Source organism: Bradyrhizobium sp. 930_D9_N1_4 (assembly GCF_052076015.1).
Lineage (GTDB): Bacteria > Pseudomonadota > Alphaproteobacteria > Rhizobiales > Xanthobacteraceae > Bradyrhizobium.
Window position 1 is genome coordinate 1,954,688 of record NZ_CP197236.1, and the last position, 228,517, is coordinate 2,183,204.

Consider the following 228,517-nt stretch of genomic DNA (forward strand, 5'->3'; position numbering starts at 1 on the left):
CGCAGATGTCGCCGGCATCGGGCGGACGCCCCGTTGGCACCGCCACGCCGGCCCATTCCCGCAAGACGTTGCTTGCCAACGCCGCGTTCTGGACCATGGTGCTGCCGATCGCGATCGCGCTCCTGGCGCAGATGGGATTCATCATCCACCAGGTGACGTTTCTCGAGCCGCTGGTCGGGCGTTACACCGCGGGGCTCGCGGTCACGATCATGGCGGCGATGGCGGTGGTCGGCCGCCTGTCGCTCGGCCTGTTCGTCGACCGGCTCGATCCCAGGCTCGCCTGCGCGGTGTCGATGACGAGCCAGGCGGCGGCGCTGTTCGTGCTGGTGCAGAGCGAGAGCCCGACGGTGCTGCTGATGTGCTGCGCCGTCTACGGCTTCTCGATCGGCAACATGATCACGTTCCCGCCCCTGATCATCCAGCGCGAGATCGGCAGCGCCGCCTTTGCCGCGGCGATGGGATTGGGCACCTCGATCAGCGGCATCGTCAGCGCCTTCGGCCCCGGCATCGTCGGCCTGGTGCGGAGTTTGACCGGCAATTACACGGCGGCGTTCGCGCTATGCGTGGCGCTGGATCTCGTGGCGGCCGGCGTCGTGCTGTGGCGGCCGGGGCCGCGCGTGAAGATCGTAGCTTCGTAGCTCGTCCCACATACTCGGTGTCATCGCCCGACTTGATCGGGCGATCCAGTACGCCAAGACGTCTGTGGTTGATCGACGGGCCGCGGCGTACTGGATTCCCCGCTTTCGCGGGGAATGACAGCGGAGGGGAGGAAATGCCTCGGCTCACATCGTGGTGGGCGTCCGGATTACAGCAACACCGCATCCGCCGCCGCAACCGACTCCGCACTGTCAGTCACGGTGCGCTCGAGCGCGCCGGCTTGCACCGCGATGTTCTCGGCGAAGAAGCGCGCCAGCGAGACGTAGCGCGATGCGTCCGCGTTGCCGTCGGCCTTCGCGGCCAGCGCCTCGGAGGCCAGCATGCAGCCGCCGAGCGTCGAACCGAATTGCTGGAGATACGGCGTTGCGCCGGCGAGCGCCTCGTTCGGTGCGGAGGCAACGCGCTCCAGCAGCCATTTGCTGCTGCGCGTCAGCGCCTCCAGCGCCTCGCGCAATTTCACGCCCGTGGTGCCGAAGGCGGGATCGTTGGAGGCCTCGACCTGCTTCACAATTGCCGAGAGCTCGTCGAGCAGCGCCCATACCGAGGCGCCGCCATTAGCGGCCAGCTTTCGCGTCACGAGATCGATCGCCTGGATGCCGTTGGTGCCCTCGTAGATCGCAGTGATGCGCGCATCGCGATAGTGCTGCGCGGCACCGGTCTCCTCGATGAAGCCCATGCCGCCATGCACCTGCACGCCGAGATAGGCGACCTCGTTGCCGATATCGGTCGAATATCCCTTGGCCATCGGCGTCAGCAGCGCCGCGCGCGCGGCCGCATCGGCACGCACCTTCGGATCCTTGGCGCGCGTGGAGACGTCGAGCGCGACGGCGGTGGCGTAGCAGATGGTGCGTGCGGCCGCGGTCTGCGCGCGCATCCGCATCAGCATGCGCTTGACGTCGGGATGCACGAAGATTGCATCCGAGCCGTCGCCCTTCTTGCCGATCGCGCGGCCCTGCTTGCGCTCCTGCGCATAGGACAATGCCTGCTGATAGGCGCGATCGGCGACGCCGACGCCTTCAAGGCCGACGCCGAGGCGGGCCTGGTTCATCATCGTGAACATGCAGCGCATGCCCTGGTTCTCTTCGCCGACAAGGAAGCCGATGGCGCCGCCCTGATCGCCCATGGTCATGGTGCAGGTCGGCGAGGCATGCATGCCAAGCTTGTGCTCGACGCCAGATGCAAAGATGTCATTGCGTGCGCCGAGCGAGCCGTCTTCGTTGACCATGAATTTCGGCACCAGGAACAGCGAAATCCCCTTGGTGCCGGCAGGCGCGTCCGGAAGGCGCGCCAGCACGAAATGCACGATGTTGTCGGTCATGTCGTGCTCGCCATAGGTGATGAAGATCTTCGTCCCCTTGATGCGATAGGTGCCGTCGGCCTGCTTCTCGGCGCGGGTGCGCAGCGCGCCGACGTCGGAGCCGGCTTGCGGCTCGGTCAGCTGCATCGTGCCTGTCCATTCGCCGGAGACGAGCTTTTCGAGATAGATCTTTTTCAGCTCGTCACTGCCATGCGCATCCAGCGCCTCCATCGCCGAGGCCGTCAGCAGCGGGCAGAGGCCGAAGGCGACGTTGGACGCGCTCCAGATCTCGGTGCAGGCGGCGTTGATCGCAATCGGCAGGCCCTGGCCGCCAAAACCTTCCGGCCCGGACACCGCGTTCCAGCCGCCTTCGGTCCAGCGCTTGTAGGCATCCGGCCAGCCCGGTGCGGTCGTGACCTTGCCGTCGTCGAGCTTGATGCCGTGCTCGTCGCCGATCTTGTTGAGCGGCGCCAGCACGTCGGTTGCGAACTTGCCGGCTTCCTCCAGCACGGCGGCAACGATGTCGCCGTCGAAATCGCCGTAATGGCCGGCGTCCACAGCGGCCTTCAGGCCGGCGCCGTGGTTGAGCGACAGCAGCATGTCAGAGATCGGCGCGCGGTAGGTCATGGCTCACTCCCGGAGGACAGGTCTTGCAGACAAATATTGGCGCCGTATTCCCATGAAACGAGGGAGGTCTCAATGGCCGCGATACGGGACCGCACCGGGCCGGAACGGTCCCGTTGTCCGCCTATAATAGAGTGTGGCGGGGCCCCGGGCGGCGGCTGTGGTATTTTGACCCTCCAGGCGGTTGAAATGCCGCGCCGCTCCCTATAGACCGGCAGCATTCGAGGGAATCCGCGGCCGTTCGTCCGCCGTTCCCTCGCTGATGGGGCGTAGCCAAGCGGTAAGGCAGCGGATTTTGATTCCGCCATTCGGAGGTTCGATCCCTCCCGCCCCAGCCAAAAAAGATTCCGATGAATCAAACGAGTAGGTCGTGAATTGCGAGGGATTCTCACGGATTCCATGTCGCGTCTTGTCGCAAAAATTTCCGTTTGTTTTCAAGGCTTCCCAAAGATCGCCGAAGGCTCCACGCAACATGGACGCAACATGGAGCGACAATGCTAAGCGCTTGCGAACGAGCAATCGGATGTGCGAGCGCGCTGCTCTACAGATTGCCCGGCAAACCCTTTCTGACAGTCAGGGAATCTCGACAACCGAGCTCCGCGTTTCACCTCAGTGGGGACTGCCCAGTACCGCTAGGGCTTACGCCAGCGGTCGGGTTGACCGGCACTCGTATGTCGCACCCGCTCGACCAGCGGCTCACGACCAGGCTCGAGCTCGCGGGCGCGGTCAATGGCTTCACGTTGCGTCTCCAGCACATCGCTGGCGCGCTCCGACCCTCCGCACCGTACGGCGTAGTCGCCTTGCGGACGCCGCTCCACAAACAACTGCTTCTTGTTCATGACCCTTCCCAATCCCTAGCCCCCTTAAAGGGGGCACTGATCCATCGCCAGCAGGTTGTCGTTCCAAACGCCATCGGCGTAGGTGCGCACATAGGCGGGCCGCCCTTGGGGCCGTACAACGCCAATATCCGCGCGTTTGCCGGTGCGCGGATCGCGCGTGTAGAAGGTGTTGGTCTTCGCCTCGATGCTCGCGATGACCCGCTCCCGCGACCACTTCCAGTTTTCCCTGGGATTTCCGAGCTCTGTGATGTGCTCATGGGGGCTGCTCGGATGCGGTTTCGTGATACAAGTAACAAGAACGTCGGCCATTTAATTTCCCTTTTGGGTTGCGGCACATAATCGTGCTCTAATGACCTATGCTGGGCGGATAGGGCTCCGCCGACATTTGACGAAAGATAATTTTTGGGCGTGTCCGCGACTGCGGACAGACGCCGCATAAGGGTTTAAGGGGGCGAACGCTTGCCTACTGAGACCGAGAAGACATTTCGACCGCGCGCCGAGATTGAGGCCACCATCAAGGGCTTCTCCACGGCCGACTGGGCACGTCTTCACAAGGTCGGCAGGATCTTTGCCTCGGGGACCGATTGGGACTTTGAGGACTTAATCCAGGAGGCACAGATGCGGACCCTTCGGGGAACGCGTAATTGCCCGGTAGACGTGGACGTCATGAAGCATTTAATCGACACGATGAGTAGCGTCGCCGACAGCGAGCGAAAGAAGGCTCGCAATCAGATGCCGCACGTGGCGATCCTGCAAGGCGCCGTCGAAGATGGCGCCGAGGACCCCGCATCCCCCGATTGGTCGGCCGAGGACAATGCGGTATTCGAGAGTGAGTATAAGGAGCTGCTCTCCCTCTTCGACGACGATGAAAAGGGCCGCGAGTTGGTGGAGGGTATTGTGGCCGGCTTTGGCACCGACGACCTCAAAGACCTGACGGGTCTGCAGGGTACGGCCTACGACAGCAAACGCACGCTGATCCGGCGCCGCTTCCTCAAATTTGCTGCGGGACGGAGGGAAAATGTCCGATCCTGATGACACCAAGGCTGGTCTTCGCCGGTTGAAGCTGGCCATGGTCGACGACCTGCTGAAGGCGTCCGACCAGGAAGTTCTGGCTCAGTTCGTGGAAGATTTTGGGTCAGCCGAAGCGAATGCGAAGCATATGCGCGAAGCGTTCGAGAAAACTATTCTGCTTACCAATAAGGATCGTCTTCGTGCCGCACGCGCCGGTGTTACGGCGAGTAAAATTTCGAGCCCGGCTCCTACCATACCCATCGCCGAAGCCCGCGCACGTTTGCGACAAGTCATGGCGGCTCATGCCGGTGACAAGACTTTTACCCTGGCGGCGCGGAAAGAAAGCGAGCTCACGGACGCTGACGTGCTCGACATGCTTGAAGCCATGCGCGACCTCGGCCTGATTGAATGAGGACTGCACCGTGACGCCAGCGGAAATGCTTCTCCAGGAGCTTGGCGTCACCGACCCGGGCGAAATTGATCTCGAAGCCATTGCCCATCACGTGGGAGCCCGGGTTCGCTATCGCGCGCTGTGCGGCTGTGAAGCCCATATTCTCGGATGCAATAGCGCCGCCGTTATCACGGTCAAGAACGATAGCTCCCCGCGTCGCAAGCGATTCTCCATCGCGCATGAGCTAGGGCATTGGCGCTTTCATCGCGGCAAGACGCTTGTCTGTCGCGTTGATGACTACAAGCCGCGTGACGCACTATCGCCTGAGAAGGTGGCGGATAGCTACGCGGCGGACCTTTTGATGCCCCGATACCTCTTTCAGCCTCAGGCGCGCGGCCTGGGCAAACTGACCTTTGATATGGTCGAAAAATTAGGCGGAATTTTCAAGACAAGCCTGACCGCAACATCCATTCGTCTCATCGACCTGGATCATGTACCGGCCTTCGCCATCTGCCACGGCCCTCGCGGCCGGAAGTGGTTCGCAAGGGCTCCGAGCGTGCCGCGTCGCTGGTTTCCTCGCGAAGATCTCGATCCGGATAGCTTTGCCTTCGGCGTCCAGTTCGGCCGCCGCCCCGACGACACGGCGCTCCGCAAGATTGACGCTGACGCCTGGTTTGACCGCTCCGATGCTTCCCAGTTTGTGGTGCGGGAGCAAACGGTGCGTATCGGTGAGGATGAAACACTAAGTCTGGTCATTATCGAGGACGAACGCATGCTCGAAGATTAGGCCTCTACACTTTAAGGCACAAAACATATCGTCAATCGTCCGCCGAGTTGTCATGCGCTTTACGAAATTGGAGGTTCTCGACGAGCTTGCGCGGCAAGACCGATCCTATCGGCTGGCCGTTATCTCTAGCCATTGGCTCCAAGGCGCTGCGAACGGCGCGCTCGGTGCTCGGGGAATCTGCCAGCCAAGGTTATAATCCGAGTTTTGAAAAGTATTGAGCACGATGCTGCGTGCGCTACCAACGGCTCATTTTCGACCTTTGCCGAAACGCCATGCATCCACGAGATTTGAACTCTCAATGTCTTCGAAGGTCACCGGCTTACCCGCTTCAAATAGGGCTTTCGCTCTCTGCAACGCCTCTTCAGAGGGCGGCCAGTAGCCGAGGTCGGTAACCAGGCGCGGGACGCGAATCCGCGTTACCAGCGACATCGGCTCTTTGTGAACGATGGCCGACAAGGCTTCCTCAGAAGTAACCGTCTCCAAGGTCAGCGGACCTTTGATCTCTTCAAACTTTGCTGAGATGTGCAGACGCTCGACCTGTCGCGCCTCGGCATTTTTCAGGATGACCTGGCTGAACGTACCCGGCACGGACGCGATCAATCCGGTAACAGTCGCAGTAGCTATGACGTGCCACGTCGCTTCCTCACGCTCTGGCTTCAGATTGATGATGTGCACGCCGATCGCCGGGGGGATCGCGCCGTTCATCCAAAGCCATGCCATGCACGAAAGCAATTGAGTTGCCGATGGCTCATCCATTAGGTCTAAGGCTGCATTGATAAACTGCGGATTGTCATCAAAGCGTTCCTCGACGTAGGGCAGCACGCTGAACGCAGTTTGCGTGATCAGCAAGAAGACCATGGACTGGATTGCTGCGCTGATCTCTTGCCTTAGACGGTCTACGCTGAGACCTTCAAAGACAAGCGTCTTGATGCCGCGCGACTTCGCTGCATCCTGTGCATCGCTCGTATACCCCTTGGCGCTGACAAGTATGCCTTGCTGCACAGGGATGCCGACCTCCTCTAGGATACGAATGAAGCTATCCACAGCCATAGTATTGAGAGGTTTAGCCTCGTTCTTACACGAAATAGCAAGGCGCACTGGGTAGCCCGCCACCCTGGATGTAATCAGAACGTCGATTTCGCGGCGGCGTCCTGTCTTGCTGCGCAAGACGGGCAACTTCTTCCGCTTCTCGACAACGACTCCAGGTACCTCGTGCATCATCGCAACAAGGTCTTCCAAAATGTCTCCCTTGCGCTTCGCGGTCATGTCTTTCAGACGCTTTGTATTGAGTGCGCGATTCTCGCCCCTACCCACAACGTCTCACAGCATGTTGTTGCGGGCAAGAGGACGGAGAACCGCGATGCCCTCCCGCGCCAACCAAGATCACGGCTAGGGGAGCGAGACCCTAGCTCCATCCGATCTAATTTGGTTCAGTGCATAACCGTTGAATTTGACCATGAGCCGAACGAGCTTTCTCGATCCGCGGCTTACACGGCCACTGCTCAATGCATCTTCAAGCACATACTTTCTATATTCAAAGAACCTAATGCAATACTGATCCAGGTCTTTGATCTGCCCCTTGGCAAGCTTCGAGTGCGGAACCGTTTGGTCAGTACCAAGAAAGGCGAGCTTGCCGTGGTTAACGATGGCCAATTTTGCTTTCGCTGAACCAGCCGTCCAAAGATTCGATCTTACGAAATCGTTTGCTGCCAAGGCGCCAAAGGTCTCATCGTCAAGAAAGTCCTTCATCAAGATTGTCTGATAGACGGCGATCATCGGAGCGTAAAACGAAAATCTGATGAAGGGGATTTTAGGCCTGAACGTCGCGGTAAGATCGCCAGCCTTCGTTCGATCTTCAGCGTTCTCAAATATTCGTGGAAAGGGAAACCCCATGCGCGGCGCAAGCAAAAAATCGGACGATATGTTTAGAAAAAGCAAGTTCTTGGCGAGCAACATAAACGAAGTGGGCAGATGAAAAAATACGGCGTCGCCGGCGCCGAACACGCGCAGTCCGTCATGATCCGGGATTGGATAAACCATGACGCAGCGGTCCTTGGTCCCGACCCTTTGATCTATGAAAAATTTCGGATTTGGAATCGGCAGGTCTTTGTTTAGAATCATGTTTCCGATGAAGAGCCCGATTCTCACCTTGTCGAACCAATCGAGCAGGTCATCCCATTCCGCCGCTGTTAGGTTCTGATTGTCCCAGAGCTTCAAAAAGTAGCCTTTCGTACGCCCCTCGAGTGCGGAATAGCGCGAGTTGCAAGCTTCACAGGAGGGAAAATGGAATTGATTAGCTGAAAATGTTCGAGGTGGTTTGCCAGGTTCGGTAAATTTCAAACCCAAGTACCATTCGCGTTTGGGATCCCCGGTGAGATCGATAAGCCACTGCGGAATGATGTGCTCTTTGTTCTTGTCTGACGGCGGGTTACCGCAGAAAATGCACCGCTTCTCAAGCTGCAATACTGATGTTATGAAATCAGCCACGATTGTAGGCCCCACGAGCGATCGGTCAGGGAAAGACTCTCTGTTGTTGCTGCCGAGTTTCGCAGGATGAATGGCACGCCGGCAAGAGCCGATCGTCACCTATGATGGCTCATGTGGTTCGTCATAGCCACATCGAAAACTACCCTCCGTCAGCTCGAGACGGATGAGCTGCGGGTCAGGGATGACGAAGATAGATATCGAACAACTAACCTCTATTCCGTTCCTCGATCACGGTGAGCTATCCGGGCGGTTTCTCTGTTCAACAATGTTCTACGACGGAGAATGGCATGCTTGGATCGACGCTGGTGGACGGCTCTTCAAAACTCAGATGTGGCCCGCGGAGACCGTATACTTCGGCACACGCGCCGAGAAGCCGACCGACGTTTGCCTGCACTTTCTCAACCTCATGGCCCAAAGGCTGAACTGCTATCCGATCAGCAGACAGCTCTTCGCTCTGCAGGACGACGTCTACAACGTGGCTGCATCGCTCGCAAAAATTCAACATCTTCATCGTTCGCGGAAGGAGTTTGAGAACGGCGTAACGCGCTTAGTGGCGACCGAATTGGAATATGTTCATAGCGTTTGCCGGAGCGTGTTCGACCTTTGGCAAGAGGTTCTTGTTGCCATCTGGTCCAACATCAGGCTGCTTGATCCCGCTGTCAAAAAGAGGCAGCTCAAGAAATCATACGCCGACATGCTCTTCTCGGCGAACAAGCCTCGGACCGCCCAGGAGCTAACGGACAGGTTCGGAATTCCAGGGCCACTCGCTGAGTGCTACACGCGCAGCACGGATTTCTTCGCGGACTTGCGGCAGTTCCGGGATCGAGTGGTCCATCATGGCGGTGGCCCGCAGACAATTTTTGACAGCGACGACGGATTTCTTATGGTCGCCAGTCGCATGCCGTTCAGGGGGCCGACTCTCTGGCGGCCCGACGAATTTCGTCCCAACGACCTCGTCCCGCTATTGCCGGTCGTGAATTTCGCCATTTATCGAACGATCGCGATCTGTGGCGAATTCAGTGAGACGCTGGAGCAGATTTTTCAGCTACAGCCACCAACTGTGCCGAAGTTCCATTTGTATCTGCGGGGGTACTTCGATGCTGCTTTGATGAGAGCGTTTGAGGATGTGGAAGCGCGCCTTTAGAGCTTCAGTTCAGGATGATTGAAGTGATCGAATTCTCGCTCGTAGATCTTGATGATCTCACCGATGCGTTTGTCTCGTTTAAGGTCCTTGCCTTCGCCATCTTGAAGGAGTCTTCGCCAACTCGCCAGGCTGCCTTCAAGTCTCTTTCTGATGCGCTCAGGATAGTTGCGCGTCTCCACCCTTAAGCGCTGGGTGTATACGCCAGCGACCACGTAGGGGCGGCGTTGGGCCGATCCATACACATCGCGTTGGGCAGCCCAAAGTGCGGCAGCCAGAGGTTTTTCCCAATGAGCGTCCAAGACCTTCGTTATAACCTCGGATGCTTCGAATGGGGTGACTGGAAAGAGCGTTCCAACGTAAGCGCGCGCACCGGCAAACGTCATGTCACCGGCAAGCCGATGCCACGAAACACAAGCGTTGTTAATGACGATGGGCGTGCCAACGTCGGCAATCGTATGATGGGCAAATATAAAATTACTGTCACTCATCATCATGGCCGAGGAGCCAATCACCCGAGCTACGGTCTCTTTCTTCGTCAACGGGAGTTTGTTTGGGCCCGCATCCATTAGCCGATTAAAGTCGTGAATAGCATTACCTACGTACATTCGCGATTTCGCCTCGCGGTCGCTCCAGTCGACGCCATCCAGTTCCACGAAGCGAAAGAAATGACCGACGTTTAATATCTGGGGATCGTCGGTGCGAGCAAATCCTACTGCAACATCCACTACAATGGTCCGTGCGAGCCCTTCGGAATCCGTGAACTCACAAGTCCATCTATAGCCCGAGCTATCACCGCAATGCGTCGCGAAAATGAGAAGATCGTACGGGAAATGCTCAACCATCTCCGAGACGTTCCGCACATCCGCGTTTCGATCTTGATAAACTCGGATAAATGCTCGCCGCGGCTCGAGTAAATCGACGGCAGCCTTGATCTCAGGCGCTAGCGTTGTGCCAGGGTCAACGAGCACGACAACGCCTGTTCCAGACCGCCCAACCTGCTCCGCTGCGAAACCGTTCACGACGGCACACCCGAGATCGGGATATTTAAACAAATGGGTCACCGGATACTCGGGATATGCGAAACCGAAAGGCAATTTTCCAATGAAGGTGACCGACCCATTTTCGGGCACCGGAATTGATCCGCAGAGATTGAGCAACTCCTGTGTCAGTCGGCTCTGCGCATCCGCCGGATTGTGTCCGCGATCTCGATCATAGAGCCCGTAAAAAGATTCCATAAGGTCATCGACTTGGTCTGCACTGACCTTAGGTATCAAGAAAAGGCCGGCGTCTAGCGCATGGGCGTAATTGGCAGCAATGACCTCCGAAATATCTTCGCCTTCTTCGCAGACAACAAGGTGGCCACTCTTCGATACCACCCAATCATAGGGTGAGGGGTGGTCTTCAAACTGAATGTCCTGGCCAGCACGTAAAGCCTTCAGAAGTCCGATGCCAATCCGATCGCGACCCCATAGTAAAGATCCTCGCAATTTCTCATTTCGCGCGAAGGGGGCGATGTCGGCGGCCGACGAAATTCGATGACACGGCATGTTTTGCCGGGCGGCCAGCGACTGGCTAAGGGCCGTGAATGCTTCGTTCGATAAGCCCGCCAAGAAGGTGGCACTCGCGCGGGCGCGGCCAGCCGCGTTGTGCCGTCGCATGACTTCGTATCGATTGTCGGGACGCTGCATGCGGGGCCCATCGCAAACAGGCAAGTAGCTCCCTGGTTGCGCGAGAGCACACGAGAGGCGCGCGGCAAGTTTTGCATCATCGGCGAAGATGAATTGATCTGAGATCAGCGGACATTTCATGAGCAGTAGACTCGATGGTCGGCTTCAACGATTGCACACTGTTGATCGGGATTCATGCCAGGGCGATTTCAAAGCTTCTCAAACGTTGTGCCGCCTCGAAGGCTCTCCCTCGGCGGGTCAAGAAGTTGCGGGAATGGGTTGTCCGATTAAGTGCCATCGTAAGGGCACTCCGAAACACCGAATTCGTTGCTGATGAATCGGCGTGCCAGAGCGCGGAGAATATGTGCCGCAACGTGCAGCCGTCTCAGTTCAGGTAGCTCGTCGGGGTCGGACGGGTTGTTGACGCTGGAATGCGCGACGGCCACCCGACAAGCCTTGTTCAGATACGTCTGGGGCTCCTCGTTGCCGCGCTCCTTGTCAAAATTGGCAATTTGGGTGTCGAGGATTTTATCCGCCTTCAGCGCGGTATAGTTTATCGCGATCCAGTCTCTTACCTTCGCTCCCTCGAAGTCGCCAAATTTCAGCTCGATGATTTTATAGTAGGACAGAATGGCGTAGCTGATGAAGTAATTCTGCTCAGCATTACGTCCTTCCCTGTAGAGGGCCAATGCTTTGCGCGCTTCCCGCGCTGCAGGAAGTTTTCTGTCAAAGATCCAGCTATAGGCGGTGGCAAAACCGAGGTTCTGCTTCGGTACTGGTACCGGCACCGGGTTTCCGGACCATCCCTCCTGTAGGATTGCAAAGTTGTCGTCGCACCACGCCATCAAACTTAGAAAGCGATTGATGAGCGACACAGCGCTTTCCGACGTGATTTTCTGATCGGCCAAATCGATATGGATAGAAGTTGTGTGCTCACGGGTTGGAGGTATCAGGATCAAGCGGTAACCCTCGAAATGAACCAGCGTTTCAACCGGCGGCCACGTTACCTGCGTCTCTACCGCCAGATTAAGGAATATTGAGTTTTGCTGAATCTCCAGCCGCTTGATCCGATCCTCCTTCCTGGCTTCCTCGTCGTCATCCTCCGGGTCAATGGTAGGCGAAAATAACGGTGCGGCAGCTTCACGCGCGAGTTCATTGACGATCCTGCGAAAGAATGGTGCATAAAACACCATCTCCGTTATGGATGACGAAATGAGAGCTCGAGGATCGAAAGCCTTATCGGCACCGGCTTGAAAAAGCGAAATCGCATTCTGATGCACGTAATGGGCGGTCAGGATGCGATCATCAGAACGATAGACGATGGTGCCGCGGCCATGAGCGTTGGTGTAGATCTCACTTTCAGAGACCCGCAATTCGAGTAGCGCGTCAAGTGCTGCGGATGTTTGAAGGAGCATCTCTACGGCCTGTCCCAACGTGGCGCATTGTTGAAACGCCGCGTCGATGCCGCCAACGGGACGAAGGCCGCCTAAGGTTTTTCCGGCAAGTCCCGCATAGCCAGGTTTAACGGCGACCACCGCTAGGATCGTTGCGGCAATTTGTGAAAGAGAAAGAGGCGTTACGTTCTTCGTGCGACCCGCCGGCAGCAAGCCAAAGCCGCGCAAGCTCTCGAAGCGCTGCGCCATATCGTCCGGCGCTCGTTGCGAAAGACTGGTCTTACCGACCTCTTCAATCAATAAGGATGCGAATCGTTTAGCGTACATAACTCATTATAGGCCAACCGCCGACACGACGGCACGACCCACGAATAGGGTTTCCAGGCGCGGGTCTCCACTTGTCTCGCCCTTCCAGTACGCGCGCGCCTTATCTCTGGTAACGGACAGCGGCTCACTTATTTTCACCATCAGCCTTGAGTCCGCCCGATGTACGATACCGGAGCAGACCAATTCGCAGACTGCGCCTTGGCTACCTAGCAATGGAATCCAGCTTTTGGCTTCTTCAATCGTCTCGCAGAGGAAGAGGCAGGTTTGTCGCGAGGGGGGCTTACCGTCGAATTCCTCGATTCGAATTTGCTCCATAATGAGTTCGCGCGAGAGCATCATATAGTGCTGACTGACCTCAAAAGCCTTTTCGGCCAGCATGTCATAAGAAGTAAGTATCGTTTTCGCTCTCACGCGATGCAGCCATTCGACGGCATTTATATTGATCGATGCACCCGTTTGGCCGTCGGTGACCGGATATTCCAACGCTGTTTCGAAGAACTTGAAGAACGGATTGTGTTGTTCGCCAATGCCGATCTCCTGATGCGCAACAAAAGCCTGTTTGTAATGGTTCGTTGAAGTCGCCTGATAGAATTTTCGATCGTTGACCTTTTCGACCATGGTGTCTCCCGAAAAGATGCGCCGATCTCTCACGATATATTGTCACTGAGAGCGGCTTCACTGCTAGAGTGTAGTTTCCCACTTCCCGATCTCGGCAAGTATCTGCTCAAAGCTCGGCTTGTTCGAATAATAGAGCGCGCTACTGCGATCATAAGCGTCCGCATACAAGGTCCTTGTCTCGGCGTCGCTTAGCAGGAAAGCTTCGTTTTCAGTGATGTTCTGGTTGTCGCCCTGGCGAAAGCGGGCCTTCTTGTGTTCCTTGTAGGCGTCCGTGCCGATGAAGCTCTGAACCTTGGGCTGTTTGAGCAGCTCATGGATGTCGTAGTAGTGGCGCATGAACTCGACGGGATCGCTGCCACTCTCTTGCTGCTTGCGGAATTTCGTTGAAACGGTCTGTAGCTTTTCAACAAAGGTGTATCCGGGGTCGTAGCAAGGAACGGCCTTCGCGCGATTGTCGATAATCTCGACCTTGCCGGCGGCGTAATCGTAAAGCCAGGAGCTAATGTCTTTTGGTGCGTTGGGAGCGACCATGTCGAAGCCGACTTCAAGAAGCACGCCCTCCCGGAGGCCATCCATCGCTCCCGTCAGGCTCTCGTAGTTCAACCGGATGCCAGCGCTTCGGTAGTTGGGTACATCATCAAAGGCCGTATCGCGCTCAACTTCTGTGATGCCGTCGATCTCGATGGTTTGCGCCAGCCAGTCGTAGAAGTCCTTGCGCGTCTTGATCTGCGCCGCACTGTTCTGGTTCTTGCCGGTCTTCACGTCGTGGCCGGCCGGCGGCTCAATGAGGATGTCTATGTCTTCCGAAAACCGATTGATGATTTGATGTCCCTTCGAGAGGGACGTTCCGCCTTTTAGCTGGAAGGTGAAGCCGAGTTGCTGAAGCCCGTGGAGGCAATGCATGATCCAGTAGTCTTTTTCGACCAGAGCCGGATCAATGCCCTTTTCCTCCGCCACAATCCGGATCAGGTCCGCGAATTGCGGGTGATTGTGGAGGAAGTCATGCGGCATGCAGTTCGCTCGCTCTTAGCGCACGCTCAAAGAACTTCTTCGTTCGTTCGTTGCCATACTCACGGACCGCGCGGTCCAACCGCCGCCGGTCAGACGAGGCCGCACGCTGCGCTACCCGCTTGAGAACCTCGTCCTTGGCTTCCGCAAGCTGATCAACGTTGTTGACGAGATCGACAAGCAGAAATTCCTGCGTCAGCGACCTCGGAAAGCGCGGCTTCATGCGAAACGCAAACTTGCGGCTGCCTAGCTGAAACTCTCCGTGGCGCTTATGATTGTAGACCACGGTCTTGTCGTAAAGCTGCGTCGTTCCAACCCCGAGGCTGTTGTAGGCATTCGGCGAAGCCAGCAGGAACGTATCGTCCTTCAGAAAAGCACCAACAACTTCTTTGTCGGAAGCGGGCGCTGGACCAAACACCGTTTCCTTCGGATAGACATAGAGCCCGCCCGAGAGCTTCTTGAGCGTGCCGTCCTCGACCAACTGCTTGAGGTGTCGATCGACAGAGGCCGACCAACGCGCCAACTCCGCGCGCCGATAGGCGTTGCCCGGCTTCAGGTGTTTCTTGAGGGTATCGAGCTTCGTCATGGCCTGGAATATAAGTCAAAACTGACTCTTTTGCAAGTAATTTCATTGAACAATCATGCAAATAGGCTGATTAAGCTACTGTAATGCAATAATCTTTTAAGAAATCAACGACCAGCAAAAGTGCATGCTCAATATGATAGAGTACGCCATGACTGAGTCTCAGCAGCCCGAACCCGGCAGTCTTCCGAAGCCCGGTCTCCTCGTCGGAAACATAGCCGAACCAATCAAGCTGTCGGACCTGCAGTTAAACGGCGTCTCCGCGGGAGCCGCGCGCGGCGGCGACACGATCCAGGTTTGGACGCGGCTTTACGTGACGTCGGACGATCGCTTCTTTCATCTGGCGGTAGAAAGTCTCAACGCTCATATTGAATACGTGGCGCGAAAATCCGGGCGAAGCGTCAACCTGAAGCGTGCAGACACCGTCCTGCTGGTCGTGCATCCGGACAACACGGGCGATCTGTGGGTGGATGCGGCGGCCATGGCATTACAGATCATGGTGAAACGAAACATGGCCGCTGGGACTGTGGTGTTCGAGAATGACATTGCTGATGTCAACGGAATGTCCTTTCCCCTCGTTCAGATCGGCAAGGAAGATCGGGTCGTCTGCCTCTTTCGCGAAGGCTGGCGCTTTGCCCTGTTTTTCGACTTCAACCCGGACGGCGAGTTTTCTGTTCCTGACATGCAGCGTGATCTCGGCACGCTATATCGCAGACTGAAGTACCGCGATCTCTACGATGCGATCGCCGATGAAGCCATTTTCACTCGGCTCGTCGCGGCTGGCTGGTTTCCGTTCGTCGAAATCATCGGATCCGAATTCCGAAGTCTCGCGAATACCTGCGAAGCGGGATTTGAACTTGACGACGAGGAAGCAAAAATCCTTGCAAGGTTTGACGCCGAGCGCATCGAGCGAATGTTCAGCCGATGGATGGCAAAGCCGCACTTTGCGGGCAAGGAACGATTTCTGCGCTCGGCGTTGAAATCCTTTGCTGACGGGGATGCGATCCCTGTGCTCAAAATCGCCTTGACCGAGATCGAAGGGATTCTGGGCGATGCCTATCACAAGATTCACGGCACAAGGGTGAAGATCAATAAGCTCCTGGACTTTGCGATTGCTTCCGCCGAAGCCAAGACAGGGCAGTCCGATACGCTGTTGTTCCCAGCGGCCTTTGCCCACTATCTGAAATCCCACACGTTTGCCAATTTCGATCCCACAACGCGCACGGGCAATGTCAGCTCGCGCCACGCAGTGGGCCACGGTGCGGCCGCGGCCGAGACCTACACAATGGTGCGCGCCCTTCAGGCCCTGCTCACGCTGGACCAATTGGCCTTCTACACCTGACGTGCTGCCTGGAAAGAGGTGCGGAAGCTATTTCGTAAGTCCGGTATGTTTTCTGACCATCGGTTTCCGAGTTCTTTGACGCTACCTAAAATAGTATGTCGAGAGGTGCCGGAATGGCCCGTAATAGTTCCCCAGCCTCCGCGAAGTCGCGGCATTTTCAATGGGAACGCACCAACATCAGTCTCCTGCTGAGCAAGTTCGCGGAAGCCAGAAACGTGGACGGTCAGAAGTGCTCGTTTGATGCACGTGCGTATCATTTTTGGTTTCCGGTGCTTGGCACTGCCGTGCGGGCCATGACGCCAGAAGCCGCGCGATTGAAAGAGCGTTGTATCAGCGCCTCCCTGTCCGACTCTTTCGTCACTCTTCGAGACGCAGAAGCGTTTTTGCTCCGGTGTGATCAGCAATTTGAAGTGCTTTCAAAGCGCACCAAAACGCAATTTGTCCTGTATACCACCATTACCTATTCTGGCCCGCGGCTAGTCGACTGGATATCGGAGGGTCGCAATCGGATCTACTGGGGGCCGAGCGCTGATGGAAATCTGCTGCGCAAGATCAGGACGTCCCAGGCGGCGATCGAGAGTAAGAGGGCGTCATTGAAGTTGCCGACAGACGACGATCTTACCCCAGTGCTCGTCCATCTATCGGCCTACGATGCCGCAGACGCCTTCGAGACCGCCAATGACTGTATCGATCGCTTTCGCGGGCTCGTAAATCTTCTGATCAACTCTTCGAAGTCCATCAATATCTTTGCGCAATTGTCCCAACCACACGCGATGAATCGCATTCGGCGTGGGCCGTTGCATACGATTCACCGCAAGGACGGTTCGCTTGCGACGGAAACGTTCTGGTATGAACATCGCTGGCTGCACCACGTTCCGTCGATAAAGTTCAGTAACTCCCAGGATTACCGCCGTTCCGTTCAACGCTGGTGGCGTATGCTCCAGCAGAACCCCATGCACGAGTTCATCGCCGACGCACTTCTTCGCTATTGTCGCGCACTCGATATGCACGATGCGGATGCGTCGTTTCTCGGGATGTGGCAAGTCCTCGAGAGGCTAACCGGGACCGATAGATACGATCAACTGATTGAGCGTATTGTACGCCTCTTCAAGGATCCAGATGACACGCGCGAGATCGCCAAGCACCTCCGGTTGCGGAGAAACCAGGCGGTCCATTCAACGAGCAGCATCAGTGAAGAGGCCGATGTCATCCTAATGCAAGCCGAAACCCTTGCCAGTCGGGCGATTTTCTTCCTGATTAAGCACGCAGCCAAATTCAAGACGATCGACGAATACTACAGCTTCCTCGATCTTCCTCTTGACGAGAGGCGGTTGAAGCGAGAGCGAGAGATTGCCGACTTCTTCTTGAAATACAAAAACAGACCATAGTCTTCATCCTGAGGGGTGAAGCGCCCATATCCAAACTGCGCGATGTGTTTTGCGTAGGACAGCAGCCAAGCAGCAGGTTAGATCGCCATGACAGAGAATCTCCGCCGCATCTACAGCGACTACCTTTCGTGCTTGAACGCGCAGGATTGGGGCCGGCTGGCGCTATTTGTCGATGACGACGTCACTCACAACGAGCGTTTGCTTGGCTTATCGGGTTATAGAGAGATGCTGATTGAAGACTATAAATCGATTCCCGATCTGCAGTTTAACGCTGTCTTCGTCCTCACCGATCCGCCAGCGCTCGGCGCCCGTCTGAAGTTTGATTGCCATCCGGCAGGGGAATTCTTGGGGCTGGCCGTCAACGGCAAACACGTCGTATTCCACGAGAATGTTTTCTACGAATTCCGCGGTGACAAGATCATTCGCGTGCGCTCCGTAATCGACAAAATTGCGATCGAGCAGCAGATCTAAGTACTCACGGTCAGCAATAAAACGGTCGCGCCGCCCTTCCCATCTGACTCAAGCAAGGAGAGCTGCGTCATGCAGACGCGGCGTTCATTTCAAAAAGTGTCGAACATAGAATCCAATAAATGGGAAAGTTCGGCTGCCTTGCAGCCTCCGAAGTAGCGCGCCCCGATGCATGGCCCGCTATCGTTTCGTCAGCCTATCAAGCGTGGTCGGGTTGAATTCCCAGTAGCTGGTCTCACGGCTTCTAAGCGCGAGGTGCGCGGCGTTGTGAACCTGTTCTTTCTGCGAAACGGCGTCTTGCTGCATTTGTCCTCCCTAGTGCTGTGGTGTGCCCGTGGGCACGAAGACCTTCGCGTCGCGGCAGTACCGTTGTGCATAACGGCATAGAGCCCGGTTCGGCATGGCCGAATACGTCAATTAATTCAGCAAGTTAAAAATGGTCACTCCATTTCCTTGACTCTTGCGCTCCGAAACGCCAGTTAATGACCCAAGGGTCATTAACTTCTGTTCGAACGGAGTGCGCAGTCATGAAGGATGTTCTCATTGTCGGAGCTGGCCCGACCGGGCTGGTACTGGCGCTTTGGCTGACCAAGCAGGGCGTGCCCGTTCGCATCATCGACAAGAGCGCCGGACCTGGCGAAACCTCCCGCGCCATGGCGGTGCAGGCCCGCACGCTCGAATTCTACCGCCAGCTCGATATGGCCGATGCCGTCGTGGCCGCCGGGTACAAGACTCCGGCCATGAACATGTGGGTCCGCGGCAAGCGTCGGGCGCAGGTCCAACTGGTGGATGCCGGTGCGGATATCTCCCCGTATCCCTTTGTCCTTGTCTTCCCCCAGGATCGCCACGAGCGGCTGCTGGTGGAGCGGCTGCGGGCGCTCGGGGTCGAGGTCGAACGCCAGACCGAATTGCTGTCCTTCGAGGACAAGGGCGATCATGTGGTCGCGCTCCTCAAGCATCAGGATGGGCGCGAGGAAATCTGCGAGGCCCTTTACCTCGCCGGCTGCGACGGCGCGCGCTCGCTTGCGCGCCATCAGATCGGCAGCGGCTTCGAGGGCGGCACCTACAAGCAGATATTCTACGTCGCGGACGTGGAGGCGAGCGGCGTTGACCCTGCCGGACAAGCTCATGTCGCCCTCGACACATCCGATTTCGCCCTGGTGATGTACTATGGTCAGGCCAACCAATACCGCCTGATCGGCACCATCCGGGACGAGCGAGCGGCGCACCCGGAGACCCTTACTTTCGAGGATGTCGGCCAGAAGGCGATCAACGGTCTTGGGATCAAGATCGACAAGGTGAACTGGTTCTCCCACTACCGGGTCCATCATCGCGTGACGGATCACTTCCGGCGGGGCCGCGTCTTCCTGCTCGGAGACGCCGCGCATGTTCACAGCCCGGCGGGCGGCCAGGGCATGAATACGGGCATTCTTGATGCGATCAACCTTGCCTGGAAACTCACGGCGGTCGTAAAGGGACAAGCGCCCGACAGTTTGCTCGACAGCTACGAGGTGGAGCGACAGGCATTCGCTCACAAGCTTGTGGAGACAACCGACCGCTTGTTTACCTTCGCGACCGCCGAGGGCAGCTTCGCAAACTTCGTGCGAACCCGCGTCGCGCCGATCTTCATGCGCGTTGCCTACGATATCGAGCGTGTGCGCGAGTACATGTTCCGGGTCGTCTCGCAAACCATGCTGGAGTATCACGACAGCCCGTTGAGCGAGGGCAAGGCCGGGACCGTGATCGGGGGCGACCGTCTACCGTTCGTGCGCTTCAACGGCCAGGATAACTATGCTTCCCTGTCCGCGATCACCTGGCAGGTCCACGTTTACGGCACCGCGACGCCCGAGCTGCAAACATGGTGTGACCGGCATGGTATCCCGCTGCATGCATTCGCGTGGCAACCCGAGCACGCGCAGAGGGGGCTGGCGCGTGACGCTTTGTATCTGCTACGTCCCGATACCTATATCGCGCTCGCGGACCCGCAGGGTTTGCCGGCGACGCTGGAGAGATATTTCAGCGTCCGCGGCATCACGCTGGCGGCCTGATACCCGGAAGGAACGAGGCGTGACCGATGCCAAGCGCAAATGGAACCGGCGCAAGGAGGCGCGCCCCGCCGAGATCCTCGAAGCCGCGCTCGCCCTCTTCATCGAAAACGGATTCGCCGCGACCAAGCTGACGGATGTCGCAAAAGAAGCGGGCGTCGCGAAGGGCACGCTCTATTTGTATTTCGATACCAAGGAGGCCCTGTTCCGGGCGGCCGTCCGGCACGCGCTGACGGATAATCTGGGCGCGGTCGAACAGGCGGCGGTGGTTGCCGAGGGTTCGCTGGCGGCGCTGGTGCCGAAACTGCTTCAGCAAGCCGCGACCCGCATCGCCGGCAGCCGCGTTCCGGCCATTCTCAGACTGGTGCTGGCCGATGGCCGCGCTTTTCCCGACCTGGCCGCGATCTGGCACGAGGAAGTTGTTTCCCGGATGCTCAATCTTCTCACGGGGCTCATCACTGCCGGGCAAGCGCGCGGCGAAATCCGCGCCGGCGATCCCAAGCTTCACGCCATGTCGATCGTCGGGCCGATGATAACCGGCGTCCTCTATCAGGAAATGTTCGGCGATCTCGAGAAGCCGGGGTTGAATCTGGAAACGCTGGCGAGCCAGCACGCCGACACGGTGTTGCGCGGGTTGCTCACACGTCCACGGGACGCATAATCTTTGCCGCAATTGGCGCCATTTTCCGGAAGAAACATTATCAGACGCCAGGAAGCAAGTGCTGAAGCGGACCGGTAAGCAACCCCACAGTAAATGTTGAGCGTGGCTGTTATTCACCGGGCGGTAGCACGCGGTTCTCTTGTGCCGCTATGAAATCCAGCAGCTTTGACTTGCGTGCGCAGAGCATTGAGCCGAGCCTGAAAACCGGCAGCCGCGAAGATTCCGCAAGATGATAGACCTTCCGACGATTACGGCCGCGCTGATGCTCGCTGCTACCGTGAAACAGGAACTCGGCAATGGCTTCCGCGCCCTTCAGTATGTCCTCGGCAAGTGGAACATCTTTTTTTTGTGGCGCGGCGTTTGACTGCATGTGTCCTCCAAGGTGCTGTGGGTTTCTCCCCCGCGAGTGCGAGGAATGCCGGATGGTTATGAGACGAGGGCGTTTACTTGAACGCCGCTGGCCGGGTGATCTTCTGACGCTGCCAAAAACAGGTAATCCCTCCATCTTTATGCTCTCCCGGCCCAATGAAAGCGCCAAGATGTGCAGACCCATTGTCTTTTTCTGGTAGGCCGAAATCAAATCCAAAATGCTGCGTCGCAAAAGCTTCTCAACGATTCCGCGTGCGAATACTTAGGTATGCAAAAGATGATCACTACGTTCCGCGTGCAAAACATTGCGCGATCGTCCCGGAGATTCCGGTTGAACTTTTTGATCAACAATCTTTCCGAACCGTTCCGTATCGATTCCCAATCCTTTCGCTCCGGTTGTCCGCGTCGCTTCGCTAGCTTGCGGTTCAATCAACCCAAGCGAAAGGAGACAGTCATGAAAGTCGTTACAGTCGGAAAGAGATTGGTATCGGTGGAGCAGATCGCATTTGTCGAACCCTTCGATCCCGCGGCCAATCCGGAGTTCAAGCCCGAGAAGGATTTCAAAGGACGCATCGTTCTGCTCGACCGCGAAATCGTTTTGACCGAGCAGACGCCGGAGGCGTTTGCAAGTGAGCACGAGCTGCACCTGTTCACCGAGGACGGTGTGGCGGTCAATCGCAGCATCGTGTTCCGGGTCGAGACCTTCGAGCCGACCGAGAGCTTCAAACCGGCAAAGCCCTACCAGACGCGCCTCAAATGGCGCGATCTCGCAGGTGAAGAACAGAGCAAGCTTCTTGTGACGCCGCCTGAAACCGTGATCGCCGAGATACTCAACGCCAAGGCGGAAATGGTGAGGACAGCCAAGCGTCCTTCAAAGCGGCCAGGAAGAGGTCGCAACGGATCGCGCCGGATGGAAGCCTTCCGCGGTTAGCTTTATTTGATGAATGCTGACCAAGAGCCCTTGTCGGAAATTCGGCAGGGGCTTTTGGCTATTGGAGTGCTTGCATGGTTTGGCGCGTCCGGCATGCCGGCCGGGCTCTATTCGCTTCGCTCACCGAGCCCCAACAGGGTCTCGGCCTTCGGTAACGATCCTTCGCGCAAGAGATATTGGGCTCCTCGCCGGGGGCACTCGCTGAAGGGGCCCGCCGGCAAGCCGGCGTCGTTATCACTGCCCCGTCAGACGGGTGCCCTTTTAACCGGTCTCGTTGCTGCACTCGTCCCGCGTGCCGGTGCGCCGTCGCTATGCTCACGCGTCCCGGGTGCCATTTGACGTCGGCGATGCGCTGCGCGCACGCCGATCTTTGCTTCTACCGCCGCTGCCGCGGCCAACCTTAGGGCGCTGCCCTCGGCGCGGCGCAAGGACAGGCCCTGCGGGTTTTGGCTCCCCCGCGCGCCATGGCGCGCGCGGTGCCTCCAAAAAAGTTGCTCCGCAACTTCCTTGAACCTTGCGCCTTGCACTCCCGCTGCTCGCCGCGAGGCAGGGGTGATGCCCGGCCTTCGGGCCGCGCCCAACCCCTGCCCGAATAATCAAGGATGCAAATCGCGCTGAATCAAGAGCCGCCGGATATTCTCAAGGCTGGCAAGTGCATGAGATCTCGCGATTGAGCCCAGCTCCAACTTCCATAGCTCCTCGCGAATCGTGCGCTCCAGGTCATAGAGCTCATGCGCCGTCAGCCGCGCCAGTTCACTGATCGTCCATAATATCATCTCCACCTCCGTCGCTTGGCCGCGCCATTCGCGGCCTCTGCGGCATTCGGGCGACGGCGGAGGCGGAGGCATCGCTTGCGACCGAAATGCAATGGAGGAGGGTGCAACCCTTGCGTCCATAGGCGACGACGGCGCGACAAGCCGCAGTGAGGCTGATGGCGCGCCAAGGATGGTGGAAAATGTGGTCGTGATCAGAGACCGCATCGCGCAGCCGAGCACCTCGTGCGCTACGTTGCGCGCACTGCAAGGAGGAATTAGCTCGGGTAAAGGCTATTAATCGAGAGGAAAGGGCGCCGTGCCGTTGAGGCGCTTCCAGTGCTTGCGCAGACGCTCGTCATGCCGGCGCTCGATTTCCTTCTGTGCCACCTTCGTCGATAGCGCATCGGTATCGGTATCCGCCTCAAGGAAACATCGGGCTTGCAACCCTTCCGGGATCGTGGCCTTGGCTGACTGCGTGCTTGGCGTACGGCGCTCTCGGGCCCGATCATCGTTCGGCTGACTTCTAATACCAGATCACAGCCTTTCCAAACTCGATCGGCATCCTGAGACCCTTGTCATGGAAGGAGACCGATCTCGTACATCGCCGCTTCAATTTCCGGAGAGTCCGTAAAGATGAAAATTTCCGTTTATGTTACCAGACGACATCAGAATCCTTACGGCATTAAAGGCGCCTGTGGCGCCATCATAGACGCCGGAGCCGATGATGTCTTCGAGCGCGCCGGGGCCATGGAACCAGTACATGATCTTCCAATCAAAAACCGGATATTGCGCGGACGCGCTCGGCATTGAGAATTTGATCGTTCCTTGTCCCACTTTATTGGACGTGCCGCCCACGCCTTGAGCGAGCAAGGCGAAGCTATTGCCGGTACCGCCGCTGCCAACCACCGAGCTGCCGCCATTCCAGTCGTGATTGTAGATGGCGTAATCATAGGACGATGAAATCCATGTCGAGCCATTGTCATTTGAAATCTGTAATTCAAAATTGACGTTGTCCGTCGACGGGTAGAAGCTATCAAACTCTATGACGTATTTGTTGTAGGTGCTCGTGAGATGAGTAGAGTTAAAGACAACACTGCTTGCCCCCGAAGCATTCACAGTTGCAAGTAACGTCATGCCCGAAGAACCGCCACCGCCTACCGCCCATTGCGGGTTTGCGCTCGCGCCTTGCGTTTGAAGCACTTGTCCTGAAGTGCCGGGCGGCAAGCACGTCCAGCTTGATCCGTTACGATAAAAAATGCTGCCTTGTGTGGAACAGGCGGCGTTATCGATAACCGCGGACAAAGATGTACCGACAGGAACAGCGCTGGAGCCGGTGGGGTTGGCGAGCAGTTGGACGGTACCGATCGGCGCGAGGCCGATGGTGCCGGAGCCAACGATCGTGCCGCCGGTGATGCCGTTGTTCGTTGCGATGCTGGTGATGCTGCCTGTACCTAAAGTGTTCCAGCTACCATTGTAATAGGTTTCCACGCCAGGTATCGCACTGTTATAGCGCATCATGCCAACGACGCCGGTGGGTCTTTGGCCGCTTGTGCCCGTTGGAAGCAGCATAGAATTCGAATTGTAGCTCAAATCAAGCGCAGCGCCGGCCGTCGGCGCATTGGTGCCGATGCCAACAGCCCCCTGAATGATCGCCCCGTTTGTAGGGGCCGCGGTAACACCAGCATAGGAGGCACCGACCGCAACACCACCAGACACATCCAGCTTGGATTGCGGTGTTGTGACCCCGATGCCGACGTTACCAGAAGACGAGATTAGCACTCGAGTGGACTGGTTCGTCACATCCGCAAACGCAAGATTTCCATTGCCTACGCCAGAGCCTCCGCCGCTCGAAAAAATATTGTATTTGTGACCACCCGTTGCGGCATTATTCAACAGGAGACCCGCTTCGAAGCTTGAGGAATATATTTCTTCTCCTGCCAGTCCGTAGCCGGTATCGACGCCGTGGTTGTATACATGCAAAGGAAAGACAGGCGCTGTTGTGCCAATACCAACGCCCGTTCCGTTCACCCGCATTTTTTCGGTGCCTGTGCTGGAGACTCCGACGGCGCCAGAGGCGGGACTAAACAATCCGGTCGTTGAACTGAAAGAACTTAACGGATCGGGTGATCCTGCTGAAGTGCCTAGCGTGGCTCCGTGACAAGGCGGAGCTACCATCACTATAAATCCAAAAAACAAAATGTAGTTGCGAACCGCACTGTTCATACGATGCAATTATAGTTTGGTTCGTATTTCGAATAAAGCGATTCGTTCGTTAGAGTGAGGACGCTCCCAGCGTCAGGGCTGCACATCGCTTTAAAGCAAGAGCAGTTCTCTGCTAAAACGGCCGCGTCAACGGCACACTCATCTTAAGTGCCTTCATTGTCGGCCGGGCTAGGTTCTTGAAGGTGATTGACCCAATCGAAGCGCGCGAACGCCTGATTTTATTGAGCGAGATGTGCCGCGATTGACTGCTCTTTCCCCTGTGGCATGCTGATTTTCATCTTAGCTGGAGACTCCTCATGACCGATAATACGAAGTGGGGTATTATGGACCCACTGCACCCCGAGGCTTTTGCTAGGGTTGCGCCGATTGAGTACGCGACGGACAAATCCCGCCTCTATAGCATCGCAGAGACTCTTGATGCTGGAGGGTTTCGCGCGAGCGCAAATGATGTGCGTACAGCCGCTGATTATATAGAGACCATGCGAGCGAAGCTCCCGCCAACATGACGATGCCTACGGCTCTGCTGTTCTTGTGACAGGAGAATCGTGGAAGCGATCCGAGTCGGCGCTGGCCACGAGCGCGGCGTCGGATTATGCGGCAGCAGGAATTCGGAGCCGTGTGAGAAGTCCGAGGCGCGTTGCGCGTGCGATGCAGCGGTGAAGATCGTGCGCTCGTCGTCTTTGTGGACCTTGATCCACGACGCAATGTATGAAGCGTGGTCCTAAGAAGCTCCGGCGTCAAATCGAGATCGGCGCAAAGAAACGCAGGTCCAAGCTCGGCGGCCAACTCTTCCATCACGTAAGTGTTGGCTCCCGTGCAAGAACAATCGCCTGTGGCCACGCAACCAGCCCCAAAAGAACAGGCAAGACGGAAGCAAAACCGAAGAGAAATTCATTCGGGCTGTTCAGCATCGAAGATCTCCGCAGCCCGTAATGCGATCCGGGTTTTAAATGGCATGGCCCTCTTTCGGCGGCGCCACGCCGCGGCGAGGCCGGCAGCGATCCAAGCCAAGACCATGACACAAGCCCTTGTATGAGGGGATCACGAAGCTGCGGCCGGAGGTCATTGGTCGAGGGGAAAGGGCGCTGTGCCGTTGAGGCGCTTCCAGTGCTTGCGCAGACACTCGTCATGCCGGCGTTCTATTTCTTTCTGCGGCACCTTTGCCTGTAACGCATCGGTATCCACCTCAAGAAAACATCGGGCTTGCAGTCCTCCCGGGATCGTGGCCTTGGCTTGCTGCGCGCCCCGCGTACGCACCTGGAGCGTCTTAATGCGTTCCTTGGCCCGATCATTACCGGCCTCGGCCGCCTTCTGATACCAGGTCACGGCCTTTCCAAAATCGATCGGCCCCCCAAGACCCTTCTCATAAAGGAGGCCGATCTCGTACATCGCCGCGTCGTTGTTATGCTTGGCCGCTTTCAGCAGCCAGGCCATGGCTTGCGCATAGTCGGGCGATACGCCTTGGCCGGCTTCGTACATGGCGCCAAGCATGGCGGCGCCCTTGCCCTCATCGTCGGGATCGTCCTGTTCGGCAGCCTTCCTGCACCAGTCGAAGGCCTTGGCAAGATCGCGTGGAAAATACCGCCCATCCTGGTAGTACCAGCCGATGAGCGTCTGTGCTGGGGCGTAACCTCGCTCGGCGGCTTTCATCAGCCATTCGGTGGCAACCTTATCGTCCTTGTCGACGCCAAAGCCGTCCTTGTACATGGTGCCGAGCCGGTACTGACAAGGAACGTTTCCCTGCCCGGCGGACTGGCGATACCAGCGCACCGCTTCGGCGTTGTCCTTCGCAACTCCGCGACCGAACTCGTAGGCGACACCGAGCCTACATTGTGCGTCGGCATTGCCATGGTCGGCTCCGCGCCGAAACCAGCGGACGGCTTCGCTGTAGTCGACAGCGACGCCGGCGCCCTGCTCGTATGATGATCCGACCATATATTCCGCCTTGGGCTCCGCCCGTTCGGCGAACTTGCGGTACCAACGCAAGGCTTCCCGATCGTCCGGCTCAACGCCCAAGCCGAGCGTGTAACTCAGGCCAAGCAGCAATCCGGCCGTTGCTTCGTTCTGCTCGGCCGCCTTGCGCAGCCATGCATTGGCCTGTCCATATTCTTTCTTGGATCGGTAGTACTGCCCAAGCCGGAGTTGGGCCGGCGGATAGCCGTGATTAGCTGCTTGCTGAAGCAATACCAGGGCGGAGCTTTCATCCTTCCGATCGAAAGCCTGAAGAGCCTTCTGGTAGTTGTCCTGGTCGGACGTTGCTGATTGCTGGGCTTTAGCACCTGGCGGCAACCAGAGGAGAGCAATAACCAATGTCGGGAAGAGGCGATTGAAACCGTATGGCCGATACCGTCTCAACCTATCGAAAAAGCCTTGAAATTGGCTATATCCCGCCGGTAGACTCTAAGACGAATTTTCTGCCGACTGCACGTCCTAGCGCTGAACCAATGGGGTTTTCCCGTGCTGCAAGACTATCGGCCATTTTGTTTCAGGCCTGATGATGGCGGCACGAGAGCATACGGATCTGACACTTTACGATCTGACAGGCAGCCGTAAGTATCTGAACGGTGCCGAGCGCGGCCGCTTTGTGCTGGCGGCGAACGAGCAATGTCCAGAAGTGCGGCTCTTCTGCCTTACCCTCTATTTGACGGGCGGACGTATCTCCGAGGTGCTCGCTCTCACCGCGGATGCGATCGACCTTGAAGCGGGAACAGCGAGCCTCGCGACGCTCAAGCGAAGAAAGCGCGGGATCGTTCGGCAAGTCCCGCTGCCAGCCTGGCTGCTCGCAGAGCTCGACCAAACCTTTGCGATCCGCGCCAGTCAGCGGTGCGGCTCTGAAGCCCGGCAGAGGATATGGCGGTGGAGCCGCACAACGGCTTGGCGCCGCGTGAAGGCCGTCATGACCCGGGCCGAAATTACCGGGCTACCGGCGATGCCGAAAGGTCTGCGGCACAGTTTTGGTGTGAATGCCTTCCAGTCGTTAGTCCCGCCGCATCTTATACAGCGATGGCTGGGGCATGCGTCCTTACGCACAACATCGATCTATGGCGACGTCATGGGCGCGGATGAACGTATGTTTGCGGAACGCATGTGGCAGATGCCCGATCGAGGGTGCATCGGAAGCTTCCGTCCGATCTCGATCTCGATTATTGTGATTGCTGCGGCCATCGTCATCTTGGCCGGTCGCTTTTGGAAGTGACAGCATAATTCTTCGTCTGCCTTCGTCAAAATACGGAATATACCATCAGTCATTTGATGGAATTTCGTTTCAACGTTGTTTTGCGTCAAAGCATAGTGTTTGCTTTCTATGTTGGGTGCGTTTCGGGTTGGCTCGTTCGCTACCTTTTCTGCTCTGCCCGCTTTTCGCGTCCTATTCCGTTTCATGACGCTTCAGGAAAATGGCGATGCTGAAAGATCAAGAAGATAGCGAGAATAGGTTCGAAGTCCTGATCCAGCTTGTTTGGGACTTGCATTCGCCGGACAAATTTAACGAAGTCTATGAAGAGCTTGGCCGCTTATTAGACACCAAGGGCCTACAGGAGCTTTTAGAGTTGCTGAGGGCGAATAATTTTAAACATCGTAGCGGCATAACGATGGATGACGTTCTCGACGCCATCAATGTTCGAACGGGTGTTGCGAAATGTCCAGGTAACTTGCGGGGTGAAATGCTTCTCATGGGGGCAAGCGCGTACGGGAAAATGGCCGAATATACGACAGCAGAGGAAAAACAAGATCGAGACGGTGCAATAGCTATCGGTAAAGCCCTACTGCTCGAAATTCGCCCCGAGCCAACGCCGAGATTGTGGGGCATGTTCAATGCGGGCGTCGGCACAAAGCTTCATACCCGTGCGGCTACAAGAAGCGCGCATCCAGCCGATGAAGCGGTTCCATTTCTTGAAACGGCTCTTAACAAGGGGACGATGGAGGACGCTGGCCAAGCCATTTGCCACATGCACCTCATGCAAATCTATTCGAAGCCGTCGTGGGACGATCCTGAAGGGCGTCAGCAAAAAGCGACCGAGCATGCGGCGCGAGCACTGGCACTCGCACGTAAGACAAAAAACTTTGAGATTATTTTTCACGCCCTCGTTTGTTTGATTGATGATGCTCGCGATAAAGGAAAGCGATTTGCGATAGAAGATAAGTTGGCCTTGGCCAGACAAGAAGCTGTGAAAGCGAGAGAGCTCTGTCGCATGCTCTTGGATTACGTGGCGCAGATCCGCCCAACAGTTGTCGAATTCGAAGAAGACTATGATGCCGCGCTCGCTACTCTTGATAGAGCAATAGAAAGTATCGATGAAAGGCTTGGACCCGCTTAGCTCACCGAAATAAAGATTGGATATGCATAAAGATCCCAACAGCGCAGTATCTTGCCACTAACTTGTACGTATTGATCATCGGAAATCGACCGGGGCTTGTACAAAGTTGTAATCTGGCGGGGCTGTTGCACAAGACCGCCGCATTCCTTAAGTGTCGCAAGTGGAAACGACATATTGTGCCGAGCGTCATAACTATCTGCCGCTGATGTCTGAATCGAGCCTTGTCGCGCGAGCTCTCGCAAGAGCATATCGAGCGCAGAGCGACCGGATACCATAGAGACATATCTGGCCTCCGTGTCAGCCTTTGCTTCAATGAGATATAAGAAAGTTCCTTTCGCAAAAAACTCGTTGTCTTTCGACGGCATGGGCGGCGGCTCAACGGGCGGAGCCACCCAAACTGCTATCTGCGGAAGGTCATTTTCTTTGGTGAGCTTCCGCGGGAAAATCACCTTTGTCGCTGTGACAGACTCAAGGACAAAAGCGTCCTCGGAAAAGCCGCTGGAGTCAGGACGTGCTTTGAGCAGCCTGCCTTTGTTGCTTAACACACCCAACACCGCTTCAATCATCTCATGTTGTGTAAGCGGCTGCTTCGGACGCGGGCGGATTTGGGAAACGTAGCTTTCAAGCCGAACACTATCGGCGTAAACATATTCAACAAGTGCTTCAGTGCGGGACGTTTCGGAACTCTCAAGAAAATGCTTTTGGCAAAAGTCGACGAGCAGCTCGTGCGCCGGGCCGCGTTTATTCTTCGGCTTTACGGTTGAGAAATGGTCGGTCTTGCGGAGAAGAGTAGGCGGCCCGAAGTAGCGGCCAGCCGACTCCTCCGTCACGACAACAAGCTTATTCGGTATCCACTTTCCATGGATAACGAAATGATTTTCGTAGGCTTCGATTCCGCATAGGCCCGGTATTCGCTTCTCTTCGCGTAATCGCTTGAAGGAAGCGTCGAGATCTCGAAGAGACCAGCTATCTTCCTCGAGTTGCTGGATGACCGAGTGGCCGTAACGCTCGGTCAAGATGCGAGCCCAGTTGGCCCAACTGGAGCCAAGCGATGGTGATGCGATTAGGACGAGCCCGATCTTTTTGTCACGAAACAAATCTGTATGATGAACCAGCAAATAGCGAACGACGATCCCGCCGGTGCTGTGGCATACGAAAACGATCTCGTCGTTCGAAATGACAGTATCGCCTCCCTCTTCAGGAATGCGTGTCATTGCCCCCAGCAGTTCATCAGATGAGTTGCGGATGTCGTATCGGATCGCATCGGTGGCGGTGTAGTAGCCTCCGAGGAAAATGCCAAATGAAGAAAAGCGGCGGTCGCTTTCAACAATCTTGGGCCAATAGGCTTTGGTCGACTCATCGTACCAGCACGTCCGGCTTTCGGAGAGAACGCCGTGCACAAATACGATAACTCGGCCCGACGATGCGGGGCGGTACCAGATGTTGTTCTCCCCTACGCCTGGACGATGATCGGTATCCTCTTCGTTCCCCATCTATCCTCACTCGTCTGGCAACTGAAAATAGCGAGAATACCGACTTTCGCTCTTAATGCTAGACACAGCCCCTCGGAGCTGTTGCCTAATCGATGCGCTATTGAAATGCCGCCAGCACATAGTGGCATCCCTCCTACGGAGGCGGCGAGAGCGCGCGGGATGCTCTCGTCCCCAGATCTGCGCCAGGGGCGCTCAAACGAAGGGCTTTCGAGGCGGCGGCTACAGCGTCAGCCATGACCACCGCATAACAGGCGATCTCATCGGGCGCGAGCTGTTCGACAGCCATCCCGCGCACAGCCAGTTGGCTGAGCAGTGATTCAGCTTTTCGCATGCTGAGATGCATCTGCGCCCAGGCGATGTCCTCTACATCCCACTTGGCCCGCTTGCTCGCTCTCGTAAAGCAATACGCTTCATAGAATGAGTGACGGAGGCATATCGTCGATCCTTCCATCTCGAACGGAATACCGGCGGTGTTCTGCTCATAGCGGAAGAAGACGTGCCTAGCCGTGCAGTCCATGATGCGCTCGCCAATCTTTGCGGCTGTGCGAACGAGGTTGGGGCGCATCAGGGGGAATTGATAGTGTAGTTCGGGCATTGTCGCGTTCCTGTTTGCAATCGTGTGATCAGACGGGTTTCGTATTCATCGCGGGTGGCGCGCTGTTGCCGAGAGCGTTGGCGGTCGTATCAAGGCCGTTGCGGCGCGGGCGGCCTCGGCCCCTGCGTGGCGGCATGGACGGCGGCTCGGGAGGAGGTGGCGGTGCTGGCTGTGCTTGCGACGGCGCGGCTGGCGGAGGCGGATCGTCGTTACGCGGTCCGTTGAAATCGCAAACCGACAACTTTGCTTCCGTGACTGCTTCGCGCAAAGCCTCTCGGGTGGTCGCTGCTGCATACTTTCGCGGCGACCACATCGCTGCCAGGCTCTGAATGGTCACGTCCCAAAGGATCAGCCCAGATGCCAGCAGAATTAGAGGGAGCAGAAGCCAAGGGTTCTCGCTCATCTCATCCCAATAGAGAGCCCGAAGCTGCCTAAGAAGTGACGAATCCTTAGGCACGCGATGTGGATCCTGCGCGCCGGCGGATTCCGTGCGAGCGACACTAATCTTGTCGAGGCGTGTCTTGATAGTTTCGAGCCTTGCAGTTTCCGTCGAGAGCCGTCGCTCATAGGCTCGCGATGCTTCTTGAACGGCGGTGTTTACGTCGAGGCGCGCTGCGCGCGCGGTTCTAGCTGCCGCTTGAAGGTCGCCCGCGCGTCCCTCCGTCAGGCGTCTTACGAGAGCTAGCTGGGTGTCGTAGGCGGTTTGATCGCGTTGTTTCCGATCGTCGCTTTCTTGAAGCGCACGTGTATCGATCGCCCTGTTGAGCGTCTGATCTTCGATGACAAGCCGCCGAGCGATAGTAGGCTGATTGAGATCGACGCCTGAGAGCATCGTGGTGTTCAGACAAAGAATAACGCCTAAGGCAAGCCTGGTACACTTGGCGATCTTCGCCCATCGTGGGATTGGTGCGAGAAAATGGAGTGCGGCGCCTCCGTCCGCTAAAGAACGAAGACCATCCTCGTACTGGCTAAAAATGTAGAAGGCCCAGTAGTCTACCAATCCCAGCAATACAGCCACGTACGTGCATGCTAGGAAATAACTGACTGCGAACTGGCCAGTCAGCATCATCACGATGTGGTTGAAGACCACGATGTTGAAGACGACGAAACCAAGAAGCAGGAAGCCGCGAACAACTGCAATTGTGCATTCGTGCGGACTGCATTGCGCGACGATTCGCTTGTCGACGTAGCCGCCAAGAATGAGGCCGAGGGTGTAGATGATGCCGCCCGCGGCGCGCAGGATACTCATGAACGTAACTCCGCGTTTATGAAAATGAGGACGAGCGAAGCCCTCGGCGCCGAAGGCGTCGATGACGAACAATCCAAAGCGCGAAGCGCTATTGTTCAGTTGCTATTCAATGTGGGGGAAAGCCGGCCGGTGGTCGTCCGGGCCAAGCCATTTCGGGCCGCAACGTAACGTGTCGTGAGCAAAAGTAGGCCATCGCGCAGCTCCATACGGTGCGCGTAGCAAACCACGATGGTCGGAAATGTCAACCTAAATAGGACGTCAAGAAACCTAAATAGGACGTCAAGCGGGTTTTAGATCCCGTTGTCTTGCTTTTCTGAATCGTGGGGACGCCGTATGGCCTCGGTTCTCTTCGAGGACAAATGTTATTCCGCTAGCGTCTCCTAGATCAGCATCACGACCAACGCGCTTGGAGATATAGGACTCGACACGTTTTAAAAGCGGTTCGTCATAGCGACGGATGCGCTGTTTGCTGATGGTCATCTTCCTGCCGAGAATGTCTCTCCACGCCAGCTTTAAGAATGCTGGGGCCGAGATACCGCGAAATTCCTTCGGCAGATCGTCGTCGTTCCAACGAGGACGCCCCTTGTCACTGATTTCTTCCCGAATGCGCTCCGTGGTCTCTGCAGAGACACCACGTACTTGTAGTTCAGTGATAATGATGTCGGTCGATACGGCGTCGATGCTGTTACGCAAAGGCTTACTTGGCGGTGTTTCTTGCGTTTCGCCGCCGGCTCTTAAACGAAATGGTTGCGATCTAATATATTCAGATACTACCTCTGTTGCCCACTCTAGGGTCAAGAACTCTTTTTCGTGGTCCTTCAAGGCTTTGAAGTCCTTGAAAGCATAAGACGGCGGCATCACCTCCAAAAGTCTCGAGATGAGCCTTGAGTACCACCTTGGAAACTTGACCACGTCTGCGTAAACGCGGGCGAAAATGCGTAGCTCCATCTGCCAAAGACGCAGCTTTTCGTCGCCTTTTGAGAGTATGACGCTGTCTCTCAGGTCCCTCAGCAAGTCGTCCGGTGTCAGCAAATGGAAAACGTAGTCTGACAACTGCCTAAGCGCTGCTTCCTCAAAGCCGGGCTCTGATGGTCTGAGCCGCCACCGCTGGGGAAACTGTGGTTCATCATCCATCTTGCGATTTCTCAATTACACAGTGTCGATAAAGTTCGTCACTAGTTCACTTGCCTCGCGCGCTCGTAGAGAGCGTCGCTCGCGGGCGTTCGGCTCGCCGTCTTCGATCTCGAATTGAGCGACCGCAACCGAGCCGTCCTTGCGATAGCCTTCCGTCTTGTCATCCGTCACAAAATGCTTGCGCAGGATGGCAAGAACTTCCTTCACCACCTCGGCATGTTTGCCTTCGAGGGCCTTTTTGAATTTCTCCGCCGCAGTCGCGATGCCGCCCTCCGCATGTTCGAGGCAATACAGGATGTCATGGGCATCCTTGCCCTCGTGCCGATCGGTCAAGGCGTAGGCTTTGAGGCAGGTGAAACTAACGATATCGGCATGCCGAACTTCTTCGGTCGCGACGCCTTTGTCGCCCAGCAGGTCGGCGGCAATCTCCTTGACCTCGAAATGATCGAAGACCAGCGACGCATGCGGGATATTGAGCGCCGAGATATTGCCCTCCGTCGGCAATGGCGCGACCTTGCCGCCGCCGCGTTTCGGATCATCGGCCAGAAACTCAAGAACGATGGAGCCGCCGGAATCGGTCTTGGCTTGCCAGCGCCATGACTGCGGCTGACCCTTGTCGTTCGTGGCGCGCGTGAAGCCCATCTTCTTCAGATTATCTTCGAGGGTGCGATAGGCGTCCGTGTCAGCCAGCACCTGCTGCTCGACGACGACATCCACGTCACCGGTGCCCGCATGCGGCTTGCCCTCGGGCGGGTTGGTCACGAGGTAGCGCGGGGTGAGGCCGCCCACGAGATAGATGGATTTCTTCCATGGCCCGAGATTGCGGATCAGCGTGACCAGCAAACGCTCGCAGTTCTCCGTGACCTTCTTCTCGTAACCGGCGGCGGTTTCTGGCTTGGCCATCAAAAACCTATCCTTTCTCTACGCAGATGATCGGCGGCTTCTGACGCCCGTCCGCCTACAATCAGCAAATCAAGGTACACCTGAATTGGGCTCGCGAGCCATGTTGAACCCCGACGTTCCTTGAAAAGGAAGGGACCGGCGTCCTCGGGGGTGTCGATGATCGTGAAGTTTACGCCCTCCGTGACTTCCTGCGCTCCAAGCTCGGACAGAGCCACGTCTATGCTACCCCCCATTGGAGCCCGGCATGCGACGCGGGATACGGAAGTAAGGAAGGGCGCATAATGTTGAGCAGCGGCTTCTCCGGTCTGCACATATGAGACGCCAGCCTTATGGAATGCCGCGTCCAATCGCCTCTCAAAAGCCTCGCTGTTGGTCGCGTTCGGTACGTAGTAGCGATGTGTCTTCGGCTTTGGGCCAGCCAAAATCTGCTTCTTCCATTCGTCCAGAAGCGGTCGTGGCGCCGTTAGGCGTCGCTCCTTGGAGGGACCCTGGCCGCGTGTCTCAACCCACTCGAAACGGTCGAGAACGGTAAGTGTCTCCGAGACCGTTGCCGACGAAGCGCGGGCGGCCTTGGCTAGGTCATTGACGCCAAACCATTGCATGTTGTGATGCAGAAGAACGAAAACCACCTGCGAACGTTTGCCCTTGAATACTCCGGTAACGGACCGCGCGAAGTTCTTGGGCGCCGGCTTATCAATATAGACATAGGCTCCGTCGGCTGGGAGGAAGAGGCTTCCGCCCATGTCGAAATAGCCCACATTCTCCTCTTTCAGGAGCTCTTTCGATCCGGGGGAAATCGACTCCGCCGCCAGAACGGGGATAAGCAGATCCCTGCTATTCAGCCCGCGCGCATACTCCCGCAGTTGCCAAAGAGTTTCGCGCGTGTCGCGTGGGAATACCGATCGTTTGGCCTCGACCACAAGAAGGACGGGACGACCCGATAATTTGAGGTCGATCGTCGCATCAATCCTGGCGCGCGCGCTCTGCGCATGATCGGCATGACGAAGCGATGCTTGAGCACCTGGCAGTTGCTGCAAGGTCTCAAGGAGCTTCGAAATGACAAGTGCCTCCGATGTTGATCGACCGTCGTCCACTTTTCCTCCCTTATTCGCTGCTCAGTAAATATAGCACATTCCTTGAATATTTGCTAATTTGGCAATATTTGCTGGCAGCCGAATATTGGAATGTGTCATATTTCCGATCCAGTTCAATGGCTTACCACCGTTTTGAGCTGCGCCTGTCACAAGCTCGCGATTCCGAGCTGAGCCTCCTCCGGCGCCCAGTTCAAAGCCAGTGCCGAGCCCGCCTTCATCAGACCGACCAAGCCGATCGCCAGGGCATCTCTTTTGCCCGGCGTCGGCTACCGCGTGGGGGTGCGCGATCGTCGTGACGATGTCCTTTCGGAACGAAGGCAATCTCCGGACAGCCACTCGTTATCGCCGTTCTACCGCGGTGGCGCGAGCCGTCAAAACCGAACGGCTTCCCCCCTACGGGCTGCCCCCCATTACGGCCAGGCGCTGCGCGCTTTTGACCTCTCGCTCGATCCACCGCGGTCGCGACCGGCAACGAGATGGCCATCCCGGCGATCTCAATGCCGAAAGGACCGAATATGAACGTCACCGAAAACAAACGCCCCACCCACCGCGTCTATGCCGTCCGCAAGACCGGACCAGACAAAAGCTTCTGGACAGAGATCGGCGCAGCATGGGCCAACCGTGATGGCAAAGGCTTCAGCCTCAAGCTCAACCTGATCCCGATCGGCGATGCCGACATTGTCGTCCGCGAAGTCGAAGCCGATCAGGACCTGCAAGGAGCTGCCCAATGAAGCTTCTCACGCAAGCGCAATGCACGCAACTTCTCGACAACGGCCGCCGTCAGGCGGCCGTTAAGGGAACGCCCGCCGAACTCGACTTCTGGCCCGTCGTCAAGCTGTTCAATCCCAGCGGGGCCGCTACGTGGCTCCTGACCGAGCTCGAACCTGAAGAGCCTTCCGTTGCTTGGGCTCTTTGCGATCTTGGAATGGGCTGCCCGGAATTTGGGACGGTGAGTCTTGATGAACTCGCCGGATTCCGTGGACGGTTTGGCCTCGGGATCGAGCGTGATCTGCATTTCTCAGCACGCGGTCCAATCTCGGCCTACATTGAGGCGGCGAACCGGGAAGGCCGCATCGTCGAGGACATCTCGACTTGAACAAGAAGGAGGCGCTCTGCGAGCGCCTCCTTCCATTAATCAGCTCATTGCTGGCCATATTCGCGCTCACGCTCGCGCTGCCGTCGGCGCTTGCGTGGATCGACCGGATTGCGCGGGTGATGCATCAACTGGCGCTCGAAATCACGCATGACTTCATCCGGTCGCCGTTCGGGTGTTGCTGCAAGGTAGGCTTGGCACGCCTCAAAAGCATAACCAACCGCAAACACTATCGAGGTGACGCCGCAGATGGAGATGGTCCAATTGCCCCAGCACATCAGCCAAATGGCAAACACCGTCCAGAAGCCGGCAAGGAAAACGACAACGCCGACGTTTGCCAAACGGACAAACCGCACGACGCGCTCGGCATGTTGACGCATTTCCTCGCTCATCACCTGCTCCCTGTTCTTGCATGTACACTAAGCAAGTAGCTTCGCGTGAACATGGGAATCTTTAGGAACGCGCCGTTCTGCCACTGGAGCCGAACGTCCCAGCACCTTACTATCGGATCGTAGCTTCATCGGGAGACGAGCATGTCCGAAGAAAATCAATGGGAGCCGTGGGACCCCTTTGCATCGGCGAATGAGACGGCGCCAAAGCAACGGCTCGAGCTTGAACGAGCAGCCGATTGGCAAGCCTATCTGGCTGCCGGCGTCGGAAGTCCGGAATATTTCGACAATCCGGCTTGGAAAAAGGGACGCGAGCGCCAGCACGAAGCCCGCGAAGACGCGGAGCGCGAAAGGTCACGCTAAGCAGTCAAGTAAGAGGAAGGCTTGATGAACCAGATTGCGCCGTCCCGCCTTCTCGCAAGATTCGACCCGCGTCTGGCCGACGAGCTGGAGCGTATCGAAGCTGCTGCTCGTCCTATTGAAGCTAAGGCGCGCCGATCGCCCGATGCCTTCAATTATTACGCGCGCTCGCTCACTCCCAACGGAGGCGTCAGGATCATCTACCGCGATCTGCTGCGCCATTGGTGTGTCACAACGCTGCGCTTTGCGACGTGGTGCTCCGCAATTGCAGCGGCATCGTTTCTTCTCTGGAAGGCAGGTGTTGGTGTCGTGCCGTGGTTGCTCGGCTCAGGTTTCGCGGGCGGCCTGGTCGGCGCTTTTGTCTTCCGGGAGATATTTCAGTTCCATAAGATCGAAATCCATCCCGACGGCATCATTGTCGATGGACGGTACTTTAGCGTCGATCTCATTGGTGAAAACTGGCCAACCTTGCAGTTCGTGGCCAACGGCGATCAAAGCCGGTACGTCCTGACAGGCATCTATGGTACGCGCCTTATCGAGTATGCCACATGCAATCGCGTCGACAGGCTGGACCGAACGCCGGAGCTCTTGGCTCAAGATCTCGACCTGGCGATGGAGCAATTGTGGGGGCGCCGCGAAGCGATCTTTGCGGCGTCATAACCGCGACCGATCCTTAGAATAACTGACGTTGCTCGATCCCGTCGCGACAGCATCAAGAAACTGCATTATGTCGAAGATGTCGATGAAGTAGATCGTCAATCCGCCATCGGCTCCAAGCCCGCCGCGCACCATCATCCCGCACAGCGCTCCGCTGTCAAAGTTATAGACCGGCGATCCACTCATGCCCGCGATGCTGTCGAAATCAGGGCTTGCGTAGCTTGCCAATCCCCGGCGCAGGGCAGGATCGAACGGCGCTACCCCGGCGTCGCGAAATTCAAGAAAACCCAGTCCCGCAAAAATGTTCGGCGGATTAATGCTGCTCTTTTGCTTCAAGTATCCTGTGGCCATGAGTTGATTGGCCGGCTCACTCGATGCGGATGGTTGGCGATCGAGGTCGTAAGCCCCATCAAAAAACTCACCCTCGAAATCGTTGAACGCGATGACGCAAATGTCGTCAAGGTCCGATCCCTCGCCCTCACCGCGAAGATTCGTTGGGTGGTACATCCCCCGAATGCCGGCCGCTTTCTGACCCATCGGAGCATCGGTTATCACAAGATCGTCGATGCTGAATCCACGCAGGACATGCCGGCAGGTGAGGCCAAATGGTGTCCCTTTTCGCCGTACAATGAAGGCGGTTCCTCCGTTTGTGGCATATCGGAAGTCTTCGAGACCCGTTTCAAAACAGACAAACCGCACCGAATCTGCGATCTCCCGCGGCACGGGCGGGGGTCCGAATTCCCGCCCGTGGCAGTGTTTGAATCGTTTCCCGCTGCCGCACGGACAGGGCTCATTGCGTCGCAGTGCCATTCCGCAATGCTACCAAATTCACAAAGAAAGCCCCATCCTTCTCGTTCGATGAGCCGGCATATCGGAGTTTAGTGCAAGGTCGGCTTGAGAAGCGCCGGTGCGACGTCTCGGCCACGAATACCCGCCACATCATCATGGGAGAGACGCATGGCGGGTGCTGGCGGCAACCCCTTCATCAACAGAAGTTGCCCCCTATGCTCGCGTGCGAACGCCATCTCAGCCTCGAACGACATGATGAGTTTGCCGAGGCGGCGCGAGGCCCAATCCACCGTCTCGCCGTCGCCATTGGCGAACATCTGCACCATCCCGCTGTTGCCGAGGAACGACTCCCAGGATTTGTAGTTGCGGCGCAATTGCGTGATGTCCTGAAGAATGAACCAGGGCTTTATGCCAAACCCTGGAAAATATGCCGACGCACGCTCCATGAAATCCATATGGCCGAGCGCCGCGAACTCTTCGAGCATGAAAAGGATCGGCGGGCGCTCCCGCGGATAGGTACCCATGGCTTCAAGCTTCGAGCATGCCAATTGCACGACGAGCCTCATCCAGCGAAAATGCTGCTCCATACGTCCTACTGGCAGACACATGAAGATCGTCGTCGGCCGGTCGCCGCGAAGGTCGGCCAGGCGAAAGTCGGAGTGTCGAAGCGTCCGTCGCAACAGAAGACTGTCCAGAAAGTCTGTGTGCACAGCGGCGGTGCTCAGGTGAGAGCTGCGCTCCGTCATAGACATCTGGAGAAATCGCTCTCCGATGGCTGCTGCAACTCCGCCATATCGGTTGCCTAACCCGACCATCCAGGCAAACAGTGTCCGCACAGCTACCGAGCTACGATCGAACTGGTCTTGCTTCTCGCCTTCTGTCGCAGCAGCCATGGCCTTGGCGGCGGCGCGGCGGCAAGCGTCCACTAGTGGTTTGTAGGTCAGGCAAAGCAACTCTCGCACCGTCACGAGATGGCGTTCCGACGGGGGCAATGTCAGCACAAGCAAGATAAGGCCACGAAGGATAGCTCTGGCGCCATTGTTAAAGTGCTTGCTGTTGCCCTCGTCGCCGTCGGGCACCAATGCGTTGGCCACCGCCATCACGTCATCGATGATCGCCGGCGACTCTGGGTCGAGTTCGGCTAGCGGATTGAAACAGGCAGACTTCTCTTGGGTCTGACCAAACGGATCTAGCACATAGACATTGTGACCCATACGGCGCCGGAAGGCGGCCGCGGCCGCAAGCTCGCCCTTCGGGTCCAAAACCAACATCGATCCCGAATAGAGATAGAGGTTCGGCATCAGGATCGTGGATGTCTTGCCCGCGCGCGTGCCCGCCAGCATGATCAACGGGCGATCATCAAGATGTCCCAGAAAGCTGCTCCCGAGCTTCCCGATCATCAGTTGGCCTGGCCGATAGCGATGCGTCAGCAACTGTCCAGGCGACATGAAATAGTTGACGCGCTCGCGATCGCGTTCCAGCCGGGCGGAGGTTACTCCGCGCGGCAGCAATGTCTCGAAGAGCGCGCGGCTTCCTTCGTCCATTTGGGGAAGGCCATAATAGTCGAGCAACTCCGCGCGCTCGACCGGTTTACCCCATCGGCTGAACTCGCTGCCGAACGGCCTCAAAATTCGCTTCATCGATATCTCCATGATGTTCGATCACGGGGATTGTCGCGCGTTTGTATCGCCTAGGCACTTGTAAGGTTTGGCAGAGGCTGCATCGAAGTCCGCTTGCACTGATCAGGTACTTCGTAGGGGCATTGTACGGCCGTTCACGGCCTTTGTGGCGTCAAGGCGCGCTTCCATCCAAAACGCAAGAAAATTTCCGCTGCGCGTCAATTTTCCCGCGTTTCGGATCCTTGCGAAGCGGCCTTTGACGCCGGCCGTTCACGTCCGCCCAAAGCCCCTACGATCAACCACTGCGTCAAGGGGAAACCATGCCGATACTCACCATAGAAATCCTTCTCGAAAATCCGTGGACTGTGCTCACGCACGATCTGCCGGAGCATCCATCAAAATTGCTTCTGCTGACCGGACAAATCGCCGCAACATGCTTGCGGGCGATCGCATATGAGAGAATTGATGACCTTGAAGAAGATGGTTTGCCTGAAATCATTTCCGAGGAACGTGGGATTGCGCTGGACGAAATTTTCCTCGCGAACGACAAGATCGGTGAGATCATCTATCGGCTCGAGGATTTGTACGGCGTCCCATGTCATGATTTTTGGCTCAGCAGAACGAAGCCGAAGAGAACATCAGTGTTTGGTAGTTGCAAAGCATTCCTATTGAGGCGGATTGGATGACGAAATAAGGCTAGCAGTAAATCGCGAACGAGGAGGCGGAGAGTAAACTTTGGGAATACCAAACCTTGCAGTGGAGGCGAGAGATAGGTGGGCTTAGGATGCGCGAAGAGGATAACGAGATGTCCATTGCCTAGGGCAATGGAATTTTTGGGGACCGGAAAATTTATGGTCCCCAAGCCCCAGGACGCATGCGCTCTGCCTAAGAACGAGATTACGAAATGGGAAAGCCGAAATCGAAAGAGCCGCGAAATCAGCAGTTTAATCTGAGTTTGACGTTGCGCGAATTGACCGAGATTAAACGGCGAGCTCACGCGCTTGGTCTGCGGCCCGTCCATTTCGGCCGCAATGCCCTGCTTGAGAAGCTTGGCCTTGCCGATACGCCCTCGCATGCTCATGTTCCGGATCCTACTGCACGATTGATACATCACCAGCTTTCGCGTCTCGGCAACAACCTGAACCAGTTGGTGCGGCATCTGCATCAAACGGGCGATCCCATGCCGCCTGATCTTGAACCGCTGTTACACGATATTCGCAACCTCATATCGCGAGTAGCGGAATGATTGTGAATATCGGCGAAGGCACATCGTTTGTCGGCATCTCGAAATATCTGATGCATGACAAAGAGGCGCAGACAAGCGAGCGCGTTGCCTGGACGCACACCCGCAATCTGGCGAACGACTTTGTGCCGTCGGCGGTCGACGAGATGATCTGGACTAGCCGGAACGCCGAGCTTCTAAAACAGGAGGCCGGCGTTCGGGGAGGTGGCCGTGCATCGGAATATTCGGTCAAGCATGTGAGCCTCAATTGGGCAGAATCCGACAATCCTTCGCAGCAGCACATGATTGCGACGGCCGAGCACTTCTTGCAATGGATGGGGTGGGATGAGCACCAAGTGATTATGGTGGCTCACAACGACAAGCAGTACAAGCACGTACACCTGATTATCAATCAGACGCACCCCGAAACCGGCCGACACCTCAATCACGGCTTCGACCAGCGGCGCGCGCAGAAATGGGCCGGAGCTTACGAAGTCGCGCAAGGCCAAATCCACTGCACGCAGCGCCAGCTCGACCCAGCACTGCGCGAGCAGAATATGCCCCGCAATATGTGGATGGCTTTCAAGCAAAATGAAGCGGACTTTCTCAAGTCCGAAGAGCAATTGCGCGAGAAAGATAAAATTCCCGAATATCGCCCCGAAATTCGCATTTCCGACGAATGGGAAATATTCAAGCAAATTCAGAAGGATCAGCGTCAGCAATTCTATGCCGACGGGAAAAAGCAATTCAAGGAATTGCGCTCGAATATTTATCGTGAAATTCGGCATGAATTTCGCGAGCGCTGGGCGGACTATTATAAAGCGGACAAGAAAACTGTCGGTGACGACCGGCGGCTGTTGAAGCCAGTTAAAGATCAGCTTCTAGCCGACCAGGCGAAACGCCTGAAAGATCGCGGCGATAAATTGTTTGCCGAGCTTAAGCAAAGCCGACAGGTCGAGCGCGATGCATTGAAGATACAGCAAGGGGTTGATCGTGCGGAATTTAGGACGCGCCTTGCGGCCGGCATTGATAATTCCGACTTTTTCGCAAGGCTTGTCAACCGCGATGCCATCACACCGAAACCGATCGTCAAGCAATTCCGCGACGCTGCTTTGCAAACGACCGCGCATCATGAGGCGCGCCCTGGTGTGGCGCGGGGACCGGCAGCCGACGACATGCGCCAGGAGCGAGAACCGCGCGAGGTCAACGCGCGCCAGCGGGATCTTGGCGATGGCGCTAGGCGGCAGCTTGCAAACGTTGCCGGCTCGTTTTTTGATGCATTGTTTGAAGTCGTAACGTTCAGCGCCGCAAATGAAACTCGTGGAGCGCCGCGGAATATTCGAGACGCGCTTGAAATCGCCGCCGAGGAAGCCACCAAGCGTGTTCAGGAGGAGCGCGCGCAGGAGGAGACGCAGACCATCAAGAGGTCTCGCACCATCTACGGAGAATGACCATGGGGCCGGGCCAGCCACGCCCGCGTCCCCAGCTCACTCGGCATCGAACGACCGACAGGAACCCTTTTCCAGCCCACAAAGCGAAGAGGAGCAGGACGAGACGGCAGCGGCCGCGTTCGAACTTCATAGCGAATATCTGCGGCGCGTGGCCGGCGCCCGGCAGTATCGCGGTCGCAGTCGCGCCGCCGCACGCAAGGCCGCGCGTGAATGGTATCTGTCGGCACTTGCGGCCCTGAAAGATCGGCGACGCATGGAGCGCGCCGGGAGGCGCGCGCGGGCTGCCCTGCGCCGGCAGGGGCTGCCTCATCCACGAGCCAGCCGGTAGGTGGAGAGAAGGTTCAAGCCTGAAGGCCATCATAGCCCTGTACGACGGCCACGCGGCGGCTATTTGCTGAATCGCATCCAACAGAAACACGACAGGGCGAGGGTAGCGGAAAATCTTCAAGAAGAGTCTGCCTGAAGAGTCACTGTCACCCATGGAAATGTTTTGTAGTGGCTTCTTTTCAGGATTCTCTTCTGCGTAATCGAATGTTAGCCTCGATAAGAGGTGTGTCTCATGTCGATCCGCAAGCGCAAATGGAAGAACGCTCAAGGCCATGAAAAGGAAGCCTGGGCGGTTGACTACGTCGATCAAAGCGGGAAGCGCCGCCTCAAGACTTTTGCCCGCAAGAAGAGCGCCGATAGTTTCGATACCAGCGTCAAGAACGAGATAAGGGCCGGCATTCACACCCCCGACAGCACGAGCATCACGGTTGGCGAGGCTGGCGAACGGTGGATTGCCAAGTGCATCAGCCTCGGACTTGAGAGGACGACGATCGATGCCTATCGGTCTCATCTTGATCTGCACATCAAACCCTTGCTCGGCTCAAGAAAGCTCTCGCAGCTCACCGTCCCCATGGTCAGTGAATTTGAGCAGACCATGCAGGAAGGTAACGAAAAAGAGCCGCCGCGATCGTCAGCAATGGTCAAGCGCGTCCGCGCTGACCTTGGCTCTATATTGGCTAATGCCCAGGAACAGGGGCTTGTGGCCCGCAACGTGGTCAGAGAAATACGCGCGGGCCGCCGGCGTGGAAAGGAACGCCAGGCGGAGAAGCGGGCCAAGCCCAAACTGCGTGTCGGCGTCGATATTCCGACACCGCAAGAGATCAGGTCGATCATCCGCGTCTTGGAAGGCCGGGCCCGCCCCATTTTGATCACGGATATCTTCACCGGCCTCCGTGCTTCGGAATTGCGCGGGCTGCGCTGGCCCAACCTTGATCTGGACAAGGGTGAACTGCACGTCAGGGAACGCGCCGATGAATACAAGCAGCTCGGCCGGCCGAAATCAGCCTCCGGCGAACGCACCATTCCGCTGCCGCCGATTGTCGTCAGCGAATTGCGGGAATGGAAACGTCAGTGTCCCGCGAGCAAGCTCGATCTTGTCTTTCCGAGCCCGCGCGGCGCGGGCATTGCCGGGCTTCAGTACCTCGTGCGAAGCTGCTTTGTCCCGGCGCAAATTGCTGCTGGCGTGACGGGCGAGATATCTGGAGCGCGTGGACATCCGGTAAAGCGTGCCAAGTATCCCGGCATTCACGCTCTCCGGCATTTCTTCGCGAGTTGGTGCATCAATCGCAAGGTCGATGGTGGCTTAGAACTGCCGCCAAAGCTCGTGCAGGAGCGTCTTGGTCACTCCACGATCGCTATGACGCTGGACATTTATGGACATCTGTTCCCACGCACCGACGACGGCGAAGAATTGGCTCTCGCCGAACGCGCGTTGCTTGGCGATCCACCCTCCCGGAGTCCTGGACGCAACATAAACGCAACATGGAGCCCGATCGCGGCACATTTGCAAGTCCGGCCGTCACCGGCTATACAGGTAAGTGCTGGATATAACAGTAGTTTTCCGAATGTTCGTGAAGCACTGGGGCGTAGCCAAGCGGTAAGGCAGTGGATTTTGATTCCGCCATTCGGAGGTTCGATCCCTCCCGCCCCAGCCAGGCCCAATGCGCTGATTTTGTTATGAAAACAGCATTGCTGAAGACGGAATTTTCGGCGCATTTGGAAATTCCGTTTGCCTCATATTCTGGAAAATCTGTGCTGGTTTCGTTTTTGATCGAAAGCAAATGAAAGCCGTCGCGCGAAGAACGCCGCTCAAATCATGACGTTGATCTCGCTTGCGGGACCCACAGTTACAGAGCCCGCTACCATTTGCAGCGCTCAACGAAACACGAAGTCTCTCCTTGAGATCGGAAGCTTCAGCCATTCAAAGCAGATCACCGCGACGGCTGCCGGTTCAGGCCGCTTATGATACGACGTCAGCTATCGAAGCTGACTGCACGCACTCTTATCGTCGAGCGTTTGAGAACGACTCGGTTGGAAGTTCAGGCCCAGCTCACGGACTCCCCGCACTCCAAATGAATCGTCCTTCCACGCGATCGGATCGCCTCGAAGTTCGACGCCCGCGAGGCGACGAACCAGGGTCGATAACCCTATCCTCGCTTGCAGCCTGGCCATTGGAGCTGCCAGACAGAAATGTGCGCCGTAGCCAAATGCAAGATGTGGGTTGTCTTGCCTTCCAAGGTCCAACTCGTTTGGTTTGGAGAACTGCTCAGCATCGCGGTTTGCGGAGCTCAGTGAGAAGGTAACTCGATCGCCGGCGTGAATTGTCCGACCGTGCAGCACAATCTCCTCAGTTGCGATTCTGCTGTCGATCGGCTGAGGCGGGTCATAGCGAAGCAGCTCTTCGACGGCTTGGTCAATGCTCCCAGGGTTGCCTCGTAGTCGATTGAACTCCTGTTCGTTGCTCAGGAGGGCCAGCATCCCATTTCCAAAGAAATGCGTCACCGTCTCGTTGCCTGCGACCAGTATGAGGATACTCGTAGCGACCAATTCATCCTCGCTAAGGACGCTCCCCCGGTCTTCGGCCGCGACCAGAGCTGTCAACAGATCATGCCGGGGATGGTGCCGCCGAAGTGAAAGTTGCCGTCGAAAGTATCGGTCCGCTTCTTCGATCGCTGCCGTCGCGATCTTTCGCTTATCGGAGGTACGGCGGTTGCTCAGGACGAAACCATTTATATGGTCAGTCCATTCTTTCAGCCGTGGAATGTCGCTGCGCGGAAGGCCGAGTTGTTCTGCTACAACAAGTCTCGGTAGCGGTTCGGCGAAGTCAGCCAGAAGATCCATCTGCCCAGCTTCTATTACGCGGTCAACCAGTTCATCGACAATGCTCGCGACCGCAGGTGTGAAACCTTCCAGGACGCGCGAAGTAAAGGCCTTGCTGACGAGCGCTCGTCTGCGAGTATGCTCTGGCGGATCGTTGAAGATGAACCACAGATCCTGAAATTTGTAGTACAAAGGCGAATCCTCAAGAGCTTCCTGGGTCGGGCGTGCTCGGTTGGCTGACAAGCGCGTATCGCGCAATCCCGCTTTGACATCAGCGTAGCGTGTAACGAGCCAACCCTGCCAGCCACTGCACCAATGAACGGGATCCTCGGATCGAAGATGTTCGAGGATAGGAAATGGGTCAGCGATGGTCGAGGGATCGCGAGGGTCGAATTCAATCGCCAAGGTCAACTCCATTGCGACTCAGAGTTCGGGGGTCATCCGTGCCCGTTCCTGCTGATGTGAAGCTTCAATCCGACCAGGTTAGGAGCTGCCGCGCAAAGCGGCAGGAGATGCATCGCGCGATTCAGCGGCAACCCGATCCAATGCCCTGAACAGCTCTCGCCCCATGCGTTCTGAGGCAGCAGCATCGATCGTGCCAGAGGAGAGCAACTGATCGAACAATCGCTTGTAGCCATCAAAATTGTCAGCGTCGATCAACCGGTCCAATTCTGAAAGTGCATCCGATAGCCCCGATCGAGCAGCCTTCGAGAAAGGATTATCCCTCTGAATCTCCCAGTACACGTGCGGCTCACCGCTCACGACCCTTCCCAGGAGAGCCGACATGCATCGGAATGGAGGAGGGAGTATCTCGGTCAGAGCGGCTAATTTGACGTTGCTACGGAGCAGCGTGGCACCAAAAGCCAGGACCAGTGTATGAACAAGCGTTTGCACCGCTGCCATTGTCTCGTCGTGCTCCAACGGCGACATCTGAACGAACTGAAGCCCCTGCTTTGCCAGGCGCGCCTCCAATTCAGCCAAATGGCTGCCTTCGTTGTAAGGCACCCAGGCAACGCCGCCGTGCACCTTGCTTGCGCTCGGCCGGAACAATGGATTGATTCCTACCGCAGGAGACGCCGGCAAGCTTTTTTGGAGTGCTTCGCAAAATCCTGCTTTGGTCGACAGGGTGTCGACCAACAAACAATCGGCTCTGAGGATGCCCGGCAAGACATCCAAAGCAGCCAATGCGACCTCTGCTGGAATGGCGAGCACGAGGATATCAATTTCCGCGAATAGGCGTCGCATACGCAAATCCGGCGCCGTGACGTCGCCGGTCATGAACTCGGCATCGAGCTGCGGCGAACACGAAATCCGATCTAAGAGTGAGACTTGGCTCCCCGCAGTCTGAAGTACGTTCGCCATCCAGCTTCCAACGGCGCCAGCCCCTCCAACCACTAGAGCTCGCTTCATGTTGGCTCTCCAACGGTCGCCAGAGGCACCTCCCTTCGAAGGACTTCCAGGACGTCGGTGGAAATGCCCAGGCCCGCCAGCGAAGAGCGTGCCTTAACCAGCGTCTCCTCAAACTCGTCGTCCTCATCGGACATGGTTATGATGGCGCCGCCAACGCCGAATGTCGCAATACCGTCCTGGATGACTATCGTGCGTATCACGATGTTCAGATCAGCCGCGCCATTGAGCGCGAGGAAGCCAATCGCGCCGGAGTAAACACCTCTCGGCCCTTCCTCCAACTCGTCAATGATCTCCATCGTTCGCACTTTTGGTGCGCCAGTCATGGAGCCTCCTGGGAACGAGGCCAAGATGCAGTCAACAGCAGTCTTTTTATCGTCAAGTTGCCCGCGAATGGTCGATACAAGCTGGTGGACGTGGGAGAAGGACTCGACGTCAAACAGCTTTGGTACGTGCACCGTGCCGACGCCGCATACACGGCTCAGATCATTTCGGACGAGATCAACGATCATGAGGTTTTCGGCGCGGTCCTTCTTGGACGACCGGAGATCGTCTATCGCCTGCGCATTTGTTGCGGGGTCAGAGTGAACGGGCCTTGTACCCTTGATCGGCTTGGATTCCGCAGTTCCACTGGCGGATACAGAAAGGAAGCGCTCCGGCGAGGAACAGAGCACAGCCATTTCTCCAAAAGTCAGAAATGATCCATATGGCGCGGGGCTGGTGGAGCGCAGGTTGGCATACACTGCCAGAGGATCTTCGGTGCAGTCAGCACGAAGCATGTTGGTCAAGCATATTTCATACGACTCACCGTCACGAATCTTGTCGAGACACGCCCTGATCTTCCGGAGATAACTCTCCCGGGAGTGTCTCATGGCAATACGATTGCGAGCTGATCGAGCGTTCGGCGACTCTCGGACGGGTAAGGTCGGGGGAGTGGTTGAAATAGCCTGGATCGCGCCCTCGGTTCTTGCCATCCATTCGGATGCGGCGTGGGCATCGTTGTCTTCCGTAAGGCAAAGCAGCCAGTATTCCGAGCGCTCGTGATCGTAGGCGATCAGGCGGTCCACAAATATGAGCTGAGCATCCGGGAACGGAGACTCGTGAGCAAGCGTACCCCCGGCAGCTGCCTTCATCTCGTATCCGATATACCCGGCGTATCCCAGATTGAATTCGAATGGCAGGTCAGGCGGGGACGCCGCTCGACGATCCCTAAGAACCGAGTTCAAGTAATCAAAAAAATCGACGTCCTCCAGAGTAGACGTGCCTGCCTTGGATCGAATGGTCAGACGTTTGTTCGGCATTGAATACGAAAGCTGCTCGGACAATGGACCGGAAGCATCCGCAAGGAACGAAAAGCGGTGGTCTTTTGAGGGGCGGCTGGTATCGAGCCAAATTGCTGAAGAGCTTGACCCGTAAAGGCATTCAAAGACCCTCAGCGGCTCAGCACGCGAGATGAAATGTCTGGTATGAATCTGATATCGCTCTTGTCGGAGCGTCACAGCCGAACGGCCAGGCGCGCTCGATGTCGAGCCTGCCACGAAATTCTGAATGAGCTGGAGCCCGAACTCGCTGCATATCGACTCAGGATGAAATTGCACACCCCAGTGCGGTCGATTGCGTGATCGAACGGCCATGACAAGGCCGTCGGCCGTCCTGGCAATGACTTCCAGGTCGTCAGGGACCTCCGACACGATCAGGGAATGATATCGGACTGCACTGAATGGAGATGGGATCCCGTCGAATAGTCCGGCTTCGTTGTGAAAGATCTCGTGCACCTCGCCGTGACAGGGGCGCGGCGCATGGGTCACGATTCCGCCGCGGACGTGGCACAATCCCTGGTGCCCGAGACAGACGCCAAGAACAGGAAGGGACGAGCTCTTCAGAACTGCGGCGCACACGCCAAAGTCGCGTGCATTCGCAGGGTGACCGGGCCCTGGAGAGATCACGATGTTGTCGAACTGGTCCAGATTGATCTTGCCAGTCATGTCGTTCCTGATCACCTCCGGCTCGCATCCGGTTGCGCGCCCGATCAGGTCAAACAAGTTCCAGGTAAACGAGTCATAGTTGTCAATCAGCAACGTACGCATCGCGGTCTCCACATTTCAGGCAAGCACACCGGTCAAGGCCGAGCCGTCACTCGCCTTTGACAATCGCCTCCTCGATGCGGCAAGCCTCTGCAATGATCAGGTCGTAGAGAGACCTCATGAATTGCTCCGATAAATCCTGCTCATCGGCGAATTTCGCGACCTTTGATCCTATCTCCGCAACACGCCTGGATTGCATGATCGGTATCGCGTTGTCGCGCTTCACCGTACCGACGCGGCGAATTATTTCGAACCGATCGCGCAGGCAGGCAAGAAGGCGGTCATCGCATTCATTGAGCGCCGCGCGGTACGGTTGGAGCAGCGCGTCGGGAAGCGGGTCACGAGCTGTCAAGGATCAATCCTCAGTTGGGTGACGTTTCGGGTGCGTTTGGTGTAACGAGGGTGTCTTCCCGCTCCGCGTGGTGAAGAATTGTTCGACCGCACAGGCCCTGACGTCGAAGGTCTCGCATCGGGCTGATGCAAAGACGTTGCGAAGATGGTGTCTGGCAAGTATCAGCGACCTCAGGTCGGAATCCGAGTGGCCGATAACGTGCTGCTGATCGACTTTGAGAAGAGCCGTGAACTGCAAGCCGGTCCAGGTAATCGACAACTGAAACTGCGCCGGCGACGAGATCCCTGCGGGCCGCAATACATCAAGTAGAATCTCTTCTGACATATTGAAGCTGTCGATCAGGATCGACCATGCAGTCCGACCTTCGAGGCGAATTCGCTGGGTATGACTCCCGCACGCGCATGGCTCTGTCAGCGCTGTGGCCCGATCACCAATTCTGCATCGCAGTACGGCCATGCCCGTATCGGAAAATGGAGTGATCAATAGTTCGCCGGATTGACCAGCTGCGACTGCATCCCAAGTTGGCGGTGAGACAATTTCGACATGATATGCATCTTGATTGATGTGATAAGTCGAGTGATCGCAGGATGCACACTGGTATCCGATGGGGCCCGTCTCGGTCGCGGTGTACGAGGTGGCCCGCACGAACAATCCTCTCTCTTCGAGAAAATCCGCGTCCAGCTCCTGAATGCCGCCGCTGTGGTAGAGGGCGTTTCGGAGGAAGCAGGACGTGTCGGCGGGAGCTTGCGCCACGATTGCTGTCAAGACTTTTGGGGTCGAAACAACGGTGTCAATCTGGTGGCGCCGGATCAGCTCCAGCACGCGCTCGATGGGGGCTCTGATTCCTATGGGAAACGTCAGTACCGGAATAAATTGCCCCAAATCGTGGACGAACATTCCGGAGCCCAGAAGGTCTCCGAAGCTGGCGCAGTTCGCCAGCTTCTTTGGCAAAGAGTTGGCCAGAGCTGCCTTGAGTCCTCGCGCACCAATGAACTTGACCTGGTCGTTGTAGTCCCATGAATGATACATGAATTTCTCGGCACCTGACGTGCCGCTCGAGCCTAGCGCGATGCCGGGATCGTCAGGATTGAAGAGATAGGAATCGGAAGCCGGTGCCCGACTGAGGTTTGCGGAAGAGAATGGCGTCAGATGTCGCAGGCCTTCAACCGTGTCGACGTCGCGCAGCGCGGGATACGTCTCCATCAGGCGATCAACGCAACGGATTGAAGCGATCAGGTTCTTGAAGTTGCGGTTTGCCAGGTTGTCGATTTCGTCCACTGACAAAGCGTCAAGGTTCTCCGCAAGGACCATTTTGCTTCTCGTCCGCGGAGCGATCATGGCTCTTGTCATCTGCATATCCTGGGTCTGCCTGGTGTTCGGTGAAGCTCACATTGCCGAGACTTGGCGGATGACGTCCGCAGCGTGCGACAGCTGATCGGGTGAGTGCGAGGCACTCACTGCAAAGCGCAGCAGGCCGGTACCTTGCGCCACGGTTGGATAGAACGCAGGCAGCAGCAATATCCCTTCTTGCCGGAGCTTCTTTGCTGCGGCAAATGCCAGCTTCTCATTTGGGATCCGCAGACCGCGGATCGGGGTCGGCAAACCAGCATTTTCGAGGTGAGACTGTGTCTCGCGATCAAACTGCTGCAGGTTCTTTCGCAAGATCTTTTGAAGCGCGAGTACCGTGCCATCGAGATGCAGTCGGATGCTTGCGACATTCGCCGCGAGCATCGGCAGCATGATCGAATGTCCGAAGACAAGAGGATTTGCACTCTTGCGAGCGCTTGCCACGTCGCTCTGTTCGGGGAGAGCAACATAGCCTCCAGCTCCGCCGAATGCCTTCGATAGCGAGCCGACCACGATTACGTTCCGGGGGATGGCCCGCCCAAATGCAGAAGCGGCATAACCTTGTCCAAAATCTCCGGCGATGGACGTGCCGTGCGCATCGTCGACGTAAAGGTACCCACCGAATTCGGCTGCAACCCTCTGCAAATGCACGACGTCGATCAAACCGCCCATTGAGCCGACGCCGTCGGTCAATATCACCGGCGTTCGACCGGCAACTGCCCCTGCTTTCAGTCCCTCTTCAAGACTGTCAGGTGCTGCGAGGTCAAAGCGCCGAACAGGCCCGATCTGTTCGAGAACGCCCCTTAGAATTTGCATGGAAGCGTGCGCGGTCCGCTCGATCAGGAAAAGTGGGCCGGCTTTTGCAATCGGAAAACTCGCTAGCCCGCCGGCGCCCAGCAACGGGAGGATACCGATGTGCACGTTGCTGACGGAACTAAAGCTCAAGCAATGCAGACCGCCATGAATTTGCCCAAGCCCTTCATCCAGCAACGGCAAGAACGGCGGCATCATCCGGTTTCTTGACGAGGAGAAATGAACGCCAAATTCGTCGATCGCTGCCCGGGCCGCTTCTGTCAGCATGGGATGGGATTCCAGACCCAGGTACGAGCAGGAAATGAACTCCGTCGCCCAATCTCCATTCCGCAATTGCACGGATTTGCCGTCCCGCCGCTCGAAGACGTGGCCCGTTACCCCTTCCTCGAAGCACCGGTCGATCATGCTGGACGTTCGGTTCAAGCGTTGTCGAAACCAGGAGTCTCCTGAATGTTTCCCGCTCTCGAGATGACTCTGCGGACGACGCGGCCCATTGCTCGCCGAGCGCGTCGTGTCGAGACGGATTGCCTTCGTCCAACGCGGTCTATTCTCCTGATCGCTTTGGGTCTCCATTCCAACGAAAGCACCGAGCGACTTGAGAATGCCGTGAATGGCTTGACCCTGCTCGTCTCCGTGCTCGACGATATACGCTCCGCCAGGTTTCAGGAGCCTGGCCGCCATCAAGGCTGTGCTCTTGAGAACCGCTAATCCGTTCTCATCACTGTAAAGGGCCATGCTGGGCTGATACTGGGCCCATTCGGGCGGAATCGTCTTTTCGGGAGGTACATAGGGCGGATTTGCCAAGACAAGATCGAACCGGGCGTCCATGTCCGATAGCAATCCCGGGTCGTTGACGTCTCCTTGTATCAGCTGAATGGGTTTGTCACCGGCGCTGAGTCGTTGCCTTCTGTTGTGGTGCGCGTAGACGAGTGCATCGTTGCTCAGCTCGATTCCGAAAACGCCTGCATCTGGTCGATGATGGGCAACGGCAAGCGCGAGTGCGCCAACCCCAGTGCACAGATCGAGCACAAGCGGATCTGTTTTACCCCCAAGAAAGTCCAGCGCTGCCTGGAGATATGTCTCCGACTGCCGCCGGGGAATGAAAGCGCCCGGGCCTACCCAGAATTCCAACCCTCCCAGGCTGGCGGTCTTCGTCAAATATTCAAGCGGGACGCGATGAGCGCGTTGCTCGACGAGGGTGTCAAGGATGTCGGCGAATGCGGCCTTGCTCAGCCCACCCGCTTCCGCGGCCGCGACAGCTATGAGAGCTAGAACGTCTCCTTGAGGATCGCGGACACCAGTGCCTTCGAGCGTCTGAACGGCGCGCTCGAAAAGCGATCCAAGAAGTTCGTCGTGAGGTGGTGCAACGGATATGTTGTTCATGGCTTGCGCGCACGCTAGTTGTACTGCTTGTAGTAGCCATCGAGTTTCGATCGTATTCCCTCGTGCATCATTGCGCAGACCAATATTTCGGCTGGGGGCGTGAAGGTGTCGTGAAGCTCCGCTGAAATCTCCACATATCGTCGCTCGAGATGCTTCGCGATACGCGGTGGCCAATCGACCGGGACGTTCCAATCGGCCTCGTACCCCGTTGCAAGCATGTGGGTCACGGCCTGTTGGACAATATCCTGACGGCTGCCCATGCAGAGCGGTCGCCGTACCGGCGAGAAGTCCGGCACAAACGGCAGGCTGTCCGGGGAGAGCATCCGATTTGCAAGCTTGGTCGCCAGTAGTGGCGATTGGTGCAGGCCATCCCGATATGTACCGGTCAGCATCCAAATGCCGGTGGATCCGATCTCGCCTATCAATGGAAAGCCATCGACGGGAACGGGTCGATTTCCAACTTGCAGAGCGATGACGCGCGCTGAGACCAGATCCGTGTGCAACTGCTTCAAGGCACAGCCGAGCAGGAAGTGAAGATCGCCGATAGCGGCGTGGGTTTGGGGCTCGTCGGATATGATGTTGGTGGCGCCGACATACAGGACTCCGGGCTCCCTCGGCACGGCATGGAGGCCGCATGCGAATGCGCGATTTGGCGTGCGGGTCACTGTCGATGGACAGCCGGCGTCGTCGACCTTGAGCACGGCCGATATGCCGTATCCGCTGACCATGGGGGGAACGTACCGCGCAACGTCTGGCAAAGCCTTGTTCAGAAGATCCAACGACTTGACCCCGGCTGCCAGGACGACCTGCTTGGCAGGTATCCAGGTTCCGTCGTCAAGGGTCACACCTTCGACACTTCCGCTTTTGGAGGGAATGTCTGATGCGTTCCCGTTGAGGAGCAAGCCGCCTGCCGAGACAAATGCCCGTTCGATCATAGGCAGGTAAACAGCCGCATTCACCGAGTGTTCGCCGGCGATGTGGAGCGCCTTGAGCGCCCGGGCTCCATCCTGCGGCGTCAGCCAATCGATCTCGGATTCGTCGAGAAGCTCATAGGGGGATTGATATTCATCCAGGGCAGACTGCATTGCGCTGAAGTTCGCGGAATCCACCGCTGATGTTCCAACCGTATTGAGAATGACTGTCGTCCCGGATTTGGAGCGCGCACTCGACGCTTTCGTCCCGGTCATCTCTGCGAGCGAGGCGATCCAATCGTCCCAGAGAGCGGTCGCATCAACGTCCATTTGAAGCTTCATTCGCCCAAAGCGGCTGGAAAGAAGCTCGCGAGTCACCTCGCCAAAGCAACCGTTCATCGCGCCCGCGGCGGGTGATGCGCCCCATTGCTTCGAGGAAGGGCCGATCACTGCAACGCGGCAGTTGCGCTTGACCAGTTCAACTCCCAGGGCCAGTCCCAAAGCCCCATTTCCGACAATCGCAACATCGACGCCTTTGATCCTGTTGGCGCCATTTGCTTCAGTCTTTGATGTGGTCATGTTGCTACTTCAGTCCTTTGCACCGTGTTGCATTTCTCAACGTTCAAACTTCATCACACCGTTCTTCGTTGGTGAGCAAAGGCGTTGCAGCTGGTCGTCGGCGTCGGCCTTGAAGACGTCGCTATTCAAAGATCAATTACAACGTGTGTCAAGGTAGTGCGACCTAAGGACGTGTAAAAAGATTTTCGCAATCAAAATATGCCGGAGATTGACCCGCATCTTTGATCGTGATTATGGTTTGAGAAAAGACAATCAGTTGTTGTGCTCTGATGGTTTGGAGTGAAATACACCCTGAAGATGCACTACTATTGGTCGGTCATGCTGAGCTACGTGGCGAGAACGCGAATCGCATCAATGAACGAACATTGATGGACCCGAATGGAGAAGTGCCCATGCCACGCGTTCGTGCCGACGTATCGCAAACTCAATTCATCAGCCGGGTTTTCACACCGCAACGTATTCTTTCACTTCCGGCAGGGGCGTCATCGACTGCCACAATGGCTCCCGCCTGGCTCATTCGCCCGGGAGCGCGTCACGGCACATCGCCAGCTCCGAGTGACATGCGAGGCGCGAGAGGATGATAAGGCATTCCCGCCCGCACCCGTACGGCGAGTTCCTCGCCAAAGGCGCGCACGGTGCTGCGCTTCATCTCCTGGATCGAGACGGCCGGCCATTGGGCGAGCGGAGTGCTCCAGCATTCGCGCTGGCTGGCGTGGAGATTGAAGAGCGAAGCTCGACTTTCCGTGGCCGGGAGGGAAAATCCATGAATGTTTCCGGCTACAGGCAGGTCATGAGCAATTGGAGTACGTCAATCTCTGCTCTGCGCTCGCTTCGGAGAGCCTATAGTGACTATTCAGGTGCAGAGCATTTCGCCGTCAATCATCTTTGGAGATTTGCCCGGATCGTAACAAGTGTACCAGCTTTCCTTGTCTTTCGACGGAACGCTGCAATGATCGATGGTGAAATTCCCACGTACATTGCCGGCTTGTACAAGATCGGCGGAGGGCCGTTCCTGACAAGCATCCGTTTGCTGATGGATGGCGATCCGGACGACGGGTTCTTCCGTGCGATGACGCCTGAGGCGTATCTCGCGTACACGGAAGACAACGGTGTTTTCAATATTCGCTCGACTGCGTGCGCGGCGCCACCGAAGTTGGTGCTCGAGTTCTTGCAAATGGTCATTTCCGGACGGGAAGATGCTCCCTCGGATCTTCGCGATGCTCTGCCAGACCTGGACAACGCAAATGGCTTCTTCGACTATGCAGTCGCCTGCTTGAAGCAAGACTATCTCAAGCTGGAGTATTCGCTGCATGTGGCGGAATTGTATCTGCGCCTCCGGCTGCAGTGCCTTGGTAGTTTACCTCATTCGCTGATCATGGACGACATAGCTTCCAGCATGCTGAACCAGTCGGGATGGCTCTTCGGGATAGGTAAGAAAGTATTCGACCCCGAACGACTTTGCAGCCCCGACGTCTTGTTGTTGCGAAGGCACGAGGCGCAAATCAAATCGGCAATCAGCGTCGTGCAAAGAGAATTGCGTGATTTGTCGTGGAATGTCGAATGGAGCAGCCTCGCGGTTGCCGGTCGAGGCGAACCTGGTGATGGCGTGATGAGTCAATGGTCGTGTCGATCGGTCGGCGGCTCCAGCGACATTCCAGTCGATATGGCTGTCGGTCGGGCGCTTTCGAGTTTCAGAGCCGATCTGCTGTCGCTCGAGAGTTATTTTCTGAGGGCATTCACAGACATTCAGGCCGAGATCAATGAATCATTGGGATGGGCGCCGCCGGAAAGTCTGTCGCGCGACATGTTGAGCAAAGGAACCGAAGGTCCTTCAATAGGGGATCTTGCGGCTTTCACGCAGTGATGGGGCGCGCGCTTCAAAGTCGAAGAGCGAGTCCTCGATGTTCATGATGCGGGAACTAAAGTCATAAGGAAAGAAACTGTGGCAGCAGGCATGCGCTTTAAGGAGCGAGTAAGAGCTGGGTCCAAGATGATTGGTGCTTGGTCGTTGACCGGTTCTGCCGACGTCGTTGAAATCATGGCGATGGCAGGATTTGATTTCATCGTCATCGATCATGAACATGGTCAAGGAAGCATCGAGAGTGCAGCCAGTCAGTTGAGAAGCTTGAAGGATACCGGCTGTGCCGGCATTGTTCGAGTACCCAGCAATGATCCTATTTACATCAAGCGTGTCCTGGACATTGGCGTTGATGGGCTAATGGTTCCCAATATCGGAGATAAAGCGGCCGCAGAGCGGGCGGTTGCGGCATGCAGGTATCCTCCAGCGGGTACGCGCGGCGCCTTTTCGGGCATGCGAGCTAACCGATATGGGCTGGATACGAGCTACCACCAGGGGGCGAATGATGCGATCACCGTTATTGTGCAAATCGAAAGCCGTGATGCTGTCGGAAACATCGCCGACATCGCGCGGGTCGATGGTATCGATGCCATGTTCATCGGCCCGCGAGATTTGTCTGCGTCGTTGGGAAAGCTAAACCGCTTTGACGATAGCGAAGTATCGGGCGTCATAACGCAGGCCGAAAGGGCTATTAAGCGTTCTGGAATGCGGATGGGGAGCATTGCGCTTGGTCCTGACCGTGCTCGCGCAATGCTGGCGAGCGACTACGATTTTGTCGTGTCCGGCAGTGACACATCGATCATTGCGCAATCGAGTGCGTCGATTGTTCGTACCGCGCTTGGTTCACATTGAATTGCGGTGACGGAGGTGTCGCACTGATAGCACGCCTTTTTGATCTCCAGCGTCAATCGGGGTCGTCAGGTATCGTTCTTCGACGTTTGTCATGATGGAGCGCCGAAATCTCCAGAAGGTAGGGCGCAGAAGAGCAATGTAGTGATAGGGGAGCGCACTGGCTGCGAGTGGGTTCATGGCTGACTCAAGCGATCACAGAGATCGATCTACGTTGTGCGGCGTCCCGAGCGGTGGCCGTTTAGATGGTGGCAATTGGGTTGGAGAAGAAGGTTCTCATAAAAGACACGATAACGACAATTCCAACTCTGCGCCGACCGTAGGCGACGAGAAATCGACAGGAGACCGCGGGCCTGGTGGGTCCGATAACGGCAATGGTAGCCACGGATACGGTCTTGAAGACCATTGCCATAGCATTGAAGACAGCGGTTACGGCGGCTATGAGATCACGCACGGCATTTTGCCGTTGGAGTGAAATACGTTGGACTGCCGTTAGCTTGATCGTCGATGTGTCGACTGCGACGTCCAGCTGGTTGCAGGGGTTAAGGAGGGGGACGCGTCGGAGGCGGGCCTCAAGCTCAGATGCCTTCTGCCACGCGCTCTTTCGTGCGCATCGTCCATATCTGCGAACGAGCCAACAAAAATAACACCAGCGACATCATCGCTAACGCCGGCAATAGCATTGCTAGTCTGAGGCCCCACACAGCGCAGACAGTGCCGGCAATGAGGGAGCCGATAGGGCCGCCGCCGCCCATGCCCAGCTGAAACAACGACATAAGGCGCGCTCGGTGACTGGGCGGTGCCATGATTTGCACAATGGTGCGCGCTTGCGTCAGGGTAACGCCAGCCCCGATTCCCCATAGGAAGTTCAGAGCGACGAAGACGGGAAACGGGGGAAGCGTCGATAATCCCGTCAACACCAGAGTGCCAGCTCCAACCGCGATCACAATCACTCTTCCGCGAAGGTCAAGACGCCGCGCTACGCTGGCCATACCCACGCTGGCAATGATCGTACCAGCCCAGAAGGCGAAGCTGGTATATGCCAGTTCCGCCGAGCTCCCCGCATAGGCGTCGCGCACAGCAAGAGGAATCACGGCCATGAATGGACCGACATAGAATACGCCGATACCAAAATTCAGCAGCAGAACCGGCCAGATTTGTTCTGATCGTGCAGCCTCCGATACGCCTTCGGTAACACCACGCCAGAAACTTCCTTTCCTTGCGTTTGAATCCCGTGGCTGGTCAGCTATCCAGAAAAGAGCGACGCAACCCAACAGCAGAACAATGCTATTCAGTAGCAAGAGCGGCGGTGCGCCGAAGCGATCAGCCTGGGCACCGCAAGCAATACCAAGTAGCTGGCCGACGAATTGCATAGCCGTGACGTATGCAACCGCGGACGGTAATTCAGCGCGCTGTACGATCGAAGGCAGGAGAGCGTCTCGGGTCGGAATGGCGAAGGCGCTAATTGCGCCCATCGTGACGCCGTACACAATGAGCAACGGATAGCTGAGCTCTGTCTGCCAAATCATCCAGGCAAGCGCGAGCGGCGGTATCGCATATAAGATGTGGTAGAGCGCCAGCAGGCGGCGTGGGTTTCCACGATCGGCGACCAAGCCGCCCAGCGGCAGGAACAGCAGGCCCGGTGCCATGAGCGCGGCCTGCGCAATTCCGACGGAAAAAGCGTCCATCCGCAGAACAACGGCGACCAGCCAGGGGAAAAGCACCATCTGTACGCCAAGCGGTGCAAACCAGCTCGCTAACCCCACAAGGTAGGCAGAAAAGGTGGACCGGCTTGAACTCACTCAGCAATCCCGTTCACGCCAGACCCATCACCATCAACCTTCGGAATGTCGCCCTCAAGCAAGTCGACGTTGATCAAAGGGATATGACGCATTTAGTGTCCCAAGGTGACAGTTCTCGGAACGATCAACCACAAATTGCCGGTTGTCAATTTCAAATCGGCCTGCGGTCGATGCGCCGGCCTGCTCGCTGGATGTCTCGGCTTGGATGATCCAGGACCTATCTGCTCGCCTTCGACGAGGAGCTTCCCAAGGCTGCGGATGCCGCCGCGCTGAAGGCCGCAATGGACGCGCGCTTCCCGAATCTCGGCATGGGCGTGGCGCTCGATATCGGCTCCAAGGTCGCCAAGGGCGAGATGAAGTGGGGCTGAGAGGCCCGCGGACGGTTTGCGGCGGTTCGCAGTGCGGCCGCCGCTACCCCTCGTACTGATCCGGCCCCATCGCCCAGAGCGACTGATCGTGGCCGGCCGCGTAATTGCGGTTGTTGATGGCAGGATTGCGATTGACCATCGGCCGCATGAACATTGGATGGGTGGCGCTGCGCACCTCGTGCTCGACGGTGAACAGATGCTTGCCGCTGTCGAGATCGACGATGTCGCAGAAGCGGTACTGGTATTGATTGTCCTCGCGGGAGATCAGGTCGCGCGCCAGCAGTTTACGGTACGGCCCTGAGAAATCGGTGATGTACATCTGCACATGGTGGCCATCGTAATCGCCCGGGGGCCGGTCGGTCTCGCGGAAGAGCAGATACTGGTCGCGGCCCGTCTGCACGGCGGCAACATGGCCATCGCCATTCCGCAAGGCTGCGGGCATGTTCATGATTTCAGGGTAGAACGCGCAAATCGCTTTGGCCGTCCCGACAGGCACGTCGAACTCGACATAGGGAATGCCGAGCGCGATGCGCCCGAAGCGCGCTGTGTCCGGTTCAAAGCAGCGAAAGCGGTTGCCCCACGGGCAGATCGCCTCGACGTGATCGTTGTGCTCGGTGAACGCGAACGCCGTGCCCTCGAGTTTCTTGGCGACTGACGCCAGCCGCGCCAGCAGCGCCTCGCGGCCCTCGATGATCAGCCCGGTATGGCCGCGCAGCACCTGCGGCTTGCCGCTCGGCAGGTGAAACTGGCTGCGTCCGGCGTTGATCCACATGTTGGTGTCGGACACCATCAGATAGGGATCGCGGGTGAGGCCCAGTCCGGTCACGTAGAACAGCGTGGCGAGGCGCTGGTCCGGGACCTGGATGTTGACGTGCTCGAAATGGATGGCATTGCCGAGATCTTCTGCGGATCGATCGAATTGTTGCGGCATGGATGAGCCCTGGGCTGGGATACTGAAAGCTCCATATTAGAGCACATTTTCCGCCAGCCGAAACGCTTCGCCGATCACATCTTCAGGGCAGGGCATGATGTCCGTTGCCGCCTTGCCGTGGCAGCCAGTCCCTGTAATCTGGCGAAAACGATGAGGGAAAGTTCGATGGGAGGAGTTCTGGAGGGCGTGCGCGTGCTCGATTTCGGGCGCTATATCGCAGGGCCCTATTGCGCGACCTTGCTGGCCGAATTCGGCGCCGAGGTGATCCGCGTGGAAAAGCGTGACGGCAGCGAGGATCGCTTCGTGGCGCCGGTCGGCGAGAACGGCGAAGGCGCGCTGTTTCTCCAGGTCAACCGCAACAAGAAGTGCATCACGCTCGATCCGATGAAGCCGGAGGGGCAGGAGGTGATGCGCCGCCTGATCGCCACCGCCGACGTCGTCGTCGCCAATCTGCCGCCGCAGACCCTGAGCGCGATGAAGCTCGATTATGAACAGCTGAAAGCGATCAAGCCGGACATCATCCTGACAACGGCGACCGCATTCGGCGGGCCGGGGCCATGGTCCGACCGCGTCGGCTTCGACGGCGTCGGCCAGGTCATGTCGGGCTCGGTCTACATGACCGGCGCCGGCGATCCGCCATACAGGGCTGCGGTGAACTGGGTCGATTTCGGCACGGCGCTGCATTGCGCATTCGGCACGCTCGCGGCCTTGATCGAGCGCAGCAAATCCGGACGCGGCCAGATCGTCGAAGGCGCGCTGCTCGCAACCGCCTTGTCCTTCACCAATGCCACGCTCATTGAGCAAGCGGTCATTAACGTCAACCGCGTGCCGACGGGCAATCTCGGCCAGACCGCGGCGCCCGCCGACATCTATCGCACCAAGGACGGCTGGGTGCTGTGCCAGGTCACGGGCCATCCGCTGTTCAAGCGCTGGGCGAGGCTGATGGGCGAGGAGGAGCAATGGCTGAACGACCCGCGCTTTGCCGACGACATCAGCCGCGGCAATAACGGCCCCGTCATCAGCGAGCGAATGGCGCGCTGGTGCGCCGAGCGCACCACGCAGGACGCCGTCGATACGCTGGGCAAGGCGATGATCCCGACCGGGCCGGTGCTGAGCCCGCAACAGGCGCTGGATCACCCGCACATCCGCGCTGCCGGTTTCCTGCAGGATGTCGACTATCCGGGCTTGCCGAAGCGCGCCCCGCTCGCGCGCGCCGCGGTGCGGCTGTCGGAAACGCCGGGCGAGATCGCAACGCGCCCGCCGACGCTCGGCGAGCACACCGATAGCGTGCTTGCCGAAATCGGCTACGACAAGGCTGCGATCGCTGCGCTTCGGCAGGGCGGCATTATCTAGCTGGACGGGCGGCCCCGCGACATCGCGGAGCCGCATTTGCATCAGGCGGTCTACGCTGCGGTGGAGGCCTTGGCGTTGACGCCCTTGCGCAAGGCTACCGTGTTCAGCTTGGTGTTGGCAGCCTTCTCTTCGTTCAGGTTCGTCGTCAGGAAACGCACGATCTCGTCGTGCCCGAGCTCCTCGGCCCAGGCAATCAGCGTGCCGTAGCGGCAGATTTCGTAATGCTCGACCGCCTGCGCATTGGCGACGATAGCAGCGTCCAGCACGGCCTTTTCCTCGATCTCGCCGGCGGTCTCGTCGGCTTCCTTGATGATTCCGTCGATAGCCGGGCATTGGGTCCCGCTCGGCTCCTTGCCGAGCTTGGCGAAGACTTTCTGGAGCCGTTCGACCTGATTGTTGGTTTCCTCGAGATGGTTCTTGAGGCCGGTGACGAGATCCCGATTGGTCGCCTTGTCGATCATCTTCGGCAGCGCTTTCAGGATCTGCTGCTCCGCATAATAGATGTCCTGAAGACCGTGCGTGAACAGGTCTTCCATCGATTTGATGTCCTTGGTGAACAGTCCCATCTGCAATCTCTCCCTTTCGCAATGGCTATTTTGGAACACGGGCAACCGTCCGTAGTTCCTATCTCTGGAACGGACAGGGAGCATCGACATGCCCGACGAACGCTTTGCCAATTTGCTGGGCCGAGCCGCCATGGACGTCTGGGGCGATATGCCACGTGACGTCCAGGAGGCGCTGTTCGAGACGGCGATGAAGGGCCATTCCGGAGACCGCGAAGCGCTTGCGCGACTGTTGCACGACCGCCATCCGCGAACCGCGCATCCCGCCAAACCCAACTGAGAAGATGACAGGAGAGCTTCAAATGGCGGAACCGATGGACGATCGCATCCGGACGCGCGCGCATCAGCTTTGGGAATTGGCGGGCAAGCCTGAAGGGCGGGACGACGAGTTCTGGCACGAGGCGCAGCGTGAATTGTCCGGCGATCCCGCCATCAACCCCGAAGAAGCCTCCGATACGTTCACGGAATAACTAACCGGTCGCCGCCGATGGCTTCGACCTGCGGAAATGCTCGCGAGATCACGGGATGGCGGAACCCGGCTCCGCCAAGCACTAGCCGGCATCTCAGGAAGGAAATTGTCATGCTCAGGAGATCAATGCTGGTCGGCGCCATGCTGGCCGTCAGCTCGACCATCGCTCTGGCAGGTCCGTGCAACACCGCCAACCGCGACGCAGGTTCAGGACCGGTGACGACCGGCAAGGCGGCCGAGACGACCGGCACCGCTTCACCAGCCGCCAAGGAGCACGCCGCGACGTCGGCCATGAACAAGGCGAGCGAGAGCACGGCGACCTCCTCGCAGGATGCCCAGCGTCAGATGCAGGGACAGCCGACGGCCGCCGAGCAGTCGAAGACCGCGACAAGCCGCAGCGACAAGGATTGCTAGGTCATCAGCATGTCCAGACGGCGGGCGAGAGCAGCCGACGTTCGCTGCTCGCTGGCCGTCTTAGGAACCACGCGCCGCACCTCAGGTTGGTCGATGCACCAAGCTGAGGAGCCAGCATGACGGACGTCGACGTTCGCAAGGGGATGCCGCCCGTCAAGCTGTCGCGCGAGGTATTCGAGCGGCGCTACAGGAGCCAGTTCGTCGATCCCGCCTTTGCGCCGCTCAAGCCGGAGCTCGACGCCATCGTCGGCGCCGCCTGGGATGCCTACAGTCATTCGCGCAAGGCGCCCGTCACGCGAAAAGCGGGTCCGGGGTTTGCCGATCCCGATTACGACCTTGCCGTCGACTGGCTTGCCGCGCGTGCGGCTATTCTGGAGGCGCAGCGGCAGCACGACGACGCGGACGCGATGCCGCGCATCCTCATCATCAACGGCTCGTCGCGCAGCGAGCACACCTGTCCCGGCGAGATGTCCAAGACCTGGCGGCTGGTCAAGCTGGCCGAGCCCGTCTTCGCGGAGATGGGCTACGGCGTCGACATCCTCGATCTCTCCCGCCTGACCTCGGAGTTCGGCAGGACCATCCATCCCTGCAAATCCTGCGTCTCCACCGCCATGCCGCTCTGCCATTGGCCGTGCAGCTGCTATCCGAATTATTCGCTGGGGCAGACGAGCGACTGGATGAACGAGATCTATCCGCTCTGGGTTGCGGCCCACGGCATCCTGATCGTGACGCCGGTGAACTGGTATCACGTGCCCGGCGGACTCAAGGCGATGATCGATCGCCTCGTCTGCGCCGACGGCGGCAATCCCGATCCGACATCGACGCACGGCACGAAGGCCGATGAGGCCAAGGCGATCGAGCTGAAGGGCTGGCCCTATCCGCGTCATCTCGCCGGCCGCCATTTCGGCCTCGTCGTTCACGGCGACAGTGTCGGTGCCGAGGGCGTGCGTCGCACCTTGTCCGACTGGCTGACCGACATGGATCTGATTTCGGCGGGCCGCTTCGGCGAACTGGACCGTTATGTCGGCTACATGGAGGAGTACGCCACGGCGCACCGTGCACTCGATGAAGACCGCGAGTTTCAGCAGGAGGTGCTGAACGTGGCGCGTGCGCTCGGCAACGCTGTCAGGCTGGCGCGGATCGGGCGGCTGGAGGAGCCCGGCAACGGTCTCGAAGATCCGAATCCCAAATAATGGACTGAAAGGAGGTCACATGCTGGAAGAGAAACTGACGGAATCCATTATTGGCGAACTCAAGCGTCAGGCTGCCAACAATCCGCAATCGCTGAAAGTGGGAGGCTCCTCCGAAGAACTCGTCGTCAACGGGAAGATCAATCTTGCCGAACTGGTCATGGTGATCGCGGGTTCGGTCGCCGGCGGACCGTAGCCCCACAGGCATTGAAAGCCCTGCTCGGAGATTTCCGTTGAGGACTCCGGCGGTCGTCAATACCATGGCGAGGCATTGATCAAACGAGCATTCGACCGAAGTGGCGGGGATGGTGGCAGGTTCAAAGAGGGCGCGCGGAGGCAGCGGCCGCGTCAAGCTTGAGGAGGTCGCCCGCAAGGCCAATGTCTCGACCGCGACCGTCTCGCGCGCCTTCAACGAGCCTGACAAGGTCTCCGAAGAGGTCAGGCAGCGGGTCAAGGACGCGGCCCGCGCGCTGAACTGGATTCCGAACGCCGCCGGACGGGCGCTGGCCTCGCGCAGGACGCATATCGCCGGCGCCATCATCCCGACCCTGGACGACGAGATCTTCGCCCACCAGATCGGCGGCATGCAGACCGTCTTCAGCGAACGCGGCTTCACGCTGTTCCTGGGCTGCTCGAACTATGATCCGGACGAGGGCTTGCGGCAGGCCGAAGCGATGCTTGCGCGCGGCGTGGAAGCACTCGCATTGGTCGGTGAAAACCATCCTGCCGAGCTGTTCGACGCGCTCAACTCGCGCGGCATTCCCTACGTCGTGACATACTCTTACAACAAGCTGTCGCCGCACCCGTGCATCGGCTTCGACAATCGTGCCGCCTTCAGCCGCATGACGGAGCATCTGCTGTCGCTGGGCCATCGCCGGTTCGCCGCTATCTTTCAGCCTGATACCAACAACGACCGCGTCAAGGAGAGGCTTCGCGGCATCAGCGAGACGCTCGCGGCCGCGGGTCTGAAAATCGCGGCGCAGGATCTGATGATGGGTCCCTCGACGCTGGAGTTCGGTGCGGCCAGTTTTGCGCGCTTGATGACGCAGGCGGTGGACGTTCGGCCGACCGCGATCGTCTGCGGCAATGACAATCTGGCGCTCGGTGCGTTGATGGCTGCGCGGGAAAACAGCCTGGACGCGCCTCGGGATTTCTCGATCACCGGCTTCGACGATCTTGCAATTTCGTCGCGCTTCTCTCCCAGGCTCACGACGATGAAGGTCGACAACCAGCAGATCGGCGTCCTGGCCGCCAACGAGCTCCTCGCGGTGATCGCAGGCCGGCAAGCTCAGGCGCAGTCGCGGGAAGTCATGCCTGTTCTCAGTATCCGCGAGAGCGCCGGCGAGGTCAGGGGTCGCTGATCCCTGAGATCGCGGTCGTCATGCCCGGGCTTGTCCCGGGCATCCACGTTCTTCGTGTTGGGGCAAAGGCGTGGATGGCCGGGACAAGCCCGGGCATGACGCTGCGGAAGCTTTAGCGCGCCAAATGCTCACTTCATCTGCGATTGCCCTACCCACACGAGGGCCGCTTGACTCCAATTATGTAAGCGCTTACATAGCCGCGTTTTAAATGCCATGAGAGCAACCGGCGGTCCCTCGCCGGGATGGGACGGAGAGGAAACAACAATGCGTCATAGCCTTTTGCGATGGGCCAGAAACTGTTCGATGGCGGCTTGCCTGCTGCTGCCGATGATGGGAGCAGCGAGCCCCGCAGCCGCCCAGGAGAAGCTCGTCGTCTGGTGGAACAAGGGCTACTACAAGGCCGAGGAAGACGCGCTGCTCGCCGTCATCAAGAAGTTCGAGGCCAAGACCGGCGTGAAGGTCGAGCTGTCGCAATATGCGACGCAGGACATGATGCCGAAGCTGGTGGCGGCGCTCGATGCCGGCGCTCCGCCCGACGTCACCTATGCGGACACCTATCATTTCCAGGGCGCCGGCAAATGGGCCTCCGAAGGCAAGCTGGTCGACCTGACTTCCGTCCTCGCGCCGATCAAGGGCGAGTTCTCTCCGCAGTCGCTCGAAACGGTCATGTTGTACAACGACAAGACCAAGGCGAAGGCCTATTACGCCTTCCCGCTAAAGCAGGCGACGCTGCATCTGCACTATTGGAAGGACATGATCGAGGAGGGCGGTCTCAAGGAGACCGACATCCCGAAGGACTGGAACGGCTTCTGGTCGTTCTGGTGCGACAAGGCGCAGCCGGCGGTGCGCAAGGCATCCGGCAAGCGCATCTACGGCATCGGCCATCCCATGGGCGTCGACGCCACCGACAGCTTCATCTCGTTCCTGGTGTTCATGGATGCCCACAACGTCGTGCTCGTCGACGACAACGGCAAGCTGCTGGTCGACGATCCCAAGGTGAAGGCGGGTCTTGTCGCCGCCATGAAGGATTATGTCGAGATCGCCGCGAAGGGCTGCACGCCGCAATCGGCGACAAGCTGGAAGGATCCCGACAACAACGTCGCCTTCCACAACAAGACGACCATCATGACGCATAACTCGACGGTTTCGCTTCCCGGCAAATGGCTGGACGATTCCGGCAACGAGACGCTGACCGCCGAGCAGCGCGACGAAGCCAGGAAGAACTATGACGAGCGCATCCGCACGATGGTCTGGCCCAACAAGCCGGACGGCACGCCGGTCCACACCCGCGCCTCCGTGGTGGTCGGCCTGATCTTCGAGCAGGCCAAGAACAAGGACCGTGCCAAGGAGTTCGTCTCGTTCCTGCTGCGCGATGAGAACCTCCAGCCCTATATCGAAGGCGCGCTCGGCCGCTGGTTCCCGGTCAAGACCGCGGCGCAGAAGTCCGCGTTCTGGGATGGCGACGTGCATCGCCGCGCCGTGCGCGACCAGTTCTTCGCCGGCGTCGGCGGTTACGAGATGAGCAAGAACTACAAGTTCACCACGCTCAACAACGAGAACGTCTGGATGAAAGCCGTCAACGCCATCGTCACCAACAAGGTGCCGGTCGAAAAGGCCGTCGACGACATGATCGCCCGCATCAAGGAAGTCGCCGGCAATTGATCGGCAGCCTGAACCCGTTACGCTCACGCGTTGCAAGACGCGTGAGCGGCAGGCTCCTGCCTGTCAAAGATCTCGAAATCCTGGGAGCCGATTTGTGACTGCAACCATCAAGGGCATCATTCCGGTGATGCTGACGCCGTTCACGGAAGCCGACGCGATCGATTACGCCGGCCTCGAAAAACTGATCGAATGGTACATTGCAAACGGCGCTGATGCGCTGTTCGCCGTGGCCCAGTCGAGCGAGATGCAGTTTCTCAGCCTCGATGAGCGCGTCGCGCTGGCGCGGTTCGTCGTGCGGCAGGCGGCGGGCCGGGTGCCTGTCATTGCGTCAGGCCACGTCAGCGAATCCCGCGACGATCAGGTGACCGAGCTGACCGCCATCGCTGCAACCGGCGTGGACGGATTGGTGCTGGTGACGAACCGGTTCGATCCGAAGGGACAGGGCGGCGCCGTCTTCATGGACAATCTGCGCGGCCTGCTCGCAGCCCTGCCTGCCGGTCTTCCGCTTGGCCTCTACGAATGTCCCGCGCCGTTCCGCCGGCTCATGTCCGACGACGAGCTGAAGTTCTGCGCCGAAAGAGGACGCTTTGCGATTCTCAAGGACGTGTCCTGCGACCTCGACACCGTGAAGCGCCGCGTGGCGCTCACGAAAGGCTCGTCGCTTGCCATCGTCAACGCCAATGCGGCGATCGCCTTCGACGCCATGAAGTCAGGATCTGCCGGTTTCACCGGCGTGTTCACCAACTTCCATCCCGACCTCTACAAATGGCTGCTCACCGAGAGTGCCAGGCATCCGGCGCTGGCGGACGAACTCTCCGTCTATCTCGCGCTCGCCGCGATGGCTGAGCCGATGGGATATCCCAAGCTGGCCAAGCTGTATCATCAGCGGCTCGGCACGTTCGCGGCCATCCGCAGCCGGGCCGTCGATTTCGACATAAGCGAGCGCTTCTGGGCGCTCGACGCGCTGCTGGACAAGATCATGCAGGGACAGGCGAGCTTCCGCGCCAGGATCGCGGCCGTGCGCTGACGGCGCGCCTCCGCTAGTTCGAAGCCAGCGCCGTCCTGGCGACTTCCGCCATCCAGCCGGAGCTGACGGGCAAAATCGCGTCGTTGAAATCGTAACGCGGGCCGTGCAGCTCGGCGCCGTCGCGCAATTCGCCGTTGCCGATCCAGGCGAAGGCGCCGGGGCGATGCTGGAGGTAGAAGGCGAAATCCTCACCGGCCATGCTGGGCGCGAGATCGCGCCTGACTGGGGTCTGCATCTTCTCGGCGGCGAGGCGCGCGAGACCGGCCTCAGCCGGGCTGTTGATCACGACGCCGACGCCCATGAAAATGTCGGGCGTGACCTTGACGCCGAAGCTCGTGGCGATGCCGGCGCAAATCTGTTCGATCCGCGCCACGACGATGTCCTTCACCGCATCGCGATGATACCGCAGCGTGCCGCCGATCTCGACGCGCCCCGCGATCTGGTTACGCGCCTTGCCGCCTTCGAGCGTGCACAGGGACAGCACGGCAGTGTCGAGCGGATCGACGCTACGCGAGACGATCGATTGCAGCGCCACGATCAAATGTCCCGCCGCCATCACCGGGTCGCGGGTCAGATGCGGCATGCCGGCGTGACCGGCATGGCCCTCGATGGTGATGATGACGCGTCCGCCGGAAGCCATGACGACGCCGTCATGGACCGCGATGGTGCCGGCCTGAAGCCCGGGCCAGTTGTGGAAGCCGAACACCCGATCCATCGGAAAGCGGTCGAACAGGCCCGCGCCGACCATCGCGCGCGCGCCGCCCAGTCCTTCCTCGGCCGGCTGGAAGATGAAGTCGACGGTGCCGCTCCAGCTGGTGTCGGCGACCAGCAGCGCGGCCGCGCCGAGCAGCGAGGCGGTGTGTCCGTCATGTCCGCAGGCATGCATCACGCCGGGATTGGTCGAGGCGTAGGCAAGCCCCGTATCCTCGGTGATCGGCAGCGCGTCCATGTCGGCACGCAGGCCGACGCGGCCTTGCGCGGACCCCCGCGTCAGCGTCGCAACCACGCCGTGGCCGCCGATGTTGGCTTCGAAAGGAATGCCGAACTCCGTGAGCCTCTCCTGCACGAAGGCGGCGGTGGCCTTCTCGTGGAGGCCCAGTTCCGGATGGGCATGCAGGTGCCGGCGCCACGCGGTGAGTTTCTGGTGCAGCTCAGGGGTCAAGGCGCGGCTCTTTCAATGGTGTCAGCTGCTGACACCATAACGGAATATCGGGCGACTGCATCCAGTGCCTCGGAATGCCTCGCGTGCAGCAACATCGTCATGGCCGGGCTTGACCCGGCCATCCACGTCTTGCTTGCTGCACCGAGAACGTGGATGCCCGGGACAAGCCCGGGCATGACGGCGCCCTACGGCGACAACTTCGCCAACCCCTTCCAGTCAAAACTGATGCCATGACCCGGGCGGTCCGGCGCCTGGGCCTTGCCGTCCTCCAGCACCAGCGGATGCTCGATATAGGTGTCGAGCCCGAAACCATGCGCCTCCAGATACGAGCGGTTCGGGCAGGCCGCGAGCAGGTGCACGGTGATGTCGTGCGCGCCGTGGCTGGTGACGGGCAGGTTGAACGCCTCCACCAGCCGCGCGATCTTCATGAACGCGCTCACCCCGCCGCAATTGGTGACGTCGGGCTCGGGATAGGACACCGCGCCGGCAGCGATGTAGTTCTTGAACTCCCACAGCGAGCGCAGATTCTCGCCCGCCGCGATCGGCACGCCGCCGGCCTGCATGATGCGCGCGTGGCCCGCGACGTCATCGGGGATGATTGGCTCCTCGAGCCAGGTCAGGTCGTAAGGCACGAAGGCGCGGGCCGCGCGGATCGCTTCCTCGACCGTCCATTTCATGTTGGCGTCGGCCATCAGCGGAAAGCCGTCGCCGAGATGCTTGCGCATCGCCGCGACGCGTGCGACGTCGGATTTGAGATCAGGACGGCCGACCTTCATCTTGATGGCGCGAAAGCCCTTGGCGAGATTGCCGTCGGTCTGCTTCAGCAGCGCCTCGACGGAGAGATCGAGGTCGATGCCGCCGGCGTAGCACGGCACGCGCGCATCGAAGCCGCCGAGCAGCCGATACAGCGGCAGCCTGGCGCGCCGCGCCTTCAAATCCCACAGCGCGATATCGAGTGCGGAGAGGGCCAGCACCGCCGGTCCGCCGCGGCCGCCATAGTGCAGGCCCCACCAGACGTGATGCCAGATCGCCTCGGTATCGTCGGCCTCGCGTCCTTCGACCAGCGGCGGGATCTCGCGCTTGAGGATATCGGCGGTCGCCCCGCCGTTGCGCCCGACCGTGTAGGTGTAGCCGACGCCCTCGGCGCCATCGGCATCGCGGATGCGGCAGGTGATCAGCTCGAACGCGGCGATCTCGCCATGCGTGGAGTCCGAGAGCGTGACGGGGAGGGGGATCCGATAGAGTGCGGATTCGATCGTCGCGATGCGTGCCATGCTGTTTCCACCTGCGCGTTTTGATCGCAAGTTAAGCTGGTCGCGTGGGATGAGCAATCGCCTGTGGTGCTGTCATCGGGATCGCAGTGCTGTGTCGCTGTCTGTGCATGTCATCTCGGAGATCCGCGCCTGACGGTGTCGCCGTGGCGGCCATCTCTGGCTGAAGCCGGAACCGCGAGCAGCATCTTTGATGCTGAACGTGAGAGAGATCACATCTTCAGTTTGGATATTGCCTTACAAATATGTGTTCGGGCGAGCAAACTGAAGTTTTTCCCGGCGGGAAAAGGCCGAGCCGCTCACGCCAATGTTTCAGGCCCTTCAACCGCTTTGCCGGTATCCTTTAGTATGGTAGCTTTTCGCGCGGCAGGTTCTGTTTTCGTCGGCGACAATTGTCCGCCGGCGCCGAGTTGAGTCATGGCCGAAATTCGCAACATCAAGTCCGGCAAGAGCGGCGGTGAGCCTCCGCGCGAGGCAATGCCGCGCCGTCTTGCCGCAATTGTCGCTGGCGATATCGTTGGCTACAGCCGACTCATGCAGATCGATGAAGAGGGAACGCACGTTCGCGTGAAGCGGCTCGAGCGCGAACTCATCGAGCCCAGCATCGTGGAGCACCACGGCAAGCTCGTCAAAACCACTGGTGACGGCTTTCTCGCAATCTTTGACAGTCCCGTCGAGGCGGTTCGATGCGGCATCGTCATCCAGCAAAGCATGGTAGGACGCAACGCATCACTGCCGAAGCATCATTGGATCGAATATCGAATTGGTGTGAATCTGGGCGACGTCATCATCGAGGCAGATGACGTTTACGGCGACGGCGTCAACATCGCTACGCGCATCGAGGGGATTGCCGATCCTGGCCAAGTCTACATTTCCGGCGGCATCTACGAGCAGATCAAGCATAAACTGGTTTGCGGATACGAGTCGCTTGGCGATCGAAAAGTCAAGAACATCACCGACCCCGTGAGAGTCTATCGCGTCCTTCCCGACGCGACCTCCTTCAACAGGATCCGTAAACGACGCGAGAGCGTCCTGTTGATCTTGTTGAGTCTGACCTTGCTCATCATTGCGGGCGGTGTGCTCTGGTATCTGCTCGTGGAGCCGCGCAGTCAGATGGCTCATCAGGCGGCAGCCCCGGCCTCGCCGCTGGCAGAATCACCGAGGCCGCCTTCGTCCGAATCATCCGCTGCAAGACAGGACGTGCCGCCGCCTCCGTCCGCGTCGTCCATCGCAAAACAGGACGTGCCGCTGCCTCCGTCCCCTGTGCCGCCGCTGGTGTCGTCGCCCGCTCCACCGCAAGCCGTGCCCGAAACCCAGCCCGCGCCGTCGATCGCGCCGCCGGCCGCGGCTGCGGTCCGCGAGCCTGAGATGGTTCCGGTGCGCGGCGGCATCTTCTCGATGGGCAGCAACGACGATCTTTCGGAAAAGCCGGTTCGTCGGGTCACAGTCAAGCCGTTCGTTATCGGCAAATATCCAGTCACGGTTCGCGAATGGAACGAATGCGCCGCGGCAAAGGCATGTGGGTTCGTGGCGGCAGGCAAAGATGATGCGCCGGTCACGAATGTGAGCTGGAGTGATGCAAAGACGTTTGTCACTTGGCTGGCAAATGCGACCGGCAAGCCCTATCGGCTTCCAAGCGAGGCTGAATGGGAATACGCGGCGCGGGGCGGTACCCAGAGTAAATATTGGTGGGGAGATCAGCCTCAGCCCGGCATGGCCAATTGCAAGAATTGCGCGGATGTTGCCGGCGTCGAGCAGCCGGTGAAGGTCGGAAGTTTCAAGCCGAATCCATTTGGGCTGTTCGACATGGGTGGCAGCGTCGATCAGTGGGTCGAGGATTGCTGGCACAGGAGCTATCAGGGTGCGCCTTCGGACGGATCGCCATGGCTCGGAGGGGAGTGTTCGTCACACGTGATCCGCTCCGGCTCATGGAAAAACGACGCAACTTATGTTCGCCCGGCGAGCCGCGACAGTTACGACACCAACGTTCGCTATCCGACCCATGGATTCCGTGTCGCCTTGTCCCCGTGACAACGTGGAGGAAGAAGACTCCCATGAAGATGATTCGGCTTGTGATGTTGTCCGCGGTCCTGACTCTGATGTCTTTCGCCGCCGCCCAGGCGCAGGGAAAGCCTGCAGGCAAGGATACGGTTCTCTATTTCGTCTGGCCGCAGAACGGTGCGGTCATCAAAGGCGGGTTCTGGTGCCGTTTCGGCTTGCGCGGCATGGGCGTGACCCATGCCGGCGACGACTTCAAGAACAGCGGGCACCATCATCTTCTCATTGACGTGACCGAGCCGCTCAATCCCAATGAACCGATTGCATCGGATAAGTCTCATCTCCATTTTGGAGCGGGGCAGACCGAGGCACGTATCGAGCTGCAGCCCGGTAAGCACACGCTCCAACTCGTCCTGGGGGACGCCAATCACTTTCCGTTCGATCCTCCGGTCGTGTCGGAAAAAATTACTGTCACGATAAAATAGACGGCCCAGGAAGATAGACGGCGCAATTTCGCGCCGGTCGGCAGTGGCAAGCCAAATCCATCGGCAGATTTTCAGCCTGGCAGCTTCCTGCCCTGGCAGCTCAACGCGTCGTCGCGATCTGCACGGCCAGCGCACAGGCGCGGTCGTATTCGTCGAGATTGATCCACTCGTCGATCGTGTGCGCCTCGTTCTGGCCGGCGCCGAACGTCACGGTCGGAACGCCGTGGCGGACCATCCAGTTGGCATCGAGGCCGCCATTGGCGGTGCGGACATTCGGCGTGCCGCCGACCGCGGACACCGCCTCGACCGCGCGCTTGATGACGGGCTGGCTGTCCTTCATGCGGAACGGGAAATAGTCGGTCTCGGCCTTGAACTTGACCTTGCCGGACTTGCCTTGTGCATTCGTCACCTTCTTGGCCGCCTTCTCGAACGCGGCCTTGTAGGCCTTGGTGATCTCCTTGAAGAATTTTCCGTCATGGCTGCGGCTTTCGCCGCGCACATGCACGTAGTCGGTGACGACGTTGGTGGCATCGCCCGCCGGGCGGCCCTCGCCGCCGGTAACGGGGCCGACATTGCTGGTGCCCAGCCGCGCGCTCGCGCCCTTGCCCTTCACCACCTTGCCGAACCAGCCGCCGGCCTGCACGTCGGCCAGCGCAAGCGCCATGATCATGGTCGAGGAGATGCCGCGCTCCGGTGCGACGCCGGCATGCGAGGCACGCCCCGTGATCTCGACGGTCCAGCGATCCGCACCGACCGCGCCGATGATGACGTTGGAGGCCGAGCCGCCGTCATAATTGAAGGCCATCACGGGCGAGCCGAGCTCGTCGAGCTTGACGTGACGCGCGCCATAGAGCCCGCTCTCCTCGCGCACGCAGAACAAGAGCGTGATCGGGGGATGATCGAGCTTCTGCTTCTCGAGCTCGGCGGCCAGCGTCACCAGCACGCCGCAGCCGCAGCGATTGTCGCCACCGAGCGCGGTTTTGGCCTCGTTGACGATCTTGCGGCCGGATTTCTTCGGCTTGGCGCCGGCGCACAGCGGCACGGTGTCCATGTGGGTCATGAACATGATGCGCGGCTGGTTGTGCAGCGCGCCGCGGCCGGGCAGGTCGACGATGAGGTTGCCGGTCTCGGTCGGCACGGGGATGCGCGTGTTGGCATCGTCGAGCCGGATCGCCTTGGCCGGCACGCCGCTCTCCTTCAACGCGGCGGTGAGCTCACGCCCGATCGCCGCCTCCTGTCCGGTCACGCCCTCGATGGCGAGGAAGCGCATGAGACGGTCGGTGGCGGCTTTGGTGTCGACAGGCATGATTCATTCCTTTGGCGAACGGTGCCTGTCATCTTACGAACGCTGTGCGGTGTAAGTCAAAAAGATCAGCGCGCCCAATGCCAGCATGGCAGCCATGAACAGCAGCACCGCCGGCAGCCCGGCAAACGCCGCGACCGCTCCGGTGATCGACTGCATCAGCGCCGCGCCGAGGAAGAAGGCGAGGTTGATTGCCGCGAGCGCCTTGCCGGCGGTTTGGGCGTCGACCAGTTGCCTGGACATGCCGAACAGCAGCGGCTGGGCGGAGGTGGCAAGGCCAATGAGCACAAGCAGCACGAGATCATAAACTGGCGGCATCACGGGCACGCCGAACAGCATCGAGACCGCGTAATGCGGCGCGCCCAGCGCCATCAGCGCCAGCAGCAGCGCGCCGACCATATGCGTGCTCGCCACCAGCGCACGGCGGCGGTTGAGCTTGCGGTCGATCATGCCGACGCAGAGGGGACCTGCGATCATCGCCAGCGTGAAAGCGCCGAGCTGGTTGCCGGCCTCGACCCGCGTCAGTCCCTTGATCTCCATCAGCCACGGCCCGCCCCACAGGCCGCGCAGCACCAGTGAGGTCGCGAGCGACACCAGCGCCAGCGCGATCAGGCCGCGGAGCGGCCGCGACAGGCCGAGCCTGAGCACGTCGATCATCTGCGACAGCGGCGAGGATTCGTCCTTGTGCTCGGCCGGCTGCTTCGGCACCAGCAGGAACACCGCGCATGCGACGGCGACGCCGCCGAGCGCGGAGATCCAGAATCCGGCGCGCCAGCCGTAATGATCGACCACGAAGGCGAGCGGGCTCGACGACAGCAGCATGCCGATATTGCCGATCGAGAGGATCGCGCCCGACCACAGGCCGAATCGCGCCGCCGACAATTGCTTGGCCGCCAGCGTCATCGGGCACATCAGCATGCCCGAGGTGGCGATACCCAGCATCACTTGCCCGACCGCGAAGCTCTCCGGCCCGGTCGCAAAGCCCGATGCGATGGCGCCGATCACGGTTCCCACCAGCAAACTCAGCGACACCGGCCGCACCCCGAAGCGGTCCATGGCGGCGCCGACCGGGATCTGCGCCGCGGCAAAGGCAAAGGGATAGACCGAGGTGAGGCTGGCCAGCGCCTGCGGCTCCATATGAAAATCCGCCGCCATCAGATCGAGGCTGACGGCGGGAATGGTGCGCAGCAAGGTCGAGAGCATGTGGCCGCAGGCCAGCGCCAACAGCGCAAGGATCAGCGCGCGGGTGCCATCGCCCGCTTCTTCCGTGGCAACCGCAGTCATCAGCGTCCCGTCCCGGCAAGGGTTTCGGCCGGGTTACACGATCGGAGCGAGGATGCCAATGGCGCCAGGGCAGAGCCGGTGTGCGTCTTCCGGCGCTCCGACGTCGCGCAAATGGCGCTTCGTGGCTATGTCGTCGTCAATTCCCGCAATCCGATTTTTCCAGGCACGCGTTCGATTGGGCGATCCTGGAGAAGTCCTCGGTCGCGATGAACACGAGCAGCCCGAGCAGAACCAGCGCTGCGATGTTCGAGCGCATGTTCGCGCCATGCCCGACATCACGGCGATCCTGTTCGAACTTCGCGAGGTCGAGCATGCGAAAGATGGTGTTGGACCGCACATTGTCGACCGGATCCCTGCCGGTGTCCGATCGCGTTCGAAACGGTACGACATTCCCCCGGGGGCTCGGTTGATCGGCCTTCATCTTGCGCCTCGTTCCCGTGAAGCAGCGCTTGCTGAATTTCGACGATAAGGCTGACTCAAGATGGGCGTTCCCAAAATTCCTGATCACCGGCGCAATTCAGCGTGATGCCGCAGCCATCCTGAACATCCGTCCATATCGTTTCCGTTTGTTTCCACTTTACGCTCGTCGAACGTTTTCGATTTGAGCGGCTGCGTTGTCGCAACGCGCGAACATGACGGTTTGTACAGATTGTCGCACGCAATCGTTATTTTGACGCCGCGATGTTGTCACCGATATTTCAGGCAAGCGTTTCACCTGCAAGCAGGCACAAGCAGTCACATGGCCATCAGATCGACAAGGCGGCCGAAGCTCGGCCTCACGCTGTTTGGAATTCTTGCGGTCGCCGCGCTGGCCTATGGCCTGTGGTACGCGTTCGTCGGAGGCGTCAGGCCGGTCGAAGCGACCGCCAACAGCGCGTCCAGTCAGGCCGCGGCGAAGATCCCCGTGACGTCGTTCGAGGTGAGGAAGGCCGACTTTCCCGTGCACACCTACGGTCTCGGAGTCGTCTCGCCGTTCAAGACGGTCACGGTCAAGAGCCGCGTCGACGGTCAGATCACGAAGGTGTTCTTCAAGCAGGGGCAGATGGTGAAGGAGGGCGATCCGCTTCTGGAGATCGATCAACGCCCCTTCACCGCGGCGCTGGAGCAGGCGGTGGCGAAGAAGGCCCAGGACGAGGCCAGCCTGAAGAACGATCAGTTGAACCTGGAGCGCTTTCAGAAACTCGCGAAGCAGCAGTTCGAGACCCAGCAGAATCTCGACACCCAGCAGGCGCTGGTCGATCAGCTGACCGCCCAGGTCAAGGGGGACCAGGCCGCCATCGACAATGCGCAGACCAATCTCGGCTACACCTCGATCAAGGCGCCGATCTCGGGGCGAACCGGTTTTCGTCTGGTCGACCCCGGCAACATCGTGCATGCTGCCGATACGACGGGGATCGTCACCATCGCCCAGCTGCAGCCGATCGCCGTGCAGTTCACGGAGCCGGAAGAGCAATTGCAGGCCGTCGCCAGGGCCTTTGATACCGGCGAGGTGCCCGTCGCGGCGCTGACATCGGATGGAACCAGAACGCTGTCGCAGGGCAGGCTTGCGATCATGGACAATTCGGTGAGCCAGGCCACCGGGACCATCAGCCTGAAAGCGCGCTTCGACAACAAGGACAACGCACTGTGGCCCGGCCTGTCAGTCACCACGCGGATGCTGATCGACACGCGCAAGGACGTCATCGTCGTGCCGCAGGATGGTGTGCAGCACGGGCCGTCCGGTCTGTTCGCCTATGTGATCGGCGACAACGGCAAGGTCAGTGCCAGGCCGATCAAGGTCGCTCAGAGCGGCGATGCAAATGCCGTGGTCTCCGAAGGCCTGAACGTCGGAGACCGGATCGTGGTGGCCGGGCAGTCGCGCCTGTTCGAGGGCGCGCTGGTCGACGACAAGCCGACGGTGGATGCCAGCGCCACCACCACTCAGGCCAAAACCGGATCGGTTGACTGACATGGCTGGCGGTATCTCGGCTCCCTTCATTCGCCTTCCCATCGCGACGTCGCTGCTGATGGTCGGCATTCTCTTCGTCGGGATCATCGCCTATCCACAATTGCCGGTGGCGCCGCTGCCGGAGGTCGATTTCCCCACCATCCAGGTCTCCGCCAGCCTTCCCGGCGCGGACCCTGACACGATGGCGTCCTCGGTGGCGCAGCCGCTGGAATCGCAATTCGCGCTGATCCCCGGCGTCTCCGAGATGACGTCGTCGAGCCAGACCAGCTCGACGCAGATCGTTCTGCAGTTCGATCTCTCGCGCAACATCGACGGTGCGGGATCCGACGTGCTCGCCGCCATTAATGCCGCCAGCGGGCAATTGCCCAAGAACATGCCGAGCACGCCGACCTACCGCAAGGTCAATCCGGCGGACTCGCCCATTCTCATGCTTGGCGCCACGTCGAAGACGCTGCCGATGACGCAGGTGTCGGACGAGGCCTACACCAAGCTCGCGCAGGCGATCAGCCATATCAGAGGCGTCGGCCAGGTCAGCGTCGGCGGACAACAGGCGCCGTCGATCCGCGTCCAGATCGATCCCGCCAAGCTGGTCGCCAAAGGCCTGTCGCTGGAGGACGTGCGGACCCCGCTCTCGGTGATATCGGTCAACAATCCCAAGGGCACCCTCAACGGCGACACCCGCACCTATACCGTCTATGCCAACGACCAGTTCACCAAGGCCGAGGCCTGGAACGACATCGTCATCGCCTATCGCAACGGCAGTCCCGTTCGTGTCGGCGACATCGGCCATGCCGTCAGCGCGCCGCTGGACAATACCCAGTACGGCTGGGCCGACGGCAAGCCCGGCGTCTTCCTGGTCATCTTCAAGCAACCCGGCGCCAACGTCATCGATACCGTCGACAGCGTGATGAAGCAGCTGCCGCACCTGAAGGCGGGCATTTCGCCCGCCATCGACATCAAGGTGCTGTCGGACCGCACGCAGACCATCCGCGCGGCCGTGAAGGACGTGCAGTTCACGCTGCTGCTCACGGTCGGCCTCGTCGTGATGGTGATCTTCGTCTTCCTGCGCAGCCTGTGGGCCACCATCATTCCGTCGATCACGGTGCCGCTCGCCCTGCTGGGCGCCTGCGCGCTGATGTGGATGGCCGGCTACAGCCTCGACAATCTGTCGCTGATGTCGCTGACCATCGCGGTCGGCTTCGTGGTCGACGACGCCATCGTGATGCTGGAGAACATCACCCGCTATATAGAGGAAGGCGAGACGCCGATGGCGGCGGCGGTCAAGGGCGCGGGCGAGATCGGGTTCACGATCATCTCGATCTCGGTTTCGCTGATCGCGGTGCTGATTCCGCTGCTGCTGATGAGCGGCATCATCGGTCGCCTGTTCCGCGAGTTCTCGGTGACGCTGGCGATGACGATCGCCGTGTCGGCCTTCGTGTCGCTGACGCTGACGCCAATGATGGCCTCGCGCTTTCTCAAATCGCACGACGAGGAGCATCACGGCAGGCTCTACATGCTCAGCGAGCGGATGTTCCAGGGGCTCGTCAACGGCTATGAGCGCGGCCTCGATCTCGTGCTGTGCTTCCGCTTCGTCACCCTGATGGTGTTCTTTGCGACGATGGCGCTGACGGTCTATCTGTTCGTGATCATCCCGAAGGGGTTCTTCCCGCAGCAGGACACCGGGCTGATCACCGGAATCGTCGAGGCGTCGCAGGACACCTCGATCGCTGACATGTCGAAGCACATGCAGGAGGTCGGCGCGATCGTGTTGAAGGACCCGGCGATCGATCACATGGCGATGCGGATGGGCGGCAGCGGCAATACGCTCAATGACGGCACCATGTACATCACGTTGAAGCCGCGCGACGAGCGCAGCGCTTCGGCCGACCAGGTCATCCGCCGCTTGCAGGCGCAGACGGCGAAGGTTCAGGGCGCGCGTCTCTATCTCCAGTCGGCGCAGGACGTTCGCGTCGGTGGCCGGCCCGCCCGGACGCAATATCAGTTCACCTTGCAGTCGACCGACATGGACCAGCTCAACACCTGGGCGCCCAGGCTGCTCGGCAAGATGAAGGAGATGCCCGAGCTGCGCGACGTCGCGTCCGATCAGCAGACGTCTGGCACCACGCTGACGTTGTCGATTGACCGCAATCAGGCGGCGCGTTTCGGGATCACCCCTGACGTCATCGACGCGACGCTGTATGACGCGTTCGGGCAGCGCGAAATCGCGACCTATTCGACGCAATTGTCCACCTATTATGTCGTCCTCGAGGTGCTGCCCTCGCTGCAGAAAAATCCCTCCACGCTGGAGCAGATCTACCTGCGTTCGCCGACGACGGGCGGCGAGGTGCCGCTGTCGGCGTTCACGAAGTGGACCACGGCGCCGGTGCGCCCGCTGGCCATCAACCATCAGGGCCAGTTTCCGGCGGTGACGATTTCCTTCAACCTCGCGCCCAATGTCGCGCTCGGCCAGGCGACGCAGGCGATCGACGCGATGGAACGGCAGATGAACGTGCCCGCTGCCATCACCTCGACGTTCCAGGGCACGGCGAAGGCGTTCCAGGACTCGCTCTCCTCGGTGCCCTTGCTGATCGTGGCGGCGCTGATCGTGGTCTATCTCATTCTCGGCGTGCTCTACGAGAGCTACATTCACCCTCTGACCATCCTGTCGACCCTGCCGTCGGCCGGTGTCGGCGCTCTGGCGACGCTCCTCATCTTCCACATCGAGTTCAGTCTGATCGGGCTGATCGGCCTCGTCCTGCTGATCGGCATCGTCAAGAAGAACGGCATCATGCTGGTCGACTTTGCGATCGTGGCGGAGCGGGATCACGGTCTGTCGCCGGTCGAGGCTATCAGGCGGGCGTGCCTGCTGCGTTTCCGCCCCATCCTGATGACCACGATGGCGGCCGTGCTGGGCGGGGTGCCGCTGATGCTGGGTCACGGCACCGGCTCGGAGCTGCGTCAGCCGCTCGGCTATGCCATGGTCGGCGGTCTCCTGGTCAGCCAGGTCCTGACGCTGTTCACCACGCCGGTGGTCTATCTCTATCTCGACCGTATCGCGCAATGGTTCAGCCCGAAGCGGCACGCGGGAGAAGATCGTCAGGACAAGGATGTTGCGGACGGCGACGATCTGGACATGGTCGAAAAAGTGGTTCCGAAAAAGTCCAGGGTGCTTGCAGCGCAGTGATCGCTTGGCGTCGGATCGGCCGCTCGCGACGCCGAAGGAGCGGAAGCTGTATTTCGAAAAAGCATGGAAATTATTCTTGGGCGGCGCCGCCGGCCCGCAGGGATAGCCGCGAACAACGCGGGCGTTCGCGTATTCCCTGATGTTTCCATTTGCATTTGCCTGCACAAATTCACACACTCCGACTCGGAAAGGCCGCGGACGCGCTCGCGTCTGAAGACGGCTTCCGCTTTGGGGAGATCGCCATGATGGGACTTACGTCTGCGTCGCGCAGCCTGTTGCTGGCCGGCGCTGTCTTCGGCGCGTTCACGCTGTCCGCCGCAGCGCAGCAGCCGGCAGCGCCACCCGCCGCGCCCGCAGCGCAACCGCTTCCTCCGGGGTCCCCACTGATCGGCCGTCCGGACGGCGAAGCGGCTTCCAAGCTTGCGCCCGTGGCGCCGCCGCCGATTCCGGCGCAGGCCGACAAGCTGCCGCTCGCCAAGCTCAAGGTGCCCACAGGCTTCAATATCGAGGTCTATGCTTCCGGCATGGCGAATGCGCGCTCGCTTGCGCAAAGCGACAAGGGCACCGTGTTCGTCGGCAGCCGTCTCGTCGACAAGGTCTATGCCATCACCAACAAGGACGGCAAGCGTGCGGTCAAGGTGATCGCCTCCGGCCTCTATCGCCCGAACGGCGTCGCCTTCAAGGACGGCACGCTCTACATCGCCGAGCTGTCGAAGGTCTCGAAGATCGACAAGATCGACGACGTCCTGGACAGCCCGCCGAAGCCGACCGTCATCTACGACAAGCTGCCGAAGGACGAGGCGCATGGCTGGAAGTTCATCGGCATCGGTCCCGACAACAAGCTCTATGTGCCGGTCGGCCAGCCCGGCAACAACGTGCTGCACGATGCCGATCACGGCCAGATCCGCCGCATCAATCTCGACGGCTCGGGTGCCGAAGTCTATGCGGTCGGCGTGCGCAACACGGTCGGCTTTGACTGGAATCCGGAAACGAAGCAGCTCTACTTCACCGACAACGCCCGCGACTGGCTGTCGGAGACGGTGCCGGAGGATGAGCTCAACCGCGTCACCAAGGCCGGCGAGGATTTCGGCGCACCGTTCTGCTACCAGGGCAATATCATCGACCAGGAGCTCGGCTGGGGCAAGGATTGCAAGAACTACACCGCGCCGGTCGGCCTGATGGGCCCGCACACCGCCGCACTCGGCATGCGCTTCTACACCGGCAGCATGTTCCCGAAGCCGTACAAGAACGCGATCTTCGTCGCGCGCCACGGTTCCTGGAACAAGTCGCAGAAGCAGGGCGGTGACGTCGTCCTCGTCAAGCTGAACAAGGACGGCAGCGTGAAGTCGATGGAGCCGTTCCTGACCGGTTTCCTCGAGGACAACAAATATGTCGGCCGCCCCGTCGACGTGATGCAGCTGAAGGACGGCTCGCTGCTGGTCTCCGACGACTGGAATGGCGCGGTCTACCGCATCACCTACGGCAAGCAGAAGGTTGCGGCGCAGTAAGTGGTCACCACACTCGTCATTGCGAGCGCAGCGAAGCAATCCAGCGTCTTTCCGGAGAGGCAGTGCTTCGTCGCTTCGCTCCTCGCAATGACGGTGCTTCCGGCAGCGGCCAATGCAAAAAGTCATAATCGTCGCCCTGGCGCTCGTCTCGCTGACAGTCTCCTCAAGTGCAGAGATTCAGGAGCGCGCAGCGCCATGCCTGGCCTGTCACGGCGAACGCGGTACCTCCGAGACCGGGAACACGCCTTCGCTCGGCGGCCAGCAGGCGCCTTACGCGCTGATCCAGCTGTTCATGTTCCGCGAGAAGCTGCGCGTGTTCGAGCCGATGAACGAGATGGCGAAGTCGCTGACCGACGACGATCTGCGCACGTTTTCGGATTTCATCGCCACGCTGCCGAAGCCCGTGCCGCCGGCTAAATCAGCCGACGCCGCGCGCATGGCGCGCGGAGAGGCGCTGGCGAAGCAGAACCGCTGCAACACCTGCCACAATACTGATTACTCCGGAAAGGAAAGCGTCCCGCGCATCGCCAACCAGCGCGAGGACTATCTCGCCAAGACGCTCGCCGAGTACAAGGACAACACGCGCCACGGCTATGACGCCACCATGGCCGACGTGATGCAGACGGTGGCCAAGGACCAGATCAGCGATCTCGCCCACTATCTCGCGAATTTTCGGTGAGATATCTCACTGCACAACCTGGCCTCGTCCCGAGGGCCCGCCGCAGGCTGGCGTCTCAAAGCATGGCCGTTAGGAAGCTGCCGGACAGCAACTTCCACTACTGCTGCGCTGCTTCCCTGAGAAGCACTGTCGGGTAAACCGGCTTGGTGAAGAACTTGGCCCCGGGCGGCAACGGCCGTGGCAGCGGATTGCCGGAGATCACGATGATCCGGGCATCGGAGCCGTGCTCCCGCGCGTAGTGCGCGAGATCCACGCCGTCCATCTTCCCGACCAGATTGACGTCGGTGACGACCAGCGACGGGTGCTTTGCCTTGAGCGCGAGCGCGGCGGTCTCCGCGTCCTCGCATTGCAGCACTTCGAAATTGTTGTCCTCGAGGAACAGCGCGAGCATCTCGCGCTGGATGTCATCGTCCTCGACGACGATCGCGGTCGGGCGATGCGGCTTCGACTGACCCATGGCTGTACCTCACTGAGCTATCAATTGTTAAGTGCGAGGGGCCGAATCCGTTCCCGGTTGGGGGCAGTGAGTTCCGCTCACGTGATTGTGCGGGGGCGCTGGCGAAGGTTGCTGTACCGCTAGAGCGGACTATCAGTTGCTGCCATGGCGTAAGCTAATGGCTAAGACCGAAACTCTCTGTACAACAGTGCTTCGATCCTTTGACGATACCACGACGCTTCGTCAAAAGACGCTGTTGGCATCAACTCTCCGCTCAGAATCGTAAAGCCCGGCGCGTATTTCGTGCGTGGCGTCCCTTTGTAGATGATTTCTTTCAAAGGCAAGGTTCCCGCAACCGGGTGCAACGTATGATGCTTGATATTCGCTACCTGTCGCCGCCTTTGTCCAAGCCAGCGCCAAATTCCTGCACGTTCATTGTTTACGACGGCCTTCTCCCTGGTCAAAATGTCGCAAAGCGTTGTGCCGACGTACCGCGGGTCAAACAAGATGTCGGGGCAATACTGCTTCAGCTTATCGATCATGATGAGGAGGCTTAACGTCGATAGGAAGGAGCGGTTGGAGCCGCCGCCAACATCGACGTGAACTCCGGGCATCCATATCTGTTCAAGGTTCTGGTGTTTCCGGCGTCCTTCGAAGAAAATGGGTTTGTATGCCCATCTGCTGTCATCTATCGAAATGACATGTACGACGGTGTTGACGATGTTCGCCGGTTTCAAGCTGTCGAAGCGGTATCGCTCAAGGTAGCTTTTTCGCCTGAATGAGCCGATGACTGTGTCCCAGAGTCCTAAAAACCGGATTCTTACATTTTGATGGGTGGCGCCATTTCGTTGCTCTGAGTAGTCTCTCTTGGCGTTGTTGCTGTCTGTGAAATAGATCCACGCGTCTTCGATAAGCGACAGCTGATTTGCTTTGAGGAGGCCGGCGTAAGAGATAAATCCTGTGAGAGCTCGCGCGGCGAATGCTCCACGCGAGAATCCAAAAATATAGATACTGTCTCCCGGCTCGTAGTTTGAGGCCAGATTGATGTAGGCTTCGAGGATAAGCGCGTTCATTCCCTCGCCCGTTGCTCCAGCATATATTCTTGAGCTCCTGTTGGCGGTGCCGACACCAGCGGAATAGATGAAGATTTGTGGGTTCTCCTGACGGGTGTCGTCGTGACAATCGAGGGCGACATTTAGTCTGTGGACGTTGCTTTTGAAGGCGTCCTTGAAGGCTGCCTGCCACGTGCCGTCTATTCCAATAAAGATATGTTTGCCCATGGACGTACGCGCTTCTGAAAAAGGACTGCCAAGAAGATAAATAAAGCCTGCCCTCGGAAATTGAGGTGCATTGGGTTCTTTCTGCAATTCTAGGGCGCGGCGACGGGGTTGACTAGAGAAATTACTGGCGACGGGTTGTATGGCTGGGGCCAATCTTGCGCTTCTGATTGGCCTGATGCCTTGGCTTTGATTGACCATTACAGTTCATTTGGCTGCGGTACCGTCAGATCTGCCGAGGCGGTCCAGGAGTATTCGAGCCTCACATATGACCGCTTGGACCTGCCGCCGCTCGAAGATGGCTTCTTGCGTGAACGCACCATGCTTTCGCGCATTCTGGTTTCCTCTTGGTGCGCCTGATCTCTCCGCGCCGCCATGCATGCGGCAGCGCACCTTCCCCCGCATCGCCGGCGCACGGCACGTGCCGCCGTCGCGGGTCTTTGCGCCGCAGCGCAGGCTCACCCGCATCGGACCGGTGTTGCGAACATGCCCGCTGCTCACAGGCTCGGCCCTTGCTTCGCATCAACCGGACCCGCTTCCGCAGCAAGCACGTTCGCATGCTGCGTGACGTTGCCCACGATCGCTCGCCCGCCCTCGTGTACCGATAGACTCCGCACCGTGATCGCGCGCTCGTCGCTGTTGCGGTGACGGCTCAGGGCTTCGACTTGCGCGGCGAAGGTGCGGGAGAGCCGGGTCAGTGCACGGGTGACGCTCTCATGCTGCGCGAGATCGTCGGTGCAGGCGAGGCGACAGGCGCAGCGCATCGTCGCCATGTGGACGGAGACCATCTGGGACACCAGCATGGCCTCGATCGAATCCTTCGGCGCGATGTTCCTGATCATCGAGACCATGAAGGCGAGGTTGGCTTCGTCGGGCTTGTGCCCGATCGCACTCGCCTTGACCAATTGCTTCAGGATGCCGTGCATCGCGTCGCGGTCGACGGCGCCGAGCGCCTCGGCCAGCAGCTGTTCGCCGGCTTGCGGGTCCGGATGTCGGATTGCGATCCGGCGCTTGTAGAGCTTGATCCGCGGGCTCGGGGCGGGGGCGCTGCGATCGTTTGCCGCAAGCGGCGCGGTGATGCGTAGTTCGGGAGTTGTCGTCATGGGATGTGTCCTTGGCAGGCGCAGGCGCGCGAACGACCGTTCGCTCGCTGCGCGCGGTTTCGATTTTCAGGATGTCGATGAAGGGTTTACGCGCAACGGCGTCGGCGTGGCCTTGGCCATCCGTTGGGAGTGCTGACGATTGTTGCGATGATGACAGTCTGCCAGTGTTTTGCCCGACGAGTCAAACGGCCTTGCCGTGCGCGCAAGTCCTTGTGCGCGCAAGAGGCGGCTACTGTGCATGGGGTCGTTTTCATATTTTTTGTTGGGAAGCGGCTCCCACCTGCCGCGCGGCGGAATGCCGGCGCGCAAACGCGATTGCGAAATCCGGCGCGCCCGCACATCATGATTTCCGAACGGGCCGCGCCGGCACATGCAAAAGCGGCACTGAGGATCTGGGAGAGAACGAATGCAACGAACGCTTCGCCTGCTGGCGATCGTCGCCGGATTATGCGTGACGACCGAGGCCTTCGCGCAGAAGTACCCGACGCGTCCGTCCAAGATCATGGTCGGCTTCAGCGCGGGCGGCCCGGTCGATGTCGTTGCACGCATCGTCGCCGACCGCCTGGGCAACAAGCTCGGGCAGCCCTTCGTGGTCGAGAACCGCGCCGGCGCCAACGGCATGATCGCTGCCGAAGGCGTCGCCCGCGCGGATGCGGACGGCTACACGATCCTTGCCTGCAACTCGTCCACCATCACGCTGAACAAGACGCTGTTCAAGGAGGCCCGCTACGATCCGCAAGGCGATTTCGCGCCGCTCACCACGGTGATTTCGGCGCCGCTCGTGCTCGTGGTCAATCCCGAGAATCCCAAGACGGCCGATATCAAAACCGTGGCCGATCTCGTCGCCGCCGCCAAGGCCAAGCCGGGCGAGCTTGCCTACGGCTCAGGCGGCAACGGCAACCTTGCCCATCTCGCCATGGAGCTGCTCAGCCAAAAGGCCGGCATCAAGCTGATCCACGTGCCCTATCGCGGTGGCGCGGCGTCCGAGGTGGGCATCCTCGCGCAGGAGGTGCTGGCGGTGTTCGATCCGCTCTCCGCCGTGCCGCTGGTGAAGGCCGGCAAGCTGCGCGCGCTCGCGGTGTCATCGGCCGAGCGGCTGTCGTCGCTGCCCGACGTGCCGACCGTCGCGGAAGCCGGCTATCCCGGCTTCGACATCTCGTTCTGGGTCGGCTTCTTCATGCCGAAGGCAACCCCGGCGCCGATCCTGGAGACGCTGCATCGTGAGATCGTCGCTGCCGCCAAGGACCCGGCCTTGCAGGAGCGGCTGGAGACGCAAGGCGTCGTGAGCGTGCTCAATCCCACCGACTATGCCGCCAAGATCGCGAAGGAGACCAGGGAACTCGCCGAGGTGGTGGTCGCTGCAAACATCAAGGCGGAGTAGGTTGCACTACAACCACAGGATCTGTTTGCGATAGCCGAGATCGTTCAGCAACGGCGCGGCCGGTCCCTGGTGGAACACCGCGCCGCGCTCGAGTGCGAAGACGCGGTCGGCGAGCGCAAGCACGAGGTCGAGATTGTGCTCGACGATCACGATCGACATATGCCGGCGGAGTGCATCGAACACTTTGAACAGCTCCAGCGTCACCGCGGGCGCGAGACCTTCGAACGGCTCGTCGAGCAGCAGCAGGCGGACATTGCCGGACATCGCACGGGCAACCGCGACCATCTGCTGCTCGCCGCCGGAGAGATAGTCGGCCGCGATGTTCATGCGTTCCTTCAGGCGCGGGAAGGTGTGCAGGATCTGCTCCTCGCTCCAGACCACACCGTCGCTGCCGTCGGTCTTGCGCGCGAGACGCCCGAGCGCGAGGTTCTCGCGCACGGTCATGCCGGCGAACAGCCCGCGGCCCTGCGGCACGTAGCCGACGCCGCGGCGGGCAATGTCGGGGGCGGGCAGGCGGGCGATATCGGTGCCGCGATAATCGATGCGGCCGGAGGCCGCCGGCACGAGCCCGGCGATGGACTTGAGCAGGGTCGACTTGCCGGCGCCGTTGCGGCCGAGCAGCGCGACGATCTCGCCTTCGCGGACGTCGAGCGCGGCGTCGTTGAGGATGTGGCTTTTGCCGTAGAAGGTGTTGACGCCGTCGAGCCGCAGCACTGTCTCGCGGTCGCGGACGTCTTCATGGCTGCGCCGGTGCTCGACCGCGGGAATGCCCTTGCCGGTGTAGATCTCCTGCACCCGCAGATCGGCCCGCACCGCCCCAGGGCAGTCCGACATCAGCACTTCGCCCTGGTTCATCACGGTCACGATTTGCGAGAAGCCGAGCACGCGATCGATGTCGTGCTCGACGATCAGCACGGGAATGTTGGCCGCGATGTTCTTGACGAGGTGCGACACGCGCTCGCGCTCGGCCGCGGCAAGGCCTGCGAGCGGTTCGTCGAGCAACAGCACCTGCGGCTTGGAGCCGAGCGCGATGCCGAGATCGACCAGCCGCTGACCGCCATAAGAGAGCTCGCCGCCCTCGATCTCCTCGATGCCCTCGAGGCCGAGGAATTTTGTCAGCGCGGCGGTCTCGGCGTGGATGTCCGGGTAGGCGTCGATGTCGTTCCAGATGTTGAAGCGCATCGGCCGCTGTGCCTGCAGCGACAGACGCAAATTCTCGTAGATCGTCAACCCGCGAAACAAATTGGTGATCTGGAACGAGCGCGCCAGCCCCTGATGGCAGATCAGGTTCGCGGGCACGCCGGCGATGTCGCGGCCCTGAAGGCGGATCGTGCCCTGGTCGGGCGCGTAGAGGCCGGAGACCAGGTTGAACAGCGTCGTCTTGCCGGCACCGTTGGGGCCGATCAGCGCGTGGATCTCACCGGCGGCGACCGTGATGCTCGCATTCTCGACCGCGCGAATGCCGCCGAACTTTCGCGACACGCCACTGACCTCGAGCACCGTGCCCTTCAGGGCCTCCGGCCGCAGGAAATTGGGTAGCGGCAGGCCGTCATAGATCTTGCGCCGGCTCATCGCAGCGGACTCTTCAGCGGGCGGACGGAGACGCCGCATGATCAGCGCGCCGATGCCGACGAGGCCGCCGGGCGAATACATCACGAAGGCCACGAAGGTGAGTCCGAACCAGAACAGCCAGTCCGACGTCCAGATCGAGAACAGCTCCCGGAACAGGATGAAGAACAGCGCGCCGAGTGCGGGGCCCAAGAGGCTGCGCATGCCGCCGATCACCACCATCGCCAGCAGCTCGCCCGCGAACGGTACAGAGACGGCTTCGGCCGAGACCAGATAGTTGAGGAACCCGATCAGCGCGCCGGCCAGGCCGGTGACGACGGCGGAGATCACGAATACCGCGAGCTTGTAGCGCTCGACGGGATAGCCCTGAAAGCTCGCGCGCAGCTGGTTCTCGCGGATCGCGACCAGCACATGCCCGAACGGCGAGCGGACCAGGCGCATCAGCACATAGAGCACGGCGAGCCCGATCAGCGCGACCACGACATAATAGTTCAGCGCGCTATCGAAGCTGATGGGTCCGATGCCGCCGCGCTTGAGCCCGCCGAGCCCATCCTCGCCGCCGGTGAGGCTCGTCCAGCGAAAGGCGGTGGTGTAGACGAGTGCTGCGAGTGCGAGCGTCAGCAGCGAGAAGTACACGCCGCGCCGGCGCAGGATCAGCATGCCGATCACCGCTGATGCGACGGCGACGACCACCATCGATCCCAGCAGCGGCAGCCAGATCTCGCCGGGGAAGTAGCGCAGCTGGATCAGTCCGGCGGCATAGGCGCCGATGCCGAACCAGGCGCTGTGGCCGAACGAGACCAGGCCGGTATAGCCGATGCAGAGGTTGAGCCCCATGGTCGCGATCGCCAGCCCGACGATCCAGGTGCCGGTGTTGAGCGACAGGCCGAATGCCCTGAGCAGGAAGGGCAGCGCGATGACCGCGACGATCGCGATCAACAGGGGCTTCAGCCGGTCGATGGCGGAGGCACTTTTCATTCGAACTTCTCGATGCGTTCGCCGAGCAGGCCGCGCGGCCGCACCAGCAGCACCAGGAACATCAGGATGTAGATCGAGGCCTCGCCGGCCGCAGGTTCAAAGTGGATGGCGACACCGCGCACCACGCCGACCAGCAGGGCCGCGATGACGACACCCCAGAAACTGCCGAGGCCGCCGATCACGACGACGACGAAAGCCACCGTCATGATGTCGGCCCCCATCGCCGGATGCACGGTGGTGATCGGCGCGAAGAAGGCGCCGCCGAGCGCGGCCATGCCGACGCCGAGCATCACGATTGCCGTCATATAGGGCTGCAGCCGGATGCCGAGCGCCGCGACCATGTCCGGCCGCTGGATGCCGGCGCGCACCACGCGCCCGAACGAGGTCTTTTGCAGCAGCAGCCAGATGGCCAGCAGGATCGCGGCGACCACCGCGAGGATCAGCAGGCGATAGCGCGAGAACAGGAAGTCGCCGACGATGACCGAGCCGCGAAAGTTTTGCGGGATCTCGGTCGAGACGGGCGCAGCGCCCCAGATCATGCGGATCGCCTGTTCTGCGACCATCGCAAGGCCGAAGGTGACGAGAAGACTGAGAATGGGATCGGCCGCGTAGAACCGGCGCAGGATGAAGCGTTCAAAGAGGATGCCAAGCAGCGCGACCGCGAAGGGGGACATGACCACGGAAGCGCCGAAGCCGAGGCGCTTCGTCAGCTCGACGCAGACATAGGCGCCGAGCGCGTAGAAGGCGCCATGCGCGAGGTTGACGATGCCGCCGACGGAAAAGATCAGCGACAGCCCGAGCGCGATGAGCAGGTAATAGCCTCCGAGCACGAGGCCATTCACCACCTGTTCCAGCAGGAACTCGAACTGCATGTTGCGTCCTTGCCGCGCGTGCGCGCGTCAGGCCTTCATCTCGCAGGGATTCTGGTCCCGGGTCGGATAGATCGTCTCCAGCGGATCGTTGGCCGCCGGCACGACGTCGCCAAGCACCAGCATGTCCCACTGGTCCTTCATCTGGTCCTTTGGTTTCACCGTGAACGGATAGGCCTCCTGCACCAGCTGGTGATCCCAGGAGCGGAAATAGGCCTTGCGCGCTTTGCCGATGTCGAACTGCGCCTGCTTCTCGAAGAAGGCGATCAGCTCGCCACTGTCGGTCGACTTCGTCGTGTTGATCGCCTCCGCCAGCAGCTTCAGCGTGATGTAGTCGATCCAGGCGTGGTTCTCCGGTGGCTTGCCGTATTTCTTGGTGAAGGCGGCGACGAAGGCCTGCGACGTCGGATTGTTCAGCGTGTGATACCAGACCGTAGGCCAGGTGCCGCTGAGATTGCCGGCGCCCGCGGCCCAGGCATCGCCGGTGTTGAGGTTGAATCCCACCAGCGGGTAGGGGAAGCCGAATTCGGCATATTGCTTGACGAGATTGGTGACCTGATTGCCGGCGAGGTTGCAGCAGACGACGTCGGGCTTGGCTTGCCGCACTTTCAGCAGATAAGGGCTGAAATCGGTGACATCGGTTGCGATCAGCTCGTCGCCGATCAAATTCGCCTCATGCGCGCCGAAGAAGCCCTTCGCGGCCTTCAGCAGGTCATGACCGAATATGTAGTCGGCTGTGAGCGTGAAGAACTTCTTGCCCTTCACCATGCCCTTCTGCGACAGCGCGGTGCCGACCGCGTTCACCATCACGGTGTTCGGGATGTCGCAGTGGAAGGAATATTTGTTGCAGTTCTTGCCGCGCAGCGCGTCCGAGCGCGCGCCGGTCGAGAAGAACACCTTCTTGTTGCGTTCGGCGACCTGCATGATGGTGAGCGAGGAGGCCGACGAGATTTCGCCAAGCAGCACCACCGCGCCGTCCTGCTCCAGCATGCGCTGCGCCTTGGTCGCCGCGGTCGCCGGATTGATCGAGTCTTCGGAGAGCAGATCGATCGGCTTGCCCATGATGCCGCCGGACGCGTTGATCTCCTCGGCCGCGAGCTTCACGCCGAGCTGGGCGTAGCTGCCGATCACGCCGAGAAAGCCGGTCAGCGGCGTCAGATGCCCGATCCGGATCTTCTCGGCCTGCGCCCTGACAATCGCGGGAAACCCAAATGCCGACGCGCCCGCGAAGGCTGCGCCGGTGCGTAACAACGTCCGTCGGCTGGTGCGGATCATGTCTGTCTCCTCCCCGGGGTGCATCGCGTGCCCCTCTTTCAAAACCGCGTATCCGGTATTGTGAGAGACGTTCTTTTAATGCTGGAGGATAATCCCGAACGCCAATGCCGGTGTCAACCGGCAAAATTGCCGCTTGGGTTGCGGCTCAGGCTTTTTGCGTGAACGCCTTGTGCGCCCGGTCCTTGGCGCCGAATTCGGCCGAGAGGCGGTCGGCGGCGGCCTGCACGACCTGTGCGCCGGCATGCAGCGCCTGGTTGGAGAGGCGCCAGATCGGCCCCGAAATGCCGAGCGCGCCGATCACCTGACCGGTGAAATCGGTCACCGGGACCGCTACGCACCGCACTTCCGGATTGAACTCGCCGTCATCGAAGGCGACGCCAGTGCGCTGTATCTCCGCGATTTCGCGCATCAGTACGCCGGCATCGGTGATGGACTTTGGCGTCGACGGTTTCAACTCGGCGCGGTCGATGAAGCGCTTGAGCTGCTCGGGGCGGAGCGAGGCCAGGATGATCTTGCCGAGCGCAGTGCAATGGGCCGGACGCACGACGCCGACGCGGTCGGTCAGCTGGAACGCGCCGGGGCCGCTGGTGCGGGCGATGACGATCACCGCATCGCCCATTCGCACGGCAAAATGGCTGCTTTCGCTGGTCTGGCGCGACAATTCCTCGAGCACGGGCGTCGCGACATTGACCATCTCGATCTCGTCGAGCGCGCTTGCTGCGAGCGCAAACAAGGGGCGCCCGATGCGGTAGCGCTTGCTATCCTTCTCCTGGCGGAGGTAGCCGAGCGAGACCAATGTCTTTGCGAGATGAAAGGTGGTCGAGTTGTGCAGGCCGACCAGCTTGCTCAGCTCTGCAAGCCCGATGCCCTCGCGATGGCGCGCGACCTGTTCGAGGATCGAGAAGGCGCGGCCGAGTGACTGAACGCCACCGCTGCGCTGCTTGTCGTCGGCCTCGTCGTCACCATCGACTTTGGGAGCGGGGACCAGCTTGGCGACCGCGGCCTTGCGCGGGCTTGCGGGCTTCTCGCCGGTCGTCGGCTTGGTACGCGATCTCAAGGACAAGGCCCCCTCCGGCAAATCCGTCATGACTCGATGCCGCGACAGTAGCACGCAACCCAGCGGCCGTCGGAATTCAGCCCGCGTTTCCTCAGGCTTGAAGCCTATCACAATATAAATTGACGTACAGCATTATGAGAAATAGGGTGCCCGCGGCCCGGCGACGACCGTCCTGTTCTCTGCATCGGTCCATAAGAAGTCGTGGGCCGGTAGGAGACGTGTTGATGTCGAAAAACATGCTCAATGGCGCCCAGGTCATTGTCGATTATCTGATCCAGGAGAAGGTGCCGCAGGTGTTCGGGCTCTGCGGCCACGGCAACATCCAGTTCATCGACGCGCTGTACGAGCGCTCCTCCGAGATCAAGACGATCTCCGTGCATCACGAGAGCGTCGCCGGATTCATGGCCGACGTCTATTACCGTGTCTCAGGCAGGCCGACGGCGACCTTTACGTCCTGCGGTCCGGGCTCGGCTAACCTGCCGATCTCGCTGGCCAATGCCTATCTCGACTCCGTGCCGTTCATGGCAATCACCGGCAACGTGCCGACCAGCCAGTTCAATCGCGGCGCTTTCCAGGAAATGTACCGGCACTACCAGGCCGACTTCCCCTCGACCGTGCGCACAATGTGCAAAAAGGTGTTTCAGCCGACGCGCGGCGAAATGGTGCCGCTGGCGGTGCGGCAAGCCTGGAAGACCATGGTCACGGGACGGCCAGGACCCGTCGTAATCGACGTGCCGTTCGACGTCTTCATGGAAGCCGCGGCCGAAGAGGCGCCGAAGGCGAGCGAGTGGAGCGCCAACATCTCCAGCCGCTGCGGTGCCGATCCTGATGGTGTCGAGAAGGCGGTCGATATGCTGCTCTCGGCCGAGCGGCCGGTGATGCTGGTCGGGCAGGGCGTGCGCTATGGCGGCGCGGCAGACGAATTGCGCGAGCTTGCAGAGCGGCTCCAGATTCCGGTGGCGGCGTCCGCGAGCGGGCTCGGTGCGCTCGACGTCAATCATCCGCTCGCGCTCGGCCTCGTCGCGCGTGCCGGCCATTACCAGGCCAATCACGCGACGCGTCAGGCCGACGTGCTGCTCGCGCTCGGGGTCCGTTTCGACGACCGCACCTCGAGCTCGTGGATATCAGGCTATTCCTTCACGATCCCGCCGACAAGGTTGATCCACGTCGACATCGACCCCGAAGAAATTGGCCGCAACTATCCCGTCGCGCTCGGTTTGATGGCCGATGTCCGCACCTTCCTGCGCCAGGTTCACGCCGAACTCGATCGCCGCGACAACCTCTTCAAGAAGTCCGATGCGCGCAAAAAGTGGCTGGCGCAGATCGACGGCTATCGCAAGGAGTGGGACAAGTTTGTCGCCCCCGGCTTCTCCGACGACACCACGCCGATCAATCCGCAACGCGCCGCCGTCGAGATCGACAAGGCATTGCCGGAGGACGCCATCCTCGTTTCCGACATCGGCGTGCACCACAATTGGCTGCTCGGCTTCTGCAAGCCGAAGCGGCCGGATTCGCTGATCGGCTCGATGGGGTTTGGTCCGATGGGCTTTGGCGTCGCCGGCGTGATGGGTGCGAAGTTTGCCGCTCCCGATCGTCCCTGCGTGTCCGTGTGCGGCGACGGGGCCTTCTTCATGCACGCCAACGTGCTGGGCACGGCGGTCGAGTACAATCTGCCCGTGGTCTGGGTGGTCTGGAATAACTACGCCTATGCCTCAATCCGCGGGCTTCAGCGCGGCTATCTCGGCGGGCGCGAGCTTGCGACTGATTTCAAGCATCCTGAAACAGGCGAGCGCTACAATCCGGATTTCGCGGCGATGGCGCGCTCCTGCGGCGTTGAGGGCGTACGGGTCGATCGTGCCGCCGACCTTGGCGAGGCGATCCGCAAGGGCATCGCCGCCAACAGGCCTTATCTTATCGACGTCGACATCGCGGCCGACGTCAATCCGTCCGGCGCCGGCGTCTGGGAGTTGCCTGGGCTCGGCCAGAGCAAGGCCGGCATCGGTACGCGCTTCCAGCCCGGCTGATCGCGCACCTTCACCAATCAACAAAAATACCGGGGAGATGGGAATGACGCTCGCAGGCAAGAAGGTCGTGGTGATCGGCGGCTCGTCAGGCATTGGCCTTGCCACGGCGGAGCTTGCCAAGAATGAGGGCGCTGATGTCATCATCGCCTCGCGCAGCGCTGCGAAGCTCGATCCCATTGCGGAACGGTTGAAAGTGACGGCAATCCCTGCCGACGTCACCAGTGACCAGAGCGTCGCCGAGCTGTTCCGCCGCACCGGCCCCGTCGATCACGTCGTGCTGACGGCCGCGCAGCTGCGCACCGGGCCGTTCAAGACGGTGCCGATGGAGGACGTGCGCGCCACCATGGAGGGCAAGTTCTGGGGCGCCTGGCGCGTCGCGCGCGAGGCCGAGATCAGGCCAGGTGGTTCGCTGACGCTCGTCACGGGCTTCCTCAGCGTGCGGCCGCGACCGAACTCGGCAATCATCAGCGCTGCCAATGGCGCGCTGGAATCGCTGGCCCGTGCATTGGCGCTCGAACTTGCGCCGGTGCGGGTGAATGCGGTGTCACCGGGCGTGATCGACACGCCGATCCGGGCTGCGATGCCGGAGGCCGCGCGCAAGGAGATGCTGGCGAAGACCGCCGCCGCGCTGCCGGTCGGCCGCGTCGGGGCGGCCGAGGATATCGCCTGGCAAATCCTGAGCTTCATGGCGAACGGCTTTGCCACGGGCTCGATCGTGTATGTCGACGGCGGCGCACTGGTGAACTAGGGAGCACGATCATGGCCGAGGACAGCAACGGCGCCTTCATCCGCAACATTGCCGAGGTGCCCTGGCGCGAATTCCCCAACCATTTCGGCGGCGCGCTGTCGAAGCCGCTGGTGATGCCGGAGACGGCGGGCTCGCGCCATATCGACTATCGCATCTCGATGTATCAGCCGATGGCCCATGTCGCACGGCATCATCATAAGGTGCAGGAGCAGGTCTATCACGTGCTCGAGGGCGAGGGGCTGATGGAGATATCAGGCAAGAACCATGTCGTGCGCAAGCACGATGTGATCTTCCTGCCGCCCGGCGTCGAACACGCGATCTCGAACTCCGGGCTGACCGATCTCGTCTTCCTGGTGGTGACGTCGCCGGTGACCGACGACGACAAGCCGGTGTGACCGGTCAGCGCTCGCTCGATGCGACGCGGATCGCGCGCGCCTTTGCGCTCTTTCCGGCCGCGCGCGCCACGATCATGCTGCGCGCCTTGCCGTGGGTGGTCTTTCGGATCACGGAGGCGAGCCGCTTCCGCGCACGGTTGGCCGTCAAGCGCGCCGCCAGTTGTTCTCCCTTGCGAATGAAGGTGGTGACCGAGGGCGTCAGGTTCACCGGAACCCATGCGACGTCCCTGGATTTGGAGAGGCTGCCGATGCCTTCGCAAGGCGCTTCGCGCGGCAGGTCGATCCGGATCGCGAGGGCTTCCGTGCGCTCGGTCCAGTCCTCGGCCTTGGTGCCGGTGATGATGCGGACATAGTTGCGCGTCTCACGTGGCAACTCGCTCTCCTTCGCCAGCCACCTCTGGATTCTTCCCGGGCCGGCATTGTAAGCGGCAGCAGCAAGTCCGAGATTGCCGAAATCATCGCGCAGCTTGCGCAGGAATTTGGCCGATGCCGGCAGCGCCTTCATCGGATCGAAGGGATCGTCCAGCCCGACCTCCGCGGCCGTCCCCGGCATGAACTGCGCAACGCCCTGCGCACCGGCCTGGCTGACTTCGTTCGACTTGAAGCGGCTCTCCTGCCAGATCAGGCGGGCGAAGAACGGCACCGGAATGCCGCTGGCCTCGGCGGCTTCGCGGAGCGCGTGACAGAACTGTTCGGTCGGCGATCGCTGCACCTGCACGATAGGCTCTGCCTCGGGTGGCGGTTCGACCACCGGCTCGAAGGCCGCGCGCGCGTTAGCGAGTTCGAGGGCCTGCACGCTCGCAAGGAAGAGCTCGACGACAGGAACAAGTGGCGAGGCTTGCGTGTTCTTGAGAACAGCGGTGTCGAAAGTTGATGTTTGCCGGGACGTCGAGGGATCGAGGTCGCACATCAGAATCATGAACGCGGCGCATGCCGCGACGACAAATCGCATTGCGTGGACAACCTCGAACTGTGGGATGCAAACTGTGGGATGAGCGGCCGGCGGTTATCGCCGGTGACAACGACTTCTTAACCGCAATTACGGCGAAGCTGCGATTCCAGCGGTTCCGTCGGTGTTACTACGGTGTTCCCGAAACGGAGTTCCTCCGCGGATTTGCGGATGATTTGCGAATTTGGATGCAGCAGATGATGCGATGGATGTTTAGCGCGGTGATTTCGCTGGGGCTGAGCGTTCCGGCACTCGCGGGCAATCTCGATGCAGCCGCAGTGAATGATTCTGCACGTCCCGCAAAGCAACCCGCCACCGACAAGGTCAGCGCACCGGTGGTGAAGCTTCAGATCCTGCTCGATCGCGCGCAGTTCTCGCCCGGCGAGATCGACGGCAAGCTTGGCGAGAATGCACAGAAGGCACTGAAGGCCTTTGCCGAACAGAATGGTATCGCATCCGACAAGGCAATCGCGCCGGAGCTCTGGGACAAATTGAGCGCGGCGAACGAAGGCCCCGTTATCGTCGACTACAAGATCACCGATTCCGATGTGAAGGGCCCGTTCCTGAAGGAGCTGCCGGGCAAGATCGAGGAAATGAAGTCGCTGAAGGCGCTGAGCTACACCAGCGCGCTCGAAGGCATCGCCGAGAAATTCCACATGAGCGAGGACCTGCTTCGGACGCTCAACCCCGGTAAATCGTTCGACAAGGCCGGCGAGACGATCATCGTCGCGAATATTTCTGCGCGAAAGGAGCCGCCCCGTATCACTCGGCTCGAGGTCGACAAGAAGAATGAGACGCTGAGGGCGTTCGACGCGACCGGCCGTCTGGTCGCTTTCTATCCCGCATCAATCGGCAGCCCCGATCGTCCGACGCCGAGCGGCACGCTCAAGGTGACCAGCACCAACGACAAGCCGACCTATCATTACAATCCCGACTACAAGTTTAGCAGCGTCAAATCGAAAGAGCCGTTCGATGTCAAGCCGGGGCCGAACAATCCGGTGGGCGCGTACTGGATCGGCCTGTCCGCGCAAGGATACGGCATTCACGGAACGGCGGAGCCCGACAAGGTCAGCAAGTCGGCGTCGCACGGCTGTGTCAGGCTGACCAATTGGGACGTGCGTACGCTCGGAGACAACGTCAAGCGCGGCACACCCGTTGTCTTCCTCGATGCGCCGACGGAATCGTCGTCGAAGCAGCAGGGCAAGCCGGCCGCAAAGCGCGCCTCGAACTAGGTTAGTCCTGGGGAAAATCCTTGCGCATCGCGATCTCGGCGGCGTCGCCGGGCGACAGCACGGTCTGGTCGAAGGCCGGTTGCGGCCTCGTCATGATGTCGTAGAGCGAGATGCCCTTGATCGGCTTGCCCATCAGCTCGCGGACGCAGTCGGCGAGCGTGCCGTTGTAGACCATATAGGGCGGACCCCGGTCCTTCTGTCTCTCGCCCTTCAGCGACGGCCACTTCTTCAGTTCGGCCGGCGCGTCATAGGCGATCGGCGATCCCTCTTTGAACATGCGCTTGGCTTTCGGGCAGTGGGAATTGCCCGAAAATCTTACGGCCTGCCGGGTAAACGCTTGCTGAAGAATTAGTTAAAATCAGCCGGCAACGAAGGCGAGCAGGGTGCCGTTGGCCTTGGCCGGCGGTACGCAGATCGCAGAGCCACTGCGGACCGCGGCCGAGCCCAGGGCCTTCTCGGTGGCCGCGAGATCGCCGCTGACGAGGACCAGCGCAGCACCGCCGCGCTCGGAGAGACCGGCAAGCGGCACGCCGGGATAGCGTTTGCCGAGTTGCTCCAGCGTCAGATAGACGAAGTCGGCGCGATCGCCGCCGGAGGGCACGCTGACCGCACCGTCAGCCTCCGCCTTCGGCTCGCGGTCGATCAACCGGCCGAGATGCGCCGCTTCCTTCGCCGGCTCCGTCGTTGCGATCAGTGCCTGCCCGATCCGCTTCGCGGCGTTGGCGTGCTTCATCAGTTCGGGGATCCACACGGTCTCGCGGGTCTTGTGCTGGCAGGCGAAGATGCGCACGCCGCCGGGGGCTTCGGCGGTCGGCCACATGAAGGTGCGGAATTTCGCGGCCGAGACCGTACCATCAGGCAGCGTCACCGGCCGTTCGAAATCGGTCGGGCCGATCGGCGTGAGGCCGCGTGCGCGAATCTCCTCCGCGCCTGCGGCGCTATCGATCGCGGTGAAGGCGATGCGCTCGATGCCTTCGCCGCGCTTGTCGAGGTAGGCGCGGGCCGGAGCATTGTGCTCGGTGGCCGCGAGCACGCCAAGCAGCTCCATGTAATCGGGGTCGAACATGATGGTGTAGTTGCCGGTGCCCATATGCGCGCTGTGGGTGCCGCGCGGCGATATCGTGAAGCCGAGCTGCCGATAGTTCTCGGCGGCCTTGTCGAGGTCCTGAACCATGACTACGGCGTGGTCGATGCCGATGACGTTCTTGAGGGCCATTGTTCTTATCCCGTATGCAAACTGGCTTGGTCCGCGACCTGCGGCCACTGATCCTGTCTACGCGGGACGGGCGGTCAAGTCATTTTCAAATCTGGGGGATATGCGGAATTTCATTCCGCGAAAGGCGGCCTCGACGCGCGACGGCGTCAGCGCGCCTGCTCGATATAGGCGGCGAGGATCGCACGCTCCTCGCTGGTCATCTCGGTGATGTTGCCCGGGGGCATCGCATTGGACCAGGCCGCGACGCGGCCGATCAGGCGGATGTTGCGATGGATGTGCTCGGGCGCGTCGAGCAGGATGCCTTTGGGGGCCGTGACGATGCCGGCCCAGACCGGCTCGGCCGCATGGCACATGCTGCAACGGGACATCACGATCTCCTCGACATTGGCGACCGTGACCGGCGCTGACAGCGCGCCAGTCTTCATCTCGCGCGGCCCGGCGGCAGAGAGGAAAAGGATCGCGACCACGCCAGCTGCTGCCACGCCCCACACCCACCATGGCGATTTGCGTCCAGCATGCCCTTCGTTGAAGAAGTGGCGGATCACCGGGCCGAGCGCCAGGATGATGGCGACGATGACCCAGTTGAAGCGGGTGGCGTAGAGCAGGGGATAGTGGTTGCTGATCATCAGCACGACCACGGGGAGCGTCAAATAGTTGTTGTGGACCGAGCGCTCCTTGCTGGTTTTGCCGAGCTTGGGATCAGGCGACTGGCCGGCGATGAGCGCGGCCACGATCTTCTTCTGGTTCGGGATGATCAGCGCGAAGACGTTCGCGACCATGATGGTGCCGATGATCGCGCCGATCTGGTTGAAGGCACCGCGGCCGCTCAGCACATGGGTGAAGGCATAGGTCAGCGCGACCAGGAACAGATAGCCGCCGATGGCGAAGGGCAGCTCGCGCTGCGCAAGCCCGGTCCGGCAGGCGGCCTCATAGAGCAGCCATGCGAGTGCGAGGCTGAAGAAGCTGAACAGGCCCGCCTGGAACGGCGTGAGATCGAGGATCGACTTGTCCACCAGAAACAGATCGGCCTCGAGATAGTACACCACCACCATCAGCGCGAAGCCCGACAGCCAGGTGGTGTAGGCCTCCCATTTGAACCAGGTCAGTTCGTCCGGCATCTGGCTGGGGGCCACCAGATATTTCATGATCCGATAGAAGCCGCCGCCGTGGACCTGCCAGGCCTCGCCCTGCACGCCGTCAGGCAGGTCGCCTCTCGGCTTGAGGCTGAGGTCGAGGGCGATGAAGTAGAAGGAGCTGCCGATCCAGGCGATCGCGGCGACCACGTGCAGCCAGCGGAGCAGCAGGCTTGCCCATTCCGATATGATGGATCCCCACATGATCACCCCATCAATGGCGACAGAAATGCCGCAGCTTTGATGACCGCAACGGGCGGTCCCACCCTTACAATGTGTCGCACCGATCGGCGTTATTTTCCAGTACGATGGATTGCGGCTGATGCACATCGTGCGGGCATGAGCTGACGTGGGATGCGGCAGATGTTTTGCCTGACGCAGAACGTTTGCGGGGCGATCAGCGTTGACGCCTGGGACGTGCAAGGCCGGGAGGAAGACGACGTGAAAAGCAGGATTTCGACGGTGGCAATGGCGACGGGATGGGTGGTCGCGGCTGCGACATTGGCGCAGGCCGAGCCCGTACTACGGGGCAAGGACGCCTACGGCGACTGGCAGGCTGACAAGCCCGGTACGGTCAGATCGATCCGGCCGGAGGATCTGGTCAGGCCCGGCGCCACGCGGTCGGTCGCGAGCTCGTCGCGCGTGGTGCCGCGTCCGCCCGAGGCTGCGCTTCAGGTGCCGGCAGGCTTCAAGATCGAGCTGTTCGCCGAAGGCCTGCGCGCGCCACGCATCATCAGGGTTGCGCCGAATGGGGATGTGTTCGTTGCGGAGACGCGGGCCAACACGATCCGCGTGTTGCGCGCCGGTGAGGGCGGCAAGGTTGCGACGAATGAGGTGTTCTCGAGCGGATTGAGGCAGCCATTCGGGATCGCCTTCTTCCCGAACGGCGACAATCCGCAATGGGTCTATGTCGCCAACACCGACAGCGTCGTCCGTTTTCCCTATCAGGCCGGCGATCTCAAGGCGCGCGCCAAGGCCGAGACGATCGTGGCAAGCCTGCCGCATGACGGCGGCCATTCCACGCGCGACATCGTCTTCTCGCCGGACGGCAAGCGCATGTTCGTGTCGGTCGGCTCGCTCAGCAATGTCGCCGAGGGTATGGGCACGCCGCCGGGCGGATTGGAGGCCTGGTCGAAAGCACAACCGCTCGGTGCGGCCTGGGCCAGCGAACTTGAACGCGCCACCGTGCTGGCCTTCACCCCTGACGGCAAGGAGCGGAAAATCTACGCCACCGGCATCCGCAATTGCGTAGGCCTTGCAATCCAGCCGCAGACAGGCCTGCCCTGGTGCTCGACCAACGAGCGCGATGGCCTCGGCGACGATTTGGTGCCAGATTACGTGACCAGCGTGAAGGAGGGCGCGTTCTACGGCTGGCCGTGGTTCTATATCGGCGGCAATGAAGACCCTCGCCATGCCGGCGCACGGCCTGATTTGAAGGAGAAGGTGACGGTGCCTGACGTGCTCATACAGCCGCACTCGGCGTCACTCGGCATGACCTTCTATCAGGGCTCGCAGTTTCCGGCGGAGTATCAGGGCGACGCCTTCGCGGCCGAGCACGGTTCCTGGAACCGCTCCAAGCGCACCGGCTACAAGGTGATCCGCATCCGGATGAAAGACGGCAAGCCAACCGGTGAGTACGAGGATTTCGTCACGGGGTTCGTGGTGAGCGACACCGAGGTGTGGGGAAGGCCGGTCGGCGTTGCTGTGGCAAAGAATGGATCGCTGCTGGTGTCGGAGGATGGCAACGGCACGATCTGGCGGGTGACAAGCGCGCCGCGGTGACGGATGTTGCCGCGAGCGAGCTGTCCTCGCCTCTCCCCGCGTGCGGGGAGAGGCCGGAATTTGCGAGAGCAAATTCCGGGTGAGGGGGACTCTCCGCGAGTCCAACTCTCACCGTGTTCGCGGAGGCGGCCCCTCACCCCGACCCTCTCCCCGTAAGAACGGGGAGAGGGAGAAGACCTATCCCCGCCGTACGCTCGCGCCGCCATCGACCGGCAGTGTCACGCCGGTGATGAAGTTCGCTTCATCCGATGCCAGGAACAGCGCGGCGTTTGCGACGTCCCAGCCGGTGCCCATCTTCCTGCGCAGCGGCACCTTGCTGTCGCGTTCGGCTTCGACTTCGGCGCGGGTCTTGGACCATTCGCGGGCGCGGGTGTCCACCGCCATCGGCGTGTTCATCAGGCCGGGCAGGATGACGTTGGCGCGGATGCCGTATTCGGCGTTTTGGTAGGCGAGCTGTTCGGTGAAGGCGATCATCGCCGATTTCGTTGCCTTGTAGGCGACGTAAGGGTAGGTCGTGATCGCCGCCATCGAGGAAATGTTAATAATCGCGCCACTTCTTTGCGCGCGCATGATCGGGATCACCTCTTTGGCGGCAAGAACGCAACTCTTCAGATTGATGGCGACGACGCGGTCGAACGCCTCCTCGGTGATTTGAAGCAGCTCGGCGTCGCCGCCGGACAGGCTGACTCCGACATTGTTGTGCAGAACGTCGATCCGGCCCCAGCGCGATGTCGCGTCCGCCACCATCGCCTTGATGTCGGTGGATTTGGTCACGTCGGCCTTGAAAGCCGCAGCGGTGCCGTGTGTCGCCGCGATCAGGTCGACGGTCTCCTGCGCCGATTCCAGATGGTGGTCCACGCACAGCACCTTTGCGCCTTCGCGCGCGAAGGTCAGCGCGGTGGCGCGGCCATTGCCCATGCCTTCGCCGGGGCTTTGCCCTGCGCCGACGACGATCGCAATCTTGTCCTTCAGGCGCATCTCAGTTCACTCCCGGGATCGGGTACTGCTGGAGTACCTCTTTGTAAGTGGGCTCATTGTCGATCTTCATGGTGGCGAGCACGCGCACCACGCCGCAATAGAAGGCGATGGTGAGGACGAGATCGACCATGTGCTCGTCGGAGAGGTCTTTCTTGATCTCGGCGAAGGTCGCATCCGACATCGCGAGCTCGCGTACCATCTCGCGGGCGCCTCTCAGGATGGCTTTCGCCGGCGGCTCCAGCTTCGATGGCTTGCCCTCGGTCTCCGCCATCAGGCCGGCGATGTCCTCGTCGGTGACGCCGAACTCCTTGCCGATCTTCACATGGTGGGTGAATTCGTATTCCGATTTCTCCATCCAGCCAACCTGAAGGATGGCAAGCTCGCGCAGGCGCGGGTCTAGCTTGCTCTTGAAGCGGATGTAGCCGCCGATGCCATTAAAGGCGCGCGCCATCTCCGGGGAGTTGACCAGCAATTTGTGCAGATTGGTGTTGCGCTTGAGCATGTCGCGATATTCGGGCGCGACCTCGTCGGCTTCGAGATAGGGCAGGCGGGCCATCGTATGAATCCTCAGTGTTCTTGTGACTCGCGTTCAGGCGCTTGCAACGTGACGCCGCCGTCGACCACCAGCACCTGGCCGGTGATGTAGCGGGCAAAATTGCTGAGCAGGAATTTGACGGCGTGGCCGATGTCCCAGCCGGTGCCTTCGGTTTTCAGCACCGAGGCCCTGGCACGCTGGGCGCGCGCCTGCTCGCTCATGCCGCGGGCATAGACCATCGGCGTGTACATCGGCCCCGGACAGATGCAGTTGACGCGGATATTGTCGCGGCCGTGATCGACTGCCATCGCGCGCGTCAGGCCGATGATCGCGGCTTTCGACGTCGTGTAGGTCGTCAACCCGCGCGGCCGCAGCGCCGAGATCGAGGAGATGTTGACGATCGCGCCGCCTTTGGCGGTCCTGATCATTGCGGGGATCGCGTGCTTCGACAGCAGGAACATGGTCTCGACATTGACCTGCATGACGCGGCGATATTGCTCGGGCGTCTCGTCGACCACGCTGCCGCGGCTGCCGATGCCGACATTGTTGTCGAGGAAGTCGAGCCGGCCCCAGCGGTCGAGCGCGGCTTCGACCAGCGTCTTGCAATCGCTCTCGCTGGTGACGTCGCTGCCATGGGCCGCGGCGTTGCCGCCTTCGGCTGCGATCATCTCGACGGTGCGCTCGGCAAGCTCGAGGTCGCGATCGGCCACCAGCACGTTTACGCCGGCGCGGGCCAGCAGAATTGCTGCAGCGCGGCCGTTGCCGATGCCGTCGCCTATAGCGCCGCCCCCGCTGATCAACGCCACCTTGCCGGCGAGGCCGGCATCGTCCTCAGGGCCCTGCATGTCGTTCCATCCCGAAATTTTCGTGCAAGTTAGCAACGGAGCGCTGAGGTGAGAAGGCCGGCGGTCCCGCGCGGATGTCATTGACATCGCTTGGAATTGCATGCCGCCGCGCGAGATGAGGCGTGATGGAGCGATTGTGGTCTGGAACCCTCTTCACGCAACTGCGTTTGCGGCGGGGGCGTTTTTGGCGTTACGCTTCCGTCGGGGTCTCCCAATCGCCAGTGGCTTGCCGATGAATCTGCTCGATCCACAAGGGCCGGTGGCTGCCGCCAACAGCACCATCCTGGTCGATTCCGTCTTCATCATGCTCGCGATCGTGGTCCCGACCATCATCGCGATTTTGGCGTTTGCGTTCTGGTTTCGCGCGTCCAATCCGAAGGCACGTTACCAACCCGATTTCGTCTATTCCGGGCGCGTCGAGATGGTGGTGTGGGCGATCCCTGCGCTCACCGTGATCCTGCTCGGCGGCGTCGCCTGGATCGGCTCGCATCAGCTCGATCCCGCCGCGCCCGTGCCCGGCACCGGCAGCCCGGTGCGCATCCAGGCCGTGTCGCTCGACTGGAAATGGCTCTTCATCTATCCGGACCAGCGCATCGCCACCGTCAACACGCTGACGGTACCGGCCGGCGCCGAGCTGAATTTCCAGCTGACCTCGTCGAGCGTGATGAACACGTTCTTCATCCCGCAGCTCGGCAGCATGATCTACACCATGAACGGCATGGTGACGCGGTTGAACCTGCGCGCCGACAACGAGGGCAAGCTGCAAGGCCTGTCCGCGCATTTCTCCGGCGACGGCTTTCCGCACATGATGTTCGACGTCAACGTGATCTCGCCACTGGCCTTTCCCGACTGGGTCGCGGCCACGGCGAAAAGCGACGCCGTACTGAACGAGGAGAGCTACAAGAAGTTGATGCAGCAGGGCATCGAGAAGAACAGGCTGACCTTTCGCCTGGACGATCCCCGGCTGTTCGACCTGATCGCGACCCAGCACATTCCGCCGGGACCGGGGCCGGAGCTGATCTCCGATGCCGGCCGTCCGCACAGTGGAGGCCACGATGCTCGGTAAGCTCGATTGGTCGGCCATCCCGTTCGATCAGCCCATTCCGCTGATCGCAGGCGCGATCGTGCTGGTCGCGATCCTGGCCGTGCTGGTCTGGGTCGTGGTGAAGGGGCATCTGCCCTACCTCTGGCACGAGTGGATCACCAGCGTCGATCACAAGCGGATCGGCGTCATGTACATCCTGCTGGCCTCGGTGATGCTGCTGCGCGGCGGCAGCGATGCCATCATGATGCGGATCCAGCAGGCGGTTGCCTTCCAGTCGCAGGGCTATCTGCCGCCGGAGCATTACAACCAGATCTTCTCGGCGCATGGCACCATCATGATCTTCTTCGTGGCGATGCCGTTCGTGATCGGATTGATGAACCTGATCGTGCCGCTCCAGCTCGGCGTGCGCGACGTCGCATTCCCGACACTCAATTCGGTTGGTTTCTGGCTGACGGCAACAGGCGCGCTGCTGGTCAATCTCTCGCTGGTGGTCGGCGAATTCGCGCGCACCGGCTGGCTCGCCTTTCCGCCGCTGTCGGAATTGTCCTATTCGCCCGGCGTCGGCGTCGACTATTATGCATGGTCGCTGCAAATCTCCGGCGTCGGCACGCTGGTCGCCGGGATCAACCTCGTCACCACCGTGCTGAAGCTGCGCACCAAGGGCATGAACTATCTGCGCATGCCGATGTTCTGCTGGACCACACTGGCCTCGAATCTCCTCATCGTCGCGGCATTCCCGATCCTCACCGCCACGCTCGCGATGCTGCTGCTCGACCGTTACCTCGGCTTCCACTTCTTCACCAACGAGGCCGGCGGCAACGTCATGATGTTCATGAATTTGATCTGGGCCTGGGGGCATCCGGAGGTCTACATCCTGGTGCTGCCGGCGTTCGGCATTTTCTCCGAAGTGGTCTCGACCTTCTCCGGCAAGGCGCTGTTCGGCTACCGCTCCATGGTGCTGGCGACCATGGCGATCTGCGTCATCTCCTTCATGGTTTGGCTGCATCACTTTTTCACGATGGGGGCGGGGCCCGACGTCAACGCCATCTTCGGCATCGCCAGCATGATCATCGCGGTGCCGACGGGTGTGAAGATCTACAACTGGCTGTTTACGATGTATGGCGGCCGCATCCGCTTCGCGACGCCGATGCTGTGGTCGGTCGGCTTCATGGTCACCTTCATCGTCGGCGGCTTGACCGGAGTTCTGCTCGCGGTGCCGCCGGCCGATTTCATGCTCCACAACAGCATGTTCCTGGTCGCGCACTTCCACAACGTGATCATCGGCGGCGTGTTGTTCGGTGCCTTCGCGGGCTTCGAATACTGGTTTCCGAAGGCGTTCGGCTTCCGGCTCGACGAACGCTGGGGCAAGGCTGCGTTCTGGTTCACCTTCCTCGGCTTCTTCGTCACGTTTGTCCCGCTTTATATCGCGGGCATGCTCGGCATGACACGGCGTTTGCAGCATTACGATGTTGCGGCGTGGCGGCCCTGGATGTTGGTGGCCGCCGCCGGCATGGCCGTGCTGACCATTGGTGTGATCTGCCAGATCGTCCAGATCGTCGTCAGCATCCGCAATCGCGAGGCCCTGCGCGACCGCACCGGCGATCCCTGGGATGGCCGTTCGCTGGAATGGGCGACCTCGTCGCCGCCGCCGGTGTTCAATTTCGCCTTCCATCCCGACGTGCGCGGTGAGGATGCCTATTGGGATATGAAGGCTGCTGCCCGGCAGCAGTCGCTCGCGCATGAAGCTCCCGAGTATCATGACATCGAGATGCCCAGGAACTCGCCGACCGGCTTCGTCTGCGCATTCTTCGCCACCATCATGGGTTTTGCGCTGATCTGGCACATCTGGTGGATGGTGATTTTGGGCGGCATCGGCGCATTCGCGACCTTCGTCGTGTTCGCCTGGCGCGACCACGATGAATACGTCATTCCAGCCGACGAGGTCGCAGCGATCGACCGCGTCAATATCGAGGAACGGCGCAGCCTCGTCAGCATGGCGGGGACGGTCTGATGGCGATGACCGCAACCGCTGGCCGCGCGCATGCCGATCCCCACCACATCGGCGTCGTCATCGAGCATCCCGGCCCGGCGCCGAAGCGAACCGTGACGGCCTACGGCTTCTGGGTGTTTCTGCTCTCCGACATCGTGATGTTCTCCTGCTTCTTTGCGGCCTATGCGGTGCTGGCCGACCAGACCGCCGGCGGCCCGAAGGGCTCGGAGATTTTCGAGCAGCGGAACGTGGCGATCGAGACGGTCTGCCTGCTGCTGTCGAGCTTCACCTGCGGCATGGCCAGCATCGCCGCCGACGTGCGCAACCGGTTCTGGTTCTATCTCGGCATGACCGTGACCTGTGTGCTCGGGCTGATCTTCCTCGTCATCGAGTTCCGCGAATTCGCGGACCTCGTCGCGCGCGGTTACGGCCCCTCGCGCAGCGCTTTCCTGACGTCGTTCTTCTCGCTGGTCGGATGCCACGGCCTGCACGTATCGGCCGGCATATTGTGGCTCCTGACCATGATGGCCCAGGTCTTTGCCAAGGGCTTTCGCGCCGACGTTCTGCGCCGGATGATGTGCTTTGCGCTGTTCTGGCATGCGCTCGATATCGTCTGGGTCGGGGTGTTTTCCGTCGTGTATTTGCTTGGGAGCGGCGTATGAGCGATCAGACCCACGCGCGGACCGAACACGACATCGCACCGGGCGATGAGGAACAACACAGCGTCGGCGAGCGCATCCTCGGCTACGTGGTCGGCCTTGTCCTTGCGCTGGTGCTCACGGCAACCTCGTTCTTCATCGCCGGCACCGATCTGGTCTGGCAGCCCTCGATCCCCGTTGCACTGATCGTGCTCGCGATCGCGCAGATGGGCGTGCACCTCGTGTTCTTCCTGCACATCACGACGGGGCCCGATAACACCAACAACGTGCTCGCGCTGGCGTTCGGCCTGCTCGTTGTTTTCCTGGTCGTGGGCGGGACCGTGTGGATCATGGGGCATCTCAACCAGAACATGCCGCCGATGGATCAGATCATGCCGATGCGGAAATAGGACGCACAAAAAAGAAGAGCCGCTTGTTTGTGACAAGCGGCCCAAGTCTAGGGAGGAAACGCCCGAGCAAAGACAATCCGATGAGGATCGTCTGCCAAGGATGCGCTCGCGCAAAGCGCGTGCGCACGTTCATAAGTGCAGCAACTCGCCCTGGAGTTCAATTCCGGATCAATACTGTCTCCGGCTACCACTCACGGCTGCGTGAACCATCTGTTCACTTTGGCCGGCGGCAATTATAGGCCTTGCGGAAGCCTGAGGCCTGGGCGTCGTCCTCCGAGCAGAACCAGCGGTCCGGCTTGGTGGTTGCGGGATAGCTCGGGCAGCCCCGCAGGTGGTAGATACCGATATTGCCGGTCACGCGGGCGCGTACCGCGAGCTTGCCCTTGATGGCGCAACTTGGCGGCATGGTCAGCTCGTCCGGAAACAGCACGGCGCGGATCTCTTTGTCGCGGTCGGGGCGGCAGGCGGCGCCAAGCAGTGCGCCGTCCTTCTTGCCGGTCCGGAATTCTTGCGGCGCAACAAAACAGCCCTTCCAGATCCCGACCGAGGCGGTCCTGGCCTCGGCCGCGCCCGGCTTGACGTTCGCCTTGATCGGCTCGCGCGCGATGGCAAAGCCGAGCTTGACCAACTGCTCGTTGAGGCTGGTCTTGTCGCCCTCGGCCGTGCAGATGGCGCGGTGCCGTTTGCCAAAACTCTTTTCCGGACCGACGTCGTCGCAGCGCACGGAGCGCTTGTTGATCAGCTTCGCCAGTTGGTCGCGGGCCTCGATGCCACAGGTCCAGGGATCGGCGTGATCGTCGATGCAGACCTGGTCGAGTTCGGGTGCGTCGACACCGTCGAGGCGGTAGACGACGTCGCCGAGCTGGATCGAATTGCCGTCCCGGACCGTCGCGGCCGCAGTCAGTGCGGAGGCGGGACTGGAGGCGCCCAGAAATCCGGACAGAGCGAGAAACAAAACAAGCGCGAAAGCGCGGGCGGCGGCAAATGAATTCCTGAAGGACATAATGTCTCGCTACGATTGCTCTGGCGCCTCGTTCCTAGCATCCGGATGGGACGATACCAATGGTCTGCGCCCTGCGAAGTGCGACATTCCGGCCTCGCGGCTTTACTCACGGGTCGCTCTGCCCCTATCGTTTGCGCAAGCCTTGCGAGCCGTGACGGCCGAATCGCCCGGGAAGCGGCGAGGGCGGAGGAAAAGGTTGCGATGAAAGACCCCGTGGACGTCCTGATCATCGGCGCCGGCGCTTCGGGCGCGGCGATGGCGTGGTCGCTGGCCGAAACCAAGATGCACATTCTCTGCCTGGAGCAGGGCGGCTGGATGAACCCGGCGGACTATCCGAGCACGGGGCGGGACTGGGAGGCCAAGTTCTACGGCGAGTGGTCGTCGAGCCCCAACATCCGCGGCCGGCCCGAGGACTATCCTGTTAACGACGACAGTTCGCCGATCAAGGTCGTCAACTACAACGCGGTCGGCGGCTCCACCGTAATGTACACCGCGCACTGGCCACGGCTGCATCCTTCCGATTTCAAGGTGAAGACGCTCGACGGCGTCGCCGACGACTGGCCGATCGACTACGACGCGCTGACCCCGTTCTTCGAGGAGAACGACCGCATGATGGGAACGTCCGGACTCTCGGGCGATCCATTGTCGCCGCTGACGCATCCGCCGATGCCGCAGCAGCCGATGGGATTGACGGGTGCCATCATCGGCAAGGCCATGAACAAGCTTGGCTGGCACTGGTGGCCGTCGGACACGACAGTCGCGACCACTGACTATGAGGGCCGCGCGCGCTGCATCAATCTCGGCCATTGCACCCCGGCCTGTGCGCAGGGCGCGAAATCCTCCACCGACATCACCTATTGGCCGCATGCGGTCCGCGCCGGCGTCGAGCTGCGCACGCATTGCCGGGTGCGCGAGATCACCACCGATGAGAACGGCATGGCCACGGGCGTGGTCTATTACGACAAGGACGGCGTCGAGCAGTTCCAGCCGGCGCATGTCGTCATTGTCGCCTGCAACGGTGTGGGCACGCCGCGGCTGCTGCTGAATTCGAAATCCGACCGCTTCCCGAACGGCCTCGCCAATTCGTCGGGCCTCGTCGGCAAGAATTTGATGTTCCATCCCTATGCGCAGATCTACGGCTACGTGAAGGAGCCGACCGACAGCAACCGCGCGCCGCCCACCTGCCTGTGGAGCAAGGAGTGGTACGACACCGATCTCTCGCGCGGTTTCGTGCGCGGCTATGGCGTCCAGTTCGTACGCGGCGCCGGGCCGGTGTTCGAGGCCGTCGTCAGCGAGCAGAAGGGCATCCTGCCGTGGGGCGAGGATCATCACCGCGTCTTCCGCAAGCTCAACGGACATCGGCTGGGTTTCTCCGCGATCTGCGAGGACCTGCCGGAGGAGCACAACCAGGTCACGCTCGATCCCGTGCTGAAGGACAGCCACGGCATTCCCGCGCCGAAGATCAATTATACGATCAGCGAGAACAGCCGGAAGATGATGGAGCATGCGCTCAATCGCGGCCGCGAGGTTCTGGAAATGGCCGGCGCCACCGACCTCTGCATCAATTCGCCGATTCCGTGGGGCGGCTGGCATCTGCTCGGCACCGCGCGGATGGGCACCGATCCCAAGCGCTCCGTCGTCAACGAATGGGGCCGCACGCATGACGTGAAGAACCTCTTCATCGTCGACGGCAGCATCTTCGTCACCTCGGGCGGCGTCAACCCGACATCCACCATCCAGGCCCTCGCGCTCTACATCGCCGACCAGATGAAGCAGCGTCTCGCCAATTTGTTCGACTGAGGCCGTCATGTCCGAAGACAATCAACTCACGCGCGTTCAGCGCGACGACCTCCGCACCGTCGCCGCGATGATCGTGCCCGCCAGCGACGAGTTCAAAGTGCCCGGCGCCGACGACGTCGCGATCCAGGCTGACATCCTGGCCACACTCGGCCGCGACGCGAAATTGGTGACGGCAGCACTGGACCATCTGGCGCGGCTGGCTGGCCAGCCGCTCGCGGAGCTCGACGCTACGAAGCGCGACGCGGTGGCCCAGGAGTTTCGTAAGAACGGTGGCGCGGCGGCCGCTACGCTCGTCCGCGTGGTGTTGCAATGCTATTACCGCGACGATCGCGTGCTGGGTTCGCTCGGGCTTGAGCTGCGCGCGCCGTTTCCCAAGGGCTATGTGCTCCCGGATGGCGACTGGTCGTTGCTCGATCCCGTCAAGGAAAGGGCTGGAACGCTTCGGGGGGCGCCCTAGCCATCTGGGCAATCAAGTCCTGGCAACCCAGTCTTGCGTCCCGGCAGGGCCACTTGCGGCGGCAGGAACAGGCCACCATTTGTGTGAGCCTCAAGGACTTTTGCCATGCTGGATTTCACTTCAGATATCGTCGATGACCCTGCGTCATCGCGAACGACAGCGTCTGACCCGGTCGACGACCGGGCCTTGCTGGATGCTTATTCCAATGCCGTGATCGACGTAACCGAGCGTGTCGGCCCCGCGGTCGTGCGGGTCGAAACCGGGCCGAAGGTGCCGAACGGCCGCGAGCGCGGCGGGCTCGGCTCCGGCATCGTGATCTCGCCTGATGGCCTCGTGCTCACCAACAGCCACGTGGTCGGCTCCTCCAAGGAGATCCGGCTGCGGGATGTCGAAGGAAACGTCGGTGACGCAAGGGTGCTCGGCGTCGATCCCGATACGGATCTCGCGCTGCTGCGCGCCAACGGCGTGCGCGATCTGCCCTACGCCGCGCTCGGCAATTCCAAGACATTGCGGCGCGGCCAGCTCGTGATCGCGATCGGCAATCCGCTCGGCTTCGAATCAACGGTGACCGCGGGGGTGGTCTCGGCGCTGGGACGCTCGATCCGTTCGGTGAGCGGACGGACCATCGAGGACGTGATCCAGACCGATGCCGCGCTCAACCCAGGCAATTCCGGCGGGCCGCTGGTGTCCTCGAATGCCGAGGTGATCGGCATCAACACGGCCATCATCAATGGCGCGCAGGGCATCTGCTTTGCGGTCGCCAGCAACACCGCGCAATTTGTGCTGTCGGAGATCATCCGCCACGGCTACGTCCGCCGCGCCTATATCGGCGTTGCCGGACAGACCGCGCCTGTGCCGCGGCGGCATGCGGTGCTGGCCGGCGTCGAGAACAAGATGGGTGCGCTGTTGATGCAGATCGAGCCGGATGGACCGGCGGCGAAGGCGGGCTTGCTGCCCGGTGACGTCGTGATCAGCCTCGACGGCGTCGAGATCAAGGGTGTCGACGATCTGATCCGCGTGCTCGACCGCGACCGGATCGGCCGGAGGCTCTCGATGGACGTGCTGCGGCTCGGCCGCCTGCGGGCGATCGATATCGACCCGATCGAGCGCAAGCCGCAACGCTAGCGTTGGGCAGGCGAGGCGGAGTATGACGGTGTCATGCCTCGCCTCCGGACCCTGCCGCATGATGCCGGCGCATGAGACCTACGACGTTATTGTCATCGGCGCGGGCGCCGGTGGGATGACGGCTGCGGCGGTGGCCGCCGCCGGAGGTCTGCGCGTGCTGGTGATCGAGAAGACCGCCTTCGTCGGCGGGACCACGGCGTGGTCCGGCGGGATGGTCTGGATCCCCGCCAATGCCAGGATGAAAGAGGCGGGGCTGTCCGACAGCGTCACGGAGGCCGTCCAGTACTTGTCGAGCACGGTCCCCGAGTCCGCCAATGCGGGTCTCCGCGCCGCCTTCCTTGCGCGCGGACCGGAGGCGGTGGCCTGGCTCGAAGCCAACACGGACCTGCGGCTGCAACCGGTGAAAGTCTACCCGGATTATTATCCGGAGCGGCTGGGCGCGACAGCAGGCGGACGCGTGCTGGAGCCGGTCGCTTTCGATGGGACGCGGCTGGGCGCGCATTTCGCGCGACTGCGCGCGCCGCTGCCGGAGTTCACGCTGTTTGGCGGGATGATGGTCAATCGCCTCGACATCCCGCATCTGCGCCGGATCGGAAAATCGTTGCGCTCGACCCTGCGCGCGGCGCGGCTGATCTCGGACTACGCGTTGCAACGCCTGCGCAGCCCGCGCGGCACGACGCTGCATCTTGGTAACGCGCTCGCGGCGCGGCTGTATGCCTCGCTGCTGGCGCGGCAGGTCGAAGTGCTGTTCAGCGCGGATGTTGAAGAATTGTCGATGCAGGGCGACCGCGTCAGTGGCGTGGTCATTCGCCACGGCTCGCGCGATCGCATCATCGCCGCGCGCCGCGGGGTGGTGCTGGCGACCGGCGGCTTCTCTCACGACGCAGGTTTACGCAAACGCTTCTTTCCGCCAGCGGCCGGATTCGTCTCAGCCACCAACTCGGCGGGCACAGGCGACGGGCTTCGGCTTGCGGCGACGGCCGGTGCTGCGCTCAATACCGAAGCGACGAGTCCGGCCTATTGGGTGCCGGCCTCGCTGTTTCGCCGAGCCGATGGAAGTCGCGGTGTGTTTCCGCATACGGTGACGGATCGCGCCAAGCCCGGTGTGATCGCCGTCAATGCCGCAGGCCGGCGCTTTGTCAACGAGGCGCTGTCCTACCACGAGTTCGTGCTCGCCATGCTGCGCGACGGCAATGGCGAGCCTGCCCGGCCGTTCTATCTGATCTGTGACCGTCCGTTTCTGTGGAGCTACGGCCTCGGCCGCATCAAGCCGTTCACGCGTGGCATTCGGCGCTATGTGGCGAGCGGCGAGTTGGTGCAGGCGCCGGACATCGCGCAGCTCGCGGCGAAGATCGGCATCAAGCCGGCTGAGCTTTCTGCAACAGTTGCAAATTACAATGCCGATGCGAAGCAGGGGCGCGATCCCGAATTCGGGCGTGGCAGCACCATCTACCAACGGCACCTCGGCGATGCCGCGCATAAGCCAAACCCCTGCGTCGCACCGATCCTCCGCGCGCCGTTCTTCGCGATGCGCATCTATCCGGCCGATCTCGGCACCGCCATCGGCATGAAGGTGGATGCGCAAGGTCGCGTGCTGCGCGAGGACGGCACGCTGGTCGCGGGTCTCTACGCCGGCGGCAACGACATGGGATCGATCATGAACGGGAATTATCCCGCGCCCGGCATCACGCTCGGGCCGGCGCTGACGTTCGGGTATATCGCGGGGCGGCATCTGGCGGAGGGGGCGGCAGGCGTCGCGGGCATGGCCGCAAGTTCGGTCTAACCATCCTCACCGCCGTCATGCCCGCGAAGGCGGGGCATCCAGTACGCCGAGGCTTCTCGGTTCAATCACAACTGTCTCGGAGTACTGGATCGCCCGCTTTCGCGGGCGATGACACTGCGGCGAGCGCGTCCCTCAATCTCGTCATTGCGAGCGTAGCGAAGAGCAATCCAGAGTCTTTCCGTAGAGGCAGTCTTGATTGCTTCGTCGCTTCGCTCCTCGCAATGACGCGCGGTGAGAGTTCGGGCTGACCTGCTACTCCGCCGCCGCCGCAAAGCGGCTGTTTTCCAGCTCCGCCTCCAGCCGAGCCTTCTCGGCCGCCGCCAGTTTGATGTTGGCTTCCTTGACGTGCCCGAAGCCGCGGATCGTTTCCGGCACACGCGCGAGGCGTGTCAGCAGCGGGATCTGCTCAGCCTTCAGCGCGGCGACCCGCTGGTCGATCATGCCGAGATAATCCGCGACCAGCTGCCGCTCGGTCCGACGCTCCTCGGTGCGGCCGAACGGGTCGAGTGCGCCGCCGCGCAAAAACTTCATCTTGGCCAGCACGCGGAAGGCATGGAGCATCCAGCCACCGAACTCCTGCTTCTGGAGGTGACCGGTGGTCTTGTCGCGCTGCGCGAAGATCGGCGGCGCCAAATGGTATTTCAGCGTGAAATCGCCGTCGAATTTTTCGGACACCTTTTTGGCAAAGCTGCCGTCGGTGTAGAGCCGCGCGACCTCGTACTCGTCCTTGTAGGACATCAGCTTGAACAAATTCTTGGCGATCGCCTCGGTCAGCTCCGTCGACGCGGGCGAGGCGGTCGTTTCCGCTTTGCGCACCTTGGCGACGGCCGCGAGATAACGGTCGGCATAAATCTTGTCCTGATAGAAGGTCAGGAATTCGGCGCGGGTCGCGATGATGTCGTCGAGCGACTTGGTCGGCGCGGAGGCGCGGCTCTTGAACTGCAGCACGCTGCGGACCCGCGACATGTCGTGGGCGGCGAGGCGGCCCCAGGTGAAGGCGAGCTTGTTCATCTCGATCGCGGCGCCGTTGATCTCGATGGCGCGGAGCAGCGCCTCCAGTGACAGCGGGATCGCGCCCTTCTGGAAGGCGAAGCCGAGCATGAAGGGATTGGTCGCGATGCTGTCGCCCATCAGCGCCGAGGCGATGCCTGTGGCGTCGATGATGTCGAGGTTCTTGTCGCCGACGGCGTCGCGCAGCACGGTCTGCATCGTGCCCATTTCGAAATCGAGATCTGGGTTTTGCACGAAGCTCGCGGTCGGTTGCAGATCGGCGTTGATATAGGCTTTGGTCACGCCGCGCTCGGCGCGGCTGAGCGCTGTGGGGCCGGCCGAGACGATCATGTCGCAGCCGAGGATGACGTCGGCGCCGCCGGTGGTGATGCGGACCGCCGAAATATCCTCCGGCTTTGGCGCGATGCGCACATGGCTCATCACCGCGCCGTTCTTCTGCGACAGGCCTGTAAAATCCAGTGCCGAGCAGCCGCGGCCGTCGACATGAGCGGCCATGCCGAGCAGGGCGCCGATGGTGATGACGCCGGTGCCGCCGATGCCGGTGACGAGGATGTTGTAGGGGCCTTCCAGCTCGTGCGCGGGCGGCAGCGGCAGATCGGCGAACAGCTGGCCTGAATCGACCGCAGAGGTCTTCATCCGCTTCAGCGAGCCGCCATGCACGGTGACGAAGCTCGGGCAAAAGCCTTCGACGCAGGAAAAGTCCTTGTTGCAGTTCGACTGGTCGATCTGGCGCTTGCGGCCGAACTCGGTCTCCAGCGGCTGCACCGAGACGCAGTTGGAGGCCTGCGAGCAATCGCCGCAACCTTCGCAGACGAGCTCGTTGATGAAGGCCCGCTTGGCGGGATCGGGATAGAGCCCGCGCTTGCGGCGGCGGCGCTTCTCGGCGGCGCAGGTCTGGTCGTAGATCACGACCGTGAGCCCCTTGATGTCGCGCAGCTCGCGCTGCACGGCATCGAGCTCGCGGCGGTGATGGATCGTCGCGCCCTGCGGGAAGTAGTTGCCTTCGGGGTATTTGCTCGGATCGTCCGAGACGATCGCGAGGCGCTTGACACCCTCGGCCCAGACCTGGTGCGCGATCTGCGCGACGTTGAAGGCGCCCTCGGCCGGCTGGCCGCCGGTCATCGCCACCGCGTCGTTGTAGAGGATCTTGTAGGTGATGCTGATGCCGGCGGCCGACGCGGCGCGCAGGGCGAGAAGTCCGGAATGGGTGTAGGTGCCGTCGCCCAGATTCTGGAAGATGTGCTTCTCGGTGGTGAAGGGCGACTGGCCGATCCAGTTCACGCCCTCGGCGCCCATATGCGAGATCAGGTCGGTGCGGCGGGTCGGCATGCTCAGGGCCATGCCGTGGCAGCCGATGCCGGCCATGGCGCGGCTACCCTCGGGCACGCGCGTCGAGGTGTTGTGCGGGCAGCCCGAACAGAAGAACGGCGTGCGCGCGAGCTTGATCTGCGAGGTGGTGGTAACAGGATTGTCGAACGCCTCGAGCCGGGCGAGGCGCTGCTCCAGCACCGGACTGTGATGTCCGAGCTTGCGCAAGCGCGCCACCAGCGCACCCGCGACGATGGTCGGCGTCAGCTCGCCCTCGCTCGGCAGCAGCGGCGCGCCGCTTTCATCGCGCTTGCCGGTGACGGTCGGGCGCCGGGACGCATCGATATTATAGAGGATGCGCATCAACTGGTCTTCGATGAAGCCGCGCTTCTCCTCGACCACCAGCACGTCCTGAAGGCCTTCGGCGAAACGTTTTGCGCCGCTTTCCTCCAGCGGCCAGGTCAGCGCGACCTTGTAGATACGCAAACCAAGATCCTGCGCGTCCTTGTCGGTGATACCGAGGTCGGCCAGCGCCTGGCGCAGATCGAGATAGGCCTTGCCGGTTGCGACGATGCCAAGCCGGGCCGGCTTGGAATCGAGCACGATGCGGTCGAGCCGGTTGGCGCGGGCAAAGGCCTGCACCGCGGCCATCTTAGGGCCGAACAGGCGCCGCTCCGCCTCCAGCGGCGGATCGGGCCAGCGGATGTTGAGGCCGCCGGGGGGCATCTCGAAATCGTCGGGGAGGACGATCTTGATGCGCTCGGGGTCGCTGTCGATCGAGGCCGAGCTCTCGACGGTCTCACTGATCGCCTTGAAGCCGACCCAGCAGCCGGAGAAGCGCGACAGCGCGAAACCATAGAGGCCGAGGTCGAGATAGTCCTGCAGCGTCGCCGGATTGATTACGGGGATCAGTGCCGCCGCGAACACCTGCTCGCTCTGGTGGGCCAGCGTCGAGGACTGGCAGCCGTGGTCGTCGCCGGCGAGCGCCAGCACGCCGCCATTGAGCGAGGTGCCGGCCGCGTTGGCATGCTTGAGCGCATCGACCGAGCGGTCGACGCCCGGGCCCTTGCCGTACCAGATGCCGAACACGCCATCGACCTTGGCGCCGGGAAACAGGCCGACCTGCTGGCTGCCCCAGACGGCGGTCGCAGCCAGATCCTCATTCAGGCCGGGGACGAAGGCGATGTCGTGCTCTTGAAGGTGCGACTTCGCCCGCCACAACGCGTGGTCGTACATGCCGAGCGGGGAACCGCGATAGCCGGAGATGAAGCCGCCGGTGTTGAGTCCCTGGAGCCGATCACGTTCGCGCTGCAACATGGGCAGACGAACCAAAGCCTGCGTGCCGGACAGGAATATCCGCTTCGATTCGAGCCGGTATTTGTCGTCCAGCTCGACCTGCATCAGCGCCATTTCAGGAGTCCTCGTCTGTCGTTCGGCGGGGTGTGCGCTGCGGGAGGGATTGCGGCTGCGCGACGCGAATTGTGACAGTCAAGAGCATGGGGAGCCGAAGTCAATATCGCTGGCCGCATCCGTGGCGCTCCTGCTAGTCATGGCTTGCAGCGGAGACGACCATGATTGCGAACGCATTCGACACCGAGATCACTGAGACGACCGAGGCCCTGACCGGACCGTGGCGCCAGCCGCGCCAGATGCTGCAAGCGCAGACTTACGACGCGCATGCCTCGATCCACGACGACGCCACCGCGCAGAAGCTCGGCTTCAAGGGCGGCACCATCGAAGGTCCCACGCATTTCAGCCAGTTTGCACCTCTCGGCGCGCGGCTGTGGGGACAGGCGTGGTTCGAGAGCGGATGCCTCTCCGCGCATTACCGCAGCGTCTGTTACGAAGGCGAGGAGGTGCAGGCGATCCTGTCGAAGCCGTTGCCCGGCACCAATCAAAGCCTGATCCAGATGGTCAAGCGCGACGGCACCGAGGTGTTGCGCGGCACGGCCTCGGTCGGCGATACGATGGCCGCGACTGCGCTCGAGACACGCCTTGGCGAGCTCAAGCCGCTCGCCGATCCCGTGATCCTGCGCGATGTGAAAGTGGCACAGACGAGCAGGCGGCAGACGGTGCGGATGGCGTTCGATCAGAATATGGGCGACCTCTATCCGTTTTCGCTGCGGCAAAAGCTCGCCGTCATCACCGAGAACTCGCCATATTATTCCGGAGCGGACAATCCTTCTTCGAATCCCTGGGGCAGGGCGATCATCCCGATGGAGATGCTGAGCGTGCTGTTTCAGTACCGCTCCAAGGACGATCCGCTGCCGACGAAGGGCCCGGCGGTCGGCTTGTTCGCCGATCAGGAGATCAGGCTGATCAAGGGGCCGCTGTTCGTGGACGAGGAGTACGAGGTCGAGCGCGAAGTGGTCGCACTCTCCGGCAGCCGCCGCACCGAGAGCGCCTGGGCGAAGACGCGGGTGTTCGACAAGGCGGGTGCGGTGGTGGCGACCATGCTGCTCAACATGGCGACGCTGAAGGAGTCCTATGCGCCGTACGAGCAAGAGCATCGGCTGCTGTATGGAGATACTGGCCGCTGAGAAGTGCGCTTTACGGTCGCTCATCCCTTAAGCAAATGCACGTGGGAAAGCCGTCGCACAGAGAATAAGCAGACGTCGATGGATGACGTAACCTTCTGAGCACGCAACGATTTCCCTTGCGGCTCGCGCTCCATCGCAATTGTACACAATGGCACGCCGCTTGCAGAACTCCTCGCAAAGAGAGTTCTCGCGAGGGGCGTGATGTTGAACTCAACCAAGCCGACATTGGGCGTCATCAGCGCCGAGCCCGAGCCGATCAGTCTCGATTGGTCGAGCACCGCGCTTCTCATCATCGACATGCAGCGCGACTTCATGGAGCCCGGCGGCTTTGGCGAGACGCTCGGCAATGACGTCAGTCAGCTTGCACGCGCAGTCAAGCCGATCGGAGCGGTGCTGAAGGCCGCGCGCGACACCGGCATGCTGGTGATCCATACCCGTGAGGGCCATCTGCCCGATCTCTCCGATGCGCCGCCGGCGAAAGTCGAGCGCGGCGCGCCGTCTCTGCGCATCGGCGATCCCGGCCCGATGGGGCGCATTCTCATTCGCGGCGAGGCCGGCCACGACATCATCCCCGAACTCTATCCGCTCGACAGCGAGGTCGTGATCGACAAGCCGGGCAAGGGTGCGTTCTACGCCACCGAGCTCACGGACGTGCTGGAGAAATACGGCATCGAGAATCTGTTGGTGTGTGGCGTCACCACCGAAGTCTGCGTCAACACCACCGTGCGCGAGGCCAATGACCGCGGCTATCGCTGCGTCGTCATCTCGGACGGCTGCGCGTCCTACTTCCCCGAGTTTCACGAGATGGGCTTGAAGATGATCAAGGCCCAGGGCGGCATCTTCGGCTGGGTCGCGGACTCAGCCGCGGTCTTGGAGGCAATGAAGACTTCGACCACACAGGGGTAATGTCATGAGCACATTGACGGGGACGGCCGGCAAATCTGAGAGCAATACGTCCGGGTTCAAGCCGGCACTATGGACACCGGGCGACTGGAACGCGTTTTTCGGCTTCGGCACCAACATTCTCGTCAACATGCTGGTGCTCACGGGGCTGCTGCGCTTCGTCCTGAAGATGCCTGATAGTCTCGTGTTCGGCCGCATCCTGCCCGCGCTCGGGCTGATGATGTGCTTGTCGACCTTCTATTACGCGTATCTCGCCTATCGCCTTGCGCAGAAGACCGGCCGCAACGACGTCTGCGCGCTGCCGTCGGGCGTCAGCGTGCCGCACATGTTCATCGTCACCTTCGTGATCATGCTGCCGATCACGATCAAGACCGGTGATCCCCTCAAGGGCTGGTCGGCCGGTCTCGTCTGGGTCTTCTTCCAGAGTTTCATCCTGATGATCGGTGGCTTCATTGCGCCCTTCATCCGCAGGGTCACGCCGCGCGCGGCGCTGCTCGGCACGCTCGCCGGCGTCTCCGTCACCTTCATCTCGATGCGTCCTGCGTTGGAGATGTACATGACGCCGCAGATCGGTCTGGTCTGCTTCGCCATCATCCTGGTGAGCTGGTTCGGTGGCGTGAAATACTGGCGCGGCATTCCGGCCGGTCTCGTCGCCATCGCCGTCGGCATGATCATCGCATGGGGCTCGAACCTGTTCGGTCTCAATCTCGGCGGACTGAGCATCAAGGGCGTCGGCGATGCGTTTGCCAGTTTCGGCTTCTCGGTGCCGATCCCGGCCGTGGGCTACGTCTTCTCCGGTTTCGAATTCCTCGGCATCATTCTGGTTACTGCGATTCCGTTCGGCATCTACGACCTCGTCGAGGCCATGGACAATGTCGAGAGCGCGGAAGCGGCCGGCGACGAATACCCGACCACGCGCGTGCTGACCGCCGACGGCGTCGTCAGCCTGATAGGCTGCCTGATGGGCAACCCGTTCATCAACGCGGTCTATATCGGCCATCCCGGCTGGAAGGCGATGGGCGGCCGTATCGGCTATTCGGCTGCGACCGGCATCATGGTGGTGGTGCTATCCTGGTTTGGCATCATCCCGGTGCTGCTGGCGCTGGTGCCTGTCGTCGCGATCTCGCCGATCCTGCTCTATATCGGCATGCTGATCGGCGCGCAGGCGTTCCAGACCACGCCGGTCAAGCACGCGCCCGCGATCGTGCTGGCCTTGACCCCGCATCTTGCGGCGTGGGCCAAGCTCCAGATCGACACGATGCTTGGCTCGACCATGAATGCGGCTGCGACCGTCGGTGGCATGGCAGCCGACAAGGCCGACGCGGTCAAGACCGCCGCGATCGCCGCACTGCCGCAGCAGGGCGTGTTCTACCACGGGCTTGAGATCATGGGCGGTGGCTCCATCCTCGGCGGCCTCATCCTGGGTGCGATCGGCGTCTTCATCATCGAGCGTGATTTCGAGAAGGCCTCGGCCTTTGCGTTGGTCGGTGCGGTGCTGACGTACTTCGGCTTCATGCATGGCGAAGCCGTCGGCATCGGTGGAGGGCTCGGGGTCACGCCGTCCGTCGCTTTCGCGTATGCCGCGATGGCTGCCGGTTTGTACGTTCTCAGCCGGCGTACCAGCGAGCACTATGTGCCGCATGCGGAGATGCACGCGGCGCCGGCGGAGTAAGCTGGGCCAGCAAGCGTCGTGGCCGGGGACATCGTGTCACCCGGCCACATCTTCGTCTTCGTCCAGCCTGCTGCTCGATTGCCTCCGTCCCATCAAACGGCGCGCGATCAATTGCCGAACCGATTCCTGGTGGCGCGAAGTATGTCGTCCGACAGCTTGGGATCGTTCACCGCCCGGGCGAGCACCAGTGCCCCGACCAGGGACGCGGCCATCGCGAGCGCCTCCTCCTCGCGCTGCCGTGGCTTCAGCGCCGAGGTTATTCGACTGCTCAGCAGCCGGATCATGCCTCGCACCCCGGCCGTGAAACGGTCTCTTACGCCGCCGCTTTGGCGGGATATCTCACAAGATAGCGCCGCAAAAGGACAACCGCTTCCCGGTTGGTCGCGATGCCCCGTCGAGAGGTATTCGGACACGTAGTCGCCGAGCGCAAATTCTTCGGGCACTTCGCGCCCTTTGGCGACGATGGCATGGGCCACGGCTTCCTCGACAAGCCGCTCCTTCGAGCCGAACTGACTGTACAGGCTGCCATGGGTCATTCCGGCGGCGTCGGCCAGCGCGTCCACCCCCATGCCGGAAATGCCACGCTCTCGCAGCAGGCGGGAGGCAGCCTCGAGGATACGTTCGCGATTTTTGGCCGCCTGTTCCTTTGAAACGCGCATCTCGCAAATCCTCGGTCCCGGGTCTTGACAGTTATAATTACGATCGTCATGTATATCAATAGTTACGATCGTAATCAAATCTATTTGGGGCTGGCACCCTTACAGGAGAAGCTCGTGAATACGACCGACACGAAAATCGCACTCGTTACCGGCGCCTCGTCAGGCATCGGCGAAGCCACGGCGGAGCGGCTCGCGAAAGCCGGCTACAAGGTGTACGGCACCAGCCGACGGGGTGCCCAGGGCAAGCGATCGTTCGAGATGCTAGCCCTCGACGTGACCAGCGATGAATCCGTCGAAGCCGCCGTCGGCGAAGTCATACGGCGCGAGGGTCGTATCGACCTGCTCGTGAACAATGCCGGTTTCGGCGTTGCTCCGGCGGGCGCGGAAGAGAGCTCGATCGAACAGGCCCGATCGATTTTCGAGACGAATTTTTTTGGACTGGTCCGGATGACGCGCGCCGTCGTGCTTCACATGCGGCGCCAGCGGAATGGCCGCATCGTCAACATCGGCTCCGTGCTCGGCTTTCTGCCGATGCCTTACGGCGCGCTCTACGCCGCCACCAAGCACGCCGTGGAAGGCTATTCGGAATCGCTCGACCACGAGCTGCGCACGAGGGGCATCCGGGTCTCGGTCATCGAGCCTGCGTACACCAAGACCCCATTCGACGCGAACTTCATGGAGCCGGATGCCAAGCTCGACGATTATCGCGAGGCGCGCGCGCAGGTCAGCAAGCGGGTGAACGAGGTGATGACGACGGCCGAGGAGCCAGCCGTCGTGGCCGACACCGTTCTGAGGGTGGCCAGCGCGGCGCAGCCGAAAGTCCGGTACACGGCCGGCAAGCTTGCGAAACGCCTGCGGCTGCTTCGCAGATTTGCCCCGGCCGGCCTGGTTGATGCCGGGATCCGAAAGGACCTGCGGCTCGATGCAGCAACCGCATCGCAGCCGTCGCGCACGGCCCGTGCCTTCTGACCGCACGCGATCGTTGCAAATGGCTCCGGCTCACAGCGACGACCCGAAAACCGGACACAGGCAAACATGAGAGCACTCGTCTTCAAGCATTATGGCAAACCGGACCAGATCGCGTTCGTTGATACCCCTCGGCCGGTGCCGAAGCCGAACGAGATTCTCGTCCAGGTCCACGCGGCTGGTTTGAATCCCATCGACACCATGATTCCGAAGGGAACGTTTAAGCCGATCCTCAGCTTTCAGCTTCCGGCCACGCTGGGCAGCGATTTGGCCGGTGTCGTGGTGGAGGTCGGAAGTCGCGTCACCCGCTTCAAGCCGGGCGACGCCGTCTTCGCCAGCATCTTCGACGTGAGCGGCACGGGTGCTCTCGCCGAGTTCGCGACCGTGCCCGAGACGGCCGCCGCGCTCAAACCGGCAAATCTCGACTTCGTGCAGGCGGCCTCGATACCGATGGTGGGACTGACATCGTGGCAGGCGCTGAAGGAACGCACACAGCTCCAGCCTGGTCAAAAGGTGTTCATCCCGGCAGGCGCGGGCGGCATCGGTACTTTCGCGATCCAGCTCGCGAAATATTTCGGCGCGAAAGTGGCGACGACGACGAGTACCGGAAACGTGGATATGGTCCGGAGCCTCGGAGCCGACGAGGTGATCGACTACAAGAAGCAGCCATTTGAGGATGTGTTGCGCGGCTACGATGCCGTATTGGGTACGGTCAGGGGCGACGCAATCGAGAAGTCGCTTCGGATATTGAAACCCGGCAGCGCAATCGTCTCGCTCGTCGGGCCACCCGACGCCGCATTTGCTCGCGTCCGCGGCATGAATGTCTTCATGGTGTTCCTGTTCGGATTGCTGAGCCGCAAGATATTTCGGCGCGCCAAGGCGACCGGCGCGACGTATTCGTTCCTGTTCGTGCACCCGGACGGCGGTCAACTCGCAGAAATCGGTGAGCTCCTCGGGGCCGGGCACATCCGGCCGGTGATCGACAAGGTGTTTCCGTTCGAGCAGGCAAAAGAAGCGCTCGCATATCTCGAGAAAGGACGGACCAAGGGGAAGGTCGTCGTCCAAATCAGTTGAACGCCCTCACAGGAGCGCTGTCGCACGCGCCGCTTGCGAGTGCGCAGCGCCGTCTCGAAGGATGAGCAGCGATCACCCGCCCTTGACGGCTCCCGCGGTGAGTCCGGCCACGATCTGCCGCTGTGCAAACACCGTCAGCAGCAGCACCGGGAGCGTGACGATCAGCGCGGCGGCGGCCAGCGGCCCCCAGCTCAACTGGTCGAACGAGATCATGTTGTAGACGGCGACGGGCAGGGTGCGTGTCTCGCGTCCCGCCAGCACGATGCCGAATACAAAATTGTTCCAGGAGAAGATCACTGCGAGGATGAAGGCGACCGCAATGCCGGGCTTCGCGATCGGCAGGGCGACATGGCGGAACACCTGCCAGCGTGTGGCGCCGTCGATCAGGGCGGCTTCCTCCAACTCCAGTGGCGTGGTCTCGAAATAGCCGATCATGATCCAGATCACGATCGGTACTGTCACCACGAGATGAATGATGATCTGCGGCACCAGCGTGCCGAGCAGTCCCAGCCACTGGAACAGCAGGAACAGCGGGATCAGATAGGACAGACCGGGTGTGATGCGGGCGATCAGGATCACGATCGCGGATTTGTGCGCGGACATGCGCGCGATGCCGTAGCCCGCGGGGACGCCGACGATCAGCGCCAGCAACGTCGCGCTGCCGGTCACGATCAGGCTGTTGATGAAATAGGTCAGGAAGCGGTTGGACGCGAGCACGTCGGCATAGTTCTTCCATGCGATATGCTCGGGGAAGAACACCGGTGGGTAGGCCGCGTTGTCGATCTCGAATTTGAGCGACAACGACAGCATCCAGAGGAAAAACAGGATTGCCGGCGAGACGATGACGAACACCGAAAGCCACAGGCCGATTTGTCCGATGATCTGACGGGGTGTCATGCGCCGCTCTCGATCTCGGTCCACACCATGCGCTGGCGGGCATACAGCATCACCGCCGCAAGCAGGACGATGAGCAGGAAGAACATCACCGCGATCGCCGAGCCGTAGCCGAGGTCGTAATAGGTGAAGGCGACGCTGTAGAGATAGATGTTGATGGTCTCCGACGCGGTGCCCGGGCCGCCCTGGGTAATCGCGAAGATGATGTCGAAACTCTTCACGGCATCGATCATGCGGATCATGCCGGCGATGAACAGGAATGGCATGATCAGCGGCAGCGTGATGAAGCGGAACACCTGCCAGAGATTGGCGCCGTCGATCTGGGCGCTCTCATAGGGCTCGGACGGGATCGCGGCGAGACCGCCGAGCACGATCAGCATGACCAGCGGGGTCCATTGCCAGGTCTCGACCAGCACCAGCGAGGGAATCACGGTTGCGGGATGAAATACCCAGAGCTGCGCTGGTATTCCGACCAGCGACAACAGATAGTTCAGCACGCCCAGCTGCGGGTGGAACATCATGGTCCAGACCAGCGCGATCGCGACGGGCGTTGCCATCATCGGCATGATGAAGACGCCGCGCAGAAAACCGCGGCCGGCGAATTTCTGGTGAAACACAACGGCCGCGAAGGTGCCGAACACCAGCGGCAGCAGCACCGACAGTGCGGTGTAGACCAGCGTGTGACCGATCGCCTCGATGAAACGGGGATCGGTGGTCAGCCTGAGATAGTTGGAGAACCCGACGAAGGTGGTCGCCGAACCGACCTTCCATTCGTTCAAGCTCATCCAGATGGTGAAGACCCACGGGAAAATAATGATCGCAAGCACGACGACCAGCGCCGGCACCACGAACGGCCAATAGGACGGCGGCCGCAACTCCTTCTCCGGCGCGGCAGACTGTGCCGCGGCCGGAGTCGATTGTGTCAACGCACTCACGTCTTCTCGCTACGCTCCAGGATCGGCCGGTACTGATCGTTGGCCTTCTTCAGCTCGGCTGCGGGATCGGCGCCGGACAGGGTCGCGGTGACCGCCGCGCCGACGATGTCGCGGAATTCGGCGACCGGGACCACGACGGGCAGGCCGAGCTTGCTGATCTTGCCCGCCTCGATCACCGATTGCAGCCACTCCTTGGTCTTCACGCCCTTCTGGACCTCGGGATCGCCCAGGATCGAGTTGCGGAACGGCACGCCGCCACCAGCCTGGAGCAGGCGCGCACCCTGTTGCTTCGAGACCGCCCATTGGCAGAGCAGATAGGCAGCTTCCTTGTTCTTGCTCGCCGCCGCAACGCCGATGCCGTCGCCATAAGTCGAGGAATACTGTCCCTTGGGACCGGCGGGTACGACGGTGTAGCCGACCTTGCCGACGATGCGCGAGGCGGCCGGATCTTCCAGCGGCGGCGCCCAGCCGACGCCGTCGATCCACATCGCGGACCTTCCTTGCGTGAAGGAGGCCATCGATTCCATCCAGTTGAAGCCGACGACACCGGGAGGCGCCGACTTCGTCAGCAGCGTCTGATACATCTTGGTCGCGGCAATGGCTTCCGGACCATCGGTCAGGATGTTGCCCTTGGCATCGAGGAACTCGCCGCCATAATTGAGGAAGAAGTTGCTCCACATCGCCATGTTGGCGTTGCGCAGACCGCGTCCGACGAAGCCGTAAATGCCTTCCTTGGGATCGGTGAGCTTCTCGGCGGCCACGACCATCTCGTCGAGGGTCTTGGGGAGGGCGACGCCCTTCTTCGCGAACAGCTCCTTGTTATAGTAGAGGATGAAATAGTCCACCGACCAGGGCAGCGACAGCATCTGGCCCTTGTCGTTCCTGGCGTATTGCAGGCCCGCGGCCGAGAAGTCGCTCTCGACGAGGTCGGGCGCGGTCAGATTCGGGTCCTTCATGTAGGGCGTCAGGTCGGCGAGCCAGCCGGCCTTCTCGAACTGCCGCTTCTGCACGTGATAGCTGAGATGGACGACGTCGAAGCTCGGCCGTCCCGAGGTGAATTCGATCACGACCTTCTGGCGCTGCTGCTGCTCGGGAATCTGCTCAGCTTCGACCTGGATGCCGGTGAGATCGGTAAATTCTTTGAGGTTCTTTTGCAGATTGTCGCCGCGCGGACCTTTGGCGAGAATCACCTCCAGCTTGGTCCCGGCGTATTTCTTCCAGTTCACCTCGGCGCGCGCCGGCATTCCCGTCAGGCTGAGCGCGCCAGCCGCAGCAGTGCCTGTCAAAAACGTACGACGCGAGATTTTGTGGTTGACCACTTGAGGTCCCTCCCTGTGACTCAATTTGGGCGGATACTAGCGGCCGTTCCGCGTCTGCCTAGCCCTAATCTGCGAAATTCAGGGCCGCACGGCCGGCGTCTCAACAGTCATGCCATGCGCGCGCGACATCAAATAGAGTTCGAGCGCAACGAGTTCGGGCGAGCCGTGATCATAGGCCTGTGCCCGGACGCCGCTCATGCAGCTGCGCAGCCGCCGTTCCAGCGATCCCAGCGTCTGCCATTCCAGCCGATACAGCGGATAGCCGGTCGGCTGCGCTTGCGTGATCGGCGCGCCGGCGAGGCGCTTGTCAAAGTTGTCGTCGTGGCAGTTGGTGCATGCGAGGTTGAGCTGGCCCTCGCGCTGCATGAAGAGGTCGCGGCCCTGTTCGACAAAGGGCTTCAGCTGCGGATCGTCGCCGGCGCTGATTGCGACGCCGCGCGATTGATGGGCGACGAAGGCGGACAGTGCCAGGAGGTCGCGGTTTTCGTAGGGAAGCGGTGTCGTCTGCTGATGATTGGCACGGCAGAGATTGATGCGCTGGTCGAGCGTGACCGGGCGACCGAGCGATTTGTCGAAGGCTGGATAGCGCGCTGCGACGCCGTTCATGCTGCTCCTTGCGTCGCCATGACAATCCGCGCAGGCCTTGTCCGCGCTGCCGGTCTTCTTTGCCCAGAGCGTCTCGCCGTCCAGCACGAACAGCATGCCGGGGTTGGAGGTGTCGTCATCCTGCATGGCGCGTGTATCAGGTCCCATGAAGGAATAGCCGGAGCGGCGTGCGTCGGACGGGATCTCGCCGGCGAGCAGGGCGGGTGCCGTGGCAACAAGCGCTGCCGCCGCTATCGCGCGCCAAAAAATCATTCGACGGTGATCGATGCCGATGCGGTCGACGAATAGCCGTTGTCGCCGATCCATTCGAACTCGAACTTGCCGCTCTCCTTCGCGACCGTGAAGAAGGAGAGGTAGGGGTTGGCCGCGATCGCGGGAAACAGGTCGGCGCGAAACACCTCGGTGCCGTTGTAGCTGCAGGTGAAGCTCGTGATGATGTCCCGCGGCACCAGCGCGCCGTCCATGGTGTGGCGGAAGCCGGTCTCCATGATGTGCGAGGTCAGCGTGCGGATCTCGATGATGTCGCCGCGTTTGGCCTTCGCGGGAACGTTGATGAGCGCAGCCATCAGTTCGCCTCCTCGGTGCAGGCGGCCAGCGTTACGACGATCTCGGTTGTGACTTGCCAGAATGTGTCGTCGGACAGGCGTGCGATCGCCACCACCTTCTGGGTGTCGGCGAGACGGATCCTTGTCGAGACCTGGGCGCGGCCGGAGGAGGGGTTGAGATAGAAATTGCCGACGTTCGGCTGCGGGTTCTTCTCGTTGAAGACGTGAATGCTCTTGACGTAATCGGTCGCCGTCATCGGGCTGGCGACGCTCACGGTCATCGGCACGGTGTTGCCGTTCTCGACCAGCGGCGGAATGTCGAGCTTGACCTTGCCGGCGCGGACGGGTGCCTCACCGACGACGTTGCGGATCGCGGCGGTGAGCATCGCCGGTGTCGCCTCGAGCGGCCGCAGCGTGACGATCGGGATTGTGCCTGCGACCGTCATGCTTCCGGCAAGGCTCAGGAATTGTCGTCGCGTGGTCGGCATGAATCTAGTCCCGAAGCGTTGCAAGAAAAGACACGATGTCCTCGATCTCCGCGGCGGACAAGATCGGCTTGCCGGCGAAATTACGTCCGACCCGCACGAGGCCGTCGTTGCGATAATAGGACGGCATGATGGTCTCGGGGTTGAAGCGCGCGGCATCGACCAGCCGAAGCCGCAACTGGCTCGCCGTCCAGCGGTTCCCGGCACCGGCGAGATCAGGTGCGAGGTCGCCCTGGAATCGCGTTTCCGGGAAGGGGCCGGAATGGCAGAGGATGCAAGTCGTGGTGCGCGCCAGCACCAGCGCGCGTCCGCGCGCGGCATCGCCGGGCGTGCCCGTAAGCGATTCCGCGATGCCGTCGCCGGTGACCTTGTAGGGCACAAGCTCGTCTGCGTTCGCGGCGCACGCAAGACCGGCGGCGATCAGCGCGGCGATATGGACGGATGCTCTAGCCAAACGTGTCCGCCGTGATGGTTTGAAACCAGCGCGCGGCCTCGGCCGCCTCGCGGGCGCGCAGCTCGCGCGGCGCATCGACCGGGCTGGTCGCGCCGCCCTCGACCTCGGCGAAGATATCGCCCCTGGGCTGATAGTTGCCGGCGAGGGAAAAGCCATAGCCGGGTGCGACGGTGTTGTAGCAGATTCCGGTCAGCCGCGGCGTCTCCGGCGCGCGGCCCGCGAGCAGGTTGACGATCGCGGCTGCGCAGGCCTTGCCTTGCGCGCCCGCGGCCGAGGCTGATTTGGGAATGCCGCCGCCGAGGCAGGCATCGCCGATGACGTGGATATTTTTGACCAGCTTCGATTCGAAGCTGACGGGGTCGATGGGGCACCAGCCGGTCGCATCCGCTGCGCCAGCGATCCCGGCAATATGTCCCGCACGCTGCGGCGGAATGACATTGGCGACATCAGGCGTGTAGTTCCCGAATTCGGTGACAATGGTCTTCGTCGAAGCATCGACTGAGGTGACGCGGCCGCCTTGCGACAGGGCCACGCGTTCGATCATGTCGCCGTAAAGCTCCTTCCATGCCTTCTCGAACAGCCGCTGCTGGGAGAAATTGTCCTTGGCGTCGAGGATCAGGACTTTCGAGCGCGGCTTCTTCGTTTTCAGATAATGCGCAATCAGGCTGGCGCGCTCGTAAGGCGCCGGCGGGCAGCGCGAGGGATTGGCGGGGATTGCGATGGCGACCGTGCCACCGTCTTCCATCGCCTCCAATTGTCGCCGCAACAGCAGCGTCTGCGCACCGGCCTTCCAGGCGTGCGGCATCTTTTCCGACGCGGCCTCGTCGTAGCCGGGCAACGCCTCAAAATGAAAGTCGATGCCGGGTGAGAGCACGAGACGGTCATAGGGCAGCGCAACGCCATCGGCCGTCACGACACTGCGCTGCTGCGGCTCGATGTGGGTGACGGCCTCGCCGATCACGGTGATGCCTTCGGCGGCGAGCTTGTCATAGTCAAACTGCTGCGCGTCGATCTCGCGCAGGCCTGCGATGACCTCGTTGCTGAAGGGACAGGAGGTGAAGACCGCATTGGGTTCGATCAGGATGATTTGCAAGTTTCCGTGCGCGCGCTTCAGCGCGCGGGCGCAGGCCGCGCCTCCGAACCCTCCGCCGACCACGACGATGCGGCCCGCCGATTGCGCACGCAGGATCGAAGGGATGGCGAGCGATGTGGCTGCGGTGGTGATGCCGAGGACGGCATTTCGCCGTGTCACCGGCACATTCATGAATCTTGTCCGGAAAATGCTGCGGCGGCCCTTGTGGCCGCCGCAGTGCTTTTTTACGCGAAGGTGATGTTCTGGTCGCGCAGCGGTATCGAGCGGATGCGCTTGCCCGTCGCTGCGAAATAGGCGTTGAGCACCGCCGGCGCCGCGACGCCGATGGTCGGCTCGCCGACGCCGCCCCAGAACCCGCCGCTCGGCACCATCACCGATTCCACCTTCGGCATCTCGTTGATGCGCATTGAATTGTAGGTGTCGAAGTTGGTTTGCTCGATCTTGCCGTCCTTGACGGTGCAGCCGCCGTAGAACAATGCGCTGAGGCCATAGACGAAGGAGCCCGCGATCTGCCGTTCGACCTGCGCCGGATTGACGACGTAGCCGGGATCAGTGGAAGCGACGATGCGATGCACCTTGATCTTGTTGCCGTCGGTCACCGAGATTTCGGCGGCGCCGGCAACATAGCTGCCATACCCCATCACCTGCGCAATGCCGCGATAGACGCCCTTCGGAGCCGGCGTGGTCCAGCCGATCTTCTCGGCGACGGCATTGAGCACGGCCAGATGCTTGGGATGATTGCCCATCAGCTTGCGGCGGAATTCGAGCGGATCCTGGCCTGCGGCCTGGGCCAGCTCGTCCATGAAGCATTCCATGTAGATGGCGTTGTGATTGACGTTCACGCCGCGCCAGAAGCCCGGCGGAACGTGCGGGTTGCGCATCGCATGCTCGACCAGGAGGTTCGGCACCGAATAGCCGATCGCGGCTTCGCCGGTTTGAGCGACGCCCTGGAATGCGGCCGGATCCATGCCGTTCTGCAGGGCTTCGGGCCGCAGCGAGAACAGGATCGACTGCCCGGACAGGCGGTAGTGCAGCGCCACCAGATTGTTGTTGGCGTCGAACGCGCCGGTCATCTTGCACTGGGTGATCGGGTGATACCGGCCGTGCGCCATGTCCTCTTCGCGCGACCACACCAGCTTGATCGGTGTGCCCGGCATCTGCTTGGCGATTGCGACGGCCTGGCGGACATAGTCGGTCTGGCCGCGCCGGCCGAAGCCGCCGCCGGGCATCACCTTGTGGACGTCGCACTTCTCGGCCGGCAGGCCCGAGGCCTCCAGCGTCGCCGCGAAGGCCGCTTCGCCGTTCTGTGTTCCGCACCAGACCTCGCATCTGTCCGCCGTGTAGAGCGCCGTGGCGTTCATCGGCTCCATGGTGGCGTGGTTCTGGTAGGGGTAGCTGTAGACGGCCTCCACCTTCTTGGCGGCGGTGGCAATCGCCGCCTTGGCGTCGCCGTTCTTGTTACCGACATAGGCCGGCTGGTCGTTGTCGAGGCCTTCGGCCAGCCACTTCGCGATCGACTCGCTGGAGACTTTGGCGTTCTCGCCCTCGTCCCAGACGATCGGCAGGGCTTCCAGTGCGGTCTTGGCGTGCCACCAGGTATCGGCAACGACCGCGACCGCGGTATCGCCGACCTTGACGACTTTTTTGACGCCTTTCATGCCGGCGATCTTGGCCTCGTCATAGCTCTTCAGCTTGCCGCCGAACACCGGGCAGTCCTTGATCGCCGCGTTCAGCATGCCTGGCAGCTTGACGTCGATGCCGTAGACCATGGTGCCGGTGGTCTTGTCGGCGGTGTCGAGCCGCAGCAGGCCCTTGCCTGCGATGGTCCAGTCTTTGGGATCCTTCAGCTTGACCTCGGCCGGCGGCGTCAACTTTGCGGCGGCTTCAGCGACCTTGCCGTAAGTCGTCGTCTTGCCCGATGCCTTGTGGGTGATGACGCCCTTGGCGACGGTGCATTCGGAGGCCGGCACCTTCCATTCGTCGGCAGCGGCCTGGATCAGCATCAGGCGCGCGGTGGCGCCGCCCTTGCGGACATAGTCGTGCGACGAGCGGATGCCGCGGCTGCCACCGGTGGAGAAGTCGCCCCAGACGCGCTTGCGGGCGACGCTCTGGCCGGGGGTCGGATATTCGGTCGTGACCTTCGCCCAGTCGCATTCGAGCTCTTCTGCGACGAGCTGGGCGAGGCCGGTGAGCGAGCCCTGGCCCATTTCGGAGCGGGCGATGCGGATCACCACGGTGTCATCGGGCCGAATCACGACCCAGGCCGTGACCTCGGGCGAGCCGTCGGCTGCGCGGACCACGGAGGGGCCGCCGAAGGGCAGGTCGAGGCCGATCGCGAGGCCGGCGCCGACAGCGGCGGTGCCGATGACGAAGGCGCGGCGGTTCAACTTGGGAGAAACATGCTTGTTCATGGGGGCGGCTCCTTTAGGCGCTGGCGATCGTGTGGATCGCTTCGCGCACCTGCTGGAAGGTGCCGCAGCGGCAGATATTGGTGATGGCCTCGTCGATGTCGGCGTCGGTCGGCTTCGGCTTCTCGGCGAGCAGCGCGGCGACGGCCATGATCATGCCGCTCTGGCAATAGCCGCATTGTGGAACGTCCTTCGCGATCCAGGCTGCCTGCACCTTGTGCAGCGTGTCGCCGGACGCAAGCCCCTCGATGGTGGTGATCTTCTTGCCTTCGGCCTCGCTGACCGAAACGCCGCAGGAGCGGGTGGCGACGCCGTCCATGTGAACCGTGCAGGCGCCGCATTGTGCAATGCCGCAGCCATATTTGGTGCCGGTCAGGCCGGCATTTTCGCGGATCGCCCAGAGCAGCGGCGTATCCGGCTCGACGTCGAGCGTGAAGGTTTTTCCGTTGATTGTTAGGTTTGCCATCGCAGTCCCCTGATTGGCCCAATCCACCGATTGGACTCAGGGAAACAATGTGTCTGGCAAACTGGAACTGTTCAAATCAATAGTCTGAGGGGTCGCCGTCAAAGGAGCTGGCATGCGCGGGGAAGAATCTCGCGAGTGCGGTGTCGCGACGTGTGAACGGCGGTACGAATCCGCAGCCTTTGGTCGCATCGATTTAATTTGACTATCTGGGGGTATTGTACAACCTTTGGTTTGATGGATCATTAGTCCATCCTAAGGGAGAATCGCCATGGGTCGCATCGTCACGATTGATCTCGAAAAGGTTCTTGCGTCAGGTAACGATCTCAAAGCCAGGTCGCCTTCCGGCCTCACCACCCACGCCGATCTGCTCGGCCTTGCCAGCGACGTCAGCAAGGATCCGGTCGCCTATCTGAGCAGCGTTGGCGTACAGCTCGACGACACGACGGCGTCGATGCTGCGGGGCAAGCTTGCCACACGTTCCGGCGGCGTACAGGCCGGCTCGATCCATATCGACATCCTCTGATCCGGCTTCGGCAATATCTCGTCGGCAGATCATGATGGCCGGCTGACCGGTTCGCCGGGCAGCCGGGATATGGGGTCGTCGGCCATGGCGCTCGGCGCACAATATTTATCCGATTTCCGCGCGGCCAGGGTGACGCCTAAGAATCTCGTTTTGAACGTCACGCTGAAATGCCCGCTCAAGTGCTCGCACTGTTGCTTTTCATCCGACATGTTCCAGGGCGGCCATCTCTCCGCCGCTGACGTTCATCGCTGCATTCAGCAGGCCGCGCAGATCCCGTCGATGGAGATCGTCCATTTCGTCGGTGGCGATCCGATGCTGCACGCGGATATCGTGGCTGACGCCGTGGCTTTGGCCGCGTCGCTGGGCTTGCGTGCGGGCATCACCACGAGTGCGTTCTGGGCCAAGTCGCCCGCGCGCGCGATGGCGGCTGTTCGACGGCTGCGGGTCGCGGGCCTGACCGAAATGACGCTGTCCTATGACGATCCCCACGCCGAGTTTGTGCCGCTGAACTTCATTGCCAATGCGGTCGCGGCCGCGCGGGGCAACGATCTGTTGCTCCGGATCGCGGTGGTGGTCGAGGCCGGCTCGCGGATTACCGCCGCCAGCCTGCGCGTCGATCTTGGCCTTCAGGATGAGCCCGGGATCAACATCTACGAAACTGTCGCCAACTCGACCGGCCGTGGCGAGGGCACGGATGAGGACACGCGAGCGGGGCGCGTTCGCCACGAATCGGCTTACCGCGGACCGTGCGAGTCCGTTCTCCATACTCTCTCAGTCGATCACGAGGGCGGCATCCAGCCCTGCTGCGGCGTGCTTCCTCACTACGATTCCCTCAAAGTGGGCCATATTGCGAAAGAGGGGATCGAAGCCGCTATGCGGGCGGCCGCCGACGATCCTCTCTATCGATGGATCCGGCTCGAAGGGCCGGTTGCCATCCTCACCACTGTCACGGCCGACGATCCCGCGCCGATGCGCGCGGAGGATTTCGACGGCATCTGCACCGCCTGCGATCGAATTTTCCGCTCGCCAGAACTGCTGGCGCGCGTGCGCGCCGCGGCGGAATCGCGACGCAGCCAGATCGAGACTTGCGAGATCCTGCTGGACGGCCAGCCCGCGCCCGCCAACGTCGCGGCCGTCCCATGAGCACCGATGTCCTGTTCTGCTCGGCGCCGGTGATGTCCGTGGTGCGGCCATCGGCGGCGCTCGGCCTGTTGCAGGCGCTGCTGCGGCAAAAGGGCATTCGTGCCGAGACGCTCTATCTGAATCTGCTCTTCGCCGATCGCATTGGGCTCGATCTGAACGAGCAGCTTGCGGAGAAGCTGCCGAGCCATCTGCTCGCGGGCGACTGGCTGTTCGGCGATTGCCTCGGCAAGCGGCCCAACCGGCCGCAGGTGCAGCGCCACATCGGCGAGCTCAGTGCCGCCATCGAGCGCAAGGGGTTCGCGCAGCTCTACGAGATCCGCCGCGATGTGATCCCGTCCTTCGTTGCGGAAGCAGCCGACCGGCTGCTCGAGCGCCAGCCGAAAATCATCGGCTTCACCTCGATGTTCGAGCAGACGGTGGCTTCGCTCGCGATCGCGGCCGCCGTCAAGGCGCGTGATCCGTCCGTCGTGATCTGCTTCGGCGGCGCCAATTGTCACGGGCCGATGGGTGCGGTGCTGCTGAAGAACTTTCCGCAGATCGACTATGTCTTCAACGGCGAGGCGGACACCGTGTTCGGTCCGGCCGTCGAGGCGATCCTGCGCGGCGAGCAGCCGAACGGCCTGCCGGGATGCCTGGCTCGCGATCAGACAACGGCTGGCGCAGCGGCCGGTCCGACGACGATGGATGCGCTGCCGATCCCCGATTACGCCGATTATTTCGCGCAACTTGACGGGCTGTCAGAAGCTGCGCGCGTGCGCCCCTCGATTCCGTTCGAGTCCTCGCGCGGCTGCTGGTGGGGGCAAAAGCACCACTGCACCTTCTGCGGCCTGAACGGCGAGGGCATGGCGTTCCGGGCCAAGTCGGCGCCGCGCGTGCTCAGCGAGATCGAGACACTGTATGCGGCGTTCGGGATCGGACGCTTCGCTGCGACCGACAACATTCTGGGGATGAGCCATATCGACGGTGTGCTGGGCAAGCTCGCCGAGCGCCCGGCGCACGGCTTGCGCTTCTTCTACGAGATCAAGGCCAACATGGACGAGGCGCAGCTCGAGAAGCTGGCGCTCGCCGGGACTGTGTGGCTGCAGCCCGGCATCGAGAGCCTGTCGGACCCGGTACTGCATCTGATGCGCAAGGGCGTGAGTGCTCTGCTCAACCTGCGTCTGCTGCGCAATTGCCGCGAGCTCGGTGTCGGGCTGGTCTGGTCGATCCTCTACGGGTTTCCCGGCGAGCCGCGCGACGCTTACGACGCCGTCGCCAACATGGTTCCCCTGCTCGAACATCTGCAGCCCCCGGTCGGCTGCGGCCGCATCCGCCTCGATCGCTTCAGCCCCAATTTCGAGCGCGCCTCCGAGATCGGCTTTCGTAACGTCACGCCGATGCCGGCCTATGGCGCGATCTACGACGTCCCGGACGAGGACCTCGCCGACCTCGCCTATTTCTTCGAGGGCGACGCGCCAGACGCCGCCCGGGAGCACGACCTCGTGTCGCTCAAGGCCGCAAGCGCTGGCTGGCGCGCGCGATGGTTCGACCAGCCCTTCGCACCGCAATTGACGATGACGGCCGTCGGCACCGCGCATCTCGTCAGCGACACGCGCGCATGCGCGCTTCAGCCGTTCTATTGCCCGACACCGGCCGAGGTCGCCGTGCTCAACCTCCTGCGCAATCCTTGCACGCGGCCGAACGTGGTCGCGCAATTGGCGGATCGTTTCGAGGTGGCGTCTATCGAGGCCGCATTGGATGCGATTTCGGCGCGGCGGTTCGCGATCGAGATCGACGGCAGGATGTTATCGCTGGTCACGGAGGCCGGTCGGGAGATTTTTGATGCCGACGCCCGCGCCGAGTTTCCGCTCGGATTCGTTCTGCCGCGCGAACGCACGACAGCTTTCGCGGGCTTGACGGATGTCCGTAGTGCGCCCGCCGACCTCGAACGGGTGCAGCCATGACCGTCGAAGTCCGCCCGCTCGGCGACAGGTGCAACATCAAGTGCCGCTACTGTTATCAGGAGGGTATCCGCACCGCCGGCAACGTGCCGACGCGCTACGATCTCGATGCGATCATCGCGACGCTCGACAGGCTGGCGGAGCCGTTCAGTCTGTTCGGCGGCGAGATCATGATGACGCGCCGGCCCGATCTCGAACGCCTGATGCAGCTCGGCTTCGACCGCCACGGCGGTGTCGGCATGCAGACCAACGGCACGCTGATCGAGGAGCGCGACATCGAGCTGTTCAGGAAATACCACGTGCGGATCGGTATCTCGATCGACGGCCCGGGACCGCTCAATGATGCCCGCTGGGCCGGGAGTCTGCCGGCGACACGGCGGGCGACCGCGCGCATCGAGGCGGTGATCGAGACGCTGTGCCGGGAAGGCATGCCGCCGAACGTGATCGTGACGCTGAACCGGATGAATGCTGCGCCGGATCGGCTGGAGGTGCTCTGTGCGTGGATCGTGTTTCTCGGCAGCCTCGGCGTACGCAAGCTGCGCCTGCATCTGCTGGAGCAGGACGAGACGGAAGCCGGCGAAGGCCTGCCGCTCAGTGCGCAGGAGAACCTCGTGGCGCTGCGGCGACTGCGCCGGCTCGAACAGGAGCTGCCATCGGTTCAATTCGACATCTTCGCCGAGATGGCTGCGATGCTGAGAGGCGATGATGCACACACCTCGTGCGTCTTCCACGCCTGCGACCCCTATGCGACGCGTGCCGTGGTCGGCGTCGAGAGCGACGGTCGGCTCGGCAATTGCGGCCGCACCAACAAGGACGGCGTGACCCATTTGCGCGCCGGCCGCGAAGCCTTTGAGCGGCAGCTGTCGCTTTACCGTACGCCGCAAGCCGATGGCGGGTGCCAGGGCTGCCGGTTCTTCCTGGCGTGCAAGGGCAATTGTCCGGGCACCGCGATCGGCGGCGACTGGCGGATGCGCTCGATCGATTGCCCGGTGTGGTTCGGTCTGTTCGAGGACATCGAGACCGAGCTTCGGGTGAACGGAGAAGTCGCGATCAGCCGGTCGGAGGGCCGGTCCGATCTCGAAGCGAAAATGATCGCGGCCTGGTCGATCGGTGACAATCCGAGCCTGCATTCGCTGCTCCAGCCGGCGGACGCACCATGACCTCCGCCTGGCTGACATGCTGGTTGACCTGGCCTCGTCCTCCACTCGTGGCCGCGCCGCGGGAGCCCGCCATCGCCAAAGCAGCCGCGCAGCGCATCAGCTTTGGCGGACCGCAAGCGCGCGCAATTTGGCAGCCACGTCTGGACCGTCTCCGCGACGTTGCGATCGCGATCGAACTGGAGATGGTACGCCGCAAGCACATTCCCGCGACGGTGCTGTGGACCGGTTATGATGGTATCGAGGCCTTGACGGAGCGGGTGCGGTCGATCGGTCTTGAGGCCAAGCCGATCAAGGCGTCACTAGGCTATGCCGCGGACGGGCCGCTTGAGGCAACGATCGACGAGCCGAAGCGGCTGCTCGACTATGCGTTCTTGATCGGTGCCACGCCGCTCGACGCATCGATTGCCGAATCGGCAGCGCATGATCTGGAGCAGGCGGCGATACGGTTTGGCTATCCCGCATGCTGCGCTAAATCCTGGGCGGACCATCTTCGGTACGGCGGAAACGACCCATTGGCCAGCTTGCTCGCCCGCGAGGATATGGCGGCCATGCCCGCACATTTCGCGCTGGCGGTGCTGGGACTAGGGCCGGTGAGACACGCGCCGTGTTCGGCGGACTGCTCGGCTACGTGCGATCGATCGCGCGCATTTATCGATCTCGGCCGCGAGCTCGGGTTTGCCGAGGAAATGAGCTGGCTCGAAGAGATCGCGGGTTGGACCGTCGATGCTTCGCTGGTCAATGGAATTGCAGAGGTCACGACGGCCGCATTCCGCTGCACGTGGCTCTCCGACGAGGGCGTGTTGCAACCTCGTCGTGCCGGAGCCGCGCTTCGCCCGGAAAAGCGAAAGGCGTCCGCGGTTGAACTCGCGGACAGCGCCGACATCTTCGCCGAACTCGGCACCGGATTTGAAGCCGCCGGTTTCGGAAGCCCCTTCGCCATGCGCTCGCGTTTCAGCGCCGTGGTGTGGGAGCAGACCGCCGCGTTGCGTCGCGCCACAACGGCCGTGCACGTCGGATGCGGTGATGGCCTGTTGCTGGAGTTGATCGCGCAGACGAAGCCAAAGCTGAAATTATACGGTACCGAGGAAGATACCGCGGCGGCAGGGGCCGCGCGCCGTCGCCTTGGCGCGTCATTGCCGGTGCTCGGCGGGACCAGCATGGAGGCGCTTGCGGCGCTGTCTCGTCTTTCGCCCGAAGGCATCGATCTCGCTTTCGTTGACCCGGAACAGCTTGGCGATCGCGAAGCGCTCGTCGCTCTCCATGCGGTTGCGAGATCGGTGATCGTCATCGGCACCGACCGGTCGCTGCGCCATTTTGGGGATATGGATACGCTTGCGGCAACGCTGGGGCTTGCCTTGCTGCCGGGACGGGCAAGCCGGGTCTCCGCGGCCCTCTCGGCGACGCGTGGCCGCCCGCACTGACCGGCTCGAAGGAGAATGCGCCATGAATGCGATGTCGATTGACTGGGAACGCACCGCACGCCCGCAGGCCGATGGTTACGACACCGCCGTTGCGCTCGGCCTGATCGAAACCGAGCCGACGCCGTGGCGGCCGCTGCCGCCGCAACGACCTCCGGTGAACGGGGCGCCGTCGATTGCGGAGGGCAAGGTGGCCCTGCGCACCGAGGATCCGTTGTTGCCCGCGCCGCGCTTCGTCCCGGATGCACAAGCCGTCCCGGCCATGGAGCAGGCGCTTCATTACGTCCGCCGCTGGCCGCTCGCTGCAAGGCAGTGGCCGGAGATCGTGCACACCATCCAGTGCTATCACGACACCGAGCAGCCGACCGAAGGGCCCGGCCGGCTTGGCTCGGCCAGCCATTCGGTCGATGCGCGGTTCGGAATCATCGGCCTCACGGTGAACTGCCCGCTCGCGATCGCGCAGGCAATCGTCCATGAAATGGCGCATCACAAGCTGCGGGCGTTCGGCGTCGCCAACGAGAACGCGATCCGCATCATCAGCAACCCGCAAGATGAGCTCTATGCCAGCCCGATCGTGGTTGACCGGCCGCGTCCGATGACGGCGGTGCTGCACGCGCAATATTCGTTCATCCACGTCACCCAGCTCGACGTGCACATGCTCGAGCAGGAAGAGGATCCGCAGGTGCGGAACGACATCCGCGCGCTGCTCGCCCGCAATGCCTCGCGGATGGAGACGGGGTTCGAGACGTTGCGGCAGCACGCCCGCACCGACGCGGCCGGCCGCGAGTTTCTCGGCGCATTCTTCGCCTGGTGCAGCGATGTCCTGGCGACCAGCCGGAAGATGCTGGCGACCGAGCGCGCCTGATCGGTTCGCTCAGCCGGGGTCCCGGTTCCAGCCCGAAACGCCAGATATGCGGCTTGGGGCGACGCTAACGGCGGTTCCAGAGCCGATCGACGCTGCGTTGCGGCGACAGTTTGTCCCTTTTGACGAGGTGCAAGACGGCAACGCTTTGCTACACTGCACCCGAGTCAGAAGGAGTTCCATGAACGTGGCGAGCCCTCGCAATGTGCTGATGCTCTATCCGCTGTTTACGGCGGAGTCGTTCTGGAGCTTTGGCGAATCCTGCAAGCTGATGGGCGTGCGGCGCCCCGCGGCTCCCCTCGGCCTGATCACGGTCGCCGCGATGTTGCCGAAGGACTGGACGGTCCGGCTGATCGATTGCAACACGCAAGCTTTCGGTGACGAGGATCTCGCCTGGGCCGATGTCGTCTTTACCGGCGGAATGCTGCCGCAGCAGGCCGACACGCTGCGCCTGATCGACGTCTGCCGCGCCGCGGGCAAGCCGGTGGTCGTCGGCGGTCCCGATCCGACCTCCAGCCCGCACATCTACGAGAAGGCGGACTTCCGGGTGCTCGGCGAGGCCGAGAGCGTCATCGAGGAGTTCATCGCGGCGTGGGAGAGCGGGACGCGCTCCGGCGTCTTCACCGCGCCGAAATTCCAGGCTGACGTCACCAGCACGCCGGTGCCGCGTTTCGACCTGCTCAAGTTCGAGGACTATCTCTATCTCGGTGTGCAATATTCGCGCGGCTGTCCGTTCACCTGCGAGTTTTGTGACATCATTGAGCTCTACGGTCGCGTGCCCAGGACCAAGACGACCGAGCAGATGTTTGTCGAGCTCGAGACGCTGTACCAGATGGGCTATCGCGGCCATCTCGACTTCGTCGACGACAACTTCATCGGCAACAAGAAGTCGCTGCGGCAGTTCCTGCCGCAGCTCGCAGAATGGCAGCGCGCGCACGGCTATCCGTTCGAATTGTCGACGGAAGCCTCGGTCAATCTGGCCGACGATCCGGAATTGCTCGACCTGATGGGCGCGGCCAATTTCTTTGCCATCTTCGTCGGCATCGAAAGCCCGGATCCCGCGACGCTGGTCGCGATGCGGAAGAAGCAGAACACAAGGCGCAACATCGCCGAGAGCATTCACAAGATCTACGGCGCCGGCATGCTCGTCACCGCCGGCTTCATCGTCGGCTTCGACAGCGAGAAGGTTGCGATGGCGGACGCCATGGTCGACTTCATCGAGGAGGCCGCCATTCCCGTCGCCATGGTCGGTCTGCTCTATGCGTTGCCGAACACGCAGCTCACGCGGCGTCTCGCCAAGGAAGGCCGGCTGCACGCGGACCACGATCTGGCGTCGACCACGGGCGGCGACCAGTGCACCGGCGGCATCAATTTCGATCCGGTCCGTCCGCTGCGCGATATCCTGATGGACTACAAGACCGTGCTCGAGCGCGTCTATAGCCCGGCGGCTTATGCAGGCCGCATCGACAAGTTGATGACGCTGCTCGACCGCTCCAGGCAGCGCCATGAGCTCGCCGAAGGCGACATCCGCGCCAAGGTCGGTGCGATGGAGACGGTGCATCGCGTGGTGACCGCGATTCCGAACGGGCGGCCGCTGTGGCAGACCTTCATGAACTGCGCCAAGCGCGATACGTCATCGGCGCGCATCGCGGTGCAGATGATCGCGGCCTATGCCCATCTCGGGCCGTTCTCGCGCAAGGTCATCGAGGCCATCGACGCGCGTCTTGCGGCGCTGGATGACGAGACAGTCATCCCGGTGGCAGCCACGATCGACGCGACCGCGGCGCGGCATTTGGCCTAAAGTCGCTCCTTCACCGCCAGCCGCAGAAAGCTCATCACGGCGCCGAGCGCGGCAAAGCCCGCGCCGAGCGCCAGCGCGACGGTGGCGCCGTTGTGTCCGGCCATGGCGAAGCAGGCCGCCGCGAGCGCGGCACCCGTCGTCTGTCCCGTCAGCCGCGCGGTCGCGACGATGCCGGAGGCGCTGCCGCTGCGATGGGGCGGCGCGCTCGACATCACCGCCTTCATGTTCGGCGCCTGGAAGAAGCCGAACCCCATGCCGCAGATCACCATCCGCCAGATGATGTCGGGGATGGCCGGATCGGACGGCAGCATCGCGAGCAGCGCCATGCCGATGCCAAGCATCACGAGCCCGACGCCGCCCAAGAGCCCGACCGCATGCCGATCGGAGAGGCGCCCCGCGATCGGCGCCATGATGCCGACGACCAGCGGCCACGGCGTCATGAAGAATCCGGTCTCGACCTGCGAACGTCCCAGCACGTCTTCGAAATAGAACGGCAGCGAGACGAAGGCGAGGCCTTGGACGGCGAACGAGCACACCGCGGTTGCCGCCGACAGCGCGAACATCGGACGGGCGAACAAATCGATCGGCAGCATCGGCGCAGGATGATCGGCATGACGGCGCATCAGGATGAAGCCGAGCACGAGCGCGGTGACCAGTTCGACGCCTACGATCACAGGCGACAGGTTATGCGCGGCGCTGCCGATGCCGGTGATGAACAGGCCGAGACAGGCCGACGCGAGAGCCGCTCCGAGGAAATCAAAGCCGTGATCGGCGCGCGGCGTCTTCGGCAGCATCGCAAAGCCGATGCCGGTCGCGACGAGGCCGAACGGGATGTTGATGGCGAACAGCCACGGCCATGGACCGACCGCAAGGATGGCGGAGGCGACCGACGGACCGAAGGTAAAGGCGGTCGCGACCACCAGCGCGTTGTGGCCAAAGCCGCGGCCGAGCATCCGGCCGGGATAGACAAAGCGCACCAGCGCCGTGTTGACGCTCATGATGCCGCTGGCGCCCAGGCCTTGCAGCGTACGCGCGACCAGCAGGCTGTCCAGCGACCACGCCACCGCGCAGAACAGCGAGGCGATGGTGAACAGGATCAGGCCGCCGAGATAGATGCGCTGGTGCCCGACGATCTCGCCGAGTGCGCCCAACGGCAACAGCGTTGCCACCAGCGCGATCTGGTAGACGTTGACGACCCAGACCGATTGCTCCGGCGTGACATGCAGGTCGGCGGCAATGGAGGGCAGGGCGATGTTGGCGATCGCGGTGTCGAGCGATGCCATCGCCAGTGCGGTGAAGATCGCGGCGATCGCCCAGCGCCGCTGCGCGGGCGGCAGGCCGTCGGACGTGGTGTGGTCGGGCTCGCGCGCGGCGGCGGGTAACGTGATTGTCATTGCGTTCGCGCGTTGCTCCGGCGGCGTGCCTCAAGGGGACTTTTGGCATGTACTACGGCCGGGGTCGCTTCCACAGGCACAAGCACGCATGCATTGTATGCGCGAAGGCTGGGCGATGGTGCCTGTCGCTGGCGTATGATCGCCGTGACCGCAATTTCAGGGGATCGCCATGCAAATCGTCGTTCTGCCCGGTGACGGCATTGGACCGGAGATCACGGCCGCGACATCGGGCGTGCTGCGCGCGGCCTCCGAGCGCTTCCAGCTCAATGTGCGTCTGGAGGAGCACGCGGTGGGACACGCGAGCCTGAAGCTGTCGGGCACGACGGTGCGCCCCGAGCTGCTCGACATCGTCCGCGCCGCCGACGGCCTGATCCTCGGGCCGACAGCGACCTTCGACTTCAAGGACGAGGCGCATGGCGAGATCAATCCATCGCGCTACTTCCGCAAGAGCCTCGACCTCTACGCCAATGTCAGGCCGGCGCGCACCTATGCGGGCCGGCCCGGCCGGGTCGGCGAGTTCGACCTCGTCGTCGTCCGCGAGAATACCGAAGGGTTTTATGCCGACCGCAACATGGAGCAGGGCAATGGCGAGATGCTGGTCACGCCTGACGTCGTGATCTCGCTGCGCCGGATCACGCGCCTCTGCTGCGAGCGCATCGCGCATGCCGCGTGTCGTCTGGCGATGAAGCGGCGCAAGCATCTGACCATCGTGCACAAGGCCAATGTGCTGAAGATCGGCGACGGCATGTTTCTCGACATCTGCCGCGCGGCGGCGAAGGCCTATCCCGGTCTTGCCGTCGACGACATCCTGGTCGATGCCATGATGGCGCATGTGGTGCGCAACCCTGATCGCTTCGACGTCATCGTCGCCACCAACATGTTCGGCGATATTCTCTCCGATCTCACGGCGGAGCTGTCAGGCAGCCTCGGCCTCGGCGGCTCGCTCAATGTCGGGGACCGCTACGCCATGGCGCAGGCCGCGCACGGCTCGGCGCCCGACATCGCGGGGCAGGACGTCGCCAATCCGGTCTCGCTGATCCTGTCGACCGCGCTGCTGCTCGGCTGGCACGGCGAGAAGACCGGCGCCGTGCGCTACGAGGAGGCTGCGCGTGCGATCGAGGCCGCGGTGGCGAAGGCGCTTCGCGAGGGCAGGGCGACGCGTGACGTCGGCGGCAAGCTCGGCACGATCGCGGCGGGGGCTGCAATCGCGGAGATCCTGCAAGCGGAGTGAGGGGCTTGCGCGTTTTTTTGTTAGGCTCAAAACAAAAAGTCGAAAAACAACCCCATGCACAGTAGAAGGCCCCTTGATCGATAAGGGGTTTTTGAAACGTGTGACGACGACCATCGTGACCGTGGTCACGTTGACCCGTCGGGCAAAACACTGGCATGATGCTATCGTGCCAGCGGTCGGTGACGAGGGCGCATTCTCATCGTGCGCGATGTCCGCTTCATGTCATCCAGCGGCGCGCTTCCCCACCTCACATTGAGGCAGATCAATACTTCCCCCGCAGGGCCGCCAGACCTTCCCTCAACGCATCGATGGAAAGGGGCGGCTGACATGCAAACCCTGCTCAGGGAAATCCGGCATACGCCTTTGCTCTGGATGCTGGTCTTCGTGCCCATCGTGCTGGTGGCGGAGGCCATGGCGCCGCATTCCCACACGCTCCTGTTCGTGCTGGCCGTGCTTGCGATCGTGCCGTTGGCGGCGCTGCTCAGCCACGCCACCGAAGCGGTCGCTGCCAAGACCGGCGATGCCGTGGGCGGACTGCTCAATGCGACGCTCGGCAACCTGACGGAGCTGATCATCGCCATCACGGCGCTGCGGGCGGGCCAGTACATGCTGGTGAAGGCCTCGATTGCGGGCGCGATCGTCACCAACGCGGTGTTCATGCTCGGCGCCTGCCTGCTGATCGGCGGCATGCGCTACCACGTGCAGGAGTACAACCGCGCCGGCGCGCGGCTCTCGTCCGGCCTGCTGCTGATGGCAACTGTCGCCCTGCTGGCGCCTTCCGCGGTCGCTGACCTCGATCACCTGCCCCAGGACGGGAACGTCATTCACAAGCTCAGCGTCGGCATTTCGGTCCTGCTGATCGCCGCTTACGCGCTCGGCCTGTGGTTCTCGCTCGGGACGCACAAGGAATTGTTCGCAAGTGCCGGTCACGGCGAGAACGAGGAGGCGCACTGGCCGATCGGGTTAGCGGTCGGAACGCTGCTGGTCGTCGCCGTGCTGGTCGCGCTGGTGAGCGAGATCTTCGTGGAATCGGTACAGAAGGCGGCGGAAACCTTCGGAATGAGCCCGGCTTTCGTCGGTTTCATCATCGTTTCGCTGGTCGGTGCTGCAGCCGAATTCGCGGTGGCCTTTGCCGCGGCGCGCAAGAACCGGCTCGACATGGTCGTCAGCATCGCGCTCGGCAGCGCTTCGCAGATCGCGCTGTTCGTCGCACCCGCGCTGGTGCTGCTCAGCTATGTCGTCGGGCCCACGCCGATGAACCTTCAGTTCTGGCCCGGCGCCGTCACCATGGTGATGATTGCAACGGTCACGGCAACCTTCATCACCACGAGTGGAAGTTCAGCATGGTTCGTCGGCGCACTCATGATCTTCATTTATGCGGTGTTTGCGCTGACGCTGTATGTGGTCCCGCCGGTGGGCGAGGGATGAGGTGCGCTCGCCCGCTGGCACAGCGGTGAATTGGCCCGGCGGAGAATGGCGGCCCGTGGCGAGCCATCCTCCGAAGCGGCGAATATGTTTCCCGCTAATAGGCCCAGTAGCTGCCGGAGGGCGGGCAATTGTCGCCGCCATAGCCATAGCCATAGCCGTAATTGCCGCCGCCATAACCGTAATACGATGCGGCCGGGGTGCCGTAGCCGTAGGCGGGATAACCGCCATAGTAGCCACCGTAGGATCCGCCATAGCCGCCGTAATAGGCGCTCCGCGCAATCGCGCCACCGACGACGGCGCCGGCAACCGCACCATAACCGAGCCCGCGATAACCGTAGCCGCGATAACCCCAGCCGCCGCGATAGCCCCAACCACCACCGCGGTAACCCGGGCCGACGCCACGATAGCCGTAGCCGCCACGCCAGCCGCCGACCCATCGCACTTCGGTCGTGGTCTGATCGACCATCGATTTCATCGTCGAAAGATGCGTCGGGATCGGCCCGGCCTGAGCGCCCGTACCGAGCAGGGCGCCGGCCCCGGCGAGAATGAGGGTGCGCAGGACATTCGAGGAGGTCATGATCGATCATCTCCCTGGCTTGCGGGCGGCGCATTCTGCGCAGCCACCGCACGCATTCCGGGATAGCAACGCCGCGGCGGGCTTGATCTAGATCAAGCGTCTGTCGCGCGGCGGGCGCTCGCAGGCGCTATGGTTTGCCGCCCTGGCTGCGCTCTCCCTCCTCCTCCTCGTCATCTTCCTTGACGAGCGTCAGCAATCGCAGCGTCAGGAACGTGAACACGGCGATCGTCACCGCGACGTCGTAGCTGCCGAGCCCGACCGAGACGCCGATGGCGCCGGTCGCCCACAGGCTTGCGGCGGTCGCGGTGCCCTGCACCGAATTGCCCTGCTTGAGGATGGCGCCGCCGCCGATGAAGCCGATGCCGGTGATCAGGCCCTCGATCACCTTGGCCATCCCGTCGGGCGAATGCACCAGCAGGCTTTCGCTGGCCTGCACGAAGCCGCAGCTCGCCAGCGCGACCAGCGGAAAGGTGCGCAGGCCCGCGCTTCGCGCCCGCTTCTCGCGGTCCCATCCGATCGGGGCGGCGAGCGCGAATGCCGCGGCGAGCGCGACGAAATGAACGCCGATGTCGAATCTGTTCAAGGCAAAGTCCTGAAACGAAGGCCGCCTTCAAATCACGGCGGTCGGCAACGCAGCAAAGCGGCTTAAGGTTTCAGCCCGAACGGCGGATCGGGTCAGGACAATTCGACACAGTGACGGTGGCAAGGCTGTCGCACGCGCACTCCGTCATTGCGAGCGTAGCGAAGCAATCCAGACTGCCTCTGCGGAAAGACCCTGGATTGCTTCGCTACGCTCGCAATGACGTCCTACGGGCTGGTCTAGGTCAAGCATTTATGTCGCGCATCGCCGCGCCGTCAGGTGACGCTGCGCGATGCTCTAACCCTGCAACCGGGGAACGAGACGTGTCGCGGTCCCATGGCCGATCGCATCGAGATCCCCCGGCGGGAGGCCAAGCTTCTGCAACTGCGCGAACTGGCCGAGGCCGAAATACGGATAGTCGCTGCCATAGGTGATCTGGGAGGCGGGGACGAGCTTGAGCAGAGCGGCCATGGACGGCGCGAAGGTCGCATTCGCGGTGTCGTAGTGAAGCCGGGCCAGTTCGCCTTCGATCCCCTCCGGCGCGAACTCCTTCAGGTCGGGCCGCGCCCCGTAGAACGAATTGATCCGCCCCGCCATCATCGGGATCGTACCGCCGGCGTGCGAGAACAGCCATTTGATGTCACGGTGGCGGGCAAACGAACCGCCGAGCAGGAGGCTCGTCACGGTGCGTGTGGTGTCGTGCGGGACTTCGATCACCGCCGGAAACGTGCCGACACTGAGCGCACTACAGCAACTCGCGACCAGCGGATGCACGTAAACGACCGCCTTGCGACGGTTCAGCTCCTCGAACACCGGCCTGTAGGCGGGATTGCCGAGCCATTTGTCGCCGTAGCTGCTTTGCAGCCCGATCCCGTCGGCCTTCAGCACGTCGAACGCATGGTCGATCTCCTTGAGCGTGGCATCGATATCCAGCATCGACAGGGTCGCGAACAGGCCGAAGCGGCCCGGATGATCGCGCATCATCTCCGCGGCATATTCGTTGCAAGTGCGCGCGAGCCGGCCCGCTTCCGCCGGTCCGAGGTCGAACCACACGCCCGGCGTGGAGGCGACCGACAGGATGCCCGTGCGTATGCCATTGCGGTCCATGTCCTCGATGAGCTTCTCACGGGTCCAGGCGACCTGGCCGGGAAAGTGCGGCTGCTTGCGTGCGTCTTCGTAGCCGAGCCAGAGCTTTTGATATTTGGGCGGATAAAAATGAAGATGAGTATCGATGAGCACCGGCCTGGTCTGTCCGCGCGCCGCGACGGCGGGGATGGCCGAGGCAACGCCAAGTGCACCCACTCCCGCGAGAAAGCTGCGGCGCGACGAGGACGGGCCGTAACAGGTGGGACAGGGGTGATGCCCTCCGGATTTTTGATCCCATTTGTTCATATGCGTGTCTCCCGTGACGGATCGGCAAAAGCCAAGACCCGCGGTGCTTCCATCGGCAGAATGTTTCGTTCATGCGTCGTCCGCGGCGCGGCTGCAGCGTGGCCGTGATTGTTGAGGATTGGAATGTGCCGATTTTTCGTCGCCGAACGATGCCTTGTGTTACGCCTGCGTATCGCGGCCGCAACTTTGCGTGAACGCACGTCCCTCATGTACCCCGAGAGGCTCCCGGCTGTGGCGACGTTGACCCGTCGGGCAAAACACTGGCAAAATGCAATGGTGGCGGAGATCGCGACGTGAATGCATCTGCGGTGATCGCGGGCACTTCCAGTGAGTTGACCGATGAAGTCTGAGAGCGATGGCATCAACCTTGCGGCCAAGCCAAGCGGAACGGGTTGCGTGGAATGCTCGGCTGCAGGCGGATGGTGGTTTCATCTTCGCAGATGTGTCGAATGCGGCCACATCGGCTGCTGTGATACGTCACCAAGTCAGCATGCAACGAAGCACAACGCGGCGACAGGTCACCCGATCATCACCAGCTTCGAGCCGGGTGAACGATGGTTTTACGACTATCGCACAGGAGAGGCTTTCGCCGGCCCGAAGCTTCAAGGCCCTCACGCGCATCCGCTGGATCAGCCGGTGCCCGGACCGGACGGCGCGGTGCCTTCAGACTGGCAAACACTGCTTCATGAATAGTAGGTCGTAGGATGGGTAGAGCACTTGCGAAACCCATCGCGTTTCACGTCGGATGCCGTCGATGGGTTTCGCTGCGCTCTACCCATCCTACGGACCGTGACGACCACCATTCGGGGATCGGAGTTCAGTCAGAGCTGCGATCTTTTGTAGTGGCGAAAAATCGACTTTCCAAAGATCGAGCTCGAACAGCTCTCCGTGTTGATCGGCGTTCAGCGCGACTGACACTAGCACTCCATCGGCGTCGTCGAATTCGGCTTCACCAATACATCTGCCGAAACGCCGGTCTGCCGTGCCGACAAAGCGAAGGCTGCCCATCTCACCGTCGTTCATTTCTTCTACGAGATCAAAATGGCCCTGCAAAGGTGAGTGCTGACCTAGGATAAAGGCGACTAAATCACGCTCTTTGGAAGTAAGTGGGCGTGGCATCTTCTTTCTCGTAATTGCGTGCATTGGCTATCAAGCAGCGCTCGCGATGTCCGCTCTCAAAACTGATACCGCCGCAATCCCCCATCCACCGGGATCACCGTCCCCGTGATGTACCGCGCCACCGGCGAGGCCAGAAACACCACGAGTGCGGCCAGATCCTCCGGCTCGCCCCAATAGCCGACCGGAATCTCTTCTTCCGCAAAACGCTCGCGGTACTCCGGCGGATAATTGCGGCGGATCTGTTCGCTCATGATGCGGCCGGGCGGGATGCAGTTGATGGTGATGCCGTGCTCGCCGATCTCGCGCGACAGGCCCTTGGCCCAGGCGTGCACGGCGGCCTTTGCGGCGAAGGCGGCGTTGAGGCCTTCCGGCTCGGACTTGCCGGTGATGTTGACGATGCGGCCCCATTTGCGTTCGATCATCTGCGGCAGCAGCGCATGCGCGATGCGGCGGTAGCTGGTGAAGTTGAGCGCGATCGCCTCATCCCATTTGCTGTCGGGCGCATCGACCGGCAGCGGACGGCTGCCGCCGGCGTTGTTGATGAGGATGTCGACATGGCCGAGCTCCTTGATCGCGAAAGCCGCGATTTTCTCCGCCGCGTCCTTTGCTATCACGTCCTGCTCGAGGGGCGTGATAAGTCCGGGGCCGACTTCCTTCACCAGCTCGGCGAGCAAATCGGTGCGCCGCGCCACGCCGACGACATGCACGCCTTCGGCCGCGAGGCCCTTGGCGATGGCGCGGCCGATGCCGATGCTGGCTCCGGTGACGACAGCGGTTTTCGATTTGAGCCCGAGGTCCATGGTCACACGCTTTCTTGTTCTGGTTTTTGATTTTTGGCGTTCGTTTTGTTGTTCGTTTCCTGCCCGTCCCGGGTGCGGCGATTTGCCCGACCGGGACGAGCAGTGGTAACCAACAGCCATCGCGAAGGAAACACGAAAAAGAAAAGGCGTTCGGTGATGGTCTGGGATCCGCAGCAATATCTGAAATTCTCCGGCCACCGGCTCCGGCCCGCTGTCGACCTCCTGATGCGGATTCCGGATGCGGGTCCGCGCACGATTGCCGATCTCGGCGCCGGCGCCGGCAACGTCACCCGACTGATCAAGGAGCGCTGGCCCGATGCGACCGTAACGGGCGTCGAGGGCTCGGCCGAGATGGTTGCCGCCGGCCGCAAGGCGGCGCCCGACGTGGAATGGTCCCACGAAGATCTTGGCCAGTGGCGTCCCGCGAAGCAATACGACGTCGTCTATTCAAATGCCGCACTGCACTGGCTGCCCAATCATGCGGCACTCTTCCCTTCGGTCATGGAGAAGGTGACGCCCGGCGGCATGCTCGCGGTGCAGATGCCGCGTAACTTTCTGGCGCCCTCGCATGTGCTGATCGGGGAGACCGCGCTCGACGGTCCGTGGCGGTCCAAGGTCGAGCATCTCGTGATCCCGCCGCCGGTCGAGGGGCCGGCCTATTATCACGCTCTTCTTTTGCCGCTGTCCCAGAACATCGACATCTGGGAGACCGAATATCTCCAGGTGCTCGAAGGCGAAAACCCCGTGAAGGAATGGACCAAGGGGACCTGGCTCACGCGCTATCTCGACATCCTGCAGGGCGACGAGAAGGCCGCGTTCGAGGCGGCCTATGGGATGCGGGTCGCAAAGGCGTACCCGAAGAATGCCGCGGGGCAGACGCTGTTTCCGTTCCGGCGTTTGTTCATGGTGGCCCAGCGCAAAGGCTGATGCGACTACCGCAATGCGATATGAACGCTCGCTTCTTGGGCACGAACCGCGTACCGGGTTGCGTCACCAACAGACGTCAAGATAGTTTGCCTGCGGCAAATTGGGCTTAGGTCTAGTTGTTCGGGTGGTCGATTGCTGCCACTACTGACGACGTAAAACAAAAAAGACCCGGTCATCCGAGGTTGTTGGGGAGGTCCTTCATGCGAAAACTGCTTCTCGCGGTCGCTGCGGCCGCGTTCGCCCTCGCTCCCGCCTTAACGCCTGATCTGGCCCAGGCCCAAAGCCCCATCGTCATCAAGTTCAGCCATGTCGTCGCCAACGACACCCCGAAGGGGAAGGGCGCGCTGAAGTTCAAGGAGCTCGCCGAGAAGTACACCGACGGCAAGGTCAAGGTTGAAGTCTATCCGAACTCCACGCTCTACAAGGACAAGGAGGAGATCGATGCGCTCCAGCTCGGCTCGGTGCACATGCTGGCACCTTCGACCGCGAAATTCGCGCCGCTGGGCATCAAGGAATTCGAGGCGCTCGACCTGCCCTGGCTGTTCAAGGACGACGCGACCTATACCAGCGCTATCAAGGGCACGGTCGGCAAATGGCTGTTCCAGAAGCTCGAGGCCAAGGGCATCACCGGGCTCGCTTATTGGGACAATGGCTTCCACATGCTCTCGGCGAACCGCGCGCTGACAAAGCCGACCGATTTCCAGGGCCTCAAATTCCGCATCTCCGGATCGAAGGTCGCGGACCAGTATTTCCGTTTGCTCGGGACGATCCCGCAGATCATGGCGTTCTCCGAAGTCTACCAGGCGCTCCAGACCGGCGTGGTCGACGGCTGCGAAAACACCGCATCCAACTACCTGACGCAGAAATTCTACGAGGTGCAGAAGGACATCACCGTGTCCTATCATGCGCATCTGCAATATGCCGTCATCGTCAACTCGAAGTTCTGGAACGGGCTGCCGCCCGATATCCGCACCCAGCTCGACAAGGCGATGGCGGACGCGACCGACTATACCAACTCGATCGCGCGCCAGGAAAACGAGGACGCGCTGGCCGAGATCAAGAAAACCGGCAAGACCACGCTGCATTATCTGACTGACGCCGACCGCAAGGCATGGCAGGAAGCGATGCGGCCGACGTATACATGGGCAAAGGGGCGAGTCGGGCAGGAAGTGCTCGATCTTGTCGCCAAGGAACTCGACGTCAAGATGAACTGACGACCGCGTTTCCACCACAACAACACCAACGGTCGGGGGTGCTCACGCTCCCGGCCGTTTCGCTCTTGAAGACAGACTAATTCCGGGGGCCAAATTGCTGCGCGTGTTGAATCGTTTCCTCAATCATCTCGAGGAGTGGCTGATCGCGACGATGATCGCGGCCGCAACGTCGCTCATCTTCGTCGCCGTGCTGCACCGCTATGGCGCCGGGTTGTCGATCGACATCGCCAAATGGGCAGAGGCGCGCAACTGGGCATTCCTCGCCGTGCCCGCACGCGCCGCGTTCGTCTGGCTTGCCGCGCTCGACCTGTCCTGGGCGCAGGAACTCTGCATCTACATGTTCATCTGGATGGCGAAGTTCGGCGCGGCCTATGGCGTGCGCACCGGCATCCATGTCGGTGTCGACGTGCTCGTCAACGTCCTGCCCGGCGGGTCGCGCCGGCGCGTCATCACCTTCGGTCTTCTGTGCGGTGCTCTCTTCACCGCCATCGTGTCCTATTTCGGCGCCGCCTTCGTCGGCCAGATGTGGCAGACCGGGCAGCAGTCCAATGATTTGGAAGCGCCGATGTGGATGGTGTATCTCACCATCCCGCTCGGCTCCGGCCTGATGTGCTTCCGCTTCCTCCAGGTCGCATGGTCGTTCTACCGCACCGGCGAGCTGCCGCATCACGACATGGCCGACGTCGAAGGTGTCGAGCCGGACCCGGTACATCCGGCGCCGGTCACGCGCAGCCAGGTCGTCCGGGACGAGCGCAGTCCGCTCGGCTGGATCCTGATGCTGCTGCCGGTCCTGATCGTCGCCATCTGCTTCGCGCATGCGGGCCATATCATCACGCTGCCGCAGGGCCTGCGCGTCGCCATCGTGTTCGGACTCCTGCTCTCGTTGATGCTGACCGGCATGCCGATCTCGATCGCGCTGGGCCTCACCGTGCTCAGCTTCATGTTCACGCTGACCGATGTGCGAACGGAATCGGTGGCGCTGAAGCTGTTCACCGGCATCGAGAGCTTCGAGATCATGGCGATCCCGTTCTTCATTCTCGCCGGCAACTTCCTGACCCATGGCGGCGTCGCGCGCCGGATGATCAATTTCGCGACGGCGCTGGTCGGCCATTGGTATGGCGGCCTTGCTCTGTCCGGCGTCGTCGCCTGCGCGCTGTTCGCCGCGATCTCCGGCTCGTCGCCGGCGACCGTGGTGGCGATCGGCTCGGTGATCCTGCCCGCCATGGTCGCGCAGGGATTCCCGAAGCGGTTCGGCGCCGGCGTGATTACGACATCGGGCTCGCTCGGCATTCTCATTCCGCCGTCGATTCCGATGGTTCTCTTCGCGGTCTCCACCAACACGTCCGTGGGCAAGCTGTTCATCGCCGGAATCGTGCCGGGACTGGTGCTGGCGTTCCTGCTCGGTGTCACGACGTTCTATCGCGCCTGGCGCAACGACTATCCGCGGATGCCGAAGGCCACGCTGATGGAGCGCTTCGACGCGTTCCGCAAGTCGATCTGGGGCATCCTGCTGATCGTGATCGTGATCGGTGGCATCTACACCGGCCTGTTCACGCCGACGGAAGCCGCCGCCGTCAGCGCAGTCTACGCCTTCATCGTCGCGGTGTTCATCTACAAGGATCTCAAGCTGCGGGACGTGCCGCGGGTGCTGCTGTCATCGGCCAATCTTTCGGCGATGCTGCTCTACATCATCACCAACGCGGTGCTGTTCTCGTTCCTGATGACCTACGAGAACGTGCCGCAGGCGCTGGCGCAGTGGATGATCGACCAGGGCCTGGGGTGGATCGGCTTCCTGCTCGTCGTCAATTTGCTGCTGCTGCTGGCAGGCAACGTGATGGAGCCGTCCTCGATCATCCTGATCATGGCGCCGATCCTGTTTCCGGTTGCGGTCAAGCTCGGCATCGATCCCATTCATTTCGGCATCCTGATGACGGTCAACATGGAGGTGGGCCTCTGCCATCCGCCTGTCGGCCTCAATCTCTACGTGGCCTCAGGCATCGCCAAGATGGGCATTACCGAGCTCACGGTCGCGGTGTGGCCGTGGCTGCTGACGATGCTGGGATTCCTCGTGGTCGTGACCTACTGGCCGGGGCTGTCCTTGTGGCTGCCGAGGCTGCTGGGGATGTAGCCGAGCGTCGCATGGTGGACGGAAGACATGGCTAACGCGCGGTAAACCCGCGCGCTCAAATGCGATCGCTGAACAGGGAACCCATTTTTACGGGTCTCCGGTAGAGACATGCCAGCGGATGGGGCTGGCATGTTGTTCAACAGAATGGAAACCGGACGGGCGTCGATGTCTGACGCCGTCCACATGGAAGTCATCACGGGCCTGCATGGCACGACGATGCCCACCGTTCTCGCGGCCGCCTGCCAGGCGATGGTCGGTGCCATCACGACCTACGAGACCGGCGATAGGGTGACCGCGGTGTTGACGGTTGTCGGCATCGTGGTGGCCGTCGTCCGCCTGCTCGAAATCGTCGCATTCCGCCGCCGCCTCGCGCGTCCGCCGCAGCTCGGCCGGGCCGAAGCCGCGATCTGGGAACGGCGCTATGTGGCCGGCACCGTGGTGACGGCATTGGTGCTTGGCGTGTTTGCCGCGCGCAGCATCGTGCTTGGCGATGCGCTCTGTTCCGTGATGGCGATCGGCATTGGATTCGGCTTCGGCGCCGGCGTGGTGGCGCGGCTGGCGCTGCGCCCCGTCGCGGCGCTGCTCGATCTCGTCGCGATCGCCGCGCCCGCGGCGGTCGTGACCTTCATGCAACCCGACCTCCGCCATGTCGGCCTCGGGCTCCTCATCCTGATGTATGTGGTCGCAAGCTTCGAGATGGTGCGGCTGAGCTTCAATGCCTCGATCAACCAGATCACGCTGAAGCGGCAGTTCGAGCAGCTGTCGCGCATCGACCCGATGACCGGCTTGTCCAATCGCTCGGTGCTGGCGACGGATTTACCCGCGATGCTGGCGGCCGGGACGATCGCCGTCCATACGCTCGATCTCGATCGTTTCAAGGAAGCGAACGACCGCTTCGGCCATCCCGTCGGCGATGCGCTGCTCAAGCAGGTCGCCGGACGGCTCAAGGCGATCGCTGCGGCCGGCGACCTCGTGATCCGCATGGGCGGCGACGAGTTCGTCCTGGTCCAGCGCGCGGCGACTGACGCGGAAGCAATGGCAGCGTGTATCGTGCAGTCGGTCAGCGCGCCCTACGACGTTGACGGCCAAATGATAGAGCTCGGCGTGAGCGTCGGCGTCGCCGTCGCGCCGAATGACGGCCGAACCGCGGAGGCGCTGCTGTCACGCTCCGACCGGGCACTCTACCGCGCCAAGGAAAGCCGCGGCGGCTATGTGCTGGCGCGGCAGTTGCGCATGCCGGATACGGCGGCTGCGGGCCAGCCGGTCGCAGAAGGGCTCGCCGCGTAAGGAGCGGTTGGAACCGCATTCGAGATGCGGTTAGATGTCTCCCCAGACAAGACGAGCCGGGGAGGAACCTCATGACCAGCATCGAAGCCGCCGAGACGCCGAAGGACGCAACGCCGTCCGTCGTCGCGCAGCAAACGGCGATGCGCAATGCGCTGCCGTTTTCCGACACGCGGGATTTCGACGATGCCGCGCGCGGCTTCCTCGGCACCATCGACAACGCGGAAATCACCAATCCGCAAGGACGGACGGTCTGGAGCCTAAGGCCCTACGGCTTCCTCTCCACCGAGGAGGCGCCGCCCACCGTCAATCCCAGCCTGTGGCGGCAGGCGCGGCTCAATATGCATCATGGCCTGTTCGAGGTGGTGCCCGGAATCTATCAGGTGCGCGGGCTCGACATCGCTAACATGACGCTGATCGAGGGCGACAGCGGCGTCATCATCGTCGACACCCTGACATCGATCGAGGGCGCGCGCGCCGCGCTCGATCTCTATTACAAGCATCGCGGCCAGAAGCCGGTCGCGGCCGTCATCTTCACCCATACCCACACCGACCATTGGGGCGGCGCGCGCGGCGTGCTCGAGGAGGATGCGCTGGCGAACGGCCGCGTGCCGATCATCGCGCCGAACCTGTTCATGGAGCATGCGGTCTCCGAGAACATCATCGCGGGACCGGCGATGCTGCGCCGGGCGCAATACCAGTTCGGGCCGTTCCTCGCCAAGGGCGTGCGCGGGCAGGTCGACAACGGGCTCGGCAAGTCGATGGCGGCAGGCGGCGTCGCGCTGCTGCGTCCGACCGACCTGATCATGGCGACCGGCGACAGGCGCCTGATCGACGGCGTCGAGTTCGAATTCCAGATGGCGCCGAACAGTGAAGCGCCGGCGGAGATGCATTTCTTCATCCCGCGCTACAGGGTTCTGAACCTCGCCGAGAACTGCACGCATAATTTCCACAATCTGCTGCCGTTCCGCGGCGCCGACGTGCGCGACGCATTGGCCTGGTCGAAGTACCTCAACGAGGCCTTGCAGCTCTGGGACGGCAAGGCGGAGGCGATGTGCGGCCAGCATCACTGGCCGGTGTGGGGCACTGAGCGCATCGGCACGATGATCCGCCAGCAGCGCGATCTCTACAAATTCGCGCATGACCAGACCATCCGGCTGATGAATCACGGCCTGACCGCGGCCGAGATCGCCGAGACGATCCAGTTGCCGAAGAGCCTGGAGGGCGCGTGGCATGGCCGCGGCTATTACGGTCACATCCGGCATAACGTGAAGGCGATCTACCAGAAATATCTCGGCTGGTACGACGCCAATCCTGTCAATCTCGATCCGCTGCCGCCGGTGGAGTCCGGGAAGAAGTATGTCGAGTATATGGGGGGCGCCGACGCGATCCTCGCGAGAGCACGGACAGACTTTGACAAGGGCGAGTTTCGTTTCGTCGCGCAGGCGCTCGGCCATCTCGTTTTTGCCGAGCCCGATAACCCCGCGGCGCGCGCGCTGCTGGCGGATACGCTGGAGCAGCTCGGCTACGCCGCCGAAAGCTCGACCTGGCGCAATTCCTATCTGTTCGGCGCGCAGGAATTGCGTCAGGGCATGCCGAAGACTCCGGCACGCCCGCCAATGGCGCGCGAAACGCTGGCCGCGTTGCGCACCTCGCAGCTCTGGGATGTGCTGGGTATTCGCCTCAACGGGCCGAAGGCGGAAGGCAAGCACATCGTGCTGAACTGGCGTTTTTCCGACACCGGCGAGACCTACGTGCTCAATCTGGAGAATTGCGCGCTGACCTATACCGAGGGCGTGCAGGCCGAAGGCGCGGACGCGAGCTTCACGCTCGCGCGCGCGACACTCGATGAAGTCATCGCGAAGCTGACGAGCTTTCCGGAAGCCGTCGCCGCCGGCAAGGTCAATCTCGCGGGCAACCCGATGCGGCTCGCCGAGCTGATGGGCCTGATGGATGAATTCCCGCGGATGTTCGAGATCGTGGAGCCGAAGCGGGCGGCGGTGGTTTAGGCGCTGCTCTCTCCGTCATTGCGAGCGCAGCGAAGCGATCCAGAATTGATCCACGGAGGGGACTCTGGATTGCTTCGCTACGCTCGCAATGACGAGTTGATAGAGCGGGGTGCCACACACTCGGTGTCTTCGCCCGGCTCGACCGGGCGATCCAGTATTCCAGAGGCCGCGGTGCTTGAGCCGAGAAGCTGCGGCGCACTGGATGCCCCGGTCAAGCCGGGGCATGACAGTTCGTGTTGGAGCGACGCTACTCCGCGCTGCTCACCAGCTTGATCCGCGGCGTCTTTTCTTCGGCGAGGCTGCGATAGGCCGCGAGATAGTCCAGTGCCATGCGACGCGCCGTGAACCGCTTCTCGAACTGCTTGCGGATCGCAGCGCGGTCGAGCCCCGCCAGGCGGTTCACCACGCCGGCCGCGCTGATGATGTCCTCGACGATGAAGCCGGTGAGGCCCTCGTCGATGATCTCGGGGACCGAGCCGCGGTTGAAGGCGACGACCGGCGTGCCGCAGGCCATTGCTTCGATCATCACCAGACCGAACGGCTCCGGCCAGTCGATTGGCAGCAGAAGTCCGAGCGCGCCGCTGAGGAAGTCGGACTTCTCGTGATCGCCAATCTCGCCGATGAAATCGACCAGCGGATTGTTCTGGATCATCGGCTTGATCAGCTCGTCATAGTAATCCTGATCGGCGCGATCGACCTTGGCCGCGATCTTCAGCGGGATGCCGCAATGCATCGCGATCTTGATGGCGCGGTCGACGCCTTTCTCGGGCGCGATGCGGCCGAGCACGGCGAGATATTCCTGTTTCGCCGGCTTCGGTGTCAGCAGGTTTTCCGGCAGGCCGTGATGGATCGTCGTGACCCAATTGGCCTGCGGCACCGGCCGGCGTTGCGCGTTCGAGATCGAGATCACGGGCACTTTCGAGAAGGTGTTGAACACCGGCTGATGCTCGGGCAGATCGAGCCGGCCGTGCAGCGTGGTCAGGAACGGTGTCGGCTGCCGGTAGAACAGCGACCACGGATAATAATCGAGATGGAAGTGAAGGAAGTCGAACTCCTCGTCGTCACATTTTTGCCGCACGCGCTCCAGGAGCACCATGTGCAGCGCGTTGGGATCGCGCACGGAACCGTCGAGGCGAAGCGCCCGGGGCCAGAGTGCGTCCAGCTTCGCCGACGTCTGGGAGTCGCCGCTGGCGAACAGCGTGACGTCGTGACCCAAAGCAACCAACTCTTCCGTCAACCAGTGCACCACCCGCTCGGTGCCGCCATACAGCTTGGGTGGAACAGCCTCCGTCAACGGAGCTACCTGCGCGATGCGCATCTCACCATCTCCTCTGTGCGATCATGGATGTTAAAAACCCCCGCCGTGTGTCGGCACCGGCATGCCGCGAGGGGAACGTTCTCGCATTTGCGAAGTTCCTTCCACGAACGTTACTTCTTCGACACTCAGCGCGCTTGTCTCGATGCTGCCATCCCTTCTTCGCAGATCGTCCGCATCCGCATGTCGTGATGGTGTTGCCCGGGAACCGAGGCGAGCTGACCGATGTTCAGTCGGTCAGTAAGAACAATTGAATCATTCACGACGGGGTCGTAGTCACATGGATCATCTCTCTGGATACGCGCGCAGGCCATTTGCCTTTGTCTTGCGCTATCTTCGGATGCGTTTGGCATCGCATCTGGTGATCCTGACCGCTGTCGTTGCAGCCGTTGCCTGCTCCGTAGGCACGCAGTATGGCGTCAAATTTCTGGTCGACAGTCTGTCAGCGGGAACTTCGCATGGCGGCAGCGTATGGCTGGCATTCATTCTGCTCATGTCGCTGATCGCCGCCGACAATTTCCTGTGGCGGATCGCGAGCTGGACAGCGAGCTTCACCTTTGTCCGGGTCACGGGCGATTTACGCCGTGACATATTTCGTCATCTGACCGGACACGCGCCAAGCTATTTCTCCGACCGCATGCCGGGCATGCTGACGAGCCGGATCACCGCGACGTCGAACGCGGTGTTCACCGTCGAGAACATGTTCGTGTGGAATGTGTTGCCGCCATGCATCGCCACAATTGCGGCGATCGCGCTGATTGGAACCGTCAGTCCTTATATGGCACTCGGCCTGATCGTGATCGCCGGCGGCATGGTGCTCGCGATGTTCCGTCTCGCCGCGGCCGGCAAGCCGCTGCATGACGATTTCGCCGACAAGGCCGCCGCCGTCGACGGCGAGATGATCGACGTTATCAGCAACATGCCGCTGGTGCGTGCCTTCTGCGGCATCGGCCACGAGCATGAGCGGTTCGATGCCACGGTGAGCCGCGAGGTCAATGCACGCGGGCGCAGCCTGCGCTATCTGGAAAAGCTGCGGCTGTTGCATGCCGCCGTGACCGTGCTCCTGACGATCGCGCTGATGGCCTGGGCAGTCACGCTCTGGCAGCAGGGCGAGGCGACGACCGGCGATGTCGTGCTGGTCTGCACGCTCGGCATCTCCATCCTGAGCGCGACCCGCGATCTCGCGGTGGCGCTGGTCGACGTCACCCAGCATGTCGCACGCCTGACCGAGGCGATCGCGACCCTTCTGACCCCGCACGAGCTGCGCGATCACCCAGAGGCCGAGCCGCTGGTCAAGAGCGGCGCCGCGATCGCGTTCAACAACGTCACCTTCGGCTATCCCGGCAGCGAGAAAATCTTCGAGCGGTTCAGCCTGCGCTTGCAGCCCGGTCAGCGCGTTGGCCTGGTCGGCCAGTCCGGCGGCGGCAAGTCCACGCTGTTCACGCTGCTTCAGCGCTTCTATGATGCCGACGAAGGCAGCGTGACCATCGACGGTCAGGATATTTCCATGGTGACGCAGCAGAGCTTGCGCGAGGCGATCTCGGTGGTGCCGCAGGACATTTCCCTGTTCCACAGGTCGATTCGCGAGAACATCCGTTACGGCCGCCCCAACGCGACCGACGACGAGGTGCTGCGCGCGGCGATTGCGGCGCGCTGCGATTTCATCGACAGCCTGCCGGAGGGGCTCGACACCATGGTCGGCGACCGCGGCGTGAAAATGTCGGGCGGCCAGCGCCAGCGCATCGCCATCGCGCGCGCCTTCGTGAAGGACGCGCCGATCCTGCTGCTCGACGAGGCCACCGCCGCGCTCGACAGCGAATCCGAGGAGGCAATCCGCGAGGCGCTGTCGCGCCTGATGCGCGGCCGCACCGTGATCGCGATCGCTCATCGGCTGGCGACGCTGCGCAATTTCGACCGGGTGATCGTGCTCAAGCACGGCAAGATCATCGAGGACGGCGCTCCCGATCGCCTGATGCAGGGTCACGGTCCCTACCGTGAGCTGGTGACGCAGGAAATGAGCCGGCTCGCGAAGTTCGCCGCGTAAACCCAACTGTTGCGTCTGCGTTGGTCGCGTTCGAAACACTGGCAGCAGGGGAGCAGCTCATGGCAGCCGAAGCCGCAACCAAGATCATCCCGGCGTCGCAGACGGCGGAGGCCGTGGCGGAGCAGGCGTTCTACATTCCGATGACGGGGCCCGCCGCGCGGCCCCGCCGCTCGCTCAAGCACGACGACACCTTCATCGTGCTGGACAGCCATGGCGACATCGGCGCGTCCGCGGGCGGGCCCGATGGTCTGTTCAATCACGACACGCGCTATCTGGCGCGGCTCGAGCTCGTGCTCGACGACCTCCAGCCGCTGCTGCTCGGCTCCAATCTGCGCGACGACAATTCGGCGTTGACGGTCGATCTTACCAATCCCGATATCTATCGCCAGGGCCGCATCGTGCTTCAGAAGGATCTGCTGCACATCGTGCGCACGATCTTCCTGTGGCACGGCACGGCCTATCAACGCATCGGCGTGCAGAACCACGGCGACCGGCGGGCCAGCTTCGAGCTGACGTTGCTGTTCGACAACGATTTCGCCGATCTGTTCGAGGTGCGCGGCGAGCGGCGCCCGCGCCGCGGCACCGGCACCAGCAAGCTGCTCGGCCCGGCCGACGTGCTGTTCGAATATCGCGGCCTCGACGATGCCGAGCGCACCACGGGCCTGCATTTCGATCCGCATCCGACAAGGCTGTCGGTGAATGCCGCGACCTGGCAGATCGAGCTGGACCCGCACGAGTCGAAGTCTCTGTTCGTGGCGGCGTCCTGCAACCGGCCCGTCGCGGAGAAGCCGGCGCGTTTCTTCAGGGGGCTGCTGGCGCATCGCCGCGAGATGCGGCAATCCACCGTGGGCGCGGCCAGCATCGAGACCTCCAACAACATCTTCAACGAGGTGCTGTGCCAGGCCATGGCCGACCTCAACATGCTGATGACGGAGACGCCGCAGGGGCGTTATCCCTATGCCGGCATTCCCTGGTATTCGACGACGTTCGGCCGCGACGGCCTCATCACCGCGCTGCAGATGCTGTGGGTCGACCCGCGCGTCGCCAAGGGTGTGCTGCGGCGGCTCGCGCATTTCCAGGCCAAGGCTGTCGATCCTGCCAACGATGCGGCGCCGGGAAAAATTCTACACGAGATGCGCGGCGGCGAGATGGCCGCGTTGCGGGAGGTGCCGTTCGCGCAATATTACGGCAGCGTCGATTCCACCGCCTTGTTCGTCCTGCTGGCCGGCAGTTATTTCGAGCGCACCGGCGACGAGAAGACATTGACGGAGCTGTGGCCCTCGATCGAGGCGGGGCTTGCCTGGATCGACGGTCCCGGCGACCCCGATCAGGACGGCTTCGTCGAATATCAGCGCGCCACCGAGAAGGGTCTGGCAAATCAAGGCTGGAAAGACTCGTACGATGCAATCTTCCACGCCGACGGCCAGCTTGCCGAGGGCAATCTCGCGCTGGCGGAAGTGCAGGGCTACGTCTTTGCCGCCAAGCATCTCGCGGCGCGCTGTGCGCTGAAGCTCGGCAAGCCTGATCTCGCGAAAAAGCTCGAGGCGCAAGCCGAGGCGCTGGCCGAGCGCTTCGAAAAGGCGTTCTGGTGCGAGGAGCTTGGCACCTACGCGCTCGCGCTCGATGGCAAGAAGCGGCCCTGCAAGGTGCGGACCTCCAATGCCGGACAGGTACTGTTCTCAGGCATGATCCGCGAGGACCGTGCCCGGCTGGTCGCGGCCGACCTGATGGGTCCGCATTTCTTCTCGGGCTGGGGTATCCGCACCGTCGCGGTGGGCGAGGTGCGCTACAATCCGATGTCCTATCATGACGGCTCGATCTGGCCGCACGACAACGCGCTGATCGCGCTCGGGCTTGCGCGTTACGGTCTCAAGCATTCGGTCGCTCATGTTTTCAAGGGGCTGTTCGACGCCGCGACCTATATGGATCTGCGGCGGCTGCCCGAATTGTTCTGCGGCTTCCGCCGCGAGAAGCGGCGCGGCCCGACGCTCTATCCGGTGGCTTGCGCGCCGCAGGCATGGGCCAGCGCGACGCCGTTCACGCTGCTGGAGGCCGCGCTCGGCATCGAGTTCGACGTCGCGCGCGGCGAGATTCGCCTGCGCAACCCGCATCTGCCGGCGTTCCTGCACGAGGTGATTTTGCGCGATCTGCGCCTCGGCGAGTCCAGCGTCGACCTGCGCGTCAGCCGCCACGGCGACGACGTTGCCCTGGAAGTGCTGCGCACGCGCGGACAGATCCAGGTGTCGATCGTGCTGGCGCGCTAGCGGCGCCAGCGAGGAGGGTGTCATGCGTACCGTTGGATGGTTGGTCCTGAGCGTGGCGATCGTCGCGGGCCTGACGGTTGCCGTTTCCCGCGCGGCGGAGGAGACGCCCACGACGCCTCCGAGTGAGGCGAATGCGCCGGCCACGGCGCAGCCGCCGGCGTCTACCGTGACCATTACGCCGAAAGACGGTGCGCCGCCGCCCTCGGTGACCATCATCGGCGCGAGCGATGCCCACGGCGTGCTCGGTCGCGATGTGCGTAGCGCCGCCGACGAGGACATGGGCCGCATCGTCGACATCATCGTCGACCGCACCGGCCACGTGCGCGCCGCCGTGATCGATTTCGGCGGGTTCCTCGGCGTCGGCAGCCGCAAGATCGTGGTGGATTGGAACGCCATGCGGTTCGGAAAGATTGTCAACAAGAAGGACAGCATCACGCTGGAACTGACCAAGGCGCAGGTTGCCGCCGCGCCCGAGTACAAGGAAGACACACCAATGGTCGTGCTCGGCGCGTCCGGCAGCCTTCAACCGCTGCAAGCCGTTCAGTGACGGAGGGAGGGCTGTCCGTCTGTGCTCTTGTCGAAGCCGAACCATGCAGATCGCGAAGGCCGCGTTGAACAGGACAACGTCGCCGGGCCTCCGCCTGCGGGCCTTCCGGCGCCGTCGCGGCAGAGCCTGCGCGGCCTCGACTGGTTCATCTTCTTCCTTGCCGATGTACAGACCGGGTTCGGTCCCTTCATCGCGGTTTACCTCACGACGCAGAAATGGACCCAGGTCGAGATCGGCCTGGTGCTGTCGATTGGCGGCATCGTCGCCCTGATCGGTCAGATGCCGGGCGGCGCGATCATCGATGCCGCAAAATCCGAGCGGCTGGTGGCCGGACTCGCGATTGCGACCATCGGCTGTTGCGCACTCGCTTATGCGGCGATGCCGATCTTCCCCGTGGTGGTGGCCGCCGCAACGCTTCACGCGGCGGCGAGCTGCGTGCTCGGACCGGCGATTGCCGCGATCAGTCTCGGTCTCGTCGGTCCGTTCGCGATTGGCGAGCGGCTCGGCCGCAACGCGCGGTTTGCGTCGCTTGGCAACGGCGTTGCCGCTGCGGTGATGGGCACCGCAGGCTATTTGCTGTCGAGCCGCTCGGTCTTTCTTGTCACCTTCCTGCTGGTGATTCCGACCCTGATCGCGCTGTCGCGTATCCGCGAGGAGGAGGTGGATATCAGGCGCTGTCACGGCGAGATGCCGCGCGAGGCGGAGGATCGCGGCGATACCAATCTCTGGCATCTGATCCGGCAAAAGCCGCTGATCATTTTCGCGCTGAGCGTGCTGCTGTTGCAGCTGGCGAACGCTGCGATGATGCCACTGATGGCGAGTGCGGTAACGGCGCGGTCGAGCCAGTGGGCGACCGTGCTGGTCGCGTTCTGCATCGTCGTGCCGCAGGCCATTGTCGCGCTGCTATCGCCGACCGTCGGTCGCAAGGCGCAGCTCTGGGGCCGGCGGCCGTTGCTGCTGATCGGATTCGGCGCGCTGGCGATCCGCGGCGCGCTGTTCGCAACCGTACGCGATCCCTATCTGCTGGTGCTGGTACAGGTGTTTGACGGCTTCACGGCCGCGGTGTTCGCGGTGATGATTCCGTTGATCGTGGCCGATGTCGCTTTCGGCAGCGGACATTTCAATCTGGCGCAGGGCATCGTCGGCACGGCAACGGGCATCGGCGCGTCGCTGAGTACGGCGCTCGGCGGCTATGTCAGCGATAAATTCGGCAACGCCACGGCCTTCTTCGGGCTGGCGAGCATCGCTGCGACGGGATTTCTTCTGATTCTGCTCGTGATGCCGGAGACGCGCCGCACAAGCTTCGTCGCCACAAAAGAAGTGGCCGGCTGAACGACGTCAACCGGCCAAATAAGTGGGGGGAAGACAGATATCAGGCGTCGAGATTGTGCAGGCGCCCCCGGTTGCGCAGCACGATCTGGCGGGCGCCGGAGAAGCCCAGAATGCCCTGGGCGTGGAGCTGCGACAGCGCGCGCGAGACGGTTTCCAGCGTCAGGCCGAGATAGTCGCCGATGTCGCGACGGCACATCGGCAGCGCCATCATGCCGGCCACCGCGAGGCGGCGGTCCATTTCAAGCAGGAAGGTCGCAACGCGCTCCATCGCGGTCTTGCGTCCGAGCAGCAGCATGTGGTCTTCGGCGTGACGCAGCTCGCCGGCGGTGATGGCCCAGAGCTTGCGGGCGACCTGCACGTCGGTGCCGGCGGCCTTCTCCAGGCTCGCGCGCTTCACGAGGCGCACATTGGTGTCGATGATCGCTTCGGCGGCGAGGCGGTGGGTCGAGCCGGATTCGAGGCCGAACACGTCGCCGGGAAGATGGAAGGCGCCGATCTGGCGGCGGCCGTCGGAGAGGAGCTTGTAACTGCGCACGGCGCCGGTGACGACCTGGTAGACATACTCTGCCGGCTCGTCCTCGCCGTAGATCTCCTCCTCCTTGCGGTAGGAGAACTCGGTGGCGACGAGACCGACATGGCCGGTGATCGCGCCGAACTGGTCGGTCACGGGATGGGCAGGGGCGATCTTGCCACGAACTTGCGTGTTGATCGCCTGGGTGTTGAGCGTCTCGGTCAGCATCTGCGCCATCTCCGTTGTGATGACGCTTTGGTACGCGGTAACAGGTGCTTCGAAAATTTCGCGCGATATCTTAAGGAGGTTGCCTTACGTACAATCCCGTAGGTCAATTTCCGCGGCGGGCCTGGATGGCGTGACGGATGCGCTTGACCAGGTTTTCGTCCAGAAGCGGCTTCAAAACCACGTCTTTGACGCCTGCCGCCGCCGCCCGGGCTGAGATATTGCGGTCGGGATAGCCGGTGATCAGGATCACGGGCGTGCCCTCGTCGAACTGGCGCAGCCGGCCGGCCAGCTCGATGCCGTTGATGTCGGGCATCTTGTAGTCGATCACATAGCAGTCGGCCCCCGGGGCGCCGCCGGCATTGAGCAGGGCGGCCGCATTCCTGAAGGTCCGCACGGCAAAACCGTCGGTTTCCAGCAGAAATTGCAGGGAGCCCAGGACGGCGGCATCATCGTCGACCACATAGATGGTGGGCTTTGCCGCTGAAATCATTGGGAGCCGCTGGGGGTGCGAGCCAATCTCGATCATGCAGCCTTGGCTATCACAGCCGGCGCGGGCCGAATTGACTTGGCTCAAGCCCGCTTGCCTCAATCCTTCAGCATGCCGGCGCGCATCGCCAGCCGGACCAGCTCCGACAGGCTGCCCGCCTGCATCTTGGTCATGACATTGGCCCGGTAGACCTCGATGGTGCGGGGACTGATGTCGTAGTCGCGGGCGATCAGCTTGTTGGACAGGCCGGCGATCAGGCCCTCCATGACCTGGCGCTCTCTGGGGCTCAGGGACGCGACGCGGGCGGCGACGTCCTGTGCGATGGCCTCGTTCTTGGCCGCCGGCTCGGCCTGACGGATCGCGGTCTCGATCATGGCGGTGAGGCGATCGTCCTCGAAAGGCTTCTCGAGAAAATCGACCGCCCCGAGCTTCATCGCCTCGACTGCGAGGGGCACGTCGCCGTGCCCGGTCATGATCAGGATCGGAAACGGGCTGGCCTGCGCTTTCATCCGCTTCAACAGCTCGATGCCGTCGAGGCCGGGCATGCGCACGTCGGAGACGACGCAACCGAAGGCGAGGCCGGGCAAGGCGTCGAGGAAGTTTTGCGCGTTGTCGAACAGCGTGACACTGAGGCCGGAGGATTCCAGCAGGAAGCTCAGCGAGTCCCGCATCGCGGCGTCGTCGTCGATGACGTAGACATGTCCCTTGGTCGTCATTGCTCAGGTCTCGTCGGCTGCCGGCAGTGTGAAGCGGAATGTCGCGCCGCCCGATGCGTTGCTCTCGGCCCACATGCGGCCGCCGTGAGCTTCGATGATCGAACGGCTGATGGACAGTCCCACCCCCATGCCGGTGTCTTTGGTGGTGAAGAAAGTCTGGAACAGGTTCGGAATGACGTCGTCCTGGAAACCGGAGCCGGTGTCGGCGACCTCGATCTCGATCATGTCGTCGGCGACGCGCGTGTTGGCAACGACGAGCTCGCGCCGCGGCGATTGCGCCATTGCCTCCAGCGCGTTGCGGAACAGATTGACCAGCACTTGCTGGATCTGCACGCGGTCGGCGAGGACGAGATCGGCGTTCGGATCGAGGCTGAAACGAAGCTGCACGTTCTGCTCGCGCGCGCCGGCAAGACCGAGCGCGCCGGCTTCCTCGATCAGCTTGGACAGGCTCTCGACCCGCTTCTCGGACTCGCCGCGCGAGACGAAGTCGCGCAGGCGCCGGATGATCTGGCCGGCGCGCAAGGCCTGCTCCGCCGCGCGATCCATCGCGCTCTCGATCTTCGGCGTGTTGGGATCGCTGCTGCCGGCGAGCAGCCGCCGCGAGCCCTTCATGTAGTTGCTGATTGCGGCGAGCGGCTGGTTGATCTCGTGGGCGAGCGCGGAGGCCATTTCGCCCATCGCGGTCAACCGCGAGACGTGGACGAGCTCGGACTGCAATTCCTGGAGCCTCGCCTGGGTCTGCTGGTGCTCGGTGAGGTCGCGGACGAAGCCCGTGAAATAGGGTTGCCCGCCGGACTCCATCTCGCCGATCGACAGATGCATCGGGAAAGTGGTGCCGTCGCGGCGCTTGCCGGTCACGATGCGGCCGATGCCGATGATGTGCGGATCGCTGGTCGTGCGATAGCGCGCGATGTAGCTGTCGTGGCGGCCGCGATCCGGCTCCGGCATCAGGATGCTGACGTTCTGGCCGATGGCTTCGTGCTCGGACCAGCCGAACAGGCGCTCGGCGGCCGTGCTGAACAGCTGCATGATGCCGTGGCCGTCGATGACGATCATGGCATCGGGAATGGTGTGAAGGATGGAGCGGAGGTGGGTCTCGCGCGTGCGCAGCGCTTCCTCGACCTGCTTCTCCTCGTCGATGTCGAGGAGGATGCCGCTGAGATGACGGGCGACGCCGGCGTCGTCGCGAATGACTCCCGCCCGGGCGCGGATCCACTGTCCGCTGCCGGAATCGTTCGAAACCCTGAAGGAGACGTCAAAGCTGCCGCCGCGTTCGGAAACGCGCTTGATCGCACTCTCCACCCGTTCGCGGTCCTTGGGTTCGAGGCGTGACAGGAAGAGATCGTAGTTCGCCGGTTGGCCCTGCTCGACACCGAGCAGGCTGCTGGCCGTATCCGACCAGTCCAATTCCCGTGTCGTGAGATCGAGATCCCAGGTGCCGACGCCGAACCCCTCGATCCGGACCCGGAAATGCTCGCCGCGACTGTCGTCCGGCGGATGCGTTACACGGGTCGGCACAAGCGGTGGCTCCATTTGTCTCATGGCCAGCTGATTTGCCGCCATCGTGGCCGCAATTTCGCCCATGGCTCCGCCGGAGGCAAGTTCGGATGTCTGAGTCCATTGGCGGATTTCCGGCAAGGCGCCCGCCAATTTGATCTGCCTCATCTCGCTCGGTCCCGGCGAGGCTAGATTTCCCGTCAGTTCACAGCTGTGCGGAGATACCCGATGACATATGCGACCGTGATGGTCAGTCTGGCGCTCGATCAGCCCAATGAGGCGCGTCTTCAGGTCGCGGGCGAGCTCGCCGAGCGATTCGAGGCGGCTCTCATCGGGGTTGCCGCAGCGCGGTTCGCGCCGCCGCTCTATTTTGCCGACGGCGCCGCGGCGCAGAGCCTGATCGATCAGGAGGAGGCTTCCATCAAGACGCGTCTTGCCGATCTGGAGGCTCAGTTCCGTGCCGCCACGCAAAATCGCGGCGGCCGCGCGGAGTGGCGCAGTGCCATGGATTTTCCGGCGCGATTCGTGCTGGCGCAGGCGCGCTGTGCCGACATCATCGTCAGCGGCGGACACAGCCCGGCTTTCTCCGACGCCTTCGCGCTGGCAAGCCCCAAGGACCTGGTGATGCAGGCGGGCCGTCCGCTGCTCGTGGTGCCGGACCGGATCAACTGGCTCGATCTGCGCAGCGTGCTGGTGGCGTGGAAGGACACACCGGAATCGCGGCGGGCCGTGGCTGCTGCGTTGCCGATGATGCGCAAAGCCAGGAATGTCGCCGTCGTCGAAATTCCGGAACAGGGTGACGACCGTTCGGCCATGGTGGCCGGCGTCACCGACGTTGCCGCCTGGCTCGCCCGTCACGGCATCACCGCGACCGCACGCGTTCCGGACATAGCGGGACGCGAAGCCACCGCCATGCGATTGGAGAGAATTGCCGGCGACGTCGGCGCCGGCCTGATCGTCGCGGGCGCCTATGGTCATTCGCGCTTTCGCGAGCTGATCCTCGGCGGCGTCACCGAATATCTCGTCACGCAATCCTCCCGTTGCGTGCTGCTGTCGCACTGACGGCCGCCGGCCAAAAACAAAATCGGAGGAAGCGCCGTGTACAAGTTTCTCGAAGAGACCGTCGACGGCTACATGACGCGCAACGTCAGGACGGTGCAGCGCGATCAGGACCTGCTCGCACTCAGCGAGATGTTCGAAACCGACGATTTCAACTCCTATCCGGTCGAGGACGACGGGCAGGTGGTCGGCATCGTCACCAAATTCGACATCCTGAAGTGCTTCGCGTTCTCACCGAGCCAAATGTTGCCGCGCTACCACGACCTGATGAGCCGCAGGATCGGCGACGTCATGACGCCCGAATTCATCTATGTCAGTCCCGATACGCGGCTGACGCGCGTGCTCCAGATCATGGTCGAGCACCGCATCCGGAGCATCATCGTGCTCGACGGTGCGCAGAAGCTGGCCGGCATCATCGCCCGCGAGGACGTGATCAAAGCGCTGAAGGCGACGGCGGGGGAGTGATCTCCCTCGTAGAATGGGCAAAGCGAAGCGTGCCCACGCACATTTTGCGATCATGAAGAGGTGGTGGGCACGGCGCAAGTGCGCCTTTGCCCACCCTACGAGAGCGGTTCAACTGGCGGCTCCGCAGAAATACGGGACTCTCCCGGAAAAAGCCCGCCGGATACTCAGAACCAAAACGCATATCTTGATTTCAATCAATTCCCCGCGAGGGTGAATGTGGTTTCTGGCTCCGTGTTCTTTCGAAAGAGAATCCGCGATGCCCCAGCCCTCCATCTCGAAATCCATGACCATTGGTGAAAGCGGCCTGGCTGTGGTGTTCGCAGTCGCCGCCTTTCTCTGCGTGATCGCCTCGGCCAAGGCGCTGGATGCGCCGTTCGCCTTCCATGCGGGCTTGAGCGCCGCGGCGAGCCTTGTCGTGGTGTTCGGCATCATCAACCGCTATTTCGATCGCCCGGCGGAGTTGCCGCCGAAGGAGATCAACGGCCGCCCCAATTACAATATGGGTCCGATCAAGTTCACCGCCGTGATGGCGATGGTCTGGGGCATCGCCGGCTTCCTGGTCGGCCTCATCATCGCCTCGCAGCTGGCTTGGCCGGCGCTGAATTTCGACCTGCCCTGGACCAGCTTCGGCCGTCTGCGGCCGCTGCACACCTCCGCGGTGATCTTCGCGTTCGGCGGCAACGTGCTGATCGGCACCTCCTTCTATGTCGTGCAGAAATCCTGCCGCGTGCGTCTCGCCGGCGAGCTCGCACCCTGGTTCGTCGTGCTCGGGTACAATTATTTCATCCTGGTCGCCGGCACCGGCTATCTGCTGGGCGTCACCCAGTCGAAGGAATATGCCGAGCCGGAATGGTATGCCGATCTGTGGCTGACCATCGTCTGGGTGACGTATCTGCTGGTCTTCCTCGTGACCGTGATCAGGCGGAAAGAGCCGCACATCTTCGTCGCGAACTGGTTCTATCTCGCCTTCATCGTGACAATCGCAGTGCTGCATCTCGGCAACAATCCCGCGCTGCCCGTCTCGGTGTTCGGCTCGAAGTCCTACGTCGCCTGGGGCGGCATCCAGGACGCCATGTTCCAGTGGTGGTACGGCCACAACGCGGTCGGCTTCTTCCTGACCGCCGGCTTCCTCGCCATCATGTACTACTTCATTCCGAAGCGCGCGGAGCGGCCGGTCTATTCCTATCGTCTGTCGATCATCCATTTCTGGGCGCTGATCTTCCTCTACATCTGGGCCGGCCCGCACCACCTGCACTACACGGCGCTGCCGGACTGGACGCAGACGCTCGGCATGACCTTCTCGATCATGCTGTGGATGCCGTCCTGGGGCGGCATGATCAACGGCCTGATGACGCTGTCGGGCGCCTGGGACAAGCTGCGCACCGACCCCGTGCTGCGCATGCTTGTCGTCTCCGTCGCCTTCTACGGCATGTCGACCTTCGAAGGCCCGATGATGTCGATCAAGGTGGTGAACTCGCTCAGCCACTACACCGACTGGACCATCGGCCACGTGCATTCCGGCGCGCTCGGCTGGGTCGGCTTCGTCTCCTTCGGCGCGCTCTACTGCATGGTGCCGTGGATCTGGAATCGCAAAGGCCTCTACAGCCTCAAGCTGGTCAACTGGCACTTCTGGATCGCGACGCTTGGCATCGTTCTCTACATCTCGGCGATGTGGGTCTCCGGCATCCTTCAGGGCCTGATGTGGCGCGCCTACACCTCGCTGGGCTTCCTCGAATATTCCTTCATCGAGAGCGTCGAGGCGATGCACCCCTTCTACATCATCCGCGCTGCCGGCGGCGGGCTGTTCCTGATCGGCGCGCTGATCATGGCCTACAATCTCTGGATGACCGTTCGCGTCGGCGAACAGGAGGTCCAGATGCCCGTCGCGCTTCAACCGGCGGAATGAGGAGTTCTCCATGTCGTTCTGGACGCGCCACCAAATCTTCGAGAAGAACTCGATCGTCCTGATCGTCGGCATTCTGCTGGTGATCGCGATCGGCGGTCTCGTCGAGATCACGCCGCTGTTCTATCTCAAGAGCACGATCGAGGCGGTCGACGGCGTCAGGCCGTACACGCCGCTGGAGCTCGCGGGCCGCAACGTCTATGTCCGCGAAGGCTGCTATCTCTGCCATTCGCAGATGATTCGTCCCTTGCGCGACGAGGTCGAACGCTACGGCCACTACTCGCTCGCCGCCGAGAGCATGTACGACCACCCGTTCCAGTGGGGCTCGAAACGCACCGGTCCCGATCTCGCTCGCGTCGGCGCCAAATATTCCGACGACTGGCACGTCACCCATCTGACCAACCCACGCGCGATCGTGCCGCAATCGGTGATGCCGGGCTATCCGTTCCTCAGCGCGACCGAAGTGGATCCGGATATGATCGCCGACCACATGCGCACGCTGAAGGCCGTCGGCACGCCCTACACCGACGACCAGATCGCGAGCGCAGGCGCCGACCTGAAGGCGCAGGCCGATCCTGACAATGCCGGCTCCGACGCCTTCACCAAGCGCTACGCCAAGGCCGTCGTGCGCAATTTCGACGGCAAGGCCGGCACGCCGACCGAGATGGACGCCCTGATCGCGTATTTGCAGATGCTCGGCACGCTGGTCGACTTCAAGATCTACAACGAGAAAGCCAATCTTCGCTGAGAAGGCATGAACGATGAAAGCCATCCTCACACTCGACAATCTCGCGTCCGGTCTCGTCACCACGATCTGGACGCCGGTGTTCGTCGCGATCTTTCTCGCGATCATCACCTACGCATTATGGCCCCGCAACAAGGCCGCTTTCGACGAAGCGGCACAGCTGCCGTTGCGGGAGGAATGAGAGATCATGACCGATCATCATCACGACATCGATTCCGTCACCGGCAAGTCCACGACCGGGCACGAGTGGGACGGCATCAAGGAGCTGAACACGCCGCTGCCGCGCTGGTGGGTGATCTCGTTCTACCTCACCATCGTCTGGGCGATCGGCTACTGGATCGTCTATCCGGCCTGGCCGCTGATTTCGAGCAATACCACCGGCCTGTTCGGCTATTCGACGCGGGCCGACGTCGCGGTCGAGCTTGCCAATCTCGAGAAGATCCGGGGTGACAAGATGGCGGTGCTGGGCAAGGCCTCGCTCGCCGACATCGAGAAGGACCCGGCTCTGCTGGCGCTTGCGCGGGCCAAGGGCAAGACCGTGTTCGGCGACAATTGCGCGCCGTGCCACGGCTCCGGCGGCGCCGGCGCCAAGGGCTATCCGAATCTGAACGACGACGACTGGCTGTGGGGCGGCACGCTCGACCAGATCATGCAGACCATCCAGTTCGGCGTGCGCTCGGGTCATGCCAAGACGCATGAGGGCCAGATGCTCGCCTTCGGCAAGGACGCCGTGCTGAAGGGCGACGAGATCGCCACGGTCGCCAATTACGTGCGCGCGCTGTCGGGCCTGCCGACCCGCAAGGGCTATGACGCGGCCAAGGGCGAGAAGATCTTCGCGGAGAATTGCGTAGCGTGCCACGGCGACGGCGGCAAGGGCAACCAGGAGATGGGCGCCCCTGATCTGACCGACAAGATCTGGCTCTACGGCTCGGACGAGGCGACCCTGGTCGAGACCATCAGCCTGGGCCGCGCCGGCGTCATGCCGGCCTGGGAAGGGCGGCTTGACCCCGCCACCATCAAGGCGATGGCCGTCTACGTCCACTCGCTGGGCGGCGGAAAATAGCCGAATGGAAGCAAGCGGGGGGTGAACAAAAATGCCCCCGTTTGAGCTGGATCAATCGACGCTGCCGCGTCGGGTCTAGGTTTAATCGCACCTTTCGAGACGCCTGAAGCGATCAACAAGACCGTGAACCCGAACGACCTCACATCGGACGACGACAACGCGCCGCTCTACGTGGCGCAGAAGAAGGTGTATCCCCAGAGCATCTCCGGCACCTTCCGCCGGATCAAATGGGGCCTGATGGCATTCTGCCTCGGCGTCTATTACTTCCTGCCGTTCGTGCGCTGGAACCGCGGCCTCGGCGCGCCCAGCCAGGCGGTGCTGATCGACCTGCCCAACAGCCGCTTCTACTTCTTCTTCATCGAGCTGTGGCCGCAGGAGATCTACTACTTCACGGGTCTCCTGATCGTCGCCGCGGTGGCGCTGTTCCTGATGAACTCGCTCGGCGGCCGCATCTGGTGCGGCTATCTCTGTCCGCAAACGGTGTGGACCGACCTGTTCTACGCCGTCGAGCGGCTGGTCGAGGGCGACCGGCGCGAACGGATGAAGAAGGACAAATCGTCCGATCCGATGAGGCTCGAGCGCATCTCCGAGATCGTGCTCAAGCATTCGATCTGGCTGCTGATCGCGTGGTGGACCGGCGGCGCCTGGGTGCTGTATTTCAACGACGCGCCGACGCTGGTGAAGGAGCTCGTCACCTTCCAGGCGCCTGTCATCGCCTATATCTGGATCGCCATCCTGACGGCGACGACCTATGTGCTCGCCGGCTTCATGCGCGAGCAGGTCTGCACCTATATGTGTCCGTGGCCGCGCATCCAGGCCGCGCTCACCGACGAATGGGCGCTCAACGTCACCTACCGCTACGACCGCGGCGAGAAGCGCACGTCCGTGAAGAAGGCGGCCGAATTGCGCGCGCTGGGCGAACATGTCGGTGACTGCGTCGATTGCTATCAATGCGTCGCGGTGTGCCCGACCGGCATCGACATCCGCAACGGACCGCAGCTCGAATGCATCCAGTGCGGGCTCTGCATCGACGCCTGCGACAACGTCATGACCAAGATCGGCCGGCCGAAGCGGCTGATCGGCTACGACAGCGACATCAACATCCAGCGCCGCCAGGAAGGCAAGGCGCCGGTCTACCGCATCGTTCGCGCCCGCACCGTCGCCTACAGCGCGATCATCGCGGGGGTCGGCGGCATCATGGTCTATACGCTGGCGACCCGCAGCCTGCTCGACGTCAACGTGCTGCACGACCGCAATCCGGTCGCGGTCAGGCTCAGCGACGGCTCGATCCGCAACGCCTATACCGTACGGCTGCTCAACAAGAGCGGCTACGACCGCGTCATCGCGATCGACGCGAGCGGCCCGGCCAATCTGACCACGCATGTCGTCGGCGTCGATTCCGTGACGCCCGACCGGCCGATGATCGTGATCCCGCGTGACACCACCAGCGAGCTGCGTCTGCTGGTCACCGCTCCGGCGGAGAGCAATCCGGAGAAGTCGATTCCCGTGCGCTTCCACGTCACCGATATCGGCCTAGGCGAAGTCGCCAGTGCCACCGACAATTTCGTCGCGCCGTAAGTTCAGGAGACTGCCATGGCCACCAAGCCGCTGACCGGAACGAAAGTGTTCCTGATGCTGGTCGCCTTCTTCGGGCTCGTGATCGGCGTCAACGTCACCATGATGAAGCTTGCGATCGCGACGCTGCCTGGCACCGATGTCGACAGCCCCTATGCCGCGGGCCTCGCCTATGATCGCGAGATTTCGGCGGCGCAGGACCAGGCGGCGCGCAAATGGCAGGTCAACGCCCATATCGAGCGCCGCGCCGATGGCGCCGCCACGCTCCAGGTCGATGCACGTGACGCCAAGGGACAGCCGATGAGCGGCCTGAAATTCGGCGGGCGCCTGGAGCGGCCGACCGACAAGCGCGCCGATCTCGCGGTCGAGCTGTCGGAGACCGGCATCGGCATCTATCGCGGCAAGGCCGCCGCCGTCGCACCGGGGCAGTGGGATCTCGTCATCGAAGGTGAGGCGCGGGGGACGCGCGTGTTCATGTCGCGCAACCGCGTGATCCTGAACTGAGGGACATCGCCATGCAGGTCACGCGGGATTTTTCGCATTACGTCCGGGCCGCAGGCGCGGGTGTGCAGCATATCGATCTCGCGGTCGAGGGCGTTCACTGCGCCGGCTGCATGGTCAAGATCGAGCGCGGTCTCTCTGCCATTCCCGATGTCACGCTGGCGCGCGTGAACCTCACCGATCGCCGCGTCGCGCTGGAATGGAAGCAGGGCACGCTCGACCCGGCGCGCTTCATCGACCGGCTCGAGGAGCTCGGCTACAAGGCTTACCCTTACGAGACCGAGAGCGCCGAGGCGACCGAGGTCGCGGAGTCGCGCTTCCTGCTGCGCTGCCTCGGCATCGCCGCCTTCGCCACCATGAACGTGATGATGCTGTCGATCCCGGTGTGGTCCGGCAACGTCTCGGACATGCTGCCGGAGCAGCGCGATTTCTTCCATTGGCTGTCGGCGCTGATCGCGTTGCCGGCGGCCGCCTATGCCGGCCAGCCGTTCTTCCGCTCGGCCTGGCGCGCGCTATCGAACAAGACCACCAACATGGACGTGCCGATCTCGATTGGCGTCTGCCTCGCGCTCGGCATGTCCGTGGTCGAGACCATCAACCACGCCGAGCACGCTTACTTCGATGCGGCGATCATGCTGCTCACATTCCTTTTGGTCGGTCGCTTCCTCGACCAGAACATGCGTCGGCGGACCCGCGCGGTCGCCGGCAATCTCGCTGCGCTCAAGGCGGAGACCGCGGCCAAGTTTGTCGGACCCGGCGAGATCTCGCAGGTGCCTGTTGCTGCGATCCATCCCGGCGACATCGTGCTGCTGCGGCCCGGCGAGCGTTGCGCGGTCGACGGCACCGTGATCGAGGGCCGTTCCGAGATCGACCAGAGCCTGATCACTGGCGAGACGCTCTATGTCACGGCCGGGCAGGGCACGCCGGTTTATGCCGGCTCGATGAACATCTCCGGCAGCTTGCGGGTGCGGGTCTCGGCGGCCTCGGAGGCGACGCTGCTCGCCGAGATCACGCGGCTGCTCGACAAAGCGCTGCAGGCGCGTTCGCGCTACATGCGGCTCGCCGACCGCGCTTCGCGGCTCTATGCGCCGGTGGTGCATGCGACCGCGCTGATCACCATTTTGGGCTGGGTCCTGTTCGGTGCGAGCTGGCATAATGCGATCGTGACCGGCGTGGCCGTGCTGATCATCACCTGTCCCTGTGCGCTCGGGCTCGCGATCCCGACCGTGCAGACGGTGGCCTCGGGCGCAATGTTCAAGGCCGGCGTGCTGCTGAACTCCGGCGACGCGATCGAGCGGCTGGCGGAAGCCGACCACGTCATCCTCGACAAAACCGGCACGCTGACGTTGCCCGATCTCGATGTAATCAACGCGGCCGACATCCCCGCCGATATTCTTGAGATCGCTGGCCGGCTCGCGCTGTCGAGCCATCATCCGGTCGCCGCCGCGGTCGCGCAGGCCGCCGGCGCGAGATCGCCCGTTGTTGGCGCGGTCGAGGAGGCCGGGCAGGGCGTGCGGGCAACGGTGGATGGCGTCGAGATCCGTCTCGGTCGCCCGTCCTTCTGCGGCGCCGAGGGCCTCGTCGGGCTGACCGACGATCTCGATCCCGAGGCCTCGATCGTGGCGTTCAGCAAGGGGCCCGCTAAATTCATCTTCTCGGTGCGTCAAGGCCTGCGCCCCGATGCGCAGGCCGTGATCGCGGCGCTGAAGGCGCGCAACATCGGCATCGAGATTCTCTCCGGCGACCGCGAGCCGGCGGTGATCGCGGCGGCGCATGCGCTCGGCATTCCCGAATGGCGCGCCGGCGTCACCCCCGCCGACAAGATCGCGCGGATCGAGGAGCTGAAGCTGCGCGGTGTCAAGGTGCTGATGGTCGGCGACGGCATGAACGATGCGCCGTCGCTGGCAGCCGCCCATGTCTCGATGTCGCCGATCTCGGCCGCGCATCTGAGCCAGGCCACCGCCGATCTCGTGTTCCTCGGGCGGCCGCTGGTCCCGGTCGTCTCGGCCATCGATTCCGCGCGCAAGGCGCTGCATCTGATGCGGCAGAATCTCTGGCTCGCCATCGGTTACAATGTGCTCGCGGTCCCGGTCGCGATCAGCGGCGTGGTGACGCCCCTGATCGCCGCGGCGGCCATGAGCGGATCGTCGATCCTGGTGATGCTGAACTCGTTGCGCGCGCGCGGCGCTTCGCGGGAGATGCTGTGATGGAGATCCTGGTCATCCTGGTGCCATTGGCGCTGATGCTCGGAGGCGCCGGCCTCGTCGCCTTCCTGTGGTCGCTCCGCAGCGGCCAGTACGACGATCTCGACGGCGCCGCCTGGCGCGCGATTGCGGATGACGAGCCGCCGCCGCAGGACGCGCCGGCCAAGCGCTAGACGCGTTCATCGAATTGCCACAAGCCTTGCGGATCGTGAGTGTCCGCAGTCGATGAGGCCCCGCAAGTGGTGTCCGCTAACGATCTGGAATTGGCCCTTGAGCAGGTCCGCGCTGACGCCGTGGGACCGATCCCGGGCGTGTTCGGCCCATCCTCGATGACCTGGCGGATCGACCGGGAGGCCGTGATCTTTCTCGGCGCGGGCCGCGCGCTGCTGCTGCAGCTCGCGCATCCCTGGGTCGCGGCTGCGATTGCCGAGCACTCCAAGACATTTGCCGATCCGATCGGCCGTTTCCATCGCACCTTCGACATCGTCTTTGCCATGGTGTTCGGCTCGCTCGACCGGGCCTTGCTGTCGTCGCGGCAATTGCATCGGCGTCACTCCATGATCGTCGGCGAGATGCCCGAAACGATCGGTCCGTTCGCGGCGGCCTCGCGCTACTGCGCTAACGACATCCCGTCGCTGCGCTGGGTTCATGCCACGCTGGTCGAGACGGCGTTGATGGCGCACGATCTGGTTCTGCCGCCGCTCTCGGTCGAGGAGCGCGAGCGGTACTGGATGGAGAGCCGGGCGTTCGGTGCGCTGTTCGGATTGACAGGGGACGATCTGCCGGCGGACTGGGCGGGTTTTGCAGCGTACACCGCAGCGATGGCGCAGTCGGACACGTTGACCGTCAGCCCGGCGGCGCGCGAGATCGCTGCGCAGATCTTTGGCGGTGCGCGTCCGTGGCTGCGGCCGCCGCGATGGTATCGTGCGTTGACGGCAAGGATGTTGCCGGAGCAACTGCGCGCGGGGTTCGGGTTTGACCTTGGCGAGCGCGAGATCAGGTCGGCCGGCAATGCGCTGACATGGATCAGGCGCGTCTATCCGAAATTGCCTGACCGGCTGCGCTATGTCGGTCCCTATCAGGAAGCGCAGGCGCGCTTGCGCGGCGAGCCGCAGCCGGATTGGATGACGCGCTGCCTCAACAGGGCGTGGATCGGCCGGCCGCAGATGGATGTACGCGGGAAGGGGTGAGGTGCTCCACTCTTAGATCCGTCATCCTGAGGTGCGAGCCTTGCGGCGCAATTGCGCCGCTGGGCGAGCCTCGAAGGATGCACGGCCCGGATGCAGCCGGGCCGTCGCCCTTCGAGGGCCGCTGAAGGAGCGGCCACCTCAGGGTGGCGGTGATAGAGTGGCGTTCGCTGCCTCCACATCGTCATTGCGAGCGGAGCGAAGCAATCCAGAATCTTTCCGCGGAGACAGTCTGGATTGCTTCGCTGCGCTCACAATGACGGAGAATGGAGAAGCGCCTCGGTCTCACACCGACGCTAGCTTCCGGTACAGCGCGCTGTAACTCCCCGCCGAGATGCTCCATGAGAACGATCGTCCCATGGCGCTGCGGCGCATGGTGTCGAGCTGGTCCTGGGCCATGAAAGCCGAGAAGGCGCGGCGGACGCCGCCGAGGAAGGATTCGTGCGAAGGCCTCGAGAACAGGAATCCGGTCTCGCCATCGGTGATGGTCTCGGCCAAGCCGCCGGTCTGGTGACCGATCGGCAGCGAGCCGAAGCGCTGGGCGTACATCTGGCTGAGACCGCAGGGCTCGAAGCGCGACGGCATCAGCGTAAAATCGCTGCCGGCGAAGATGCGCCGGGCCTGGGCGTCGTTGAAGCCGATGGTGACGCCGATCGCGTCCGGCCGCCGGCGATGGGCGTCGATCAGGGCCTGTTCGAGCGCGGGCTCGCCCGAGCCGGTGACCACGATCTGTCCGCCGGCATCGACGATCTCGTCGGCCGCCGACAGCACGAGGTCGATGCCTTTCTGGTGCACCAGTCGGGCGACGATCGCGAACATCGGCCCGCGCGAGACCGCAAGCCCGAACTGTTTGCGGACGTAATCGGCATTGGCCTTTTTGCCGACCCAGTCGCCGGCGCCGAACTGCTGGGCGAGCTGGGCACAGGAGCGCGGGTCCCAGCTCTCGTCGATGCCGTTGAGAATCCCTGTCAGCTCGGACGCATCCGAGCGAACCCGCAGCAGGCCTTCGAGGCCGCAGCCGAATTCATCCGTGGTGATCTCTCGCGCGTAAGTGCCGCTGACGGTGGTGAGGTGCGAGGCATAGACCAGCCCGGCCTTGAGGAAGGAGAGCTGATCGTAGAACTCGACGCCATCGATGTGGAAGGAGCTCTCGGGGACGCCGATCCGCCGCAGCGAGTCCTTCGGGAAGAGGCCCTGATAGGCGAGGTTATGGATGGTCAGGATCGACGGCAGCCTGGCGCCGCGCCAGGCGAGATAGGCCGGCACGAGCGAGGCCTGCCAATCGTTGGCGTGGATCAGGTCTGCTGCCCAATTCTTGTCCAGCTTGCCCATGGCAAGCTCAGCGGCGGCTGAGGCGAAGCGCGCAAAGCGGATGTCGTTGTCCGGCCAGTCACGCCCGGACTCGTCGCCATAGGGGTTGCCGGGGCGGTCGTAGAGTTGTGAGCACAACAGCACGTAGACCGGCAGACCGTCCTTGGTCGCGGCCCGGCCGAGCGAGCAGGCCGGCATCTCCGCGAACGCGGGGCAGCGGCCAACGATCTGAATATGCGTGAGTTGTTCGATGATGTCGCGGTAGCCGGGCAGCATCACCCGGATATCGGCGAAGGGGCGCAACGCCCTCGGAAGCGCGGCGGAAACGGCTCCGAGTCCGCCGACGCGGACGAAGTCGTCCATCTCTGTCGTAACGAACAAGACCCTCAAGAACTGCTGCCCTCATCCGATCCCGTTTGCTGCTATGCAAGAACGGGTCCAGTTGCCCCTGGAAATCTCAAGCCTGCCCGCAAGACGCGTCCGTTCGGTAAAGACTTTCCTACTCAGCCGCCGCCCTCTAGGGTCGGCGCAACAACGAGAGGGAACATCGATAGTTCCTAAGCGACCCGAGGACGCATCAGGCCATGCAGCTAGCAGATAAGCATGAGGGGACGACGACAAAGGCCTTCGCCGGCCTGCGGGTCCTGGATTTTTCGACCACCATCGCCGGTCCCCATTGCGCGCGGATGCTTGCCGACATGGGCGCCGAGGTCATCAAGATCGAGACCGACGGCGGCGAGACGATGCGGACCCGGCCGCCGCTGCGCGAGGGCTGCAGCACCGTTTTCGGCCAGCTCAATGTCGGCAAGAAGAGCGTGGTGCTCGACCTCAAATCCGATGACGGCAAGGAGGCGGTGCGACGGCTGGTCGCGACCGCGGACATCCTGGTCGAAAACTTTCGCCCCGGCGTGATGCGCCGGCTGCGGCTGGACTACGATGCCTTGCGTCCCGTCAACCCGAAGCTGATCTATTGCTCGATCTCCGGCTATGGCCAGAGCGGTCCCTCGGCCGAGCTGCCGGCCTACGCGCCGGTGATCCATGCGGCCTCCGGCTACGACATGGCGCATCTCGCCTACCAGCCGGGCCGCAACCGTCCGGATTATTGCGGCATCTACCATGCCGACGTCGTCACCGGCACTTACGGCTTTGGCGCGATCGCCTCTGCGCTGTATCAGCGCACGGTGACCGGCTTCGGCCAGCATGTCGACGTCTCCATGCTGGAGTCGATGCTGACGCTGACGGTGATCGAGTTGCAGAGCTCGCAATTTGCGGTGAAGCCGCCGCCGCGGCCGATGTTCGGGCCGACCGAGACCGCCGACGGCTACGTCATGATCACGGTCGCCAGCGAGAAGACGTTTCAGGGCTTGATGGGCGTGATCGGCCGGCCCGAATGGATCACCGACGCGCGCTTCTCCTCCTATGCCCCGCGGCGCGAAAACTGGGCCGACATGATGGACGGCGTCGAAGCCTGGTCGAAGCAACTCTCGACGGATGCTTGTCTCGTCGGCTTGAGTGCTGCCGGTGTGCCGGCTTCGGCCTATCGCACCGTGACCGAAGCGCTGGCCGATCCGCAAATTGCGCATCGGCAGGCACTCTCGTCGGTGGAGGACGGAGGCGGCTCGTTCCAGGTGCTCAATCTGCCGTTCCGGATGTCGGGCGCCGACACCACGCCGGCCCGGATGATGGCCGTGCTCGGCGAGCATACGGACGCGTTGCGCGAGGAGATCGGCCTCGCCGAGGATGCGCCAATTCCGTCAGGCAAAACGGCTGCGACAAACTGAGCGCATTGCGGCACCACTACAACGTTTGATCTCTCGCGTGTTCCTCTTGCCGTGGCGAGCATTTGTCGCCAAGCTCCCCTCCGAGTCATTCAACGATCCGAAACATCGGACGAGGGATCCCGGGAGGAACCATGACGAACATTGCTGCCGCGGCGCGCAAGCACGCGCCGATTTTCCTTGTTGCGGCATTTACGTTTGCCTCGCCCGCGCAGGCGCAGAAGCCGGGCGGCAGCATCACCGTCGGCCAGGAGCTGGAGATTACGGGCTTCGATCCGCTCAAGGTCGGGGTCTACGACACCTCGACCTTCACCGCGGCCGCCGCGATCTTCGACACACTCACCACGCTCAATGACAAGGGCGAGGCTGCGCCAAAGCTCGCGGTGTCCTGGACCCATTCCGACGACTACAAGAGCTGGACCTTCAAGCTGCGCCAGGGCGTGAAATTCCACGACGGCACGCCGTTCAATGCGCAGGCCTTCAAGGAGAATTTCGACCGGCAGAAGGACCCCGCCAACAAGTGCCGCTGCGCCTTCTACATCACCAACGTTAGGGAGGTGCTGGCGCCCGACGAGTACACAATCGTCTACAATCTCACCGACCCCTCCGTGAACCTGCCGGCGACGAACACCATCCAGAGCCAGAACAATGTCGTGCATTCGCCCACGGCCTGGAAGACCAAGGGCGACGACTACAACCGCAATCCTGTCGGCACGGGGCCCTACATCCTGAAGTCATGGACCGCCGGCGACCGCATGGTGCTGGAGAAGAACCCGAACTATTGGGACAAGGGCCGGCCTTATCTCGACCGTATCGTCCTGAAGCCGCTGCCGGACGCGCAGTCGCGTTTCGCCTCGCTGCAATCGGGCGAGGCCGACATCATCTGGGACGACGAGAACGACGCCGACAACATCATGAAGGCGCAGAAGGACTCCAAGCTCACCGTGCACACCTACAAGGGCTCGGGCGCGCAGGTCTACGCCTTCAACACCAAGCAGGCGCCGTTCGACGATGTCCGCGTGCGGCAGGCGCTGGTGATGTCGATCGATCGCCCGAAGATGTCGCAGGCGATCAGCAACGGCCTGAGCCGGCCCGCAAGCAATCCGTATGGCGACGGCTCCTGGGTCAAATGCAAGGACGACGGTGCATTGCCGTTCGACCTCGAGAAGGCCAAGGCGCTGCTCAAGGACTATGGCAAGCCGGTCGAGTTCAAGATGCTGGTGACCGCGACCCCGCGCGGCCGCATGATCGGGCAGGTGCTCCAGCAATTCTGGAAGCGCGCCGGCGCCAATATGGAGATCGAGCAGGTCGATCAGGCCACCATTCCGTCTCGCGCCTTCACCCGCCAGTTCCAGCTCACGCCGTGGCGCATCGTCGATCTCGCCGATCCCGATCCGCAGATGTATGCGAACTTCCGCAGCGGCAGTCCGCTCGCGCTCTCCAACTTCGCCGATCCGGAGCTCGACCGGCTGCTCGACCATTCGCGCGTCACGGCCGATACTGCCGCACGGATCGAGGACTATTGCGCAATCAGCCGTCTGATCAACAAGGAGGCGATCTGGTTCTGGACCTTCCAGAACACGTATTATGCGCTATCGAGCGCGAAGCTGAAGGGCTTTCCCAAGATCTACAACGGCGTGATCGACGTCTCCTCCACCTGGCTGGAATGACCTGGCGATGCTGACCTTCGTCGTGCGGCGGCTGCTGGCCATCCTGCCGGTGCTGCTTGCCGTCTCGCTGCTCACCTTCCTGATCGCCTCGCTGCTGCCGGGGGATCTCGCTCTCGTCATCCTCGGCGATCAGGCGACGCCGGAGAATGTCGCGGCACTGCGTCGTGACATGGGGCTCGACCAGCCACTGTGGTGGCGATATCTGAGCTGGCTCGGGCACGTGCTGCAAGGCGATCTCGGCCGCTCTTTCCGGACCGGACAGACCGTGCTCCAGGCGGTCGCCGAGCGCATTCCGGTCTCGCTCCAGCTGATGCTGATGGCGGAGTTCATCGGGCTCTTGATCGGCGTGCCGGTCGCGATTGCCTGCGCCGCGCGCGCCGGCGGCGCGTTCGATCGCTTCATGACCGGCAGCGCCTTCGCCATGCTGTCGATGCCGTCCTTCCTGGTGGCGATCCTGCTGATCTATCTGTTCGCGGTCGAGCTGCACTGGCTGCCGGCGACCGGTTATGTGCCGTTCACCGAGGAGCCGCTCAACAATCTGCGCTTCTTCGTGCTGCCGGCGCTGACGCTGGCCCTTGCCGAATGGCCGGGCATCATGCGGGTGCTGCGCTCCGACATGATCGCGACCTTGCAGGAAGACTATATCGCGCTCGCCAAGGCCAAAGGCCTCAAGCCCGCGCGCATCCTGTTCGTGCATGCGCTCAAGCCATCGTCGCTGACGCTGGTGACGGTGACAGGCATCAATATCGGCCGCCTGCTCGGCGGCACGCTGATCGTGGAAACGATCTTCGCGCTGCCCGGCATCGGCCGGCTGCTGGTCGGCGCGATCTACACCCGCGATCTCGTCATCCTCCAGGGCGTGGTGCTGCTGGTCGCCTGCGGCTTCGTCATCGTCAATTTCATCGTCGACATGCTCTACGCCGTGCTCGATCCGAGGATCCGCCATGGCCACGCTTGAATTGTCGATGCAGGAGGACGTGACCGCCGCGCCCGCTCGCCGCAAGCGCAAGCTCGGCCTGCTGTTCTGGATCGCGAGCACATGGCTCGTGGTCATCCTCGCGCTGGCGATCCTCGCGCCGTTGCTGCCGCTGCAGAACCCCACCGATATGGACATGCTGGAGCGGCGCGCCGCGTTCTCATCCGAACATTGGCTCGGCACCGATGGGCTCGGGCGTGACGAACTCGCCCGCCTCATTTTCGGCGCGCGCGTCTCGCTGACGGTGGGGCTGATCGCACCGATGATCGGCCTTGCGCTCGGCGGCGCACTGGGCCTGCTCGCCGGCTATTTCCGCGGCCGGTTCGAGACGCTGGTGGTCGGCAGCATGGACGTGCTGCTGGCCTTTCCGCCGCTGATCTTCGCGCTCGCCGTGGTCGCCTATCTCGGCCAGTCAATTCCCAACCTCACCATCATTCTCGGCGTGCTCGGCATTCCCGCCTTCATGCGGGTGGCGCGCGCGTCGACGCTGACCTTGGCGCGGCGCGAATTCGTGATCGCGGCCGAGGCGTTAGGGGCCAGCCATGCGCGCATCCTCCTGCGCGAATTGCTGCCGAACGTGATCCTGCCGCTGCTCGCCTTCTTCCTGCTCGGCGTCGCCGTCACCATCGTGGTCGAGGGCGCGCTGTCGTTCCTCGGTCTCGGCGTGCCGCCGCCGATGGCGAGCTGGGGCAGCATGATCGGCGAGGGGCGCGACAGCCTCGACGTCGCGCCGCGACTGGCCTTCCTTCCGGCCGCAGGGCTGTTCCTGACCGTGCTGGCGTTCAACCTCGTCGGCGACACGATGCGGGCGCTGACCGACCCGCGGCAGGGGGCGCTGTGAGCACGCCGCTTCTCACCATCGCGGACGTCGCGGTCGAGTTGCCGACCCCGCGCGGAAATCTGCGCGCGGTGGATCATGTCGACCTGTCGCTGGACGCCGGCCGCACGCTCGGCATCGTCGGCGAGTCCGGCTGCGGCAAGACCATGCTGTCGCGCGCGGTGCTTCAGCTGCTGCCGAAGAAAGCGAAGCTCACGGGCCGCGTGATGTTCGACGGCCAGGATCTGGTGCGGCTCGATGCGGAGCGGTTGCGAAGGTTGCGGGGGCGCGATCTCGCCGTCGTGTTCCAGGACCCCATGACCTCGCTCAACCCGGTGCTCACCATCGGCACGCAGTTGACGGAGACCATCCAGGAGCATCTCGAGCTCGATGCGCCCGCCGCCAGGAAGCGCAGTATCGACTTGCTGGCTGCTGTCGGCATTCCCGCACCCGAGCACCGGCTCGCGCAATACCCGCATCAATGCTCCGGCGGCATGCGCCAGCGTATCGCGATCGCGATCGCGCTGTCCTGCGAGCCGAAGCTGCTGATCGCCGACGAGCCGACCACGGCGCTCGACGTCACCATCCAGGCACAGATTCTCGATCTGCTCGCGCGCGAGCAGCGCCGCCGCCATATGGCGATGATCATCATTACCCACGATCTCGGCGTCGTCGCCGGCCGGGCCGACGAGGTCGCGGTGATGTATGCGGGCAGGGTGGTCGAGCGCGCGCCGACGCCGGCCTTGTTCAAGCGCATGCACATGCCCTACACCGAGGCGCTCCTGGCGGCGATCCCGAAGCTGGAGACCGCGCCGCATACGCCGCTGCCTGCGATCTCAGGCCGTCCGCCCGATCCGACCCGGCCGCTGAAGGGCTGCTCATTCGCGCCGCGCTGCCGCTATGCCACCGAGCGCTGTCGCGGGGCCAAGCCGGAATTGAAAGGCGCCGAGATGCCTGATCATCTTTATGCCTGCTTCCATCCGATCCAGATGGTGGAAGGGGTTCGCGCATGATGCAACTGGCCGCGCGCAATGCGCCGCTGTTGAACGTCGACAATCTCGTCGTCGAATATGGTCTCGGCAACAAGATTGTGCACGCCGTCTCCGGCGTCAGTCTCCAGGTCGCGCGCGGTGAGACGCTGGGGCTGGTCGGCGAATCCGGCTGCGGCAAGTCGACGCTGGGGCGCGCGGTGCTGCAACTGCGCCGCGCCAAGTCCGGCCGCGTGATGTTCGACGGCGAGGACCTCACCGCGATGGAAGGCGAGGCGCTGCGCAGGATGCGGCGCCGCGTGCAGCTCATTTTCCAGGATCCGATCGCCTCGCTCAACCCACGCCGGCGCATCGGCGACATCGTGGCGGAGCCGCTGATCATCGCCGGCGTCAAGGACGCTGCTGAGCGCAAGCGGCGCGTTCACGAGACGCTCTCCGCGGTCGGGCTCGACCCCGATCTGGTGGCGGGCCGCCTGCCGCACGAATTCTCCGGCGGCCAGTGCCAGCGCATCTGCATCGCGCGCTCGCTGGTGCTCAACCCCGAGTTCATCGTCTGCGACGAGCCGGTCTCGGCGCTCGACGTTTCCATCCGTGCGCAGATCCTCAATCTGCTCGAGGAGATGAAAGCGCGCTTCGGTCTGACGCTGCTGTTCATTGCGCATGACCTCGCGGTGGTGAAAGCAGTCAGCGACCGCGTCGCGGTGATGTATCTCGGCCGTCTCTGCGAGGTTGGTCCGTCCGAGCAATTGTTCGCGAGACCTGCACATCCCTATACGGCGCTGCTGTTGCAGGCGATCCCGGTGCCCGATCCGGACGTGCGTCCTGCCGAGAGCGTGGCGGTCGGCGAGCCGCCATCGCCGATTGCACCGCCCTCCGGTTGCCGCTTCCGCACCCGCTGCCCGCGCGCCGACCAGCAATGCAGCGCGGAGATACCGGAGTTGCGCGAGGTCGCGCCCGGCCAGTTCGCCGCTTGCCACCATCCGCTGGCCTGAATTAAGACGGCAACCGGATTTGTCTCGCCCTGCCGGTCATGGCATGGTGGGTGAGACAACGACAAAGTATGCGGGAGGACGTCGATGAAGAGTTTCAAGGTCGCCGATTTCAAGGCGCCGCTGAAGGAGTTCGACGAGGCCACGCCGCAGCCGTCCGGCACGCAGGTGCTGATCAAGGTGAAGGCCGCCGGCGTCTGCCACAGCGACCTCCACATCTGGGAAGGCGGCTACGATCTCGGCCATGGCCGCAAGCCGCTGTCGCTGAAAGATCGCGGCATCAATCTGCCGCTGACCATGGGCCACGAGACCGTCGGCGAGATCGCGGCCTTCGGCCCCGACGTCAAGCCCGGCGACCAGGGCGACCTCAAGCTCGGCGATGTCGGCCTGGTCTATCCCTGGATCGGCTGCGGCAAGTGCGCGACGTGCCTGGCCGGTGACGAGAACATGTGCCTGACGCCGCGCTCGCTCGGCGTCTATTGTGATGGCGGCTATTCCGATCACATGCTGGTGCCGCATCCGCGCTATCTGCTCAATCTGAAAGGGCTCGATCCCGCGTCGGCTGCGCCCTACGCCTGCTCGGGCGTCACCACCTACAGCGCGCTGAAGAAGGTCGAGCAGCATTTCGATACGCCGATCGTGATGTTCGGCGCCGGCGGCCTCGGCCTGATGGCGCTGTCGCTGTTGAAGGCGATGGGCGGCAAGGGCGCGATCATGGTCGACATCGACGCCAGGAAGCGCGAGGCGGCGGAGCAGGCCGGGGCGCTCGCGACCGTCGATCCCAAGGCGCCGGACGCGCTGGAGCAGCTTGCCAAGAAGGCGGGCGGGCCGATCCGCGCCGTGATCGACCTCGTCGGCAATGCCGCGACGACGCAGCTTGGTTTCGACTGCCTGACCAAGGGCGGCAAGCTCGTCATCGTCGGCCTGTTCGGCGGCGGTGCGACCTGGGCGCTGCCGCTGATTCCGATCAAGGCGGTGACGATCCAGGGCAGCTATGTCGGCAATTTGCGCGAAACGCAGGAGCTGCTCGATCTCGTGCGTACCAAGAACGTGGCGCCGATCCCGGTGACGAAGGCGCCGCTCAGCAAGGCCAACGATGCGCTGGTGCAATTGCAGCAGGGCGCGGTGGTCGGGCGCACGGTGCTGACGCCATAATCGCTGCTCTCTCCTCCGTCATTGCGAGCGAAGCGACGCAATCCAGAGTCTTTCCGCGGAGGCCGTCTGGATTGCTTCGTCGCTTCGCTCCTCGCAATGACGAGGCTACACCCTCTTCTACGCAGGAACCCCCATGTCCGCAAACAACGCCTTCCACATTGCCGTGCTCGCCGGTGACGGCATCGGTCCCGAAGTCATGGCACCGGCCATCGAGGTGCTGCGCAAGATCGAATCCAAATCCGGTCTGAGCTTTCGTTTCACGGAGGCACCGGCCGGTGCCACCAATTACCTTGCGACCGGCAAGTCGATGCCGGATTCGACGATTAAGCTCTGCGAGGAGGCCGACGCGATCCTGTTAGGGGCTTGCGGCCTGCCGTCGGTGCGCTACCCCGACAACACCGAGATCGCGCCGCAGATCGAGCTGCGGTTCATCTTCGACCTCTATGCCGGCGTGCGCCCGGCACGGCTCATTCCGGGTGTGCCGAGCCCGATCGTCGGCGCCGACCAGCGAGGCATCGATCTCGTCGTGATCCGCGAATCCACCGAAGGCCTGTTCGCCTCGATGGGCAAGGGCGTCGTCACCCACGAGGACGCGCGCGAGACCATGGTGATCACGCGCAGGACCTCCGAACGCCTGTTCGAGTTCTCGTTTCGGCTGGCCGAGCGGCGCAAGGCGCGCGGCAAGCCGGGCGCGCTCACCTGTGTCGACAAGGCGAATGTGTTCAAGGCCTTTGCGTTCTTCCGCGGCATCTTCGACGAGATCGAGAAGAAGCATCCCGGTGTGAAGACCGACCGGCTCTATGTCGATGCCTGCTCGGCGATGCTGGTCAAGCGTCCCTGGGATTTCGACGTGATGGTGATGGAGAACATGTTCGGCGACATCGTCTCGGACATCACCGCCAGCCTGATCGGCGGCCTCGGCATGGCGCCGTCGGCCGACATCGGCGACAAATATGCCGTGTTCCAGCCTTGCCACGGCACTGCGCCCGACATCATGGGGCAGGGCAAGGCCAACCCCACCGGCATGATCCTGTCGGCGGCGATGATGCTGGACTGGCTCGCCGACAAGCACGGCGTGGAGGGCGCCGCCGAAGCCGGCGAGACGATCGAGCGTGCCGTGGACAAGGTTTATGCCGGCGGCATCAAGCCGATGGAATTCGGCGGCAGCAACGGCACGGCGGACATTACGAAGGCGGTGCTGGCGGCGCTGTAGGGGCTGCCTTGCTCGCCTCTCCACATCGTCATTGCGAGCGGAGCGAAGCAATCCAGAATCCTTCCGCGGAGGGATTCTGGATTGCTTCGTCGCTGCGCTCCTCGCAATGACAGTGGAAATCACTTGCCCGTAAACTGCGGCTTGCGCTTCTCCATAAACGCCTGCCGGCCCTCGCGGAAATCCGCGCTGTCCATGCAGGCATTGCCGATCGCCTTGATCGCGGCCATGTCGCGTCCGCTTTCGTCCTGCAGCACTTGCGCGATGGTGAGCTTGGCGGCCTTGATGGCGAGCGGGGCGTTCTCGGAGATGGTCTGCGCGATCGTCATCGTCTCGCCCCAGAGCTCGTCGATCGGGAACAGGCGCTCGACGAGCCCGATGCGCAGGGCCTCGGCGGAATCGATGCGCATGCCCGTGTACATCAGAAGCCGCGCCCAGGACGGGCCGACCAGCGAGACCAGGTGCTTCAAGCCGTCATAGCCATAGGCGATGCCGAGTTTTGCCGCGGGGATGCCGAACTGGCTGCCATGTGCGGCGAGGCGGATGTCGGCGAGCATCGCGACCTGCATGCCGCCGCCGAGGCAGAAGCCTTCGATGCAGGCGATCGTCGGCTTGGGATAGCCGGCGAGCAGCGCGCGCTGGGCGGCGCTGCGCTTGCCGTATTCCTCGGACGCCGCCGCATTGTGGCGCGTCTTCTCGAACTGGCTGATGTCGGCACCGGATACGAATGCCTTGCCGCCGGCACCGCGCAGGATCACGACGCGCACCGTGTCGTCGTCGCGCAGGCTCGTCAGTGCCTCGCCGAATCCCTCCCACATCTCCAGCGACATTGCGTTGCGCTTGTCGGGATTGTTGAACGTGATCACGCCGACACCGTCGGTGACGTGCTTGAGAATCGTCCCGTCGGCGTAGGGTGTTTCGGTCGTGCTGGAAATCTCGGGCATCGCGCGCTCGCTTGTCTTGGGCCGGGCGCAATGTGCGGCTGCGATGCAGTCCGGGTCAATCGCGGCAGGGCGAGGGGCCTTGCATCGGCCTGTGCCGCGATTGCATGGCGCTTCTCGCGTGGCGTAGGCGCGAGGAATGACGGGCAAACGGACAAGAAAAAAGGGCGGCCAAGCCGCCCTGATTAAGCAGTGGCTGCGCGCTGGTGGCGCGCAAGCCCGGTCTCGTTCAATCCGGCCGCGCCCCCGTGACGCGGCGGATTGAACATCGGCCGTGAAGGCCAGACCGTCGACCGATCAGGCTTCGTTCGCCGCGATCGATTCCATCAGCGACACGAGCTGACGCTGCACCGTCTGGTCCTTGATCTTGCTGTAGGCGCGCAGCAGCCGGAGGCTGAAGGCGCTGTCGAGGAAGAGCAGGCTCTCCACTTCGCGTGCCTTGTTGTCGCCGTCATAGAAGAAGGTCACGGGCACGTCGAGAGAGGTGGCGATCTGCTGAAGCCGAGCGGCGCCGACGCGATTGACGCCCTTCTCGTATTTCTGGACCTGCTGGAAGCTGACGCCGAGCTTTTCGCCCAGCTCGGCCTGCGAGATCTTCATCTCGACGCGCCGCAGACGGATCCGCTTGCCCAGCTCAATGTCCGGCTTGCCGGCACTGCGCTGCTTCATTCTTTTCGCCGCTGTTTTCATTCGTTTTCTCATCGTTCTTCGGTTGAAAACCCCCCGAAGAGGTGGGTCAGGGGTTCGCCCATATACGAGTCCTTGAATTCATGCGGATGCACAAATTCTTCCTTAAACCACGGGAAGCGAGCCGGATTGAAGGCTTCGATCAGCCAGTCAATCATGTGCCGCACGCGTGGAATTCGGCCGCTACCGGGATGGTAGGACAACCAGATATCCAGCGGTCGGTTCAATTCGACCTCCAGTGGAATCAATTTCCCGCCAAGCGCAATGGCGTAGCTCGGGAATACGCCGATGCCGGCGCCGTTCGCGACCGCCCAATAATTGGCGCTCGAGACATTGGTCTTCATGACCAGGAGGTCACGTTCCTGAACGCCCGGGAAGAAGCTCTCGAAGGTTTCCTTGGCGGCGAGCTGGTCGGCGAATTGCAGCACCAGGCGGTGCTTGATCAATTCGTGGGCCGAACGCGGCGTGCCGTTCTTCTCGAGGTACTTTTCCGAAGCCCAGAACATCAGGTGCATGCGGCCGAGCCGCACCAGCTTGACGTCGAGCGCCGAGGGACGCGACAGATGGATGGCGACGTCGGCTTCGTGGCGGGAGACGTCGGCCGAGCGCATCGCGCAATGCAGGTCGACGATGATCTTCGGATAGGCCTGCTGGAATTCGACCAGCCGCGGAGCCAGCCAGAACGTGCCCAGGCCCTCGGTCACGGCGACGCGGACTTCGCCGGACAGGGCGTTGGCGGTCGAATCGCTGGTGCGCAACACGTCGAAGGCAGCCGCCTCCATGCGCTCGACCGCGGAGACCACCAGGGCGCCCTCGTCGGTCAGATGCGTGCCGTGGACGTCGCGGGTGAACAGGGTGGTGCCGGTCTGGCGCTCGAAATCATCGATTCGGCGGCGGACGGCGTTGATCGACAGAGACAAGCGTTCGGCCGCCGAGCGGAAACTGCCGCGTCGAACGACTTCCAAGAATATCCGAGCCGCGTCCCAATCGGAGAGGCCGCTGATATTTGTCTTCAGGCGTTCCTCCAGTGGAACGCCCCTTTCCGCCAAGGAGTGCATACAAGTCCCTTCGGGTCGCTAAACTGGCAGAATCTGGCGCAAACCACAACCACGACGGGTTGGGGATCGGCGAGTTTTGAACGCCATCCTTACTGCATCGCGAGTGGTATTTTAATGCTGCCAAGGATGGGAATCGGACGATCCATCGTTCGAATGAGGGGTGTCGCGTGAGTTCCGTTGCGGGCCGTGAAATGGCTGCGGGATTATCGGGGCTGTCCGCAATGGACGTCATTGCGCGAAAGCTGACACCCTGCGGGATGGATCAATCGCGCAGCGCCAGTCGTTTTACTTCCGACAACTCCGCCAATGGTCTGCCGCGCAGTACTGTCGCTGGAACCCGCATTTCCAGGCGGAAACACGTTGAAATCATCTTCGGAGGCGCAGGCGCCTCGTGTTATCCTCGATACCCCAAGGGGCCGAGGGGATCACCATACATACGTCTCGCAGGCCGAATTAACGGAAAGAACGCCGGTGTCGCATTCAGACGAACAGTTGCAGTCGGTGCTGGAGACGCTTGAGCAGTGCCGCAGGGTTCTCAACGAGAGCAACAGCCGCGAGTCGGCCGAGCTGCTGTCCATCGTCATTCTCGACGTGCGGATGAAGCTCAAAGGAATTGACAGTGCCGATCTCAAGGCGCTGTGCGACGAAATGCTGCGGAGCGCCGGAAACGAGCCGCAGCCCCCTTCCAAGCAGACGCAGGACCAGCCCCGGCGTCCGCTGCTCCGCGTGGTGAAGTAGCCACGCCGCCTGATCTCGCTTTTTGGCGAGATTTGTGCGCGTCCCGATGCCGCATCTGTGATCGCAGACGGCATCGGGAGGAGCCCTGGTTTTGTGCGCCTCTGTTGCGCATTCCCCGGCATCGGCTACACCAGAGCCGGTTCGGCTCCGGCCGGCGTGCATTCCCGGCGCGCGGCCCAAGAGCCTGAGATGGCTCCGACTGCATCATGCAAAATGTTTCGATCCCGGCGGCGCTGATCGCCGGCCTCGTCAGCTTCCTCTCCCCTTGCGTGTTGCCGCTGGTCCCGCCCTATTTAATCTATCTCACCGGCGCCACGATCGAGCATGTCGAGAGCGACGAGCCGGCCGCGACGTCCAAGCGCGCGATCATGATGGCGGCGCTGCTGTTCGTGCTCGGTTTCTCCACCGTCTTCGTGGCGCTCGGCGCCAGCGCCTCGCTGGTCGGCGGATTGATCCGTGCATGGTCGGCCGAGCTATCGATCCTCGCCGGTGTCGTCATCATCATCATGGGCCTGCACTTCCTGGGACTGACGCGCATCGGCCTGTTGATGCGCGAGGGCCGCATGACCGCGCCCAAGCCGGTCGGCCTCTGGGGCGCCTATGTCATGGGGCTTGCCTTCGCCTTTGGCTGGACGCCCTGCATCGGCCCGATCCTCGCCGCGATCCTCTCGATCGCCGCAGCCGAAGCCACGGTGACGAAGGGCGCAGGGCTGCTCGCGGTCTATTCCGCCGGCCTCGGCATTCCGTTCCTGATCGCGGCGCTGATGATCGAGCAGTTCTCAAAACTGTTCGCGCGCATAAGGGGCCACCTCGTCAACGTCGAACGCGCCATGGGCGTCTTGATGGTGATCACCGGCATCGGCTTTCTCACCGGCGCGGTCTCGAATGTGAGCATCTGGCTGCTGGAGACGTTCCCCGCGTTGCAGACGATCGGGTAGGGCGCGCCGCTCTCGCGGGCGGGAACCGGGTTTTCACGGATGAGAACGTAAAGGAACCGTTGGGAACCGCGGTGCATGCTCTTACAGCGCGGCGAGATTCCAAACCTTTCCGGTTCCGGGACGTTGAAGCAGGGACAACCGCATGATGGAGATCACGTGACCAAGACTCTGCGCTTAGAACCCCTGTCGAGCAACGCGGCTTTGGTGGCCTGGCAATTTGGGGGTCAACCATTGCAGGACTGGCCGGGCTGGGTTCAGGCAACCTGTTCGCTTCACAAGGACGCCGACGGAAAGTTCGAGCTTCGGCACGAGCGGCGCAGCGGCACGCAGATCGTCTATCTCGGCGAGTGGCTGGTGAGAGATCTGGACGGGGGCATCGACTTCTACACGGACGCCGAGATCTGGGCGAAGTTCGCCGCGAAGCATTAGTCTATCCGAACCGAGATATCGACGTGGGGCAAAACGCCTCGCCGGACCGGGCTCCTCGCGCATGCAATCTGTGGTAATATTTCATTTTACCGCACCCTGAGGGGCAATTTCCAAAATCATATACTGAGACGAGCATTTCGAACCAGCCGATATCTTCCGCGCCCCTCTCCCTCACATCATTTCATGTAGGAGCACGCGATGGGAACCGACGTAAACGTTCAGCCCGGTCACGGCAAAGCCGGACGTCAACCGACGCGACAATTTCTCGATACGCTGTCCGGGCACGATGATCCCGGCATGTTCGGTCGGATGTTTCCGACACTCGAGCCGCTGGCTGTCGACAACGGCCCGCTTCGTGAACTCGCCGATGCGATGAAGGACCCAACGCCCGGCGACCCCACGGGGAACAACGCCAACGTGCCCGCCGGCTTCACCTATCTCGGGCAATTCGTCGATCACGATATCACGCTGGATCTGACCTCCTTTGGCGACAAGGAAGCCGATCCGATGGCCGTTCAGAACTTTCGGACGCCGGCGCTCGATCTCGACAGCATCTACGGTCTCGGTCCGGACGGAAGCCGCCATCTGTATGCGCGCAATTCCGCCAACGACAGCGGCAGGACCCCGGGTCCGAAGCTGCTGATCGGCAAGACCGTCAATGTCGGCGCCGGCAACATCACGGGCGATCATCGTAACGACCTCCCGCGCAGTCCAGAGGGATTTGCCCTGATCGGCGATCACCGCAACGACGAGAACCTGCTCGTCGCGCAGACCCATCTTGCGATGTTGAAGTTTCACAACAAGGTCTGCGACCAGCTTGCGGCGTCGGGTAAGCCCGCGGGCGAGATCTTCGAGGAGGCGCGCCAGATCGTGACCTGGCACTACCAATGGATGGTCCTGCACGATTTTGTCGAGCGCATTACCGAAAAGGGAATCGTGGCGAAGATCCTCGAGCAGGGACGGCGCTTCTACCGCTTCAAGCAGATACCCTACATGCCCGTCGAGTTTTCCGCTGCCGTCTACCGTCTCGGCCACAGCATGGTTCGCGAGGTCTACAGCCACAACAGGATATTCACGCCGGGCGGCGCCGCTCCAGCGACGCTCGATCTGTTGTTCAGGTTCACCGGACTTTCCGGAGGCATCATCGGAGATCTCGCACCCAATCCGATTCAGCCGCCGCTCCCGCTTCCGGTCCTCTCAAGCAACTGGATCATCGACTGGCGCCGCTTCTACCAGGTGATGCCGTCCAATCCGCCGGGAGTGGGGTTGAACCTGTCGCGCAAGCTCGACCCGTTCGTCGTGCCGCAGCTTCACAGCTTGCCGGGGGAAAGCAGCGGCAGCAATACCGCCAGTCTTCCGTTCCGCAATCTCAAGCGCGGCGTGCTGCTGGGATTGCCGTCCGGGCAGGACGTCGCCAAGGCCATGAAGATCAAGAATCCGCTGACGCCGGCCGAGATCTCGAAGGGGACCGACGGCGCGGTGGCGAAGAAGCATGGTCTGCATGAGCATACGCCGCTCTGGTACTACATCCTCAAGGAGGCGGAGCAGCGGGGCGGCGGTGAAAGGCTCGGACCGGTCGGTGCGACGCTTCTTGCCGAGGTCTTTGTCGGCCTCGTCCATGGCGATCACCAGTCCTACCTTTGGCTCAAGGGCAAGAGCTGGAAGCCGACGCTTCCATCGCAAGTGCCGGGCGAATTCACGATGGCCGACCTGTTGCGCTTTGTCGGCGATGTCAGCCCGATCGACAACATCTCGACCGTCTAGACGTCCGAGGTCTGTCGGCCATACGAGCGAGCTGGGGCACGAAGTGGCCCAGCTCGCTCAAATGCTGGCTGGATTCGCCGCAAAGCGCATCAGCGCCTCGCGATCGATCTCGATGCCAAGACCGGGACCATCAGGCACGCGCACGGTGCCGTTTGCGTGCTCGATCGGCTGTTTCAGGATCGCCTGCCGGATCGGATGTTCGGTGCGATCGAATTCGAGCATTGGTTCGAGCGGAGCCAGCGAGGTCGGCGTGTGCGAGGGCAGTACGGCGAGGAGCTGGAGTGAGGCGGCGATCGCAATGCCCGTGCCCCAGACATGCGGATTGTAGCGGATGCCGAAGGCTTCGCTCATGTCGGCGATCTTCTTGCATTCGGTGAGGCCGCCGGCCGCGCAAGTGTCGGGCTGGGCGATGTCGAGCGCATGCGAGGTGAACAAGTCGCGGAAGCCGAAGCGGGTGAACTCGCACTCGCCGCCGGCGATGGGAATCGTCAGCGCGGATCGCACCGCGCGATAGCCTGCGACGTCCTCCGGCGGCACCGGCTCCTCGAACCATCCGATGTCGTACTGTTCGATCATGCGGCCGAGCCGGATCGCCGCGACCGCGTCATAGGCATGGTTGGCATCGACCATCAGCGCGACGTCGGGGCCGATCGCCTCGCGCACGGCGCGCGTGACCGCCGCATCCTCTGCGATGCCAAAGCCGACCTTCAGCTTCACGGCGCGGAAGCCCTCGGCGACATAACCGGCGGCCTCCTCCGGCAGGTATTTGAGTGGATCGCCTGATTTGCGCCGGTAGAGTCCGGTCGCGTAGGCCTGCACCTCCTTGCGCGCTGCGCCGCCAAGAAGTTGATGGGCAGGCACGCCAAAATGCTTGCCCTTGATGTCCCACAGCGCGATGTCGACGCCGCTCAGCCCCTGGATCACGACGCCCTTCTGGCCGTGATCGCGCAGACGCGCATAGACCGTCTGCCACAGCGTGTCGCTGCGCAACGGATCCTCGCCGATCAGCCATGGCGCGATGCTCTGCACCACCGCGGCCGTCATCCGCGCCGGTCCGTAGCACTCGCCCCAGCCGGTCAGGCCGCCGTCCGTCTCGATCTCAACCAGCATCGCGGTGCGCGTGTCGTACCAGGCGCGCGAATAGGCGAAGGGTTGCGATAGCCTTGCCTCGAGGATATGCGCGCGAATTCTTGTGATCTTCATCGCCGATGTCCCCCGTTCATCGTTCCTCGTCGAGCGCGCACACCACCGTGCAGACGACGCCGCGGGGCAGGAAGTCGACCGTCGCCTCGCCGCCGAGCTGATCGCGCGCGCTGCGCTCGATCAGGCGCGAACCGAAACCGCGCTGCACCGGCGCCGTCACCTGCGGTCCGCCGATCTCGGTCCAGATCAGGCGCAGCCGCGGCTTCGGGGCATCGGCTATGACCTCCCAGTCCAGCGTCACCCGGCCGGTCTCGTTGGACAGCGCGCCGTACTTGGCGGCGTTGGTGGCGATTTCGTGCACGATCATCGACAGCACCACGGCCAGTCGCGGCGACAGCGGCACGGCGGGGCCGGCCATCCGGATGCGATCGGGATTGCTCAGCAGGAACGGCTGGAGCGCGCGTGCAATCACATCTCTCAGCTCGGAGCCGGCCCATTTCTCTTGGCTCAGCAGATTATGCGCCTCGGCGAGCGCGCCGAGGCGCCCCTCGAATTTGGTCCGCTCCTCGCGGCTCGAGCTCCGGAACGTCTGCACCGCGATCGCCTGCATCAGGGCCAGCGTGTTCTTGACGCGATGGTTGAGCTCGTCGATCAGCAGATTGTGCAGCATCTCGCCGCGCGCGATCGTGGTCGCCATCCTGACCGCGAAGGTGAGGCCGACCAGCAGCAGGATGCCGCCGATCAGGCTGGTGATCGCGATGTTGCGCCAGAGCGGCGCGATCAGCGAGCTCTCGGCGACACCGGCCACGACGGTCCAGCCGGTCAGCCGCGACCGCGTATAGGCGGAGGTCAGCGCGATGCCGTCGAGCGAGACGGTGGAGAGGGTCGCCTCCGGCGTCCGAGCCATCGCATCGCTCAGCGCGCCCGAAGCCTGCTTGCCGAACGTCTCGGTCGGGTTGGGCGCGCGCGCGAACACGCGGCCCTTGGTGTCCAGCAGCGACACCGTCCATTGATCGTTCTGTCGCTGCTGCTCGACCAGTTTCTGAAATGTCGCGATCGGCGGGCTGAAGGAGAGCGCGTAGACGACTTCGTCGTTGCGCAGCACGGGCACTTCGACGGTCACGATCGGCCGCTGTTTGGTCGAGCCGATGAACAGGTCGGAATATTGTGGCGCCTTGCTCGCAAATACCCGCTCGACGATCTCGCGATTGTTGCGGGGCGGGAGGTTTGTCGTTTCGGTCGTGACGGTCGAAAACACCTGATGCCCCGATCGGTCGGCCAGCAGCAGGACGCTGTCCTCGCCATACTGGCCGATGAATCCGGCTGCGAGGCGGCGGAAGCCGTCGAAGTCACCGCCGCGCAAGGAGTCGCTGAGCGCGAGCACCTGCAGGCCGCCCGTCATCCGCTGCACTTCGGAATCGAGCACGAGGCGCATGCTGCGCACCGTCTCCAGCACGCGGCGCGTGGCGTCGCTGCGGTCCTGGCGATAATTGGAATAGGCAAGGCCGACGGCGAAGACGATCAGCGGCAACATCGTTCCCGTGACCAGGAGAGCGAGCCGGACCGGCAGGGTGAGCTTTGACAAACGCGAACGTCCCGGTTCCAGCGCCGCGCGCCGGATTTATGATTTTGTGGAGACCATACGGGCAGGACTCGCGCTGCGCCACGATTTTCGCATCCGGCGAGCGGCCCGGAGACGGGATTTTACAGCGCGGTCGCGAGCGTCCGCGCTTCAAATCATGCTGAACGCGGTCAGCAGCAGGCAGATGGTGTAAACGGCCGCCAGACCGAGCCCGGCGATCCGGGCTTCTCGATGGGATGTCATGGGATCAACTCCAGGAGGGGCGGCCGCCATCGAGGCGGCCGCATTCACCTCTCTCGATCAGTCGACTTCCTGCACGACGGTCCGCGTGCCGGGATCGACCAGCATCACGCGCTCGCCGGAATAGACATAGCGATATTTCGAAAGCGACGGACCCCAGTCCGACGGCACGGCTACAAGCTCGACCTCGCTCGGAACCGTCGCGCCGACGATGATCTTCTCCTTCGTCGTCACCGGCCGCAAATGATTCTCGGTGACGTAGGATTTGATCCTGGTGCGATATTGCGGCTCGATCTGAACGGCCGCCGCATGACCGGTTCCGGTGGTGGTCACCACGGTGGACTGCGCGAATGCGCCGGTCGAGATCAGCATCATCGCTGCGGAAAGCAAAAACAGCTTTTTCATCTTGTCCTCCTCAAAGGGAATAAGCGCCGCACCAACATCTCACCGCGGGCGGCGTTCCCGGCAGTTAGGAACAAATTGCCACTTTTTCCCGTTTGTGATTCGACCGGGTGCGGAACGCCCGGCAGATGGAGGAGGAAAGAATGAAGCTGAAAATCGCAACTGCAGCATTGATGGTTGCTGCATTTTCCCTGCCGGCGTTCGCGGCCGACGAGTTCTACGTCGTGCAGGACGTCAAGACGAAGAAGTGCACGATCGTCGACAGGAAGCCGACGGAAACGACCATGACCGTCGTCAGCCCCTCGGGCACGATCTACAAGTCGCGCACCGAGGCCGAGAGCGGCATGAAAACCGTCAAGGTCTGCACGTCAAACTGAGGAGGATGACACATGCCAGTCCTGATTTTGTGGGCCGTACCCGCTGTGCTGGTGATTGGCGGCGGCATCTACCTGATCGGCCATTTCCACTAGGTCTGTAAGGAATAGCGTGCGGATCTCTGCGTGCAATGCACAGGTCCGCACGTCCTCCGTCTCCCGATAGATGGGGAGGCTGCCCATGCGGCCGCCGCGCGCCAGTTGGAGCGTGAGTTGCAGTGCAGCAGGTTCGACGAAAGCAGCCCTGCGACGAAGAGTACCGCCCACACACGCGAAATAACTTCCGTCCCGCCGACCTTTTCCATACGCTTCCCGCATGCAAGCCGCACAGCGGCTGCGCTCACGGCCCGGCGACAGGGCCGGGGCATCACAGGGAGGGGAGGCGATGAAGCGAAGATCATTTCTCGCAGGTCTCGGCGCGACCACTGCGGCGGCCATTGGCATGCCGTCGGTCCTCAGGGCACAGGCGCCGATCACGCTGAACGGCGCGGTCCAGTTCAACGACGACCACGCCTTCAACCGGGCACTGCTCCGGTTCGAAGAGCTGGTGAAAAAGTACTACGGCAAGCCCGTCAACTTCACGCTGCACAGGAACTCCTCGCTCGGCCTCGAGAAGCAGTATTTCGAGTACATGTCGCAGGGCAAGGCGGTCGATTACGGCATCGTCTCGCCGGCTCACATGTCGACCTTCGCCAAGGCGGCCCCGTTCATCGATGCACCTTTCGTGTTCAAGGGCATCGAGCACATGAACAAGGTGGTCGAAGCCAACATCCTGGCGCCGATCGCCGACGAGGTCGCAGCCAAGGCTGAGGTGGTGCTGATCGGTTATTCCGGCGGCGGCATCCGCAACATCTTTGCCAACAAGCCGCTCAAGAATCTTGCCGACCTCAAGGGCCTCAAGGTTCGCGTGCAGGGCGCGCCGATCTGGTCGAAGACCTTTGCGGCCGTCGGCATGAGCCCGACGGTGATCGCCTATAACGAAATCTACAATGCGATCCAGAACGGCGTGATTTCGGCCGGCGAAAACGAGGCGGCCGGCGTCGAGGCGATGAAGTTCTACGAGGTGGCACCGCATCTCAACCTGACCCAGCACGCCGTCTCGATCCGGCCGATCTGTTTCTCGGTGAAGACGCTGAAGACGTTGCCGAAGGAGTTGCAGGACGCGATCATGAAGGCCGGCAAGGAAGCCGGCGACTACGGCCGACAACTGGAATCGAGCGAGGAGGTCATCAAGCTCGACACGCTGGAGAAGGCCGGCAAGCTCAAGCGGGTCCCGTTCGAGGAGCGGGACGCCATGAAGAAGCTCGCCGACCCCGTGATGGCCACCTACGCCAAGGACATCGGCGCGGAGGGCATTTTCGAGAAGATCAACGTCGCCTGACGTCTCCATGTCTGCCGACGGAATATCGAGGCAAGCCTGACGGCTTGCCTCTTTGGTGATGGTTGCCGCCCGCGGAGCTCCAATGACCGAAATACCCTTTGTGCCGAACCCGTCGCTTTGGCGCCGAGCGACGGCGGCCTATGCGAAATTGCTTGAAATCCTTCTCGCGACCTGTGTCGGCATCCTCGTCGTTCCGGTGACGCTGCAGATCGTATCGCGCTACACCCCGCTCATTCCGTCCTACATCTGGACAGAGGAGATGGCGCGGTTCCTGTTCGTCTGGACCATCATGATCGGCGCCATGGTCGGCATCCGGGAGTCGCAGCATTTCGAAGTCGATGTCTGGCCCGACCTGTCGCGGCGGTCGGAGGCTGCGGTCCGAATCCTCGCCAGGCTCGGCGTGCTGGCGCTGGCATTCGTGTTCGTGTGGGCCGGCATCGAATTCACCCGCTTCGCCTGGAACAGGACGTCGGAGCTGGCCGATCTGCCGCTCTGGCTGATCCACGTCGCCTGGCCGGTGGCCGGCGTGACCTGGATCGTGTTCGCCGGCGAACAGATCCTCGACGAGATGCGTATCCTGGCTGGGGCGAAGCAATGAGCGGAAATGTTCTTTCTGCCGGACAGGCCGCGATGGTGCTGTTCGGGGTCTTCATCGGCCTGCTGATCGTGCGCGTGCCTGTCGCCTTCGCGCTCGGCCTTGCCTGCGTGCCAATCCTTCTGATCGAGCCTCACCTCTCGATGATGATGGTCGCGCAGGAAACCTTCAACGCCTACAATTCATTCATCCTGCTCGCGGTGCCGTTTTTCCTGCTCACCGCCAATCTGATGAGCATCGGCGGCATTACCGACCGGCTGGTCGCGTTGTCGCGCTCGATGGTCGGACACTGGCCGGGGTCGCTGGCGCAGATCAACGTCGTGCTGTCGGTGTTCTTCGCGGGCATTTCCGGCTCCTCGACTGCCGACGCGGCGAGCCAGTCGAAAATCTTCATCGATGCGCAGACCAAGGAAGGCTACGACCTCTCGTTCTCCATCGCCATCACGGCGGTGTCGGCGGTTCTGGCGGTCATCATCCCGCCCTCGATCCTCATGATCGTGTGGGGCGGGCTGATCTCGACCTCGATCGCCGCGATGTATCTCGCCGGCATCATCCCGGGTCTCCTGATCGCCGGCGCCCAGATGGCGACGGTGCATGTCTACGCTGTGAGAAGAGGTTACCCGACCTATCCGAAGGACAGCTGGCGCGACATGCGCTGCGCGATCTGGCGCTCGATCCCGGCGCTGATGACGCCGTTCATCATCGTCGGCGGTATTCTGCTTGGATGGTTCACCGCAACCGAATCCGCCTGCGTCGCGGTGCTCTATTCCGTGGCGTTGTCCGCGTTCTTCTATCGCGAGACCGGTTGGCGTGAACTGTACCGGGCACTGCTCGACACCGGACGCCTCGCCGGCGTTGCGCTGTTCTGCGTCGGGACCGCGAGCGCATTCGGCTGGCTGCTGGCCTACTACAAGATTCCGCAGGAGCTTTTAGCCAATGTCTCGACCTGGGGCATGGGCACGATCACCGCGGGATTCTTCATCGCGTTCTGCTTTCTGGTGGTCGGCTGCTTTCTCGACGCCATTCCGGCAATCGTCATCGTCGGCACCGTGCTCGAGCCGCTGGCCAGGGCCGTGGACCTGCACCCGGTACAGTTTGCGATCATCTCGATCGTCTCGCTGGCCTTCGGCCTGGTGACGCCACCTTACGGGCTGTGTTTGATGATTGCCTGTTCGATCGCGGGCGTGCGGCTGCGCTATGCTTTGAAGGACACGGTGATCATGCTGATCCCGATGCTGCTGGTGCTGGCGGCCGTCATCGTCTGGCCCGACGTATCACTGTTCCTGCCGCGCCTGATCGTGCCGGAGATGTTGAAATGAGCGTCTGATTTCCCGATCCCGCGGCCGACGCCGCGGGATCGGTTCAACCGGTCAGAGATTGCTCTCGGTAATCGCGGCATAGACCATGCTGCGCAGCTCGCGGCGGAGCGGGTAGGCACTCGACGGCAGCACCTGCGTCATGAAGATCGTGATCAGCTCTTCGGCCGGGTCGATGAAGAACGAGGTCGTCGCCGCGCCGCCCCAATTGTATTCGCCGGGGCTGCCGGCGACCAGCGTCTCCGCCGGGCGCATCGTCACGGCAAAACCGAGACCGAAGCCGATACCGTTGTAGCTTGCCTCGGAGAACAGCGAGCGCGACATTTCCGGCAGCGACCGTCCGCCCGGAATGTGATTGCTGGCCATCAGCGCCAGTGTCTTCGGCCCGATCAGGCGGACGCCACCGAGCTCGCCGCCGTTGAGCAGCGCGCGGCAGAAGGTGAGATAGTCCGCCATCGTCGAACACAGCCCGCCGCCGCCGGAGATGAGGGAGGGCGGCGACAGGAACGAGCTTTTGGTCGGGTCGTCCTGCAGCGTCAGGCCCTCGCGGCGCTGGCCGGCATGGAAGGTGAATCCGCCCGCGGGATCGGCGTTGTAGCAAGCGGCGAAGCGATGCGCCTTCGAGGCCGGCACGTGGAAGTCGGTGTCGGTCATCCCGAGCGGATCGAGAATGCGCTGTTTCAGGAATTGCTCGAAGGGAATCCCTGAAATCCTTCCGACGAGGTAGCCGACCACGTCGGTCGCGACCGAATAGTTCCAGGCCTCACCCGGGGAAAACTCCAGCGGGATTTTTGCGAGGCTCTCGATCATGCTCTGGAGCGTGCCTGACTTCTCGACCTCGCCGATCTTCTCGGCGCGATAGGCGGCATCCACATTGGAGCGTTGCTGGAAGCCGTAAGTCAGGCCGGCGGTGTGGCGCAGCAGGTCGACGATCAGCATCGGCCGGGAGGGCGGCCGGGTCAGGAAGTTGGGCGAGGTGCCGGCGACGAATACGCCGAGATCCTTCCATTCCGGAATGTATTTGGCGACGGGCTCGTCGATCGCGACGAGGCCTTGCTCGACCAGCATCATGAAGGCGACGCTGGTAAGCGGCTTGGTCATGGAATAGATGCGGTAGATGGTGTCGTCCTTGACCGCCACCTTGCGCTCGACATCGGCCAGGCCCTGCACCGAGCTGTGGGCGATCTTGCCGCGGCGGTAGACCAGCAGATGCGTGCCGGGGAAGCGGCCGGCATCGATGTACCGGCTCTTCAGGTGCGCATCGACGCGGTCGAGCGCGGCCTTGGACATGCCGACGGATTCGGGCGAAGCGGGGGTAGGGGCGAGCATCAGTTCCTCCGGGCCATTTTCTCAGGCGTTGATAGCGAAATCGTGCCCTCATTCCAAGCCGGTCCGCGCTTAACGCGGGCCCTCCGGCTGGTGTAGTCTCCTCCCAGAACCCCCTCGGGGACCAACAAGAAGATCGAAAACGGGAAGCCCAATTGCCATGACCCAGTTCAACGAAACCGAACTCACCGAAGCCGTCGTCGAGAGCTTCGACAACACACCCGATGCGCGCGCAAAATTCCTGCTCCAGGAATTGGTGAAGTCGCTGCACGATTACGTGAGCAAGACCGGTCTCACCTTCCCGGAATGGGAATATGCCATCGATTTCCTGACCCGCACCGGTCAGAAATGCACCGACACAAGGCAGGAGTTCATCCTGCTGTCCGACGTGCTCGGCGTCTCCATGCTCGTCGACGCCGTCAACCATCGCGAGCGCGAGGGTGCCACCGAGACGACGGTGCTTGGACCCTTCTATGTCGGCGAGCACAAGGTCACCGCGCACGGCACCGATATCTCGCCGAACAACCGGACCGGCGAGCGGATGTTCGTGCAGAGCCGGGTCACCGATCTCAAGGGCAAGCCGCTCGCCGATGTTCCCGTCGACGTCTGGCACGCCGACGACGACGGCTTCTACGATTCACAGAAAGCGAATTACGAGGAGGTCGGCGCTTCAGCGCGGGCGCGCTTCATCACAGACAGCGACGGCCGCTTCTTCTTCCGCACCATCCTGCCGTGCAGCTATCCGATCCCCACCGACGGCCCGGTCGGCGAGATGATCATGCAGACCAAGCGCCATCCGATGCGCCCGGCGCATGTGCACTTCCTGGTCAATGCCAGGGGGCACGAGCCGCTGATCACCCACGTGTTCATGGACGGCGACAAATACCTCGATTCCGACGTGGTGTTCGGGGTCAAGGACGACCTCGTCGCCAAGGTCGAGCCGCGCAACGATCCCGCGATGCCCGATGGCGCCAAAGCGAACGGACAGTGGCATCTGATGACCTACGAATTCCACCTCAAGCCCGGCGGCGGCATGGCGCCGAAGCCGCTGGGGACGAAGGCGGCGGAGCCGGCCTGACGACCCTTTCGCAACAGGCATTGCGCATTAACTCCCGATATAGGCTGCCAGCTCGTCCGGCGTGCCCCTGGGAAAGGCGTCTTTCAGGAAGTCGAGGAAGGCGGAGACGCGCGCACTCAACAGGCGCCGTGATGGATAGAGCGTCCATAGCGCGATCTCGGGTCCATCGACATCGCCCCAACGCACCAGCCTGCCGGCTGCCAGATCGTGACTGACGAGCGACACGGGAAGGCGAGCAGCGCCGACGCCCGCGCGCGCAGCGTCACGAACCATCATCAGCGATGACACGCGAAGCACTGGATCGACGGCGATACGGGATGTGCCGTTGGAGCGTTTGACGTCCCAGGCCGTCACTTCGTCGCCCGTTCCGCGTACGACAGCAGGAACGGCAAGATGGCCCTTCGGTCGTTTCAGGCTGGGGCTGGCGACGACCATCAATCTGTCGCGCAGAAAGATGCGTCCGACAAGGCTGTCATCCGGAGCCGGATTGACCCGGATCACGAGGTCGAAACCTTCCTCGATCATATCGACGGCCCGGTCTTCCGTCGTGACCTCGAGCCGGACGTTCGGGTGTTTGAGCGCGAAGCCGGCTGCAAGCCTGCCCATCGCGGTTTGCGAGAAGAGCAGGGGTGCGTTGATCCGCAACCTGCCTTTCGGCTTGTCCCCGCCAGAGGCGATCGCTGCCGCCGTCTCGTCGAGCTCGGTGAGCAACACCGCGGTCCGCTCGTAGAGCGCCCGTCCTTCCTCGGTGAGCTTGAGCGTGCGTCCGCCGCGCTCGAAGAGACGCAAGTCGAGGCTGCTCTCCAACTCGGCAACCCGCCGGGACAGGGTGGCTTTCGGGCGTCCCGCGGCGCGCGCGGCTTTTCCGAACCCGCCATGGCGAGCGACGAGATTGAAATCGGCGAGGGCAAGTAGATCCATCTGTTCCACCAGTGAGACGGTATGTCCAAATATATCGTCTATCGGCCCAAATGTGGATCACTAAATTCCGGGATGTGTTTTGACCCCAACCGGAGTGATCCCCATGACCATCCTCGTTACCGGCGCAACCGGCACCGTCGGCCGCCAAGTCGTCGAGCAACTCATCAAGCGTGGCGCCGATGTGCGCGCGCTCGTTCGCGATCCCGCCAAGGCAAACCTGCCGGCGGGCGTCACCGTCGTGCAGGGCGACCTGCTCGATGTCGACGCGCTCCGCGGCGCGTTCGCGGGCGTCTCGACCCTGTTCCTGCTCAATGCCGTGGTGCCGGATGAATTCACCCAGGCGCTGATCGCGCTCAATGTCGCTCGCCAGGCCGGCGTCGAGCGGGTCGTCTACCTCTCGGTGATCCACAGCGATCTCTACGTGAACGTGCCGCACTTTGCGGGCAAGTTCGGCGTCGAGCGGATGATAGAGCGGATGGGTTTCAACGCCACCATCCTGCGTCCCGCCTACTTCATGAACAACGATCTCACGATCAAGGACGTGGTGACCGGCTACGGCGTCTACCCGATGCCGATCGGCAGCAAGGGTCTCGCCATGATCGACGCACGCGACATCGGCGAGATCGCGGCCATCGAACTCGTCCGTCGCGAGCGGGCCGCAACGCCGCTGTCGCTCGAACGTATCAACCTGGTCGGGCCCGAGATGCTGACCGGCGCGAAAGCCGCCGCTATCTGGTCCGAGGTGCTGGGGCGTGCGATTGCCTATGGTGGCGATGATACCGTCGCCTTCGAGCAAAATCTCAGGAAATTCATGCCGAGCTGGATGGCCTTCGACATGCGCCTGATGAGCGAGCGTTTTCTCACCGATGGAATGATCCCGGAGGCGGGCGACGTCGAACGACTGACCGCGATGCTCGGCCGTCCGCTGCGCTCCTATCGCGACTTCGCTTCCGAGACCGCGGCTTCGGCCTGACGGACACACTCAATCCCACGACAAGGATTTTCATCATGACCCATTCGACTGCTACCCCTGACCCGCCGAAGATTCTGATTCTTGGCGCGACCGGCGCCACCGGCCGCCTGATCGTGAGCCAGGCTGCGACGCGCGGCTACGACGTCGCCGTCCTCGTGCGTTCCGCCGAGAAGGCGGGCGATCTGAAAGGGGCGAAGCTCGTCATCGGCGATGCCCGCGACGAGGCCGCCTTGCGCGGGGCGCTGAGAGGTTGCGAGGCCGTCGTCAGCGCACTCGGCACGCCGGCCAGTCCGTTCCGGGAGGTGACGCTTCTGTCGGCCGCGACGCGTGCGCTCGTGGCCGCGATGAAGGCCGAACACGTCTCGCGTCTGGTCTGCATCACCGGGATCGGCGCCGGCGACAGTGCCGGCCATGGCGGCTTGCTGTTCGACAAGCTGATCTTTCCGCTGCTCTTGCGCAAGGTATATGCCGACAAGAACCGGCAGGAGGCGATCGTCAGAGACAGCGGGTCGGACTGGGTGCTCGTTCGTCCTTCTGTCCTGAACGACAAGCCCGGCCGCGGCGTCGTCAGAGCGCTCACCGATCTCTCGGGCTTCCATGGCGGAACCATCGCGCGGGAAGACGTCGCGCGATTCGTCCTGGATCAGCTGCGCGCCGACACCTGGCTGCATCGATCTCCGTTGATTACGTGGTGAGGTGGCGCGCTGCTGCGAGCGGCGTTACCGCGCGTGCAGCAGTGCCAGCAGGACGACGACGGCGCAGGCCAAAGTCACCGTCGTCAGCTTCCAGAAAAGCAACGGATTGCGCTCGATCAGGGGCGTGGTCCGCGTGCTGAGATAGGCGGGATTGGGGTTTCTCAGCTCGAAGATGAATTCGGACAGGTCTTCGAAGCGCTTGTAGGGATCAGGATGCAGCGCCTTCCTGAGCGCGCCGTCCACCCAGACCGTCACGTCGCGGTTGTCGCCCATGGCGGTGCGATATTTCAGCTTCCTCACATCCGAGTTTCCGCGGATCTTGGCGATCGCCGCGCCATAAGGAAGCTCACCCGTCAGCATCTGGTAGCAGATGACGGCCAGCGAAAACATGTCCGAGCGCGGAGAGCCACCGTTTCCGAGGAAATATTCCGGGGCTGTGTATTGCAGCGTGCCGAGGATGTCGTTGGTCTCCGGCACGGCTTCGGCGACGCCCGCGACCCTGACCGAGCCGAAGTCGATGATCTTCGCGGTGCCGGTCTTGTCGATCATGACATTGTCGGGCCTGAGGTCCTGATGCAGCATCTCCTTACGGTGAAAGGCACGCAGGCCCGTCGCGATCTGCTCGACGATGCCGCGGACGGTCTCCAGATCCGGGCGCGGATTGTCGATCATCCATTGCCGGAGCGTCTGTCCCTCGACAAATTCGGTCGCGACATAGACGTAGTTCCGCCGTTTCGATTGCGATCGGGGCTGCAGCACGTGGGGACTGTCGATGCGGCGCGCGATCCACTCCTCCATCAGAAAGCGCTTCAGGTAAGCGGGATTGTCGCGCAAATCGATCGAGGGGAGCTTGAGCACGACCGGTTCGTCTGTCGCGACGTCCACGGCCAGGTAGATATGGCTGCGGCTGCTCGCGTGAATCTCCCGGACGATCCTGTAGCCGTCGAACAACGCCCGCGGCTCCGGCAAGGGAGGCAGCGGCAGTTCGGAGGTCCGGGTCAGGATGTCGGATGACTCGGCCTGCGGCACCTCATCGATCCGCAGGATCTGGACCGTAATGTTGTCGTCGCTGCCGCGCCGATAGGCCTCTTCGACGATGGCCCTGGCCGCAACGTCGAGATCGCCCGCGTGCGCTTCGAGTGCGCCCGTGACGAAACGATGATCGACGAATTCGTACGCCCCGTCGGTTGCCAGCAGGAAGGTGTCACCCGGGCTTACCTGAATGGCCAGATAGTCGATCTCGATCTGCGAATTGATGCCGAGTGCGCGACCGAGATAGGTCTGCTCCGACGAAACGATGATCCGATGATCGTCCGTGAGCTGCTCGAGCGCATTGCCGGCGGTGCGATAGACGCGGCAGTCGCCGACATGGAAGATATGGGCTGTGGCCGACTTGATGACCATTGCGGTCAAGGTGCAGACATAGCCTCTGTCCCGCTCGTAGGCGTACTGGCTGCGCCGCGTCTCGGCATGCAGCCACGAATTGGTCGCTTCCAGCACGCGCCGCGCCGACGTCTTCACCGTCCAGGATTCGGAGGTGCAGTAATAGTCGGTCAGGAAGCTCTTGACTGCGGACTCGCTGGCAACCTGGCTCACCGCGCTGCTGGAGATGCCGTCGGCGAGAACTGCCGCGATGCCCTTCAGGGTCAACAGCGGCTCTTCCGGGATAAGGACGCCGTGAAAGTCCTGATTGACCGGCTTGCGCCCCTTGTCGGAGTGCTGCCCGATCGAAATTTGCAGCCCGCCGCTCATCCGCGCCACCAATAAAAAGGGAGCCTCACCTTATCAGGCGAGACTCCCTTGTTGAGCATCAATCGATCAGGCTGCGGCGCGGGTCTGTGCCTTCGCAACCGGCTCGCGCTTCGGCTTCGTCAGCACATGCGTCGTGTAGAGGGTCATGCCGGTGAAGGCGAGGCCGCCGACGAGGTTGCCGAGCACGGTCGGGATCTCGTTCCAGATCAAATAGTCCAGGATCGAGAATTTTGCGCCGAGCAGCAGCCCGGACGGGAACAGGAACATGTTCACGACGGAATGCTCGAACACCATGTAGAAGAACACCAGGATCGGCATCCACATCGCGATGACCTTGCCGGGGACCGAGGTCGAGATCATGGCGCCGACGACGCCGGTCGAGACCATCCAGTTGCAGAGCATGCCGCGCAGGAACAGTGTCGCCATGCCGGCCGCACCATGCGCGGCGTAGCCGAGCGTCCGGCTTTCGCCGATGATGCCGATGGCGGTGCCCACCTTGTCGGGCGGCTGCGAGAAGCCGAAGGTCGTGACGAAGGCCATCATGAAGGCGACGGTGAACGCGCCGGCAAAGTTACCGATGAACACCAGGCCCCAGTTGCGCAGCACGCCGCCGATCGTGACGCCAGGACGCTTGTCGATCAAAGCGAGCGGCGAGAGCACGAACACGCCGGTGAGCAGATCGAAGCCCAGCAGGTAGAGCATGACGAAGCCGACCGGAAACAGCAGCGCGCCAATCAGCGGCTGGCCGGTGTTGACGTTGATCGTGACGGCGAACCATGCCGCGAGCGTGAGGATGGCGCCGGCCATGTAGGCGCGGATGATGGTATCCCGGGTGGACATGAAGATCTTGGACTCGCCCGCATCCACCATCTTGGTGACGAATTCCGAAGGCGCGAGATACGACATCAATGGTTCCTTTTGCTTCGTAAGTGAGATCGACACGCCCGAGAGCGCGGCTGAACGTGGCTTAACGTCTTGGGCCGTGCGGACGGATTCGCCGCGCACGAGGGCTATGAAGGTCTGGAAGCCTTGGGAATCGCGTCACGACAACTGAGCCGGTAAGGGCCGCGAAGCAGTTGAGCTTCCGGATGCGGCCGCCAGAGGCCGCAGCGATGCGGCAAGCCGCAGTCTTCGTTGACGCCCTTGAAGAAGCAAGTTGCGTGCCGCTCAGGCTGGTCAGAAAAACCGAGCGATATCAGCCGGATGGCGCCGACCTCGATCTGGCTTTTGCCAATCCTGCGGCCCGCTGCTTAGGCGCCTGCATAAGATTTGTGCGGCGCACAAGTTATGGGCAATTGGCAAATTTGACGTGCGCGGCCTGCCTGCGGCAGTCTGGCGCGGCTTATGCAAATAATTGATTTATATTGTCTTTTAGCAGTGCGGTGCTTGGCATGAAGCTTGAATAGTTCCATGTCGACGCCATTGAAGCCGTCCCGCGAGACTTCTCATCCGATTTTGCTGACGCCACCAGACGGGGGTCTCCCCCGCCATGCGTTCGCATGCGCCTTTTCTGGCGTCACGGACGGACGGGCTGCTCGCGAGCACTGACGCCATCAATTCTGCAACGATGCAAAGGACGACACCGCCTATGACCAAGCGCATTCGCCGGCCCTCGGAGTCCGGCTTGACCCGCCGTCAACTGCTGAAGGCGACCGGTTCGACCGCCGCTCTTCTCGCCGCCGCCAAGCTCAATTTCCCCGCCGGCGCCTTCGCGCAGGATGCAGGCCCCGAGGTCAAGGGCGCCAAGCTCGGCTTCATCGCGCTGAGCGATGCCGGTCCGCTCTTCGTCGCCAAGGACAAGGGCCTATTCGCCAAATACGGCATGCCCGATACCGACGTGCAGAAGCAGGCTTCCTGGGGCACCACGCGTGACAACCTCGTGCTTGGCTCCGAGGGCAACGGCATCGACGGCGCGCATATCCTGACCCCGATGCCGTACCTGATCTCGGCCGGCAAGGTGACGCAGAACAACCAGCCGACGCCGATGTACATCCTGGCGCGGCTCAATCTCGACAGCCAGTGCATCTCGGTCGCCAACGAATATGCCGACCTGAAGCTCGGCGTCGACGCCGCGCCCTTCAAGGCAGCGCTGGAGAAGAAGAAGGCCTCCGGCAAGTCGGTGAAGGCCGCCATGACCTTCCCCGGGGGCACGCACGATCTGTGGATTCGCTACTGGCTCGCTGCCGGCGGCATCGATCCCGACAAGGACATCGAGACCATCGTGGTGCCGCCGCCGCAGATGGTGGCCAACATGAAGGTCGGCACCATGGATTGCTTCTGCGTCGGCGAGCCCTGGAACTTGCAGCTGATTCACCAGAACATCGGGTATACCGCCATCAACACCGGCGAGCTCTGGAACAAGCATCCGGAAAAATCCTTCGGCATGCGCGCGGCCTTCGTCGACAAATACCCGAAGGCCTCCAAGGCGCTGCTCATGGCGGTGATGGAAGCCCAGCAATGGGCCGACAAGGCCGAGAACAAGGCCGAGCTCGCTGCCATCATGGGCAAGCGGCAGTGGATGAATTGCCCGGTCGAGGACGTGCTCGATCGCACCGCTGGCAAGTTCGACTACGGGATCCCCGGCAAGGTGGTCGAGAACTCGCCGCACATCATGAAGTACTGGCGCGACTTCGCCTCCTATCCGTTCCAGAGCCACGATCTCTGGTTCCTCACCGAGGACATCCGCTGGGGCAAGTACGAGGCGAACTTCGACACCAAGGCGCTGATCGGCAAGGTCAACCGCGAGGACATGTGGCGCGATGCGGCCAAGGCGCTCGGTGTCGCGGCCTCCGAGATTCCGACCTCCACCTCACGCGGCAAGGAGACCTTCTTCGACGGCAAAGTGTTCGATCCCGAAAATCCGGCAGCCTATCTGAAATCGCTCGCGATCAAGCGTGTCGAAGTCTGATGGAGCCCAGCGGCCGCCCTCGGGCGGCCGCATCGTCCTTTGAAGCCGGAGAGGGATTTTCGATGAACATGCCTGCCACGAAGATTGAGGTTGAGACCGCGGCGCCTGCTTCCGTTGCCGCGCCGGTCGTCGCGATGACGCCAAAGCGTCCGCCGCGCAGTGAAGCCTATGCACGAATGGCGCGGGAAACCGCCGTGCGCGTGATCCCGCCGCTGGTCGTGATCGCGCTGCTGACATTGGTGTGGGAGCTGGTCTGCCGCCGCGCCGGCTCGGCGCTGCCGCCGCCGTCAAAAGTGTTCAAGGACACCAAGGAATTGATCCTGGATCCGTTCTTCGACCATGGCGGCATCGACAAGGGCCTGTTCTGGCATCTCTCGGCCAGTCTCCAGCGCGTCGCGCTCGGCTATTCGCTGTCCGCGATCGCCGGCATCGCGCTCGGTGTGCTGGTGGGACAGTCGGTCTGGGCCATGCGCGGGCTCGATCCGCTGTTCCAGGTGCTGCGCACGATTCCGCCGCTGGCCTGGCTGCCGCTGTCGCTCGCGGCATTCCGCGACGGCCAGCCTTCGGCGATTTTCGTCATCTTCATCACCTCGATCTGGCCGATCATCATCAACACCGCGGTCGGCATCCGCAACATCCCGCAGGACTACCGCAATGTCGCGGCCGTCGTGCAGCTCAACCCGCTCGAGTTCTTCGGCAAGATCATGATTCCGGCAGCGGCGCCCTATATCTTCACGGGCCTGCGCATCGGCATCGGCCTGTCCTGGCTTGCCATCATCGCGGCTGAAATGCTGATCGGCGGCGTCGGCATCGGCTTCTTCATCTGGGACGCCTGGAACTCCTCGCATATCAGCGAGATCATCCTGGCGCTGTTCTATGTCGGCATCGTCGGCTTCGTGCTCGACCGCCTGATCGCGGGCCTCGGCAACATCGTCACCCGCGGCACCGCGCAGAATTGAGGGAGAGAGCACATGACCGCCTATCTGAAGCTCGACCACATCGACAAGATCTTTACCCGGGGCGCCGCCTCCACCGAGGTGCTCAAGGACATCAACCTCTCGATCGAGAAGGGCGAATACGTCTCGATCATCGGCCATTCCGGCTGCGGCAAGTCGACCTTGCTCAACATCATCGCTGGGCTGACCACCGCGACCACCGGCGGCGTGCTGCTTGAAAACCGCGAGGTCAACTCGCCGGGGCCCGATCGCGCCGTTGTGTTCCAGAACCACAGCCTGCTGCCGTGGCTCACCGTCTACGAGAACGTCAGGCTCGGCGTCGACAAGGTCTTCGCCAGGACCAAGTCCCGCGCCGAGCGCGACGCCTGGGTCATGCACAATCTCAATTTGGTGCAAATGGCCCATGCCAGGGACAAGCGTCCGTCCGAAGTCTCCGGCGGCATGAAGCAGCGTGTCGGCATCGCCCGCGCGCTGGCGATGGAGCCGAAGGTGCTGCTGCTGGATGAGCCCTTCGGTGCACTCGACGCGCTGACACGTGCTCATCTTCAGGACTCGGTGATGGCGCTGCATCAGAAGCTCGGCAACACCATTCTGATGATCACCCACGACGTCGACGAGGCCGTGTTGCTGTCCGATCGCATCGTGATGATGACGAACGGGCCGAGCGCGCGCATCGGCGAGGTGCTCGAAGTGCCGCTCGCGCGCCCGCGCAAGCGACTCGATCTCGCGACCAACGCGACCTACTTGAAGTGCCGCCAGCGCGTGCTCGAATTCCTCTATGAACGTCATCGCTTCGTCGAGGCCGCGTAAACGCCGCGTTAACGCGCGAAACCTCGCGCCTAATTTTGGTTCAAGAAGCTCAATCCTTGTGCGTCGCACAGGGATTGAGCGAATCGCAAAATTTGCGTGCGGAATGGTCGTGCGAAAATTTCGGGCAATTCGAATAAGCCGCTGAATTCCCTGTATTTCCCGATCGTGGGCAGTTGGCACGGAAGTTGAATTACCTTCCCCGACGCCAACGACGACGTCCCTCAACATCATCAATCAGCATCGTGAACTCGCCACCGGGGCTTGGCCCCGGCGCGCGCCTCCATGCGGAGGCTGAGCCTGCAACGACGCAGCGGTGAGCCTGGAAGGGATACTCAATGACGACGAATCCGACTCCAAATACGACTTGGATTTCAGACTGGCGCCCCGAAGATGAGGCGTTCTGGAATGCGACTGGCAAGACTATCGCGCGACGCAACCTGATCTGGTCGATCGTGGCCGAGCATATCGGCTTCTCGGTCTGGCTGATCTGGAGCATCGTCACCACCAAGCTGCCGCAGGCGGGCTTCCACTACACCACTGACCAGCTGTTTCAGCTCGTCGCCGTGCCGGGTCTGATCGGCGCATTGATGCGCTTTCCCTATACTTTCGCGGTGACGACCTTCGGCGGCCGCAACTGGACCATCTTCAGTGCGGCGATCCTGTTCATCCCGACGCTGTCGCTTGCCTATTTCGTCAGTCAGCCCGACACGCCGTTTTGGCTGATGCTGCTGATCGCCTCGACCGCCGGCCTCGGCGGCGGCAACTTCGCCTCCAGCATGACCAACATTTCCTTCTTCTTCCCGGACCGGATGAAGGGATGGGCGCTCGGCCTGAACGCCGCCGGCGGCAATATCGGCGTCTCCAGCGTGCAGCTCCTGACCCCGATCCTGATGACGCTTGCCGTCATCAACCTGTTCCAGGCGTCCCCCGTCGACGGCATCTTCCTTCAGAATGCGGGCCTGATGTGGGTGCTGCCGATTGCGATCGCGGTGTTCGGCGCGGTGTTCTTCATGAACAACCTCACCACGGCCAAGTCGTCGATCAAGAACCAGCTCGCGGTGGTCAAGCGCAAGCACACCTGGATCATGGCGTATCTCTATATCGGCACGTTCGGGTCCTTCATCGGCTATTCGGCGGCGTTTCCGCTGCTGATCAAGACGCAGTTCCCGTCGGTGACGATCGCGATCGCCTTCCTCGGGCCGCTGGTCGGTTCGCTGTCGCGTCCGTTCGGCGGCTGGCTCGCCGACAGGATCGGCGGCTCCATCATCACGTTCTGGAATTTCATCGTGATGGCCGCGGCGACGGTCGGCGTGCTCTACTTCGTCGGGCACAAGGACTTCACCGGCTTCCTTGCGATGTTCCTGATCCTGTTCGTGACGACGGGCATCGGCAACGGCTCGACCTATCGCATGATCCCCTCGATCTTCCGCGAGCAGAACCTGTTCAGGGTGCGCGGCCAGGGCGATGCGGCACGTAGCGCCGCCCTGAAGACGGCGAGTATCGAGAGCGGTGCGGCGGTCGGCTTCATCGGCGCGGTCGGTGCCGTCGGCGGTTATCTGATCCCGAGCGGCTTCGGCAAGTCGATCGCGTTGACCGGCGGGCCGTCGCTCGCGCTCGCAATCTACCTCGGCTTCTACGCCTCCTGCCTCGCTTTGACCTGGTGGTTCTACCTGCGTCGCAGCCCGCAGGGTGAAGGCGCCTCAAGCCTCGCCGGAGCACGAGTCTGAGCCTTGGTATGAATCTCGCTTCTCCCCGTACGCGGGGAGAAGCATTGCCCGACAGTTTGACCATGAACCTGGTTCGCAATGGCGCGCACCAAGGCAAACCCAACAGGCAGGAGAACATCATGACGCCCGAACAGATCACCCTCGTCCAGCAGAGCTTTTCCAAGGTCGCCCCGATTTCGGAGGCAGCCGCGGTGTTGTTCTACGATCGCCTGTTCGAGGTGGCGCCGTCCGTGCGCGCGATGTTTCCCGAGGACATGACCGAGCAGCGCAAGAAGCTGATGGGCATGCTCGCTGCCGTCGTCAGTGGTTTGTCGAACCTCGGGACGATTCTTCCCGCGGCCTCGGCGCTCGCCAAGCGCCACGTCGGCTATGGCGCCAAGGCGGAGCACTACCCCGTGGTCGGCGCGACCCTGCTGTGGACCCTGGAGAAGGGTCTCGGCGAGGCCTGGACGCCCGAGCTCGCCGCAGCCTGGACCGACGCCTATGGCGTGCTGTCCGGCTACATGATTTCCGAGGCCTATGGCGCTCAGGCGCAGGCCGCTGAATAGGAGATGCCTTGTGAGTGAACCGCTGGTCATCGTCGGTAACGGTATGGCGGCCGCGCGTCTGGTCGACGAGCTCGCCAAGACCGCGCTCGGCCGCTACGCGGTCGCCGTGATCGGCGAAGAGCCGCGGCTCGCTTACAATCGCGTGCTGCTCTCTTCCGTGCTGGCCGGCGAGACCGGCTCGCACGAGATCGAGCTGCGGCCTGCGGACTGGTGGCGCCATCGCGGCGTCACCGTGCGCTACGGCTATCGCGTCACCGAGATCGACACCGGCCGTCGCGAGCTCAAGATCGAGGGCGAGGAGAGCATGGAATATTCCAAGCTCGTTCTCGCCATCGGCTCGACGCCGCTGCGGCTCAACGTACCCGGCGCCGATCTTGCCGGTGTGCACACCTTCCGCGACACCCGCGACGTCGATCTGCTGCTGACGCTTGCGGCTGCCAGGAAGCGCGTCGTCGTGGTCGGCGGCGGCCTGCTCGGTCTCGAGGCGGCCTACGGCCTCGCCAAGGCCGGCGCGCCGGTCACGCTGCTGCATCTGATGGACCGGCTGATGGAGCGCCAGCTCGATGGGCCCGCTGCCAACCTGCTGAAGACGCTGGTCGAGCGCAAGGGCATCCGCATCATGCTCAATGCCTCGACCGCTCGCATCCATGGCGAAGAAGGCCACGTCGAAGCCGTCGAGCTCGCCGACGGCACCCGCATCGAGGCGGACGCCGTGATCTTCGCCGCCGGCATCAGGCCGAACATCGGGCTCGCGAAGGACGCGGGCATTGCGGTCAACCGCGGCATCGTCGTCAACGACGAGATGCAGACGGCCTCGCCCGACATCTACGCACTCGGCGAATGTGCCGAGCATCGCGGCAATTGTTATGGCCTGGTCGAGCCGGCCTATGAGCAGGCGCGCGTGCTGGCGCGGCATCTGGCCGGCCGGCCCGCGGCCTATCAGGGCAGCGTGGTCTCGACCAATCTGAAGGTGTCCGGCGTCAGCGTGTTCTCCGCCGGCGACTTCATGGGCGGCGAGGGCAGCGAGAGCCTCGTGCTGTCAGACCGCAGGCGCGGCACCTACAAGAAGCTCGTCATCGCCGATGGCCGGCTCACCGGCGCCGTGCTGATCGGCGATACCGTCGATGCGCTGTGGTATCTCGAATTGATCCGCAATCGCGACAAGGTCGCGGCGATCCGCGCCGACATGATGTTCGGCCGCGCGCTCGCGCGTCCGTCCAAAGCGGCTTGAGGAAGGGCGGCTTGACATGACGGCGATCGACCCAAATCTCCGCGCCACCAAGACGACCTGCCCTTATTGCGGCGTCGGCTGCGGCGTGCTGGCAACGCCCGACGGCAAGGGTGGGGCGGCGATATCAGGCGATCCCGACCATCCCGCCAATTTCGGCCGGCTGTGCTCGAAGGGCTCCGCGCTCGGCGAGACGGTCGGGCTGGAGAGCCGGCTGCTCTATCCGATGATCCGCTGCAAGGGCGCGCTCGAACGCGTGGCCTGGAGCGATGCGCTCGACCACGTCGCCCATCGCATGCAGCACATCGTGGCGCGTGACGGCGCCGATGCGGTCGCGTTCTATCTCTCGGGCCAGCTGCTGACCGAGGACTATTACGTCGCCAACAAGCTGATGAAGGGTTTCGTCGGCACCGCCAATGTCGATACCAATTCGCGGCTCTGCATGTCGTCCTCGGTCGCCGGTCATCGCCGCGCCTTCGGCGCCGACACCGTGCCGGGCTGCTATGAGGATCTCGACCAGGCCGATCTGCTTGTCTTCGTCGGCTCGAATGCCGCCTGGTGCCATCCGGTGCTGTTCCAGCGCATGCTGAAGAACCGTGGGGAGCGCGGCGCGCGCATGGTCGTGATCGATCCGCGCCGGACCGACACCGCAAGCGACGTCGATCTGTTCCTTGGGCTCAAGCCCGGTACCGACACCGCGCTGTTCTCCGGCTTGTTGGTCCATCTCGCCGACAACGGTGCGCTGGATCAGGACTACATCGCGAGCAACACGTCGGGATTCGACGAGGCGCTGGCGCGCTCGCGCAACATCGCCGGCAGCATCACCGCGACCGCGCTGGCGACGGGCCTCTCCGAGCAGGACGTCGCGACCTTCTTCAAAATGTTCCGCGAGACGCCTCGCGTCGTCACGCTCTATTCGCAGGGCGTCAACCAGTCGGCGCAGGGCACCGACAAGGTCAACGCCATCCTGAACTGCCATCTCGCCACGGGGCGCATCGGCAAGCCCGGCGCCTCGCCGTTCTCGCTGACCGGCCAGCCCAATGCGATGGGCGGTCGCGAGGTCGGCGGCCTCGCCAACATGCTCGCCGCGCACATGGGCTTCACGCCGCCGGACATCGACCGTGTCCGGAGGTTCTGGAAGGCGCCGCGCATCGCCACCCACGAGGGCCTGAAGGCGGTGCAGCTGTTCGAGGCGATCAACCGCGGCGAGGTCAAGGCGCTCTGGGTGATGGGCACCAACCCCGCGGTGTCGCTGCCCGATGCGGACTTCGTGCGCGAGGCGCTGAAGAAGCTCGAGCTGTTCGTGGTCTCCGAAAACGTGCTCTCGAACGACACTGTCGAGGCCGGCCCGCACGTGCTGCTGCCGGCGCTGGCCTGGGGCGAAAAATCCGGCACGGTGACGAACTCCGAACGCCGCATCTCGCGCCAGCGCTCGTTCCTGCCGGCGCCGGGCGAGGCGCGGCCGGACTGGTGGATCCTGAGCGAGACCGCAAAGCGGCTCGGCTTCGGCGACAGCTTCAACTACAAATCGGCCGCCGAGATTTTCCGCGAGCATGCCGCGCTGTCGGCGTTCGAGAACGACGGCAGCCGTGATTTCGACATCGGCGCGTTGACCTCGCTGTCGGACGAGGCCTTCGACGCCCTGAAGCCGGTGCAGTGGCCCGCGCGCGAGGGCCAGACTCCGGGCGAACGTTTCTTCGCGAGCGGCGGCTTCTTCACCAATGACGGCAAGGGGCGCTTCGTTGCGCCTGAAGTGCCGGCGCTGCGCGGCGAGACCGGCCCGTCGCGTCCGCTGCGGCTCAACACCGGACGCATCCGCGACCAGTGGCACACCATGACGCGCACGGGTCTCAGCCAGCGGCTCGGTGCGCATCTGCCCGAGCCGTTCGTCGAGGTTCATCCTGACGACGCCAGCAAATATGGCATCGTCCATGACGGCTTTGCCCGCATCACCACCGATTACGGCCAGTGTATCCTCAAGGTCGTCGTCAGCGACCGCCAGCAGCGCGGCACGCTGTTTGCGCCGATCCACTGGAGCGCGATGAACGCCTCGCACGGCCGTGTCGGCGCGCTGGTCGCGCCGTTCACCGATCCGTTCTCGGGACAGCCGGAATCGAAGGCGACGCCGGCGGCGATCGCGCCGTATGAATACGTCTTCCGTGGCTTTGCGCTCGCGCGAAAGCAGCTCGAGCTGCCGCCAAACCTGATGTGGACCCGCGTCACGGTGGCCGGCGGCTTCGGCTATCTCTTCGCCGACAATGCGGATCTGTCGCGCTGGCCGGCCTGGCTCGACGGCGTCGCCGGCGAGGATGTCGCCGAGTACCGCGACTTCGGCGGCGGTGTCTATCGTGCGGCTTCGTTCGATGGCGATCGCATCGAGGCCTGCCTGTTCGTCGGCCCCGCGCATGATGCCGGCGACTGGGAGGTTGTGAAGAGCCTGTTCGTGGCCGATCAGGTCACCGACGAGCAGCGCCGCATGCTGCTGTCAGGCAAGTCTAGCGAAGGCGCGGCCTCGACCGGCCCCGTCGTTTGCGCCTGCTTCGGCGTTGGCCGCGGCACCATCTGCGAGACCATCGTCGCGGGCGCGCGCACCGCCGTCGAGATCGGCGCCAAGCTCAAGGCCGGCACCAATTGCGGCTCCTGCATTCCCGAGCTGAAACGCCTGATCGCGACGACGGAGGTGGCTCCGGCGAAACAGGCCAAGCTCGCGGGCGCGGCGGGGTAGGCAGGTCTCTTGCCCCGGACGCTGCGCAGCACGAAGTGATGCGCTGCAGAGCCGGGGCCCATGCAGCAGCGGAGCGTTGGCCTTCTGGGTCCCTGTGTCTTGGAAGTCTGTCAGGATGGGGTTGGGCGGGAAGCCGTTGGGTCCTAGGCGCTTGACGCCGTGAGCCGGCTCGGTCTCCCGCCCGTTCCATTACCAACCTGAACAGTTGCACGAGGCTGCGCCAACAGACCTCGCATCACAGGGACAGGCACCATGATCATAACCCTTCGTTGCGTCGGAATCGACGTCTCCAAACAATATCTCGACATCTTCGATGAGGCCCTGGGCGTACCGGAGCGCATCGCCAACGCGACGCAGGCCATCATGCAGATCGCGGCGCGTTGGCGATGCGATGTGCTAGTCGTCTTCGAGGCGACGGGTGTCTATGACCTCGAGCTTCGCGAGGCACTGAGTCAGGCCGGCATCCGCTTCGCCCGGATCAATCCGGCCCGAGCCCGCGACTTCGCACGCGCCAGCGGTCAGCTCGCCAAGACCGATCCGATCGATGCGCGGATGCTGGCAGCCTTTGCCCGGGCCTTGCAGCCGGCAACCGAGCAGGCCGCCAATCCCGCTCGCAACGCTTTGGCGCGGCTTGCAAAACGGCGGGATCAGCTGGTTCTCATGCGCGCGCAGGAGAAGAACAGGCGTAGCGAGGCTGACGACCGTGCCATGGCCGAACGCATCAGCCGCCTTATCGAGGTTCTCGACAGCGAGATCGCCGAGATCGAGACCGATATCAAGGGACTGATCAAGGTCGAGCCAGAGATCGCGGAGGATGCGCGGTTGATGCGCTCACTACCTGGTGTGGGTCCCGTGGCTTGCATGCAGCTCATCGCGAAGATGCCGGAACTGGGAAGTGTTGGAGCTAAGCAGATCGCGGCGCTCGCAGGCCTCGCCCCCTTCAACGTCGACAGCGGAGCCTTCCGCGGCAAACGCAAGATCGCCGGCGGCCGAAAGCGCGTTCGCGACGCCCTCTACATGGCTGCGCTCAACGCGGTCCGCCGGGCCGATCCCTTCAAGGCCTTCTACGCACGGCTTCGGCAGGCCGGCAAACCGGCCAAGCTCGCCCTCATTGCCGTCGCCAGGAAGCTCCTGACCGTCCTCAACGCAATGATGCGCGACAGGAAACCCTACTTGAAGGCCTGCCCGACATAACACCCGACATAACAGTTGCCGGCTCTGCGCAGCAGCGTTTCACGCTGCAGCGCGTCCGGGACACGAGAGCGGCATGGACGCAGCCATGCCCCGGTCGCAATCGACGCGCCCGCGATTGTGGCCTATGTTGCCGCGCTCTCCCCCCTCAACAATCACAAAAACAAAAATGATGTACCTGGAAACGCCGCCGCGCCTGATCGAGACAAAGCTCTTCTCCGGCATGCCCGACAAGTTCCGCCGCAAGGGCGTGCGGAGCGATTGGGCCGATGCCAACCGGCCAGGTGTTCCGACCGACAGTTTCATCGAGGGACCGTCGTTCGACAAAGACGGCCATCTCTACATCGTCGACATTCCCTTCGGTCGCATCTTCCGCATTACCCCTGATGGCGAGTGGTCGCTGGTGATCGAATATGAGGGCTGGCCGAATGGATTGAAGATCGCCGCCGATGGCCGCATCCTGGTCGCCGACTACATGCACGGCATCATGGAGCTCGACGCCGGCGCCGGCCGCATCACGCCGGTGCTCACCGCGCGCAATTCGGAGTCCTTCCGCGGCTGCAACGATCTGCATCTCGCTTCCAACGGCGACATCTTCTTCACCGATCAGGGCCAGACCGGCCTGCATGATCCGAGCGGTCGCGTCTATCGGCTCGCCCCGAGTGGAAAGCTCGACTGCCTGATCGACACCGGCATCAGCCCGAACGGCCTGGTGCTCGACCCCAGCGAGACCGTGCTGTTCGTCGCGATGACGCGCGACAATGCGGTGTGGCGGCTGCCGTTCATGAAGGACGGCAACGTATCGAAGGTCGGCCGCTTTTGCTCGCTGTTCGGCACCAGCGGGCCTGACGGCATGACCATGGATGCGAGCGGGCGCCTGTTCGTCGGCCACGCATCGCTCGGCCATGTCTTCGTGTTCGCGCCGAACGGCGAGTTGATCGCGCGGCTCAAGTCGTGCGCGGGACCGAACTGCACCAATGTCGCGATCGGTGGCGCGAGCAAGGATCGGCTCTATATTACGGAGTCCGCGACCGGCAGCGTGCTGGTCGCAGATATCAGCGGACTGTGAGCATTCACATGAACACAAAACCCTTCGGCAAGACCGGCACGAACGTCTCCGTGATCGGGCAGGGCACCTGGTATCTCGACCACGGCGATCGCAAGCGCGCGATCGCGGCGCTTCAGCGTGGGCTCGATCTCGGCATGACCCATATCGACACCGCCGAGATGTATGGCGATGCCGAGCTCGTCATCGCCGATGCGATCGCCGGGCGTCGCGACGAATTGTTCCTGGTTTCAAAGGTGCTGCCGAGCAACGCGTCTCGTCGCGGCACCATCACAGCCTGCGAACGTTCGCTGAAACGTCTGAAGACAGACACGCTCGATTGCTATCTCCTGCACTGGCGCGGCTCGTATGCGCTCGAGGATACCGTCGCCGCGTTCGAGGAGTTGGTGAAATCAGGCAAGATCAAATCCTGGGGCGTCTCCAATTTTGATGCCGACGATCTCGACGAAATTCTCGATGTGGCGGGCGAAGGCCGGATCGCCTGTAATCAGGTGCTCTATCATCTCAAGGAGCGCGCGATCGAGCATGCGGTGATCCCGTGGTGTGAGCAGCACGGTGTCGCCGTCGTGGCCTATTCGCCGTTCGGCCACGATGATTTTCCGGATGCGCGCAGCAAGGGCGGCGCGGTGCTCACGCGCATTGCCGAGGCGCGTCGTGTGACACCGCGTCAGGTCGCGCTGAGCTTCCTCACCCGTGCGACTACGGTGTTCGCGATCCCGAAGGCGTCATCCGCCGAACATGCCGCTGAAAATGCGGCGGCCGGCGATCTCGTGCTGACGAAAGAGGAGATTTCGGCGCTGGATGCGGCGTTTCCGCGCGGTCCGAAGCCGCGCGGCCTGCCCATGCTGTAGTGCACAAAGCCCTATTATTAATGGAGTATTGACGCGCGCGGACGTCAGTGCATATCGGCATCCTGTTTTCGGAAGTTGTGAAAGCGGCGCAATTGTCGTTTTTACGATCATTCCCGAATCGTATTTCTCCAAGGTTCCAGCCGTGACACCGCCGCCCGCCGCAGCCGCAAGGCTCGACAGTATTCCCATGCCCGTGCCGGAGAAGAAGCAGGAGGCTCGCCGCGCGCCTGCACGCGTCGATCATCCCTTCAAGGGCATCGCGCTGGTGCTGCTGTCGACGGTGTTTCTCGGCTGCTCCGACGTCACTGCGAAATATCTCTCGTCGAGCCTGCCGTCGATCGAGATCACCTGGATCCGCTTTGTCACCTTCGCGCTGATGTTCACGCCGGTGATGCTGCCGGCTTCGCCGATCTATGCGATGCGCACCGAGCGGCTTGGGCTCCAGCTGATGCGCGGCACCGCGCTGCTCGGCTCGTCGCTGTTCTTCATCACCGGGCTCAGCTTTCTGCCGATCGCGGAAGCCTCCGCGACGGGCTTCGTCTCGCCGCTGTTCGTCACCGCGCTCTCGATCGTCTTCCTGAGCGAGAAGGTGGGCATGCGCCGGTGGATCGCGACTGCGATCGGCCTGACCGGTGTGATGATCATCCTGCGCCCGGGCTCGAGCGCGTTTCACGTCGCTGCGTTCTTCCCGATCATCTCGGCGTTCTGCTGGGCCGCCGCGCTGATCCTGACGCGCATGATCAGCGGGCGCGAAGCCGTTGTCACCACGATGGCCTATTCCGCGCTCACGGGTGTTGCGATCCTCAGCGTGATGGTGCCGTTCGTCTGGGTCACGCCGACCTGGACCGCGATCGGTCTGGGCATCGTGATCGGTGTCGCCTCCACCGTCGGGCAGTGGATCATCGTACTTGCCTATCGCTACGGCGATGCCTCGGTGCTGGCGCCGTTCTCCTACACGCAACTGCTCTGGGTCAGCATTCTGGGCTTCTTCCTGTTCGGTGAAGTGCCTGACGTCTGGACCATCACTGGTGCGGCCTTCATCGTCGCCAGTGGTCTCTATATCGCCCATCGCGAGCGCATCCGCCGCGCTCAGTTGCTGGTGCTGGAAGAGCGTTCTCCGAACCCCTGACGCAAGTCCAAGCGTCCCGCTTCGTGCTATCAACGGCTCCAACAACAGGGAGGAGCCGGATGCGCGCTGCGATTTTCAGGAACGGAGAGATTGTCGTCGACCGGATGGCGGAGCCGAAGCCCGGCCCCGGCCAG

At 62.2% G+C, this 228,517-nt stretch carries 206 protein-coding genes, 2 tRNA genes and 4 pseudogenes (2 of these 212 cut by a window edge); 121 read left to right on the forward strand and 91 right to left on the reverse strand.

Going from position 1 to position 228,517, the window contains the following annotated elements:
* A protein-coding gene (locus AB7532_RS09120; protein WP_441234469.1) for an MFS transporter crosses the window boundary here: on the forward strand, nt 1-638 show its 3' portion. 595 nt of this gene lie to the left of the window's left edge; only the last 638 of its 1,233 coding nucleotides appear in the window; the start codon falls outside the window, past its left edge; its stop codon occupies nt 636-638.
* A gap of 167 nt (nt 639-805) precedes the next feature.
* On the opposite strand, the gene AB7532_RS09125 is transcribed toward AB7532_RS09120, so the two are convergent.
* A complete protein-coding gene (locus AB7532_RS09125) occupies nt 806-2,581 on the reverse strand; it encodes an acyl-CoA dehydrogenase (RefSeq protein WP_441234470.1) in 1,776 nt (591 codons plus the stop codon).
* A gap of 260 nt (nt 2,582-2,841) precedes the next feature.
* Between AB7532_RS09125 and AB7532_RS09130 the strand changes: the two genes are divergently transcribed.
* A tRNA-Gln gene (locus AB7532_RS09130) sits at nt 2,842-2,916 on the forward strand.
* A gap of 294 nt (nt 2,917-3,210) precedes the next feature.
* On the opposite strand, the gene AB7532_RS09135 is transcribed toward AB7532_RS09130, so the two are convergent.
* Complete coding sequence (locus AB7532_RS09135; RefSeq protein ID WP_441234471.1) at nt 3,211-3,417, reverse strand: DUF2188 domain-containing protein; 207 nt, start codon at nt 3,415-3,417, stop codon at nt 3,211-3,213.
* 24 nt (nt 3,418-3,441) lie between these two features.
* Nucleotides 3,442-3,726 carry a DUF3892 domain-containing protein gene (locus tag AB7532_RS09140; protein ID WP_441234472.1) on the reverse strand — a complete coding sequence of 95 codons (285 nt, stop codon included), beginning with the start codon at nt 3,724-3,726 and terminating at the stop codon, nt 3,442-3,444.
* Between the two features lie 150 nt (nt 3,727-3,876).
* Here AB7532_RS09140 and AB7532_RS09145 point away from each other — a divergent pair, with 150 nt between their 5' ends.
* Genes AB7532_RS09145 through AB7532_RS09155 form a run of 3 tightly spaced genes read left to right on the forward strand, consistent with a single transcriptional unit; the run spans nt 3,877 to nt 5,606 of the window.
* Nucleotides 3,877-4,449, forward strand: a complete 573-nt coding sequence (locus tag AB7532_RS09145; RefSeq protein ID WP_441234473.1) for a hypothetical protein — start codon at nt 3,877-3,879, stop codon at nt 4,447-4,449.
* Nucleotides 4,436-4,840 carry a hypothetical protein gene (locus AB7532_RS09150; protein WP_441234474.1) on the forward strand — a complete coding sequence of 135 codons (405 nt, stop codon included), beginning with the start codon at nt 4,436-4,438 and terminating at the stop codon, nt 4,838-4,840. Before AB7532_RS09145 ends, AB7532_RS09150 begins: the two co-directional genes overlap by 14 nt.
* 10 nt (nt 4,841-4,850) lie before the next feature.
* Entirely contained in the window at nt 4,851-5,606 is a 756-nt protein-coding gene (locus AB7532_RS09155; protein ID WP_441234475.1) for an ImmA/IrrE family metallo-endopeptidase, read from the forward strand.
* A gap of 246 nt (nt 5,607-5,852) precedes the next feature.
* On the opposite strand, the gene AB7532_RS09160 is transcribed toward AB7532_RS09155, so the two are convergent.
* Entirely contained in the window at nt 5,853-6,872 is a 1,020-nt protein-coding gene (locus AB7532_RS09160) for a restriction endonuclease (RefSeq protein WP_441234476.1), read from the reverse strand.
* Nucleotides 6,873-6,995: 123 nt separating this feature from the next.
* Nucleotides 6,996-8,192, reverse strand: coding sequence for a hypothetical protein (locus AB7532_RS09165; RefSeq protein ID WP_441234477.1), 1,197 nt, complete (start codon nt 8,190-8,192; stop codon nt 6,996-6,998).
* Nucleotides 8,193-8,274: 82 nt separating this feature from the next.
* Here AB7532_RS09165 and AB7532_RS09170 point away from each other — a divergent pair, with 82 nt between their 5' ends.
* Nucleotides 8,275-9,237 (forward strand): hypothetical protein, encoded by a 963-nt coding sequence (locus tag AB7532_RS09170; RefSeq protein WP_441234478.1) that lies wholly within the window; start codon nt 8,275-8,277, stop codon nt 9,235-9,237.
* On the opposite strand, the gene AB7532_RS09175 is transcribed toward AB7532_RS09170, so the two are convergent.
* The 5 genes from AB7532_RS09175 to AB7532_RS09195 form a co-directional block, all read right to left on the reverse strand.
* Nucleotides 9,234-10,925, reverse strand: a complete 1,692-nt coding sequence (locus AB7532_RS09175; RefSeq protein ID WP_441234479.1) for a hypothetical protein — start codon at nt 10,923-10,925, stop codon at nt 9,234-9,236. The genes AB7532_RS09170 and AB7532_RS09175 overlap by 4 nt on opposite strands.
* 266 nt (nt 10,926-11,191) lie before the next feature.
* Nucleotides 11,192-12,598: a methylamine utilization protein MauJ gene (mauJ, locus tag AB7532_RS09180; RefSeq protein ID WP_441234480.1), complete on the reverse strand. Its 1,407-nt coding sequence runs from the start codon at nt 12,596-12,598 to the stop codon at nt 11,192-11,194.
* Nucleotides 12,599-12,631: 33 nt separating this feature from the next.
* A complete protein-coding gene (locus AB7532_RS09185) occupies nt 12,632-13,243 on the reverse strand; it encodes a DUF2441 domain-containing protein (protein WP_441234481.1) in 612 nt (203 codons plus the stop codon).
* A 63-nt stretch (nt 13,244-13,306) separates the two neighbouring features.
* Nucleotides 13,307-14,254: a nucleotidyl transferase AbiEii/AbiGii toxin family protein gene (locus AB7532_RS09190; RefSeq protein ID WP_441234482.1), complete on the reverse strand. Its 948-nt coding sequence runs from the start codon at nt 14,252-14,254 to the stop codon at nt 13,307-13,309.
* Nucleotides 14,244-14,837: a hypothetical protein gene (locus AB7532_RS09195; RefSeq protein WP_441234483.1), complete on the reverse strand. Its 594-nt coding sequence runs from the start codon at nt 14,835-14,837 to the stop codon at nt 14,244-14,246. Before AB7532_RS09195 ends, AB7532_RS09190 begins: the two co-directional genes overlap by 11 nt.
* A gap of 148 nt (nt 14,838-14,985) precedes the next feature.
* Here AB7532_RS09195 and AB7532_RS09200 point away from each other — a divergent pair, with 148 nt between their 5' ends.
* The 5 genes from AB7532_RS09200 (at nt 14,986) to AB7532_RS09220 (ending at nt 20,738) form a co-directional block, all read left to right on the forward strand.
* Nucleotides 14,986-16,176 carry a hypothetical protein gene (locus AB7532_RS09200; protein WP_441234484.1) on the forward strand — a complete coding sequence of 397 codons (1,191 nt, stop codon included), beginning with the start codon at nt 14,986-14,988 and terminating at the stop codon, nt 16,174-16,176.
* Nucleotides 16,177-16,289: 113 nt separating this feature from the next.
* Nucleotides 16,290-17,564, forward strand: a complete 1,275-nt coding sequence (locus AB7532_RS09205; RefSeq protein WP_441234485.1) for a hypothetical protein — start codon at nt 16,290-16,292, stop codon at nt 17,562-17,564.
* A gap of 87 nt (nt 17,565-17,651) precedes the next feature.
* Entirely contained in the window at nt 17,652-18,035 is a 384-nt protein-coding gene (locus AB7532_RS09210) for an ester cyclase (protein ID WP_441234486.1), read from the forward strand.
* 524 nt (nt 18,036-18,559) lie between these two features.
* A complete protein-coding gene (locus AB7532_RS09215) occupies nt 18,560-20,080 on the forward strand; it encodes an FAD-dependent monooxygenase (RefSeq protein WP_441234487.1) in 1,521 nt (506 codons plus the stop codon).
* Between the two features lie 19 nt (nt 20,081-20,099).
* Nucleotides 20,100-20,738: a TetR family transcriptional regulator gene (locus tag AB7532_RS09220; RefSeq protein WP_441234488.1), complete on the forward strand. Its 639-nt coding sequence runs from the start codon at nt 20,100-20,102 to the stop codon at nt 20,736-20,738.
* Nucleotides 20,739-20,847: 109 nt separating this feature from the next.
* On the opposite strand, the gene AB7532_RS09225 is transcribed toward AB7532_RS09220, so the two are convergent.
* Nucleotides 20,848-21,108 (reverse strand): DNA-binding protein, encoded by a 261-nt coding sequence (locus AB7532_RS09225; RefSeq protein ID WP_441234489.1) that lies wholly within the window; start codon nt 21,106-21,108, stop codon nt 20,848-20,850.
* Between the two features lie 330 nt (nt 21,109-21,438).
* On the opposite strand from AB7532_RS09225, the gene AB7532_RS09230 reads away from it, so the two are divergent.
* Complete coding sequence (locus tag AB7532_RS09230) at nt 21,439-22,038, forward strand: hypothetical protein (protein WP_441234490.1); 600 nt, start codon at nt 21,439-21,441, stop codon at nt 22,036-22,038.
* Nucleotides 22,039-22,634: 596 nt separating this feature from the next.
* Here AB7532_RS09230 and AB7532_RS09235 read toward each other — a convergent pair.
* From AB7532_RS09235 to AB7532_RS09250, 4 genes are all read right to left on the reverse strand, one after another.
* The gene (locus AB7532_RS09235; RefSeq protein ID WP_441234491.1) at nt 22,635-22,814 is read right to left on the reverse strand and encodes a hypothetical protein; all 180 of its coding nucleotides are present in this window, start codon (nt 22,812-22,814) and stop codon (nt 22,635-22,637) included.
* 588 nt (nt 22,815-23,402) lie between these two features.
* Nucleotides 23,403-24,827, reverse strand: a complete 1,425-nt coding sequence (locus tag AB7532_RS09240; protein WP_441234492.1) for a hypothetical protein — start codon at nt 24,825-24,827, stop codon at nt 23,403-23,405.
* A 655-nt stretch (nt 24,828-25,482) separates the two neighbouring features.
* Nucleotides 25,483-25,722, reverse strand: coding sequence for a hypothetical protein (locus AB7532_RS09245; protein ID WP_441239221.1), 240 nt, complete (start codon nt 25,720-25,722; stop codon nt 25,483-25,485).
* A 356-nt stretch (nt 25,723-26,078) separates the two neighbouring features.
* Nucleotides 26,079-27,326 carry an SEL1-like repeat protein gene (locus AB7532_RS09250; protein ID WP_441234493.1) on the reverse strand — a complete coding sequence of 416 codons (1,248 nt, stop codon included), beginning with the start codon at nt 27,324-27,326 and terminating at the stop codon, nt 26,079-26,081.
* 184 nt (nt 27,327-27,510) lie between these two features.
* Between AB7532_RS09250 and AB7532_RS09255 the strand changes: the two genes are divergently transcribed.
* Both AB7532_RS09255 and AB7532_RS09260 read left to right on the forward strand, forming a co-directional pair.
* The gene (locus AB7532_RS09255) at nt 27,511-28,212 is read left to right on the forward strand and encodes a tyrosine-type recombinase/integrase (protein ID WP_441234494.1); all 702 of its coding nucleotides are present in this window, start codon (nt 27,511-27,513) and stop codon (nt 28,210-28,212) included.
* A 205-nt stretch (nt 28,213-28,417) separates the two neighbouring features.
* Nucleotides 28,418-29,332 (forward strand): hypothetical protein, encoded by a 915-nt coding sequence (locus tag AB7532_RS09260; protein ID WP_441234495.1) that lies wholly within the window; start codon nt 28,418-28,420, stop codon nt 29,330-29,332.
* On the opposite strand, the gene AB7532_RS09265 is transcribed toward AB7532_RS09260, so the two are convergent.
* The 6 genes from AB7532_RS09265 to AB7532_RS09290 form a co-directional block, all read right to left on the reverse strand.
* A complete protein-coding gene (locus tag AB7532_RS09265; protein ID WP_441234496.1) occupies nt 29,329-30,825 on the reverse strand; it encodes an esterase/lipase family protein in 1,497 nt (498 codons plus the stop codon). The two genes, AB7532_RS09260 and AB7532_RS09265, sit on opposite strands and share 4 nt — an antisense overlap.
* 133 nt (nt 30,826-30,958) lie before the next feature.
* On the reverse strand, nt 30,959-31,420 hold the full coding sequence (locus AB7532_RS09270; protein ID WP_441234497.1) for a hypothetical protein: 462 nt from the start codon (nt 31,418-31,420) through the stop codon (nt 30,959-30,961).
* Nucleotides 31,421-31,448: 28 nt separating this feature from the next.
* A complete protein-coding gene (locus tag AB7532_RS09275) occupies nt 31,449-32,669 on the reverse strand; it encodes a hypothetical protein (RefSeq protein WP_441234498.1) in 1,221 nt (406 codons plus the stop codon).
* A 279-nt stretch (nt 32,670-32,948) separates the two neighbouring features.
* Nucleotides 32,949-33,803 (reverse strand): hypothetical protein, encoded by an 855-nt coding sequence (locus AB7532_RS09280; RefSeq protein WP_441234499.1) that lies wholly within the window; start codon nt 33,801-33,803, stop codon nt 32,949-32,951.
* Nucleotides 33,804-33,818: 15 nt separating this feature from the next.
* Complete coding sequence (locus AB7532_RS09285) at nt 33,819-34,706, reverse strand: antitoxin (protein WP_441234500.1); 888 nt, start codon at nt 34,704-34,706, stop codon at nt 33,819-33,821.
* Nucleotides 34,706-35,800: a hypothetical protein gene (locus AB7532_RS09290; RefSeq protein WP_441234501.1), complete on the reverse strand. Its 1,095-nt coding sequence runs from the start codon at nt 35,798-35,800 to the stop codon at nt 34,706-34,708. The genes AB7532_RS09285 and AB7532_RS09290 overlap by 1 nt, the downstream gene beginning before the upstream one ends.
* Before the next feature lie 515 nt (nt 35,801-36,315).
* On the opposite strand from AB7532_RS09290, the gene AB7532_RS09295 reads away from it, so the two are divergent.
* Nucleotides 36,316-36,531 (forward strand): hypothetical protein, encoded by a 216-nt coding sequence (locus AB7532_RS09295; RefSeq protein ID WP_441234502.1) that lies wholly within the window; start codon nt 36,316-36,318, stop codon nt 36,529-36,531.
* Nucleotides 36,528-36,896 (forward strand): DUF2958 domain-containing protein, encoded by a 369-nt coding sequence (locus AB7532_RS09300; protein WP_441234503.1) that lies wholly within the window; start codon nt 36,528-36,530, stop codon nt 36,894-36,896. Before AB7532_RS09295 ends, AB7532_RS09300 begins: the two co-directional genes overlap by 4 nt.
* A gap of 44 nt (nt 36,897-36,940) precedes the next feature.
* Here the strand turns inward: AB7532_RS09300 and AB7532_RS09305 are convergent, their stop codons facing one another.
* Complete coding sequence (locus AB7532_RS09305; RefSeq protein ID WP_441234504.1) at nt 36,941-37,285, reverse strand: hypothetical protein; 345 nt, start codon at nt 37,283-37,285, stop codon at nt 36,941-36,943.
* A 384-nt stretch (nt 37,286-37,669) separates the two neighbouring features.
* On the opposite strand from AB7532_RS09305, the gene AB7532_RS09310 reads away from it, so the two are divergent.
* Complete coding sequence (locus tag AB7532_RS09310; protein ID WP_441234505.1) at nt 37,670-38,302, forward strand: hypothetical protein; 633 nt, start codon at nt 37,670-37,672, stop codon at nt 38,300-38,302.
* Here AB7532_RS09310 and AB7532_RS09315 read toward each other — a convergent pair.
* From AB7532_RS09315 to AB7532_RS09325, 3 genes and pseudogenes are all read right to left on the reverse strand, one after another.
* A complete protein-coding gene (locus AB7532_RS09315; protein ID WP_441239424.1) occupies nt 38,297-39,022 on the reverse strand; it encodes a hypothetical protein in 726 nt (241 codons plus the stop codon). The genes AB7532_RS09310 and AB7532_RS09315 overlap by 6 nt on opposite strands.
* A gap of 18 nt (nt 39,023-39,040) precedes the next feature.
* A pseudogene (locus AB7532_RS09320) lies at nt 39,041-39,109 on the reverse strand (SEC-C metal-binding domain-containing protein); the annotation flags it as partial.
* Between the two features lie 68 nt (nt 39,110-39,177).
* A complete protein-coding gene (locus tag AB7532_RS09325) occupies nt 39,178-40,728 on the reverse strand; it encodes a type IV secretory system conjugative DNA transfer family protein (RefSeq protein ID WP_441234506.1) in 1,551 nt (516 codons plus the stop codon).
* Between the two features lie 299 nt (nt 40,729-41,027).
* On the opposite strand from AB7532_RS09325, the gene AB7532_RS09330 reads away from it, so the two are divergent.
* The 3 genes from AB7532_RS09330 to AB7532_RS09340 all read left to right on the forward strand — a co-directional run bounded on the left by AB7532_RS09330 (nt 41,028) and on the right by AB7532_RS09340 (nt 43,380).
* Entirely contained in the window at nt 41,028-41,393 is a 366-nt protein-coding gene (locus AB7532_RS09330) for a hypothetical protein (protein ID WP_441234507.1), read from the forward strand.
* Nucleotides 41,394-41,611: 218 nt separating this feature from the next.
* The gene (locus AB7532_RS09335; protein ID WP_441234508.1) at nt 41,612-41,953 is read left to right on the forward strand and encodes a plasmid mobilization protein; all 342 of its coding nucleotides are present in this window, start codon (nt 41,612-41,614) and stop codon (nt 41,951-41,953) included.
* On the forward strand, nt 41,950-43,380 hold the full coding sequence (locus tag AB7532_RS09340) for a relaxase/mobilization nuclease domain-containing protein (protein ID WP_441234509.1): 1,431 nt from the start codon (nt 41,950-41,952) through the stop codon (nt 43,378-43,380). The genes AB7532_RS09335 and AB7532_RS09340 overlap by 4 nt, the downstream gene beginning before the upstream one ends.
* On the opposite strand, the gene AB7532_RS09345 is transcribed toward AB7532_RS09340, so the two are convergent.
* Complete coding sequence (locus AB7532_RS09345) at nt 43,349-44,230, reverse strand: hypothetical protein (protein WP_441234510.1); 882 nt, start codon at nt 44,228-44,230, stop codon at nt 43,349-43,351. The two genes, AB7532_RS09340 and AB7532_RS09345, sit on opposite strands and share 32 nt — an antisense overlap.
* On the opposite strand from AB7532_RS09345, the pseudogene AB7532_RS09350 reads away from it, so the two are divergent.
* Both AB7532_RS09350 and AB7532_RS09355 read left to right on the forward strand, forming a co-directional pair.
* Nucleotides 44,171-45,079 (forward strand): annotated as a pseudogene (locus tag AB7532_RS09350) (tyrosine-type recombinase/integrase); the annotation flags it as partial. The gene AB7532_RS09345 and the pseudogene AB7532_RS09350 sit on opposite strands and share 60 nt — an antisense overlap.
* A gap of 208 nt (nt 45,080-45,287) precedes the next feature.
* Nucleotides 45,288-45,362 (forward strand) — tRNA-Gln (locus tag AB7532_RS09355).
* 322 nt (nt 45,363-45,684) lie between these two features.
* Here the strand turns inward: AB7532_RS09355 and AB7532_RS09360 are convergent.
* The 7 genes from AB7532_RS09360 to AB7532_RS09390 all read right to left on the reverse strand — a co-directional run bounded on the left by AB7532_RS09360 (nt 45,685) and on the right by AB7532_RS09390 (nt 55,403).
* Nucleotides 45,685-46,932, reverse strand: coding sequence for a cytochrome P450 (locus AB7532_RS09360; protein ID WP_441234511.1), 1,248 nt, complete (start codon nt 46,930-46,932; stop codon nt 45,685-45,687).
* Between the two features lie 78 nt (nt 46,933-47,010).
* Nucleotides 47,011-47,937: a prephenate dehydrogenase/arogenate dehydrogenase family protein gene (locus tag AB7532_RS09365; RefSeq protein ID WP_441234512.1), complete on the reverse strand. Its 927-nt coding sequence runs from the start codon at nt 47,935-47,937 to the stop codon at nt 47,011-47,013.
* Nucleotides 47,934-50,021: an aminodeoxychorismate synthase component I gene (gene pabB, locus AB7532_RS09370; RefSeq protein WP_441234513.1), complete on the reverse strand. Its 2,088-nt coding sequence runs from the start codon at nt 50,019-50,021 to the stop codon at nt 47,934-47,936. Before pabB ends, AB7532_RS09365 begins: the two co-directional genes overlap by 4 nt.
* Before the next feature lie 46 nt (nt 50,022-50,067).
* Nucleotides 50,068-50,370 (reverse strand): chorismate mutase, encoded by a 303-nt coding sequence (locus AB7532_RS09375; protein WP_441234514.1) that lies wholly within the window; start codon nt 50,368-50,370, stop codon nt 50,068-50,070.
* A gap of 3 nt (nt 50,371-50,373) precedes the next feature.
* Nucleotides 50,374-51,720, reverse strand: coding sequence for a phenylacetate--CoA ligase family protein (locus AB7532_RS09380; protein ID WP_441234515.1), 1,347 nt, complete (start codon nt 51,718-51,720; stop codon nt 50,374-50,376).
* 36 nt (nt 51,721-51,756) lie between these two features.
* Nucleotides 51,757-53,913, reverse strand: coding sequence for a HemK family protein methyltransferase (locus AB7532_RS09385; RefSeq protein ID WP_441234516.1), 2,157 nt, complete (start codon nt 53,911-53,913; stop codon nt 51,757-51,759).
* A gap of 14 nt (nt 53,914-53,927) precedes the next feature.
* The gene (locus AB7532_RS09390) at nt 53,928-55,403 is read right to left on the reverse strand and encodes an NAD(P)/FAD-dependent oxidoreductase (protein WP_441234517.1); all 1,476 of its coding nucleotides are present in this window, start codon (nt 55,401-55,403) and stop codon (nt 53,928-53,930) included.
* A 949-nt stretch (nt 55,404-56,352) separates the two neighbouring features.
* Between AB7532_RS09390 and AB7532_RS09395 the strand changes: the two genes are divergently transcribed.
* Together AB7532_RS09395 and AB7532_RS09400 are read left to right on the forward strand one after the other, a co-directional pair.
* On the forward strand, nt 56,353-57,267 hold the full coding sequence (locus tag AB7532_RS09395) for a hypothetical protein (RefSeq protein WP_441234518.1): 915 nt from the start codon (nt 56,353-56,355) through the stop codon (nt 57,265-57,267).
* 78 nt (nt 57,268-57,345) lie between these two features.
* Complete coding sequence (locus tag AB7532_RS09400; RefSeq protein WP_441234519.1) at nt 57,346-58,113, forward strand: HpcH/HpaI aldolase family protein; 768 nt, start codon at nt 57,346-57,348, stop codon at nt 58,111-58,113.
* A gap of 575 nt (nt 58,114-58,688) precedes the next feature.
* Here AB7532_RS09400 and AB7532_RS09405 read toward each other — a convergent pair.
* Entirely contained in the window at nt 58,689-59,912 is a 1,224-nt protein-coding gene (locus tag AB7532_RS09405; protein ID WP_441234520.1) for an MFS transporter, read from the reverse strand.
* Between the two features lie 209 nt (nt 59,913-60,121).
* Between AB7532_RS09405 and AB7532_RS09410 the strand changes: the two are divergent.
* A pseudogene (locus AB7532_RS09410) lies at nt 60,122-60,280 on the forward strand (MBL fold metallo-hydrolase); the annotation flags it as partial.
* Between the two features lie 43 nt (nt 60,281-60,323).
* Here AB7532_RS09410 and AB7532_RS09415 read toward each other — a convergent pair.
* Nucleotides 60,324-61,211 carry a VOC family protein gene (locus tag AB7532_RS09415; protein ID WP_441234521.1) on the reverse strand — a complete coding sequence of 296 codons (888 nt, stop codon included), beginning with the start codon at nt 61,209-61,211 and terminating at the stop codon, nt 60,324-60,326.
* A 165-nt stretch (nt 61,212-61,376) separates the two neighbouring features.
* Between AB7532_RS09415 and AB7532_RS09420 the strand changes: the two genes are divergently transcribed.
* Nucleotides 61,377-62,564, forward strand: coding sequence for a CaiB/BaiF CoA transferase family protein (locus AB7532_RS09420; protein ID WP_441234522.1), 1,188 nt, complete (start codon nt 61,377-61,379; stop codon nt 62,562-62,564).
* Between the two features lie 50 nt (nt 62,565-62,614).
* Here AB7532_RS09420 and AB7532_RS09425 read toward each other — a convergent pair whose 3' ends face one another.
* On the reverse strand, nt 62,615-63,130 hold the full coding sequence (locus AB7532_RS09425) for a YciE/YciF ferroxidase family protein (RefSeq protein ID WP_441234523.1): 516 nt from the start codon (nt 63,128-63,130) through the stop codon (nt 62,615-62,617).
* Nucleotides 63,131-63,218: 88 nt separating this feature from the next.
* On the opposite strand from AB7532_RS09425, the gene AB7532_RS09430 reads away from it, so the two are divergent.
* The 8 genes from AB7532_RS09430 (at nt 63,219) to AB7532_RS09465 (ending at nt 69,250) form a co-directional block, all read left to right on the forward strand.
* Nucleotides 63,219-63,407, forward strand: coding sequence for a hypothetical protein (locus tag AB7532_RS09430; protein ID WP_441234524.1), 189 nt, complete (start codon nt 63,219-63,221; stop codon nt 63,405-63,407).
* Nucleotides 63,408-63,429: 22 nt separating this feature from the next.
* Nucleotides 63,430-63,597, forward strand: coding sequence for a DUF2934 domain-containing protein (locus tag AB7532_RS09435; protein WP_441234525.1), 168 nt, complete (start codon nt 63,430-63,432; stop codon nt 63,595-63,597).
* Between the two features lie 110 nt (nt 63,598-63,707).
* Nucleotides 63,708-64,010: a hypothetical protein gene (locus AB7532_RS09440; protein ID WP_441234526.1), complete on the forward strand. Its 303-nt coding sequence runs from the start codon at nt 63,708-63,710 to the stop codon at nt 64,008-64,010.
* Between the two features lie 116 nt (nt 64,011-64,126).
* Nucleotides 64,127-65,203: a flavodoxin family protein gene (locus AB7532_RS09445; RefSeq protein WP_441234527.1), complete on the forward strand. Its 1,077-nt coding sequence runs from the start codon at nt 64,127-64,129 to the stop codon at nt 65,201-65,203.
* A 19-nt stretch (nt 65,204-65,222) separates the two neighbouring features.
* A complete protein-coding gene (locus AB7532_RS09450; RefSeq protein WP_441234528.1) occupies nt 65,223-65,396 on the forward strand; it encodes a hypothetical protein in 174 nt (57 codons plus the stop codon).
* 109 nt (nt 65,397-65,505) lie between these two features.
* A complete protein-coding gene (locus tag AB7532_RS09455; protein WP_441234529.1) occupies nt 65,506-66,561 on the forward strand; it encodes a LacI family DNA-binding transcriptional regulator in 1,056 nt (351 codons plus the stop codon).
* A 303-nt stretch (nt 66,562-66,864) separates the two neighbouring features.
* Nucleotides 66,865-68,223 carry an ABC transporter substrate-binding protein gene (locus AB7532_RS09460; protein WP_441234530.1) on the forward strand — a complete coding sequence of 453 codons (1,359 nt, stop codon included), beginning with the start codon at nt 66,865-66,867 and terminating at the stop codon, nt 68,221-68,223.
* Between the two features lie 94 nt (nt 68,224-68,317).
* The gene (locus AB7532_RS09465) at nt 68,318-69,250 is read left to right on the forward strand and encodes a dihydrodipicolinate synthase family protein (protein WP_441234531.1); all 933 of its coding nucleotides are present in this window, start codon (nt 68,318-68,320) and stop codon (nt 69,248-69,250) included.
* A 13-nt stretch (nt 69,251-69,263) separates the two neighbouring features.
* Here the strand turns inward: AB7532_RS09465 and AB7532_RS09470 are convergent, their stop codons facing one another.
* Nucleotides 69,264-70,412, reverse strand: coding sequence for an amidohydrolase (locus AB7532_RS09470; protein WP_441234532.1), 1,149 nt, complete (start codon nt 70,410-70,412; stop codon nt 69,264-69,266).
* A gap of 185 nt (nt 70,413-70,597) precedes the next feature.
* On the reverse strand, nt 70,598-71,686 hold the full coding sequence (locus tag AB7532_RS09475) for a mandelate racemase/muconate lactonizing enzyme family protein (protein WP_441234533.1): 1,089 nt from the start codon (nt 71,684-71,686) through the stop codon (nt 70,598-70,600).
* Between the two features lie 414 nt (nt 71,687-72,100).
* Between AB7532_RS09475 and AB7532_RS09480 the strand changes: the two genes are divergently transcribed.
* Complete coding sequence (locus tag AB7532_RS09480; protein WP_441234534.1) at nt 72,101-73,714, forward strand: SUMF1/EgtB/PvdO family nonheme iron enzyme; 1,614 nt, start codon at nt 72,101-72,103, stop codon at nt 73,712-73,714.
* A gap of 23 nt (nt 73,715-73,737) precedes the next feature.
* Entirely contained in the window at nt 73,738-74,166 is a 429-nt protein-coding gene (locus AB7532_RS09485; protein WP_441234535.1) for a DUF4399 domain-containing protein, read from the forward strand.
* Nucleotides 74,167-74,266: 100 nt separating this feature from the next.
* On the opposite strand, the gene AB7532_RS09490 is transcribed toward AB7532_RS09485, so the two are convergent.
* The 3 genes from AB7532_RS09490 to AB7532_RS09500 all read right to left on the reverse strand — a co-directional run bounded on the left by AB7532_RS09490 (nt 74,267) and on the right by AB7532_RS09500 (nt 77,174).
* On the reverse strand, nt 74,267-75,472 hold the full coding sequence (locus tag AB7532_RS09490; protein WP_441234536.1) for a M20/M25/M40 family metallo-hydrolase: 1,206 nt from the start codon (nt 75,470-75,472) through the stop codon (nt 74,267-74,269).
* Nucleotides 75,473-75,505: 33 nt separating this feature from the next.
* Nucleotides 75,506-76,753, reverse strand: a complete 1,248-nt coding sequence (locus tag AB7532_RS09495) for an MFS transporter (RefSeq protein ID WP_441234537.1) — start codon at nt 76,751-76,753, stop codon at nt 75,506-75,508.
* A gap of 136 nt (nt 76,754-76,889) precedes the next feature.
* Entirely contained in the window at nt 76,890-77,174 is a 285-nt protein-coding gene (locus AB7532_RS09500; protein WP_441234538.1) for a hypothetical protein, read from the reverse strand.
* A 318-nt stretch (nt 77,175-77,492) separates the two neighbouring features.
* Here AB7532_RS09500 and AB7532_RS09505 point away from each other — a divergent pair, with 318 nt between their 5' ends.
* From AB7532_RS09505 to AB7532_RS09520, 4 genes are all read left to right on the forward strand, one after another.
* Nucleotides 77,493-78,701 carry an efflux RND transporter periplasmic adaptor subunit gene (locus AB7532_RS09505; RefSeq protein WP_441234539.1) on the forward strand — a complete coding sequence of 403 codons (1,209 nt, stop codon included), beginning with the start codon at nt 77,493-77,495 and terminating at the stop codon, nt 78,699-78,701.
* A 1-nt stretch (nt 78,702) separates the two neighbouring features.
* Nucleotides 78,703-81,885, forward strand: a complete 3,183-nt coding sequence (locus AB7532_RS09510; RefSeq protein ID WP_441234540.1) for an efflux RND transporter permease subunit — start codon at nt 78,703-78,705, stop codon at nt 81,883-81,885.
* Nucleotides 81,886-82,127: 242 nt separating this feature from the next.
* Nucleotides 82,128-83,393, forward strand: coding sequence for a PQQ-dependent sugar dehydrogenase (locus AB7532_RS09515; protein WP_441234541.1), 1,266 nt, complete (start codon nt 82,128-82,130; stop codon nt 83,391-83,393).
* A gap of 112 nt (nt 83,394-83,505) precedes the next feature.
* On the forward strand, nt 83,506-84,072 hold the full coding sequence (locus AB7532_RS09520; protein WP_441234542.1) for a c-type cytochrome: 567 nt from the start codon (nt 83,506-83,508) through the stop codon (nt 84,070-84,072).
* 97 nt (nt 84,073-84,169) lie between these two features.
* On the opposite strand, the gene AB7532_RS09525 is transcribed toward AB7532_RS09520, so the two are convergent.
* The 4 genes from AB7532_RS09525 to AB7532_RS09540 all read right to left on the reverse strand — a co-directional run bounded on the left by AB7532_RS09525 (nt 84,170) and on the right by AB7532_RS09540 (nt 86,888).
* On the reverse strand, nt 84,170-84,529 hold the full coding sequence (locus AB7532_RS09525) for a response regulator (protein ID WP_441234543.1): 360 nt from the start codon (nt 84,527-84,529) through the stop codon (nt 84,170-84,172).
* Between the two features lie 161 nt (nt 84,530-84,690).
* A complete protein-coding gene (locus tag AB7532_RS09530; protein ID WP_441234544.1) occupies nt 84,691-85,941 on the reverse strand; it encodes a phospholipase effector Tle1 domain-containing protein in 1,251 nt (416 codons plus the stop codon).
* A gap of 51 nt (nt 85,942-85,992) precedes the next feature.
* Entirely contained in the window at nt 85,993-86,253 is a 261-nt protein-coding gene (locus tag AB7532_RS09535; RefSeq protein ID WP_441239222.1) for an HGGxSTG domain-containing protein, read from the reverse strand.
* A gap of 29 nt (nt 86,254-86,282) precedes the next feature.
* Nucleotides 86,283-86,888, reverse strand: coding sequence for a hypothetical protein (locus tag AB7532_RS09540; protein ID WP_441234545.1), 606 nt, complete (start codon nt 86,886-86,888; stop codon nt 86,283-86,285).
* 406 nt (nt 86,889-87,294) lie between these two features.
* On the opposite strand from AB7532_RS09540, the gene AB7532_RS09545 reads away from it, so the two are divergent.
* Nucleotides 87,295-88,269 (forward strand): Bug family tripartite tricarboxylate transporter substrate binding protein, encoded by a 975-nt coding sequence (locus tag AB7532_RS09545; RefSeq protein ID WP_441234546.1) that lies wholly within the window; start codon nt 87,295-87,297, stop codon nt 88,267-88,269.
* Nucleotides 88,270-88,275: 6 nt separating this feature from the next.
* Here the strand turns inward: AB7532_RS09545 and AB7532_RS09550 are convergent, their stop codons facing one another.
* The 4 genes from AB7532_RS09550 to AB7532_RS09565 all read right to left on the reverse strand — a co-directional run bounded on the left by AB7532_RS09550 (nt 88,276) and on the right by AB7532_RS09565 (nt 94,023).
* Nucleotides 88,276-90,816, reverse strand: coding sequence for a branched-chain amino acid ABC transporter ATP-binding protein/permease (locus AB7532_RS09550; RefSeq protein WP_441234547.1), 2,541 nt, complete (start codon nt 90,814-90,816; stop codon nt 88,276-88,278).
* Nucleotides 90,813-91,688 (reverse strand): branched-chain amino acid ABC transporter permease, encoded by an 876-nt coding sequence (locus AB7532_RS09555; RefSeq protein ID WP_441234548.1) that lies wholly within the window; start codon nt 91,686-91,688, stop codon nt 90,813-90,815. The genes AB7532_RS09550 and AB7532_RS09555 overlap by 4 nt, the downstream gene beginning before the upstream one ends.
* 27 nt (nt 91,689-91,715) lie before the next feature.
* Nucleotides 91,716-92,960 carry an ABC transporter substrate-binding protein gene (locus AB7532_RS09560; protein ID WP_441234549.1) on the reverse strand — a complete coding sequence of 415 codons (1,245 nt, stop codon included), beginning with the start codon at nt 92,958-92,960 and terminating at the stop codon, nt 91,716-91,718.
* Nucleotides 92,961-93,105: 145 nt separating this feature from the next.
* Entirely contained in the window at nt 93,106-94,023 is a 918-nt protein-coding gene (locus tag AB7532_RS09565) for an IclR family transcriptional regulator (protein WP_441234550.1), read from the reverse strand.
* 218 nt (nt 94,024-94,241) lie between these two features.
* On the opposite strand from AB7532_RS09565, the gene AB7532_RS09570 reads away from it, so the two are divergent.
* The 3 genes from AB7532_RS09570 to AB7532_RS09580 are packed head-to-tail and all read left to right on the forward strand — an operon-like array spanning nt 94,242 to nt 97,184.
* The gene (locus AB7532_RS09570) at nt 94,242-96,041 is read left to right on the forward strand and encodes a thiamine pyrophosphate-binding protein (RefSeq protein WP_441234551.1); all 1,800 of its coding nucleotides are present in this window, start codon (nt 94,242-94,244) and stop codon (nt 96,039-96,041) included.
* Between the two features lie 43 nt (nt 96,042-96,084).
* Nucleotides 96,085-96,789 carry an SDR family oxidoreductase gene (locus tag AB7532_RS09575; RefSeq protein ID WP_441234552.1) on the forward strand — a complete coding sequence of 235 codons (705 nt, stop codon included), beginning with the start codon at nt 96,085-96,087 and terminating at the stop codon, nt 96,787-96,789.
* An 11-nt stretch (nt 96,790-96,800) separates the two neighbouring features.
* Nucleotides 96,801-97,184, forward strand: coding sequence for a cupin domain-containing protein (locus AB7532_RS09580; RefSeq protein ID WP_441234553.1), 384 nt, complete (start codon nt 96,801-96,803; stop codon nt 97,182-97,184).
* 4 nt (nt 97,185-97,188) lie between these two features.
* On the opposite strand, the gene AB7532_RS09585 is transcribed toward AB7532_RS09580, so the two are convergent.
* The gene (locus tag AB7532_RS09585) at nt 97,189-98,136 is read right to left on the reverse strand and encodes a lytic transglycosylase domain-containing protein (protein WP_441234554.1); all 948 of its coding nucleotides are present in this window, start codon (nt 98,134-98,136) and stop codon (nt 97,189-97,191) included.
* Between the two features lie 194 nt (nt 98,137-98,330).
* Between AB7532_RS09585 and AB7532_RS09590 the strand changes: the two genes are divergently transcribed.
* Entirely contained in the window at nt 98,331-99,365 is a 1,035-nt protein-coding gene (locus AB7532_RS09590; protein WP_441234555.1) for a L,D-transpeptidase family protein, read from the forward strand.
* 1 nt (nt 99,366) lies between these two features.
* Here AB7532_RS09590 and AB7532_RS09595 read toward each other — a convergent pair whose 3' ends face one another.
* The 3 genes from AB7532_RS09595 to AB7532_RS09605 form a co-directional block, all read right to left on the reverse strand.
* On the reverse strand, nt 99,367-99,642 hold the full coding sequence (locus tag AB7532_RS09595) for a hypothetical protein (protein WP_441234556.1): 276 nt from the start codon (nt 99,640-99,642) through the stop codon (nt 99,367-99,369).
* An 81-nt stretch (nt 99,643-99,723) separates the two neighbouring features.
* The gene (locus AB7532_RS09600) at nt 99,724-100,581 is read right to left on the reverse strand and encodes a VOC family protein (RefSeq protein ID WP_441234557.1); all 858 of its coding nucleotides are present in this window, start codon (nt 100,579-100,581) and stop codon (nt 99,724-99,726) included.
* Between the two features lie 146 nt (nt 100,582-100,727).
* Nucleotides 100,728-101,918, reverse strand: a complete 1,191-nt coding sequence (locus AB7532_RS09605; protein WP_441234558.1) for a urate hydroxylase PuuD — start codon at nt 101,916-101,918, stop codon at nt 100,728-100,730.
* A 237-nt stretch (nt 101,919-102,155) separates the two neighbouring features.
* Here AB7532_RS09605 and AB7532_RS09610 point away from each other — a divergent pair, with 237 nt between their 5' ends.
* Nucleotides 102,156-103,496 (forward strand): PQQ-dependent sugar dehydrogenase, encoded by a 1,341-nt coding sequence (locus tag AB7532_RS09610; protein WP_441234559.1) that lies wholly within the window; start codon nt 102,156-102,158, stop codon nt 103,494-103,496.
* Nucleotides 103,497-103,673: 177 nt separating this feature from the next.
* Here AB7532_RS09610 and AB7532_RS09615 read toward each other — a convergent pair whose 3' ends face one another.
* The 3 genes from AB7532_RS09615 to AB7532_RS09625 are packed head-to-tail and all read right to left on the reverse strand — an operon-like array spanning nt 103,674 to nt 105,854.
* Nucleotides 103,674-104,474, reverse strand: a complete 801-nt coding sequence (locus AB7532_RS09615) for an SDR family NAD(P)-dependent oxidoreductase (RefSeq protein ID WP_441234560.1) — start codon at nt 104,472-104,474, stop codon at nt 103,674-103,676.
* Nucleotide 104,475: 1 nt separating this feature from the next.
* A complete protein-coding gene (locus tag AB7532_RS09620; protein ID WP_441234561.1) occupies nt 104,476-105,030 on the reverse strand; it encodes a carboxymuconolactone decarboxylase family protein in 555 nt (184 codons plus the stop codon).
* An 11-nt stretch (nt 105,031-105,041) separates the two neighbouring features.
* Nucleotides 105,042-105,854: an SDR family NAD(P)-dependent oxidoreductase gene (locus AB7532_RS09625; protein WP_441234562.1), complete on the reverse strand. Its 813-nt coding sequence runs from the start codon at nt 105,852-105,854 to the stop codon at nt 105,042-105,044.
* 232 nt (nt 105,855-106,086) lie between these two features.
* On the opposite strand from AB7532_RS09625, the gene AB7532_RS09630 reads away from it, so the two are divergent.
* The 4 genes from AB7532_RS09630 to cyoD are packed head-to-tail and all read left to right on the forward strand — an operon-like array spanning nt 106,087 to nt 109,937.
* Nucleotides 106,087-106,920 (forward strand): cytochrome ubiquinol oxidase subunit II, encoded by an 834-nt coding sequence (locus tag AB7532_RS09630; RefSeq protein WP_441234563.1) that lies wholly within the window; start codon nt 106,087-106,089, stop codon nt 106,918-106,920.
* On the forward strand, nt 106,910-108,910 hold the full coding sequence (gene cyoB, locus AB7532_RS09635) for a cytochrome o ubiquinol oxidase subunit I (RefSeq protein ID WP_441234564.1): 2,001 nt from the start codon (nt 106,910-106,912) through the stop codon (nt 108,908-108,910). Before AB7532_RS09630 ends, cyoB begins: the two co-directional genes overlap by 11 nt.
* Nucleotides 108,910-109,551, forward strand: a complete 642-nt coding sequence (locus AB7532_RS09640) for a cytochrome (ubi)quinol oxidase subunit III (protein ID WP_441234565.1) — start codon at nt 108,910-108,912, stop codon at nt 109,549-109,551. Before cyoB ends, AB7532_RS09640 begins: the two co-directional genes overlap by 1 nt.
* Nucleotides 109,548-109,937, forward strand: a complete 390-nt coding sequence (cyoD, locus tag AB7532_RS09645) for a cytochrome o ubiquinol oxidase subunit IV (protein WP_441234566.1) — start codon at nt 109,548-109,550, stop codon at nt 109,935-109,937. Before AB7532_RS09640 ends, cyoD begins: the two co-directional genes overlap by 4 nt.
* Before the next feature lie 214 nt (nt 109,938-110,151).
* On the opposite strand, the gene AB7532_RS09650 is transcribed toward cyoD, so the two are convergent.
* A complete protein-coding gene (locus tag AB7532_RS09650) occupies nt 110,152-110,940 on the reverse strand; it encodes a thermonuclease family protein (RefSeq protein WP_441234567.1) in 789 nt (262 codons plus the stop codon).
* A gap of 201 nt (nt 110,941-111,141) precedes the next feature.
* Between AB7532_RS09650 and AB7532_RS09655 the strand changes: the two genes are divergently transcribed.
* The 4 genes from AB7532_RS09655 to AB7532_RS09670 all read left to right on the forward strand — a co-directional run bounded on the left by AB7532_RS09655 (nt 111,142) and on the right by AB7532_RS09670 (nt 116,105).
* On the forward strand, nt 111,142-112,740 hold the full coding sequence (locus AB7532_RS09655) for a GMC family oxidoreductase (protein WP_441234568.1): 1,599 nt from the start codon (nt 111,142-111,144) through the stop codon (nt 112,738-112,740).
* A 7-nt stretch (nt 112,741-112,747) separates the two neighbouring features.
* The gene (locus AB7532_RS09660) at nt 112,748-113,197 is read left to right on the forward strand and encodes a hypothetical protein (protein WP_441234569.1); all 450 of its coding nucleotides are present in this window, start codon (nt 112,748-112,750) and stop codon (nt 113,195-113,197) included.
* A gap of 105 nt (nt 113,198-113,302) precedes the next feature.
* Nucleotides 113,303-114,322 carry a S1C family serine protease gene (locus tag AB7532_RS09665; protein WP_441234570.1) on the forward strand — a complete coding sequence of 340 codons (1,020 nt, stop codon included), beginning with the start codon at nt 113,303-113,305 and terminating at the stop codon, nt 114,320-114,322.
* A gap of 58 nt (nt 114,323-114,380) precedes the next feature.
* Nucleotides 114,381-116,105 (forward strand): FAD-dependent oxidoreductase, encoded by a 1,725-nt coding sequence (locus AB7532_RS09670; RefSeq protein WP_441239223.1) that lies wholly within the window; start codon nt 114,381-114,383, stop codon nt 116,103-116,105.
* 252 nt (nt 116,106-116,357) lie between these two features.
* Here the strand turns inward: AB7532_RS09670 and AB7532_RS09675 are convergent, their stop codons facing one another.
* A complete protein-coding gene (locus AB7532_RS09675) occupies nt 116,358-119,834 on the reverse strand; it encodes an indolepyruvate ferredoxin oxidoreductase family protein (protein ID WP_441234571.1) in 3,477 nt (1,158 codons plus the stop codon).
* Between the two features lie 161 nt (nt 119,835-119,995).
* On the opposite strand from AB7532_RS09675, the gene AB7532_RS09680 reads away from it, so the two are divergent.
* The 3 genes from AB7532_RS09680 to AB7532_RS09690 all read left to right on the forward strand — a co-directional run bounded on the left by AB7532_RS09680 (nt 119,996) and on the right by AB7532_RS09690 (nt 123,539).
* Complete coding sequence (locus AB7532_RS09680; RefSeq protein ID WP_441234572.1) at nt 119,996-120,964, forward strand: hypothetical protein; 969 nt, start codon at nt 119,996-119,998, stop codon at nt 120,962-120,964.
* Between the two features lie 201 nt (nt 120,965-121,165).
* Nucleotides 121,166-121,870: a cysteine hydrolase family protein gene (locus AB7532_RS09685; RefSeq protein ID WP_441234573.1), complete on the forward strand. Its 705-nt coding sequence runs from the start codon at nt 121,166-121,168 to the stop codon at nt 121,868-121,870.
* A gap of 4 nt (nt 121,871-121,874) precedes the next feature.
* Nucleotides 121,875-123,539 carry a regulator gene (locus AB7532_RS09690; protein WP_441234574.1) on the forward strand — a complete coding sequence of 555 codons (1,665 nt, stop codon included), beginning with the start codon at nt 121,875-121,877 and terminating at the stop codon, nt 123,537-123,539.
* Nucleotides 123,540-123,646: 107 nt separating this feature from the next.
* On the opposite strand, the gene AB7532_RS09695 is transcribed toward AB7532_RS09690, so the two are convergent.
* Nucleotides 123,647-124,198 carry a TetR/AcrR family transcriptional regulator gene (locus tag AB7532_RS09695; RefSeq protein WP_441234575.1) on the reverse strand — a complete coding sequence of 184 codons (552 nt, stop codon included), beginning with the start codon at nt 124,196-124,198 and terminating at the stop codon, nt 123,647-123,649.
* 48 nt (nt 124,199-124,246) lie between these two features.
* Here AB7532_RS09695 and AB7532_RS09700 point away from each other — a divergent pair, with 48 nt between their 5' ends.
* Complete coding sequence (locus tag AB7532_RS09700) at nt 124,247-125,167, forward strand: oxidoreductase (RefSeq protein ID WP_441234576.1); 921 nt, start codon at nt 124,247-124,249, stop codon at nt 125,165-125,167.
* A gap of 66 nt (nt 125,168-125,233) precedes the next feature.
* The gene (locus AB7532_RS09705; RefSeq protein ID WP_441234577.1) at nt 125,234-126,238 is read left to right on the forward strand and encodes an NADP-dependent oxidoreductase; all 1,005 of its coding nucleotides are present in this window, start codon (nt 125,234-125,236) and stop codon (nt 126,236-126,238) included.
* Between the two features lie 72 nt (nt 126,239-126,310).
* Here the strand turns inward: AB7532_RS09705 and AB7532_RS09710 are convergent, their stop codons facing one another.
* The 10 genes from AB7532_RS09710 to AB7532_RS09755 all read right to left on the reverse strand — a co-directional run bounded on the left by AB7532_RS09710 (nt 126,311) and on the right by AB7532_RS09755 (nt 135,443).
* On the reverse strand, nt 126,311-127,135 hold the full coding sequence (locus tag AB7532_RS09710; RefSeq protein ID WP_441234578.1) for a carbohydrate ABC transporter permease: 825 nt from the start codon (nt 127,133-127,135) through the stop codon (nt 126,311-126,313).
* Nucleotides 127,132-128,067, reverse strand: coding sequence for a carbohydrate ABC transporter permease (locus tag AB7532_RS09715; RefSeq protein ID WP_441234579.1), 936 nt, complete (start codon nt 128,065-128,067; stop codon nt 127,132-127,134). The genes AB7532_RS09710 and AB7532_RS09715 overlap by 4 nt, the downstream gene beginning before the upstream one ends.
* Entirely contained in the window at nt 128,064-129,386 is a 1,323-nt protein-coding gene (locus tag AB7532_RS09720; RefSeq protein ID WP_441234580.1) for an extracellular solute-binding protein, read from the reverse strand. The genes AB7532_RS09715 and AB7532_RS09720 overlap by 4 nt, the downstream gene beginning before the upstream one ends.
* Nucleotides 129,387-129,464: 78 nt before the next feature.
* Nucleotides 129,465-130,244 carry a sulfur oxidation c-type cytochrome SoxA gene (gene soxA / locus AB7532_RS09725; RefSeq protein ID WP_441234581.1) on the reverse strand — a complete coding sequence of 260 codons (780 nt, stop codon included), beginning with the start codon at nt 130,242-130,244 and terminating at the stop codon, nt 129,465-129,467.
* Complete coding sequence (gene soxZ, locus AB7532_RS09730; RefSeq protein ID WP_441234582.1) at nt 130,241-130,558, reverse strand: thiosulfate oxidation carrier complex protein SoxZ; 318 nt, start codon at nt 130,556-130,558, stop codon at nt 130,241-130,243. The genes soxA and soxZ overlap by 4 nt, the downstream gene beginning before the upstream one ends.
* A complete protein-coding gene (locus AB7532_RS09735; RefSeq protein ID WP_441234583.1) occupies nt 130,558-131,025 on the reverse strand; it encodes a SoxY-related AACIE arm protein in 468 nt (155 codons plus the stop codon). The genes soxZ and AB7532_RS09735 overlap by 1 nt, the downstream gene beginning before the upstream one ends.
* A gap of 4 nt (nt 131,026-131,029) precedes the next feature.
* A complete protein-coding gene (soxX, locus tag AB7532_RS09740) occupies nt 131,030-131,476 on the reverse strand; it encodes a sulfur oxidation c-type cytochrome SoxX (RefSeq protein ID WP_441234584.1) in 447 nt (148 codons plus the stop codon).
* Nucleotides 131,469-132,740: an FCSD flavin-binding domain-containing protein gene (locus AB7532_RS09745; protein ID WP_441234585.1), complete on the reverse strand. Its 1,272-nt coding sequence runs from the start codon at nt 132,738-132,740 to the stop codon at nt 131,469-131,471. The genes soxX and AB7532_RS09745 overlap by 8 nt, the downstream gene beginning before the upstream one ends.
* Nucleotides 132,741-132,793: 53 nt before the next feature.
* Nucleotides 132,794-134,980: a molybdopterin cofactor-binding domain-containing protein gene (locus tag AB7532_RS09750; protein ID WP_441234586.1), complete on the reverse strand. Its 2,187-nt coding sequence runs from the start codon at nt 134,978-134,980 to the stop codon at nt 132,794-132,796.
* A 13-nt stretch (nt 134,981-134,993) separates the two neighbouring features.
* Nucleotides 134,994-135,443 carry a (2Fe-2S)-binding protein gene (locus AB7532_RS09755; protein WP_441234587.1) on the reverse strand — a complete coding sequence of 150 codons (450 nt, stop codon included), beginning with the start codon at nt 135,441-135,443 and terminating at the stop codon, nt 134,994-134,996.
* A 268-nt stretch (nt 135,444-135,711) separates the two neighbouring features.
* On the opposite strand from AB7532_RS09755, the gene AB7532_RS09760 reads away from it, so the two are divergent.
* The 7 genes from AB7532_RS09760 (at nt 135,712) to AB7532_RS09790 (ending at nt 144,290) form a co-directional block, all read left to right on the forward strand.
* Nucleotides 135,712-135,966, forward strand: a complete 255-nt coding sequence (locus AB7532_RS09760) for a hypothetical protein (protein WP_441234588.1) — start codon at nt 135,712-135,714, stop codon at nt 135,964-135,966.
* A gap of 84 nt (nt 135,967-136,050) precedes the next feature.
* Nucleotides 136,051-137,109, forward strand: a complete 1,059-nt coding sequence (locus tag AB7532_RS09765) for a radical SAM protein (RefSeq protein ID WP_441234589.1) — start codon at nt 136,051-136,053, stop codon at nt 137,107-137,109.
* A complete protein-coding gene (locus AB7532_RS09770) occupies nt 137,106-139,052 on the forward strand; it encodes a RiPP maturation radical SAM C-methyltransferase (RefSeq protein ID WP_441234590.1) in 1,947 nt (648 codons plus the stop codon). The genes AB7532_RS09765 and AB7532_RS09770 overlap by 4 nt, the downstream gene beginning before the upstream one ends.
* Nucleotides 139,049-140,209 carry a radical SAM protein gene (locus tag AB7532_RS09775; RefSeq protein ID WP_441234591.1) on the forward strand — a complete coding sequence of 387 codons (1,161 nt, stop codon included), beginning with the start codon at nt 139,049-139,051 and terminating at the stop codon, nt 140,207-140,209. The genes AB7532_RS09770 and AB7532_RS09775 overlap by 4 nt, the downstream gene beginning before the upstream one ends.
* On the forward strand, nt 140,206-141,630 hold the full coding sequence (locus tag AB7532_RS09780; RefSeq protein ID WP_441234592.1) for a hypothetical protein: 1,425 nt from the start codon (nt 140,206-140,208) through the stop codon (nt 141,628-141,630). The genes AB7532_RS09775 and AB7532_RS09780 overlap by 4 nt, the downstream gene beginning before the upstream one ends.
* Before the next feature lie 22 nt (nt 141,631-141,652).
* Nucleotides 141,653-142,492, forward strand: coding sequence for an aKG-HExxH-type peptide beta-hydroxylase (locus tag AB7532_RS09785; RefSeq protein ID WP_441234593.1), 840 nt, complete (start codon nt 141,653-141,655; stop codon nt 142,490-142,492).
* 178 nt (nt 142,493-142,670) lie between these two features.
* A complete protein-coding gene (locus AB7532_RS09790; RefSeq protein ID WP_441234594.1) occupies nt 142,671-144,290 on the forward strand; it encodes a B12-binding domain-containing radical SAM protein in 1,620 nt (539 codons plus the stop codon).
* On the opposite strand, the gene AB7532_RS09795 is transcribed toward AB7532_RS09790, so the two are convergent.
* Nucleotides 144,287-145,684 (reverse strand): MFS transporter, encoded by a 1,398-nt coding sequence (locus AB7532_RS09795; RefSeq protein WP_441234595.1) that lies wholly within the window; start codon nt 145,682-145,684, stop codon nt 144,287-144,289. The two genes, AB7532_RS09790 and AB7532_RS09795, sit on opposite strands and share 4 nt — an antisense overlap.
* 169 nt (nt 145,685-145,853) lie before the next feature.
* Here AB7532_RS09795 and AB7532_RS09800 point away from each other — a divergent pair, with 169 nt between their 5' ends.
* Together AB7532_RS09800 and cax are read left to right on the forward strand one after the other, a co-directional pair.
* Nucleotides 145,854-146,915, forward strand: a complete 1,062-nt coding sequence (locus AB7532_RS09800) for an isocitrate/isopropylmalate dehydrogenase family protein (protein WP_441234596.1) — start codon at nt 145,854-145,856, stop codon at nt 146,913-146,915.
* A 327-nt stretch (nt 146,916-147,242) separates the two neighbouring features.
* A complete protein-coding gene (cax, locus tag AB7532_RS09805) occupies nt 147,243-148,343 on the forward strand; it encodes a calcium/proton exchanger (RefSeq protein ID WP_441234597.1) in 1,101 nt (366 codons plus the stop codon).
* A 94-nt stretch (nt 148,344-148,437) separates the two neighbouring features.
* On the opposite strand, the gene AB7532_RS09810 is transcribed toward cax, so the two are convergent.
* From AB7532_RS09810 to AB7532_RS09820, 3 genes are all read right to left on the reverse strand, one after another.
* On the reverse strand, nt 148,438-148,920 hold the full coding sequence (locus AB7532_RS09810; RefSeq protein WP_441234598.1) for a hypothetical protein: 483 nt from the start codon (nt 148,918-148,920) through the stop codon (nt 148,438-148,440).
* Between the two features lie 127 nt (nt 148,921-149,047).
* A complete protein-coding gene (locus AB7532_RS09815) occupies nt 149,048-149,503 on the reverse strand; it encodes an MgtC/SapB family protein (RefSeq protein ID WP_441234599.1) in 456 nt (151 codons plus the stop codon).
* 294 nt (nt 149,504-149,797) lie between these two features.
* Complete coding sequence (locus AB7532_RS09820) at nt 149,798-150,892, reverse strand: amidohydrolase family protein (protein WP_441234600.1); 1,095 nt, start codon at nt 150,890-150,892, stop codon at nt 149,798-149,800.
* A 339-nt stretch (nt 150,893-151,231) separates the two neighbouring features.
* Here AB7532_RS09820 and AB7532_RS09825 point away from each other — a divergent pair, with 339 nt between their 5' ends.
* On the forward strand, nt 151,232-151,585 hold the full coding sequence (locus AB7532_RS09825) for a UBP-type zinc finger domain-containing protein (RefSeq protein WP_441234601.1): 354 nt from the start codon (nt 151,232-151,234) through the stop codon (nt 151,583-151,585).
* Nucleotides 151,586-151,672: 87 nt separating this feature from the next.
* Here AB7532_RS09825 and AB7532_RS09830 read toward each other — a convergent pair whose 3' ends face one another.
* Both AB7532_RS09830 and AB7532_RS09835 read right to left on the reverse strand, forming a co-directional pair.
* A complete protein-coding gene (locus tag AB7532_RS09830) occupies nt 151,673-152,011 on the reverse strand; it encodes a DUF6984 family protein (protein ID WP_441234602.1) in 339 nt (112 codons plus the stop codon).
* Between the two features lie 56 nt (nt 152,012-152,067).
* Nucleotides 152,068-152,811 (reverse strand): SDR family NAD(P)-dependent oxidoreductase, encoded by a 744-nt coding sequence (locus AB7532_RS09835; RefSeq protein WP_441239224.1) that lies wholly within the window; start codon nt 152,809-152,811, stop codon nt 152,068-152,070.
* A 156-nt stretch (nt 152,812-152,967) separates the two neighbouring features.
* Between AB7532_RS09835 and AB7532_RS09840 the strand changes: the two genes are divergently transcribed.
* The 6 genes and pseudogenes from AB7532_RS09840 (at nt 152,968) to AB7532_RS09865 (ending at nt 160,373) form a co-directional block, all read left to right on the forward strand.
* Nucleotides 152,968-153,738 carry a methyltransferase domain-containing protein gene (locus AB7532_RS09840; RefSeq protein WP_441234603.1) on the forward strand — a complete coding sequence of 257 codons (771 nt, stop codon included), beginning with the start codon at nt 152,968-152,970 and terminating at the stop codon, nt 153,736-153,738.
* Nucleotides 153,739-153,938: 200 nt separating this feature from the next.
* Nucleotides 153,939-154,952: a DctP family TRAP transporter solute-binding subunit gene (locus AB7532_RS09845; protein ID WP_441234604.1), complete on the forward strand. Its 1,014-nt coding sequence runs from the start codon at nt 153,939-153,941 to the stop codon at nt 154,950-154,952.
* 151 nt (nt 154,953-155,103) lie between these two features.
* A pseudogene (locus AB7532_RS09850) lies at nt 155,104-155,580 on the forward strand (TRAP transporter small permease); the annotation flags it as partial.
* Between the two features lie 219 nt (nt 155,581-155,799).
* Nucleotides 155,800-157,080: a TRAP transporter large permease gene (locus tag AB7532_RS09855; protein ID WP_441239225.1), complete on the forward strand. Its 1,281-nt coding sequence runs from the start codon at nt 155,800-155,802 to the stop codon at nt 157,078-157,080.
* A 165-nt stretch (nt 157,081-157,245) separates the two neighbouring features.
* Nucleotides 157,246-158,367, forward strand: a complete 1,122-nt coding sequence (locus AB7532_RS09860; protein WP_441234605.1) for a diguanylate cyclase domain-containing protein — start codon at nt 157,246-157,248, stop codon at nt 158,365-158,367.
* A 71-nt stretch (nt 158,368-158,438) separates the two neighbouring features.
* On the forward strand, nt 158,439-160,373 hold the full coding sequence (locus AB7532_RS09865) for an alkyl/aryl-sulfatase (protein ID WP_441234606.1): 1,935 nt from the start codon (nt 158,439-158,441) through the stop codon (nt 160,371-160,373).
* A gap of 247 nt (nt 160,374-160,620) precedes the next feature.
* Here AB7532_RS09865 and AB7532_RS09870 read toward each other — a convergent pair whose 3' ends face one another.
* Entirely contained in the window at nt 160,621-161,691 is a 1,071-nt protein-coding gene (locus AB7532_RS09870) for a glycosyltransferase family 4 protein (protein ID WP_441234607.1), read from the reverse strand.
* 277 nt (nt 161,692-161,968) lie between these two features.
* Here AB7532_RS09870 and AB7532_RS09875 point away from each other — a divergent pair, with 277 nt between their 5' ends.
* From AB7532_RS09875 to AB7532_RS09890, 4 genes are read left to right on the forward strand one after another with little or no spacing between them, the layout of a single operon-like run.
* Entirely contained in the window at nt 161,969-163,732 is a 1,764-nt protein-coding gene (locus tag AB7532_RS09875) for an ABC transporter ATP-binding protein (RefSeq protein ID WP_441234608.1), read from the forward strand.
* A gap of 59 nt (nt 163,733-163,791) precedes the next feature.
* Entirely contained in the window at nt 163,792-165,996 is a 2,205-nt protein-coding gene (locus tag AB7532_RS09880; RefSeq protein WP_441234609.1) for an amylo-alpha-1,6-glucosidase, read from the forward strand.
* A gap of 22 nt (nt 165,997-166,018) precedes the next feature.
* Entirely contained in the window at nt 166,019-166,543 is a 525-nt protein-coding gene (locus tag AB7532_RS09885; RefSeq protein ID WP_441234610.1) for a PRC-barrel domain-containing protein, read from the forward strand.
* Nucleotides 166,544-166,564: 21 nt separating this feature from the next.
* Nucleotides 166,565-167,875 (forward strand): MFS transporter, encoded by a 1,311-nt coding sequence (locus tag AB7532_RS09890; RefSeq protein WP_441234611.1) that lies wholly within the window; start codon nt 166,565-166,567, stop codon nt 167,873-167,875.
* Between the two features lie 40 nt (nt 167,876-167,915).
* Here AB7532_RS09890 and AB7532_RS09895 read toward each other — a convergent pair whose 3' ends face one another.
* The 4 genes from AB7532_RS09895 to fixL form a co-directional block, all read right to left on the reverse strand.
* Complete coding sequence (locus tag AB7532_RS09895; protein WP_441234612.1) at nt 167,916-168,614, reverse strand: helix-turn-helix domain-containing protein; 699 nt, start codon at nt 168,612-168,614, stop codon at nt 167,916-167,918.
* Between the two features lie 103 nt (nt 168,615-168,717).
* A complete protein-coding gene (locus AB7532_RS09900) occupies nt 168,718-169,140 on the reverse strand; it encodes a response regulator (RefSeq protein WP_441239226.1) in 423 nt (140 codons plus the stop codon).
* Between the two features lie 59 nt (nt 169,141-169,199).
* The gene (fixJ, locus tag AB7532_RS09905; RefSeq protein ID WP_441234613.1) at nt 169,200-169,817 is read right to left on the reverse strand and encodes a response regulator FixJ; all 618 of its coding nucleotides are present in this window, start codon (nt 169,815-169,817) and stop codon (nt 169,200-169,202) included.
* A 3-nt stretch (nt 169,818-169,820) separates the two neighbouring features.
* Nucleotides 169,821-171,350 (reverse strand): sensor protein FixL, encoded by a 1,530-nt coding sequence (fixL, locus tag AB7532_RS09910; RefSeq protein WP_441234614.1) that lies wholly within the window; start codon nt 171,348-171,350, stop codon nt 169,821-169,823.
* A gap of 192 nt (nt 171,351-171,542) precedes the next feature.
* Between fixL and AB7532_RS09915 the strand changes: the two genes are divergently transcribed.
* The 11 genes from AB7532_RS09915 (at nt 171,543) to AB7532_RS09965 (ending at nt 182,019) form a co-directional block, all read left to right on the forward strand.
* Nucleotides 171,543-172,376 (forward strand): universal stress protein, encoded by an 834-nt coding sequence (locus tag AB7532_RS09915; protein WP_441234615.1) that lies wholly within the window; start codon nt 171,543-171,545, stop codon nt 172,374-172,376.
* Nucleotides 172,377-172,412: 36 nt separating this feature from the next.
* On the forward strand, nt 172,413-172,838 hold the full coding sequence (locus AB7532_RS09920; RefSeq protein ID WP_441234616.1) for a CBS domain-containing protein: 426 nt from the start codon (nt 172,413-172,415) through the stop codon (nt 172,836-172,838).
* A gap of 256 nt (nt 172,839-173,094) precedes the next feature.
* On the forward strand, nt 173,095-174,744 hold the full coding sequence (ccoN, locus tag AB7532_RS09925) for a cytochrome-c oxidase, cbb3-type subunit I (protein WP_441234617.1): 1,650 nt from the start codon (nt 173,095-173,097) through the stop codon (nt 174,742-174,744).
* A 10-nt stretch (nt 174,745-174,754) separates the two neighbouring features.
* The gene (gene ccoO / locus AB7532_RS09930) at nt 174,755-175,489 is read left to right on the forward strand and encodes a cytochrome-c oxidase, cbb3-type subunit II (protein WP_441234618.1); all 735 of its coding nucleotides are present in this window, start codon (nt 174,755-174,757) and stop codon (nt 175,487-175,489) included.
* 13 nt (nt 175,490-175,502) lie between these two features.
* A complete protein-coding gene (locus AB7532_RS09935; RefSeq protein ID WP_441234619.1) occupies nt 175,503-175,667 on the forward strand; it encodes a cbb3-type cytochrome oxidase subunit 3 in 165 nt (54 codons plus the stop codon).
* Between the two features lie 6 nt (nt 175,668-175,673).
* Complete coding sequence (ccoP, locus tag AB7532_RS09940) at nt 175,674-176,549, forward strand: cytochrome-c oxidase, cbb3-type subunit III (protein WP_441234620.1); 876 nt, start codon at nt 175,674-175,676, stop codon at nt 176,547-176,549.
* Nucleotides 176,550-176,660: 111 nt separating this feature from the next.
* On the forward strand, nt 176,661-178,127 hold the full coding sequence (ccoG, locus tag AB7532_RS09945) for a cytochrome c oxidase accessory protein CcoG (protein WP_441239227.1): 1,467 nt from the start codon (nt 176,661-176,663) through the stop codon (nt 178,125-178,127).
* 15 nt (nt 178,128-178,142) lie between these two features.
* Nucleotides 178,143-178,628, forward strand: a complete 486-nt coding sequence (locus AB7532_RS09950; RefSeq protein ID WP_441234621.1) for a FixH family protein — start codon at nt 178,143-178,145, stop codon at nt 178,626-178,628.
* An 11-nt stretch (nt 178,629-178,639) separates the two neighbouring features.
* On the forward strand, nt 178,640-180,832 hold the full coding sequence (locus tag AB7532_RS09955) for a cation-translocating P-type ATPase (RefSeq protein ID WP_441234622.1): 2,193 nt from the start codon (nt 178,640-178,642) through the stop codon (nt 180,830-180,832).
* The gene (ccoS, locus tag AB7532_RS09960; RefSeq protein WP_441234623.1) at nt 180,832-181,002 is read left to right on the forward strand and encodes a cbb3-type cytochrome oxidase assembly protein CcoS; all 171 of its coding nucleotides are present in this window, start codon (nt 180,832-180,834) and stop codon (nt 181,000-181,002) included. The genes AB7532_RS09955 and ccoS overlap by 1 nt, the downstream gene beginning before the upstream one ends.
* Nucleotides 181,003-181,068: 66 nt before the next feature.
* Entirely contained in the window at nt 181,069-182,019 is a 951-nt protein-coding gene (locus AB7532_RS09965; protein ID WP_441239228.1) for an oxygenase MpaB family protein, read from the forward strand.
* Nucleotides 182,020-182,301: 282 nt separating this feature from the next.
* Here AB7532_RS09965 and glgA read toward each other — a convergent pair whose 3' ends face one another.
* Entirely contained in the window at nt 182,302-183,717 is a 1,416-nt protein-coding gene (gene glgA / locus AB7532_RS09970) for a glycogen synthase GlgA (protein ID WP_441234624.1), read from the reverse strand.
* A gap of 194 nt (nt 183,718-183,911) precedes the next feature.
* On the opposite strand from glgA, the gene AB7532_RS09975 reads away from it, so the two are divergent.
* The 8 genes from AB7532_RS09975 to AB7532_RS10010 all read left to right on the forward strand — a co-directional run bounded on the left by AB7532_RS09975 (nt 183,912) and on the right by AB7532_RS10010 (nt 192,914).
* Complete coding sequence (locus AB7532_RS09975; protein WP_441234625.1) at nt 183,912-185,108, forward strand: CaiB/BaiF CoA transferase family protein; 1,197 nt, start codon at nt 183,912-183,914, stop codon at nt 185,106-185,108.
* 131 nt (nt 185,109-185,239) lie between these two features.
* Nucleotides 185,240-186,775 (forward strand): ABC transporter substrate-binding protein, encoded by a 1,536-nt coding sequence (locus AB7532_RS09980; protein ID WP_441234626.1) that lies wholly within the window; start codon nt 185,240-185,242, stop codon nt 186,773-186,775.
* A gap of 7 nt (nt 186,776-186,782) precedes the next feature.
* Entirely contained in the window at nt 186,783-187,733 is a 951-nt protein-coding gene (locus tag AB7532_RS09985) for an ABC transporter permease (protein ID WP_441234627.1), read from the forward strand.
* Nucleotides 187,720-188,592, forward strand: a complete 873-nt coding sequence (locus AB7532_RS09990; RefSeq protein ID WP_441234628.1) for an ABC transporter permease — start codon at nt 187,720-187,722, stop codon at nt 188,590-188,592. The genes AB7532_RS09985 and AB7532_RS09990 overlap by 14 nt, the downstream gene beginning before the upstream one ends.
* Entirely contained in the window at nt 188,589-189,581 is a 993-nt protein-coding gene (locus AB7532_RS09995) for an ABC transporter ATP-binding protein (protein WP_441234629.1), read from the forward strand. Before AB7532_RS09990 ends, AB7532_RS09995 begins: the two co-directional genes overlap by 4 nt.
* Nucleotides 189,578-190,549, forward strand: a complete 972-nt coding sequence (locus AB7532_RS10000) for an ABC transporter ATP-binding protein (protein ID WP_441234630.1) — start codon at nt 189,578-189,580, stop codon at nt 190,547-190,549. Before AB7532_RS09995 ends, AB7532_RS10000 begins: the two co-directional genes overlap by 4 nt.
* An 84-nt stretch (nt 190,550-190,633) precedes the next feature.
* Nucleotides 190,634-191,701: an alcohol dehydrogenase gene (locus AB7532_RS10005; protein ID WP_441234631.1), complete on the forward strand. Its 1,068-nt coding sequence runs from the start codon at nt 190,634-190,636 to the stop codon at nt 191,699-191,701.
* A gap of 133 nt (nt 191,702-191,834) precedes the next feature.
* Nucleotides 191,835-192,914, forward strand: a complete 1,080-nt coding sequence (locus AB7532_RS10010) for an isocitrate/isopropylmalate dehydrogenase family protein (protein WP_441234632.1) — start codon at nt 191,835-191,837, stop codon at nt 192,912-192,914.
* A gap of 119 nt (nt 192,915-193,033) precedes the next feature.
* On the opposite strand, the gene AB7532_RS10015 is transcribed toward AB7532_RS10010, so the two are convergent.
* From AB7532_RS10015 to AB7532_RS10025, 3 genes are all read right to left on the reverse strand, one after another.
* The gene (locus tag AB7532_RS10015; protein WP_441234633.1) at nt 193,034-193,855 is read right to left on the reverse strand and encodes an enoyl-CoA hydratase; all 822 of its coding nucleotides are present in this window, start codon (nt 193,853-193,855) and stop codon (nt 193,034-193,036) included.
* 294 nt (nt 193,856-194,149) lie between these two features.
* Nucleotides 194,150-194,521 (reverse strand): helix-turn-helix domain-containing protein, encoded by a 372-nt coding sequence (locus tag AB7532_RS10020; RefSeq protein ID WP_211382658.1) that lies wholly within the window; start codon nt 194,519-194,521, stop codon nt 194,150-194,152.
* Nucleotides 194,522-194,550: 29 nt separating this feature from the next.
* A complete protein-coding gene (locus AB7532_RS10025) occupies nt 194,551-195,597 on the reverse strand; it encodes a LysR family transcriptional regulator (RefSeq protein WP_441234634.1) in 1,047 nt (348 codons plus the stop codon).
* A 471-nt stretch (nt 195,598-196,068) separates the two neighbouring features.
* On the opposite strand from AB7532_RS10025, the gene AB7532_RS10030 reads away from it, so the two are divergent.
* From AB7532_RS10030 to AB7532_RS10045, 4 genes are all read left to right on the forward strand, one after another.
* Complete coding sequence (locus tag AB7532_RS10030; RefSeq protein WP_441234635.1) at nt 196,069-196,335, forward strand: hypothetical protein; 267 nt, start codon at nt 196,069-196,071, stop codon at nt 196,333-196,335.
* A gap of 206 nt (nt 196,336-196,541) precedes the next feature.
* Nucleotides 196,542-197,273, forward strand: coding sequence for a cytochrome c biogenesis CcdA family protein (locus tag AB7532_RS10035; RefSeq protein ID WP_441234636.1), 732 nt, complete (start codon nt 196,542-196,544; stop codon nt 197,271-197,273).
* Between the two features lie 156 nt (nt 197,274-197,429).
* Entirely contained in the window at nt 197,430-197,702 is a 273-nt protein-coding gene (locus tag AB7532_RS10040) for a hypothetical protein (RefSeq protein WP_441234637.1), read from the forward strand.
* Between the two features lie 198 nt (nt 197,703-197,900).
* A complete protein-coding gene (locus tag AB7532_RS10045) occupies nt 197,901-199,466 on the forward strand; it encodes a peroxidase family protein (protein ID WP_441234638.1) in 1,566 nt (521 codons plus the stop codon).
* Nucleotides 199,467-199,523: 57 nt separating this feature from the next.
* Here AB7532_RS10045 and AB7532_RS10050 read toward each other — a convergent pair whose 3' ends face one another.
* The 3 genes from AB7532_RS10050 to AB7532_RS10060 all read right to left on the reverse strand — a co-directional run bounded on the left by AB7532_RS10050 (nt 199,524) and on the right by AB7532_RS10060 (nt 202,836).
* Entirely contained in the window at nt 199,524-200,669 is a 1,146-nt protein-coding gene (locus AB7532_RS10050) for a mandelate racemase/muconate lactonizing enzyme family protein (RefSeq protein ID WP_441234639.1), read from the reverse strand.
* Between the two features lie 16 nt (nt 200,670-200,685).
* On the reverse strand, nt 200,686-202,143 hold the full coding sequence (locus tag AB7532_RS10055) for a sensor histidine kinase (protein ID WP_441239229.1): 1,458 nt from the start codon (nt 202,141-202,143) through the stop codon (nt 200,686-200,688).
* Nucleotides 202,144-202,491: 348 nt separating this feature from the next.
* Entirely contained in the window at nt 202,492-202,836 is a 345-nt protein-coding gene (locus tag AB7532_RS10060; protein WP_441234640.1) for a DUF1236 domain-containing protein, read from the reverse strand.
* Nucleotides 202,837-202,976: 140 nt separating this feature from the next.
* Here AB7532_RS10060 and AB7532_RS10065 point away from each other — a divergent pair, with 140 nt between their 5' ends.
* From AB7532_RS10065 to AB7532_RS10080, 4 genes are all read left to right on the forward strand, one after another.
* Nucleotides 202,977-203,210 carry a hypothetical protein gene (locus AB7532_RS10065; protein ID WP_441234641.1) on the forward strand — a complete coding sequence of 78 codons (234 nt, stop codon included), beginning with the start codon at nt 202,977-202,979 and terminating at the stop codon, nt 203,208-203,210.
* Between the two features lie 382 nt (nt 203,211-203,592).
* Nucleotides 203,593-204,588, forward strand: coding sequence for a TRAP transporter substrate-binding protein (locus tag AB7532_RS10070; protein ID WP_441234642.1), 996 nt, complete (start codon nt 203,593-203,595; stop codon nt 204,586-204,588).
* Nucleotides 204,589-204,670: 82 nt separating this feature from the next.
* Complete coding sequence (locus AB7532_RS10075) at nt 204,671-205,186, forward strand: TRAP transporter small permease (protein ID WP_441234643.1); 516 nt, start codon at nt 204,671-204,673, stop codon at nt 205,184-205,186.
* Nucleotides 205,183-206,502, forward strand: a complete 1,320-nt coding sequence (locus AB7532_RS10080) for a TRAP transporter large permease (protein WP_441234644.1) — start codon at nt 205,183-205,185, stop codon at nt 206,500-206,502. The genes AB7532_RS10075 and AB7532_RS10080 overlap by 4 nt, the downstream gene beginning before the upstream one ends.
* Nucleotides 206,503-206,553: 51 nt before the next feature.
* Here AB7532_RS10080 and AB7532_RS10085 read toward each other — a convergent pair whose 3' ends face one another.
* A complete protein-coding gene (locus tag AB7532_RS10085; RefSeq protein ID WP_441234645.1) occupies nt 206,554-207,828 on the reverse strand; it encodes a serine hydrolase domain-containing protein in 1,275 nt (424 codons plus the stop codon).
* A gap of 157 nt (nt 207,829-207,985) precedes the next feature.
* Between AB7532_RS10085 and AB7532_RS10090 the strand changes: the two genes are divergently transcribed.
* A complete protein-coding gene (locus AB7532_RS10090; protein ID WP_441234646.1) occupies nt 207,986-208,903 on the forward strand; it encodes a dioxygenase family protein in 918 nt (305 codons plus the stop codon).
* Between the two features lie 27 nt (nt 208,904-208,930).
* Here AB7532_RS10090 and AB7532_RS10095 read toward each other — a convergent pair whose 3' ends face one another.
* Nucleotides 208,931-209,824 carry a LysR family transcriptional regulator gene (locus tag AB7532_RS10095; RefSeq protein ID WP_441234647.1) on the reverse strand — a complete coding sequence of 298 codons (894 nt, stop codon included), beginning with the start codon at nt 209,822-209,824 and terminating at the stop codon, nt 208,931-208,933.
* A gap of 103 nt (nt 209,825-209,927) precedes the next feature.
* Between AB7532_RS10095 and AB7532_RS10100 the strand changes: the two genes are divergently transcribed.
* Together AB7532_RS10100 and AB7532_RS10105 are read left to right on the forward strand one after the other, a co-directional pair.
* On the forward strand, nt 209,928-210,797 hold the full coding sequence (locus tag AB7532_RS10100) for an SDR family oxidoreductase (RefSeq protein ID WP_441234648.1): 870 nt from the start codon (nt 209,928-209,930) through the stop codon (nt 210,795-210,797).
* Between the two features lie 35 nt (nt 210,798-210,832).
* Nucleotides 210,833-211,492: an NAD(P)-dependent oxidoreductase gene (locus AB7532_RS10105; protein WP_441234649.1), complete on the forward strand. Its 660-nt coding sequence runs from the start codon at nt 210,833-210,835 to the stop codon at nt 211,490-211,492.
* A gap of 24 nt (nt 211,493-211,516) precedes the next feature.
* Here AB7532_RS10105 and AB7532_RS10110 read toward each other — a convergent pair whose 3' ends face one another.
* The gene (locus tag AB7532_RS10110) at nt 211,517-213,244 is read right to left on the reverse strand and encodes a protein kinase domain-containing protein (protein ID WP_441234650.1); all 1,728 of its coding nucleotides are present in this window, start codon (nt 213,242-213,244) and stop codon (nt 211,517-211,519) included.
* 66 nt (nt 213,245-213,310) lie between these two features.
* A complete protein-coding gene (locus tag AB7532_RS10115; RefSeq protein ID WP_441234651.1) occupies nt 213,311-214,150 on the reverse strand; it encodes a formate/nitrite transporter family protein in 840 nt (279 codons plus the stop codon).
* A gap of 682 nt (nt 214,151-214,832) precedes the next feature.
* Between AB7532_RS10115 and AB7532_RS10120 the strand changes: the two genes are divergently transcribed.
* The 12 genes from AB7532_RS10120 to AB7532_RS10175 form a co-directional block, all read left to right on the forward strand.
* The gene (locus AB7532_RS10120) at nt 214,833-216,152 is read left to right on the forward strand and encodes an ABC transporter substrate-binding protein (RefSeq protein WP_441234652.1); all 1,320 of its coding nucleotides are present in this window, start codon (nt 214,833-214,835) and stop codon (nt 216,150-216,152) included.
* Between the two features lie 62 nt (nt 216,153-216,214).
* A complete protein-coding gene (gene ntrB / locus AB7532_RS10125; RefSeq protein WP_441234653.1) occupies nt 216,215-217,111 on the forward strand; it encodes a nitrate ABC transporter permease in 897 nt (298 codons plus the stop codon).
* 12 nt (nt 217,112-217,123) lie between these two features.
* Nucleotides 217,124-217,918, forward strand: coding sequence for an ABC transporter ATP-binding protein (locus tag AB7532_RS10130; protein WP_441234654.1), 795 nt, complete (start codon nt 217,124-217,126; stop codon nt 217,916-217,918).
* Nucleotides 217,919-218,253: 335 nt separating this feature from the next.
* Nucleotides 218,254-219,645, forward strand: a complete 1,392-nt coding sequence (locus AB7532_RS10135; protein WP_441234655.1) for an MFS transporter — start codon at nt 218,254-218,256, stop codon at nt 219,643-219,645.
* A gap of 119 nt (nt 219,646-219,764) precedes the next feature.
* Nucleotides 219,765-220,193: a globin family protein gene (locus AB7532_RS10140; protein ID WP_441234656.1), complete on the forward strand. Its 429-nt coding sequence runs from the start codon at nt 219,765-219,767 to the stop codon at nt 220,191-220,193.
* A gap of 10 nt (nt 220,194-220,203) precedes the next feature.
* Nucleotides 220,204-221,424 carry an NAD(P)/FAD-dependent oxidoreductase gene (locus AB7532_RS10145; RefSeq protein WP_441234657.1) on the forward strand — a complete coding sequence of 407 codons (1,221 nt, stop codon included), beginning with the start codon at nt 220,204-220,206 and terminating at the stop codon, nt 221,422-221,424.
* Nucleotides 221,425-221,440: 16 nt separating this feature from the next.
* Nucleotides 221,441-224,146 (forward strand): nitrate reductase, encoded by a 2,706-nt coding sequence (locus AB7532_RS10150; protein WP_441234658.1) that lies wholly within the window; start codon nt 221,441-221,443, stop codon nt 224,144-224,146.
* A 252-nt stretch (nt 224,147-224,398) separates the two neighbouring features.
* Nucleotides 224,399-225,340 carry an IS110 family transposase gene (locus AB7532_RS10155; protein WP_441233115.1) on the forward strand — a complete coding sequence of 314 codons (942 nt, stop codon included), beginning with the start codon at nt 224,399-224,401 and terminating at the stop codon, nt 225,338-225,340.
* A 169-nt stretch (nt 225,341-225,509) separates the two neighbouring features.
* Nucleotides 225,510-226,406 carry an SMP-30/gluconolactonase/LRE family protein gene (locus AB7532_RS10160; protein ID WP_441239230.1) on the forward strand — a complete coding sequence of 299 codons (897 nt, stop codon included), beginning with the start codon at nt 225,510-225,512 and terminating at the stop codon, nt 226,404-226,406.
* Between the two features lie 8 nt (nt 226,407-226,414).
* Nucleotides 226,415-227,254 (forward strand): aldo/keto reductase, encoded by an 840-nt coding sequence (locus AB7532_RS10165; RefSeq protein ID WP_441234659.1) that lies wholly within the window; start codon nt 226,415-226,417, stop codon nt 227,252-227,254.
* Nucleotides 227,255-227,441: 187 nt separating this feature from the next.
* On the forward strand, nt 227,442-228,383 hold the full coding sequence (locus AB7532_RS10170) for a DMT family transporter (protein ID WP_441239231.1): 942 nt from the start codon (nt 227,442-227,444) through the stop codon (nt 228,381-228,383).
* 59 nt (nt 228,384-228,442) lie between these two features.
* On the forward strand, nt 228,443-228,517 hold the beginning of the coding sequence (locus AB7532_RS10175; RefSeq protein ID WP_441234660.1) for a zinc-binding dehydrogenase. Its footprint extends 1,005 nt past the window's final position; 75 of the gene's 1,080 nt are visible here — the first part of the coding sequence; its start codon is at nt 228,443-228,445; its stop codon lies off the right edge, out of view.

Coding starts and splice junctions, on each gene's coding strand:
- AB7532_RS09535 (WP_441239222.1), bottom strand. CDS start 86,253: ATGCGGGTGAGCCTGCGCTGCGGCGCAAAGACCCGCGACGGCGGCACG.
- AB7532_RS10055 (WP_441239229.1), bottom strand. CDS start 202,143: ATGTTGCCGCTGATCGTCTTCGCCGTCGGCCTTGCCTATTCCAATTAT.
- AB7532_RS09485 (WP_441234535.1), top strand. CDS start 73,738: ATGAAGATGATTCGGCTTGTGATGTTGTCCGCGGTCCTGACTCTGATG.
- AB7532_RS09845 (WP_441234604.1), top strand. CDS start 153,939: ATGCGAAAACTGCTTCTCGCGGTCGCTGCGGCCGCGTTCGCCCTCGCT.
- AB7532_RS09625 (WP_441234562.1), bottom strand. CDS start 105,854: ATGCAGGGCCCTGAGGACGATGCCGGCCTCGCCGGCAAGGTGGCGTTG.
- AB7532_RS09700 (WP_441234576.1), top strand. CDS start 124,247: ATGTATATCAATAGTTACGATCGTAATCAAATCTATTTGGGGCTGGCA.
- AB7532_RS09215 (WP_441234487.1), top strand. CDS start 18,560: ATGAAGGATGTTCTCATTGTCGGAGCTGGCCCGACCGGGCTGGTACTG.
- AB7532_RS10155 (WP_441233115.1), top strand. CDS start 224,399: ATGATCATAACCCTTCGTTGCGTCGGAATCGACGTCTCCAAACAATAT.
- AB7532_RS09650 (WP_441234567.1), bottom strand. CDS start 110,940: ATGTCCTTCAGGAATTCATTTGCCGCCGCCCGCGCTTTCGCGCTTGTT.
- AB7532_RS09820 (WP_441234600.1), bottom strand. CDS start 150,892: ATGAACAAATGGGATCAAAAATCCGGAGGGCATCACCCCTGTCCCACC.
- AB7532_RS09510 (WP_441234540.1), top strand. CDS start 78,703: ATGGCTGGCGGTATCTCGGCTCCCTTCATTCGCCTTCCCATCGCGACG.
- AB7532_RS09190 (WP_441234482.1), bottom strand. CDS start 14,254: ATGCCGCATGACTTCCTCCACAATCACCCGCAATTCGCGGACCTGATC.
- AB7532_RS09300 (WP_441234503.1), top strand. CDS start 36,528: ATGAAGCTTCTCACGCAAGCGCAATGCACGCAACTTCTCGACAACGGC.
- AB7532_RS09305 (WP_441234504.1), bottom strand. CDS start 37,285: ATGAGCGAGGAAATGCGTCAACATGCCGAGCGCGTCGTGCGGTTTGTC.
- AB7532_RS09600 (WP_441234557.1), bottom strand. CDS start 100,581: ATGGCCCTCAAGAACGTCATCGGCATCGACCACGCCGTAGTCATGGTT.
- AB7532_RS09330 (WP_441234507.1), top strand. CDS start 41,028: ATGCCGATACTCACCATAGAAATCCTTCTCGAAAATCCGTGGACTGTG.
- AB7532_RS09990 (WP_441234628.1), top strand. CDS start 187,720: ATGGCCACGCTTGAATTGTCGATGCAGGAGGACGTGACCGCCGCGCCC.
- AB7532_RS09840 (WP_441234603.1), top strand. CDS start 152,968: ATGGTCTGGGATCCGCAGCAATATCTGAAATTCTCCGGCCACCGGCTC.
- AB7532_RS09685 (WP_441234573.1), top strand. CDS start 121,166: ATGTTGAACTCAACCAAGCCGACATTGGGCGTCATCAGCGCCGAGCCC.
- AB7532_RS10045 (WP_441234638.1), top strand. CDS start 197,901: ATGGGAACCGACGTAAACGTTCAGCCCGGTCACGGCAAAGCCGGACGT.
- ccoP (WP_441234620.1), top strand. CDS start 175,674: ATGACCGATCATCATCACGACATCGATTCCGTCACCGGCAAGTCCACG.
- cax (WP_441234597.1), top strand. CDS start 147,243: ATGCAAACCCTGCTCAGGGAAATCCGGCATACGCCTTTGCTCTGGATG.
- AB7532_RS10105 (WP_441234649.1), top strand. CDS start 210,833: ATGACCCATTCGACTGCTACCCCTGACCCGCCGAAGATTCTGATTCTT.
- AB7532_RS09450 (WP_441234528.1), top strand. CDS start 65,223: ATGCTGGAAGAGAAACTGACGGAATCCATTATTGGCGAACTCAAGCGT.
- AB7532_RS09865 (WP_441234606.1), top strand. CDS start 158,439: ATGACCAGCATCGAAGCCGCCGAGACGCCGAAGGACGCAACGCCGTCC.
- AB7532_RS09505 (WP_441234539.1), top strand. CDS start 77,493: ATGGCCATCAGATCGACAAGGCGGCCGAAGCTCGGCCTCACGCTGTTT.
- AB7532_RS09605 (WP_441234558.1), bottom strand. CDS start 101,918: ATGTGGGGATCCATCATATCGGAATGGGCAAGCCTGCTGCTCCGCTGG.
- AB7532_RS09455 (WP_441234529.1), top strand. CDS start 65,506: ATGGTGGCAGGTTCAAAGAGGGCGCGCGGAGGCAGCGGCCGCGTCAAG.
- pabB (WP_441234513.1), bottom strand. CDS start 50,021: ATGCGTACGTTGCTGATTGACAACTATGACTCGTTTACCTGGAACTTG.
- AB7532_RS09340 (WP_441234509.1), top strand. CDS start 41,950: ATGATTGTGAATATCGGCGAAGGCACATCGTTTGTCGGCATCTCGAAA.
- AB7532_RS09985 (WP_441234627.1), top strand. CDS start 186,783: ATGCTGACCTTCGTCGTGCGGCGGCTGCTGGCCATCCTGCCGGTGCTG.
- soxA (WP_441234581.1), bottom strand. CDS start 130,244: ATGATTTTTTGGCGCGCGATAGCGGCGGCAGCGCTTGTTGCCACGGCA.
- AB7532_RS09895 (WP_441234612.1), bottom strand. CDS start 168,614: ATGCTGACCGAGACGCTCAACACCCAGGCGATCAACACGCAAGTTCGT.
- AB7532_RS10135 (WP_441234655.1), top strand. CDS start 218,254: ATGACGACGAATCCGACTCCAAATACGACTTGGATTTCAGACTGGCGC.
- AB7532_RS09975 (WP_441234625.1), top strand. CDS start 183,912: ATGCAGCTAGCAGATAAGCATGAGGGGACGACGACAAAGGCCTTCGCC.
- AB7532_RS09810 (WP_441234598.1), bottom strand. CDS start 148,920: ATGACCTCCTCGAATGTCCTGCGCACCCTCATTCTCGCCGGGGCCGGC.
- AB7532_RS09395 (WP_441234518.1), top strand. CDS start 56,353: ATGATCGATGGTGAAATTCCCACGTACATTGCCGGCTTGTACAAGATC.
- AB7532_RS09390 (WP_441234517.1), bottom strand. CDS start 55,403: ATGACCACATCAAAGACTGAAGCAAATGGCGCCAACAGGATCAAAGGC.
- AB7532_RS10005 (WP_441234631.1), top strand. CDS start 190,634: ATGAAGAGTTTCAAGGTCGCCGATTTCAAGGCGCCGCTGAAGGAGTTC.
- AB7532_RS09425 (WP_441234523.1), bottom strand. CDS start 63,130: ATGGGACTGTTCACCAAGGACATCAAATCGATGGAAGACCTGTTCACG.
- ccoS (WP_441234623.1), top strand. CDS start 180,832: ATGGAGATCCTGGTCATCCTGGTGCCATTGGCGCTGATGCTCGGAGGC.
- AB7532_RS09755 (WP_441234587.1), bottom strand. CDS start 135,443: ATGGCAAACCTAACAATCAACGGAAAAACCTTCACGCTCGACGTCGAG.
- AB7532_RS10150 (WP_441234658.1), top strand. CDS start 221,441: ATGACGGCGATCGACCCAAATCTCCGCGCCACCAAGACGACCTGCCCT.
- AB7532_RS10090 (WP_441234646.1), top strand. CDS start 207,986: ATGACCCAGTTCAACGAAACCGAACTCACCGAAGCCGTCGTCGAGAGC.
- AB7532_RS09915 (WP_441234615.1), top strand. CDS start 171,543: ATGACATATGCGACCGTGATGGTCAGTCTGGCGCTCGATCAGCCCAAT.
- AB7532_RS09255 (WP_441234494.1), top strand. CDS start 27,511: ATGATGGCGGCACGAGAGCATACGGATCTGACACTTTACGATCTGACA.
- AB7532_RS10165 (WP_441234659.1), top strand. CDS start 226,415: ATGAACACAAAACCCTTCGGCAAGACCGGCACGAACGTCTCCGTGATC.
- AB7532_RS09495 (WP_441234537.1), bottom strand. CDS start 76,753: ATGACTGCGGTTGCCACGGAAGAAGCGGGCGATGGCACCCGCGCGCTG.
- AB7532_RS10095 (WP_441234647.1), bottom strand. CDS start 209,824: ATGGATCTACTTGCCCTCGCCGATTTCAATCTCGTCGCTCGCCATGGC.
- AB7532_RS10035 (WP_441234636.1), top strand. CDS start 196,542: ATGCAAAATGTTTCGATCCCGGCGGCGCTGATCGCCGGCCTCGTCAGC.
- AB7532_RS09790 (WP_441234594.1), top strand. CDS start 142,671: ATGAACGTGGCGAGCCCTCGCAATGTGCTGATGCTCTATCCGCTGTTT.
- AB7532_RS10000 (WP_441234630.1), top strand. CDS start 189,578: ATGATGCAACTGGCCGCGCGCAATGCGCCGCTGTTGAACGTCGACAAT.
- AB7532_RS09580 (WP_441234553.1), top strand. CDS start 96,801: ATGGCCGAGGACAGCAACGGCGCCTTCATCCGCAACATTGCCGAGGTG.
- AB7532_RS10085 (WP_441234645.1), bottom strand. CDS start 207,828: ATGCTCGCCCCTACCCCCGCTTCGCCCGAATCCGTCGGCATGTCCAAG.
- AB7532_RS10160 (WP_441239230.1), top strand. CDS start 225,510: ATGTACCTGGAAACGCCGCCGCGCCTGATCGAGACAAAGCTCTTCTCC.
- AB7532_RS09480 (WP_441234534.1), top strand. CDS start 72,101: ATGGCCGAAATTCGCAACATCAAGTCCGGCAAGAGCGGCGGTGAGCCT.
- AB7532_RS09420 (WP_441234522.1), top strand. CDS start 61,377: ATGGGAGGAGTTCTGGAGGGCGTGCGCGTGCTCGATTTCGGGCGCTAT.
- AB7532_RS09690 (WP_441234574.1), top strand. CDS start 121,875: ATGAGCACATTGACGGGGACGGCCGGCAAATCTGAGAGCAATACGTCC.
- cyoD (WP_441234566.1), top strand. CDS start 109,548: ATGAGCGATCAGACCCACGCGCGGACCGAACACGACATCGCACCGGGC.
- AB7532_RS09675 (WP_441234571.1), bottom strand. CDS start 119,834: ATGGCGCTGATGCAGGTCGAGCTGGACGACAAATACCGGCTCGAATCG.
- AB7532_RS10130 (WP_441234654.1), top strand. CDS start 217,124: ATGACCGCCTATCTGAAGCTCGACCACATCGACAAGATCTTTACCCGG.
- AB7532_RS09140 (WP_441234472.1), bottom strand. CDS start 3,726: ATGGCCGACGTTCTTGTTACTTGTATCACGAAACCGCATCCGAGCAGC.
- AB7532_RS09595 (WP_441234556.1), bottom strand. CDS start 99,642: ATGTTCAAAGAGGGATCGCCGATCGCCTATGACGCGCCGGCCGAACTG.
- AB7532_RS09475 (WP_441234533.1), bottom strand. CDS start 71,686: ATGGCACGCATCGCGACGATCGAATCCGCACTCTATCGGATCCCCCTC.
- AB7532_RS09445 (WP_441234527.1), top strand. CDS start 64,127: ATGACGGACGTCGACGTTCGCAAGGGGATGCCGCCCGTCAAGCTGTCG.
- AB7532_RS09275 (WP_441234498.1), bottom strand. CDS start 32,669: ATGAGTATCCTGCGCGCCGCGGGCGGCATCATCTACACCCTCGGCCTC.
- AB7532_RS09125 (WP_441234470.1), bottom strand. CDS start 2,581: ATGACCTACCGCGCGCCGATCTCTGACATGCTGCTGTCGCTCAACCAC.
- AB7532_RS09615 (WP_441234560.1), bottom strand. CDS start 104,474: ATGCGCCTGAAGGACAAGATTGCGATCGTCGTCGGCGCAGGGCAAAGC.
- AB7532_RS09735 (WP_441234583.1), bottom strand. CDS start 131,025: ATGCCGACCACGCGACGACAATTCCTGAGCCTTGCCGGAAGCATGACG.
- AB7532_RS10015 (WP_441234633.1), bottom strand. CDS start 193,855: ATGCCCGAGATTTCCAGCACGACCGAAACACCCTACGCCGACGGGACG.
- AB7532_RS09590 (WP_441234555.1), top strand. CDS start 98,331: ATGATGCGATGGATGTTTAGCGCGGTGATTTCGCTGGGGCTGAGCGTT.
- AB7532_RS09295 (WP_441234502.1), top strand. CDS start 36,316: ATGAACGTCACCGAAAACAAACGCCCCACCCACCGCGTCTATGCCGTC.
- AB7532_RS10025 (WP_441234634.1), bottom strand. CDS start 195,597: ATGCACTCCTTGGCGGAAAGGGGCGTTCCACTGGAGGAACGCCTGAAG.
- AB7532_RS09655 (WP_441234568.1), top strand. CDS start 111,142: ATGAAAGACCCCGTGGACGTCCTGATCATCGGCGCCGGCGCTTCGGGC.
- AB7532_RS09205 (WP_441234485.1), top strand. CDS start 16,290: ATGGCCCGTAATAGTTCCCCAGCCTCCGCGAAGTCGCGGCATTTTCAA.
- AB7532_RS09365 (WP_441234512.1), bottom strand. CDS start 47,937: ATGAAGCGAGCTCTAGTGGTTGGAGGGGCTGGCGCCGTTGGAAGCTGG.
- AB7532_RS09160 (WP_441234476.1), bottom strand. CDS start 6,872: ATGACCGCGAAGCGCAAGGGAGACATTTTGGAAGACCTTGTTGCGATG.
- AB7532_RS09490 (WP_441234536.1), bottom strand. CDS start 75,472: ATGCCTGTCGACACCAAAGCCGCCACCGACCGTCTCATGCGCTTCCTC.
- AB7532_RS09695 (WP_441234575.1), bottom strand. CDS start 124,198: ATGCGCGTTTCAAAGGAACAGGCGGCCAAAAATCGCGAACGTATCCTC.
- AB7532_RS09800 (WP_441234596.1), top strand. CDS start 145,854: ATGCAAATCGTCGTTCTGCCCGGTGACGGCATTGGACCGGAGATCACG.
- AB7532_RS09540 (WP_441234545.1), bottom strand. CDS start 86,888: ATGACGACAACTCCCGAACTACGCATCACCGCGCCGCTTGCGGCAAAC.
- ntrB (WP_441234653.1), top strand. CDS start 216,215: ATGAACATGCCTGCCACGAAGATTGAGGTTGAGACCGCGGCGCCTGCT.
- AB7532_RS09765 (WP_441234589.1), top strand. CDS start 136,051: ATGGCGCTCGGCGCACAATATTTATCCGATTTCCGCGCGGCCAGGGTG.
- AB7532_RS09310 (WP_441234505.1), top strand. CDS start 37,670: ATGAACCAGATTGCGCCGTCCCGCCTTCTCGCAAGATTCGACCCGCGT.
- AB7532_RS09545 (WP_441234546.1), top strand. CDS start 87,295: ATGCAACGAACGCTTCGCCTGCTGGCGATCGTCGCCGGATTATGCGTG.
- AB7532_RS09515 (WP_441234541.1), top strand. CDS start 82,128: ATGATGGGACTTACGTCTGCGTCGCGCAGCCTGTTGCTGGCCGGCGCT.
- fixL (WP_441234614.1), bottom strand. CDS start 171,350: ATGGAGCCACCGCTTGTGCCGACCCGTGTAACGCATCCGCCGGACGAC.
- AB7532_RS09150 (WP_441234474.1), top strand. CDS start 4,436: ATGTCCGATCCTGATGACACCAAGGCTGGTCTTCGCCGGTTGAAGCTG.
- AB7532_RS09585 (WP_441234554.1), bottom strand. CDS start 98,136: ATGCGATTTGTCGTCGCGGCATGCGCCGCGTTCATGATTCTGATGTGC.
- AB7532_RS09430 (WP_441234524.1), top strand. CDS start 63,219: ATGCCCGACGAACGCTTTGCCAATTTGCTGGGCCGAGCCGCCATGGAC.
- AB7532_RS10080 (WP_441234644.1), top strand. CDS start 205,183: ATGAGCGGAAATGTTCTTTCTGCCGGACAGGCCGCGATGGTGCTGTTC.
- fixJ (WP_441234613.1), bottom strand. CDS start 169,817: ATGACGACCAAGGGACATGTCTACGTCATCGACGACGACGCCGCGATG.
- AB7532_RS10075 (WP_441234643.1), top strand. CDS start 204,671: ATGACCGAAATACCCTTTGTGCCGAACCCGTCGCTTTGGCGCCGAGCG.
- AB7532_RS09560 (WP_441234549.1), bottom strand. CDS start 92,960: ATGATCCGCACCAGCCGACGGACGTTGTTACGCACCGGCGCAGCCTTC.
- AB7532_RS09835 (WP_441239224.1), bottom strand. CDS start 152,811: ATGGACCTCGGGCTCAAATCGAAAACCGCTGTCGTCACCGGAGCCAGC.
- AB7532_RS09670 (WP_441239223.1), top strand. CDS start 114,381: ATGATGCCGGCGCATGAGACCTACGACGTTATTGTCATCGGCGCGGGC.
- AB7532_RS09335 (WP_441234508.1), top strand. CDS start 41,612: ATGGGAAAGCCGAAATCGAAAGAGCCGCGAAATCAGCAGTTTAATCTG.
- AB7532_RS09955 (WP_441234622.1), top strand. CDS start 178,640: ATGCAGGTCACGCGGGATTTTTCGCATTACGTCCGGGCCGCAGGCGCG.
- AB7532_RS09770 (WP_441234590.1), top strand. CDS start 137,106: ATGAGCACCGATGTCCTGTTCTGCTCGGCGCCGGTGATGTCCGTGGTG.
- AB7532_RS09680 (WP_441234572.1), top strand. CDS start 119,996: ATGATTGCGAACGCATTCGACACCGAGATCACTGAGACGACCGAGGCC.
- AB7532_RS09705 (WP_441234577.1), top strand. CDS start 125,234: ATGAGAGCACTCGTCTTCAAGCATTATGGCAAACCGGACCAGATCGCG.
- AB7532_RS10120 (WP_441234652.1), top strand. CDS start 214,833: ATGACCAAGCGCATTCGCCGGCCCTCGGAGTCCGGCTTGACCCGCCGT.
- AB7532_RS09415 (WP_441234521.1), bottom strand. CDS start 61,211: ATGCCGCAACAATTCGATCGATCCGCAGAAGATCTCGGCAATGCCATC.
- ccoO (WP_441234618.1), top strand. CDS start 174,755: ATGTCGTTCTGGACGCGCCACCAAATCTTCGAGAAGAACTCGATCGTC.
- AB7532_RS09235 (WP_441234491.1), bottom strand. CDS start 22,814: ATGATATTATGGACGATCAGTGAACTGGCGCGGCTGACGGCGCATGAG.
- AB7532_RS09630 (WP_441234563.1), top strand. CDS start 106,087: ATGAATCTGCTCGATCCACAAGGGCCGGTGGCTGCCGCCAACAGCACC.
- AB7532_RS09880 (WP_441234609.1), top strand. CDS start 163,792: ATGGCAGCCGAAGCCGCAACCAAGATCATCCCGGCGTCGCAGACGGCG.
- AB7532_RS09195 (WP_441234483.1), bottom strand. CDS start 14,837: ATGACGAAGCTCGATACCCTCAAGAAACACCTGAAGCCGGGCAACGCC.
- AB7532_RS09460 (WP_441234530.1), top strand. CDS start 66,865: ATGGCGGCTTGCCTGCTGCTGCCGATGATGGGAGCAGCGAGCCCCGCA.
- AB7532_RS10115 (WP_441234651.1), bottom strand. CDS start 214,150: ATGTCGTATCTCGCGCCTTCGGAATTCGTCACCAAGATGGTGGATGCG.
- AB7532_RS09225 (WP_441234489.1), bottom strand. CDS start 21,108: ATGCAGTCAAACGCCGCGCCACAAAAAAAAGATGTTCCACTTGCCGAG.
- AB7532_RS09260 (WP_441234495.1), top strand. CDS start 28,418: ATGCTGAAAGATCAAGAAGATAGCGAGAATAGGTTCGAAGTCCTGATC.
- AB7532_RS09575 (WP_441234552.1), top strand. CDS start 96,085: ATGACGCTCGCAGGCAAGAAGGTCGTGGTGATCGGCGGCTCGTCAGGC.
- AB7532_RS10070 (WP_441234642.1), top strand. CDS start 203,593: ATGAAGCGAAGATCATTTCTCGCAGGTCTCGGCGCGACCACTGCGGCG.
- AB7532_RS10140 (WP_441234656.1), top strand. CDS start 219,765: ATGACGCCCGAACAGATCACCCTCGTCCAGCAGAGCTTTTCCAAGGTC.
- AB7532_RS09385 (WP_441234516.1), bottom strand. CDS start 53,913: ATGAACAACATATCCGTTGCACCACCTCACGACGAACTTCTTGGATCG.
- AB7532_RS09270 (WP_441234497.1), bottom strand. CDS start 31,420: ATGCCCGAACTACACTATCAATTCCCCCTGATGCGCCCCAACCTCGTT.
- AB7532_RS10110 (WP_441234650.1), bottom strand. CDS start 213,244: ATGAGCGGCGGGCTGCAAATTTCGATCGGGCAGCACTCCGACAAGGGG.
- cyoB (WP_441234564.1), top strand. CDS start 106,910: ATGCTCGGTAAGCTCGATTGGTCGGCCATCCCGTTCGATCAGCCCATT.
- AB7532_RS09210 (WP_441234486.1), top strand. CDS start 17,652: ATGACAGAGAATCTCCGCCGCATCTACAGCGACTACCTTTCGTGCTTG.
- AB7532_RS10170 (WP_441239231.1), top strand. CDS start 227,442: ATGCCCGTGCCGGAGAAGAAGCAGGAGGCTCGCCGCGCGCCTGCACGC.
- AB7532_RS09780 (WP_441234592.1), top strand. CDS start 140,206: ATGACCTCCGCCTGGCTGACATGCTGGTTGACCTGGCCTCGTCCTCCA.
- AB7532_RS09785 (WP_441234593.1), top strand. CDS start 141,653: ATGAATGCGATGTCGATTGACTGGGAACGCACCGCACGCCCGCAGGCC.
- AB7532_RS09265 (WP_441234496.1), bottom strand. CDS start 30,825: ATGGGGAACGAAGAGGATACCGATCATCGTCCAGGCGTAGGGGAGAAC.
- AB7532_RS09710 (WP_441234578.1), bottom strand. CDS start 127,135: ATGACACCCCGTCAGATCATCGGACAAATCGGCCTGTGGCTTTCGGTG.
- AB7532_RS09620 (WP_441234561.1), bottom strand. CDS start 105,030: ATGGCCCGCCTGCCCTATCTCGAAGCCGACGAGGTCGCGCCCGAATAT.
- AB7532_RS09555 (WP_441234548.1), bottom strand. CDS start 91,688: ATGCAGTTCGAGTTCCTGCTGGAACAGGTGGTGAATGGCCTCGTGCTC.
- AB7532_RS09170 (WP_441234478.1), top strand. CDS start 8,275: ATGACGAAGATAGATATCGAACAACTAACCTCTATTCCGTTCCTCGAT.
- AB7532_RS09175 (WP_441234479.1), bottom strand. CDS start 10,925: ATGCAGCGTCCCGACAATCGATACGAAGTCATGCGACGGCACAACGCG.
- AB7532_RS09830 (WP_441234602.1), bottom strand. CDS start 152,011: ATGCCACGCCCACTTACTTCCAAAGAGCGTGATTTAGTCGCCTTTATC.
- AB7532_RS09950 (WP_441234621.1), top strand. CDS start 178,143: ATGGCCACCAAGCCGCTGACCGGAACGAAAGTGTTCCTGATGCTGGTC.
- AB7532_RS09980 (WP_441234626.1), top strand. CDS start 185,240: ATGACGAACATTGCTGCCGCGGCGCGCAAGCACGCGCCGATTTTCCTT.
- ccoN (WP_441234617.1), top strand. CDS start 173,095: ATGCCCCAGCCCTCCATCTCGAAATCCATGACCATTGGTGAAAGCGGC.
- AB7532_RS09665 (WP_441234570.1), top strand. CDS start 113,303: ATGCTGGATTTCACTTCAGATATCGTCGATGACCCTGCGTCATCGCGA.
- AB7532_RS09570 (WP_441234551.1), top strand. CDS start 94,242: ATGTCGAAAAACATGCTCAATGGCGCCCAGGTCATTGTCGATTATCTG.
- AB7532_RS10065 (WP_441234641.1), top strand. CDS start 202,977: ATGAAGCTGAAAATCGCAACTGCAGCATTGATGGTTGCTGCATTTTCC.
- AB7532_RS10050 (WP_441234639.1), bottom strand. CDS start 200,669: ATGAAGATCACAAGAATTCGCGCGCATATCCTCGAGGCAAGGCTATCG.
- AB7532_RS10010 (WP_441234632.1), top strand. CDS start 191,835: ATGTCCGCAAACAACGCCTTCCACATTGCCGTGCTCGCCGGTGACGGC.
- AB7532_RS10020 (WP_211382658.1), bottom strand. CDS start 194,521: ATGAAGCAGCGCAGTGCCGGCAAGCCGGACATTGAGCTGGGCAAGCGG.
- AB7532_RS09185 (WP_441234481.1), bottom strand. CDS start 13,243: ATGGTCGAAAAGGTCAACGATCGAAAATTCTATCAGGCGACTTCAACG.
- AB7532_RS09500 (WP_441234538.1), bottom strand. CDS start 77,174: ATGAAGGCCGATCAACCGAGCCCCCGGGGGAATGTCGTACCGTTTCGA.
- AB7532_RS09285 (WP_441234500.1), bottom strand. CDS start 34,706: ATGGCCAAGCCAGAAACCGCCGCCGGTTACGAGAAGAAGGTCACGGAG.
- AB7532_RS09660 (WP_441234569.1), top strand. CDS start 112,748: ATGTCCGAAGACAATCAACTCACGCGCGTTCAGCGCGACGACCTCCGC.
- AB7532_RS09435 (WP_441234525.1), top strand. CDS start 63,430: ATGGCGGAACCGATGGACGATCGCATCCGGACGCGCGCGCATCAGCTT.
- AB7532_RS09760 (WP_441234588.1), top strand. CDS start 135,712: ATGGGTCGCATCGTCACGATTGATCTCGAAAAGGTTCTTGCGTCAGGT.
- AB7532_RS09795 (WP_441234595.1), bottom strand. CDS start 145,684: ATGACAATCACGTTACCCGCCGCCGCGCGCGAGCCCGACCACACCACG.
- AB7532_RS09550 (WP_441234547.1), bottom strand. CDS start 90,816: ATGAAAAGTGCCTCCGCCATCGACCGGCTGAAGCCCCTGTTGATCGCG.
- AB7532_RS09525 (WP_441234543.1), bottom strand. CDS start 84,529: ATGGGTCAGTCGAAGCCGCATCGCCCGACCGCGATCGTCGTCGAGGAC.
- AB7532_RS09875 (WP_441234608.1), top strand. CDS start 161,969: ATGGATCATCTCTCTGGATACGCGCGCAGGCCATTTGCCTTTGTCTTG.
- AB7532_RS09325 (WP_441234506.1), bottom strand. CDS start 40,728: ATGAAGCGAATTTTGAGGCCGTTCGGCAGCGAGTTCAGCCGATGGGGT.
- AB7532_RS09885 (WP_441234610.1), top strand. CDS start 166,019: ATGCGTACCGTTGGATGGTTGGTCCTGAGCGTGGCGATCGTCGCGGGC.
- AB7532_RS09135 (WP_441234471.1), bottom strand. CDS start 3,417: ATGAACAAGAAGCAGTTGTTTGTGGAGCGGCGTCCGCAAGGCGACTAC.
- AB7532_RS09280 (WP_441234499.1), bottom strand. CDS start 33,803: ATGGATGATGAACCACAGTTTCCCCAGCGGTGGCGGCTCAGACCATCA.
- AB7532_RS09935 (WP_441234619.1), top strand. CDS start 175,503: ATGAAAGCCATCCTCACACTCGACAATCTCGCGTCCGGTCTCGTCACC.
- AB7532_RS09440 (WP_441234526.1), top strand. CDS start 63,708: ATGCTCAGGAGATCAATGCTGGTCGGCGCCATGCTGGCCGTCAGCTCG.
- AB7532_RS09860 (WP_441234605.1), top strand. CDS start 157,246: ATGTCTGACGCCGTCCACATGGAAGTCATCACGGGCCTGCATGGCACG.
- soxZ (WP_441234582.1), bottom strand. CDS start 130,558: ATGGCTGCGCTCATCAACGTTCCCGCGAAGGCCAAACGCGGCGACATC.
- AB7532_RS09750 (WP_441234586.1), bottom strand. CDS start 134,980: ATGAACAAGCATGTTTCTCCCAAGTTGAACCGCCGCGCCTTCGTCATC.
- AB7532_RS10060 (WP_441234640.1), bottom strand. CDS start 202,836: ATGAAAAAGCTGTTTTTGCTTTCCGCAGCGATGATGCTGATCTCGACC.
- AB7532_RS09745 (WP_441234585.1), bottom strand. CDS start 132,740: ATGAATGTGCCGGTGACACGGCGAAATGCCGTCCTCGGCATCACCACC.
- AB7532_RS09775 (WP_441234591.1), top strand. CDS start 139,049: ATGACCGTCGAAGTCCGCCCGCTCGGCGACAGGTGCAACATCAAGTGC.
- AB7532_RS10100 (WP_441234648.1), top strand. CDS start 209,928: ATGACCATCCTCGTTACCGGCGCAACCGGCACCGTCGGCCGCCAAGTC.
- AB7532_RS09825 (WP_441234601.1), top strand. CDS start 151,232: ATGAAGTCTGAGAGCGATGGCATCAACCTTGCGGCCAAGCCAAGCGGA.
- AB7532_RS09640 (WP_441234565.1), top strand. CDS start 108,910: ATGGCGATGACCGCAACCGCTGGCCGCGCGCATGCCGATCCCCACCAC.
- AB7532_RS09200 (WP_441234484.1), top strand. CDS start 14,986: ATGACTGAGTCTCAGCAGCCCGAACCCGGCAGTCTTCCGAAGCCCGGT.
- AB7532_RS09870 (WP_441234607.1), bottom strand. CDS start 161,691: ATGCGCATCGCGCAGGTAGCTCCGTTGACGGAGGCTGTTCCACCCAAG.
- AB7532_RS09900 (WP_441239226.1), bottom strand. CDS start 169,140: ATGATCGAGATTGGCTCGCACCCCCAGCGGCTCCCAATGATTTCAGCG.
- AB7532_RS09520 (WP_441234542.1), top strand. CDS start 83,506: ATGCAAAAAGTCATAATCGTCGCCCTGGCGCTCGTCTCGCTGACAGTC.
- AB7532_RS09240 (WP_441234492.1), bottom strand. CDS start 24,827: ATGCGGGTGAACGGAACGGGCGTTGGTATTGGCACAACAGCGCCTGTC.
- AB7532_RS09380 (WP_441234515.1), bottom strand. CDS start 51,720: ATGACAAGAGCCATGATCGCTCCGCGGACGAGAAGCAAAATGGTCCTT.